Raw genomic sequence first — 230,686 nt, 5'->3', positions numbered from 1 at the left:
CCGCTGCTGACAGTCCTGTCAGTGCTGGTGGTCTCCCTCGTGGGATGCGGGGTTCCGGAGGAGGAGTCCCACGCCTCCGCGGGTTCCACCTCCCAGGCCCTGGCCGGTCCCTATGATGCCTGGGTTGCCCGCCACGCGCTCACCGCCGCCCAATATCAGACGGAGTTCAACACCTGGACGGGGCAGGGCTATCGGCTCTCCTATGTCAGCGGTTACGAGGACGGGGGCAGCGCCCGCTACGCGGCCATCTGGGAACAGACGAGCGGCCCGGCCTGGCGGGCCTTCCACGGGCTGACCTCCGCGCAGTACCAGACCACCGCTGTCACTCAGCATGCGCAGGGCTACCGCCCGGTGGTGGTCAACGGGTACAGCGTCGGAGGCGTCGCCTACTTCGCGGTCATCTTCCACTCGGACGGTGTCGCCGCGTGGGTGGCCCGTCATGATTTGAGCGCGGCCCAGTACCAGACGGAGTTCAACACCTGGACCGGGCAGGGCTACCGGCTGGTGCACGTCAGCGGCTACACGTCCGGTGGCGCGGAGCGCTACGCGGCGGTCTGGGAGCAGACCAGCGGGCCGGCCGCGCGGGCCTACCACGGGCTGACCGCGGCCCAGTACCAGTCCACGTTCAATACCAACGCGTCCCAGGGCTACCAGCTCGCGAAGGTCAGCAGCTACAACGTGGGGGGCACGGACCGGTACGCGGCCATCTTCCATGCGTCCTCGGGGATTCCGGTCGCCGCGCGTCATGGCCTCACCTCCGCCGCGTATCAGCAGGCCGCGATGGACCTCAAGAACCAGGGCTATCGCCCCGTCGTGGTGACGGCGCACAACAATGGGAGCCAGCCCGAGTTCGCGCTCGTCTGGCAGAACCTCACGTTCAGCGCGGCCGACCTGGAGCACATCGACGACACCGTCCAGCAGGCGATGGCCAACTCGAACACCGTCGGCCTGTCGCTGGCCATCACCCGCAAGGGGCGCCTCGTGTTCGCCAAGGGGTATGGCCTGGCCGACCAGGGCAACAACACGCCGGTCAACTCCTCCCACCGCTTCCGCGTCGCCAGTGTGTCCAAGCCGATGACGTCCATCGGCATCATGAAGCTGATTGAAAACGGCCAGATTCAGCTGACGGACCGCGTCTTCGGCAGGGGCGGCTTGCTCGGCGAGACGTTCGGCGCGCAGAGCACCTACCGGGACAGCCGCGTCCTGAACATCACCGTCCAGCACCTGCTGGAGCACACCGCGGGCGCCTGGGACAACGACGGCGCCGATGGGACGGGTGACCCCATGTTCATGAACACGGGCATGAATCACGCGCAGCTCATCCAGTGGGTGTTGCAGAACGTGCCGCTCGAGTTCGCGCCGGGGACGACGTACCAGTACTCGAACTTCGGCTACAGCGTCCTCGGTCGCATCATCGAGCGCGTCACGGGGCTGACCTATGACGCCTATATGCGCAACACCGTGTTCACCCCCAGCGGCGCCACCAGCTTCGCCGTGGGTGGCGATACCCTGGCCGCGCGTCTGCCGAACGAGGTCGTCTACTACCAGCTGGGCGCGGGAGCCTTCAATCCGTACGGCATGCCGGTGCGTCGCATGGATGCGCACGGCGGCTGGGTCGTCACGCCCATCGACCTGCTGCGCGTCGCCGTGCGAGCAGACGGGTACTCGACCGTTCCAGATCTCCTGAACGCAAGCACCCTCACCACGATGACCACGCGCACGACGGCGCCCGACACCTTGGGCAACGCCGTCAACTACGCCAAGGGCTGGTCGGTGAACAGCCTCCCCAACTGGTGGCACGGCGGCTACGTCCCGGGCACGCTGGCTCAATTGGTGCGGACCGATGACCGCTATGGGCCCAGCCGCACCGAGGAGTTCGCCTGGTCCGTCATGACCAACTCCAACAACCGAGCCGGCTCGGGCACGTCCGACATCAACCTCGACGGCCTCATGTGGAACGTCGTGAACGGCGTCAGCGCCTGGCCCGCGCACGACCTGTTCTGACCCAGGTCGCGACCGGACCTTCCGGCAAGGACTCGCAGGACCGGCGGGGCTCGCAAGGGCCTCCGCCGGTCCGTGAGGCGTTGGAGGCCATGTGCGGCATGCGTGCTCATGAAAGGGCCCCGCTGCCTGGTGACCCCCTCAAGCACAACGCAACCTTGAACACCACCAGCAAATCAGGGTGGCCCTGGATGCCGCGCACGGATGAGAGTCATTGTCACCCCAGTCACGAAAGGCTGGCGGCCAATCCAGACAAAGCCAAGCATGGCGACGCCGCGCCCGCTCCCTGACTGGCCCCAGGTCCTGGGGCCCGGAGTCACCATGAACCCTCGTTCGTTGTTCTCCCCCGTCGCTTGTCTGTTTTCGTTGGCTGCCATCGGTTGTGGCGCTCCTTCGCCCCAGGAGCCCGCGGCCCCGTCGGACCAGACCGCCGAGGTGGCCCAGTACCGCTGCGTCCCGCTCTCCGCCGAAGCGCTGCGCGTGAAGGCGCCGCCCACCGCCCTCGTCGTGGGGGACTCACGGCGGGAAGCCCAGGTCACTTCGGTCCGGCTCTGCCCCAGTGGACAGGTGCCCCAGGCGCTGCACAACCCGGCGCCGCCGCGCCCGCTCGCGGCCTGGCTGACCGCGACGCCCGGCGCTTCAGCAGACAACCGCCCCGTCCATGCGAGCGCTGACTCCGTCTACTACGCGGGGGTCTACAAGCCGACGTCGGAGACGGGCTACGCGCTGGGCGTGGGCGCGCGCCTTCAAATCTACAACCCGCAGGTCGCCCACTCCTTGGACCAGGTCAGCACGGTGGTGTCGATGGTCCGGGGCGCCAGCACGTCCATCGTGGCGACTGGCTACCGCAAGTTCCAGACGACCTATCCCACCCTGCTCGTCGGCCACACGGTGGGCGGCGTCTTCCAGCACGTCACGGGCTGGGTGCAGGTCCACCCGAGCTACTACCCGGGCATGGACCTGAGCGGCTACATCGGCGCGAAGCCCCGCTTCTTCGTCCTCTACTCGGGAACGGATTGGTGGGTGTATTTCAACGACGCCTGGGTGGGCTACTTCCCCGGCTCGCGGTGGGGCGGCGCCTTCACCTCGGGCGAGATGGCCCACTGGTACGGTGAGGTGTTCGTCTCGGGCGCGCGTCTGCCGCCCGTGACGGACATGGGCAATGGCTTGTTCCCTCCGAACGCGGCCTCCGGTGCCATCGAAGAGATGTGCACCCACAACGGCACCAGCTGCTTCCTCATGGGCGCCGCGCAGTCGTACGTCAGCAACGCCGCGTACTACGGGCTGTACTACCCAGGCCTGTCGAACCTCCGCTACGGCGGAAATGGCGGCGGGTAGCCTCCGCTCGAGGACGCAGGACACGGGCGCGTCCTTCCTCCCTGGGGCCGCGCCCGACGTGTAGATTCAAGGGGTTGACGCGCCGCTCGAAGGCGGGCGGCGCGGGTTCGCGAAAAATCGTCCGGGTCGCGAATCCGTTCGGTGGGTGCCCGCCTCTTAATGGCTGAGGCAGGGCATTTTCCCCGCCACCGCCTTCCAGGTGCTCGCATGGCCGCCCACCCATTGCCCGCTGCTCCCGACGCGATGCTGCTCGCGGCCCACGCGGGTGATCGCGACGCGATGCTCCGCCTGCTCCAGACGCTCCAGCCCAACCTCAGGCGGTACGCGCAGCAGCGCTGCTTCATCAACGACATCGACGACGCGGTCCAGGAGTCGCTGCTCGTGCTGGCCCGCCACCTGGGCTCGGTCCGGAAGCTGGCGTCCCTGTCGGGCTGGCTGTTCCGAATCGTCCAGCGCGAGTGCCGCCGCCTGGGACGGGTGACGCTCAAGCAGGACCCCTACGAGGAAGCGCTGGCCGACCAGTGGGTGGTCTCCCACACGCCGGAGTCCGCGCGGCTCGACGTGGCCTCCGCGCTGGAGTCCTTGCCCCCGCACTACCTCGAGGTCGTCCTGCTGCGCGACTTCGAGGAGCTGTCCATCCGCGAAATCTCCGAGCGCCTGGGCGAAGACGTGCCCGCCGTGAAGAGCCGCCTCCATCGGGCCCGCGCCATGGTGCGCGAGTACCTGCTGGCCTGACCTTTCATCCCCACCGCATCGACCTCCAGAAGAAGGAAACCCGTCATGGCCAACCCCATGTCCACCCTCGGCATCATCCACACCGTGGTCAGCCTGCCTCCCCTCATCTTCGGCGGCTGGGCCTTCCTCCGCGACGGCCGCATCGACCCCGGCACCCGCGTGGGTTGGCTGTACATGCTGAGCATGGTGGCGTCGATTCTCACCTCGTTCGGCCTCTCCAGCACGGGCGGCTTCAACCCCGGCCACGGCCTGGGCCTGCTCGCGCTCGTGCTCATGGCGGTGGGCGTCGTCGCCTCGCGCGTGGGTGGGTTCGGCCGCGCCACGCCCTACGTGGAGACGCTGACGTTGTCCGCCAGCTTCATGGTGCTGCTGGTGCCTGGAATCAACGAGACGCTGACGCGCCTGCCCGCGGGCCAGCCCATCGCCAGCAGCCCGGAGTCGCCGCCCGTGCAGGCCGCCTTGCTCGCGCTGGTGGTCTTCTTCCTGCTCGGTGCCACGTACCAGGTGCTGAAGCTGCGGGCGCTCGCGCGAAGGAGCTCCGTGGCCGGCTCGGTGGCGTGACGCGCACGCTCCGGCCCTGAGCGCGCGATTTCCAGCGGCGCGGCGCTGGAGTCGTCAGCCCCCTGTCCCGCTGACCTGCTCAGACGGTGGGAACCGTTCCGCCATCAATCAGATACTCGCTGCCATGGATGGCGGCTGCCCGCTCCGACGCGAGGAACGCCACCAGCTCCGCGACCTCTTCCGGCCAGGCGGGACGTCCCAGGGGAATGCCACCGAGCGCGGTCATGATGCCACGGCGGGCCGTCTCCTCGTCCGTACCGCCGTGCTCGGCCATCCGCTTCACCAGCGCCTCTGCCGCTGTCGTGCGAATCCACCCCGGCGCGATGGAGTTCACGCGGACTCCCTTCGGACCCAGCTCCTTGGACAGGGCATTGCTGTAGGTGGACAGCGCGGCCTTCGCCGCCGCATAGGCGATGGTCGCGTCGTGCAGCGGGAGCAGCCGCTGGATGGAGGTGACATGCAGGACGACGCCGCCTCCACGCTCGACCATGCGTGGAACGAGGGCGCGGTCCAGGCGGACGGCGGCCAGGAGGTTGAGCGACAGCTCGTCCTGCCACACCGTGTCGGTGAGCACGGCGAAGCCGCCCCCTGGCGCGGTGGAGCCCCCGAGGGTGTGGATGAGGATGTCGACGCCCTCCAGCTTGTCTTGAACCTCGCGTGCGACGGTGGCCACGCCTTCCTGGGTGCTCAGGTCCGCCTGGACGAAGAGGGCCGGAAGGTCCGTGGGCGGAGGCGCGGACCGCGCGGTGGTCAGCACCCTGGCCCCGGCGGCGCCCAGGCGCCTGACGATGGCCTCGCCCGCCCCCTTGGTGCCTCCTGTCACCAGCACGCGCCTGCCAGCGAACTCCTGGGAATCGACGGAGAACTTCGGAGCCATGGTCATGACGGGGCCTTCAGTCTGATGAGAGGGATTTGGCGGCCGGCCTCGTCGTGAGCGGCACGACCGCGTTCCGATACAAATGGCGTTAGTCTGCCGGGATGACAAGAACGCACGAAAAAGTGGGGGACTTACCTGAGGGTGGGTATGACGTGCCCACGACTCCCGGAGAGGCGGCCGCTCGTGTCGAGCAAGCGCTGAAGTTCCTCGACGGTCGCTGGAAGCTGGAGATCCTCTTCCAGCTCTTCGGCGGGCGGGTCCAACGTTTCTCGGAGCTGGAGCGCGCCATCCCCGACGTCTCGCAGAAGATGCTCATCCAGCAGCTTCGAGGGTTGGAGCGGGACGGAATCGTGCGCCGCGTCGTCTATCCGGAGGTCCCACCGCGAGTCGAATACGCGCTGACGGAGTGGGGGCAGGCGCTCTGTCCGGCTCTCGATGCCTTGTTGCGATGGGCCGCGGTGCGCGGAGCGCTGCCCGTGTCGTGATGGGGCCATCGCCCCGGTCTCCGGAGCGGAACACGCGCTCGCCTACGCCTCCAATCGCTTGCGCAGCACTCCCAGTCGGCTGCGGCCCACCGGAAGTCGGGTGCCGTCCCGCAGCTCCACCGCGGTGCGTGAGCCCTCCGAGGCGACGAACTCGCGGATGTCCGTCACGCGGACGAGATAGGAGCGGTGGATGCGGAAGAAGTCGGCGGGGAGCAGCTGCTCCAGCCGCTCCAGGCTCTTCTCGCTCAGCTCGGTGCCACCTCCGCGAAGCACGAGCTCGGCGTAGTCGCCAGCGCCCTGGATGTACGCGACGGAGTCCAGGGGCACGAGGACCACGCCTCCGCCCTTCCTCACCGCCAGGGTGCGCAAGGGCGTGGCCGCGCGGCTTCCCACTCGGGCGAGCGCGAGGGCGAGCCGCTCCGGTGTGTAAGGCTTTGGCACGAAGTCCAGCACCCCCAGCTCGAAGGCGCGCAGCGCCTGGTCGGTGTTCGCGGAGACCACCACCGTCTGGAATGCGCCCGCGGCCGCCTCCATGAGCAGCGCGAAGCCGTCCTCGCCCGAGAGGTTCAGGTCCAGGAGCAGCACGTCCACGGTGCGCTCGGCCAGCAGTGCTCGCGCCTCATCCAGACTCGCGCAAACGCGCGGAGGCGGTGCCGCCGGCCCCAGTTGTTGCTCGCACAGCCGGGCGAGACGGCGCGCCGCCAGTGGCTCGTCCTCCACGATGAGCAGCCTCACGCCGGCACCTCCACCCGCGTCATCCATCCCGCCTCCGTGGGCCCATCCTCGAGCCGCCACGCACCAGGGAAGGCCTCCTCCAGGCGCGCGCGCAGGTAGCGCGAGCCGGTGCCTTCACCGCCACCCTGGCGTGTGCCTGTGCCCAGGGGAGCGAGGAAGGAGTAGCGCCGTCGTGGCCCCTTGCCCTCGGCGACGAGGTTGCTTTCGAGTCGGAAGGTGTGGGGCGAGACGTAGCGGTTGTGGCTGAAGGCGTTCTCCAGCAGCGTGTGCAGCAGGGCAGGGGGGACGGGAGCCTGCAGGTCCACGCCCTCGGTCTCCAGGTGGAAGGCCGTGCCCTGTCGGCAGCCCATGACCTCCAGGTGGGCGCGGCACAGCTCCAGCTCGCGAGCGAGCGGAATGGTGCGCTCACCGGAGACGGCGAGCAGGTGCCGGTACGCCGCGCCCAGGGCCTCGATGAAGCGCACGGCCTGCGCGGGCTCCGTCTCCACCCACTCACTCAGCGCGCCCAGCGTGTTCATCAGGAAGTGCGGCTGCAGGCTGCGCTTGAGCAGCTCCAGTTGCAGGCGCTCCGCGGCGCGCGTCGCACTCTCGAGCCGCTCCTGCTGACGGCGCTGCTGCCGGGCATGGACCGCCGTGAGGCAGAGCAACAGCCCTCCGAAGGCGAGGAAGAAGCCGCGCTCGGAGAAGCCCCAGGGCTCCAACAGGTAGAGCGTCCCGGCGAAACCAAGCCCCACCAGCGCGCCCAGGGCCCCCCACGGTTCCCCTCTCCGCCACGCACGCACGGCGAGCGCCATGGAGACGACGAGCGAGGCGCCGAGCGCGATGCTGTTCTTGCCATCGAAGCCCGGAACGAAGGCGAGCGAGAGCAGCCCCAGCCCAAGTCCCATCCACCGCAGCCAGCGGCGTGGCTCGCTGAAGGCCGCGTGCAAGGTCGCTGGCAGCAGCGCCGCCACCGCCAGCACGGCCACCGCCTGCAGTCGCAGCCGCACTGCGTGCAGTGGGTAGGGATAGTTGGCGAGCCCGCGCCACGCCTCCAGCAGGACAAGCGCCGCGGCGGCGAGGCACAGCACGCCAAGCAGGAGTGTCGCGAGCCCACCATGAGCGAGCCGCACGCGCGCGAGGTGGTAGAGCCCCATCAGCACCAGTGCACCCAGCATGCAGAGGGCTGGCACCAGGCTGAGAATCCGCGTCCGAGCGAGTGATGCGGCCTCGCCCACCCGCAGGGCGTGGAGGGTGCCCACGGGCTGGAAGCCGAGCCGGTGCGCGGAGATGCGCATCGTCAGCACGTGAGGGCCCGGCGTGCTGAGCTCGGGCGGAAGCGGGAGCAGGGCATCGACGCGTCCTGGTACCTCCTCCGAGGGAGTCCGCCCCACCTGTCCGTTGTGGCCCAGGGGACTGCCATCCCACCAGGCCTCCCAGGACCCGAGCACCGACAGGGCGAGGGCGGGCGTCGGGGCTCCGGCTTCACGCGGGGGCACATCCACCTGGGTGCGCAGCCAGTAGGGGCCCGTCCCCTCGTTCACCTGGTCGGCCTCCACCGTGCGCCAGCCCCGTGCGTCCGTGGAGAGCGCGACCTCCGAGGAGAGCTCCTCCGTGTTCACCTGCACCAGTCCCTGCCGCGCGGAGGGCAGCGCGGCCGAGGCGGTGAGCGAGAGCGCGAGGCATCCCGCGAAGAGGGCGGAGGACATCATGGGCCGGAGCATACGCAGCCCGACGACGTACCACGCGCACTCCGGCGACGCCGCGAGACGTTGGGCGACCGGCACCCCACACGCTGGGCTGGCCACTGCATCCTCCTCCTCGCTGAAGCCCTTCTTGGAGGAACGCCATGCGCCCCGTGCTCCTGCTTGCCCTCATCCTTCCGTTGTCCCTCGCCCAGGCCCAGAGCCTCCAGATGCAGCCCTACACCTTCCAGGCCCGTGACGGCCGCAGCGTCGAGTCCGAGCTGGGCACCCTCACCGTGCCCCAGCGTCACGCTCGTCCCGAGGGCCCGAACCTGCCCCTGCGCTTCGTGCGCTTCAAGAGCACGAACCCGTCACCTGGGGCCCCCATCGTGTACCTGGCAGGGGGCCCGGGCGGCTCCGGCATCGAGGCCGCGCGCCATGGCCGCTTCGAGCTGTTCCTCGCCCTGCGCGAGGTGGCGGATGTCATCGCGTTGGATCAGCGCGGCACCGGGGAGTCGAATTCCCATCCCGAGCTGTCGCTGCGCTGGGCCGTCCCGCTCGAGCAGCACGTGGACGAGGCGCTGCTCACCACCACGATGAAGAAGGCCGCCGCCGAGGCGAGCCGGACCTGGACGGCGGCGGGCGTGGACCTGGGCGCGTACACCACGGAGGAGAGCGCCGACGACCTGGAGGTGCTGCGCAAGGCGCTGGGCGCGTCCAAGCTCAACCTCTGGGGCATCAGCTACGGCACCCATCTGGGCCTCGCCTACCTGCGGCGCCACCCCAAGAGCGTGGACCACATCATCCTCGCCGGCATCGAGGGGCCGGACGACACCTGGAAGCGGCCTGCCCACGCGGAGGCGTTGCTCGACCGCTGGGAGGCCGTGCTGCGCGCCGAGGGTGAGCGCGGGCCGGGACTGAAAGCGCGGCTGGCGAAGCTGTTGAAGGCGCTGCGGCGCGAGCCCCGCACCGTGGAGTTCACGGACCCGGAGAAGGGGGAGCGCCACACCTGGAAGGTCAGCCCCTTCGACCTTCAGCGCGCCACCTTCGAGTCCCTGCGGGACCCCGCCACCTTCCGGCGCTTCCTCGCCCTGCTCCCGGCGCTGGAGTCCGGCGCCTACGAGCCGATGGCCTCCCTCGCGAGCATGTTGCGCGAAGGGACGCTGGCGCCGATGTCGCTCGCCATGGATGCGGCCTCCGGCGTGAGCCCGGCGCGACACGCCCTCATCGAGCGGGAGGCGTCGAAGTCCTTGCTCGGTGGCAGCGCCAACCCCGGCGCCCTGCGGGCGGGGGATGTGCCCGGGGTGCGTGACCTCGGCGCTTCCTTCCGTGGCCCGCTGAAGGCCACGGCGCCCGTGCTCCTCATCAGCGGCACCCTGGATGGGCGCACGAGTCCGGACAACGCGGAGGCCCTGCGCCCCGGGCTCTCCCAGGCCGTGCACCTGGTGCTGGAGGGCGCGGGACATGACGGGCTCTTTCAGTCGGACCCTCGCATCCTCGAGCGGATGAAGGCCTTCCTGAAGGGCGAGAAGCTTCGCGACGAGCGACTGGAGATCAAGGCGAAGCCCTGAGGTCGACTGCTCGCTCCGCATCCGGGCGGGAGATGGGCTGAGACCTCGCGGTTGTCGAGGAAGCAGCCCGTCTTCCGTCCGCCGCTGACTCGGTGCACCTCTCTTGCACCCGCCGCACCTTCAGCGCGCGACAGTATTCACGCGGACGCGGAGGCACGACGATGAAGCAGCGCAAGCTGGGCCGACAGGGATTGGTGGTTTCGGAGCTGGGCCTCGGATGCATGGGGATGAGTGAATTCTATGGCGCGGGGGACGAAGCGGAATCCCTGCGCACCATCCACCGGGCATTCGAGCTGGGCATCACCTTCCTCGACACCGCGGACATGTATGGGCCCTTCACCAACGAGGAACTCGTGGGCCGCGCCATCAAGGGCCACCGCGAGCAGGTGGTGCTGGCCACGAAGTTCGCCAATGTGCGCGGCGCCAAGGGAGAGTTCCTGGGCATCCGAGGGGACCCGGCCTACGTGCGACAGTCGTGCGACGCCTCGCTGAAGCGCCTGGGCGTCGACCACATCGACCTCTACTACCAGCACCGCGTGGACCCGAAGGTCCCCATCGAGGAGACAGTCGGAGCGATGGCGGAGCTCGTGCGTGAAGGCAAGGTGCGCTACCTGGGCCTCTCGGAGGCCGCGCCCGAGACGATTCGCAAGGCGCACGCCACCCATCCCATCTCCGCGCTGCAGACCGAGTACTCCCTGTGGACGCGCGACGTGGAGGAGGACGGCGTGCTCGCCATGGTGCGCGAGCTGGGCATCGGCTTCGTTTCCTACAGCCCGCTGGGGCGCGGCTTCCTCACCGGCCAGTACAAGCGCTTCGAGGACCTGCCCGCGGACGACTTCCGCCGCCAGAACCCGCGCTTCCAGGGAGAGAACTTCCAGAAGAACCTGGACCTGGTGCAACGCGTGGAGCAGCTCGCGAAGCAGAAGGGTGTCCCGCCCGCGCAGCTCGCGCTCGCGTGGGTGATGGCCCAAGGCCCGGACGTGGTGCCCATCCCCGGCACCAAGCGCGTGAAGTACCTGGAGCAGAACGCGGGCGCCACGCGGGTGGAACTCACGGGAGCGGACCTCGCGCAGCTCGACTCGGTGTTCCCGGTGGGCGCGGCGACGGGGCAGCGCTACCCGGACATGAGCGCGGTGAATCGCTGACGGGACGTAATTCGCGTGCCGTCGTGGGCGGCGGGGCCACTTGCGTGGAGTCCACCTCGTCACCCCCGCCGTCTCATGCGTTGACCAGGGCCGGCGCGCTCCGCTGCGGACCTCAGCGGAGCGGGGGGCCTGCCTTCGCCAGCAGCTCCACGAAGGCGGTGAGGTGGGGCGCGGGCCGCACGGCGCGGGGCCACACGGCGTGCCAGTGTCTGCGCAGGCCCTTGCGTGTCACGCGCACGGCGACCAGCGTCCCGCGTGAGAGCTCCGGAGCCACGGCCCACCGCGCCAGCACCGCGACGCCGAGCCCGGCCTTGGTCAGCTCGATGAGAGCCTCGGTCAGCTCCACATGGGACACGCGCGCGGGGGAGACTCCGGCGGGGATGAGCACCTGCTGGAACAGGGTGCTGTCGGTGAGCGCGATGTTGTAGAGCAGCACGTGCTCGCGCGCGAAGTCGGCGGCTTGCAGGACGCCTCGGCTCGCCAGGGGATGCTCTGGCGCCATGACCGCGACGAGCTCGTCCTCGAAGAGCGGCGCGTGCGCGAGGCGACGGTGACGTGTCGGCGCGCTGACGATGCCCAGGTCCAGCGTCCCCGCCAGCAGCGCCTCCACCGGGCGGCGCGTGGCCTCCACGGCGATGCGCACGTCCACCTGGGGATGGCGCGTGGAGAACCGCCGGAGCACCGAGGGCAGCCAGTGATAGGCCGTGTAGCACTCCGTCGCGAGCCGCAGGACACCTCGCGATGCATGGGAAAGCCGCGCCACATCCGCTTCCGCGGCCTCCACTTCGGCCACCACCTTGCGCGCGGCCTCGAGGACGCGCTGGCCCGGGCCGGTGAGCACCATGCGTCGGCCCTGGCGCTGGAACAGCTCGGCGCCCAGCCGCTCCTCCACGTCGCGGAGTTGGTGGCTCAGCGCGGGCTGGGACAGGTGCAGCATCCGCGCCGCCGCCGTCACCGAGCCGGTGTCCACCACGGCCGCCACCAATCGAAGGTGCCTCACGTCCAAGGTCATCCATTCGAGTATCGCATGGATGAATGCAAAGGATGCATTGGACGCATGTCCGAATCCTGGAGACAACCCAGGCCTGTGCGCTGCCACGAGGTGACGGGATGGGCTTGAAGACGCTGCTGTTGGCCCCCGAGGTGTGGGTCGTCACGGGGGAGGCGTATGACTCGAATGCCACGCTGTTCCTCCGGGGGGATGAGGTGCTGATGGTGGACGCGCTCGGGAGCCGTGCGGACGCGGAGGCGCTCCGGGCGTGGGTGGCTGGCACACTGAGGGCCCGGGTGCGTCAGGTGGTCTGTACGCACGGCTTCAGCGACCACCTGGCGGCGCTTCAGGCGTTCCCCGAGGCGTCGGTGTGGGCTCACACGCGGTTCGAGGAGACCTTTCGCCAGGAGCGCTTCCGCTCGGACGAGGAGACGGGTTTCTACCGCGCGCCGGACCGGTGCGTGGACGCGCCGGAGTCCCTGGCGTGGGGACGCTACACCCTGGACGTGTTCCCGAATCCCGGGCACACGGCGAGCACGCTGAACCTGGACGTCGCCGCGTTGGATGTGTTGTTCAGCGCGGACATCGCCGTGGGGAACATGGCCTACGTCGCCTATGGCGAGCCGCGCGATGTCGATGCCGCGCTGGCTCGGGCCGAGGCGAGGGGACGCACGAGGGTCATCCAGGGACACGGCGGGGTGTCGTCCGCTCGCACGCTGAGCGCCGCGCGGCACTACCTGCGGGCCCTGGGGGCGGCCGTGCGTGAGGCCCGGGGCGTGCCGGAGCGTGTCCTCGCGATTCCACTCGGTGCCTGCCTGCCGGAGGGCGTGGAGGGATGCGACTTCGAGGCGTTCTTCCACCGGAGGAACCTGGAGGAGGTGCTCGCGCGGGGGCTGTGGTCGGAGCCGTCCCTGGCGTAGGCGACCTGGCGGAGCGGATGTGCGCGACGGAGGCCGGGCACGGCCAGTAAGGTGGCCGCATGGCTCTCACCTCCCACCTGCGTGTCGTGCTGCACCAGACGCAGGGTCCGGACAATCTCGGCGCCGTGGCGCGCCTGGCGGCGAACTTCGGCGTGGCGGAGCTGGTCCTCTCCGATCCCCAGCTCCAGGAGATGGACGGCGCCAGACGCATGGCGGTGCACGCCGGCCACATCCTCGAGTCCGCGCGAATCGTCCCCACGCTGCCCGAGGCGCTGGAGGACGTGGTGCTCGCGGTGGGGACCACCTCGCGGCAGAACCTTCGCGGCATGCCCACGCTCTCTCCCGAGGAGGCGGTGGCGTTGATGGCGAAGCACTCGCAGCGGGGCAAGGTGGCCCTGGTGCTCGGCGGCGAGAAGCGCGGCATGTCCGACGAGGACTTGAGCCACTGCCAGCAGGCGCTGGTCATCCCCACGCGGCCCGAGCAGCCCTCCATGAACCTGGCGCAGGCGGCGGCGGTCCTCATGTACCTCTGCGCGCGCGAGGAGGTGGAGGCGCCGCCGCCGGGCGCGGTGGACGGGGCCCCGCTGCGGCTGGTGCAGTCGCTTCAAGCCTGGATGCGGCAGGTCCTCCTGGGGGTGGGCTTCCTCAATACGCAGGGACCGGATGCGCTGCTCTCGGAGATGATCCACTCGCTGACCCGCTCGGCCCTGACGAGGCGGGAGGTGGAGCTGTGGCTCTCCGCCTTCAAGCAGCTCTCGCGTCACGTGGTGGGCCCGACGGCGCGTCCGGACTCCGAGAAGAAGGGCTGAGGCCCAAGGGCCGCGGGCGCCGCTCTGCCCTGGCCCTGGTGACACAGGCCCGCTTCTCCGAGCGAACACCTCCGCGCTTCGAGTTCCCCCACGTGACAGACGGAAGGTTGCCGGCGCGGCAATGCCACCGCGGCTCGACGACGTCGCGTGGAGGGGTGCCTAGGTTCGGCGCCCTTCGACTCCGCGTGCTCGTGCCGCGGTGCTCTTTCGCGAACAGGGATGTCCCTTCATGTCAGACGAATTCGTCGAGCGAACCGGCCCACAGCTTGCTCCGCCACAGCCCATCCGCAATGGCTCGGGTGCCACGGTGCTGGGGCCCAGGAATCCTCCCCGCGAGGCGGAGAATCCGAACCTGCTCGTCCCGCCGCGCACGGACCATGGCTCGATGCCCAACCTCCGCTGGTCCTTCGCGGACAGTCGCATGCGACTGGAGGAAGGGGGCTGGGCACGGCAGACGACGGTCCGTGAGCTTCCCATCGCCACCGAGATTGCCGGAGTCAACATGCGCCTCAAGAAGGGCGCCGTCCGGGAGCTCCACTTCCACAAGGAAGGGGAGTGGGCCTACATGCTCAAGGGCCGCGCGCGCATCAGCGCCGTGGACCGGGGCCGCAAGACGTTCCTCGATGACGTCAGCGAAGGCGACCTGTGGTTCTTCCCCTCCGGCGTCCCACACTCCATCCAGGGACTGGGTCCTGACGGCTGTGAGTTCCTGCTCGTCTTCGACAACGGCACCTTCGACGAGAACGAGACCTTCCTGCTCACCGACTGGCTGGCGCACATCCCGAAGGACGTGCTCGCCAAGAACTTCGGGGTGCCTGAGAGCGCCTTCGCGAACATCCCGGCGCATGAGCTCTACATCTTCCTGATGCAGGGGCCAGGTCCGGTGGGGAACCTCACCCTGGACCTGAGTGGGGGCGAGGGGCCGGTGTCTCCATGGTTCAGCTACCGGCTGCATTCGCAGGAGCCCATCCGCACGAAGGGGGGCACCGTGCGCATCGTCGACTCGTCCAACTTCCAGGCGTCGAAGTCCATCGCCGCCGCGCTGGTGGAGGTGGAGCCCGGTGCCATGCGCGAGCTGCACTGGCACGCGAACGCCGCCGAGTGGCAGTACTACATCTCCGGTCAGGCACGGATGACCGTGTTCGCCTCCTCGGGGAACGCCGCGACGTTCGACTACATGGCCGGGGACGTGGGCTATGTGCCCCGGATGATGCCCCACTACGTGGAGAACACGGGCAAGACGACGCTGCGCTTCCTGGAGACGTTTCGAAGCGACCACTTCGAGGACCTCTCCTTGCGGCGGTGGCTGTCGCTCACGCCCCATGACCTCGTCCGTGGGCACCTGAGAATCGACGAGTCGGTGCTCGCGGGGATTCCTCCCCAGAAGTCGCCCGTCATCCCGCTCTGAGCCGGAAGCGACGTCGGTCATGTCGAGACACGGCACATCCACGCGCGGGGACCTGTCGTCCTCGACGCAAGTCTCTCCACAGGCGGAGCCGCTCGAGGAGGCGCTGCCGCCCCGTGGGGCGCGGGCGCGCGGGCTGGGCGCCTTCGCCGGCTCGGGGGCGCTCATCGCGGTCGGCTATCTGGACCCGGGCAACTGGGCCACGGACCTCGCGGAGTTGCTCGGCTCGGCCATCGCGCTGAACCTCCTGTTCGGCATCCCGCTGTGGGCGGGCGTCCTCATCACCACGCTGGATGTGCTGACGCTGCTCGGGCTCTTGAGTGCGAGGCCGCGCAAGCTGGAGTGGATGGTGCTCGGGTTGGTGCTGACGGTGGGGGCGGCGTTCGTGTTCGAGCTGGTGTTGAGTCGTCCCGCCGCGGGCGAGGTGGTCGCCGGCTATCTGCCCACAGGCGCGATTCTGCGCGACAGCGGGATGATGACGCTGGCGGTGGGAATCCTCGGCGCCACGGTGATGCCGCACAACCTCTTCCTGCACTCCCAGCTCGTCAACACGCACGACTTCCCGCGCGACGAGAGCGGCCGCCGCGAGGCCGTGCGGAGTGCGACGTGGAACACGCTCTATTCGCTCGGCGCGGCGATGTTCATCAACTCCGCCATCCTGATTCTGGCTGCCTCCGCGTTCCATCGCTTCGGACACACCGAGGTGGTCGAACTGTCGGACGCGCACGCCTTGCTGAGCTCGCTGCTCGGTCCGCTGGCGGCGACTGTCTTCGCGCTGGCGCTCCTGTTGGCGGGGCAGAGCGCGGCCATCACCGGCACGCTGGCGGGTGACGTGGTGATGATGGGCTTTCTGCGGTTGAGGGTCCGGCGGTGGGTGCGCAGGCTCCTCACCCGGGGCGTCGCGCTCTGCCCGGCGCTCGCGGTCATCCTCCTGGCGGGGGACCAGGGCGCGGGTCAGTTGCTCATCGTGTCCCAGGTGGTGCTGAGCCTCCAGCTCGGCTTCACGGTGGTGCCGCTGGTGCTGCTCACCAGCGACCGTCGTCGGCTCGGAGCCCTCGCGCTGTCACCGGCCTGGAGCGCGCTGGCCTGGCTGGCCACCGCGGCGGTGGTGGGCGTCAACCTGTACCTCCTTGGGTCGCTCGTCGTGTAGCGCCGCCAGCGTCTCGGGACGTCGAAGCCCGCGCGACGGAATCCGGGAGTGCCAGCCAGGCCGGTGCGACAGGCCGCGCAAGGGCGCGCGGCCTCGCGCCTGGGCCCACTACGTGCGCAGCCAGGCGAGGATGACGTCCTTGTCACCCGTCGCCAGGACGTACGGCGTGCCTGGGGCGATGACGCCCTTGCGTGCCGCGACGCCCTCCACCGCATCCTGGGCATGGGTGAGCTGCACGCCAGCCCCACCTCCGCCGAGGACGAGGGGCGCACCCATCTTCAAGTCGAGCACCACGACCTGGCGCCGCGCTGGCCTTGGCTCGGCCATGTCCACGACGACGAAGTCGCCCGCGAAGCGGCGCTGGTCGCAGCGGAAGACCCACAGGTTCCGCTTGCGGTCGAGCAGCTCTCGCACGAAAGGCTTCTCGTCGCTCTTCAGTGCGTAGCGCTCGGAGAGGAGGCTGGCGGTGGAGAGCGGATAGCCCGCCTCCTTCGCCAGGAGCAGCGCCCACGGATTCGCATGCCGGAGCAGCGGCAGCAGGACGGGCAGGACGATGGGGGGCTCGCGAGGCATGCGTGGCCGTGCTCGACGGGCGAGGTTGCTCGTGTCGGACCGGCGGATTCAAGCATGTCGTCGTTTCCCTGGGTTCCAGCGCACCCCCTGGCTCTGGTAGAGGACGCGGTCGTCACAACACACCCTGGAGTCTTCGCATGTCCCGACTTTCCCGCTCCGCGCTCGTGCTCGCCCTGATGCTCACGTCCACCTCGGCCCTTGCCGCCTCGCAGTGGGTCCAGGCGCGGACGGTGCTCAACACGTGCGGCTACTTCAGCACCTCGCAGGCGGAAATCACCCTCACGTACCGCAACGATGACCTGCCCTGGGGGACCAGCGTGTTCCTCATCTACGGCTGGGGCGGAAGCTCGGGCCCGTCCAGCACGTTCGACTGGGCTCCGGCGCCGCAGACCGTCGAGGCGCCGGCCGTGGCGCCGTACCACTGGGGCACCACGGTGACAGGTGTCATCCGGGCGCGGTCGTCCACGCAGTACACGAGCATCAACTACGTCTGGAAGGTGGTCCTCCCGGACGGCCAGGAGTTCTACGAGAAGGGCAATGGCTCCACGTACGGCTACTACGCCGCGGACTTTTCGCAGGTGCCCATGCCGTGCACCAACGTCTCCGGGAGCTTCATCGGCACTCCGACGCCGCTGAGCATCACCACCGTCGTCAAGAACTGACGGACCACCGCCGACGGGCGCCCGGCGCGGAATGGGGTGGCGCCCCACGATACAGAGGGGCGCAATAGCGGCGCTAAAGCTTCACCGCGATGCCGGCCTCGTTCAGCCGCAGCCGTCGCTCATAGGTGATGAACCTGTACTGCTTGCCCTCCCGCTTCTTGACCAGGACCTGCTGTGGCGTCGTGATGTCGATCTCCAACCCCGTCGCTTTGCCTTTACCAGCGAAGTCGGGGGCCCCTCCCTTGTTCATCTGGGCGACGTCTGACAAATGGTCGAGGTAGCTGGAGACGCAGATGTCGCCCTTCAGGTGGCGCGCCGTCAGTCGCTCGAGGGCTTTGCCGTACAGCACGTTGAACAACCCCTCGGTCATCGTCTCCACGTTCTTGCCCGGACCGACGTTGGGATTGGGCCGATACCCGCCTCCGCCGAACATATAGGCGACCTCGTTGTCGGTCAGCACCTGCATGGCGACGCTGGGGTCGGCGGCGAATTCGGAATGGGCGCGCTCTTTCAGGGTGTCCACCCGTTTGACGAGCTCATTCCTCAAAGCCTCACCAGCAAGAGCGTCGAGCTCCGCACAGGCGCCGCCGTCATCCTTCGCGTCCTCTGCCGCCACCTTGCCCGGTCCGGCGCGGACGCCGTCATCCATCGAGTCCGCCGAGGCCTGGCTGGGTTCAACGCAAGCCCCTTTGACGTGGACGAGTGCTCCGTCGCAGCGGCAGGTCGAGGGTCCCGCGGCACTTGCCTGCGGCGGGCAGTCGACATTCGCGGCGACCTGGTCCTTCTCGTCGTCTCCGTCCTTGAAGTAGCACCGGAAGGCTCCCTGTCCTTCATACGCCGGCGCACCGCCCATGCCGCCCCGGCCGAAACCCTTGACGAACGCCGCACAGGCCTGCGCGGCGTCGCGGAAAAGCTGGTCGCCGTGCCGGACGCCGTTGGCCGGGAACGGTGCATCGGCGGCGAGCGCACGGGTACAAGACAGCGCCAAAACGACGGCAAGGACGGATGGGTGCAGGCAAAGGCGGGAGTCGCGGACGCTGGGCATGGAGGCCTCCTGTGCGCTGACCAAAGTACAAGACGCCCCCGGCCCGCCAGCGGCATCTCCGCACCCCATGAATGAGCGTCATCAAGGGCGCGGAGCCGACGGAGAGAAGCGGCCCTGGACAACGCGGAGACACTCAGAGTTCGTTGAGGATGATCAACCCGCGCGACGAGTCCACGACGTAGACGTGGCCGTCCCCGGGGATGCGCACCCCGAAGGCGCCGTCGAAGATGCCGTCGATGCGGTACGGGTCTGTCTCTCGGAAGGTGTTGAAGTGCGCGACCTGGCGGGGCTGCGTGGGATTGCTCACGTCGAGCACGCGCAGGCCCTCGTGGTACCAGGCGACGTACAGCAGGTTGCCGCGCAAGAGCAGGTTGTGCATGGAGGTGATGGCGCGCATGCGGAACTCCCCCAGCTTCGGAATGCGTGCGGGGTCGCTGGTGTCGAGCACACGGACGTAGGAGCCCTCGAACTCGCCGCCCACGAAGGCGATGGTGCGCCCGCCGAACGTCCCCACCGCGCTGTGGTGCGAGAAGGTGAATCCGTAATGGGAGTACTGGCCCAGGTGGCGCGCGTCCTCCAGGTTCGTGACGTCGACGACGGAGTAGCCGCTGTACGCGTTGCTGATGTGGAGACGGCCCTGATACGCGAAGGCGTCATGGGGTCCACCGATGGAGAATTCCTCGGGCAGATTGATGAGGGTGACCAGCCGGGGCTCCAGGGGCGTGGACACGTCATAGACGAAGGTGCCGGCGGAAGGGGACATGGCATACAGCCGCTCCCCATCCACCAGCACCGTGTGGACGCCAAAGTCCGCGGTCAGCACGCGCACGAAGGTGGGCGCGTCGGGTTGCGAGATGTCATAGACAACGACGCCCGAGACATTGCTGGCGATGTAGAGCGCGTTGCCGTGGGCCCAGACTCCGTTCCAGGACGTGTCGCCGGGCAGGCTGAGCGTCGTCTTGAGGACGGGGTTCTTCCGGTCCCGGACGTCGAACACGCTGAGTCCGCCCACCCGCGGTGACCGGTTGTCGGAGACGACGTAGGCGTGCTCCTGGGTGACGAAGACGTCCACCGGCAGGCCCACCGGGGTGGACAGCTCCGAGACGAGCTTCAGCCCTCCGGAGGACTCCGCCTCACGTCCGGACCAGGCCAGGCGGTGGACCTCGAAGGTCCCCATGTTCCGGCTGTAGAAGCCCTTGGTGGAGCAGTTCACGAAGCACCCGGTGATGACTCCGGGCCTGGGGACATGACAGCCCGCGAGCGCGAGGGTGACCGTGCCGGTGACGGGATGGGTTCTCTGACTGACCAGGTAGAACTTGCCGTCCCGTGTCTGTCGCTGGATGACGGTGTTGCTGCCTTGCGTGTCCGGCGTACCGTCGTCGAAGAGCCGGAAGCCAACGGATTGCCGGCCCGAGCCATCTCTCGCGGGCTCGCCGGGGGGGACGACCCGGTCGCTGCGAGCCCATCCCCTGTAGATGCCTCGCTGCTCCAAGCCCGCGAGCGCGTCCATGTCACAGCTCGACAGGTCGAAGCCCTCCAGGGACTCGCAGGCGGTGGGACTGGGGTCGTTCTCCGCCAGGAAGCGGCAGGTGTCGCGGGGGCCGGTGTCCGTCCAGTCCCCCAGGTCCTCCTGTTCCACATACGTGCCATCCCAGACATAGGGCCCGGCATCGGGAGTGCCCGCGTCCTCGGGGCCCGCGTCGGGAGTGCCCGCGTCCTCGGAGCCCGCGTCGGCAGTGCCCGCGTCCTCGGGGCCCGAATCAGGTGTACTCGCGTCAGGAGTTCCCGAGTCTTCGATTCCCGCGTCCGGGTCCCCAGGGGAAGGGGAGTCATCGCAGCCCGGAAACGCGAAGAGCCACAGGGCGCACGTCGACAGAATCGTCCAGAGTGGGCGCGGGGGACGCATCATCATGATGACCTCATGTGTGGGAGGGCGGGATGGCGAGTATAGATTGTCGGCCCGCGAGGTCCCCGGTTGCTCGTCTGCGAATGATTGTCAGATGTCGGGATGTGGACTGAGGAGTGAAGCCGCTGTCCTCACCAGTCGATGCGCTGTCCTCGGAAGTCGAAGAAGCCGCCGCTGTCTCCCAACGTCAGGCGGTCCAGCACCGCGAGCAGCCCCGCGGCGGACTCGGACACCTGCGTCGGTGCGCTCGCGCCTCCCATGTCTGTCTGAACCCAGCCGGGGCTGATGGCCACCGCGATGAGCCCTTCGCCGCGCAGGTCCGCCGCGAGCGAGCGCGTGGCCATGTTCAGCGCCGCTTTCGACATCCGGTAGCCGTAGCCTCCGCCCGACGTGTTGTCGGAGAGGGAGCCGAGCCCCGAGCTGAGGCTCGCGATTTTCGCCCCGCGTGCCTCGCGAAGGCGCGGCAGCAAGGCGCGCGTCACGCGCAGAGCTCCGAGCGCGTTCACCTGCAGCATCTGGAGTGCGTCCTCGAGCGAGAGGTCCTCGAGGTCGTCGGTCCGGGTGCGCCGGCCCGCGTTGTTGATGAGCAGGTCCACCGGCCCCGTCAGCGCGGCGGCGAACGCGTGCACGCTCTCGTCGCGGGCCACATCGAGGGCCCGCACATGCAGCCGGGCACCCGAGGTTCCCACGAGAGCGGTGAGCTCACGGGCCTGCGCGGGCTCGCGGACGCCTGCGTGCACGGTGTCGCCTCGCGTGAGGGATTGCCGGGTGAGCTCGAGGCCGATGCCACGGTTGGCGCCTGTGATGACGAGATTCATGGGGCCGGACCATAGACCTGGACCTCGTCTGATGGGGACTGTGGGGCACGCGGGCCCCACGATGTGGGGTGGTCCCCCCCTGTCTTCAGGCCCGCGGGCCGGTGTCGCCACGCGCCTCCACGGGGACGCTCGGGCGCGTGCCCCATGGCATGTCACTTGCCTTGGGTCGACGCGCAGGCGTTCAGCCTCTTTGTCTTGGGAACAGTGAATGACCACGGGCCGTCTGAGCCGACGTTTGTCTTCTTGGATTCTCATCGTGTCGCTCTCGGTCGGCGTCGTCGCGGGGTGCGACTCGGGCGATCCTTCCCCCGGGGAACAGCCCTCGCCCGACGGTGGGACGAGCTCACCGGATGGAGGACCTTCTCCTGACGGCGGGACGACTTCGCCGGACGGAGGGCCTTCGCCGGACGGAGGGCCTTCGCCGGATGGTGGGACGACCTCACCGGATGGTGGGCCACACACACCTCCCGAGTTCACCTGGGGCCAGGGCACGGAGACGGGCACGCTGGTGGGCAACGTGTGGACGCCGGGGCGCGACGCGACGGGGCTGGTGAACGAGGCGTCATGGGCGCTCGTCCCGAAGGACCGGTGGATTGAAGTCGCGGGGACGCCGCTCACCACCCTCGACGCGGAGGTCAAGGCGGCGCTGCCTGGCTTCCGAGACCTGGGCTCCCAGGGCATCGCCGGGGTCATCAACGCGTACTCTGGCGTCGCGCTGGATGCGCCGCGCGCGCGTTGGTGGGCTTTTGGTGGGGGCCATGCGGACAGCTCCAACAACGGCATCTATCGCTTCGACATGTCGAAGATGCGCTGGAGCATCGAGCAGCTCCCGGACCACTCGGCGAACTGGGCGGGGGTTCCCTGGGGGAATACGTACAGCAGCTATCCTCCCGCCTCGGAGTACGCCAGGACGCATCCGGACAGCGACGTCTCCGGGGACGAGTTCTTCGACCCGGTCCGGCCCGCTGCCTCGACAGGCAACCCCACGGCCCGTCATACCTACAACGGGCTCGTCTACAACCCGGACCTCGATGAGGTTGCCTTTGGCGTCCGGCGCATGTGGCGCTACAGCCTGACGACGCGCAAGTGGACGCGCCACAACCCGTTCAACACCCCGGGTGCCTCCTACAATGGAGAGACGGGTTACGGTGGCGCTGCAGGGTGGACGTTCTGGGACGAGGTGGCTGGCCGTTATGTGTTTGGCCCCACGGAGAACGGCAACTATTCGCGGTGGTGGTCGTTCGGAGACGCGGACACGTCCTGGAAGTGGGAGGTCATCACGCCTCCCGTCTGGTTTTTCGCGCAGATGGCCAGGGTGGGGCGCACGCTGGTGAGCTTCCCGGCTCCGGGGCACGAGGAGCCGCACGTGCACTTTCCCCGACTGATTACCTACGACCTGGACACGACGAAGTGGGGCGAGCTGAAGCTCACGAGCGACCTGGTGCGTGCGCGCTGCTTCAGCGAATACTTCGAGGGGACGGTGTTCGCCTACGTGCCTCCGCTCAATCGCTACATCGCCGCGTTCCGGTATGACCGCGATGGCGATGGGAGCTTCGAGTACCGGACCTACGAGGTGGACCCGGTGGCCCTCACGCTGCGCGAGGCGCCCCAGTACGAGGCCGGCGCCTTCGGCGGGTGGCATGAGCTGGTGAAGAACCGCCTCTTCTACCTCGCGACGCACCACGCCCTCGTCTACGTGCGCAAGGGCGAGGAGAACCTGCGCGTCTTCAAGCTCCCCTGAGCCGTCGAGCAACGCGGCACGTCGACTCGTGCCGCGTTGGAAGTCCGCGAGAGGCGCAGGGGCCTTTCACCAGGGCGCGATGGCCGCGTCCGGGAAGAAGGAGAGGAACTGGCCGTTGGCCATGGACTGGACCTGACGGTAGCTGTCCGCGCGGTAGAGGTAGACGTCGTCGCGCTGGTCGTTGTCGTGGTCCAGGACGACGACCTTGTCCTGGTGCTGGGTGAAGTCATACGCCCAGGTGCCGCCGATGCCCAACCCGCCGTAGGCGATGGAGAAGCCACCCGCGCCATTGCTCTGGAGCATGTAGGCGGCCTGGCTGCCTCGACGATGGAAGAACAGGTCGTCGAAGCCGTCGTTGTTGAAGTCGAGCTTCACCGCCCGGTCCCAACGGTCCAGCAGGTCATACCCCCCGATGCCCGAGTTGCTTCCGGACTGCAGGGAGTAGCCGCCCGTGGCGAGGCTGCGTGCCAGGTAGGCGACGCCATGCCCCGGCCGGTACATCAGCAGGTCGTCACGGTTGTCTCCGTTGAAGTCGAGCACCACCACGTCATCGTTGCCGTCCAGGAAGTCGAAGCCCATGAAGCCGAACGCCTGGTTGCCGGTGAAGCCCGTCGTGGTGTTGCGAATCAATGCGGCCAGGTTGCCGCCCGGGCGGAAGAAGAACAGGTCGTCGCGGCCATCGTTGTTGGAGTCGAGCACCCGCACCTGGTCGCGGGAATCCTGGAGCGCGAAGCCGGCGATGCCCGAGGTGCTGGCGAAGGCCTGTGAGAATGTCCCGTCGCCGTTGCTCCGGGCCACCCAGGCCACGCCGCCACCCGGACGGTAGAAGAAGAGGTCCTTGAAGCCATCGGTGTCGTAGTCGAACGCGGCGGCGCGGTCATGGGGCCCGCTGAAGTTGAAGCCGGCGAAGCTGCTCGTCGCCGTGGTGGTGGTGAAGGTGCGGTCGGCATTGCCCCGAATCGCGTAGGCGGGACCGCCCCCGGGACGGTAGACGAACAGGTCGTCGCGGCCATCGTTGTTGAAGTCGAGCACCACCACCCGGTCATTGCCGTTCCAGAAGTCGAAGCCCGCGCTCATGATGCTGGTGGAGCGGCTCCAGCTCCCGAGCGTGTTGGAGAACCCCACCCACGCCTGACCGTTGCCCGGGTGGTAGCCGAGCACGTCATCCAGGCCGTTGCCGTCGAAGTCGCCGGCCACCACCTGGGGGCCTCGCTTGTACTTGTCCGCGACGCCCCATTTGTCCCAGCCGCTGAGGATGGGCCACAGCCCCGTGAAGCCAGGGCAGATGTTGTAATACATGACGGAGGTGGAGTCGAAAGGGGTCAGCGCCCGCCAGTCGTTGGTCTCCGCGCAGGACGACCCCGGATAGCGGGTGTGCTCATGACGGAAGCCCAGCGTGTGTCCTATCTCGTGCGTGAGGATGCCGGCCAGCTCGTCGACGCTGTCCTGGGTGACGATGTTGGGGTGGATGAGGATGTTGCGGACGGAGCGCGCCTCATTGGGGAAGAAGGCTCGCGCGTCATACGGGGCGTTGGACGGGGCGGCGCGCACGTCGAAGGTGACGGTGTTGTTGAAGGCGTTGCAGCTGCCGTCCTGTCCGAAGTCGTGGCGGAACGCGACGTAGGCCTCGGCCTCCCAGAAGAGGGCGGCGCGCTGCATGGCCTCGACGACCTTGGCGTGGTGGCTCAAGGACGTGCTCACGCAGTAGGTGAGGTTGTTCGCCTGGACTCCGTTCCACGCCGTGTCCCCGCCCCCTGTCTGATGGATGATGAGGCCTCCTGGCTGGACGTTCCGGGCGTAGTACTCGCGCAGCTTCTCCTCCCCTTGGATGGGGATGTCTCCCTCGACGAGGTAGAGGCCCGTGTCGGGCTCTTGATAGAGCGAAGCCTTGAATTGCTCATACGTGAGTCCAGTGGTGAGGGATTCTTCCGGCGAGGGAGCAGCAGGGCCCGCCGAGCCACCGCAGCCGGCGAGCAGCAAGCCGCCCAAGAGGAATGAGTAGGAACGCATGAGGGTCTCCTTCCGGCGAGTGGACAGCCACGTCGCCCGTTCGTGCACTGCGATGGAGATACGAGAAGGGACGTGCGTCCTGGTCATGGTGAGGCGCGATTTTGGAGTCACCTGGCTCCGGCACGAGGGGTTACTCCGGGTCGAGTGCCCAGGTTCCGTCCTTCCAGTGGCGCAGCGTCATGATTGAGTCGAGGGCGCCGATGCATCCTTCCTTGGCTGCTTCCTCCAACACGGCCTTCGCTTCGGCTGTTCTTTAGCGGAGCAAGAGCCCAGCCGCCGTGGCGCGAATGTCCGTGCGGGGATGCTTCAGCAGTATGGAAAGGGCTTCCCGATCAGCATTCCCATGCTCCCGGAGTTGCTGAAGCGCCGCGATGTATTGTTTGGCGTGGCGATTGCCTGTCCTGGAATCTCCGCGGCTGGGGCCTCGTGGGACTGCGTGCTCAGCCACTGCCTCGGTCGAGTCCCGAATCTTGTGTAGTTGGTTCGGAGAGGTTCGGAGGAGGACGGCTCCTTTGCGGAATCAGGCAATAACAGTGTCTGGGGTTGAAGAGCGGATGTGTTGGGAATGGATGGTTACTCCAGGTCGAGTGCCCAGGTTCCGTCCTTCCAACGTTGGAGTGTCATGATCGCTCCGATGGCGGCAACCCCTCCCTCGTTCGCTGCCGCTTCCAGTACCGCCTTGGCTTCCATTGTCCGGTACCGGAGCAGAAACGCAGCCGCCATGACTCGAACATCCATGCGAGGATGCTTGAGCAGCACGGCGAGGGCATCTCGCCCATCATCCCCCTGCGCGCGTAGCGCCTGAAGCGCGGCGGTGTACTGCTTGGCGTGCTTGTTCCCCGTCCTGGGATCTCCTCGATGAATGGCATCAGTCTGGGCCGTGACATTCCGAGCGAACTGCTCGACCAGTTCTTCCAACGTCATCACCAGACCCTCTTTTTCACGTTCTCAATGACTAATAGCCCGAACTTGCGCTGGGCTTCGTAGGACTGCGTGCTCGACCACTGCCGTACGGTCTGCGTGAGCGACCCAGTAATCTCGTAGCGGACTGACGAGAAGAGCGAGCTGATCTCGGTGTGCAGGCGCTTGTCCAGCCGGATGACGTTCTCTGTGTTGTGAAGGGCCTGGGGACCAAAGCGCTTCACGTTGCCCGGGGTCTGCTCGACGATGTGGTGCCACTCCATGTTCTTGCCCGCTGGACCCATGGCCTTCTTGAAGCCACTGAACGAGCCCCAGGCCTTGTATCCCGTGGGAGGTACCTTGGCGGGGCGGCTGCCGCCCGTGCCTCTGGCTACCATGGCTACCGCGCCGGGAGCGAGGGCGATGGTGACGGTCTCGGCACTCACGGCCACCGTTCCCACGTCCGCGACCGCCGCGAGACGGATGCCCATTTGCGTTTCGGCCTGCACCGCGGCCTGTGCGGCTCCAGGGAGCATGGGCACCTTCGACCCTATCCCCGCCGCCGTGTTTCCAATGGCCACCGTGGCCAACATGGCGAACGCTCGCGCCGCGTTGCGGCCCATGACCTCGCCGTAGCGCTCTCCCGCCTCGCGTAGCTCGTCGAACGTCGTGGCCTGCTCCGCCTCCTCCACCAGCCGCTTGAAGCCCACGATGAGGTTCCAGAACGTATCGATCCCCACGTAGGCAATCAGCGAGGCCGTCATCACGGCTGCGGCACCCTTCGAGAACGGCTCTGGTACCGCGAGCAAGATGCAGTAGGTGGTCCACGTCCAAAGAACCGCCGACATCATGGCCTGAGGGTTGGACATGCCCTTGAAGGCATCCATCATTTCGTCCAATACGGCGCCCTGGGCCAGGGCCATGGCCAATGCGTAGCGACCATCCCCGGTGACCGTGGGGCTCTCCACCAGGAGAAGCAGGCAATCTCCGGGCTTGTTTGTGCGCTCGCACCAGTGCAGGTAGGCGCGCGTCAAACCCACTTCTGTCGTGGTGGGTTCTCCCTCCAGATGTTCGCCTGGACCCAGCGGGACGACACGGTGGCTGCGTGTCTCGTACAGGTACGAGCCACTGCGCGAATCCATCTCGAACAGCCGCCGAGCCGTTTCCTGGGGACGCGTGGAGGGCCGCACGCTACGGGCCAGTGCTTCCACGGCTTCAACGAAGTCGCCTTCGTCCAGTTCCACGGGTGCGGCGTCACCGCTGCGTGAGGTGAGCGCGATGGCCTCCCCATGGCCTGTGTGAAGGCGCACGGACTTCGTGGTGGTGCCGCAACCGGCCAGCAGCACGAGCAATAGGGGAAGCGACCATCGTGACCGCATGCGGAGCCCTCCTGGCGCTGGTCTCCATTCGTTGGGAGTCCATCGTCGATGTAAAGCGGCATCTCAGGAGGCCGAGAGTACCAGAGAGCGCGGGTCCAGGAGGTGTTGGCCAGACGCATCCTTCCATCGAGCTCCAGGGCGCTCCATGCGCAGGGCGACCAGAGACTTGCAGGTGGCCTCCACGTTGCCGCTGCCAATGGGAAGTCCTCGGGCTCGCGCCTGGGCGTAATGCATCCACTCGCCTTGAACTGTTCCACCAACTGCTTCCACGCATCCGGATTGGGTCGTCGCATGCCGGAGTGAACCGGCGAATCCCCCAGTTCAGGCCGCTGGACGTCGGTCGCCCAATCCGCCTCGCCACCTGCTTGATGTTGGGACGGTTGAGCGCTGCCGGTCGCTCACGCGTCCTCGACCTTGAGCGATTGGTTGCTGGCTGTTGGGATGAACGTCAGGTCCGCACTCCCTGGAGCCGCAGGCTCCGGGGCCTCCCTGCGGACCAGCCCGATCACCTGCGCCGCGAAGTGGATCCGATCCGTCTTCAAGATGTTGAAGCGGCCCCGATGCCCCCAGAGTGTCTCTGGATTGTCTGCGCGGATTTCGCAATTCCAGGTTCCGTCGGGCTGGGTGGAAATCCGCACGCGCTTCATGGTGTATGTCCCCTGGTCGATGTAGTCATTCGTCGCCAGCACATAGATGCCATCGTTCTCGATGATGCCCGGCAACAAGGAATTGGATGGGACCTCCGAACCGTCGACCGGATCAAGATGGACCCCGTCCAGGAACCTGAGCGCCACGATGTCCTGGTCCTGCAGCGTGTCCGCCATTGAGGAGCCAGTGACGATGGCGAACGCATCAATCTTCGTTCCGTCGATGGTTTGGAGTGGGAGGTGCGGATCTGGGCTCGGAGCGATGTTCAGACCGGCGGCGATACGGAAGATCTGGTTCAACTTGCGTGCGGATTGAATCGCCTCCGGGGGAACCGTGTACTCCTTGAGCCTGTTCCGGAGGTTGCGTCGAGCAGGCCCTTGGATCCGTTGCTGTTGGGCCTGCACACCAGCGGCAACGACAGGCTCCGGCTTCAATTGAGCAAGAGGCTGTCCCACCGCGAAGGCGAAGAAGGTCCGTAGCCGGTCGTTGAGCGATGTGGACTCGCCGATCTTTCGGGTGACGGTCCACGGTTTGTCGGTCGTCCATATCTCATCGAAGATGTCTTTCTCGAAGTTTGGTTCGTGGACGTGGCTGCGACTGTTCTCCGTCAGGAGTTGTGCGATCTGGGCGTTTGCACGGTCCGCGTTTGCTCCCTGGTCCCGGTCGTAGATGACGCGATAGCCGATACCGAAGGCATTGAGGACCTTCTGGAACGCGGGGATGGTCCATTTCCCCCGGCAGTTGATGAATGTGGTTGCACGCCTCGCCAGGAGGTATCGGGTCAGATCCAGTTCACCGAGCGCGTGGAGCTTCCTCGCGGTGGCTTCAACCGCCGCGATTTCGCAGTCCCCCTCGACTAGGCAGACTTGCTCAGAGAAGAACGCTTCGTTCACGGCCGGGTCGAAGTTGAGCAACATCCGGAGTCTCGCGCGCTGCTGATGGTCCTCCTCGGACTGCGCGAACACGTCCTGGGTGCGCTGTGTGGCGACGGGATGCCCCTGCTTCTTACGCAGTATGACGATGCCGTCGTGGCGATCCGCGAGGTCCAGGAAGACTGGCGAATGCGTCGTGCAGATGACCTGACCGATACCGCTCCGTGCGATCTTCAGGAGAGTGTCGCGCATCCTCCGGCACATTCCGGGGTGCAGATAGATCTCCGGCTCTTCAATCAGGAAGAGCATGTGCTGATGCTCGCGCGACGCGCTCTGTCGGTTCTGCTCCACATAGAGTTGGAGCAGGGCCAGCACGATGGACCGCTGCGCGCCATGGCCCTGATGGTCCGGACGCGTGGACAGGCCCGCATCCAACACCCGGAATTGGGTGCTGCTCGCGAGATCCGAGGTCACATCGGGTGCGTTGAACGTGAGCTCTGCACTGATGTTGATGAGTTCCTTGAACTTCTCCGTGAGCTTCTCCTCCATGCTGGAGACGATCCGGTGCTTGCCTTCCGTGGCGAAAAGGTCCTGGAGCTCCTCCGCTGCCTTCCTGAACTGAACGACCCGGTCGTGGTTCGACAGGTGCTGCTCGAACAGGGAATTCACGATCTTGCGGATCGATGATGCTTTTGCCCCCACGTCCGTCTCTTCGGTCGTTTCGCGAAGCGCAGGAACATAGACGACGTTGGGAAGCGCCGCTTCGAGAGCGGTCGTGCTTCCGCTTGGATAGGGGGTCCACTCGTCTTGCTGGGGGGCGACGAGCAAGGGAGACTTGAGTTCGCGAGCGATTTCAATGAGCTCGTCCAGGGTGACCTTTGTGGATGCAGCCTCTTTCGAGAATCGCTCAAGAAACGGCGTCCACAGTTCATCGGTCCCTACCATCCCTCGAAGCGACTTGAGGGTGAGGATCTGCTTGGTAGATGTCCAGCCCGTGAGCTGGCACTTCGGTGGACGCTCCGGGGTGTAAGCCCAGTTCTCCGAAGCCGTTCCTGGGGCCTTCCAGACGCGTTTCAGACGGTAGCGCTGCTGGCCGCCTTCAGAATAGGTGCTTGCGGTGAGGGCGGCGAGTTCCTTATCCGTGTCAGTAAGCTGATCAAACTCCAGCTCGACTTCGACCGGCCCGCTGGTGGCGTCGTTGCCAGGAAACTGCTCTGACATGACTTTCATATTGGCGGTGCATGCGAGCCTGATGGCCTCCACGATTGAGGATTTCCCTGCGTTGTTCTCCCCGACGATAGAGAGGAAGTCCGCAGAGCCCTGGCGTAGTGCTTCTTTCTGGGGAATTCGCAGCTCAATCGATTTGATGGATTTGTAGTTCCGGATGGCGACGCGATCCAGCCTCATGTGTACGCTCCTCCGTGTCTTGGATGGAGGAGGTTAGGTGCCGCGCTTCATCGCGAACATACCTCCCGAGAGGTATTCCCTCCGCAGGGCTGGCAACGTGTTGGGGCGGTACGTGGCTGAAGCGGCTCCATATCCCCATGGTGCTTGGGCAAACCTGACGAGGTACCACGGCGTCTTTGCTCCAGGCGCCAGACTGCGGCCAATTCTGGTCCCTCAATCAGGTGGGAGAAGGCGAGCGCGGGGGTTGAGGCAGCGGCCAGGAAGGAGCGGATGAAGAGGGCGCCGGGAGTGGACTTTCGCAGAGTTGCTCAGGAGGACGTTCGACTTCGAAGTGTTCGCCTGCGTGAGGTGGGGAGGGAGGAGGCGAGTCTTCGCCTACGTGTAGGGGCCCCTGGGGTGGGGTGATTCTGGATCGCCTGGACTTGCCCACCACCTGTGGGAGGTTGGCCCCGCCCTGGAAGGCCACGCCAGTCCGGTGGTGTTGAGGCTCAAGACAGCAAACAGGCCCGGGCCTCTGCCACGCACATGATGAGAACGAAGCCTTGCCAGGCGTGAACCCAACGAGCTAAACCTGCCTGTCCGCCGGTTGAGAGAGTCGCTCGGGCGGACCCGTCAGCGACCCTCTTTGGCCCATCTGCACCCTCCATCCCTTTCTCAGCAGGGCCCTCATCCCTGTTGTGCGTCAGATGGGCGAACCGCGCTCCTCGACCCGAAGCTGCTGGCTGTTGATGGCTGTCAGCAGCTTGCGCACCAGCTCCATGTACTGCGCATCCGTCATCTGCCTCCGCAGCATCCGCAGCTCCTGAATCTGCGCGCGGCCCCAGCTTCCGGAGGCAAGGCTGTCCTCCACCATCCGGTCGACCTTCTCGAAGGCGGCCACGTTCTCCGGCGTGGGCGGCGGTGGTGGCGCCGGCGCCTTCTCTAAAACCGGACTGTCATCGACAGAGGCTATCGCCGTGCGCAGCTCTTCCCGCAGCAGCTCGCGCAGCTCTCCTCGCAGCGCCGAGAGATCCATGCCCACCGTGGCCCTGGGGCTGGGCGCGACAGGAGGACTCGCAGCTTGCGTCTCCAGCCTGCGCGCCAGCGCCTCCATCCGCGCGTCCTGCCGTTCGAGCCGCATCATCAACTCCTCGGCCGCTGGATTCGGAGTCAAGGCCTGGGCGAAGCCGAAGCCCGCCAACGCCGCCAGGAGCGGTATTCCAATGCGAGACAAGACAGTCGAAGGGATGCTCATGAGAACCTCTGGGTCGGTAGACGCGCGCCACTCGCGAGTGCCCGTCGCGCCTCCCCTCGACGGGCGGGAGGCGCGACGGACCGGTGACGACTACGGAGTCCTCATGTCCAGATAGGACGACGCGCGCACCTCGATGGAGGTGCAGTTGTTGTTCGCATCCCAGTACACGCGAAGATACCCGTCATCCGTGATGGACCTCAGCGCCGCCAGGTGGGCGGCGGACGTCGTGAGGCAGACGCCCATCTGTGCCGACGAATTCCGGGCGGCGACCAGCGCGCGCTCGCCGAACACGCCGTTGCTCTCGAACACGATTTCGACGAACGACCAGGAGTCGGTGGCGTTCCGCGCCCCGCCCATGCTGGCGTAGAAGGTGCGATTCGCGCTGTCGAGGACGACAGGAATGCTGTCCCGGTAACCGGCCCAGGCCGTGCCGCCAGCTCCGAGGACCGCCAGCACCACTCCCAGACCCAGTACTCGCTTCTTCATTGATACAACCTCTTGTGTGCGTGGCCCGCACGGGCCGTCAATCCATGGATGGCTTTGTTGCCCTCATGGTGACGCGAACCTTAGAGACCCCGTCTGACGTGTATCGCCGGATGTCACAACCCACCCGCCTGTGACCTGAAAGGTCACAAAGGCCGTCCTGCCGCAAACCCATCCACGGTGTTCAAGATGGCTTGGGGATTGCTGGCCGGCGCGACGGCACGGGATGGGACCCGCCGGAGGGACGAGCGCTCGGGCACCATTCGGTTCGTCGAGGACCGCTGGCCTGGCACCCTCGTCATTCTCGGCTCGGGGCGCACCTGTTGGCCATGCACTCCGCCCCGCGCGTGTAGACCCGCGCGGGGGCTGCCTTCATCGAGCGCGGCATCCTCCTGGAATCAAGAGGGCACCGCGCGGACCGGCTCAGTCCGCGTTCTCGCCGTCCACGCCGATGATGCAGGAGCACTTGTTCGTGACGGTATTGCACCGGCCCGACATGGTGCCACCGCACTGGGAGTTGGACGTGCAGGTCCGACCAGGAACACACGTGCCGCAGTCCGGGTCCAGGGCGCACACCTCCGAGCAGCAGTTGTCCCGACCACAGCCACAGGTGGGGATGGTGAAGAGACAGTCATAGGCGGTGTTGTTGCACCACACCCGACCGAGTCCGGCGCTATCGATGGAGCACTCCCTGTTCGTGCCGCTACAGGAAGCCGTCGAGCCATTCGAGCACTTCAAGCTCACCGTGCAATCGCCAGCCGCGAGCGACGCCTCCTGCTGGCCCGTCGCCTCGGAGGGCGCGGCTTCGACCCCCTGGGGCTGCGCCTCGGAGGGAACGGGCTCACAGCCCGTCAGGACCAGCGCGACCACGACAAGAATTCCGGCCATCGTCTTCATGAGTGCCTCTCGATTGATTGGGATGGAACGCTCGGGGGAGCGCCCGCGGCGCAATATGACAGCCGACACCTCAAGTGAAGACAGAACTTGTCGTCACGGTCTCAATGTCAGTCATAGGTGTGAAACACCCCGGGGAGTCCTGAGAGACCGCACGGCCGAGTACCACCGCATCCGAGGTGGCCGCTCGGCTCGGGCGGCGAGACACGCTTCAAGGGGATGCGCCGTCGTGGATATCCTTTCGGGAGGTCCCGAGCGGCGCGGCCTCGACTTCGTCACCATTTTGAGACGTGAGGCACTCGATGGCGGAGAGGTAGTCGAGCTGGAAGAGGTCCTGGTCCTGGAGGAAGCGGCTGACCAGATCGGCCATCTCCTCGGGCCGCTCCATGAGGACCAGGTGGTCGGCTTCCCGGATGGTGGTGAACAGCGCCCCGGGAATGGTCCTGGCCAGGTTTCGCACGTGCTCCGGCGGCGTGAGCGGGTCGAACTCGCCGGTGAAGACAAGCGCGGGGCGGTTGAGGATGTGGAGGCGGGGGTCTCGGGCCTTGGCGATCAACCGGTTCTGGACGGCGCTGTATCGGTTCGCCTCGCGCGGGGTGACGGCATAGAAGGCCTTCTCCACCAGCACCCGGGTGGCTTCCGCTTCACGGACGTGGTTGCGGGGATCCTGGTTCACGGTGGCTCGGACCAGGCTCTGGACGAAGGCGTCGAGCTGTCCTTCCAGAATCTGCTCGGCGCGGACGTCGACCCGGGCCGCGGACTCTCGCGGCAGCTCCAATGCGGCTCCCACGAGGATGAGGCGGTCCACGCTCTCCGGATGGCGGTGGGCGAACTCGTAGGCAGTCGAACCCCCGTAGGAGATGCCCATGACGTTGAGCCGGGGGACACCGAGATGGTCCCGCAGGTGCTCCAGGCAGTCCGCGAGGAAGTCGAAGCCACACTCCGCCGACAGGTCATCGGCCACGCCGGAGCCGGGGAGGTCGGCCATGATGATGGTGCCGAGCGGGTGCAGCAGGTGCTCCAGCTTCGGCAACGCATACATGTCCTGGAAGGCGCCCCTGATGATGAGCAGCGGTGACTCGATGAGGGGCTGCTCGGGACCCGGCACGACGCGGTAGGCGTAGCGGATGCCCTGGAAGGTCAGGTACTTCGTCCCCGTGGCCTCCTCGCCCGTGAGGAGGCGCGCGATGGCGTTGGCGGTACGGCAGCGCAGCACGTCCGCCCAGCGGACCTCGCGTTGGAGGTCCATCTCCAGGGCGCGGTGCAGTCGAGCGAGCTGGATGGAGTTGCCCCCCGCATCGAAGAAGTCGTCGTCGACGCCGATGTCGGGCTGGCCGAGGACCTCGGCGAAGAGACGACGAATCCGTCGGACCGAGTCCGTGGTGTGGGTCGCCGGCGCGATGATGTCGGTGGTCTCGGCCACTGTCATGGCCACGGGGACCCCCGCCGCATCCACGACGCGAATCCGCGCGAGCGCGCCTCTCGCGGCCTCCAGGGACAGCGCGGGGCCTCGGGCGAAGAGGCGACGCAGGGCGCGGGGAGGCCCGGCGAGTCGTGAGCGGAGGTGATGGCCGCTCGGGAGGACCCCGACCCAGCCGACGGCATCCGACGAAGCGGCGGCGATGGGCAGCGACTCCAGCGCCTGCGCGGGCTCCATGGGCGCGTGGCCGCGCGCCACGGCCTGGCCCGTCACCTCCAGGTCGGCGGTGCGCTCACCGCGCCAGTAGCTCCAGCCGATGCTGTGACAGGCAGGAGGAAGCGCCGCGCGGAGGCTCTCGGCGAGACACTGCTCGGCGAAGGCGTCGAGCGCCGCATTGCAGGCGGCATGGGTGCCCTGGAGCGCGCCGCCGACCGCGCCGACGGCGGAGGAGAACAGGATGAGGCGACAGCCGGGCCGGTGCTTCACGAGCCGCCAAAGACTCCATGCGCCCGCGAGCTTCGGGTCCAGCGCGCGGGCCAGGTCCTCGAGCGTCGTCTCCAGGAGGGGCTTCTCCTCGTAGGCTCCCGCCAGGTGCAGCATTCTGTCCACGGGACGCGACCACTGCGTCTCCGCGTGCTCGACGGCGAGCCGGACGGCATCCGCGTCCCCGACGTCGACGGCGCGATACAGCACCTCGCCCTGCTCGCGCAGCGACGCGAGCGCTGTCCGCGCCACCTCGGGCAGAGAAGCCTCCGGGGTGCGGCCGAGCAGCAGCACGCGGGCGTCATGCCGGGTGACGAGCCATTCCGCGATGAGCCGGCCCAGATGGCCAAGCCCTCCGGTGAGGACGAAGAGGCCCCCTGGCTCGAACCCGGGAACATCGATGAGCGAACCCTCGGTGTGAATCGGCTCCATCCGGAGGACGTGGCGACCATCGCCTCTCCATGCGACCCCGGGCTCGACGCAGAGCGCGTCGACCTCGGAGAGGATGCGGCGCGCGTTGGTGTCGGGGGCTTCGAGGGGAAGGTCCAGGTGGCTGGCGCGCAACCAGGGCAGCTCGAGCTGGGCGGTGGCCAGCAGACCGCGAACGGGTGCGTGGTGCACGGTGACCGGGTCGTCATCGAGGACGCGCTGGCCGTGGGTGGCGATGACCCGCAGCAGGACCTGCTCGGGGCGTAAGGAGTCGAGCGCCCGCAGCAGTGGGACGAGCCAGCCACAGGCTCGGAGACAGGCCTCGCGTTGAGCCTCGAAGGACTCCGAAACTCCCACCGGAGCGGGCGCGGCGAGGTGGAGGATGTGTCGGGGCAACATGCCGGCCTCCCGCAGCTCGGCGAGCAACAGGAGGAGGTGGGCCGGGTTCTCCACGTCCATGCCATAGTTGCTTGGGCCCTCGCGGACGAGCCCGGGCGTCGACGTCGGGACGACGGTGACATAGGGCTGGGCGCGACGGTCCAGCTCCCGGCGGAGGGCCTCCCCGAGACGTGGGTCGCCTTCGATGAGGAGGACCGTCGCATTCCGCTCCTCGCCGTGCACGTCGGCGTCGAGGGGCGCGGAGGGCCAGGTGCGCCGGTAGAACCACGCGGGCAGGCAATGGTTCGCGTCCACCCGTGGTTCCGCTGATGCGAGCTTCGCAGCGTATCGACTGGCGAGGAGCGTCCGCTGAATCTTGCCGAGGTCTGTCTTGGGAATGTCCGTCCTGTCGACTGGGACGAGGTGGTCGGGATGGATGCCATGGCTCCTGGCCACCGCGGCGCGGATGCTTCGAAAGGCCTCCTGCTCGTTCGTCCCCGGCAGCAGGTGGAAGAAGAGGGCGAGCTGGTCTGTCGATGCCCCATGCGGGCGGACCGCGCAGGCGGCGGTGTACGAGCGTTCGATGAACGGCAGCTCCTCCACCGTGGCTTCAATCTCATGGCCGAAGTGGTTGGTGCCGTTGATGATGATGGTGTCGCGGGAGCGGCCCGTCAGCGTGAGGCGACCCTCGTGCAGGAAGGCGCGGTCGCCGGTGCGGAACCAGCCATCAGCGGTGAAGGACTCGCGGTTGGCGGCGTCGTTGTCGACATAGCCTCGCAGCACCGAGGGCCCCTGTATCTCCAGGGAGCCGACCTCGCCCTCCGTGAGCACGCGGTCCGTGTCATCGACGATGCGCAGTCGCACCCCGGGGATGGGCGGCCCGAGCGACACGACCGCGTCGTCGTCGGACGTGGTGGAGAGGTTGAACTCGGAGGAGTAGGTGACGCCCGAGGAGGTCTCGGACATGCCCCAGGCTGGCCACATCGCGGTGTCGCGCAGGCCGTGGGGGGCCAGGGCGCGCAGGAACTCGCGGGCGGTCCTGGAGGAGATGGCTTCGCCACCGTTGAGCAGGATTCGGACGCGAGAGAGGTCCCACCGACGCACGCTCTTCTGGCGGCTCAGCTCTCCGGCAATCAGGCCGAAGGCGAAGTGAGGTGCCCAGCTCAAGGTGGCGCCGTAGCGCTCCATCCAGTCGAGCCAGCGCAGGGGCTCGCCGAGGATGAGCTGGGTGGGGACATGGACCTCCATGCTGGAGGAGAGCAGGTTCCCCGTGTGCATCATCGCGAGGCTGCCGCCGTGCTCCAAAGGCATCCAGCTGAAAGACACGTCTTCGGGGCCCGTGTGCTTCACCCGCGCGGAGCCACGGGCCTCGGTGAGGATGGATTGATGGCGCAAGGGCACCGTCTTGGGCGTACCCGTGCTGCCCGAGGTGAACAGCAGCAGGGTGACGGCATCGGGAGACGCGTCGCGATACGGCGCCACCGGTTCGTGGTGGGCAAGGTCCTCGACGGAGGACCCTGTCAGCGTGTGTCCGTTGGTCGCGGCGAACGCCTGGAGAGAAGCGAGCCTGGATGAATCGGTGAGGATGTGGGGCTCGTGGAGTGCCTTCCATGCGGCGAGGAGCTTGCTCACGCCAGGAATCCCCTCGGCGTACTCGGCGGGAGTCGCCAGGGGAGCGGGAACCAGGCCCGCGAGGATGGAGCCCCACAAGGCGGTGATGAAGTCGCGAGTCCCTGGCAGCTGGAACAGCACCGTCTGGCCGGGTTGCAGCCCCGCGCTCCGCAGTCCGCCCGCGACCCGCAGGGCCCGCGAGAGCAGGTCGCGATAGGTGTCGGTGCGCTCGACGCCGTCCGCCTCGACATGGATGATTCGCTGTTCCGGGCTTCGCTCGACGGCCGCGAGGAGGACGTCGGTCAGCGTCTGCTCCGCTCCTGAAACGGCAGGGCCACCGTCGGCGATGGCCAGCCGTGCGGGGGGGCGGAGCCGGGGGTCCTGGCGTGGCCGGGGCATCGGCCGGGGAGGTCGACTCGGTGAGGGTGTCGGACGTCGCCGCATGGCCAGGGGCGCGTCGGAGCCGCAGGGCTTCGGGCGTGTGGCCCGCGTCCGCGACGGACACCTGGAACTGTCCGGCGCCCAGCAGCCCGTCCACCACCCGCTGGCAGGTGTCGACCAGTGTGTCATCGAGCACCGCGAGGCCGGAGCCCTCCAGGGAGAGGGCCTGGCGCGAGGGAGGAATGGCATGGACCAGGACCACGTGCAGCGGGCCCACCTGCGGGGGACACGTGGCGCGGATGTGCTCGATGACCGCCTGCTCGGTCAGCGGACCCCGGGAGGCCACATGTATCAAGAGGCCTCCCGGGGCTGTCACCTCATTGCGTGGACGCGGGGTGACGACACAATCCGCGACCGTTCTCATCCTCAGGACAGCGGCCCGCACCCTGGCCCGCACTTCTGAGTCCCGTGTCGACAGTCCCTGCATGTGCTCCCCCCTCGGAAAAAGCTGAAGGGGGCATGGATAGGCAACAGGACTGGCGCTGCCCAGCGGGACGAACGTGCGACGCGGAAACCACTAGGAGCCGCTGGGGCAGCCCAGTCCGGGACAAGGACAGAACGTTTCCTCGCAGAGCAGGCGCGAGGCATCACATTCCTGCTCGGCCTCGGGAGTCTGGGCTCGCGACATGCACCGCAGCCACAGCCAACCGCAGTCGTTACATGCCATCGCCTCGACATCGCCTGTCGTGTCGCTCACGGGTGGGGACTGGAGATTTGCGTCCTCTTCGTTGACGCCACAACCCACCAGCAGTCCGACGGCCAGAACCATTCCGACAAGTCTTCGCACGTGCGCTCCTTGGTTGTGATGCATCGCCAATTTCGCACGCGCGCTGACGCGCCTCAACTCGGGGCGACGCGGAACCGGGCGACACGCCCAGCCCGCGAAGCGATATGCACGATACCAGCACGCGTTGTGTTTGCTGTCGCGTGGCAGGAGTCGCGGCACCACCCGTGGTCAATCAGGGGGAAGTTCATGGCAACTTCCGAGCCGTTCGTGCTCCGGGCACTCGTGTGTGCATTCGGGGTGTGGGTCATGTTGTGCGTGGGTTGTGGTTCCGAGCCCGAGCCGCCGGCCACCGCCGCTCCGCTCATCCTCGAAGGTCCCATCGTCGCCGTGCCGCGCGCGCTGGCACCTGACTCGATGCGCAAGCTTCGCGAGGGGCTCGGCGGCGCCGCCAGCGTGCTCCAGGTCAACTCCTCCGAGACGTTCTACCTGGCGCTGCGCAAGAGCGAGCTGGGCCAGCGCTGGTTCATGTCCGTCTACCTCAAGCAGCACCACCCGGAGTCCCTGACCGGTCGCAGTGGGGGCTCCACGCTGGGCGTCCGCGTGGTGTCTTTTCGCGTGCAGAACGACACGCTCTACGCGTTCGACGCGGACGACACCCAGGTACGCAGCACGCTCTTCGACCCGGAGGAAATCATCGAGGCGTGGCCCATCGTCACCGACCACCGCGACTTCAACCGCCTGGGGGGCTCCGACCAGTACATCCTCTTCGACCCTTCGCGGGGGCTGGACCGGGTCATCGGCGTGGACACTCTCCGAAACGCGATGTACGGGCCGGGCTTCGAAGTGGAGCTGGCCTTCGCCCAGCGCTTCCGCGCGCTGAAGGACGGCATCTCCTTCGAGAAGATCTTCACCGGCCACGGGCAGATTTCCTTCGATGTGCCGGGCGCCTTCCCGGAGGCTGACAACCACCGGGTCACCGCCACGGTGAGCATCGCGTTTCGCCGCTACCAGGAGGGCGCGGGCTACACCCCCACGCCGCCTCCCCCTCGCGAGCACTACTTCATCGGCGGGGAGCGCATCGTTCCCGACTCGGGTGGCGTCGTGACGGAGGTGGCCACGAAGTGGAACATCCACCCCGGGATGAAGCCCATTGCCTGGGTGCTCTCCGAGGAGTGGGTCGCCGCGCAGCAGGACCCCCGCTACAAGGACTATGACGTCATCGGCGCGGTGAAGCGGGGCGTGGAGCACTGGAATGCCGCGTTCGGCTTCCCGGTGTTCACCACCCGCATGGCCATGCCGGGCGAGTCCTTCGCCGACGACGACAAGAACTTCGTCATCCTCGACCCGGACCCGAGCTACAACCTCGCCTACGCGAACACGCGGGGGAACCCGAACACCGGCGAGACGCTCGGGGCCTCCGTCTACGTGAACATCTCCTGGCTGGACCGGGCCATCGGGGTCATCACCGGCACGTCGCCGACCGCTCCGGTGCAGGGGGCTAACGGGCCTGTGCCCGGCGCCTTCGAGTTGCGGTGGAATGGCATGGCGCCTTCGCGGCTGTGCGAGCTGAACCACTCGGACGTGGAGGCCCGGTTGTCGGGGCCTCGCGAGCAGGTGTCGATGCGCCTCGGCGGGCAGTCGGCGCTGTCGACGAAGGAGCGGGTGGAGCGCTTCTTCACCGTCGTGGTGATGCACGAGGTTGGTCACACACTGGGCCTGCGCCACAACTTCAAGGGCTCGCTCGGGTTCCCGGCGTACTCGGTGATGGACTACATCTGGCCGCTCGACCAGGAGCACCGAGGCGGAGGGGTGGGGCCTTATGACGTGTCCGCCGTCCGCTACCTGTACGGCCTGTCCTCCGCGCTCCCGTCGGAGCCCTTCTGCACCGACATGGACATCCTGCGGGACCCCGACTGCAGCCGCTACGACGCCACCTCCGTCCCGCTGGAGCTCTTCCACGGCCCCGCCTACCGGGAGGCGCTGATGGCCGCGCTGGAGGAGGGCGGGGAGCCCCCACCCGACGCGGCGCTCAACGGCGTCCTTCAGTACGTGCGCGCCGGCCGTTCCATCACCGAGCGGCTCCGCGCGTGGACCCTCGCCGTGGAGGGCATCCAGGCCCCCCTTCCTCCAGAGGTGCTGGCCCAGAAGCCCGTGCATGGCGCCGTCTCCGATGTGGAGCTGACTCGCGTCCTCCAGCGGCTGTATCTGGATTCGCCCAGCGAGCGGGGGTCCATCAGGATTGACCCTCGCCCGGACACGGTGCTGACGCCCCTCATCCTCGGGCAGGTCCGCGCCGTGCTGCTCAACGTCGACGGGGTGCGCGGCTACGCGTCGCGGCGGGTGATGGTGCGCCTGCTGCAGAAGCTGCAGACCTTCGAGGCGTACGCCATCCTCCGCGAGGCCCGTCTCGAGGTGGAGGCACGGTTGCCGACGCTGTCCGGCCGGGCGCTGTACGAGGCGGAGAACCTCGCCAGCCACCTCCAGCAGGCGACGTCTCCGTACTTCCCGTAGGGGAGGGAGTTCAGGGGCGAACGGCGGGGCGGCGCCGCAGGCTCAGCGGCAGCAACAACACGAGGAGCAGGGGCCACAGGCCCGGGCTGGCGCCGCAGCCTCCGCTGTCCTTGGGGGTGTCCGTGTTCGTGCCCGCGTCCGTCATCCCAGTTCCCGCGTCCGGAGCTCCCGCATCGGGAAGGCCGGCATCGGGCTGTTGCGTGACGGGCTGGCAGTCGCCGAGCGAGTGCTCCAGCGCCCCCAGGGTATAGGGCCCGGTGGTGGGCCGTGGCCGCTGGCAGAAGTCATCGGTGACGGTGCTCCTGGCGGCGGCGGCGCCCACGAGCTGCGTCACCGGGCCCTTCAGCGTCAGGTCGCCCTGAACCGGCGCGACATACCAGGACGTCCAGGTGCCCATGGCCACATTCGTCAGGTTCGTGCCCGCGGTGAAGCTGCCGGAGTCGCGCCCCCGGATGACGGACGACAACACGTTGCCGTGGGCTTCGCCGGTGGAGGACGGGAAGCGGAAGTCCACGCCAGTCGTTCCGATGAAGGTGTTGAAGAGCACCTGCGTGCGCGCGGCCCGGTTCAGGTAGACGGCGACATCCGAGCAGTTGGCGACGATGTTGTTCCGGATGATGCCATCCGAGTGCTCGGGGTCACACGGCACCGTCGGGTCGAAGGCTGGCGCACAGAACGCCGCCCCCGTTCCCCCGCCCCCGAAGGACAGGCCGATTCGTGTGTCCGAGGCCGGCAGGTCCCTCGCGCAGAAGACGCGGTTGCGCTCGAAGAGCCCCCGCTTGCCGCCGCTCTTCATGAAGGCGCCGTAGGCGATGCCTCCCTGCTTGGAGAAGTCGTGCAGCTCGTTGTCGCGGACCACCCAGTCGTCGCCCGTGTCGATGTTGAGCTTGGTGACGGGCGTCCCTGTCGCGCGCGGGCGCGTGTCGTAGATTTCGTTGCGCTCGATGAGCCCGCGGTGTGGCATCTCGAAGACGTCGCTGGCGTTCTTCGTCGCGTTGACCTTGAGCTGGGCGTTGAAGTCGCGCACGCGGCTGTTGCGCAGAACGAAGCCCTCCGCGTGGCCGGTGACGTGGAAGGCGTGCTCGCAGTCCTGGTCCTGGGCACAGATGCCTTCGATGGTGAGCCCGTCGAAGACCCAGGCGCGACCCGAGACCTTGAAGCCCTCGGTGGCGTTGAAGCGGATGAGCGCCGCGTGACGGTTCGCCGCGCGCACGGTGATGGGTTGGGCGTCGGTGCCCTCCGCCGCGCAGTTCAGGTTCGCGTTCACCGTGTAGGTTCCATCCGCGAGCACGATTTCGTCGCCGGCCTTCGCGGACGACAGCGCGGATTGCAGCTCCGCCACGGTGGCAACGCTCTTCGTGGCGGCGACGGCTGACAACGGCAGGAGGAGGACGACGAGAGGGGTGGTTCTCATCCAGGGAACTCCAAGCGAGGGGGCCTTGGAGTGTAGCGCGTCACGGGAAGGGGCGTGGGTCCATGGAGCCGTGGGTGAACGCCCCTCTCCAAGACGCTCAGGGCCGGACCTCAGAGCCGCTGGAGGAACCGCAGCAGGTCCTGCTTCTGTGTGGGATTGAGGGACTCGGGAAGTCCACCCGGAGTCTCAGGTGGATGCACGGGCGGCAGGTTCAGGGGCGGGGTGAAGGGCAGGATGAACTGGCTGTAGATGTCCACGACGTCCTCCAGCTTCTCGATGCTGTTGTCGTGGTAGTAGGGCGCCGTCCGCGCGATTCCACGCAGCGTCGGGATGTCGAACGCCTCGAAGTCCAGCGGGTTGCCGGTGATGAGCGCCCGGCCGGGGTCCGTGGAGAACCCCTGAGGAAAGAGATTGGGCCCGACGATGGGCGCTCCGCTCTCGTCCACCGCGGGGTTCGGGTCATAGGGCTCTCCGCTCGCCGTCACGGGGTTGGGCGGCAGGTCGGTCACCTGCTGCTGACGCGTGCCGTCCGTGTAGAAGCGGAACCGGTAGCGCGGCAGCTCGAGGTCCGCGTTGAACAGCGTGGGGAACTGGCCAATCTGTCCCAGGTAGGAGAAGCCAGAGAACGCGATGTTCAGGATGTCAGGCGTTGAACGTTGCCCCTGCACGGGCACGGGACCCACGCCGGGGACGTGGGTGAACAGGACGTTGCCATCGGCCTTCGTCACCGGGAACCCAGCGGCGAGCTCCCGCATGGCGGGGGTTGAAATCCGGCTCAGCGTCGGGCCGCCATGGCAGGGCTCGCAGCCGACCTTGAAGACCTCGCGTCCTCGCTGCTCCCGGGGCGTGAGCCACATGAAGTCCTCGGGGAGGGGAATCCTCGCGAGCGGCACTCCCGCGTTGCTCAAGTCCGAGACGAACCGCGCGCGGGCGGACGTGAACTCCCCTCGCTGGAAGTCCGCCACCTGCCGGAGCTGGTGGCGAGGCACCGCGGCTCCCTCGCTGTGGCTGGTGATGGCGGCCTGGGCCTGGTCGTCCAGGTTTGACTCGCGCCCGTCGAGCTGGAAGTGCGGCCCGGTGAGGGCGATGTCCTGGATGCTCGGTACGCCTCGCCAGACGGAGATCTTCCGGTCGCCCGGCGTGACGACGTGTCCCTGGGCGTCGATGACGTCCATGTTGGCGGGGAGGGGAATGACGACGCGGACGAGCCCCTTCGCGAGGTGCTTGTACGTGGGCACCGCCGCGCCCGGGTCATCCGCGTCGATGCGATTGAACAGCGGGTCCGCTGGATTCGAGGCGAGCAGGGCCCGCACGTGCGCGGGACGCAAGGCGGTGCTGTCCTCGAGCACATGGCACGTGGCGCAGGAGCGCCCGTTGGTGTTCGGGAAGGCCTGACTGAACAGCTTCTTGCCCGCGCCGCCGGGGTGAAGGGAGGCCTCGACCTCGGCTGTCTCGAGCGCCGCGCGCTCCTCGACGTCGACTGCGTCCTGCTCCGGGGCCGCTGGGGTGCACTGAGTCAGTCCGCCCAGTGCGAACGCACCGGCCAGACACGCGACAAGGCGCGTGGGAACCATGGGATGTCTCCAGGGGTGTGGAACTCCCCACGAAACACCCGAGGCCTCCGCAAGTGTCACCCGGCCGTTTCCCTCAAAAAGAAACCGGGGGCCCTCGTGAGAGAGGCCCCCGGTCCGGTGCGGCGGTGTGTCAGGAATTACAGGCGCGTCTCGCCATCGAACGCCGCGGGGCAGGTGGTGGGCAGGGCGAAGCCGTTGGTCGGCGTGGTGCCGCCCGAGCCGCTGGAGACCGCGTTGGTGCCGAGGCCGAAGGCGGCGAACGCCTTCCACAGCCGGCAGACGTCCTCGCCGTTGTGCAGGGTGGTGGCCGCGCTGATGATGCCGTCACGCACCTGGGTGAAGGTCGGGCTGCAGGCGGTGCGCTTCAGGCCCTCGGTGAAGTACAGCATCATGCGCTGGTTACCGGCGCTGCCATTGGCGTTGTAGATGTTGGCGTCAAAGCCCCACTGCGTCACCAGGGCCCAGTAGGCCTCCCACATCGCCTGGGCGAACACGGAGCCCACGCCGTGCGGAACGGCCATGCCGTTGATGCTCGCGTAGGTCCAGGTGTTGCGCGTCGAGTCCAGCGTGTACGGCTGGGTGCGGATGCCGTTGCCGGTGGTGGCCTGGTTCAGCGCGTAGGTGCCCACGCCGCGAATCTTGTTGGCCGTGTCACCGACGCGCGCAGTGTAGAACAGCGAGAGGAAGTCGCTGATGCCCTCGCCCGGCTGCTGCCGGTTGCTGAGGCACGACACGTTGCTGGGGCCACCGACCAGGCGGTTGGAGATGCCATGGCCGAACTCGTGGACGATGATGCCGCTGTCCAGGTCGCCGTCCTTGTCAGGCGTCGGCGCCGTCCAGACGTACATCTGCATGCGCGGAGGGCTGCCGTCCGCGGGCGTGGAGAAGTTGGCGTTGTTGGTGCCGCCGCCGTCCTGCGCCTCGGCCCGCACGTAGTCGTTGCCCGCGCCGCCGCGGCCGTAGTTGTTCTGCTGGAAGTTGCCGGCCACTTCGTTGAAGCCGTACTGGTACTGGACGTCGTGGATGATGTTGTTCCAGTAGAACAGGTTGGTGACGGCCGCGGAGATGTACGTGGACGGCGCGCCGGAGAGGTTGAGCGTGAAGACGCAGTTGAGCGCGGAGGTGCAGTCCGGCTGCGTCGTGGGCGGGGCGTTGTTGGCGTCCCGGTCCTCGTAGGCGTGGACGTTGTTGCCGCGCGTCGTCGTGTACTCGGCGCCGGCGACACCGTTGGTGTCGTGCCAGCCGTAGGGCGACGCCGTGGTGTTGGCGGGGTTGGTCACCGTCACGCGGCCGTCAGAAGGAGGCAGGGGCGTGGTGTGATTGGGGCTCTCCACGGGGACGGGATAGACCTTGTAGGAATCCGCGGCCACCCAGTCAAAGCGCGTCAACACCTCGCCGGAGCTGGCGTCCACCGTCACGTCGTAGTCGTGCTGCGAGTCCAGGGTGTAGACCTGGAAGTGCCACACCAGCCGCGCCTCGCCCCGGCGCATGGGCAGCACGGCCAGCTCCGCGACGATGGGCTCGCGCGACAGACCGTCCACTTCCACGCCCGTGCGGCGCTTCACGCCGGACTCCGCCTTCAGGGAGCGCGGGGCGCTCGGCAGGCTCACGCCCAGGTGCCGGGCCAGGCCCGCGACGGCCTCGCCAGCGCTCAGGCGCGGCTCCACGCCGGAGATGGAGTTCTCGATGGAGGGCAGGAAGTCGCTGTGGACGCCCAGGACGCTGCCGTCCTTGCCCACGTTGATCTGCAGCTGCGCGTTGTACACGGGCAGGCCCTTGAAGGTCTGCCGCAGGTACAGGTGCGTGGCGCCGCTCACCTCGGAGAAGACGCGGTCGGTGACTTCGAGGTTCGCCAGGTCATTGAGCCCCAGGCCGAGCGCCTCATGATGCTTCTGGACGAAGTCCAGGGCGATGGCCATCGGGTCACCGCTGCTCGGACCGGAGAGCGCGCCCACGGGGTTGGTGAGCGAACGCACGATGCCGCTCGACTCGTCCACTTCCACCAGCAGGTCAGGGATGGCCTGGCGCAGCGCCGCGACGTGCGCCTTCTGCACCGTCGAGAAGCCGAAGCGCGCCTGCGCATTGTAGGCGGAGCGAGCATCGAAGTTCCGCTCGCCGCCGGACTCCGGCGCCACTGCGAGCGCCGTGGACCCAGAGAGGGTCGCCGTGAAAACCACCGCCTGGAACAGTCGCCTTCGGTATGCACCTACGGACATGTCGTGCTCCTGCGCTGCGGGTCAGCCGCCCCGGTGAGGGGCGGTACTGGGCGTGCGAGGAAACACGTAATCCAGGTTTAATGCAAATGATCCGAAATATATGAAAAATACGGTTTAATTGTAGTTGTGGTGGGAGCTCCCAACAATTGACGCGCGGGTGCGGGACGACCTCTCGGAGCGGGGCCTGGATGAGAGCTGTTTCGGCGCGGTGTGCCTGGATGATTCCTACCAACCGCGTGGCGGGCTCGAAGCGATGGCTCGCCGTTGTCAGTTTCAAGGGTGCGGGATGACCCTGTCTGGCATGAACAGCTGGAGCCGAACTTCTCAGTTCGTCGGTACTGCGTTCAGGGCTGTGACTGGGGTTCGGCGGGGGCCGAGCTGTCTGGGTTGCGTGAAGACAGGTGTCTCTGAATTGCGTGGAGGGATTCGCCAGGAGACCCCCTCGCCGTCCAGGCCGCCAGGCGGCGTCGGCGAGGTCATGCGGCGAGTGTGGGGACGCGGCACGGCGCGAGGGCGTTCCATGGGGGCCTCGAGGCGCCCAGTGGCCCTGGCCGGGGCGGTTGTCGCCTGCGGCACGTCAGAGGGCAGGGCGCTGGCAACGTCCTTGACGCTCGCTGGGGCCTGCGGTACATCCGGCCCCGCTGGTTCGCGGTGGTAGCTCAGTTGGTAGAGCACGAGCTTCCCAAGCTCGGGGTCGAGGGTTCGAATCCCTTCCGCCGCTCACTCGTAAAGGCCGGTAGTCCTTGAGGAAACTCGGGACTACCGGCCTTCGTGTTTCCGGGCCTCGGAGGCGTTGTGGCCAGGATGCCGCACCCCGGCCAAGGTGCCGAGGGCTTCGTGGCTCCGCGTCCCCGGGAGGACTCAACCCTTCAGCCCGGCGGCCCCGGTGCCGCACGCCCGTGCGCTGCTGGAGCGCTCTTCCTCGGCGAGTGGTGCCACCGGGCTCGCGGTTGGCTGCGAGGTGCAGACCCAATACTCCCAGTCGCAGTCGTTCTGCTTTGCGTCGCGCGCTCGTTCATCCGTCTCAAGTGAGGCCAGATGATAGCAATAGCTATACGCCTCTTCGCAGGTGCCTGCCCACGCGGACGGGCTCCACGCTGCCGCGGTGACAAGGAACGCAACGAAACCACACATCCGCTTGAAGGGCATGGATGTCTCCTTTGGGGATCCACGCTAGCATCCCGGGCCGTCGAGACGACCGACATTTGGGGGTACCATGAAGACGTTCATCATTCGCGGCTTGCTGCTCACGGGGTTGTTGTCTGGATGTGGTGGCGAGGTAGAGCCTTCCACCGACGTGGTGGCCTCCCAGGCGCTCGAGAGCGAACTTCCCGCATGTGAAGAAGTCCATGGTCTTACGTGTCGCATTCTTGTCTCGGAATGCATCTGGCAGTCGACGGGTGAGATTGGCACCTGCAGGTGCAAGAGGCTGCCCGAGGGCCTCCGGTGGCAGTGCCTTTGAGTGGCTCGTCGCGGCATCAGTGAACCCGTTTCCGCGCGAGGTGCTGCAAGCAGTGGTGTGCCCGGAATATTCTCGGCGCTGGCCTCTTCCGATGCCGGTGACGTGAATCCATGAGCCTTCTCCAGGTCCGCTCCCTCCCATGCGCTCGTTCTCGGTGATTGCGTCGTGGCGGTACGTGTTGCCGTGTGTGCTGCTGGCCCTGCCGTCAGGAGCCCTGGCCCAGCGCAAGGCAGGGGAGGTGGTCATCGAGCGAGGCACGCTGGAGCCCGAGCCGGGCACCCGGGTGTCGTACGAAATCGGCACCCTCTACGTGCCCGAGAGCCGGCGGAAACCGGACAGCCGCCTCATCGAAGTGGGCTTCGCTCGTATCAAGGCGCCTCGGCCCACGGGGGCGCCGCCGGTGTTCTGGCTGCCGGGTGGCCCTGGCCTGAGCGTGCTCGGCGCGTTCACCGACGACGACGCGGCCTCCAAGGGACGGCTGCGGTCCTGGTTGACGTTCGGCGCCGTGGGCGACCTGGTCGTCCTGGAGCAGCGCGGCTTCACCCGGCGCGGAGAGATGCTCGAAGCGAAGAACGAAGCTGTTCCGCTGGACCGCCCCGGTTCCGTCCAGGCGGAGGCCCAGGCGATGCGCTCGCTGGCCAGGAGGGTCGTCGCCGAGCACCCCGGGAAGGACCTGTCCGGGTACGACATCTCCGAGCTCGCCGCCGACGTGGAAGCCCTGCGGAACGCGCTCGGCTACAAGAAGGTGAGCCTGTTCGGAGGCAGCTTCGGTTCTCAGTGGAGCCTCGCGGTGATGCGGCTTCATCCCGGGAGCGTCGCGCGCGCCGTGTTGTCGGGCGTGGAGCCGTTGAACAACGCCTACGACATGCCCTCGCACGTGTTCGCGGCGCTCCAGCGCATCGCCTATGACGCCGACCAGGACGCCGGCCTCGCGCCCTATCGTCCGGCGGGCGGGATGATGGAGGCCGTGCGCGCGCTGCACCGCCGCTTCGCCAAGGAGCCGGTGCGGGTGCAGGTTCGCGATGAAGCGGGGGCTACCCAGACAGTGGTGCTGGGCCTCGAGGACCTTCAGCTCGCGCTGGACTCACACACCCAGGAGGGAGAGCAATGGCCGGCCTTCATCCTCTCGCTCCACCACGGGCACTACGAGGCCTGGGCGCGCGAGGTCATCGAGCAGCGACAGGCGGGCACCACGAAGCTGATTGGCCCGTTGATCGACAGCAGCCTGGGCGTCACCGCCGCGCGTGAGCACCAGATGCGGACCGACCCCGCCGTCGAGCTGCTGGGGACCTGGAACTTCGAAGCCAACATCGCCTCGGCGCCCGAATGGCCCACCCGGGACATGGGGGATGAGCTGAGGACGCCCATCCAGAGCACGATACCCGTCATCTTCGTGCATGGAGATTGGGACACCTCGACGCCCGTCGAGAACACCCTGGGCCTGCTGCCGTACTTCCCGAACGGCCACGCCATCCTCGTCCATCGCGCTGGACACGACGGCACCTTCTATCTGCTCCGGAGCGAGCCCGCCGTGAAGAAGGCCGTGTACGAGTTCCTCAAGACGGGCAAGACGGCGAGCCTTCCTGTCGAGGTGACCTTGCCACTGCCCACGTTCGCCGTGCCGCCATTCCCTCCACCCGCGCCCGGCGCGAAAGCGGGCGAGCTGCCCCGACAGCCGTGATGGCCCTGACCTCGCGACGCGGTGAGCCCATGCCGTGAGGGGCTTCACCTCGACCTCGTCGCGAGCGCCGCTGGGACATGCTCGACGAGGACGTCGCGCAACGCGGCCACGCGCGGCGGGAGCGGGCGCTCTGGAATCGTCACCAGGGAGAGCGGAGCGCCCGGGAAGGTGAGGTCCGACAGCACGCGGACGAGCGTTCCCTGCGCCACGTCCCTCGCGGCGAGAAACACGGGGAGCAGGGCCACGCCACCGCCGCTCCGGGCCAGCTCCAGCAGGGCACCGAAGTCCTCGCACTCGACGGCGGCGGGTGGCGCGTCCCGCTTCGAGGCGAAGCTCTTCCGCCCCGCCTGGGGAGATGGCCACAGCCCGTCATGTCGCGCGAGCTCGGCCAGGGACTTCATGCTCCCCCGTGACGCCAGGTAGCGGGGCGAAGCGAAGAAGCCCGCCTCCAGGGTGCCCAGCTTTCGCGCCTTGAGCGGACCCGGACGCAAGGTGCCCACCCGAAGAGCCAGGTCCGAGCGAGTCGCCGGGAGCGCCACCACCGAGGACTCCAGGAGGAGCCGCACCCGCACCGCCGGGTATCTCGTCCGGAACGCCGCCACCAGCGGTGCCACCACCGTGCGGCCCAGGTCGGGCGTCGTGGTCACCGTCACCAGTCCCGAGGGCGTGACGGGCCGGTCCTCCAGCGAGGCCGTGGCCGACTCGAGCGCCGCGAGGGGCTCGCTGATTTTCGCCAGGAGCTGTTCTCCCGCCGCCGTCAGCGCCACCGCGCGCGTGGTGCGCGTGAGGAGCACCATCCCCAGCTCCGTCTCGAGCGCGCGAACCACCCGGCTCACATGCCCCTTGTCCAGGCCGAGCCGCCGCGCTGCCTGCGTGTAGCCGCGTGTCTGGGCGACCGTGAGGAAGACCGTCAGGTGGTTCAGGTTCATCGTTGCCGAATCTACAACGATGCGTTGCATTCCAGCGCATTGTTGATGCGCGTGGAGGGACGCATGGTGGAACCCGTGGATGTCGTTCCACCGAACCGAGGTCTCTTCACATGAAGCTCTTCATCATCGTCCCGTGGATGCTGCTCACCGCCTGCGCGAGCACCGCTCCCGGCGTCCTGCCGACGCGTGCCGAGCCAGGTCCGGAGCCCGAGGTCACCCTGCTGTGGGTGGGGCAGGCCCAGGCCGAGCGCTTCCATGAGGGGGCCTGGGAGCGCGTGCCGGCCTTCGACTACGAGTTCACCGTCGAGCAGCGGCGCTATGGCAACCACTGGGAGTCGGTGAAACATCTGCGTCGCCGGCACCCGGACTATGACGGCAGCGCGGGGCCGCGCGAGCAGACGATGTACTTCCGCGTCGACCTGATGGCCGCCGAGCCCTCGGGGAGCGTGGGTTTACGTCTGGCGTCCACGCTGGGCCCGGGGGAGGGGACGACGGACCGCGCCTTCCGTGAGGCACGGCTGGTGTTCCATCCGGAACTGAGCCGCTTCGCCCCCTTCGACACCTACCGCATCCGCCAGCATTACGAATACGAGCAGGGGCGCCTGAGGGAGACGGTGTCCCTGGACAAGGGCGAGCAGCCCTGGGTGCGCAACCACGAGCTGGCCGCGCTCTTCGCGCCTCACCGTTTCCAGGCGCCCCCGACGACCCGGTGACGAAAAAAGGGGCGCTCGGGAAGATTTAAAAAGGCCTTCGTTCTGGGTCCGAGGCCGAAAACGGGGAGCGCTTCACGCTCCCTCCCGGCCACGACGTGCCATTCCGGCACATCGACTTTCTAGGGGGACCTGGACCATGAAGTTCCGGACTCACACCAAGCAATGGCTGAGCAGCGCGCTCGCGGGGGCGCTGCTCCTTCCGGCGGCGGCGCTGGCGAACGAGACGCACGTCTATGGCATCGCCAACTTCGGCGGGGCCGGGCAGTGCTCGGGCTCGTCGCACTCCGTCCACACCCAGACGGCGGCGACCTTCGCGAACTACTTCAACCTGCTCAGGAGCCTCGGCCTCTGGTCGGACGTGCGCACGCACAACAACTCCAACGCGGCGCGGGACCTCTGGACGGACCCGGCCAAGGGGGCGGTGGGGGAGTCCAACGACGCCGCCATCAACGCCGGCGTGGACGACGCGGACGTCATCTTCGTCCACACGCACGGCAGCCACAGCGCGTCCACGCCGCGCAGCTCGCTCGTCATGGGCAGCAATGACCCTTCGTGTTCGGCGCGGACGAACGAGCACATGCGGCTGGGGAACGGGAAGCTGGACATCGCCGTCATCAAGGCCTGCCAGTCCGGCAACATCGAGGTCTGGGAGAAGGGCGGCTACCGCCAGCAGCTCGTGACGGCCACCAGCGGCTTCAGCGTCTGGAACGCCTTTCACGGGGACTCGTCGTGCGGCAACTTCGTGAAGGGCTACCTGGAGGACTACACGGCGAACTCCATGGCGGATGGCGTGGGAGAGAACTGGATTGATGAGGCCTACGACTGGGGGCTCATCTATGACGACTGCCCTGTGTCCATCGTCTTCGGTGACACCAAGGCGAAGCGCAAGAGCATGTACGAGGCGGGTGGTTGGAGAGACCGCAAGAACACCGGCAGCAAGACGGGCTCCACCTACTTCTACGTGAGCGGCTGCAACCCGGACAACGGTCGCAAGCTGCCCTGAACGCATCGTCCATCCAAACCTTCACCCGGACACTGAAACCATGAAGACGCACATCATCCGATTCCTGACCGTCCTGCCTCTCACCGCGATGCTTGGCTGCGACAGCGTGACACCCCTGGCGGAGCAGAGCCCCGACACGCAGCCCGCGCAGGTTTCCAGCGCGGCGACCGCCGTCAGCTTTGAGTTCGACACCACCGGCATCGCGACGCCTCCGTCCGGTGGGTTGCCCACCCAGTTGCTGCAGGCCAACGCCTTCAACGACGCGATTCTCCAGCGGGGACTGATTGGCACGACGGAGCCCTTCACCGTGTCGGGCGAGCTGGGCACTCGTCTCGACTTGGAGTCAGCGAACTGGAAGCTGGAGCGGGATGGTTCGTCCGGTCGGGCCCTGGTGCTGAACAAGGTGGAGAGCGGAGCCCCGACGAGGCAGGAGCCCGCGGTCCTTCAGCGCAACTCCCTGGCCCGGCTGCAGCGCTGGGGCATTCCCACCACGGAGGTGGGAGAAATCCGGCAGGTGGCGTCCTTCGTCCAGAGCGAGGATGTGGGCACCTTTGAGCCCGCGGAGCTCCACCGGCATAAGACTTTCGTCCTGCGCGCCATCAATGGCATCCGGGTGCAGGGGCACCGCGCGGTGGTGACGCATGGAGTGGATGGCAGCTTCCAGCGCGCGCTCATCGCCTGGCCCGCGCTGGCGCGTGAGGGGCACCTGCTGCGGACCCGGCTGTCCACGGCCGAAATCGAGCGGAAGGCTACCGAGGCCCTCGTGGCGGAAGGGCTGACGGCGGGCCGCGTGAGGCTTGCCTGGAAGTACGTGCCCCACCGGCTCACGGATGGGAGCTGGGCGCTGACGCTCCAGGTGGGGGCCGCCGTGGCCTCCGTCACCACGGAGACCCATACCGAGGAGCCGCGTGTGATTGACGTGGACGTGAACGCGGTTCCGTAGTCGCGCACTGCCTGACACCGCCGCCTCTGGCCAGGGATGCCAGGGGCGGCGTTTGTGTTGGGAGGAGGGGGCACTGTTCAGAAGCGGAAGGTGTCTGCCCCGGAGTGGCGCGGGTGTAACCGTCTTCGGGCTCAGGTCATAGGAGGAGTCTCTCTGTCCCTGCGGAACACCTCCATGTCCGGTCCCAAGGTCGCCACGAAGGTCCTCGCGAAGCCGTTCTTGTCCCCGCCGAAGGTGGAGGTGGCGAAGCCGAAGCCCGCCCTCCCGCAGACGGCGAAGCCGGCGAACGCCTTTGCGCGGGACTCTTTTGATGCGGCACAGCGGAGGCCTGGGCCGGACCTGACGGGAGCACCTCGTGCGAGGCCCAGCGCGACGACGCCGACCCTCAGCGAGGACAGGTCCGGGCGGACGGTGGTGGACCTGGGCGCGGGGGATGACACGGCGACCGTCACCCAGGGCCCTCGAGGCGGGCTGACCATCACCAGTGGAGGCTCGACCCTCCAGCTCACGGCGGAGCAGGCCGAGAACGTGGTCATCAAGGGCGGCGATGGAAACGACAAGATTACGGTGGATGCCAACGTGACGACGGGCGTGGCCATCCATGGCGGTGAGGGAGATGACTATCTCCAGGGTGGCGCTGGAGATGACTCCATCCGGGGAGGAGCTGGCAGGGATGTGGTGTATGGCCTGGGCGGCGATGACGCGGTGAGCGGCGGCGCGGGACGGGATTACCTGGATGGTGGCCGTGGCGACGACAGCCTCAAGGGCGGCGGTGGCAAGGACCAGGTGATAGGGGGCCGGGGCAACGACACGCTGGCCGGTGGCTCGGGGAGTGATGTGCTCGCGGGCGGGGCCGGCGAGGATGCCATTGACGGCGGCTCCGGGCACGACGAGGTCTATTCACAGAAGAACGACACCGTGGCGCGCTCCAGGCAGGACACCGTCACCACGGTGGACCTGAGCAAGGACGTGGGCACGTCGGTGACGGTGAAGGGGGACGCGAACTTCCAGGCGCGCGTCCAGTCGGACCTGGAGGCGTTGGAGTCCCTCCCGGTGGGCCGGGAGCTGCTCTCGGGGCTGGATGCCAGCGGCAGGTCGACGACCATCCGGGAGACCTCGATGGGTGACTCGGCATCTCCGAGCAACGATGACGATTCTTGGTTGAGGCCCGATGGGACGCCGGGGCCGGGCTCGGACGCGAACATCAACTACAACCCCACGGAGACGGAGTACTACGACGGAGACAAGCCCTGGCAGGTGCGACCGCCCGTCACCACGCTCTTCCACGAGCTGGTGCATGGCTACAACTACGCCACGGGGACCCGCGCGCCGGGACAGACGGACGGCGTGAACAACCGTGAGCTGGCCGCGACGGGACTGCCCTATGACCACGATGGCGATGCCAGGACACCCGACATCCGGCCCTCGCACCCCACCGAGAACAAGCTCAGGGAGCAGCTCGGTTTGACGCCTCGCCCGGAGTATTGACGGGCGGATGGGCTCGGGAGCGCCCTGTCAGGTTCAGCCCATCCCGTCACGAGCGCTTTCGCCGCGAAGGTCCGTGCAGCGACAACATGGGTTCGACCAGGGTCGCCATCGCATCGACGAAGAGCCGGACCCTCGCGGGGAGGTTCAGCCGACTCGGGTAGAGCGCGTAGACGGTTCTCACCATCGCTGGCTTGGGACCGAAGACGACCTTCAGTCGACCGTCACGCACGGCATCTCGGCAGAGGAACGCTGGAACACGCGCGATTCCGACGCCGGCCAGGGCCGCCTCACACGCGACCTCCAGGTCATTCACAATCAGCACCGGGTCGATCCGCGACTTCACCCCCGCGACCTGCCAGGTCTCGAACGCGCTGAAGCCGACGCATCGGGCGGAGGCAAGGTCCTGGGCTCGCGGCACCCCATGCTTCGATAGATACCCAGGGCTTGCGACGCAGTAGACAGGCGCCTCTCCGAGCTTGCGCGAGACGAGCGACGAGTCGTCGAGCGGTCCGATGTGAATCGCGAGATCCAGTCCCTCCTCGATGAGGTTGATGCGGCGATCCGCCAGCACCACTTCAATCCGCGCCTTGGGGTAGCGGCCGAGGAACTTCGAAACCACCGGAGCCAGGTAGCGGCGGCCGTAGAGCATCGGCGAGGACATCCGCAACAGGCCGACTGGCTCCACCTGCTGTTGCTGCACCTCCTTGTTGGCCTCGTCGATCTGCGCGGCGATGGCGGAACAGCGCTCGAAGTACATCGCTCCAGAACCGGTGACCCGCAGTCGTCTCGTGGTTCGCTCCAGGAGCCGCACCCCGAGCTGTTTCTCCAGCTTCCCGATGCGTTCGCTGGTGGTCTGCTTCGTGATGCCGAGCTGTCGCGCGGCTCCGCTGAAGCTGCCTTCGCGAACCACTGCCGCGAAGAGAACCATGTCGGCCGGAGAGATCATCGCCGTCAAGGCTAGCCTGACAAAGAGTCCAGGCGTGAGCGCATTGTCCGACAGCTGTCCAGCCCACATGGTGGCAGCCACTGATTCCCGTCGCAGGAGTGCTCACATGAAGCTCTACTTCGCGCCCCGGACCCGGGCGACACGTCCCCGATGGTTGCTCGAGGAGCTCGAAATTCCCTACGAGCTGGTCAAGCTCGACCTGTCGAAGCAGGAGCACCGGACCTCGGCCTATCTGGCGCTGCACCCGTTCGGGGAGGTTCCCGTCCTGGTGGATGGGGAGGTCACCTTGTTCGAATCACCGGCGATCTGCCTCTACCTGGCGGACCGGTATCCAGAGAAGCGTCTGGCACCGCCCCCGGCGTCGAGCGAGCGCGGCCCCTACCTCCAATGGCTGCTGTTCGCCGAGGTGACGCTCGAACCCCTGGTGCTGGAGCACTACCGGAATGCCCAACTGTCCGACGAGAACAAGGCCGACCTCTCGACGCAGCTCGCCCGGCTCGATGCCGTGCTCACCGTCATCGACACCCGGCTCGGTGGCAGGGAGTTCATCGTGGGTGCCGCCTTCACCGCCGCCGACGTGGTCCTGGCGTCAATCCTTCACCTGGCAAACACGGTGAAGCTCCTTGAGAGGCATCCGAGGCTCGTCGACTACGTCCTGCGCCAGACCCGCCGCCCCGCCATCAGGCGCGCCGTTTCGGGATGACAGCCCAGGGCTACAAATCACCAGCAGGCGAATGGACCGCCCGCTGGCGACTCGAGCCTGCCGCACCTCATCAGGTGCGGGCGGTGCTACGGAATCTGCTCGTACGGGTTGCTGGGATTGTAGGGGCCGGGAACGGGGTAGATGATCGGACCGCCACAGCTACGAGGACCACCGCGCACCTTGGTCTTGATCTGCATGGTCTACTCCTGGGTGTGTAGCGTGAACTCCAGTCTCGCGAGGCCCAGCATGGCCTCTCGTGGCTGGAGCGCAGGAGTGAATGACATGTGTAATCAGACGTCAAGGCGCTGAACCGGTGCGCAGTCTTCGGAATCACAGCTCGATGTCGTTTGTGTAGTGCGTCAAGGGTCAAACCCGCAACTCCCTCACGACGCTGTCCAGTTCGTCCCCAAGCGTCACGACGCCGACGCGCTCCGTCAGACGAATGGCGGCGTCGTGAAGCCATCCAGTCGCGCGGGACCCAGGCCCGGATGGCTCGACGTCCCCCCGATACCTCGCATCAAGGATGCCTTGGAGCGTCCTTGCGTCGTTTCATCCCTATTCACCGCATCATGTCTCCATCGCCCGGTGCTCGCCTGCGGACGGGGGTGAGTCCGCTTGAAAGGAGTGGCCCTCCGGCCCCGTTGGCCGGGGCGGCGTGAAACTGGAGGGTCCCTCCTGGCCGTCCTGGAGAGGTTGCCCCGCAGCGTCCCGTCCGGGGGCCGCGCGGAGGGGTTGGCGGAGACGGGCCGAACAGGGATGCTCACGGGAATGACCGGGATACAAATCGGCATCTTTTCCAGCGTCTTCGGAGTCGGCCTGGGGGTCGCGAGCCTCATCGGCTACGTCCGCTGGCAGCACTGGAAGCAGCAACTTCAGGCCTGGCAGGGTTTCGCGAACACGCGCGACTGGTCCTTCTTCGCGAGGTCCGGGTTCATGTACTCCGCGGGGACGATGGAGATGAAGGGCCGCCTCGCCGGGCGGCCGATCTCCGTGGAGACCGAGCACCGGGGCTTCGGCAGGCATTTCCACATCGTCACCATCATCCGGCACGGTCTGGGTGATGGCTTTCCGCGCGGGGTGACCATCCGGCCCCAGACGCTGGGTGACGCGTTTCTCACGATGTTTGGCGTGAAGGACGAGGAGATTGGAGATGCCAGCCTTGATAATGCATTGGACCTGAGGAACGTCACTCCCAAGGCCCGCGCCGTCCTCCTCAGCGCGGCAATGCGGCAGCCCCTGCTGAACCTGGCCCGCGCCTTCGAGACCTTCTCCATTGAGGACGGTGTCCTGACGGTGGAGGTGATTGCCGTCCCTCGCACCACCATCGAGCTGTATGGATTGCTGAATCCCGTGCGTGAGCTGGCCGACGCCGTCCGGGGCGCGGTCGGCCAGACCGACTGACGGGCGGAGTCCTCCAGGGCCCGGTCCTGCTGGGCCGCCCGGGCGCTGGGGAGCGGCCCGGGCGGGAGCTCATCACCAGTCGTAGCCGTGGTAGCTCTTCAGCACGATGACCTTGCCGCTGTTCGGGTAGTACAGGACGCCGTACTCAGCGTAGCTGTGGCAGTTGTGGCAGGGGAGCTCCTCCCAGCCGAACCACGCCTGGATGGGGCCACCGCCCGCGAACGCGTCGATGGCGGCGAGCAGCGGGTCGTTGCTCGCGCCGAAGAAGTATCTGTCCACCAGGCCTGCGCGGTCGGTGGCCTCGCCCCAATCGAACGGCAGCACTTCTTGCATCGTCTCGTGGAGGTGGTCCACCACCGCCTGGATGGTCACCGGCGTGGCCGGGCACTCCGGGGTGCTGTACGCGTCGATGCCGACCTGCCCGTACCACGTCGTGGCCAAGGAGGCGGAGGCGGGCGCCTGAAGCGCGTGCGCCGGGGGCGGGAAGCCAATTTCGGTGAGCGACAGCGGCTGGCCGGGGAGCACCTCGCAGGCGCTCGCGTACGTGCAGCGCTGCACCTGGCGGTAGGTCCCGCACGAGCTGAAGTCCAGCGTGCCCGCGGGCTTCGAGTGGTAGCAGGTGTAGACGGACGGCTGGCAGGCGGGGGACGGCCACGTGTTGTACGGGTCGTCGTTGGTGCTGATGGCCAGCCCGGTGACGCGCACCACGAGGCGCGCCGTCTCGTCCACCACGGCGCCGGTGTTCAGCGCGGCGGTGAAGGTGAGGGGAATGGTGTGCGGGTCCACGGCCTGGTGCACGGCTGGGTAGCGCCAGTCCAGGTTGAAGGTGTCCGCGTCCACGCGGGAGACCGTCGGCACGCCGTCCGGCGCGGTGACGGTGAGCGACGTGGCCGCCGAGTCCACCCGGCCGCGGTACATCAGGGACTCGGTGCCGGCCGTGTTGCGCACGTAGACCGGATCGACGTTCTCGAAGACGGAGATGGAGTTCGGCCCACGGAAGTCGAAGAAGCGGGGCGCGAGGATGATCTGCGCGTAGTATCGCGTCGGCGAGCCCGTGAAGGTGTCGATGGAGACCAGCAGCGGCAGGCCGGAGAGCATCGTGTTCAGCTCGTGGCCCTCCTCCAGCACCACCTCGAAGCGCCGCTCGCTGATGACGCTCGCCGTGCCGAAGGCGTCATCTGGCACGAAGCTGAAGACATCGCGGATGTAGCGGTTGGTGGTGCCACGAATCACGAGCACGCGGCGGTTGTTGCGCGTCTCGAAGGTGCCCAGCGTCTCGAAGCTGAGCTCGTGCGTGCCGGTGGGCTCGTACGCGTAGATGCGGGTGGCCGTCGCCGCGGCGGTGGAGACGCCCGTCTCCTCGACAGGGACGACTGGCGACTCGTCGGGGGACGTGCTGCCACAGGCCGTGACTCCGAGAGACAGAGCACAGGCGAGCGCGAAATTGCGGAACCTCATGTGTTTCCTCCAAGTGAAGAATTCCGGGGGATAGCATATGCGCCTGACGCAAGCGTGACGCGGCATGTCTCAGTTGTGTGGCGACACTGGTGTGACATGCCGTCGGAGGACGGTGGGGATGGGGAGGAAGCGCAGCCACGCCGTCAGCGCGGGGCTCGTGGAATCACAGCCACCGGCCGAGCCGCCCTTTCCACGCGGGCCCGCCGACCGCGGTCTCACGTATGCCCGTGCCCCAGTGTTGCCCCTCCAGCGGGGCCGAGAACGGGACAAGACGGGATGGGGCGGCACAAGAACCGCTTGAGGTTTCCTATCGTATCGCCCTGCCCACGGGTTCAAGTCCCGTGGTCCTTGAGACGGGCGCCCGTGCGAGGCGCCCGTCGGAGTGGTGGGTTGATGAGGCTAGTGCGGGGAGTCGTGGCCGCGCGCGGCCCGTCGACGTCGCAAGGGGCCTCCCATCAGGAACAGCAAGCCCCAGAGCAGTGAGAGGCCCGTCGGGCTCGTGGAGCATCCGCCGCCCTTCGGCTCGTCGCGCGTGATGTCCGGTTCGTGTCCCGCATCAGCCCCACCTGGGCCCGCGTCGGGGGACACGGCCCCTGCATCCGGGACTCCGTCACCCGCGTCGGAGGACACAGCCCCTGCATCCGGGACTACGTCACCCGCGTCCGGGGACACGGTACCGGCGTCGGAAGGCTCCTCTCCCGCGTCCGTTTCCTCCGGACCGGAGTCGGGCGTATGCGCTCCCGCGTCGGGAAGCGTGGTGCCTCCATCCTCGGACGAGGGAGGGCCCAGCACCGTCACCCGCATCTCACAGGTCGCGGTATTGCCCGCGCCGTCCCGGGCGGTGAACACCACGGGCGTCGTCCCCACGGTGAACCGGGTGACGGAGCGGGGCAACGAGGTCACCTCGACCTCGGAGACGTCATCCCATGCCTCCGCCATGCCGAATTCGACATAGCGCCTGGCTCGGCCTCCCGCGTCCACCACCACGTCCGCCGGGCAGGTGATGGAAGGGGGGACTGTGTCGAAGTGCTCGGGGCCCACGGCCCATAGCTCACGTCCTCGCTCATCCAGGTCGGCGGTGAAGTAGAGGTGGTCGCCGGCGGGCATGAAGGACCGTGGCGTCGAACCTGGGTCCCCGGGCTGCACATCCGCGAGTCTGTGAGTCCCGGCCAGCGTCCCATCCGTCGTCCAGGGCTCGAAGCCCGACACGCCATCCCAGGCGGAGAACACGAGCCGGTTCCCCAGGGCTCGCAGTTGCTCGGGATTGGAGCCCGTGGGGCCGGGCTGGACATCCATCACCAGGGTCGTTCCCGCCACGGTGCCGTCCGTCTTCCACAGCTCCCAGCCGGTGGTGTCATCCTTCGCGGTGAAGTAGGCGAGGGTGCCAGCCACCACGGGGCGTTCTCCCGACAGGGTGAGGCCCGAAGGGCTGATGGCGACCGTGCCCGCCGCCGTGCCATCGCTCGCCCAGATGCGCCCCTCGACGTGGGCCACGAGGCGTCCGCCGATGAGCGACAGGGCAGGGCGGCTGATATCAGACGACGTGTTGAAGGAGGTGACGGGCGCTGTCCCTTCCGCTGTTCCATCGCTTCTCCAGAGGTCTCGGACGTTGGCCGTCGTCGACGAGGCCAGGAAATAGAGCGACCCGTTCGACTCGACGAAGGAGAACGCGGGCATGTCGCCCAGCGCGTGGATGGCCCGGAGTGGCCCCGTCCCCGCGGGCGTCCCGTCGCTCTTCCACAGCGTGGACTGAAGGCCCGAGCCCACGCCGAAGACAAGCGAGCCGCCGAAAGTCCCCAGCGGACCGAAGCGCTTGCCGCTGGCGGTTCCCAACTCGGCGACACGCTCGGCGCCTGTTCCCGCCGCGCCGACCCGCCAGAGCGCCACGGCGCCATCGGCGCTCGCGAGGAAGTACAGCCACTCGCCCAGGGCCACGGGCGAGCCGACGAGCTCGCCCCCTGTCACCCGCGTCTGGCTTCCCGGCGTGAGGCCCGAGGACCAGATGGTCCAGGCCGCGCCGTCCCGGGCCGTGAAGTACACGCGGCTGCGGAACGCCGTCAGCGCGAAACGCTGCTCGGAGGTGACCTTTCCGCCCGGATCCAGGTCGGAGATTCGCACCGTCCCACTGCGTGCGCCCTGGCTCTTCCAGAGTCGGAACGTGTCGGGCGTGCCTTCCTGTGCCCAGAACACGAGGGTGCCATCCACATCGGTCAGGTGCTGCGGATGCGATGGAGTGGAGGCCGTGGTGACATGCTTCACGGGGACCGCGCCACCCGGCGTCCCGTCCGTCACCCAAAGCCAGGTGCCCGAGTGGGTGCGGTCGTTCCCATCCACGTCGGCGTAGAAATAGATGCCCCCGTCATCCCAACCCGCGACCTCGGCCATCGAGTCGAGCGGACCGGGCGCGGCGTCCTTCACCATGAAGGTCCCTTCCTCGGTTCCGTCGCTGGTCCACAGCTCGACACCGTGCTCGGGCGTCCGTCCCTGGAAGTAGAGGTGGGGGCCCACGACCGTGAGGCCGCCGACCACGCCGCGTCTCGGGCCTGGGTTGATATCCTTCACCTGGTACGTTCCCGCCGTCGTGCCGTCGCTGCGCCACAGTTCCGTGTCCCAGAGCGTGGTGGTGGGGTCGTCTTCCGTGGGGCCTGGAATCGTCACATAGCCCGAGGTCGCCACGAAGTAGAGGATGCCATTCATGTTCCGGAACGAGTGGAGATAGGACCCCGTGGTGCCCGGGCAGATATCCTTCACGAGCACCGTCCCCGCTTCCGTCCCGTCACTCTTCCAGAGCTCTACGTTCTCTTCCTGATCGACTCCCGTGAAGTAGAGGGTGCCGTCGATTCGCACCATGGAACTGCTGGCGGGCATGCCGGTGTATTGCCAGTTGGGGATGCCATTGAGAGGGCCCGGGTAGATGTCCTTCACGAGCGTCGTTCCCGTATCCGTTCCATCCATTCGCCAGAGTTCGTGTCCGTGGGTGGGATCCGACGCGAACATGTAGGCATATTGTCCGACAGGCACGAACGTCTGCATGGAATAGGGCGTCTCGCCGAGGAGGGCCAACGAGGTGCCGGCGGGAGTGAAATCGGTCCGCCACAAACGGGGGCGCGGCACGCCGGCCTGAAAGGCGGTGACGTACCTCACGCCCGCGAGCTCGAACGAGCCGCTGCCGAATCTCACCCTGTTCGCGCTCCCCGAGGAGTCTGTCAGCAGGTGACTCCCCCCGGGCGTTCCATCCGTGGCCCAGAGCTCGCCTTGCCCTTGAGAGCGATTCACCACGAGGAGCGCCTGGTCGTCGAAACCGAAGCCCGGGAACACCGCCGAGCTTCCGTACTCCTCTCCTGTCAGCAGCTCTTTCACCCGGACGGTGCCCTCCTCCGTGCCGTCCGTCTTCCACAAGGCCATGTCCGCGGCGATTCCTCCTGGGAAATAAGGTCCGTCCCCCGCGAGGAAGAGCAGGTTCCTTCCCAGGACTGTCGCGTCGCCCAAGTAGGCGCTGTCAGGGCCGACCGCGATGTCCTTCATCACGCGGGTCCCTTCCCGGCTTCCGTCGCTGACCCAAAGCTCTCTTCCGTAGGGAGAGCGGGCCGCCGCGAAGAGCATCACCTCCGTGGCGTACTCGGGATACGTATATGTCCAAGGCATGGCGCGACGCTCCTGGAACTCCAGGGGCACTTCGCCAATATCTCTCACCGGATATGCTGGCCAGGAGTCCGGACGTGATTGCAGCTGTGATTCCAGCTCGGGTGAGTTGCGCTCGACCGGCACCCCGCCCTCCGACATCACCGGACTACAACTCCCCGCCAACACCCACAGCGCACCCCACAGCGCTCCATTCGGTCTCATGCGCGCATCTTCGTGAATTGACGCGCGCGTGACGAGCCCACCGCTCTTCATCGCGTCGAACATGACGCCGAGTCCTCGGCTCTCACCGCTCCGCGTGCGAGAAGGAGTAATCCCAGACGTCTGCCATCACGAAGTCGGCGGAGACGACCCAAGGGGGCCTCGTACTTCAAGCCCAGGGCCCACCAGCGTTTGTCATGGAAGAACCCGCCCCCTCCACGGGGAGGTGTTCTCCCCGTCGGCCCTGGGCCGCGCGCGAGAAGACCACCGTCCCGCGCGTGTCCCTCCGCCTCGACTACTCGCCCTCTTCGACGGTGAGCTGGTACGAGTCCTGGAAGTTGGCCTCGCGGTTCTTCGCGTCACGCACCTCGAAGATGTAGACGCCGGGCTCCGCGCTGAAGCGGATGCTCTCTGGCTGGTCTCCCTTGGCGCGGTCCGCCGTCTGCACCAGCGACAGCTTCCCGTCCGGCTGCACGCGGTGCAGGTACAGGCCCACGTCCACCTTCAGGATGCCCAGCAGCGTCGCCCTGAGCGGCGTGCGCACCGGCCGGTCCGACAGGTCCACCCGGTAGTAGTCCGTGTCCTTCACCGGGAACACCGTGCCGCGCACCGCCTTGCCCAACGTCAGCTCCTGCGCGCGCTCCACCGTGTTGTTCGGCTCGCGCTCCTCGCCGCCGTTGTCCGGCACCGTGGTGACGGTGATTCGGTAGGGCTGCTCCGCGTTCTCGAAGTCCTTCACCCACTTGCCCTCCACCTTGCGCGACGCGCCCTCCACGCGGAAGTAGCAGGCGCCGGTGCACGAGACGTTGTTGAGGCGCTCGGGCTCCTTCACTGCGCCGTCATTGGCTCGCAGGAGCACCGTCTCCTGCTGCCCGTCACCCTGCGGCGGCTCCACCATGGACAGCACCAGGTCCAGGCGCTCCACGCCGGACAGCTCCACCTTCGCCAGCACCGGCTCCGTCGTGCGCAGCACGAAGTGGTCCACGTCACCCTTGGGCGCCAGGAACCCCTCGCGGTACCCGCCGGCCGTCAGCGGCGTGGCCTTGTACAGCTCGTCATTGGGCTCCAGCTCCGCGTTCGCCCCGGCCTCCTCCTGCGTCACGGTGAGCGTGTACGGCGTGCCCGCGTTGAACGTGCGGCGCGCTTCCTTGCCCGCCCCCGTCCAGCCGCCCTTCACCACCACGTAGACCACCCGGTCCGTCGCGCGCACTCCGATGTTGCGCAGCGTCAGGGCCTCGCCCTCCTTGCCACGCAGCGAGAACAGGGGCGCCTCGGCCGCGGACAGCACGGAGACTTCCGGCCGCACGCCCTCCACCGCCGACAGGTCGATCTTCAGCGCCACCGAGGGAGGCTCGGGCGGAGGCGCCGCCACTCCCGCGTCCGTCACCTGCGCCACGCCCGTCTCCGGGACAGGCGCGGCGGGAGGCTCACCCCCACCGAACGTGCCGGTGGGGGAGGGGGGCGTCTCCAACGGAGCCGCGCCCTCCTCGGGCGTCCCGGTGGCCGCGCCGCTCTCCGAGCCAGGCACGGGGCTCGGAGGAGGCGGCGTCGCTCCCTCCGCGGGTGCTTCACCCGGAGCCGAGGCTCCCTGGGGCGCCGTGCCCCCGGCACCCGAGTCCGCGTCGTTGCCCGCGGGCGCGCTCGTGGGCGCGGCGGTCTCCGGCAGCTCCACCCGGTACCAGTCCTCGTCGCCCGCGTGTCCCAGGAACGCCGTCACCGTCTGGCCCAGGGGGAGCGCAATCGCGTCCACCGCCCTGTCGTTGGGCTCATGCTCCTCGCCGTCGTTCGCGGCGCGCATCTTCACGGTGAGGGTGTAGGCCCCGCCCACGCCCTTGCGCGCGGGGGCCACGCGCAGCCAGCGCTCGCCCTCCACGTAGAGGTTCGGGAAGCGCTCCGGCTTGCCATCGCCCTCGCTGTTGATGGCGGCCAGCCGGTTGCGGTCCCGGTCATAGACCTCCAGGGTGATGTCTCCGCCGGGCAACCCGGACACGGTGACGTCCGCCACGCGGGGGGCAGGGGGCGCGAGCCGATACCAGTCCTCGTCCGCCTTGTTCGGCTGGGCCGCCAGGTCCGCCGTCACGACGCTGTCCCGCGTCAGCTCCAGGGCCTGCTCGGGCCGCTCGTTGGGCTCCTGCTCCGTGAGAGCGGAAGGCCCCGTCTCCACGGGCCCCGCGTCGGGCACCTCGCTCGGCTTGTCGTCCTTGCAGGCGACCAGCGTCGCGGCCAGCACACAGACCCACCCCCAGCGTCGCATCACGTTTTCTCTCCGCATCGGGCCGCATCACTTCCTCGCGGCGTCCGGGTGTCAAGCACCCCAACACCCGGGCCCGTGCTTTCATCCGTGTAGCAAGGTGGACCTCTGGCCTCCCTCGGCACGGCCTTCCTGGCCAGGGACTGGAGCCACCCGCGTGGAGCGATCCAAGATGGGGCCATGAGCCGCCTCCCCCTCGCCCTGCTGCTGCTCTCCACCGCCGCTCCCGCCGCGTCCACGGCCCCGCCGGGGTATGCCCAGGCCTCCGACTACCTGGAGCGCGAGCGTCAGCCCGAGCGTTACTCGCCCCTCCACCTGCTCGACGGCCGCGACACCACCGCGTGGTGCGCCACCGGTGCCACCCCGGCCCCCGTCACCATCGGCTTCAAGGACGTCGTCACCATCGACGAGGTGCGCGTCTACACGGGCGATGGGACGGACAAGGCCGCGTACAAGGCCCACGCCCGCGCGAAGAAGCTCACCCTCACCAGCGTGGACTCCGCCAAGAGCCTCAAGGTGGAGGACAAGCGCGGCCTCCAGGCGGTCCCCATCAGCCCCTCCCTCACGGGCAACCGCTTCACGCTGGAGGTGGCCGAGCGCTTCCCCGGCGCCGACGAGGGCGCCCCGGTCTGCGTCACCGACCTGATCTTCTACTCGGGAGGCAAGGCGCTCAACGGCACGTGGCTGGCGCCCCGCCTGCGCTACGACGCGCGGCTGGCGCCCCTGCTGGGGACGTGGTTCAGCGGCATGGCCGGCGCCCCGGAGCGCTTCCTGTCCATCTTCGTCGACGGGACGTACCGCTTCACCCACGAGCCGCTGGAGGATGGTGAGCCGAGCACCGTGACGGGCAGCTATGCCCTGTCCGGTTCCCGACTCACGCTGGAGGTGCCAGGGCGAGGAAAGGTGACGGTGCGCCTCCAGAAGGCCGCCCCGGAAGGGGCCACCTCGGCTGGAGCCACGCTGGAACTCGACGGCGCGGTGGCCGAGGAGTGGGGCCGCGCCTTCCGCGGCCAACCCTGAACCGGAGGCGACTGTCCGGCTGGCCGTCTAGAGGGCGGCCGCCTTCTTCTTGCCACCGAAGTGGCGGAAGAACGCGATGATCTCCTCGACGGCGACCTTCACGCTGGTGGCATCCTTGAACTCGGATTCCAGGAAGATGCCGCCGCAGGACTCGCAGGTGTCGTAGGTCAGTGGATGCTGGCGGTCGCCACCATTCACGCGAACGAGGTCGACCTGGCACTCGGGGCAGTGGCCGGTCAACGCCTCTGCATCTACCTTACCGCCCTGGCTCTCCAGCCCGGTGAGGTTGTTGTGGAGGAGGACCCGGTTCAGGTCCGCGACGTCAATCCACAGTCCGCCGCAATCTCCACACTTTCGCAACGTCTGGTCATCCCCCTCGAGATCAACCATCTCGACGTTGCAGCTGGGGCAATCCATGGCGCGGGTCAATCTCCTTCAATGGGGGACATGCGTCCCCAGTGGTTCGGAGAATGATAGGTCGTGCGAAATTTGGGATGCAACCCAGGTTGCCGCTTCTGTTGGCAACGCGCCGTCTGGGGTCGTCCGGCCCCGTGGCCCTCAATCCCTCAGGCCTTCGCTTTCACGCGCCGGATGTCCGCTCCCAGGGCGCGCAGCTTGCGCTCCAGCCGCTCGTAGCCCCGGTCCAGGTGGTAGACGCGGCTGACGTCCGTGCGCCCCTCGGCGCGCAGGCCCGCCAGGATGAGCGAAGCGCTCGCCCGCAGGTCCGTGGCCATGACAGGCGCTCCACTGAGAGTCTTCACACCCTTCACCACCGCGGTGTGCCCCTGGATGGTGATGTCCGCCCCCAGACGGTGCAGCTCCGGGACGTGCATGAAGCGGTTCTCGAAGATGTTTTCGCTGATGACGGATGTCCCATGGCTCACACACATGAGCGCCATGAGCTGTGCCTGCATGTCGGTGGGAAACCCAGGGTGCTCGGTGGTGGTGATGTTCACCGAGTGGAGGGTGCGAGGGGCCTTGCAGCGCAGGCCGCCGGCCTCGGCGGTGAGGGTGCACCCCGCCTCGCGCAGCTTGTCGATGACGGCGTCCAGGTGCTCGGGGACGGCGTGTTTCACCAGCACGTTGCCGCCGGAGATGGCGGCCGCCACCAGCAGGGTGCCCGCCTCGATGCGGTCCGGGAGGATGGCGTGGTCGACGGGCGTGAGGCCCTCCACGCCTTCGACGGTGATGATGGAGGTGCCGGCGCCTTCAATCCGGGCGCCCATCTTGTTGAGCACCCGGGCCAGCTCCTCGATTTCGGGCTCGCGCGCGCAGTTCTCCATCACCGTGCGGCCCTTGGCCAGCACGGCCGCCATCAGCACGTTCTCCGTGCCGGTGACGGTGATGACGTCGAAGTTGACGGTGCCGCCCTTGAGCTGCTTCGCCCGGGCCTCCACGTAGCCTTCCGTCAGGTGGATGTCCGCGCCCAGGGCCTTGAGGCCCTTGAGGTGCTGGTCGATGGGGCGCGCGCCGATGGCGCACCCGCCGGGCATGGACACCCGCGCGCGGCCGAAGCGCGCGACGAGCGGGCCCAGCACCAGCACGCTGGCGCGCATCGTCTTCACCAAATCGTACGGGGCCTCCGGGGTGATGGCCCCGTTGACGCCCACCTCGCACACGTCCTTCTTGCGCGCGGTGAGCCGCTCCGCGTCGCAGCCCATGGTGCGCAGCACCTTGAGCATGGTGGCCACGTCGGCCAGGTCCGGCACGTTGCGGAAGGTGGAGGTGCCATCCGCCAGCAGCGCGGAGGCGAGGATGGGCAGCGCCGCGTTCTTCGCGCCCGAGACGACGACTTCGCCGTGCAGCTCGGCGCCGCCCTTCATGACAATCTTGTCCATGCTGTTTCCGGCCCTCAGCCCTGTGGCCCGCTGGCCGCGGGCTGTGTCCCAAATGCCATGCGCTCCCGCCGCTCCAGGTCCTTCTCCACGCGCGCGTCCTCGTAACCGGCCGCGCGCAGCAGCTCCAGGACAGCGGGGCCCTGCGTCTCTCCCATCTCCAATGCAAGGAGGCCGCCAGGCTCCAGCCACTTGCGCGCCTCCGTCACCACCCGTCGGAGGGCGACCAGCCCGTCCTTCCCCCCGTCGAGCGCCAGCTTGGGCTCGCGCCGCACCTCCGCGGACAGGCCGGGAATCTCGTCCGAGGCGATGTAGGGCGGATTGGAGACGACGACGTGGAAGCTCGCGTCGGCGGGCAGGGGGGAGAACAGGTCTCCCTGGAGCACCGTCACCCGCTCGGAGACCTTCAGCGTCTCCGCGTTCTCCCTCGCCAGGGCGCACGCGTCCGAGGACAGGTCCGTGGCCGTCACGGCGAGCTGGGGGCGCTCGGCGGCGAGGCTGATGGCGATGCAGCCGGAGCCCGTGCAGACATCGAGCACGCGCGCGGGCGCATCCTTGGGCAGGACACCCAGGGCCGCCGCGACGAGCAGCTCCGTCTCCGGCCGGGGGATGAGCACGCGGGCGTCCACCTTGAAGGCGCGGTTGTAGAACTCGCGCGTTCCGGTGAGGTACTGCGTGGGCTCGCCCGCCAAGCGCCGCTCAATCAGCGCGCGGAAGGTGGTGAGTTCCTCCTTGGACAGGGGGCGGTCCAGGTCCACGTACAGCCGCACGCGCCCCGTCTTCAGCACGTGCGACAGGAGGATCTCCGCCGTGAGTCGCGGCGCATCCACCTGCCGCTTCTCGAAGTGCTGCGTCGTCCAGGTGAGGACCTTGCGGATGGTCCAGGGCTCGCTGCTCATGCTTCGGACTGGGGCCTCGGGCCGCCCATCTGAGCCTTGAGCGCCTCCGCCTGATAGTAGGTGCGGCAGGCGGTGATGATGTCCTCGATGTCGCCCATCATCACGGCGGGCAGGTTGTGCACCGTCAAGCCGATGCGGTGGTCCGTCAGCCGGTCCTGCGGGAAGTTGTAGGTGCGGATCTTCTCGCTGCGGTCGCCGGTGCCCACCTGCGAGCGGCGCGTGGAGTCGCGCTCGGCGCGGATGCGCTCCTGCTCCATCTCGTAGAGCTTCGCGCGCAGCATGCGCAGGGCCATGTTGTAGTTCTTCAGCTGGCTCTTCTCCTGCTGGCACTTCACCACGATGCCCGTGGGGCGGTGGGTGAGGCGCACCGCGGAGTCCGTCGTGTTGACGCTCTGCCCGCCCGCGCCGGTGGAGCGCATCGCCTGTCGGTCGATGTCCGCCTCGTTGAGCTTCACGTCCACTTCCTCGGCCTCGGGCATGACGGCCACGGTGATGGTGGAGGTGTGGATGCGGCCCTGCGTCTCCGTCGCGGGCACGCGCTGGACGCGGTGCACGCCGGACTCGTACTTCAGGTTGCTGAAGACGGCGTCGCCGGACAGCGTCACGGTGGCGTCCTTCACCCCGCCCGCGTTGCCCGCGCTCATGTCGATGATGTCCGCCTTCCAGCCCCGCTGATCCGCGTACCGGAGGTACATCTGCATGACCTCCTCCGCGAACAGCGCCGCCTCGTCGCCGCCCGCGCCCGCGCGGATCTCCAGGATGACGTTCTTCTCGTCATTCGGGTCCTTGGGCAGCAGGAGCAGCTTGAGCGAGCTCTCCAGGGTGTCGCGCTGCTCCTTCAGGCCGGGGAGGGCCTCGCGCGCATAGCTCTTCTCGTCGGCGCTGCCGGCGTCGAGCCAGACCTCCACCTCCTTGAGGTCGGCGAGGACCTGGCGGTACGTGCGGAACGTGTCCACCAGCTTCTCCAGGCCCGCACGCTCCTTGGAGACCTTCTGGAGCCTCGCCGAGTCGGCGAGGACGTCGGGGTTCGAGAGGTCCGCGGTGAGGCGTTCGAACCGGCGCTCGACGTCTTCAAGTTTGTCAATCATCGTCGTTCCAGGGGGTATTGCCCCTTTGTCCGGCTGCTGGCAAGGGAGGACGGAGTCAAGAAATTCCTTGGCCGCTCGGGCGGTAGCATGAAAGAAGGGCCGCCCTCACCGCCGGATCCACTTGGCGGTCGGTCTCACATCACCACACGGAGTCCTTCCACATGCCCGCCCAGAAGGGAAATCGTTCCAAGAAGAAGGTCGCCAACCGTGCCAAGGGCCGTAAGGCCCAGCTGAAGCGCCGCCGCAGCCGCGCCAAGAAGGGCCAGTCCAACAACAAGGTCTGACGCTCCGGTTACTCCCTCCCGCCAGTCGCGGGGGAGGGAGACGGCCTTGCCCACGGTTCCAGCTCGGGGAGCATCCGCTCCACCCCGGAGGAGCTGTTTGCCAGCAGGCGCAGCACCTCCTCGGCCGCCTCCCCGGTGACGGGCACGGGCTGGAAGGGGAGCTCCGGGAAGCGGTCCGTGCGCAGCGGCAACACCTCGCTGGAGAGGTAGCCCCCCGGACCGAAGCGGCCCTTCCACAGGGCGCCCCGCTTGTCGCGCGGGTTCCAGTTGCCTCCAAAGACGAAGTTGCCCAGCGAGTAGACAACGGGCGCCCCCCGGTGCAGCTCCATCGCCTGGAGCACGTGGGGGTGGCTGCCCAGCACACCCGCGGCTCCCGCGTCGATGGCGGCGTGGGCCAGCCTCACCTGGTAGGGCTCCGGTACGTAGGTGCCCTCGCGGCCCCAGTGGAAGAAGGGCAGCACCACGTCCGCCTGGTGCTTCGCGGCGAGGATGTCCTCGCGCAGCATGCGCTCCATGACGTCCACGTCGGAGAAGTGGCCGGCGACCCCCGGTGTCGTCTCCGTGGCGTAGACCTCCGGGGGCTCGATGTTGCGCTCGCCCAGGAAGAAGTACCCCAGCAGGGCGACCTTCACGCCGCCCACGGTGATGACGGCGGGGCGGCGCGCCTCGGCGAGCGTCCTGCCCGCGCCGAAGTAGGGGATTCGGGCGGCCTCCAGCGTCACCAGCGTGTCCACCAGCCCCTGGGGCCCGTAGTCCATGAGGTGGTTGTTGGCCAGGCTGACCACGTCCACGCCGCCTGAGAGGAGCGCGCCCACCAGCTCCGGCCGGGCGCGGAAGTTGAAGTTCTTGGCCAGCTTCTCGCCGCCCTCGGTGAAGGGGCACTCCAGGTTGACGACGAAGAGGTCGGCCGCGTCGCCCAGGGCCCGGACCTCCTTGAAGCCGTAGGCGAGCATCTCCTCGCGGGAGCGGCCCTTGGCCACCTGGTCGTCGAAGTACTTCTGGTGGTTGTGGCCCAGCGTCACGTCCCCGCCGACGACGAGGGTGATGGGGCGGACGGGCGTCCCGGCGTCCAGGGGGCCCGCCAGCGCGCCGGGCGCTTCAGGGCTTTCGGGAGGGCCGCCGTCCTCTGGAGAACGGGCCTCCAAGGAGGGGGCTGGCGAGGGGGTGGGAGCCTCCGGCACGGGGGCGGGGCGGGGATGACAGGCGGAGAACAGGAGGAGCAGGAGGGCGGCGTGGCGCATGGACGGAGGGAAACTCTACCTTGCACCCTTCGTTGCGCGACGCGTAGATTGCCCGGCGCTCTCATGGCCCGGGAAAAGGACAACATCGCGCTCTCCGACGAGCACAACACTCGCGGAATCGAGCTGGCGGACCGGGGTTGGCTGGACGAGGCCATCAAGGAGTTCAAGAAGGCCATCGATCTGGACCCGAGCTCGGCGCACGCGCACGACAACCTGGCGACCGTCTACGCGGAGAAGAAGCTCTTCCGCGAGGCGCTCACCGAGTACCTCACCGCCCTGAAGCTGGAGCCGGAGAGCGCCACGGCGCACTACAACCTGGCCTGCTTCCTCTCCACGCACGCCGGGGAGATGGCGGTGGAGGAGTACAAGGAGGCCATCGAGTTGGATCCGGAGTACCCGGACGCGCACCTCAACCTGGGCCTCACGTACGCGGACCAGGGCCGGGTGGAAGAGGCGATGCGCGAGCTGCAGGCGGCCATCGAGCTGGACCCTCAGGACGCGTTCCCCCGGCACGAGCTGGCGGCGCTGATGATGGACGAGGGCGACTACCGCTCGGCGATTACGTTGTTGAAGGACGTGGTGCGGCTGGAGCCGGACAACTTCGAGGCGCAGCTGGATTTGGGCATCTGCTACGCGCAGAAGGGCTTCTACGCGGAGGCCGAGCGCGCGTACGAGCGGGCTCGCGCGCTGAACGCGGAGGACCTGCTGCTCAACTACAACCTGTCGGCGCTGTACGCCCTCTGGGGCCGGCCGAAGGACGCGGTGCAGTACCTGAAGGCGGCGCTCACGGCGGACCGTCAGAAGGTGATGGGGTGGCTGTCCACGGACCCCATGTTCGACGCGCTCAAGGGCGACGCCGACTTCGACGCCTTGTTCTGAGTCATGGGAATGGAATGGGTGTTCCTGGGGCTGGCGATCCTCCTGGTCTTCGCCAACGGCTTCTTCGTGGCGACCGAGTTCGCCATCGTGAAGATTCGCGCCACGCGCCTGCAGTCGCTCGTGGACGAGGGCACGCCGGGCGCCGCGCAGGCGCTGCGGATGGTGGAGAAGCTGGACGCGTACCTGTCCGCCACGCAGTTCGGAATCACGCTGGCCTCGCTGGGCCTGGGCTGGTTGGGTGAGCCCGCCTTCGCCAAGCTCCTGGAGCCGGTGCTGACGAAGCTGGTGCCCGAGGGCGCGAGCCCCACGCTGGCCCACACCGTGTCGGTGGTCATCGGCTTCAGCATCATCACCTTCCTGCACATCGTCCTGGGGGAGCTGGCGCCCAAGAGCCTGGCGATTCAGCGCGCGGAGGCGACCTCGCTGGCCGTGGCGCTGCCGATGCGGGCGTTCTACTTCCTCTTCTATCCGGCCATCGTCCTGCTCAACGGGCTGGCGGCGTGGGTGCTGCGCGTCTTCGGCCTCCACTCGGTGGGAGAGGCGCACGAGGCGCACAGCGAGGACGAACTGCGCGTCATCCTGCACAGCTCCGCGCAGGCGGGGGCGATCACGACGGCGCGCGCGGAGCTTTTGGAGCGCGCGCTGGAGATGGCGCAGAAGACGGCGCGGCAGGTGATGGTGCCGCGAAACCAGGTGAAGTTCCTGGACGTGGAGGAGCCGCTGGAGAAGTGCATCTCCGACGCGCGCGCCGCGGGGCACACGTGGCTGCCGGTGTGCCGGGGCAACCTGGACGAGGTGGAGGGCCTGGTGAACGCCAAGGACCTCTTCTTCCTCCTGTCGCGCGGCGAGCTGCGCAGCCTGGCGCAGGTGCAGCGGCCCGTGCTCTTCATCCCGGAGAACGCGACGCTGGAGCAGCTGCTCGCGGAGTTCCGCCGCCGGCGCCGTCAGACGGCCCTCGTGGTGGACGAGCACGGCGGCACGTCGGGCCTGGTCACGATTGCGGACGTGGTGGCCGAAGTCGTCGGCGACGTGGCGGAGCTGGGCCGGCGGGTGGACGAGGTCCGCTCGCTACCGGGCGGGCGCTTCGAGCTTCCCGGCACGGCGCAGCTGGATGACCTGGAGGAGCGGCTCGACGTCAGCTTCGACCTGGATGAGGACGAAGAGGGCGAGGTGACGACCATCGCCGGCTTCCTGATGACGAAGCTGGGGCGCGTCCCGGAGAAGGGGGACTCGCTGCGGCTGGATATGTGGCGAATCCTCGTCGAGGAGGTGGACGGGCCTCGCGTCGTCCGCGTGACGGTGGAGCCGCAGTCCCGCGCCGCCCCTCGCTCGCCCTCGGAGACGCCGTCGTCGTCGGGCCCGGGAGAGCCGCAGCAGGGCACCCCGGGCGAGACACCCCCCGCCTCGTCGGGCGGAGAGTCCGCGTAGCGTTCAGTCCCGGGCTCAGGGCGCCGAGGGCGCCTTCGGGTCGGCCGCGGCCTTCTTCGCGGGCCGCTTCTCCTTGCCGGAGGACTTGGCCTGCACGGGCTGGGGACGCTCCACCTTGAGCAGCTCCAGATCCGTGCCCTCGGCGGTGGCCAGCTTGAGGATGCCCACGCCCGGGGCGAACCAGATGTGGCTCTCCATGGAGCGGCCCTCGGAGCCGGGGCGGCTGGCGCGCGCGGTGACGATGTTCTTCACCTTCAGCGCCTTGAACGTGCCAGCCGCCACCGTGACTTCCTCCTCACCCACGACGGTCGACTCCTTGTCGAACGTGGTGGCGATGATGGGCCGGATGCCGTTCGTCTTGCCCACGGGGGGCTGGAGCTTCACCGACAGGCTGTTCTTCCACGTGCCGCCGGGCACCATGCTCGTCAGCGCGGGAACCGCCATGCCTTCCGAACTCACGACCTGCACATCCATGCCGGACGCGGACAGGAGCGTGCCCTCCAGGCCGCCCAGGCCCGTGCTCATGCCCGCGGCGGTGCAGGTGGCCTCCGTCTCGCCCTGGCGGCCCTTGAGCTTCACGGCGACCTTGCCGCGCAGCCCCTCGGGAGTGGGCATCACGTCGTGGGTGCTCAGCACCATCTCCGACGACCTGCCCGCCCGGTAGGTGAGCGTCAGCCCTTCTTCCAGCGGGAAATACGGGTGGGGGCAGGCGGCCGGGGCTTGAACCGCCTGCGTGTCAGACCGGGGTGTTACCTCCGGCGTAGGGGACGCTCCCAGAAGGAGCGTCAGGGCAAGAAAGGGCTGGTACGTACGCAACCTCCAGAAAAGTCAATGGGAAGGTAGGGTGGGGCGGCCAGGGTGCAAGTCCAAGAGAGGACCCTCCTGTCAGACTCCCGCCCATTTGAAGGGCAAGCAGCCGAACGTATGGCCACGCGTGGCATGGTCACGCTTGATCGCCTGGATGGCGGCTGGTACTCCTGCTGATCGTTCCGAGGCCGATTTTTCGGCCTCGCGCTCACTTTTCACCTCGGACCTCGCGCCTCATCCAGGAGCCCGCTGGCATGCGTATCAAGCGGTTGGACATCACCGGCTTCAAGTCGTTCATGGAGCGCAGCGTCTTCACCTTCGACGAAGGCGTCACCGGCATCGTCGGCCCGAACGGCTGTGGAAAGTCCAACGTCGTGGACGCCATCCGCTGGGTGATGGGTGAGCAGAGCGCGAAGAACCTCCGTGGCCGGGGCATGGAGGACGTCATCTTCAACGGCTCGGAGAACAAGCCGCCCCTGTCCATGGCCGAGGTGTCGCTCACCTTCCTGGTGGATGACACGGACCAGCTGTCGCCCCAGTACCAGGGCTACTCGGAGATCACCGTCACGCGGCGCCTGTTCCGCAACGGGGACTCGGAGTACCTCATCAACAAGACGCTGTGCCGGCTCCTGGATATCACCGAGCTGTTCCTGGGCACGGGCGTGGGCACCAAGGCCTACTCCATCATCGAGCAGGGCCGCGTGGGCCTCATCGTCTCCAGCAAGCCGGAGGACCGGCGCCACCTGCTGGAGGAGGCCGCGGGCGTCACCAAGTACAAGGCCCGCCGCAAGGCCGCCGAGCGGAAGATGGAGGCCACCGAGGCCAACCTCCTGCGCGTGACGGACATCACCAGCGAGCTGGAGAAGCGGCTGGACGCGCTGTCCCGCCAGGCGAAGAAGGCGGAGAAGTACAAGAAGCTCAAGCAGCGCATGCGGGACATCGACCTGCACGCGGCCAGCCACCGCCACCTGGAGCTCCTGGCGGAGAAGCAGGTCCTCCAGTCGCGCCTGCAGAACCTGGGCTCCGAGGAGCGCGAGAGCCTGGACCGGGTGAAGGAGCTGGAGGAGGCCATCACCCGGCGCCGCGCGGAGCTGGACGCGGAGGCCGCCGCCCTCCAGACGCTGGCCGCGGAGGTGCACGCGCTCGAAAGCTCCGTGCAGCGCGACACGCAGGAGCTGGCGTACGGCCGCCGTGACTTCGACGAGACGAACGCCCGCGTGACGCAGGCCCGGGCGGAGCTGGACGGGCTGCTCGCGCGGCAGGCGGAGATGTCCGACGCCATGGCCGCCCGCGAGGCGGAGCTGTCCGGCATCGCCGGCTCGTGGAAGGAGGACGAGGTCGCGATGCAGGTGGCGCAGGAGGAGCTGCGCCGCGTCAACCACCTCCAGACGGAGGTCGCCCTGCGGCTGGAGCAGGAGCGCGCCGGGCTGGTGGCGGTGGCCACCCGGCTGGCCAACCATGAGAGCAACCTGGTCAACCTGGCCCGTCAGCGCACGGACCTGGAGGCGCGCCGGGCCAAGCTCCAGGCGGAGCTGGACGGGCTGCGCGCGCAGGAGACGGAGCTGGAGTCGGTGCGCGGCGACGTGGCGAAGCGGGTGGAGGACACCCGGCACCTCGCCGCGGAGCTGGCCGAGCGCAAGGGGCAGGAGGAGGAGGCCCTCACCCGCACCCGGGCGACCTTCACGGAGAACGAAATCCAGGTCATCGCGCTGCGCGAGGAGCTGAGCGACAAGCGCAGCCGCCTGTCGTCCCTGGAGGACATCCAGAAGAACTACGACGGGTTCGACCGGGGCGTGCGCGCCGTCATGATGCGCGCCGGCACCGTGGCCCGGGAGCAGGGCATCTTCGGCCTCGTGGCGGACGTGCTCACCGTCACCCCGCGCTACGAGCGCGCGGTGGAGGCGGCCCTGGGTGAGCGGCTCCAGCACGTCATCGTGGAGAGCCGCGACAAGGGCGTGGAGCTGGTGGAGTACCTCAAGGGCCACGCGGAGGGCCGAGGCAGCTTCCTGCCCGTGCCCGCGCTGGACATGCTGCAGCCCGCGCTGGAGCCGGACTTCGAGCGCCCGGGAGTGATGGCCCACGCGCTGCGCGAGGTGACGTGCGAGGAGGCCCTGGCGCCCGTGGTGCGGATGCTGCTGGGCGACGTGGTCATCGTCCAGGACCTGGCGTCGGCGCGCGCGTACTCGGAGGCCGGTGGCCCGCCGTGCACGCTCGTCACGCAGGAGGGCGAGGTCTTCCGCGCGGACGGGACGATTGTCGGCGGTGAGCGCGAGGGCGCGGCGGTGGGCGCGCTCCAGAAGAAGCGCGAAATCGCGGAGCTGGCCACCGAGGTGGCCCGGGTGGAGGAGCGCTACAACGAAATCCTCACCCGGCACTACACGCTCCAGAAGCAGATGGGGCACACCGAGGGCGTCCTCAAGGGGCTGGCCAAGAACCAGCACGTCGAGGAGGTGAACCTCGCGAGCCAGGAGAAGGACCTGCACAAGGCGGGTGAGGACCTGGCGAAGGTGCGCGAGCGGCTGCGGGCGCAGGAGCTGGAGGCCGGGCAGCTCGGCCAGAGCCACATGGCGCTGGCGAACGAGGAGGAGACGAGCCGGGGCGAGGTGGCCCACGGCCAGACGGACCGCGAGGGACGCGAGGAGCGCGTCCGGCAGCTCGTCTCCGAGCAGGAGTCCCTGCGCCAGCGCTCCGAGACGGCCAACGGTGAGCTGACGGGCCTGCGCATCAAGGTCGCCGCCGGCAGCGAGCGCGGCGAGTCCGCGCGCAAGGAGCTCGACAGCCTGGTGACGCAGCGCCGGGAGATGGAGACGCGGGTGGCGCGCCTCCAGGCGACGCTGGCCGAGGGTGGCTCGCGCACCGAGGAGCTGGCGCGGCGCACGGCGGAGACGGAAGCGGGGCTGGCCCAGCGCGTGGAAGAGCACCGCGTGGCCGCGGAGGGCCTGGAGGGGCGGCGCGCGGCGCACGCCACGGCCTCCACGGAGGTGCGGGAGCAGGACGCCCAGTTCCGCGAGCTGCGCGGCCGGGTGGAGGAGCTGATGCAGGGGCTGTCGCAGATTTCGCTGCGCGAGCGCGAGATTGCCCTGGAGCTGGAGCACCTGTCGGCGGGCATCCGCGAGCGGCACCAGGTGGACCTGGCGCTGGAGCTGCACCGCTACCACCTGTTGCCTTCGCTGGCCCCGGAGACGGAGGCCGAGCTGAAGGACTTGCGCGCCCAGGTGGAGAAGATGGGGGAGATCAACCTCACCGCCATCGACGAGCACGCGGAGCTGTCCAAGCGCTTCGACTTCCTCATCGCGCAGAAGAAGGACCTCCAGTCCTCCATGGAGCAGCTGCGCGAGGCGATTACGCGCATCGACGCCACCAGCCGCGAGCGCTTCAAGCAGACCTTCGACGTGGTGAACGAGAAGTTCCAGGCCATCTTCCCCCGCCTGTTCGGCGGCGGGCGGGCCAGCCTGGTCCTCACCAACGACGGCCCCAACGGGGAGCCGGGCGTGGAGATTGTCGCCCAGCCGCCGGGCAAGAAGCTCCAGAGCGTCAACCTGCTCTCCGGTGGCGAGAAGGCCCTCACCGCCGTGGCGCTCATCTTCGGCATCTTCCTCATCAAGCCCACGCCCTTCTGCCTCCTGGACGAGGTCGACGCGCCGCTGGATGAGGGCAACGTGGGTCGCTACAACGACATGGTGAAGGAGATGAGCAGCCAGTCGCAGTTCATCCTCATCACCCACAACAAGCGGACCATGGAGGTCTCCAACACCCTCTACGGTGTCACCATGGAGGAGCCGGGCATCTCCAAGCTCGTCAGCGTGCGCATCAGCGAGGCCAGCGCCGCCAACGACGACAAGGTCAGCGCGTAGTCGTCCTCACGACGCCAAGAAACACAGAAGGCGCGGGTCCCGGAGTTCGGGTCCCGCGCCTTCGTGTATTTCAGGCCCGTCGCGTAACGACGACTACTTCTTCTTCGGCTTCGCGTCCCCGTAGCTGACCTTGGGGCAGAGGCCAGGGGCCGACTGGGCCTCCGAGGAGGCCTTGGTCAGGTCTTCCTTGGTGGCATCCAGGGCCGCCTTGCTGGCGGTCTCCACGGGAGCCCAACCCTCGGCGTCGGTGGCCTTCAACTCCTGGACGAGCGTCAGGGACGCCTGGTCCACGGACTGCTGGGCCTCCAGGGCCTTCACCACGCCCTGCGCGGCCTCGACGTAGGCCTTGCACTTGCTGGTCATCTCCTGCACCAGCCCGGTGTTCTTCGTCGCGTTGTACTTCTTGACGACGCCGTCGTAGCTGAGCGCGGTGTTCACGCGGTCACCCACGGCGATGGCCGCGTCCGCGGCGCGCTGGTTGCGGATGAGCTCGAGCTGGAAGAAGCGCAGGTTGGGGGGCAGCGTGCTGGAGGCCTCACTGCCGCCGGAGTTGAAGTGCACGAAGCGGTGCGGGTACGTGAGCTTGTCGGACGTGGCCTTCGCCGGCACGGCGGCGAGCTTCGTCTTCAGGCACGCGGCGAGCTGGTCACCCTCGGTGCTGCCGGACGGCTCGAACACCACTTCGGAGAGGGGCTGGCCCTTGACGAGCGTCACGCGCGCCGTCAGGACTGGCGGCGTGGAGTCCTTGGCGTTGGCGTAGCAGTCGCACCAGCCCGGCTGCGCCAGGCGGATGGCGCCGGAGTAGTCCGAGCCCTCGTTGATGCCGAACTTCACGCTGGAGCTGCTGGTGGTGTCGTGCTCGAACGTGGAGGTGGACTCCAGCGGCTGGGCGCCCTTCGCCAGGGGCTGCGGCTTGACGAGCTTGTCCACCACGGCCTGGATGCACTGCTGGCCTTCGGGGGTGAGGTTCTCACCCGTGACGGCGTGCGTGGCGCTCGCGTCCGTCACGGTGGTCTTCACCGTCACGACCGTCTTCTCGGCGGCGCCACGGCTGGTGGGGGCCACCAGACACTCCATGACCTCCGGGCGGGTCGTGAGCATCGCGCCCACCACCACGGCCTGGTTGGACGGCGGCAGCGTCAGCTCGCGCGGGAAGCAGGTGGCCACATCGAAGGCGGGCTGGTTGCCAATGCGCACGCGCTCCTCGGTGGTCTGTGGCTTGGCGGCCGTGTCGGCGTTCTCGGCGGGCTTCTGCTGACCGGCGCAGGCGGCGGTGAAGACGACGGAGGCTACGACGAGACGACGCAACATGCGGTTGTTCTCCCTGGGGTGGAACTGCGAGGGGGTTTTCACTTCTCCAGGCCCTCGGCGTTCTTGAGGTCCTTGAGACGAAGCCCGTTCTTCTTGAGCAGGCGGTAGAGGCTCTGCATGGACAGCCCGGTGCGCTGCTCGGCGGCCTTCATGTCGAAGCCCACCGTGCGCATCACCTCGGCGAAGTACAGGCGCTCGAAGTCGGCCAGCACCCGGTCCTTCGCCTCGTGGTACGGCATGCCGGTGACGAGCGTGGCCACGTGGGTGCCGGGCGGCTGGCCCTCCGGGCGGCGCGACGGCTGGGCGAGGAAGTCCAGCCAGCTGGTGTTGCCCGTCTCCTCCATCAGCGCGCCGCGCTCCAGCACGTTGCGCAGCTCGCGCACGTTGCCCGGCCAGTCATAGCCCTCGAAGAGCGCGAGCGTCTGGGGCGTCAGCGTCACGCTGGCGCGCAAGGTCTGCGACAGGGCCTGCGCCAGCGAGGGCAGGTCCTCGCGGCGGGTGCGCAGGGGCGGCAGGCGCACCCGCGCGACGGCCAGGCGGAAGTACAGGTCCGCGCGGAAGCGGCCCTGGCGCACGTCCTCCTCCAGGTTGCGGTGCGTGGAGGCGATGACGCGCACGTCCACCGGCACCGGCTGGCCGTCCAGCGAGGGCACCTCGCGCGCGTCCAGCACGCGCAACAGCTTGCCCTGCACCATCAGCGGCAGCTCGCCCACTTCATCCAGGAAGAGGGTGCCTCCCCGGGCGGCCTCGAAGACGCCGCGCGCCTCCTTGTCCTCCGGGTCGCTCGCGCGCAGGCCGCCGAACAGCTCCCGCTCCGCCTTCTCCTCGGAGATGAGGTTGCAGTCGACCACCTTGAAGGGGCCGTGACGCCGCGACGAGTGCTGGTGCACCGCGCGCGCCGCCAGCTCCTTGCCGGTGCCCGTCTCGCCTTCGATGAGCAGGCTCATGTCCTCGCGGGCCACGCGCCGCAGCTCCGTGAAGACCCAGCGCATCTTCTCCGAGGAGCCCACCAGCGCGCCGAAGGACTCGGCCCCCGCCAGCTCCACCTCGGTGGGCTTCGCCGCCACCTTCACGGCCAGCTTCGTCTTGCCGAGCTCCACCTTGTCGCCGCGCCCCAGGTACGCCTGGAGCACCTGACGCCCGTCGAGGAAGGTTCCGTTGCGGCTGCCGGTGTCGCGCAAGAGAAGCCCGCGCGGCGTGCGCTCGACCTCCAGGTGGCGGCGGCTCACCGTGGTGTCCGTCAACACCAGGTCACTCGCGGGGTCCGAGCCCACCCGCACCAGGCCATCCTGGGTGGTCACCTTCTTTCCCTTGTCGGGGCCGGACACCACCTCCACGGTCCACTCGTGAATGGGGATGCGGGTGGTGCGGCCTTCCTCTTTGTCCGTCTGGGTGGTCTGGGTGACCTCGGGCCTGGGTTCCATCATGGGTCCTCTTTAGGTGCGAGGGGACCGGGCGGGCAAGCCCGACGCACCATCTGCTCGCACCCCATCCGATGGGGGCAACGAGAGTGGAAGATTCTTCCTGGATGGCTGTTGCACGCGAGCCTCCCTCGGAAGAAGAAAAACCCCGAGCGCGGGGCCCGGAGCCGGGGAGACAGCGGTGAGTGGTTGGCGGGTTCTCGGCGGTGCACATGCACGTGACCCCAGTACGCCATGGACGTCTGGGGCCGTCGTGCTCGGAGTCGTCGGGAACTGTCCACCAGCGCACGTTCGTCGCCGTGCAAGCGCAGCGTCGCGCGACTGGAGCAGGGCCCTCGGGCGCTCTCCAGTCGCACGTGCGCCGGAAGTCGTCGTCCTGGATGTGAAGGGCCGCTCAAGAAGCTCACGGCCGGCATCCAAGACGAACACCCCGCGCGAATCCAGCGTCACGCGCGGACGAAGTCCAATCAGTACGTCGAGGGCGAGTCGCTGGCCGGGAAGGACTCCTTGGAAAGCTCGTCGACCAGGTCGTCCGAGCCGGTTCCTCCCGACTTCACCCCCGCGTTGCTCTGGTCCCTGTGCACGGGCCCCTTCGCGGAGGTCTTGCCCGGGCTCGCCGAGCGCTTGCGTCCGGGGGACGGGCCCGTGTCAGAGGCCTTCTGCGTGGACCCCAGTCGCGCGCCCAGGAGGTTCTTCGCCCGCTCCGCCAGGTGACGCTGCTCCTCCTGCCAGTCGCGGAAGAACTGCGCCAGCTCCGGGTCTCCCGCCTGCTCCGCGTCCTGGATGAACTGCTCCGCCGTCGAGGCGCCCTTGAGCAGGTGGTACAGCGTGCTGATGACGTTGTAGTGCGCGTCCCGGGTCCCCGTCTGTCGCTCTTCACCTGCCATTGCCGCCTCCCGAGAAAGGGTGGTCTGCCATGGCGGTAAGGTAGGCACGGCGCGGCGAGCGGCCCCGCGAAGGGCGCTCGCCCGCCTGCTCGCGACTCAAGCCTGGAGCATGGGCTCCAGCTTGCCTTCCTTGTCCAACTGGGCCAGGTCCGAGTACCCGCCGACGTGCGTCTCGCCGATGAAGATTTGAGGCACGGTGCGCTGGCCTCCGCTCATCTCCACCAGCTTCGTGCGCTCCTCGTCGTTTCCGGTGACGTCCACTTCCTGGTAGTCCACGCCCTTGCGCTTGAGCAGGTCCTTCGCGCGGACGCAAAAGCCACAGTAGTTCGTGGTGTAGATCTTCACGGGCTTCACGGTGTCTCCTCCTTGATTCCCAACGTAAGGGCGTGGCCTTCCGCGCGCCACCGGGCGCATGAAAGCACGACGGCCCCCGGCTCCCTGAGAGGAACCGGAGGCCGCCTGTGAAGCGTCCACCCCGCGCAAGGCAGGGTGGGGGGCGACTACATGCCCATGCCGCCCATACCGCCCATGCCGCCCATGCCGCCACCGCCGGCGGGGGCGTCCTTCTCGTCCTTCGGACGCTCGGCCACCATCGCCTCGGTGGTCAGCATCAGGGACGCCACGGACGCGGAGTTCTGCAGCGCCGTGCGGCTCACCTTGGCCGGGTCGATGACGCCCGCGGCCAGCAGGTCCTCGTACGCTCCCGTCGCGGCGTTGAAGCCGAACGAGCCCGTGCCTTCCTTGACCTTGTTGACGATGACGCTGCCCTCGAGGCCGCCGTTGCCGACAATCTGGCGCAGGGGCTCCTCGACGGCGCGGCGGATGATGTCCACGCCGAACTTCTCACCCTCGGCGAACGTCTGACCCTCCAGCGCCTTGAGGCACCGGATGTAGGCCACGCCGCCGCCGGGAACCACGCCCTCCTCGACGGCCGCGCGGGTCGCGTTGAGCGCGTCCTCCACGCGGGCCTTCTTCTCCTTCATCTCCGTCTCGGTGGCCGCGCCGACGTTGATGACGGCCACGCCGCCCACGAGCTTCGCCAGACGCTCCTGGAGCTTCTCGCGGTCGTAGTCGCTGGTGGTCTCCTCGACCTGGGCGCGGATCTGCTTCACGCGCGCTTCGATCTCCGGCTGGCTGCCCGCGCCGTCGACGACGGTGGTGTTGTCCTTGTCGACGGTGACGCGCTTGGCCTTGCCCAGGTCCTGCAGGGTCAGCGTGTCCAGCTTGATGCCCAGGTCCTCGGCGATCATCCGGCCGCCCGTCAGGGTGGCGATGTCCTCGAGGATGGCCTTGCGGCGGTCGCCAAAGCCCGGCGCCTTCACCGCGCACACGTTCAGCACGCCGCGGATCTTGTTCACCACGAGGGTGGCCAGGGCCTCGCCCTCGACCTCCTCGGCGATGATGAGCAGGGGCTTACCGGCGCGAGCGACCTGCTCCAGGATGGGCAGGAGGTCCTTCATCGAGGAGATCTTCTTCTCGTGGATGAGGATGAGCGCGTCGTTCAGCACCGCCTCCATCCGCTCCGGGTCCGTCACGAAGTACGGAGACAGGTAGCCGCGGTCGAACTGCATGCCCTCGACGACGTCCAGCGTCGTCTCCAGGCCCTTGGCCTCCTCCACCGTGATGACGCCTTCCTTGCCGACCTTCTCCATCGCGTCCGCGATGATCTGGCCGATGGTGGCGTCGCCGTTGGCGGAGATGGTGCCGACCTGGGCGATCTCCTTCTTGTCCTTGGTCGGCTTCGCGAGCTTCTTCAGCTCCGCGACGATGACCGCGACGGCCTTGTCGATGCCGCGCTTGATGTCCATCGGGTTGTGCCCGGCGGCCACCAGCTTCGCGCCCTCGCGGAAGATGGCCTGCGCCAGCACCGTGGCGGTGGTGGTGCCGTCACCGGCGACGTCGGAGGTCTTGGACGCGACCTCCTTCACCATCTGCGCGCCCATGTTCTCGAACTTGTTCTCCAGTTCGATTTCCTTCGCCACCGTCACACCATCCTTGGTGATGGTGGGGGAGCCGAAGCTCTTCTCGATGACGACGTTACGGCCCTTGGGGCCGAGGGTCACCTTGACCGCGTCGGCCAGGATGTTGACGCCACGGAGGATGGCCTCGCGGGCGCGTACGTCGAAAAGCAGGTCCTTCGCCATGATGGGAATTCCTTGAGTGAAGGGGTGGGGGACGGCGGATGCGGATTAGGACTCGATGATTCCGAGCACATCCTCTTCACGGAGGATGAGGTGGTCCTCACCGTCGAGCTTGATCTCGGTCCCGGCGTACTTGCTGAACAGGATGCTGTCGCCAGCCTTGATGTCGAGGGGACGCACCTTGCCGTCCTCCTGGACCTTGCCGTTGCCGACGGAGATCACCTTGCCCTCGAGGGGCTTCTCCTTCGCCGTGTCCGGGATGAAGAGGCCGCCCTTGGTCTTGCTCTCCTCGGCGACCCGCTTGACGACCAGCCGATCCTGCAGGGGACGAAACTTCATGGTCTGCTCCTTGATGGGCGCCCTCCGTCCGGGGACTCCGGGCGGCTCTCGGCACCACTGGGGGTTGAAAGGGCCGTGACGACCCGCGGCATTTAGCACTCGCACCTCGCGAGTGCTAACGCCTAGGCGCGGCGGATAATAACCAGGGAAGTCGACCCGTCAAGCGACGCTGACGGCCCGCGTTCCGACATGCCAAACGCTTGGCATTGCTGCTCTTTTCCCCGCACCGCGAACCCCTGGTGGAGGACGGCTGCTCGCCGCGCCCGCACGCGGAAATTGGCACTCTCAAAGGCCGAGTGCTAACGCAAGTGCTTGGAATCATTGAAACCCGGTTTTGCTACACGGTGGGTCGATTGCTACCGTTCCTGTATTCCCGATGGCGCCGTCGGCCGGGTGGAAGGACGGGAGTGTCGATGAGTCAACTGGTGGCGTCCCTGTCGCTGAAGGAGTTCTTCAAGTCGCTCCTGGACGAGGTCACTTCACGTCAGCGCGTCTCGCTGGAAGAGGTGACGGAGTTCTATCTGGTGAACCTGCTGGCGGACTTCGCCAGCACCGACATGCTGTTCGACCGCCAGGAGGACGGCCGCAAGGGCCGCGAGCCCCTGGCGCTGCTCTACCACCAGGCGCTCCAACAGGAGCGCGAGGCGCGCATCCGGACGCTGCGGCGGCTGGGGGATGTCTCCCTCTACACCGTGGGCTTCTTCTCCGGCGCGCTCCAGGGCGGGGTGGTGGGTCCGGACTATTACATCCAGATGGGAGGCACGGCGTACGGGCAGGTGGCGGACCTGTCCCCTCGCGCGGGCTTCGCGGGGGTGTACCGGGAGCTTCACGACAAGTTCCGCGCGGTGGTGGAGGTGCTGGAGGAGATTTCGGCCAGGGGTATGGTCCAGGCCGGGCCCTCCGGGGCGCTGAAGGTCTACGAGTCGTGGGCGCGCACGGGGAACGACCGGCTGGAGCGGGTGCTGGTGGACGCGGGGATGATGCCGCACGCGAAGGGGCAGCTCCCCAACTAGCGGTGGCACGGAGGTCGCGATGATTGGCCGCGTTCAGGACCACCTGGAGGCCATCTATGGCTTCACGTGCGAGGCTCGGGCGGAGGTCTTCGTGGTGGACACGGAGGCCGCCGTCCAACTGGGGTCCACGGGCCGCAGTGACGAGGAGCTGCTGGTGCACGAGGCGGGGGACGCGCTGGAGCTGGCGCTGTACCTGTCCCCCGCGCTGCTCGACAGGCTGAAGCCCTACGAGGCCGGGCCGCTGGGGTACCTGCTGGATGGGGACCTGGGGGGCTACTGCCAGGTGGCCGAGGGCGTCAGTCACTTCCTCTACATGGTCCACACCGCGGAGCAGGGGCGGACGGTGTCCCTGCTGGAGCTGGAGGCCCAGGCGGAGGTGGACAAGTTCGCCATCTGCCTGTTGCACCGCTGGGGGGAGGGGGTGGGGGCGTGGGCCCAGGAGCTGCTCACCCGGCTCTTCGACAGGGTGTCCTACCGGGAGCGGCTGTCCTCCCAGGAGCGCTGGCGGTACGAGGAGGCCAACCGCGTCTCCCGGCGCTTCTGCTCGCGGATGATGGGGCACGTCTCCGGCCGGCGGCTGGACCGGCTCCTGTCGGACCTGCGGTATGCCTACCGGCTGGGAGCGGAAGCGAAGCTGAGTCACTTCGTCCACGGTGGTTGAGTCCCCGCGGCCCTCCGCCTTCGGTTAGGGTAGGTGGGCATGCCACGCGAGGCGTCCGCAGGCGGGATTGTCATCCGGGAGAGTGACGGCACCTGGGAGGTGGTCGTCATCCGTCCGCATGGCCGTCCCCTGTGGGCGCTGCCCAAGGGGCACGTGGACCCGGGAGAGACGCCGGAGCAGACGGCGAGCCGCGAGGTGCACGAGGAGACGGGCCTCACCGCCGCGCTCGTCGCGCCGCTGGGTGAGATTCGCTACGTCTACCAGTTCCGGGGGCAGCGCATCTTCAAGCGCGTCCACTTCTTCCTCTTCCGGTACCAGGAAGGCGCGCTGGGGCCGCTGCCGGGGCCGCGCGTGGAGGTGGACGAGGTGCGCTGGGTGCCAGTGGTCCAACTGGTGCCGATGCTTGGCTACAAGGGAGAGAAGGCCGTCGCCGCGCGCGCCGTGCGGTGGATGCGCGCCCAGGGGCTCATCCCGGAGGCCCCTTCCCCGTCCGCAAGGCCCGAGGGGAAGGGAACCTAGGACTTCAAGACTACTTGCGGGCCTCTTCGGGGGTGTACTTCCCGGAGAGCGCCTCGCGCACGTCGCGGTCGAACTTCACGCGGCCGGTGGCCACCTCACGCAGCGACAGCACGGGGGGCTTGTTCTTGGAGCTCTCGATGATGGGGCGGGCGCCGGCCATCAGCTGACGCGCGCGCTTCGCACCGAGCAGCACCAGCGCGAACCGGTTGTCGACGAGGGGGAGGCAGTCTTCGACTGTGACGCGAGCCATGGAACGTCCTTCGGATTTCGGTGGGGCTACCTGAACCGGTTAAAACTAAAGACCACCCCGGGGGGAGTCAAGGAAGGACGCACGGGCAGGGCCGCCGGGCGGACAGGCGCCGTCCCGCCCGGACCCGTGGATCAGGTGTACCACCAGGCCCAGGCGATGAGGACGACCTGCAGGGGCAGCCGGGCCCAGAGCAGGGGGCGGGGAATCTTCTTGAATCGCTCCGGCTGGAGGGCCATCTGGAGGTTTGCGGGGAAGATGGCGACGAACAGGGCGATGAGTCCCCAGGCGGACACCGTGCGCGTGGCTGGCACCAGCAGGCCCACGCCCATCAGCACCTCCGCCACGCCGCTCAGGAGCACCAGCGGGCCGTGCCACGGCAGATACGGCGGCATCATCCGCACGTAGGGGCGCGGGTTCACGAAGTGGTTGATGCCACCGGCCACCATGAACAGGCCGAGCACGTACATCAGGACGGTCTTCACCATGTGCGGTGGGTCCTACGCCCCCGCGAAGGCGGTGTCGACGATGGCGCGCGCTTCCTGGAGGATGGCCTGGAGGTGGGCGTCGTCGCGGAAGCTCTCCGCGTAGATTTTGTACACGTCCTCGGTGCCCGACGGCCGCGCGGCGAACCAGCCGTTCTGCGCCACGACCTTGAGCCCGCCGATATCCGCGTCGTTGCCGGGCGCGCGCGTGAGGCGCTGGCGGATGGGCTCTCCGGCCAGGCTCGTGGCCTTCACCGCCTCCGGTGAGAGCTTCTTCAGCACGGACTTCTGCGCGGGCGTGGCCGCCTGGTCGATGCGCGCGTAGTACGGCGTGCCGAAGCGCCCCGCCAGCTCCTGGTAGTGCTGACCCGGGTCCTTGCCGGTGCGCGCGAGAATCTCCACCGCGAGCAAGTCCAGCAGCATGCCGTCCTTGTCGGTGGTCCACACGGTGCCGTCGCGGCGCAGGAAGGACGCGCCCGCGCTCTCCTCGCCGCCGAAGCCAAGCGAGCCGTCCAACAGCCCGTCCACGAACCACTTGAAGCCCACCGGCACCTCGACGACGCGGCGGCCCAGGCTTCCGGCCACGCGGTCGATGAGGCCGCTGCTCACCAGCGTCTTGCCCACGGCGGTGTCCGCCTTCCAGCCGGGCCGGTTCTGGAACAGGTAGTTGATGGCCACCGCGAGGTAGTGGTTGGGGTTCATCAACCCGATGGAGCGGGTGACGATGCCGTGCCGGTCCGAGTCCGCGTCGTTGCCGAAGGCGATATCGTACTGGTCCTTGAGCTTCACCAGATTTGCCATGGCGTACGGCGACGAGCAGTCCATGCGGATCTTCCCGTCATGGTCCACCGGCATGAAGCGGAACGTGGGGTCCACCGTGGGGTTCACCACGCGCAGGTTGAGGCCGTAGCGCGTGGCGATGGGCTCCCAGTACGCGACGTTGGAGCCGCCGAGTGGATCCGCGCCGATGTGCAGCTTCGCGCCGCGCAGGGCCTCCATGTCCACCACGGTGCCCAGGTCCTCCACATAGGGCGTGATGAAGTCGTGGGGCTTCACCGTCGGGGCCGTGCGCGCCTTCTCGTACGGCGTGCGCTTCACCCCTTCATTGCCGGTGCCGAGCAGCGCGTTGGCGCGGCGCTCGATTCCCGCGGTGACGTTCGTGTCCGCGGGGCCGCCGTTGGGCGGGTTGTATTTGATGCCGCCGTCCTCGGGCGGGTTGTGGGACGGGGTGATGACGACGCCGTCCGCGAGCCCCGCTCCGCCCCGGCCCCGGTTGTACGTGAGGATGGCGTGGGAGATGACGGGGGTGGGCGTGGCGCCGTCGGTGAAGCGCACCTGGACGCCGTTGGCGGCGAGCACCTCGAGCGCCGTCTGCTGCGCGGGCGCGGACAGCGCATGGGTGTCCATGCCCAGGTACAGCGGCCCGTCGATGCCCTGCTTCTGGCGGTACTCGCAGATGGCCTGCGTCACCGCGACGATGTGGGCCTCGTTGAAGCTGGTGCGCGCGGAGGAGCCCCGGTGGCCGGACGTGCCGAAGGCGACGCGCTGCTCGGGCACTGACACGTCGGGACGCTCCGCGTAGTAGCGCGCGCGCAGCTTCTCGGGGTCGATGAGGAGGTCTTCCGGCGGGAGCTTTCCAGCGAGGGGATGGGCCATGTCGCCGCCAACATAAACGCGCCGCGCGGCGGATGGACAACCCATGTTGGGGAGCTGTCCTCGGGTGGACCGAGACCCTCCCGGACTCGAAGCGGGTGCCTCGCTACGAGCCGGCGGCGCCGGAGGGGGTGGGGGGCGCCTCCTGCTCGGGCAGGTAGAACGCCCCGGAGCGCGCGGCGAGCACGGCCGCGGTGAGCAGGCCCACCGTCAACCCGAAGACGACGATGCCGGCCAGCGTCACCCAGTCGGTGACACCCGAGGGCTGGAACAGCGCGGTGAAGGGCGTGGCGAAGTCGAAACCCTTCTCGGGGGCCTTGCGCAGGTTCTGCACGGCGGTGAGCAGCGCCGTCGTCATCGCACCCAGCACCATGCCCACCACGGCCGCGAAGGCGGCGCTGGCCAGCATGACGGGGCGGGTGACGGCGCGGGTGGTGGGGCGGCTCTGCACATCGAAGTCCGGGTCCTTCACGCCCAGCGGCACGAAGCGCGCGAGCAGCAGCAGACCGGGGATGCCGCCCACCATGGTGAACCAGAAGAAGGGCTCCCAGCCGATGGAGTACACGAGGAAGCCGGCGATGGGGCCCGCCACGACGCGCGGAATGGAGAAGAGGCTGGAGAGCAGCGCGAACTGGGTGGCGGAGAAGCGCTTCTGCGTCAGCCGCATCAGCAGCACGGAGAAGGCACCGGTGCCCAGGCCCTGCGTCACGTTCTCGAAGCCGATGGCGATGTACATCAGCCATGGCGTGGGAGCACCAGCGCGGGCGACCAGCACGTAGCCGATGTTGGACACAATCTGGATGACGCCGAACACCCAGAGCGCGCGGCCCAGGCCCAGCACCGTCGTCCACGCGCCGCCCACCAGCGTGCCGGCGATGGTGCCGAACAGGCCGATGGTGCCCAGGGCCACGCCCCGGTGCAGGTCGCTGTAGCCCATGTCCACCAGGAAGGGCCGCAGGAGCGTGCCGCCGAGGTTGTCGGCCAGCTTGTAGAGGAAGACGAAGGCGAGGATTTCGAGCGCCCGGTGCCGCGCGAGGAAGCCCACGAAGGGATACCAGACGGCGTCCTTGAGGGACTTCGGCGGCGTGAAGCGCTCCTCGGGCTCCGGCGCGAAGCGCGTGACGATGAGCATGGGCAGGTACAGCACCGCCAGCCCGATGACGACCCACTTCCACGACACGCGGCCCGCGAGCGTAATCGCCGCCGAGCCCGCGATGAACATGGCCGCGCGGTACACCGCCACGCGCGCGCCCACCGCCACGCCCTGCTCCTCCTTGCGCAGCACCTCCACCGCATACGCGTCGATGGCGATGTCCTGCGTCGCCGCGGAGAACGCCACCGCCATGGCCAGCGCGCCCACCACCCACGCCGTCTCCGGATGCTCTCCGATTCCCGCGAGCGCGAGTGTCGTAGCGAAGAGGGCCACCTGCGCCACCGCCATCCAGCCCCGCCGCCGACCCCAGAAGGGCGGCACGTAGCGGTCCATCAGCGGCGACCAGAGGAACTTGAAGGACCACGGCGCCTGCGCCAGCGTGATGATGCCCACCACGCGGATGTCCACGCCGATGCTGCGAAGCCAGTCGGGGATGGCAATCCAGACCAGGCCGAGCGGCAGGCCCGAGGAGAACGAGAGCAGGGTGACGGAGGCCGTCCGCCAGGAGGCCATGGCCCGCGCCAGGCTGGCCCAGGTTCCCGGTCGCGCTGTCTGCTCCGTACTCTTGCCCTGCTGCTCGCTCATGGCGGCGGACTCTATACCAGCCGTGCACGCGGCCCAGGGTTGTCCCGCGCGCTTCCGCTCGGAGGGTTGCCCGGTTACCGGTCCAGCGCCGACATGTCCGGGCAGGAGGCGCGCACGCCCTCCGTCGGGTTGAGGAAGTCCCAGCTCCGGGAGATGAACGTCACGCGGCCCTGCGCGTCCCAGCACTCGGTGTACTTCGCCCCGACGATGTCCCCCGAGAGGATCTCCAGCAGGGCCGTGCCCCGGCCGTCCGGCGCCCAGCGGGTGACGAGCGCCACGTTCTCCGGCAGTCCCCCCGGCACGAAGTCGGTGCCCCGCATCTCGAAGGTCATCTCCGCCAGGTCTCCCTCCGCCTCGCGGTACATGTACCGTCCCGGGAAGATGTCCGGCAGGGGGCCGAAGTACTCCAGCTCCACCTGTGTCGGAAGCCGCTGCGTCTGGTAGCGGATCTCCTGTCCATCCAGGAAGTCGACGGAGAAGAGCCACTCCTCCTCCCGCGCGCGCTTCCAGTCGATGGAGAGGCGGCCCGTGCCCTTGCGGACGCCGCCGTCGGCCTGGAAGGTGCCTTCGAGGAAGCTCCACCAGTCGTTCTCGCCTCCGCCGACGCGGCGGTACTGCGTCTGGTACTCGAACCGCTCGCCTTCGCGGGTCATCACGAAGCGCGTGTCGAACTCCATGTCGTTCTTGCCCAGGATGGGGCCCCACACCCTGCGGTTCGGCTCCCGCTTCGTCGGGGTCAGCCGGGTGATGCTCTCCACCGAGTCGAGGATGCCGCCAATCGACTCGTTGATGTCGCGCCCTGTCTCGTCGGTGTTTCCGACGAGGGCCGACGCGTCGCCCAGCTTCTCCATGAGGGCGCTGGGGCTCCCCACCTTGCCCTGGCGCACCAGGCGCTGGCCGGTGCCGCCGCCCATGCGCTCACCGGGGGTCGTCACCGAGAGGTCCTCGCGCTGGGGCAGGGCGTTGAGGAACTCCAGGTCGTCATTGGAGAAGTCGCCGCCGCACGCGGCCAGGGCCAGCAGGAGACAGGGAGGTGCCAGGTGTCGCATCGAAGGCTCCTTCATGGTTGGTACGTGACGAGCGCGCTCAGCTCCCAGAAGCCCAGGGAGCGCTGCTCGTCCACGGTGTAGAGGAGGTAGTGGAGTCTGCCCCTGCCCGTCAGGTGCAGGCTCCGCAACAGCTGCCAGCGCAGGCCCGCCACCACGCCCGGAGAGAACATGGCGAACTTCTGGTCAGGGTAGGCCTCGTCCGCGAAGTCGCGTCGCATCACCTGATAGGCCATCCGCGCGCCCACGAACGGAGTCACACGCCCCTGGGGCCACTCGGAGGTGAGCGTCGTGCCCAGGCTCGTCACCGAGTACCGGTATGCGGGCCCCGACAGCGTGGGCAACGCCAGCACCGCCTGCTTCCCGCCCACCGCCACGTCCACGCCCCACACCCAGTCGCGGCGGAAGTAGTCGTGGAGCTGCGCCTCCGCGCCCAGCATCCCCACGGACAGGAACAGCGTGTCGCGCGTGGGCGCATCGAGGAACGACTGCACGCCTCCGGAAAGGCCCACCGTCCACCACGCACCGCCCTCCGGCGCCGCGCCCTTCACCGGGTCGTCTGAGAACGGCGCGTCTCGCAGCCGCGCCTCCTCCAGCACCACCTGCCGCCCCCGGGCGACCTCCACCTCGCCGATGCGCAGCCGGTCCGACAGCCGCCGCTTCACGCGGTACGTGCCCGGAGCGAGCGCCACGCGGCGCTCCACGTCGGGCCGCTTGTCCAGCTCCGCCACCACCAGGCCGGCGGGGTCCACGAAATAGTACGTGCCCGCGGGCGCCAGGCCCGGCACCACCAGCCCGTCACCTCCCGCGCGCAGGTCCGTCAGCACCAGGTCCCCGTTGCCCGCCAGGTCGTAGCTGAACGTCGGGTGCTGCGCGCCTCCGCTGCTGGCCGCCGTGTCCGCCACCGTGCGGGCGTAGGCATGCGAGTACGCCTCGAACAGCGTCACCCGTCCGTCGCCGCTCCTGTCCGCGTCGCCCAGCAGACCGCTGGCCAGGTGGTGGGAGAAGTAGCTGCCGCTCAGCGCATCCGACTCCTGCGAGTCCTCGTCCGCCGAGCTGGAGGTGAGGATGACCAGCCCCCGTGCGTCGCGCGCGGCGCCGGACTCGATTTCGAAGCTGGGCGCCCGTCGCGCGCCCTTGGTGCGCGTCAGCGCCCCGGAGCGGCACGAGTCGAGAATCGCGATGCGGATGTCCGCGGGCGCATTCGACAGCCGCTGCTTGAGGTCCTCGAAGCCCAGCCGGCTGTTGCCCAGGCGCAGCGTGCCGTCCTTCGCGTGGCCGGAGTAGTAGACGAGCAGCGCGGTGCGCTCGCCCCGCGCCTGCGCCTCCTTCGCCCGCGCCTCCAGTGACGTCAGCGCGGCGAGGAAGTCCTTGGAGGACTCGTTGAGCAGGAGCTTCGCGTCACCGGGCGCGACACCGCCCAGGCGCGTCAGCAGGCCGTGCATCTTTCGCGCGTCGTCCTGGGCGAAGCGCAGGGGCCGCGTCTCGTCGCCGCCCTCGTCGTTGCCCGCCACCAGCGCGAAGCGGCGCAGGCTGTCCGCGTGCGCGGCCGACGCCGCGAGCACGAGGAGGGCGGCCAGCGCGCGCCAGGAGGGGAGCAGGGGAGGGCTCATGGCTTGAACAGCATCCAGTGCGTCTGCGCGCCCGGCACGTCGAGCGGGGACATCCGCTCCACTTCACCGTTCGCCGCCGCGAAGGCGCGCTGGGTCGCCTCCACCAGCGACTCCACCGTGAAGGGCTCGTCGCCGAGCACCAGCACCACACGCTCGGCCCCGGAGCCGGTGAACTCCCAGCTTCCCTGCAGCCAGTGCAGGTCCGCGCCGGGCTCCACGGGCGTGCTGACGCCGGACTCCGGATGCAGCGCCGTCACCTCGCCGATGGCATCCACGGACACCGCGGCCACGTACCGGTGCGTGCCCGCCTTGTAGCCCAGCATCACCCGCTCGCCCGGCTCAAGCGCCTCGATGGCATCCGGCTTCACCTCGCGCTGCGGCCCGGGACCTCCGCCGATGCGCAGCTCCGCCACGTCCGCGCTGCCCTTGCTCCGGTCCCACCCCGGACCCTGATTCAAGAGCGGCCGGGCCAGCACCACCAGCAGGACCGATGCGGCCAGGGCCACCGTCGTCGCCACCCAGCGTCGGGGGGAGGGCTTCAGGGCCGCCCGCCGCCGCTCCAGCGCGCGCTGGACCTCCTGCTCGAAGCGCTCGAAGGGAATCGCCGCCTCGAAGCCCTGCTGGTTCGACTCGAGGCCGCGCAGCACGGCGCCACAGGTGTCGCAGCTCGCCGCATGGGCGCTGGCGCGAGTGGCCTCGGGTGAGGCCAGCTCCCCGGCGTGCAGGCGCCGCAGTGTCCACTCAGACTCGTGCGCGCTCATCGGACCCTCAGCTCCTCTCCACCCAGCTCGGCGAAGCGCTCCAGCCGCTTGCGAATCGTGGGCACCGAGCGCCCCAGCAACGCGGCCACCTCTTCCAATGTCATCCCGTCCACGTGGTAGTGGACCACCGCCGCCTGCGTCTCCTCGTCCACCCGGGACAAGAGCCGGCGCACCAGGTCGCGCGTCTCCAGCTCTCCGGCGCCACCGTGGGCCTCGGAGCGTGCCTCCGCGTCCCGCTCGAACCACTGTCGCCAGCCCGCGCGCTCCGAGCGGAGCTGGTTGAGACAGTGGTTCGTGGCGATCTTCATCAACCACGTCAGCGGCGAGGCGTCCGCGCGGAAGTCGTCCGCGTGGATGAGGGCTCGGGCGAATACGTCATGCATCGCGTCCTCCGCCTTCGTCGCGTCCTTCAACAGGTAGCGGCAGCGTCCCATCACGCTGCCGCCATACCGCGTGTACAGGTCGCGCAGGACGTCTCGCCGGTCCGGCTGGGGACCACCTGGGATGACCCTGAGGGCCGGCTGACGGGGACCTGTCACGCGCCGCAGACTACCGCGAGCGGGCTCACAGCGTGGAGTAGACCGCCGCGTTGAAGCTCCCGCAGGCGCCCACCGCCCCGTAGCCGACGGCCGGGTTGAAGCTCACCGCGTAGTAGACGCTGAGGAAGTTGCTGTCCCAGCACTCGTTGATGGTGGCCTCGCCGAAGAGGTCTCCGCCCGACAGCTTGATGTCCGAGCGACCGACCCCCGAGCGCTCCCAGCGGCTCTTGATGGACAGCTTCTCCAACTGAGAGCGCGTGGGGTCCACGTCGATGTCCTGGCGCAGCACGTAGTCCAGCTCGCCGCCCATGCCCGGCGCCTGCTTGAAGCGGTAGCTCGCGCTCGTCGGGGTGCCATCGGCTCCTTCGAACTGGAAGTCCGTCTCCACCGACGCCACCGCGTCAGGGGCCGTGCGCGCGTAGCGGATCTCCATGGTGGCCACGCCCGTGTCCTCCTCGTTGCCCGGCAGGGAGTTCTGCTTCTCCCAGTCGATGAGGAACTGGCCGGAGCCGTAGCCGGAGCGGCGCTCACCGTCAGCGTCGACCGCCGCCGTGTGCGAGCCGGACAGCACCGTCCGGAAGGCGGTGTCGGGTTCAATCTTGGCCTTGGCCGCCAGCACCCACGAATACGTGTCGTCGTCGGTGCGCGTGACGGTCAGCTTCCAGGTGGTGGGGCTCAGGGCTTCGGTGTGCGGGCCCCACACCGCGACGTCGCCCTGGATGGAGGACGGCGGGTGCTTGACGATCTCCTCGACCAGGTTGAGCACCGCCAGCGTTCCGCCGTTGATGCTCGCGGCGGCGGCCACGGTGAGGAAGTAGTACTCCGCCGTCTGGCCCTGGGTGTACGCGGCGACCAGTCCCTGGCCGTCCGGGCCCGGCGAGGCGACCTCCACCATCTGCTTGGAAGGAAGTCCCTGGCGGAACGAGTCGGCGTCCTGCTTCGAGTCAGGATCGCATCCAGCGAGCAACAGGGAGGCACACAGCAGGCTCTTGCGCAGCATGGTCCTTCTACCTTTCGGATGGCCCCCGGCGGGCCGTGCGGCAGCGTGTTCGCCCCTATGGACACAGCCCTGGCGAAAAACAGAAAGCGCGCCTGCTCGCTCTTGAAAAGCCTTGGGATTCCAATGGGTTGGAGGTCGCTCGCCCGCTCCTCGGGCGGCTTCACCCGACTTTTGGCCGACGGAAATGAACCGTTCCTACCTTTCGCCCATGGAAAAACGACACCCCAACCATCCCGGGGAGATGGGCACGGACGCGTCCCTCGCCGAGCGCGAGCGCACGCCGGATGAAATCAACGCCCGCGCGCGAGCCGTGGGGTTGTTACGCGACGCGGGGGTGCCCTTCGTGGTGGGAGGCGCGTACGCGTACGCCACCTTCACCGGCATCTACCGGGACACGAAGGACCTGGACCTGTTTCCCCGAAAGGCGGATGCGCTCCGGGCGCTCGAAGTCCTGGAGAAGGACGGCTGGCGCACCGAGCGCACCGACGAGGTGTGGCTCTACAAGGCCTTCAAGGGCGACTACTTTGTCGACTTCATCTTCTCGTCCGGCAACGGCGTGGCGGTGGTCGACGACGAGTGGTTCCAATACGCCAAGACGGCCACCATCTTCGGACACGAGTGCCTGGTGGCGCCCGCGGAGGAGATGATCTGGTCCAAGGCGTTCGTCGTCGAGCGCGAGCGCTACGACGGCGCGGACGTCAACCACCTCATCCTCAAGGCGGGCCGGGAGATGGACTGGGAGCGGCTGATGCGCCGCTTCGACCGGTATTGGGAGGTGTTGCTCAGCCACCTGATGATGTTCCGCTTCGCGTACCCCTCCGAGCGGGACGTGGTGCCGGACTGGGTGATGGCGGAGCTGATGCGGCGCACGCTGGACAGCGTCCGCGAAGGGCGCTGGGAGGAGAAGCTGTGTCGCGGCAACCTCGTCTCCAAGGTGAACTACCACGTGGATATCCACCAGTGGGGGTTCGGGGACGGGCGGGCCTGGGACGAGAACGAACGACAGGAGGGGGGCGAGCGTGCCGAGGGATCCGAGCTCGAAGATTCGATTGGCGGCGGTCGGTGACCTGCACTGCCGGGATGACCAGCACGGACGCTTCCGACACCTCGTCAAGCAGGTGAACGCCACGGCGGACCTGCTGGTGTTGTGCGGGGACCTCACGGACCGGGGCCTGCTCGAGGAGGGCAAGGTGCTCGCCGAGGACCTGTCCTCGCTACGCGTGCCGTGCGCGGCGGTGCTCGGCAATCACGACTACGAGCACGGCCAGGTGAAGGACATCTGCGTCGAGCTCGCGAAGGCGGGCGTCCACATCCTCGACGGGGACCACTTCATCTTCGAGAAGGTGCTCGGCGTGGCGGGCGTGAAGGGCTTCTGCGGCGGCTTCGGCAACGCGACGCTGCAGGCCTTCGGCGAAGCGCAGACGAAGGGCTTCGTGCAGGAGGCGGTGACGGAGTCGCTGAAGCTGGAGGCGGCGCTGAGCCACCTGGATACGCCCAGGAAGGTCGTCATCATGCACTACGCCCCCATCCCGGAGACGCTGGAGGGGGAGAACATCGAACTGCGTCCCTTCCTGGGGACGAGCCGCCTGGCGATGCCCATTGACCACTACGGCGCGGAGGCGGTGTTCCACGGGCACGCACACCACGGCGCGCTCCAGGGCAAGACGAAGAACGGCATTCCCGTCTTCAACGTGGCCATGCCCCTCCTGGTGAAGCACACGCCCGACCAGCGCTATGTGCTGCTGGAGGTCTGAGCGCCGGGCTCAGCGGTGACGACCATTCCGGCTTCCACCTTCACGGGCCAGGACGTCAGCGTCGCGCCCTTGCACGGGCCTCCGACGCACGTCCCGTCCTCGGGCTGGAACAGGGCGCCGTGCCACGCGCAGACGATGAGCTGCTTGTCCGGCGTCAGGTATTTATCCAACACGCGCGCCAGCGGCAGCCCCGCATGCGGGCACCGGTCCACATAGCCGTGGACCTGCGTGCCCTTGCGCACGAGGAAGCCGTGGAAGAACGCCTCGCCAATCTGGAGCACGATGTTGCGCGAGCCCGGGTCCTCCAGCGAGTCCACCGGGCAGAGCTCGACGTCGGGGGGCGTCGTCCAGACGCGCTGCCTCGGAGGCAGGCTCAAGGCAGTCGGGCCTTCTCGAACCCGGCCCAGCAGTCGTCGTAGTCCAGCTGCATCGCCGACGTCTCCATCGCGAAGCCCGTGGGGCGGATGGTCCACCGGGACTCGAACATGAACGCGAGCGTGTCCTGAATCTTGTGCGGCTTCAGGTCCACGCGGATGGCATGCTCGTAGCTCGCCCGGTCCGGACCATGGCCGCTCATGCAGTTGTGCAGGGACGCGCCACCCGGAGCGAAGCCTCCGGCCTTGGCGTCATAGACACCCTGCACCAGCCCCATGAACTCGCTCATCACGTTGCGGTGGAACCAGGGCGGCCGGAACGTGTTCTCCGCCACCATCCACCGGGGCGGGAAGATGACGAAGTCGCAGTTGGCCGTGCCCGGCGACTCGCTGGGCGAGGTCAGCACCGTGAAGATGGACGGGTCCGGATGGTCGTAGCTCACCGTGCCGATGGTGTTGAACCGCGACAAGTCATACTTGTACGGCGCCAGGTTGCCGTGCCACGCCACCACGTCGAGCGGCGAGTGGTCGAACTGCGACGCCCACAGGCGCCCCTGGAACTTCTGGATGACGAGCGTCGGACGGTCCACGTCCTCGAACGCGGCGACGGGCGTCAGGAAGTCGCGAGCGTTCGCCAGCCCGTTGGAGCCGATGGGCCCCAGGTCCGGCAGGCGGAAGAGCGCGCCGTGATTCTCACAGATGTAGCCGGCCACCGGCCCCTCGGGCAGCTCCGCGCGGAAGCGCACGCCCCGGGGCACCACGCCCATCTCGCCGGGCCGCAGGTCCAACACGCCCAGCTCCGTCACGAGCGTCAGCCGCCCGGCCTGCGGAACGATGAGCAGCTCGCCGTCGGCGTCGTAGAACACCTTGTCCGTCATGGACCGGTTGGCGTGGTACAGGTGGATGGCGATTCCCGCCCCCGTGCCCGGGTCCCCGTTGCCCGCGTAGGTGATGAGCCCCTCGACGAAGTCCGTGGGCACCGTCGGCATGGGCTGGGGACTCCAGCGCAGCCGGTTGGGCGTGGGCGGCGTCTCGTCGAAAGGGCCGCTGCGCAAGAGGCCGTGCGGATGGGCCTTGTACGCGGGGTGGTTCGCGCTCGGCCGCAGCCGGTACAACCACGAGCGGCGGTTCTCCCGGCGCGCCACCGTGAAGGCCGTGCCGGAGAGCTGCTCCGCGTAGAGCCCGAACGGGGCACGCTGGGGTGAGTTGCGGCCCACGGGCAGGGCACCCGGGACGGCCTCCGTGGCGAACTCATTGCCAAAGCCGGAGAGGTAGTCGCCGGGCGCCTGTCGCAGCCCGCTCTTCGGAGGTACCGCGGTTCGATTCTCGAGAGTCACCGTGTCGCTCCTCCGAAGTCGGGCCGAGGACTACTTCCGGGTCTTGTCGACCTTGATGACGCCGCGGCGGATCTGATCCAACTCGATGGACTCGAAGAGCGCCTGGAAGTTGCCGTTGCCGAAGCCCTCGTTGCCCTTGCGCTGGATGATTTCGAAGAAGATGGGCCCGAACAGGTTCTCGGTGAAAATCTGGAGCAGCAGGCCTTCCTGCTCGTTGCCGTCGATGAGGATGCGGTTCGCCTTCATCCGCGCCAGGTCCTCGCCGTGGTTGGGCACGCGCGAGTCGACCAGGTCGTAGTAGGTCTCGATGGTGTCCTGGAGGTCCACGCCGCGAGCGCGCAGCTTCTCGACGGTGGTGTAGATGTCCTGGGTGGACAGGGCCAGGTGCTGGATGCCCTCGCCCTTGTACAGGCGGATGAACTCTTCAATCTGCGACTTCTCGTCCTGGCTCTCGTTGAGCGGAATCCGGATGGCGCGGTCCGGGGCAATCATGGCCTGGCTGAAGAGGCCCGTGGCCTGGCCCTTGATGTCGAAGTACTTCTGCTCGGTGAAGCCGAAGATGCGGTTGTAGAAGGACGACCACGTCCGCATCTCGCCTCGGCGCACGTTGTGCGTCAGGTGGTCCAGCGACTCCAGGCCCACGCTGTTGCGGGCCTCGGCCTCGGCGGCGCCGGGAATCTGCACCCAGGAGTCGTAGATGGTGCCGCTCGGCCCGTGGCGGTCGATGAGATACAGCAGGCTGCCACCGATGCCCTGGAGGACATAGAAGCCCTCGCCCAGGGAGCTGGTGGCGGGGTCGGCCGGCTTGGCGCCGCGCTCCAGCGCCATCTCGTACGCGGTGCGGGCATTGGCCACGCGGAAGGCCATGGCGTTGGCGGACGGGCCGTGGGCGGCGCGGAACTCGGCGGCCTGCCCCGTCTCTTCACGGCTGATGAGCAGGTTGATGTCGCCCTGCTTGTAGCGCACCAGCTCCTTGCTCGGGTGCTTGGACCAGGCGGTGAACCCCAGCTTCTCCACCAGCTTCACCATCGCCTCGGGAGCGGGGCTCGTGAACTCCACGAACTCGAAGCCATTCAGCCCAATCGGGTTTTCCGCCGTGCTCACCATGACACTGCCTCCACGAGACGTCTGGGGTGTGCATGGAAGGTAGGGAGCACCGCCCGAGGAGGAAAGCACAAAGCACTGCCAGAGAATGTCAGCCCGCCGCACAATCTCCCGAGGGAAGGCCCGAGCGAATGCGCACGGGTCGCGCGTCAAAGCGGGCGGCGCGCCGCGTCACCTCCACGACGTAGTGGATTGTCACTACAAGGGCGGGTTCAGCCTCACGGACCGCGTGCTTCCGTGGGCGCGGGGGCGGGGGCGCCTTCCATCAGGTCCTCGGCACGCGAGGGGAGCACGAGTCCTTCGACGGAGACCTCCATCACCTCGGGTCCGGAGCCGCGTGCGTAGCTCAGGCCCGACGCGTCTGGGACTTCGCCGCCCAGCCACAGTCGCGCCAGCTCGCGTCCATCCGCGCCCAGCAGCACCGCGCCGCGCGAGGCGTCGCCGATGCCGTACTTCGCCCAGTTCTTGGGCCGGGCTTCACCGAAGCTCGTGGCCTTCAGCGTGCCCAACACGCGCAGCAGGGAGACGACCCGGAAGTGCTGGGCCTTGCCCTGCCTGGGCGACTCCACCTGCCACGACTCCGAGCCGCCATCCATCCCGGACGCGTTGACCAGGGTGATGGGCGCCACGCCGTTGCCGGGATGGAACACCACGCGCCGCACGTCCTCGCGGCGGAAGTTCAGCACGTGCTTGTCCTTCAGCTCGAGAACGTCCACGTCGAGCGCCGAGAGCGCGCCCTCGGGAACCTCACCCAGCACCGCGTCGGGGCCCTGCTCCCGCAGCGCATGGATGCGCGGCGCCCCGTCTTCCATCACCCGGGCCAACCGGATGCGAACGGGCTCGCCCGAGCGCGGCGTGAAGCGGGCATCGATGAGCGGCGACTCCAGTCCCAGCTTCTTCCGAGTCTGCGCGGAGTCCGCGGGGAAGGAGAGCGCCCGGTACTCCTTCAGGTTTTTCAACAATGATGTCACCCGAGCCTCGTCCGCGCGCTCGGCCACGGGCTTCGTCAGGCGCCACTTCGTCGTGCCCGCCTCGTGCTCCAGCACGTAGCCCCGCTCCTGGGCGCGCACTTCGATGAGCGTCAGCTCGTTCGCCTCCAGCTCGCCGAGCAGCTCCTTCGAGCGCAACGCGAAGGTGTCCTTGTCCAGGCTCCAGCGCACCGAGCCTTGGGCCGCATAGACCTTCGAGTCTCCATCCCGGCGCACGTACACGGAGCCGTCGAACATGTTCTCGACGCCACCATGCAGCGTCACGGTGTGCTGGCGGCTCGGGACGTCTTCACCTCCGCCGCTCGCATCTGGCAGGAAGGCGTGCGCCGTCACGCTGAAGACGGGCGATTTGAGGCCGTACTTCTCCAGGTCGGCGTCGGTGGGGGTGTCCTTCACGAGCGGGCTCGACGCCGTGCTCCCCAGCGTCTCCAGCAGGGCCTCCACGGCGGCGGCCTCCGCGCGGGCCTTCACCGGAGCAACGATGCTCCACTTCCCATCAGGCTCGCGCGCCAGCTCCGTGGTGTCTCCCTGGGCCCGCACACTGATGCGAGTGAACACGGGCGCGGCGGCCTTCGTGCCCTGCGTTCCGGTGGATGCCGGAGCGAACAGTTTCTCCGACACCGCCGGGGCCTCGGCGCTTCGCAGCGAGGGACCGTCGGAGCACGCGGACAAGGCCAGTCCACCCGCGCCCAGCGCGAGTGCCACCACCGTCACCAATCCCTTGCCCATGGCGCTCACTTGTTCCGCCGCGTCAGCCAGATGGCCAACCCCAAGCCCATCATGGAGAGGGGGAGCAGGTCGGTGGAGATGAAGCGGATGTGGTCCATGTCGTCCGCGTCCAACCGCAGCGTCGACTCCTCGCGGTCCGGAGGACGCCAGGTGACCTTGGCCACCTGGGTGGACGCCCAGCCCAGCGCGTTCATCACCAGGTTGCGGTTGGGCTCGTGGCCCCAGTTCGGGTCCAACAGCAGCTCGGAGTCACCCATCACCACGACGCGCGCTTCGTCGAAGCGCTTGTCCGGAGCGTCCTTCGTGTCGCGAGTGATGGCGGCCACCAGCGTGAGCTGCCCCGTCTTCTCTCCGTCGGAGGGGACGGCGTTCTCCTCGGGCTTCAGCTCCACCCAGCCGTACTGCGAGGTGTGCACCACGGGCTCGACCCTCACACCGTCCGCGAGTCCCTCGCGCAGCAGGGTGAGGCTGCGCGGCGTGGGCAGCTCCACGTTGAAGCCGCGCTGACGCAGCGGGAGCACCATCGCGTGGTTGCTGTAGAACCGTGAGAGCACGACGTAGGGATTGCCGCTGTTGAACTGCGCGTCCGCGGCGATGCCTTCGTCCAGCTGGACTCCGTACTCGGCCAGCAGCGCGCCCAGGCCGTCCTCCAGCCCCGCGTCGGTGAAGTAGAGCAGCCTGCCGCCGCCCGCGAGGTACTTGCGCAGCACCTCCACTTCCGGCGCGGTGAAGCGCGAGCGAGCCCCCGCGATGATGACCAGCGACGCATCCCGGGGCACGTCCGTCGCGCCCGCCAGGTACATGGCCTCCGCGCCGTAGCCCTCCTGGAGCAACTGCCCGCGCAGCTCGGACATGGTGGCGCCCGGGTCGTTCGGGGCCGCCTCGTCCTTGGCCAGGGGCCACTCACCGTGACCGGTGACGAAGTACACCCGCTGCGTGCCCACCGCGTTCAGCTTGATGAGCGCGTTCGTCAGGTCCTGCTCGGACACGGCCTGGAGCGTCGTGTGCGCCTCGCCACGCACCAGCACCACGCTCGCCTGTCCGTCCTTGAGCTGGTACTTCGCGGCCAGGCCCGGGCTGCGGCGAGCGTCCTTGAAGGTGAACTCGAAGCGCTCCGGAGCGTGCGCGCGGTAGCGCTGGAACAACGTGTCCAGCAGGTTGTAGGACTCGTGCGTCGGAGGAACGAAGCCGATGGCGAGGACCTTCTCCGGCAGGGCGTCCAGCGTGGCGAGCGTCTGCGGCGCGAGCGTGTGGATGCGCGCGTTCGTCAAATCCCAGCGAAGGCTCTTCCGGAATGCGGCGTAGTTGAGCGCCACCAGTCCGATGAGGACGGCGAGCACGGTGAGGCCCGTGCGCAGGAAGAAGAAGCTGGACCTGTGCGTGGCGAGCTTGCCGAAGTGCTTCAGGTTCGTCGCCAGATACACGCCGATGAGCGCCAGGCCCAGGCCCGCCTTCACGCCCGTGGCGATGGGGCTGCCGGAGGTGATGAAGAGGGTGAAGGGGCTCGACAGCAGCAGCAGGAGCCCGAAGGCGCCCAGGTACCGACCGAGGAGGGTCGCATTCATGTGCGGAGATTCCCTTTCGCGTGAGCGCGGGCCCTGTCAGGCCCAGCGCCGCGCTTCCACGGTGCGGTGGGTGAGCAGCAGCGAGAAGACGATGACGGAGGCGAAGAACACGAGCGTCTGCACATCCAGGATGCCCTTGAGCAGGTTCTGGAGCTGTGCGTCGAAGGACAGGTACGTCAGCACCGAGCGCAGCGGCTCCTCCGTGGCCTGCGCCACCCCGGACAGCATCATCCACGGCAAGAGCACCGCGAAGGTGAGGAAGGCCGCCAGCATCTGGCTCTCCGTCAGCGCGGAGATGAACATGCCCACCGCCATGCACGTGGCGCCCCACAGCAGGACGCCGCCGTAGCCCAGCAGCACGGTGGACCACTCCAGCGCGGTGCCGGAGTCCGCGTGACCGAACGCGGAGAGCACCAGCGGGAAGACGAGCGTGAGACCCAGCGTCGCGGAGATGATGCCCAGCCCGCCCAGGTACTTGCCCAGGACGATTTCGATGGGGCGCACGGGCGCGGTCATCAGCAGCTCGAACGTCTTGTTGCGCTTCTCCTCCGCGAACAGCCGCATGGAGAGGAAGGGCGCGACGAAGAGGGTGACGACGATGACCATGCCCCACAGCTGCACCATCACCCCGTCGGTGAGGTTGCGGTAGGCGCTCATGTCTGGCGGCATCATCGGCCAGGTGACTTCGCGGGCCTGCTCCTGCACCTGCTGGAACGTCGCGAGCAGGTTCACGAAGAAGAAGGACGACAGCGCCACCATCGCCGTGAAGACGCCATAGGCCCACGGGGTGGTGAAGAAGAGGGACAGTTCCTTGCGGGCGATGGCCAGGGCGATGCGCATGGACCGGGGGGTTCCTTGAAGAAGGGGACGGGCGCCGCGCTCAGGCGGCGGTCAGCTTGATGAAGACCTCTTCCAGCGACGCGCTCTCCGAGGTGCCCTGGGAGCCCGCCAGCTTGCGGAGGTCATCGTAGGCGACGATGCGCCCCTGATTGAGGATGAGGACCTTCTCGCACGTCATCGTCACTTCCGGGAGGATGTGCGTGGAGAGGATGACGGTGTGCTTGCCCGCGAGGCCCTTGATGAGCGCGCGCACCTCCGCGCGCTGCGCCGGGTCCAGTCCTTCCGTCGGCTCATCGAGGATGAGGACCTGGGGCGAGCCGAGCAGCGCCTGGGCGATGCCGACGCGCTGCTTGTAGCCCTTGGACAGGTTCTGGATGAGGCGGCCGAGCACGTGCGTGACGCCGGTGAGGCTGGCCACCCGCTCGACCTCGGCCTTGAGCTCTCGGGAGGGCAGGCGCTTGAGCGCCGCGACGAACTTCAGGTACCCGTGCACCGTCATGTCCGGGTAGAGGGGCGGCGTCTCCGGCAGGTAGCCGATGCGGCGCTTCACCTCCAGCGGGTGGGTGAAGACGTCGAAGCCTCCCACGCGGGCGACTCCCTCCGACGGCGGGAGGAAGCCGGTGAGAATCTTCATCGTCGTGGACTTGCCCGCGCCGTTGGGCCCGAGGAAGCCGAGGATTTCGCCCTCTTCGACGCTGAAGGTGAGGTCGTCGATGGCCACGCGGTCGCGATACCGCTTGGTGAGGTGCTGTACCTCGATCATCGCCATGGGCAGGCTCCAGGAGAGACGCGCTCGACCCTGGGCCGCCGGCCGTGGAGGTGTTTCTCGGACGGCCCGGGCAGACCGTCGCCGACTATAGGGGCCGACCTCGGGGTGTCAAGGCGACGCCCGGCGCCCGGCTCGGGTGCTTCCCCACGCTGGCCGGGCTCCTGCAAGACTGCGCTTCGGTGTGGTTCCCCGGACACGCCCAACAGGGGTAGTGAGACGCTCATGCCTATCGTGGTGCAGAAGTACGGCGGCTCGTCGGTGGCCGACGTGGAGAAGATTCGCAAGGTGGCGCGGCGGGTGAAGGACAAGCGCGACGCCGGGTACCAGGTGGTGGTGGTGGTGAGTGCCATGGGCGACACCACGGACGAACTGCTCGCCCTGGCCAAGCAGGTGTCCCCGGACCCCGCGCGACGCGAGCTGGACATGCTGCTGACGTGCGGCGAGCGCATCTCCATGGCGCTGCTCTCCATGGCGCTCCAGGAGATGGAGGTGCCGGCCATCAGCTTCACCGGCAGCCAGAGCGGCATCATCACCAACGACGCGCACGCGCAGGCGCGCATCGTCGAGGTGCGGCCCTATCGCATCCATGACGAGCTGGCGCGCGGCAAGGTGGTCATCGTCGCCGGCTACCAGGGCGTCTCGTACAAGAAGGAAGTGACGACGCTGGGGCGCGGAGGCTCGGACACCACGGCGGTGGCGCTGGCCGCGGCGCTGGAGGCGGAGGCGTGTGAAATCTACTCCGACGTGGACGGCATCTTCAGCGCGGACCCGCGCGTGGTGCCGGACGCGCGCAAGCTGGAGTCGCTCAGCTACGACGAGATGCAGGAGCTGGCGAGCGCGGGAGCCAAGGTGCTCAACGCGCAGGCGGTGGAGTGGGCGAAGTCGCGAGGCATCGCCATCCTCGCGCGCACGGCGCATGCGCAGGGCAACGGCACCGTGGTGCGCGAGCTGACGGCGCCGTCGGACACGCGGGTGAAGGGCGTCACCGCGGACTCGGAGCTGGCGGTGCTGGCCGTGAGCGAGCAGGTGCCCTTGCCGGAGCTGTTGGAGTTCCTCGACGCCCGAGGCGTGCGAGGCCGCTCCCTGGGCTTCGACGGGTTGCCGGGCGGCACGGCACACGCGTACCTCCTCGTCCCGCTGGCGGACATCCACGGCCCGGAGGCGCTGCGCAAGGAGCTGGCCACGCGCTTCGACGGCGCGGTGTCGTGGCGCGAGGAGCTGGGCACCGTCACGTGCGTGGGCGTGGGGCTCAACGCGGACTGGGCGCCGCTGCGTCAGGCCCTGGCGGTGGCGGAGGAGCTGGGCGCGAAGGTGCATGCGGCCCACACGTCGCCACTCCAGCTCACGCTGCTCGTGGACAAGCCCCACCTCAAGCCGCTGACGGCGAGGCTGCACCGCGAGCTGCTGGGCGGGTGAAGCGCGGGAGGACCTCCAGGCCTGTCGGCAGGAGGCCCTCCCGGTACAGGCTATTCGGTGAGCGTGGCGGTAGCGGCCTGGGCATCCGACGCGCAGTCGGACTCCACCGCGCCGACGTCGGGCGCCGAGCCGCAGAAGGGCAGACCCAGGTTCATGCCCCGGTCCACCGCGCCGACGCCCGGCAGGAAGGTGCTCGTGTCCACCAGCGCGGTGGCGGACTCGCCCGAGCTCGTGTCCTGGCCCTGCTGCTTCCACGCGGCGAGCAGCGCACCCACCCAGGAGTCCTCGGGGATGAAGAAGTTGCCCGTCGTGAAGTTCGCACCCGGCTGGTAGACGTTGGCGGCCATGTCCAGCCCGGAGGTGTAGGGCCCCAGGTTGACGGCGTTGCGCGTGGCGAAGAGGTTGTTGCGCACCGCCACGTTGGTGGAGTTGCCGCCGGTGCCGTGTCCGAGCACCAGCGCGAAACCCTTCGTCCCGGTGACGGTGTTGTGCAGCACGCGCACGTCGACGCCGTTTTCGATTCGGATGGCGGAGCCTTCGGGCATCTTCAGCGAGTGGATGCGATTGCGCCGTACGGAGACGTTGGTCGGCGGAGCGCCCACCCGGTTTCCGCCCACGGCGATGCCCAGCGAGGCGTCGGAGATGTCGTTGTCCTCCAGGACGATGTTCTTCGCGGAGTAGTGCACCACCACCGCCTCGCCCCGTGACGTGGAGGACTTGGTGAAGCCGTGCATGCGGTTGCCGCGCACCGTGACGTCGTGGCACGTCTTGAGGTCCACGGCATTCTCACGGTTGTCGTACATGTCGTTGTCCTCGATGAGGACCCCGCTCGCGGGCGCGTCATTGCTGAAGCCCTCGGGCCCGAGGCACTGCACGGAGTCGCCCGAGTTGTCGTGGATGTCGTTGCCGCGCACGGTGATGTTCTTCGACGTGGGGGCGATGACGACGCCGTGCGAGTCGTCGGACCCGCGGGCGAAGTGGTGGATGTGGTTGTTCTCGATGGTGACGCCGCGCGCGCTGGCATCCGTGCTGACGCCGCTGCCGAAGGAGCCATGGTGCAGTTCGTTGTTTGCGAGCACCGTGCCCTGCGTGTCTCCGGCGAAGGTGACGGCGATCTGCCTCGCGCCCTTCACGTCGAACTCGAAGCCCTCGATGCGCCAGTTCGGGCGCTGCACCAGGACCATGTACCAGCCGCTGGAGGTGGGCACGAGCTTGGGCATGCCTTCGCCGCGCAAGGTGATGGGCGCGCTGGCGGTACCGGCGCGGACGTTGGAGTCGAGCACCAGCTTCTCCGCGTAGGTGCCCTGCTGTACGCGGATGATTTCACCGGGCCCCACCAGGGCGAGCGCCTTGGTGATGGTGCGAAGCGGCCTGTCCTGCGTGCCCGCGGCGGTGTCGTTGCCCGACGGGCTGACGTACCACTCACGCGCGTACTGGGGCGAGGCCGGCTCCTCGGTGGGCGGGGGCTCTGGCGTGGGCGCGGGGGCGGGCGTCGGGACCTCCGTCACGGGAGGGGTCGTCGGCTCGGGGGAAGGCTGGGTGGGAGTGCCCGTCGAGGGAGGCGTGGGACGGGTCGGGAGGGAAATGGTGCCCGAGGGGGAGGGGGGCTCCTTGTTTCCGTTACAGGCGAGGGCTCCCACGGAGAAAGCTCCGAGGAGGCACAGGCTGCGCAGCGTGGACATGGGGGGTCGACTCCTCTGGGGGTTGAGCGAGCCAAAGAACGTTCGAGGGGGCGAGCGCTATTCTGCTTCCCCGCGCCGTCCGTTCCCTCGTACAGCAGGCGGCCTGTCATCCTTCCCGCGCGTGATGCACTGGTGAAGGAGCGCCGTGGCTCGGTGCCCCATCGCTATCACGAACCTGATGCGAAAAGGAAAGGGCCCCTCGGCCGCACTACTGACGAGGGCCAGGGGCTCGCGGGGACTGTCGTTGAGCTGGAGAGCGAGCGCCCCCGCGACTGTTGAATGGCACGCAGTGATGAGGGCCTGGAGGGCGAGACGGGAGCCGAGGCCCGCGTGCCTAGAGTGCGCTCCCTCGCACGCCGACAGTCACGTGGACATCGTGTGCGACCTGACCCGATTGGAGAAACGCCCATGGCCCTGCAGAACGACTACAAGGACGTGCTCGACGTGGCGAAGACGATTGGCGCGAAGGTCGAGTCCCGCGAGGAGGGTGGAAAGCTCATCCTCAAGGGCACGGTGGACTACGCGTGGGACCGTGACCGCATCTGGGACCAGATCAAGGCGAAGCACGCGCAGTGGCAACAGGAAGTCATGGTGAACCTCACGGTGACGCACGCGGAGCCGTACGGCGTCTACACGGTGAAGTCCGGCGACACGCTGGGCAAGCTGGCCAAGGACATCTACGGCGACGTGAAGCTGTACCCGAAGATTTTCGAGGCCAACAAGGACCAGCTCAAGGACCCGGACCACATCAAGGTGGGCCAGGTGCTCAAGCTGCCGCCCAAGTCGATCGCCAACGCCTGAGCACTCCATTGCACCGAGGGGGCCTTTGGGCCCTCTCGGGATGCTGCTCGTGCGTCCTCACTCAGGCCGCCATCGTCGCGAGTGGTCCGCGGCTCAGCGGCTCGATGCCTGGCGCGGGGGCACGGCTCTAAACGGCCGCTCACGATTGGCGCACTCCGTGAAGCGTACGAGGCCGGTCGACTTTCGACCGCGCGGAACAGACGCTCCGCAGGGGTTGCTGCTTGAGGAGGCGCACTCTGGGGAGTAGGCACTGCCCATGGACCCTCGGAACCCGCGCCCTGGCACCGTCACTCTGCGACTCAGGAACTCGCTTGATGCCCCTCGCACCGTGTTCCTCGAGCCATGGACTGATGAATACGAGCTGAAACCAGGGCAGACCTGCGACATCGTCGCCGAGGGGGACCTGAGCCTTCCGCTGGAAGTCGAAATGGACGCTAACCGCATCGTCGTCCACTGCTTTGACTCCAAGGGCGCGTTCATGCGGGTTCTCTCCATCAATGGAGAGAGCGTGCAGCCCTGATGGGCTCGGAACCGGCAGAGGCAGCCCACCACAGGCTTGGCCGCCTTTTCTCGCCCACCCTGAACGTCCCCCCTACTCCCCGAGCGAGATCGAGAATCGTGCGCGGTGGTTTAGGGCAGCAGGCCCGGGATGGTTCCCCCAGGCCTGGGGGCGATGTGGAACCGGATGCTGCCCGGCGCCAGCAAGCACGAGGACGGCACGGGTGCGGAGAGGATGGCTCCGTGCGGAGGGCGCGCGCACAGGCCTGGCCCCTGGGGCACGGAGTAGGGCGACCAGGGCAGCTCCGTGTAGGACTCCCCCGTGCTTCTTCGAGGTGTCCGCGCCTCTTCCTCATCGGCTTCAGCGGGCTCGTCGAGCAGGGCGAGCGAGTCGCCCGGCGGCGCTGTCGTGTCCGGAACGAAGGTGATGCCCTCGGGAATCGGCTCCTCGCGGTCCGCTCGGCCGATGATGTCCTCGATGCGCTCGGTGCCCTCGTCCTTCACCACGCGAGGCGCGGTGGCGCACGCGCCCAGGAGCGACGCTGACAGGAGGGTGGCGAGCACTCGGCGTGGAGGAGACCAGGAGGGACGGGGCATGGGCATCAGGGCTGCTTGTTTGGGTTCAGGAGACAGCGGCGCGTGGAGCCTCGTTCTCGACGCAGGTAGGCAGGCTTCCGGCATGTTCCCTCGGGAGGGGGGAGCAGGGGAAGCGGCGCTGGCTTGGACTAAGCAGGCGTCGTTCCTGGGACATCGCTCGGGCTCTCGAGCTCTTCCCCCACATGCTTCGTCCGGAACCGTGGCCGCGCAATGCCGGGCGCCGACACGTTCCTCGTTCCTCGGGGTGGAGCGAGGGCGTTGGCGCGCATTTCTTCCCGGGAAGGAGGAAGAGGCCTCGTCAGGATGCTCGCTCCGCGCATGGAGCGGCCTTCCGTGGTCCGCCGCCCACGCCATTCCTAGCTTGCCCGGAGGTGGAGCGCGGAGGTCGTCGACCATGCTGTGTCAGAACTGCCGGACCCGCCCAGCCGCGGTCATGCTCAAGAAGCGGATGAACGGGCAGGAGACGACGCTCAACTTCTGCAACCACTGCGCGAGCGCGATGGGCGTGGGGCTGGGGGACGCGAATGGGTTTGGCAGTCTGGAGAGCCTCGTCGAGCAGATGATGGGGCCGCGTCCACGAGGTCGGGAGAACCTCCTGACGCAGCTCTCGGAGATGGCGCAGCAGGTGCTGGAGCGCGCGGCGCGAATGACGCTCGACTCGGGCTACGAGCGGATGCGCATCGAGCACCTGTTGCTGTCCCTGCTGCACTCCGTGCCAGAGCTGCGCGAGTCGCTGAAGCACGCGGGCGCGCCCGTGGATGAGTTCGAGGCCCGTCTGGACGCGGTGATGCCCCGACGCGAGCCACGCAATGCGCAGGGCGTGGCGCTGTCCTCCGGCGTGAAGAGGGTGCTCCAGATTGCCCGCCTCCAGGCGCTCCAGATGGGGCACAGCTTCATCGGTCCCGAGCACCTGCTGCTCGGCGTCCTGATGGAGGGAGAGAGCTACGCCGCGCAGTTCCTCTCGGGCGTCGACGTCAATGAGCTGCGCAAGCGGCTGCTCGCCTCGGTGGGAGGCCCCTCCGCGCCGGCCGCGGGAGGCGGTGGGCGGCAGGGGAGTGGAGGACTTCCGCCGAACCTCACGCGCTTCACGAGAGATTTGTCGGTGCTGGCACGAGCGGGAGAGCTGGACCCCGTCATCGGACGCGAGAAGGAGATCAGCCGCGTCATCCGCATCCTGAGCCGCAAGACGAAGAACAACCCGGTGCTCATCGGCGAGCCGGGCGTGGGCAAGACGGCCATCGCGGAGGGGCTGGCCCAGCGCATCGTCGCGGGGGAAATCCCGGAGGTGCTCAAGGGCAAGCGCGTGCTGTCGCTGGACCTGGGGAGCGTGCTGGGCGGCACGAAGTTCCGGGGCGAGTTCGAGGAGCGCTTCAAGGGACTCATGGACGAGATTCGCGCCCTCAAGGGGCAGATCATCCTCTTCATCGACGAGGTGCACACGGTGGTGGGCGCCGGTGGCGCCGAGGGCGCGGTGGATGCGTCCAACCTGCTCAAGCCGGCGCTGGCGCGAGGCGAGCTGCAATGCCTGGGCGCCACGACGTTGGAGGAGTATCGGAAGAACATCGAGAAGGACGCCGCGCTGGAGCGTCGCTTCCAGCCCGTCATGGTGGCCGAGCCCACGCCGGAGCAGGCCATCGAGATTCTGCGAGGGCTGCGCGACGCGTACGAGGCGCATCACCGCGTGAAGATTCTCGACACGTCGCTCACCGCGTCCGTCGAGCTGGCGGACAAGTACGTCAACGACAGGTTCCTGCCGGACAAGGCCATCGACCTGCTCGACGAGGCCTCCGCCATGGTGCGGCTGGGCGCGCGCACCGCGCCGGACCGACTGGGCGAACTGGAGGAGATGCTCGCGCAGAAGGAGAAGGACAAGAGCGCGGCGGTGGCGGGGGAGCGCTATGAGGAGGCGAGCCGACTCAAGGCCGAACTGGACACGCTGCGCACGGAGCTGGAGGGCCTGCGCACGCAGTGGCAGCTCAAGCGCGGTGTCACCGAGCCCACCGTGACGCCCGAGGACATCGCCACGGTGGTGAGCGAGTGGACGGGAATCCCCGCGCGCAAGCTGCAACAGGAAGAGAGCCAGCGATTGTTGGAGATGGAGGGCGCGCTGAAGCAGCGCGTGGTGGGACAGGAGGATGCGCTGCGTGCCATCTCCGAGGCGGTGCGCCGGGCGCGTGCGGGCTTGAAGGACCCGAACCGTCCCATCGGCTCGTTCCTGTTCCTGGGCCCCACGGGCGTGGGCAAGACGGAGACGGCGCGCGCGCTGGCCGAGTACCTGTTCAACGATGAGGCCGCGATGATTCGCCTGGACATGTCCGAGTTCCAGGAGCGCCACACCGTGAGCCGGCTCATCGGCGCGCCCCCGGGCTACGTGGGCTACGAGGAGGCGGGGCGGCTCACGGAGGCGGTGCGCCGCAGGCCGTACTCGGTGCTCCTCTTCGACGAGGTGGAGAAGGCGCACCCGGACGTGTTCAACCTGCTGCTGCAGATGCTCGACGATGGGCGCCTCACGGACTCGCGGGGCCGCACGGTGGACTTCAAGAACACCGTCATCATCATGACGTCCAACCTGGGCTCGGAGGCGATGGGAGCCGCGAGGGCGGCGCTCGGCTTCCAAGGCTCGGCGGACGAGGAGCGCACGGGACGGGAGCGGGCCAGCGAGGCGGTGATGAACGCGCTGCGCGGACACTTCCGGCCGGAGTTCATCAACCGCATCGACGAAATCATCGTCTTCCACTCGCTCAACCCGGAGCAGCTCCGACGCATCGTCGACACGATGCTGGAGGCAACGCGTCGCAAGCTGCATGGGCAGGACGTGGGCCTGGAGCTGACGGACGCCGCACGCGACGCGCTGGCCGAGCGGGGCTTCGAACCGCGCTATGGCGCCCGTCCGCTTCGCCGCGTCATCCAGCGAGAGCTGGAGACGGAGCTCAGCAGGATGATGCTGCGAGGGGAGCTGCGCGAGGGCCAGCGAATCCGCGTCGACTTCCAGGACGGGCGCTTCGTCTTCCACGCGGAGCCCGGGGCGCGCGAGGAACCCGCGGAGAAGGCCCCCGAGCCACCGGCGTCGTGAGCGCCAGGCGCTCGCTCAGGGCGTGGCGCGGGTGTTGTCGAGAATCCACGCGAGATAGGGCGCGTGGCCGTCGGCGATGTCGACGCGGAGCACCTCGGGCACCTGGTACGGGTGCAGCGAGACGATGCGGGCCCGCAGGGCGTCGAAGAGCGCGGCCCTCGTCTTGAAGAGGATGAGCGCCTCCGCGTCGTCCTGCACCTTGCCTTCCCAGCGATAGATGGAGCGCAGGCCGGGGAGGATGTTGCCGCAGGCGGCGAGCTGTTCCTCGACGAGCGTCCGCGCCAGCTCCGCGGCCTTGTCGGCGGAGGGCGCGGTGACGAGGACCAGGATGGCGTCAGTCATGCGCCCGGGTCACCGCGCGGCGCCGCGAATTCCGGCGGGCGGCTGGTGCAGCGTGTCCATCTCCTGCCGCGTGCGTCGCCGGTCCGGCGTGTCCTTGGGCAGCTCCACGAAGGTGCACATCTCGCAGAGGCGGCTGTAGATGCGCTCTCCCACGCGCTCGCGCAAGAGCTCCGCCTCCTTCACCACGGCCTTCGCGTCTTCCGTCGTCCGGTAGCCCGTTGGGCTCAACGGGCGCTGCTTCTTCTCGGGCTCCAGCGAGTAGTTCGTCGCGAACAGCGTGGTGCGGCCCGCGTTGTAGCGGCGGGCGATGAGCTCATCCAACGTCTCCATCTCGAACGGGCTGCCGCGTCCCTTGCCCAGTTCGTCGATGGCCAGCACCTCCACCTCGGACAGCGGCCCGATGATTTCTCCGCCGCTCTTTCCGTCCTGGAAGCCTCGGCGGATGGTGGCGTAGAGCAGCGAAATCTCCACGTACCGCGCGCGCACGCCCATCTCGATGACGAGGTGGCCCAGCGTCGCCGCCAGCAGGTGCGTCTTCCCGGTGCCCACCGGGCCGCTCAAGATGAAGCCCTTGGACGTGGCGCCCTTCACGTACTGGTGGCCGAAGTGCATCGCCACGCCACGGCCCCGGTCCTGGGCCTCGTTGAAGGCGCGGTAGTTGTCGAAGGACGCGTGCGCCATCACACCGGGCATCCGCACGTCGTTGAAGATGGCCACCCGCCGCCGTCGACGCGTGCAGGTGCAGGGCTCCATCACCTCGTATTGCTTGGGCCCCACCTTCTTGCTGTAGACGCCCTCGCGCTCCACCAGCACGTGGCCCCGCCCGCCGCAGATGGAGCAGTTCTCCGAGCACACGCAGACGCGCGCCTGGGCCTGGTCTCCCTGCCGTTCGATGACATACGTCCGGCCGGCACAGATGCGGCACCCGTCCCCAGTCGCCTTCGCTCCCACACCCGTCTCGCGCATCGCCATAGCAGAACCCTTCGCCGCCTCCTCGCAAACTGAACGGACGAGCAGTGGTGTCGCGCTTTCAGACTTCCTTCACACCCAGTCGCCGCCGCACCGCCGCCACCACCCGGAATCGCCGGGACAGCCGCCGCGCGCGTGCCGACATCACCTGCTGTTCAGAACCCACCGAAAGCGCGTCGCGCCACACCTCGCGTCGCTGCCCGAAGGGAAGGGCCCTCAGGAGCGCCAGGAAACTCAAGGCCTCCTGCGCATCGAACGCCGCCGGCTCTCCCGGAATGCTCGCCAGCACCGTGCCCCGCAGCCAGGCCACGCGAGGCGCCAGGGCCTGCTCCCGCCCCGCCAGGTCTTCCAGCGCGTCGACGAGCCGGGCGTGTCGGGTCTCCTCCCACGACAGCGCCTTGCGACGTCGCGAGGGGGCTTCAGTGGCCGGTGCCTCACCCGCGCCCGCCGTCAGTGAGCGGTACTTCTTGATCTCCGCGTCCACCTGCCGCCGGCACGCGCGCAGGTTGCGCAGCACGGGCTCACCGGGACGTGCATCCCACAGCGCCTTCTCCGCCGAGCGGGAGATGCCGCGCGCCACCACCTCGAACGGGACGCCTTCCCGCGCCCACGCGGTGAGCAGCTCGGTGTCCAATGCTGAAAGCATGAGCCCCGCGCCACGCACCGCGAGGAAGTAGTCCTGCACCAGCTCCTCGAAGCTGGCGCTCTCCGGCAACAGACTCATGATCCGACACCCACTCCAAGCAGGGCGGCCGGGCAGACGGCCGTCCGCTCCCCCATACCCGGTGGGTCCGACAAGGCAACCGTCTTGTCATCCTTTTCACAGCAGTTCTGGAAGTTTGCCGGCGTGCTTTCCACTTCTGGAGCGGCCAGCCAGTCAGGGTTGACCCTGCGATTGGAAACCGCGCATAGTGGATCTCCCCGAATGGAAATTCCCGAAGATTCCCGGCCACTTGCCTGTCTGGTAGGCAACCGGGGACGCCGGTCCCCCCCGCTTAGGAAGACCATGCGCCGTTCGCTCCTCGTCTGCCTCGTCCTCCTGGCCTCGGCCTCCGCCGCTCAGGAGAAGAAAGCGCCGCGTGACGCCGACCTTGGCCAGAAGTCCACCACTGCGTTGGACAAGTCCCTGGCTGGCGACATCACCCGCGAGAAGAAGAAGGAAGAAGTCGCCCCCGCGCTCCAGTACGACCAGTTCCGACTGGGCGTGGAGCTGCAGGTGGCTTCCAAGCGTCGCGAGCAGATCGTCTCGCTGAAGAAGATCATCTCCCTGTCGCCGGATCCGCGCGAGGTCCCAAGCCTCCTGTTCCGCCTGGGCGAGTTCTACTGGGAGGAGTCGAAGTTCTACTTCTTCGAGGCCAACCGCAAGGACGACGACCTCATCAAGGCGATGAACCGCAATGACACCGCGGCCCAGCAGCAGGCCAAGGCGGAGAAGGCGGAGTTCGTCGCGAAGCAGAAGGAGTACGGCAAGCTCGCCGTCGAGCAGTACACGAAGATCGTCCAGGAGCACCCCAAGTTCGAGCGCACGGACGAGGTGCTCTTCTTCCTCGGTCAGTACCTGATGGAAGAGGGCCAGGACCGCAAGGCGCTGGTCGCCTTCAAGCGCCTGGTGGAGAAGCACCCGACGTCCAAGTTCATCCCGGACGCGTACTTCGCCTTCGGCGAGTACTACTTCAACAACTCCAAGGGAAAGCGCCCGGAGCTGGAGAAGGCGCTGGTGGCCTACAAGAAGGCCGCCGAGTTCCCGGAGAGCCAGGTGTACGCCTTCGCCCTCTACAAGCAGGGCTGGTGTCACTACAACATGGGGGAGTACGGGGCGGCGAAGGACAAGTTCAAGACGGTGGTGCTGTACGGCGAGCTGGCCGGCGCCAACGCGGTGGAGCGCGACGGCGGCAAGAGCGGCAAGGGCTCGCTGGTGCGTGAGGCCCGGACCGACTACGTGCGTGCGTACGCGCACGAGGGTGACGTGGCGCAGGCGCGCGCGGACTTCGGGAAGGTGGCCTCCAACCCGGAGGACCGCTTCACGATGATGAAGCAGCTCGCCAACATGTACTACGGCGACGGCAAGGACCGCGAAGCGGCCATCACCTTCAACTCCCTCATCAAGGAGAAGCCGCTGTCGCCCGAGGCGCCCGGCTTCCAGGGGAAGATCGTCGACTGCATCCTCCGCATGGGCAACAAGGAGCGCACCGTGGCCCAGGTGCGCCGGCTCGTGAAGATCATGAAGGAGGTGGAGGGCTCCGGCGTCATCAAGGACGACAAGGACAAGAAGCTGCTCGCGGAGGCGAAGGAGCTGTCCGAGCGCACGCTGTCCAACCTCGCCGTCACCTGGCACAACGAGGGCAAGAAGACGCGCAACGAGGAGACGTTCCGCTACGCGGACGCCGTCTACAGCGACTACCTCACGCTCTTCCCGGAGAACCCCAAGGCGTATGACCTGCGCTTCTTCTGGGCGGAGCTCCTCAACGACAACCTGTCGAACTACGAGAAGGCCGCCGCCAACTACACGCTCGTCGTGCTCCAGGACGCCAAGGTGCTGGAGGCCAAGGACGACAAGGGCAAGGCGAAGCCGGGCAAGCCGGGCAAGTGGCTGTCGAACGCGTCCTACAACGCGGTGCTGGCCTACGACGAAGTCGTGAAGGCCGCCGAGTCCCGCGGCGAGGCGAAGAGCGAGTCGGTGGGCACGGACCTCTCCAAGAAGGCCACCATCCCCACGCTGAAGAAGGCGCTGCTGGACGCGTGCGAGCGCTACCTCAAGTACGTGCCCAAGGGTGAGAAGCGGGTGGAGATCGCCTTCAAGGCGGCGAACATCTACTACCGCCACAACCACTTCGACGAGGCGGTGCTGCGCTTCAGCGAAATCGCGCTCGGCTACCCCGAGTACAAGTTCGAGGACGGCTCGCGCGCGGCGGAGATCAGCGCCAACCTCATCCTCGACTCGTACAACCTGCTGCAGGACTTCGCGAAGGTGAACGAGTGGGCGCGGCGCTTCTACGCCAACGACAAGCTGGCCACCGGCAAGTTCCGCGACGACCTGGCCAAGCTGATTGAGCAGTCGTCGTTCAAGCTGGTCAGCCAACTGGAGGAGAAGAAGGAGTTCTCCAAGGCGGCCGAGGCGTACCTCAACTTCGTGCACGACTTCCCGCAGACGGAGATCGCCGACCTGGCGCTCTACAACGCGTCCGTCGACTACTACAAAGCGAAGATGCTGGATAAGACGATTGAGGTCCGCGCCCGACTCTTCGCCCAGTATCCGCGCTCCAAGTACGTGCCGGACTCCATCTACGCCAACGCGGAGGCGCTGGAGGCCATCGGCGACTTCGAGCAGGCCGCGACGACCTACGAGCTGTACGTGAAGGGCTACGAGCGCAGCGTGTCGGAGAAGGGCGGCGGCAAGGCGCGCCCGAGCAAGTCCAGCAAGAACAAGAAGGGCGGCGGCGACGAGAAGCCCGCGGTGCCGCAGAAGTGGGACGAGGCCAAGGCGCAGGTGGCGCTGTTCAACGCGTCCACCTACCGCGAGGGCCTGGGCCAGACGAAGGCGGCGCTGCGCAACCGCGAGCGCTACCTGGAGCTGTGGCCGAAGGCGAAGGACGCGGATGACATCCGCCTGTCCATCATCGACCTGACGGGCAAGAGCGGCGCGGCGATGAAGGCCATCAAGATGCTGGAAGAGTACGAGCGCGACAACATGCGCTCGGCCAGCAAGTTCCTCACCGCCGAGGGGCGGATCATCGAGCTGTACAAGAAGATGAACAAGACCCGCGACGTGGCGCGCATGTACAAGCGCGTGGGCGAGCACTTCGACCAGCTCCCCCGCCGCGTGCAGACCACGCTGGAGAAGCCCGCGCTGGCCACCGCCGCGCAGGGGCAGTTCCTGGGCGTGGAGCTGGACTGGGCGGAGTACAAGCGCCTGAAGCTGTACTGGGGCGCGCCGCCATCGCCGGACCGCTTCCGCAACAGCATCCAGGACAAGAGCCGCGCGCTGCAGGTCGTGGAGAAGAAGTACGTGCAGACGGTGACGCTGGGCGCCCCGGAGCCGTCGCTCTGCGCGCTCAACCGCATTGGTCTGGCGTACGACCACTTCGCCAACAGCGTCATCAACGCGCCCATGCCGCGCGGCCTGGACGAAGAGGCCCAGCAGGCGCTGCGCGACGAGTTCGCCAACCAGGCCCAGCCGCTCAAGGACAAGGCCACGGAGGCGTTCGCCGCCACGGTGGCCAAGAGCCGCGAGCTGGACGTGTTCAACGCCTGCGCCGCGGAGAGCCTGAAGATGCTGCGCACCACGTATCAGCCGGACCGCTACCCCGAGATGCCGGAGGAGAAGGTCGCGCTGAAGAGCCGCCAGCAGATCATCGGTGGTGACGTGCTGGCCGGCATCCAGGACGTGCCGCCGCCCGCGCCCAAGGCCGTGGCGGAGGCGCAGAACGGCCAGAAGCAGGCGCTGCAGGAGGACCTCACGGACCTCACCGCGCAGCTGCGCTCGCAGACCGAGACCCAGGTGGACACCAAGGCCACCGCCGCTACCCCGGACGGCACCAAGCCCGCCAAGACGGCGGGGGCCGACGAGGAGCCGGAGGACTTCCTCTAATGAACCGGACGACCCGTACCATGCGCCTGTTCCCCCTCCTGGCCGCCGCGTCGCTCATCGCCGCTGGCTGCACCGCGTCCAAGGCCACCGGCCCCGACCCCGTGGCGAAGGCCCCCACGACGCAGCCGAAGGACGCTCCGCCTCCGCCCATCTCCAACACGGCCAAGGCGCGCTTCGAGGACGCGGTGAAGTCCTTCGACACGCAGAAGAAGGCCAAGGCGTTCGACTACCCGGCGCTGGAGCGCAAGTTCAAGTCCGCGCTGGAGTCGGACACGAACCTCGCCGAGGCCGAGTACAACCTGGGCGTCATCGCGGAGCGCCAGGGCAACCTCCCGGAGGCGAAGGCCCGCTACAAGGCGGCGCTCGCCAAGAAGCCCTCGCTGCGCCAGGCGTCGGAGAACCTGGCCGTCATGGAGCAGAACGGCGGCAACGTGGCCGGCGCGGTGGCCCTCTATCAGGAGGTCCTCCAGCGCTACCCGGACGACGCGCAGTCGCGCGCTCGCCTGGCGGAGATCTACCGGCAGCAGAACGACCACGACAAGGCGATGGAGCTGGCCCGCGCCGCGCTGATGCGGGATCCGGCGTCCACCACCGCGCTGAAGGTGATGATCCGCAGCTACCTGGACCGCAAGCAGCTCTCCATGGCGAAGCTGGTGGCGCTGCGCGGCGTGAAGCTGGACGGCGCGGATCCGGAGCTGCACCACTCGGTGGGCCTCATCCTGCTGCGCGAGGGTGATGCCGACGAGGCGCGGCTGTCCTTCAAGAAGGCGCTGGAGGCGCGCGAGGACTACGTCCCGTCGCACGTCGCGCTGGCGCAGCTCTCGCTGGACGCGGAGGACTACCCCGGCGCCGAGGAGCACCTGCGCCGCATCCTCCAGGCCGACGGGAAGAACGCCACCGCGCACCTGAACCTGGGCCTCGCCTACAAGGGCCAGGGTCAGTACGACAAGGCGATGCAGGAGTACGACGAGGCGGAGAAGCTGGACACGGAGCTGGCGGCCGTGCACCTCAACCGCGCCATCCTGCTCCACAAGGTGAAGGACGCTCCGGAGCGCGCCGTGGAGCTGTACAAGAAGTACATCGCCCTGGCGAGCGACGGCGTGGCCCTGTCCGGGGAGGCTCCCGTCTTCGGGCTGCTGCGTGAGGCCGAGGCCATTGTCGGCGCCAAGCGCGAGGCCGTCGCGGCCGAAGAGCAGGCGAAGAAGATGGAGGAGCTGCAGAAGAAGCAGCAGGCCCAGATGCAGGCCGCGGAGAAGAAGCAGCCGCCCGCGCCCAATGGCGCCGTCGTCGCTCCGGCCACCGGCACGGGCACGGCTCCCCAGGCCACTCCGGCGGGGGGCGCTTCTCCCCAGCCGCCCCCGCAGCAGCCTCCGGCGGGCGCGCAGGAACCGAAGAATCCAGGCACGGCGGATCCTTCCGAGCCGGGTGAGCCGGAAGACGACCTGCTGTGAAAGTTGGGATGCCCCCGGGTGCCTTCGCTGTGGCGAGGCCTGGGGGGATGATGCGAACCTTCGCTGCCCGTGCTGATGCGGGCATGCGGCGTGGAACGGGCCCGGCGGGGCCCTTGTGGGAGACAGCGATGCGGAAGGCTCTGATGTTGTGCGCGGTGCTCGCGGTGGCTCCGGCCTTCGCCCAGGATGATGCGGCCAAGCCGGCGGGTGGGGGCGGGGAGGGCAATGTGCGCTACTCCAAGACGACGAACATCGACTTCGAGGACGACACCATCGAAGGCGACCTCACCAAGCCGGACGGCGAGTACATCGACGCGCGCGAGAAGGTGAAGCACTCGAACCTCATCCGCATCCGCGAGGACTTCGAGGACAAGGTGATGCAGTCCGTGGGCGAGCTGTAACAGGCGTCGGTGCGTCGGCGGGAACCTGCCGGCGCGAGCGTTGTCCATAGAGAGAGCATCAACCCTTCGCAGGAGCCCCCATGGCCGTTCCCCTGACACTCAAGGTCTTCAAGGGCGACACACTGGTCGCCACCAAGGACTACGAGCGCGACATCATCAAGATTGGCCGTCTGTCCTCGGCGCACCTGTGCCTGGAGGACGAGAAGGTCAGCCGCATCCACTCCGTCATCGAGGTCGCCGGCGACGGCTCCATGTCCATCATCGACATGGGCAGCGTCGAGGGGACGTACGTCAACAGCAAGCGGGTCAACAAGGGCCTCTTGACGTTCGGTGACGAGATTCGGGTGGGCGCCACCACCATCCGGCTGGAGAACCCCGCCGCCGTCGCGGCCGCCAACCTGTCCGTCGCCGCCGCGAGCACGGATGCCACCACGGAGAAGAATCCCGTGCTGGCCGGCACCAGCGCCGCCACGGGCCTGGCGCAGGCCGCCGCCGCCGAGGCCGCCGAGCAGCCGTCCATGCCCGCCCCTGTCGCCGCCGCGAGCGCGGGTGCGCTGGACGCCTCTGTCGCCGCCACGCAGAAGAGCCCCATCCTCGCAGCGGAAGAGCCCGCGCCGGCGCCCCAGGCGAAGCACGCTCCGGAGGCTTCGGCCGACGAGGCCGCGCCGCGCGTTCGCACCGTGCGCCGCTCCAAGTCCAGCGGCCCGCAGGGTGTGGCGCTGCGCTTCTCCTGGGGTGACCAGCGGGTGGGCGAGTTCTTCGTCGGCCCTGGCTCCAAGCGCGCCGTCACGGTGGGCACCGCCGCGGGGGTCGACTTCGTCATGGGTGACGCGAAGCTGGGCGCGCCCACCTTCGACGTGCTGCGCACGGACGGGCAGTCCTTCGTCGTGCGCTTCACGGGGAAGATGAAGGGCGAGCTGGTCCGCAAGGGCGAGACGCAGGAGCTCAAGGCGGTCCTCGAGTCCGGCAAGGCCTCGCACGAGGGTGATGCGTACACGCTCACGCTCGACGCGGAGGACTTCTTCTGGGTGGACCTGGGCGGCGTGACCATGGAGGCGACCTTCCAGGCCGTGCCCAAGCGTGTCGTCGCGCCGCTGGGCGAGTCGCTCGACTACACCGCGCTCAACATCTTCCTGGTGATGTTCTTCGCGGCGACCGCGTTCGTCATCACCGCGATGAACCGCACGGGCGAGGGTGACGAGTACGCGGACGAGCTGTCCGCCAACCAGGCGCGCATCGCCAAGCTCATCATCAAGCCGCCCGAGACGCAGAAGAACAAGTTCCTGGAGCGCCTCAACCAGCAGAAGGAGGCGAAGAAGAGCGGCGAGATGGCGGCCAAGAGCCGCGGCGACGAAGGTCAGATGGGCAAGAAGGACGCGCCCAAGACCAACAACCGCACCGCGCCCAAGGGCGACCCGAACAAGAAGGACGAGGCCCGCGCGCTGACCGCCAAGATTTTCGGCGGCGGCAAGGGCGGCATCTCCACCGTGTTCGGCAGCAAGGGCCTGGGCGGTGATTTGAAGAGCGCCATGGGCAACATGTTCGGCGCCAAGGCGGGCAACTCGGGCGGCTTCGGCGGCCTGGGCCTGCGCGGCTCAGGCGGTGGCGGTGGCGGCACGGGTGACACCGTCGGCATCGGCGGCATCGGCACCAAGGGCCGCGGTGGTGGCACCGGAAGCTACGGCACCGGCGTGGGCGTGCTGGGTGGCAAGTCCAGCGTCGACGTGGGCATCACCTCGTCCGAGCCGGAGGTCATGGGCTCGCTGGACAAGGAGCTCATCCGCAAGGTCATCCACATGAACCGCGGGCAGATCCGCTACTGCTACGAGAGCCTGCTCAACCGCTTCCCCAAGCTGGGCGGCAAGGTGGCGGTGAAGTTCGTGATTACCGCCACCGGCTCCGTGGCGTCGTCCTCGGTGGCGCAGTCCACCGCGGGCAACGCGGAGCTGGAGACGTGCGTGGCGGGCCGCGTGCGCACCTGGAAGTTCCCCGAGCCCAAGGGCGGTGGCGTGGTGGTCGTCACCTATCCGTTCATCTTCAAGCAGTCCGGCGAATAGCGCCGGTCTTCCCCCGCTTCACGGGCGGCCCTTCCCCGGGGCCGCCCGCGCAGTCACCCCGGCTCCCGTCCCCCGTGGGAGCCACGTCAACCTCAGGACCGCATGAAAGCCCTCGCCTCCATTGCCCTGTGTGCCGTGTTCGTCCTCCCCGTGGCCGCGAGCGCTCAGCAACCACCTTCCACGGCGACGGGAGACAAGCCCGCCGTCACGTTCGATGAAATCGAGCGCGGCTTCTACTTCGCGCTGCTCGGCGGTCCGCTCTTCCTGACCAATCCCCCCGCGGCGGAGGGGACGCCCCGGCCGTTCTCCTCGGGCCCCATGGCCCAGGTGGAGTTCGGCGTGGACCTGGGCGAGCGGGTGTCCGTGGGCCTGTTCATCATGGGCTCCAGCATCCGCACCAGCGCGGAGTACATCGGCGAGTCCGGTGGCGCGGTGTCCGGTGACTTCTCCACCTTCGTCCCCGGCGCCGTGCTGCGAGCGCGTCTGGTGGGCCTGGCCGACAGCCAGGAAGTGAAGCGCACGTGGTTCTATGTCCGCGCAGGCGCGGGTTATGCGATGTTCTCGCCGAAGCGTCTCCTTCCGGATTCCGACATTCTTGTGTTTGCCGGGCCCGGAGTGGAGTACTACACACGGTTGCGCCACTTTTCCGTGGGGCTCGAGGTCACGGGGAACTACCTCGTTTCCGGAGGCTCGTTCGGGTTCGCGGTGGCGCCGAACATTCGCTACGCGTTCTAGTTCCAGCGGGAGAAAGACGTGCCTCAGGAGAATGGAAGCGGTGGGCCGCGCCCGGGTGGGCGTGGTCGTGACGGGGGTGCGCCGGGTCAGGGCCCGCGCCGTGACGGTCCTGGCGGTGGTTTTGGTGGCCGAGGCGGTCCGGGTGGCCCTGGTGGACGGGGCGAAGGCCGTGGCCGTGATGGTCGCGGGCGTGGACGCGACGAGGGGCCTGTGGGCCCTGGGCAGCGCGTCATCGCCGAGCTGAACGCGCTTGAGAAGGCGTTCTCCAAGACGGACTTCGCGGCCGAGAGGGGCCCGCTGCAGGCGATTGTTCGCTCGCTGCGGCCCATGCGGCTGAAGTCTTTGGAGGACCTGGACCTCAACACGCGCGGCAAGCTCATCACCACGATGCTGCGCGTGCAGCGCCAGCCCAAGCCGGCCGCTCCGGAGGCTTCGGCCCCGGCGGAGGCGAGTGCTGCTCCGGTCGAGGCTCCGGCCGAGGCCGCTGCTCCGGCGGAGGGCGCGGAAGGCGCTCCGGAGGCCGCGGCGGCTCCGACCGAGGCGGCTGCTCCGGCGGCGCCCGCGGTGGACCCGGCGAAGGAGAAGTTCGACGCGTGGACGGACGTGCTGTTCCTGGTGGGACAGGTCTGGCGCGCGGCGGGAGACCGGGAGCGCGCCGAGGTGGCCTTCGCCGCCAGCGGTCGTCAGCCGGGTCCCGAGGTCGAGGAGCCCGCGGCGCCCGCGGCCCGGACGGAGGCTCGTCCGGAGCGCGGTGAGCGGCGTGAACGTCCGGAGCGAGGGGAGCGGCCGCCTCGCGGTGAGCGTCCCGAGCGCGGCGCGGCGGCGGGTGGCGAGCGGCGTGAGCGTCCGGAGCGGGCGCCTCGCGGTGAGCGTCCCGAGCGCGCTGAGCGTCCGGAGCGGGGCGAGCGTCGTCCGGTGCCGGAGCTGACGGGCGACTGGAAGGACCAGGCCAAGCAGCTCGAGGGCATGGGCCGCACGCGTGACGCGGCCCGGCTGCACGAGCGGAACAATGGCTTCGCGGATGCCACCCGGCTGTTCGAGGCGGGCGGCGACCTCAAGAGCGCGCTTCGCACGGCGCTGGCGGGCAGCGACAACGACGCCGCGCGCCGGCTGGTGGGCACGCTGCCTCCGGATCAGCTCGCTCCCACGCTGGAGAAGGCCGGTGCCTACGAGCTCCTGATGGAGCACTACGTCGGCAAGGGCGACTTCGAGAACGTGGCGCGCTTGTACGAGCGCGCTCGCCAGTTCGACCAGGCGGCGCTCGCGTACGAGCGTGCGGGGAAGCTGACCCTGGCGCGCAAGGCGTACGAGCGCTCGCGCGACATGGCCAGCGCCAACCGCATCCGCGGGCTCGAGGTGAAGAGCCTGGTGGAGCGTGGGGACCGGCTGGGCGCGGCCACGCTGCTCGTGGCGGCGGGTCAGCGTCGCGAGGCCGTGGAGGTGCTGGGCACGCTGCCTCCTCCCAAGGCGTTCCACTTCATGCAGCGGCTGAAGCTGGACGAAGAGGCGAAGGAGCTGGCGCAGCGCGAGCTGGCCCGGGCCGAGCAGGAGCAGAAGCCGGCGGGCCGCGCCCGTTGGCTGGAGCTGCTGGGCGACGTCGCGGCTTCCGCCGAGGCGTGGGAGGCCGCGGGGCGCAAGGACAAGGCGCTGCCGCTGCACGAGAAGCTCGGCAACCTGCCCCGCGCCGCCCAGCTCGCCGAAGAGCTGCAGCAGCGTGACAAGGCCGTGGCCCTCTACACCCAGCTCAACGACACCGCTGGCGTGGAGCGTGCGAAGGCCCTGCCGGAGACGCCGCTGGCGGCCCCGGCCTCCGCCGAGTCGTCTGAAGGCGGCGCGGGGGGCGAGGAAGGGGACGTTCCCCCCGACGCTTCCTCGGCCGAGTAGCAAGAAGGCCAATGATTCCCGCCCTTTGGCGGGTTTTGCACGATTGATCGGGGGCGCTCGCGGCCGGTAGAGTCCGGCGGCTGGCGCCCCCGTTGCGTTCCATTTTCACCCCCGAGGCCCGCCCTCCCCATGCAACAGCCCACGTCTCCTCGACCCACGCTGCGCGTGTCCGATGACCGGAGCTTCGTCGAAGCCGAGGCCTCCCTGGAGAAAGCCGGCCGCGTGGAAGAGCTGATTCGTCTGTACGAGGGTCGCTCGCGCGATGTCGCCACCGACGAGGCCGTGCGCCTGTTGTGCCGTGCCGCGGAGCTGGCGCACGAGCGTCAACGCAACGCGCCTCGCGCCGAGGAGCTGCTCAAGCGCGCCTTGCTGGTGGCGAAGGAGCCGCTGCCCGCGTTGCGGGGCCTCAAGCGGCTGCATGAGTCGCGTCAGGACGCCGCGGCGCTCGCGGACGTGCTGGAGCGCCTGGGCAGCTCCACGCAGGGCGAGGAGAGCGCGGGCCACTACCTGAAGGCCGCGGACCTCTACGAGCAGAAGCTCTTCCGTCGCGACAGGGCGGTGCTGTGCCTGCAGCGCGCGGCGCGGGCCAAGTCGGACCGCGCCATCTTCCGGCGCGTGCGGCAGTTGCTCTTGTCCGAGGAGCGCTTCCAGACGGCCTTCGAGGCGCTGGAGCGCGAGCGCGAGGCGCTGGGCGACGCGGGGATGTCCGAGGAGTACGCGGCGCTGGCCGAGCGACTGGTGGATGACCCCACCGAGCACGAGCTGGCGCAGCGCGTGCTGGAGGTCGCGCGGACGTTGGAGCCGCAGAACGCGCGCGTGGAGAAGGCCACCCGGGCGCTGCAGCGCTTCGAGCAGACGTGGCGGGACCGCGTGCGGATGCTGCGCAGCATGTCGCTGGAGGAGCGCGACAGGAAGAGCGCCGCCCGGCTGTCCTTGCTCGTGGCGAAGCTGTTCGCCTGGTACGACCCGGGAGCAGCCGGCAAGGTGAAGGAGGCGTTGGACCGCTGCTTCCTGCTGTGGCCGGGCATGCCCGAGGGCCTGTCGCTCATCGAGAAGATGGCCGCGCGCTCCGGCGGCGACTTCGCGGCGGCGATTGCCCAGATTGAAGCCATGGCGGGCGAGGTGAAGGACCGCTCCGCGCAGGTCGACCTGTGGCTGCGCGTGGGCACGCTGCGGCTGGGCCGGCTGAACGACACGCCGGGCGCGCTGGGGGCCTTCGAGAAGGCGGTGGCGGCGGACCCGTCGCGCGCGGACGCGGCGAGCCTCTCGGCGGAGCTGTTGCTGGAGGGCGGCAGGGCGGCGGACGCGGTGGTGGTGCTGGAGCGCTACCTGGCCACGGTGAAGGACAAGCCGGGGCAGGCCTCGATGCGGCTGCGCCTGGCGGAGCTGTGCCTGACGCAGCTGAAGGACGGCGCGGCGGCGCGCGCGCACCTGGAAGCGGCGCTGAAGCTGGACCCGACGCATGCGCTGGCGGCCTTCCAACTGGCGCGACTGTTGGCCGAGGACGAGGAACTGGAGGCCGTGGTGCCGCTCCTGGACCTGGCGCTCCTGGCGCCGCGTCCCCGGGCGGAGCGGGTGGCCTTCTGCGAGGCGCTCGCGCTGATGTTCGAGGAGAAGGACGACGCGCGTGGTGCCTTCGAGGTGCTGTCGCGCGCGCTCGAGTTGGATCCCGCGCGTCCGCTGCTGCTCGGCTCGGTGGTGGAGCACGCGGAGAAGGCGAATGCCCGGCCAGCGCTGGCCCTGGCGCTCCAGCGCGCGGCGCAGGCGGCCCCGGTGGTGGAAGTCGCGGCGACGCTGTGGCGGCACCTGGCGCAGCTGCTACAGGGACCGCTGGCGGACCCGGTGCGCGCGGAGGCCGCGTGGCGCGAGGTGCTGGCGCGGCTTCCCGGTGACGAGGTCGCCGCGGAGGCGGTGAAGTCGCTGCAGGCAGCCGCGGCGCTCGCGGATGACCCGAAGGCCCGGCTGGAGGCGGAGGTGACGCGGCGCGAGGCCGCTGGCGCCGCGCCCGAGGAGCTGGAGCCGCTGGTGCGCGAGTGGATGCAGCTCGCGCCCGACGAGGTGGGCGCGGTGCAGCGGCTGCAAGCGCTGTGCGTGGCGCTGTCTCGCTTCGACGAAGCGGCGTCGCTGGCGGGAAGGCTGGCGTCGCTGGCGGAGACGCAGCTGGAGCGCAACGAGTGGATGGCGCGGCAGGCCAAGCTGTACGCGGAGCGGCTGGGACGTCAGGAGGACGCGGCGGACCTGTTCCTGGGCCTGTTGTCGGAGAACGTGTCCACCGGCGTGGTGGTGGGCGGCCTGGAGCGACTGGCGGCGGCGGGGGTGCGGACGCAGGAAGTCACCGAGGCGCTGGCGGCGCACTACGGGCGCTCCGGAGACCACCAGCGGCAGGTGGCGGCGCTCCAGCAGCAGCTGGAGGCCACGACGGAGCCGACGGCGCGCAAGCGCCTCTTCTCGCTGCTGGCGAGCATCCACGAGAAGCAGCTCGCGGACAGCCGTGCGGCCTTCGACACCCGGGTGCGCGTGCTGCGCGAGGACCCGAGGGACGACTCCACGCGCGCCGAGGCGCTGCGGCTGGCGAGGGACCTGTCCGCGCACGCGGAGCTGAGCCGGGTGCTGCGCACGCTCGCGACGGAGTCGGAAGACCCGACGCTGGCGCTGTCGCTGCTGACCGAGGCGGCGACGCTGACGGAGGAGGGCGGGCTGGTGGCGGATGCCATCGCCGCGCTCGAGGCCGCGGTGGAGCGGGCTCCGGAGTCGGGCCCGGTGCTCCAGCGGCTCGTGCGGCTGTATGGGCGCGCGGGACGCTCGGCGGACGCCGAGGAGCTGCTGCGCAAGCGCATCCACGGCGCACGCGGGGCGGAGCGGCTGGAGCTGCTCCTCCAACTCGTGGACCTGAACGTGGAGCTGGGCCGTCCGGCGCAGGCCGCCGAGGCGCTCAACTCCGCGCTCTCGCATGGCGCCGAGGAGGGCCGGCACCTGCCGCGCCTGGCGGAGCTGTACGAGAAGGCGGGCCGCACGCGCGAGCTCGGCGAGACGCTGGCGCGGATGATTGGCCTGGCGGAGTCGGCGGGCGAGTCGGACAAGGTGTCGCGGCTGAAGCTGCGTCGCGCGCAGTTGCTGCAGGGCACGCAGGACGGCAGCGCGGAGGCGGTGCAGAGCTACGCGGACATCCTGCTCCAGCGTCCCTCGGACCCGGATGCGCTCGCGGCGCTGGAGGCGATGCTGGCCTCGGGGCCCGCGCGCGAGGCGGCGGCGCGCGTGCTGGTGCCCGCGCTCGAGCGGACCAAGGACCACCGCAAGCTCGTGGCCACGCTGGATGTCCTGGCGGAAGTGGCGAAGGACGACGCGGCGCGGGTGCAGGTGCTGCGGCAGGCCGCGCAGGTGCATCTGGCGCACCTGCGACAGCCGGAGCTGGCGTTCGCCGCCCTGGCGCGGGCCCTGCGGCTGGCGCCGGGCGACGCGGGACTTCGCTCCACGGCGCGTCAGGCGGCGGAGGACGCGGACTCGGTGGACAGCTACGCGGAGATCCTCGCGGAGCTGGCGGAGGAGGGCGATGTGGGCCCCGCGCGCGGCGCGCTGCTGCGCGAGCTGGCCGAGGTGCAGGAGAAGAAGCTCGACGACAAGGCGGGCGCGGTGAAGGCGCTGCGTGCGTTGCTGGCCCTGGAGCCGGGCAACCTGGACAGCCTCCGTGCCTTGCAGCGTCTGCACCGCGCGGGCGAGGAGTGGGCCGCGTTGGCGGAGGTGCTGGAGAAGCTGGCCGCCGCGTCGCCGGAGCCCGCAGAGCAGCTCGCGTTCCTGCGCGAGGCCGCGCTGCTTCACGAGACGCGCCTGTCGGACCTGGAGAGCGCGTCAGAGGCGTGGCGGGCGATTGCTGAGCGCGACTCGGCCAGCCGTGAGGCCGCGGCGACGTTGGACAGGCTCTACACGGAGCTGGAAAAGCACCAGGACCTGGCCTGGGCGCTGGCGCTGCGCCGCAACCAGGAGGGGCAGAGCCCGCAGGGACGAGAAGTCTCCTTCCGGCTGGCGGAGCTGCAGCGCACGGTGCTGGACGACCCGAACGCGGCGCTGGGCCTCTACAAGCGCATCCTCTCCGAGGACTCCGGTCACCCGGGCTCGCGCGCCGCGCTGGAGGCGTGGGTGAAGGCGGCGGTGCCCGCCAGTGGCGCCGCGCTGGAGGTGCTGGACCCGGTGCTCGCGCAGGTGGGGGACCATGCCAGCCGCGTGGCGCTGCGCGAGGCGCGGATGGAGTCGGCCCTCACGGTGGAGAAGATCCTCCTGTCCGGGGAGATTCGCCGAATCTACGAGCGCGACATGCGCCAGCCGTCGCTGGCCTTCATGTCGGCGGTGAAGTCCTTCGCGCAGGGGTTGGACCGGGAAGGCGTGCGTCCCGACCTGGAGCGCCTGGCGCGTGAGACGGGCTCGCACGAGGTGCTCGCGGAGATCTACGAGTCCGCGGCGGTGGAACTCACGCAAGGCGACCCGGCGGCGTTGGAGCTGCTGCGCCGCGCCGCGGAGATTCGCGAGTCGTTGGATCAGCCCGAGGAGGCCGCGCGCCTCTGGAAGAACCTGCTCGCGGACGCTCCGCAGGACCGTCAGGCGCTGGAGGCGCTGTCCCGGCTGTACGAGAAGGGCCAGAACGCCAAGAGCCTCTCCGAGGTCTACACCCGCCAGGCCCAGCTCTCCCAGGACGCGGAAGAGCGCGTCGGGCTGTTGCTCAAGGCGGGCGAGGCCTACGCCAACGCGGGCGAGGACGCGCGGGCCGTCGAGACGTACCGCTCCGCGCTCGCGCTGCGAAGGGTGCCCGAGGGGTTGCTCGCGCTGGAGAAGCTGTACGCGAAGGCGCGGCGGTTCGTGGAGCAGGCGGACGTGCTGGAGCAGCTCGCCGAGGGCGCCGCGGATGACGCCGCGCGACGGGGCTGGCTGCTGAAGCGCGCGCAGTTGCTCGAGAAGGAAGTGGGCCCGACGGAGGCGCTGCCGGTGTATCGCCGGCTGCTGGAGCTGGCGCCCGGTGACGGCCAGGTGGTCGCGGGCCTGGAGCGCCTGATGGCGCACGACGGGCCCCGCGTGGAGGCGGCGCGTCTGCTGGAGCCCGTCTATCGCGGCCTGAACGACACGCGAAAGCTGGTGGAGGTGCTGGAGGTGCTGTTGCACGGCGTCGCGCCGGAGCGGCGGCTGGAGCACATCCAGGAGATCGCCACCCTGCGCGAGGCGCTGGGGCAGACCTCGCTCGCGTTCGTCGCGCGGCTGCGGGCCTTCAACGAGTTCCCGCAGGAGACCTCCGTGCGGGACGAGCTGGAGCGGCTGGCGGCCGACTCCGGTTCGTTCGAGGAGGTCGCTGGCGCCTACGAGGACCAGCTGGAGCGCGACACACAGGAGCCGCTCGCGGGCGACTTGTGGCGACGACTGGCGACGCTCTACGACAACCGACTCAAGCGCTACGACCTGGCGGTCCGGGCGCTGGAGGAGGTGAGCCGGAGGGACCCGAAGAACAAGTCGGTGCTGGAGTCCATCTCCCGAGTCCACCGTCGCACCGGCGCGCACCGTGAGCTGGCGCTCGTCATGCGGCGCCAGGTGGCGGCGGAGCCGAACGCGGCGTCGCAGGTGAACCTCCTGTTCGAGCTGGCGCACCTCGCCGAGGAGACGCTGGCGGACAAGGCGCTGGCGGCGCAGGCGTACCGCGATGTCCTGGCGCTGCGGCCGGAGAACGCGAACGCCATCAAGCTGCTGGGCCGCGTGCTGGCGGACATGGAGCGCTGGCCGGAGCTGGCGCAGCACATCGAGCGGGAGACCCAGCTCGCGGACGCGCGGGGCGCGCAGGAAGAAGCCTCCGACCTGCGCGTGCGCCTGGGCCGGCTGAAGTTCTCGCGCCTGGATGACCCGCGCGGTGCCCTGGAGCTGTACCAGGCGGTGCTGGCGCGCCGGGCGGGACATGCGGGCGCGGTGGGCGCGCTGGAGGAGATGGCCCGCTCGGAGAGTCCGCTGCGAGGCGCCGCCGCCAGCACGCTGGAGCCGGTGTTCGTCGCGGTGGGCAACCACCTGAAGCAGGTGGAGATGCTGGAGTCCCGCGTGTCGGCGGAGGCGGTGCCGCAGGAGCGCGCGGCGCTGTTGCGTCGCATCGCGGAGATGTATGCCGGCCCGCTGGAGAACGCGGAGATGGGCTTCCTGGCGGCGACTCGCGCATTGCGCGAGCTGCCAGACGACCTGCGCTCGTTGGAGCTGTGCGCGTCGCTGGTGGACCGGGCCGAGGCTCCCGAAGAGCTGGGTGCGGTCATCATGGAAGTCGCCCCCAAGGCAGGTGACGCCGCGCGGGCCGAGCTGTACCGGACCCTGGCGCGACTGCAGACGGACCTGGGCGAGCCCTCCGAGGCGCTGACGTCGTGGAAGCGCGTGTTGGAGCTGCGTCCCACGGACACCGAGGCGCTGGATGGCACCGTGCGCCTGGTGGCCTCGCAGGGCAAGCCGACGGAGCTGCTGGAGGTGCTGCGCCGTCAGCTCGCCGTGGCCGAGGAGCCGGCCCGCCGCGCGGCGGTGCTCTTCCAGATTGGACATCTGCAGGAGGAGCAGCTCCAAGACGCGCTCGGTGCGTTGGCGACGTTCCGGCGACTGCTGGAAATCAAGCCGGACGACATGGCCGCGCTGGAGCGGATGGAGGCGCTCTGCCAGAAGCAGGAGCGCTGGCCGGAGCTGGCGGACGTGCTGGCCCGCCGCATCGCGCTGATGCCACCGGAGGCGGGGCTGGAGCTGAAGTTCCGGCTGGCCACGGTGCGCGAGACGCGACTGTTGGACAGGACGGGCGCGCTGGCGCTGTACGGCGAGGTGCTGACGGTGCAGCCCAACCATCCCGGCGCGGTGGGCCGGATGGAAGGCCTGGTGACGCGCGAGCCGCAGAACCTGCTCGCCGTGGAGACCCTGCTGCGGGCCTTCCGCGCGAGCGGCGACGTGCCCCGGCTGGCGCAGGTCATCGAAACGCGCGTGGGCGTGTCCGCGGACTCGTTCGAGCGCAAGGCGCTGCTGGGCGAGCTGGCTACGCTGCGTGAGTCGCAGGGCGAAGTGGAGCTGACGTTCCTGGCCCTCTTCCGCGCCTTCAAGGAGGACCCGAACGACGGCGAGGTGCGCCGGCGTCTGGAGAACGCGACGGACGCGTCCGACAGCTATGACGAACTGGTCGCCGCGTACGAGGAGGCCCTGCCTCGCGTGGCCGAGGCCGCTGACGCCGCTCAGGTGTGCTTGAAGCTGGGCCAGTTGCTGGAGTCGAAGCTGCGCGACTCCGACCGCGCGGTGTCGTACTACGAGCGGGCGCGCACGCTGCACGTCGCGGTTCAGGGACGGGCGCTGGTGGCGTTGGACCGCCTGTACATGGAGCTGCAGGCGTGGCCGGAGCTTGCGGGCATCCTGGAGGCGCTGGTCTCCACGTCCACCGAGCAGGTGGAGCGCGTGGGCTACCTGTTCCGCCTGGGGCAGCTCTACCAGGAGCGGCTGGACAGTCCGGACCGCGCGGCGGGGGCGTACGAGGCCATCCTCAAGCTGGAGCCCGGTCACCTGGCCTCCGCGCGACTGCTGGAGAGCATCTACGAGGGCGCCTCGGCGTCGGAGAAGCTCTACGCCATCCTCAAGCTCCAGGCCGACAAGGTCGTGGGGCCGGAGCGAGACCGCGTCCTGGCGAAGATGGCGCAGGTGTCCGCCGAGGGGCTCTCGGATTTGGGCGGCTCTATCGAGCTGTACCGCGAGCTGCTGGCGAAGAACGCGCGCAACGAGCAGGCCTTCTCCGCGCTGGAGTCGCTGTACGAGCGCGCGGACCGGCCGCAGGACCTGCGCGAGCTGCTCGAGGGACGTCTGGCGATGACGCTGGACCCTCGCGAGGTGGTGCGCCTCAACGAGCGGCTGGGGCGCGTGGTGTACCGGCTGCTCAAGCAGCCCGATGCGGCCGTGCCGTACTTCAAGGCGGCGTTGGACCGGGATGCGCGCAATCGCGCGGTGCTCGACACGCTGCGAGAGCTGTACGACGAGACGGAGCAGCGCGAGGAGCTCGTCGGCGTGCTGCGCCGGCTCATCCCCCTCCAGGAGAACAGCGAGGGCGTGAAGGCGCTGCGCCTGCGCCTGGCGGAAGTGCTGGCCGGCATGGGCCGTCGCGAGGAGTCGCTGGACGCCGCGCGCCGCGCGCTCGAGGTGGAGCCGCACCAGGTGCAGGAACTCGTCCGGGTGCACGCGCTCTTCGTCTCCCTGCGCGCGTGGAACGACGCGGTCCGCGCGCTGGAGCTCAAGGTGCAGGTGCACCTGGGCGCCGAGGAGCGTGAGCAGGCCGTCGCCACGTACGTCGAGGTGGCGGACCTGTGGGCAGGGCCGGGTGGCAAGCCCGAGCAGTCCTCGGGGGCCCTGGAGAAGTTGCTGGAGCTGGACCCGTCGAACCGCACGGCCTACGAGCGGGTGTGCGACCTGTACCGCACGTACAACGACTGGCGCGCCTACGCGACGGCGGTCGACCGCTACATGCCCCACTTCGTCACGGACGAAGAGAAGATGGCCGCGCTGCGCGAGCTGGCCCGGGTGCAGGAAGAGCGGCTGGGACAGAAGGATGTGGCCTTCCTGGCGCTGTGCCGCGCGTTGCAGCTCGATGCCTCGGACGACTCGCTGCGCGAGGAAGTGGAGCGCCTGGCGGACGAGACGGGCAGCCACGAGGAGCTGGCCGCCGTCTTCGAAGAGGTTGCGGACGAGCTGCCTCGCGGCCCGCTCGCGGAGCGGCTCTACGCCACGCTCGCGCGCGTCCATGACACGCGCCTGGACGACCCGCAGGCCGCGGAGGCCGCGTTCCGGAAGATTCTCGAGTTCGACCCGACCAACGCCACCGCGCTGGACGGACTGGCCGCTGTCTTCCACCGTCGCGGCCAGGAGCGCGAGTACGTGGTGGCGCTGGAGCAGAAGCTCGAGGCCGCCGGTTCCATCGAGCAGCGCAAGGGCATCCTGAAGGAGATTGCGCGCGTCTGGGACGAGAAGCTGGAGGACCCGTCGGAGGCCGCCAGTGCGCTCCTGCGCGCCCTGGAGCTGGAGCCGGACGCGGAGACGCTCGGTGTGCTCATCGCGCTGTACCGGCGGCAGCGCGCGTGGCGAGACGTGGCGATGGCGCTCCTGCGTGCCCGCGACCTGGCGGACACGGCCGAGGAGCGCGCGCGCATCCAGGTGGAGGTCGCCGGTGTCTTCGAGAGAGACCTCTCCGATGACGACTCCGCCGTCGCCGCCTACCGGCAGGCGCTGGAGCTGGACCCGGTCAACCGCGAGGCGCTGGAGTCGCTGGAGCGGCTGCACACCAAGCTGGACCAGCCCGCGGACCTGCTCGCCATCTACGAGCGGATGCTGGAGCTGAGCGAGGACTGGCGCGAGAAGGTCCGCGTCCTGTTCCGCAGTGCCAGCATCTGGGAGGACAAGTACCAGAACCCGGCCAACGCGGACGTGTGCGTGGAGGGTGTGCTCTCCATCGACCCGCAGAACGTCCAGGCCATCAAGGTCCTCATCCGGCTGCGCCGGGCGCAGGCGCGCTGGGAAGACCTCATCAACGCCTACGAGCGGCAGCTCTCCCTGGCCGTCAGCCCGCAGGAGCAGGCCGAGCTGTACGTGGACATCGGCAACGTCCAGTACCAGTCGCTCAAGGTGGTGGACCGGGCGGTCAACAGCTACCACGCCGCGCTCGCCGCGGACCCGGAGAGCCGTCCCGCGCTGCACGCCCTGGGCAATCTGTACGAGCGCAGCGGCAACTGGCCCTTCGCGCTGGAGATGCTCCAGAAGGAAGCGGAGCTCGCCGGCCAGTCGAAGGACGCGGTGGAGCTGTTCTACCGCCTGGGGAAGATCAACGAGGACATGCTGATGGACTCGGGCAGCGCCCGGAGCGCCTATCAGCAGGCCATCGCCATCGACGCGGGCCACCTGCCCAGCATCCGCGCCCTCAAGGGCATCCAGGAGCAGGAGAAGGACTGGAGCGGCTACGAGCAGACGTTGCGCCAGGAGGCGGAGCAGACCGAGGACCCGGCCGCCAAGGGCCGCGCCCTGCTGGATGTGGCGCGCTACCACGCGGAGACGCGCGAGGACCGCGACACGGCCACGGGCTACTGGGAAGAGGCGCTCAAGCACATCCCGGACAGCATCGAGGCCGCGCGCCCGCTGGCGGACGTCTACATCGCCCACGAGGAGTGGGCGACGGCCGAGCGGATGCTGGACATCGTCACGCGCAAGCTGTCGGAGAAGGCCATGGTGGAGAAGGACGCGGCCACCGCCGCGGACCTGTGCCGCCAGCTCTACCGACTGGGCTACGTGGCGGAGAAGCTGGGACGCCGCGACAAGGCCCTGAGCTGCTACGAGACGGCATACGAGCGTGACGCGACGTACCTGCCGGCGCTCGAGGGCTACGGAAACCTATTGGTCCAGACGCGCCGCTACGAGGGCGCGCTCAAGGTGTTCCAGACCATCCTCATCCACCACCGCGAGGAGCTCACGGACCTGGAGGTGGTGGAGGTCTACTGGCAGCTCGGTGACATCCACGCGGCGCTTGGCCAGGTGGACCGCGCGCAGAACCACTTCGAGAAGGCGCTCGCCATCGACCCGGGCCACGAGCCCACGCTGCGCGCGCTCGTCGTGTTGATGGACAAGGCGGGCCAGTTCGAGAAGTCCGCCGACCTGCGCCAGCAGCTCGTCGGTGTGCTGGAGGACGACGCCAAGGCGAAGGTGTACCTGGACCTGGGCCGCATCTCCCGCGACGAGCTGCATGACCCGTACATGGCCATCGACGCCTTCACCGGCGCGCTCAAGGTCCAGCCGGACGCGCTGGAGGTGATGGACCAGCTGTACGTGCTCCTGCGCGAGACGCGGCAGGGCCAGAAGGCCGCGGATGTGCTGGCGCGGATGCTGGCGTTGCCCGCGCTCGCTTCGGAGCCGCACAAGGCCAAGCGCGTGTGGTTCGCGCTGGGCGAGCTGCGCCGCGATGACCTGAAGGACGTGGAGGGCGCGACGCAGGCGTTCAACGCGGCCCTGGACCTGGACCCGCGCTTCGTCGAGGCGTTCAGCTCCCTGGAGGCGATGCTCGGCGGTGCCCGCCAGTGGAAGCAGCTGGAGGAGAACTACACGAAGATGCTCGGCCGGCTGCCCAAGACGCCGGAGACGCACGTGGCACGCATGGCGCTGTGGCGCGCGCTGGGTGACCTGTACCACCAGGTGCTCAAGCACCCGGAGGGCGCGGTGGCCGCCTATGGCGTGGCCGCCAAGGGGCTCCCGGACGACGCGGTGGTGCAGGAGGCCTTCGCGGACCTCGCTGGCAACATGCCCGGCAAGGAGGAAGAGGCCATCGCCGCGCTTCGTCGCGCGCTGCCTCACACGACGGACGCGCGCAAGGTGTGCGGACAGCTGGTCCGGCTGGCGGCGCTGCGCAAGGACTACGACCTGGCGTGGCTCGCGGCACAGGCCGCGTCCGGGCTCCTGGGCGAAGCGGGGGAGGACGAGAAGGAGATCCTCTCCAAGCTGGGGCCCTACGCGAAGAAGAAGGAAGTGGCGCAGCGGCCTGTGGACGACCAGCTGTGGCACACCCAGCTGTTCCACCCGAAGTCGCGTGGTCCCCTGGCGGAGCTGCTCGGACTGCTCTTCGCGAAGGCGGGCCACCTGTACGCGGTGCCCTTCACGCAGTACCAGCTCGTGCCCAAGAAGCACCGCATCGACGTGGCCAGCGCGCAGGAGTACCACGTGCACCACTACCGCTACGTGGCGCGCCTGTTGGGCATGGAGGGCGTGGAGCTGTACTCACCCTTCCTCGTGGCGACGCGTGAGCGCATGGCCAAGCGCTCCAACGAGCCCGCCCCGGAGCCGCTGGTCAACGTGGAGCTCCTCCAGACGCACCCGCCCTGCGTCCGCGTGGGTGGCAAGTACTTCGCGGAGCAGGGACAGAAGGAGGTGTACTACCTCCTGGGGCGTGCCCTCGCGCTGGCCCGTCCGGAGCTGGCCTTCGCGCAGTACGTGCCCGCGGAGCGACTGGAGGCCATCCTCCAGGCGGCCCTCAACCTCGTGGTGGGCAATGTGCGTGTCGCCGAATCCCTCCACGGCGTGGAGATGGAGCGGCGCGCCCTGGAGAAGGTCCTCACCGACGTGGACCGCGCGGCGCTCGCGAAGGCGGCGCGTGCCTGGCTGCCCACCGCGACACCTCAGTCCGTGCGTCAGTTCCTGGAGGGCGCGGAGCTCACCGCATCACGTGCGGGCCTCTTCGTCGCCGGGGAGATGGAGCCGGTGCGCCGGCTGGTCCAGGGGGAGACGGGGAGCTCGTTCCGGGTGGCGCCTCGCAACAAGCTCAAGGAGTTGCTCGTCTTCGCGACGTCCGAGGAGCTTCACAACCTGCGTGTGGCTGTTGGCACACACGTGGAGGTGCAGGTTCGTCGATAGCACGATAGAACCCCGAGAAGGGTTCACGCGTTGATGAGCGACCGGGCGGTCAAGGCACTGATCCTTGACCCCTCCAGTGGGCACTTCTACGATTCCGACGGGATTTTTCCCGTCATTTCCGAGGCTTGCGGAAGAGATGCGTTTCGTCTGTGACAGCTGCCGCGCGCAGTACATGATCAGCGACGACAAAGTGGGCCCCAAGGGGGTCAAGGTTCGTTGCAAGAAGTGCGGCCACAACATCACCGTGCGCCCAGCGGGCGCTGCGGCGGGGAAGGATTCCCCGTCGGAGCCCGCGACTTCTTCCGCCCCTGCCTCCGCCTCGAACGGCGCGAGCACTCCGAGCAAGGAGGCCGAGTCGTCATCGTCCTCCTCGCTGCCCGCCACGCTGGGGACTCCGCCGGAGGGCGGGCTCTTCACCGACGTGGAGGAGGACGAGATTGGAGCCGTGTTCGACCAGGTCCTCAGCTCCGGCACGCACAAGATTCCGACGGGCGAGGCCCTCGGAGAGGCCGCGGCGCGCGACGCCACGGCGGAGAACGTGCGCAAGCTGGCCGAGGCCGAGGACGAGCCCGACAAGGAGGAGGCGAAGCCCCAGGCCTCTTCGCACGACTGGTATGTGGCCATCGACGAGAAGCAGGTGGGACCGCTCTCTGTCGAGAAGGTAAAGGACGCCTGGGACCGCGGCGAGGTGGGGCCCGACAGCCTCTGCTGGCGCTCCGGCTTCAGCGACTGGATTCCCCTCTCGGAGACGGCGGAGCTGGCGTCGGTGCTCGCCCCGCGTCCGTCGAAGCCGACCATCGTCGCGCCGGAGCCGGTGTCGGGCACTTCGCCCACGGTTCAGTCCGGGCCGGTGCAGTCCGCGTTCAGCGCGGGCAAGGCGTCCAAGAACGACAGCTCGCCCCCTGCGTCTGCCTCCCACGAGGCGCCGGCGGGATGGAAGCCCTCCGCTGCCAGCGTCTTGGCCTCGCTGGTGAAGGAGGAGAATGACGCGTTCTCCAAGCCTCCGCCGACGCCCGCGCCTCCGCTGGGCCGCGAGCCCGTGTCCCAGTCGCGCCTGCTCGATGTGCCCATGCCTCCCCCGGAGCCGGTGTCTTCTCCGTCGCTGATGGGGGCGAGCGCGGCCATGGCCGCGCAGATGACGCAGCCTCAGGCCCAGCAGCCGTATCCGCATCCCCAGCAGCCCATGGCGGGCTATGGCCAGCCCGCGCAGATGCCGTATGGGCAGCAGCAGCCCGCGCACTATGCGCAGCCTGGTCCCGCGCAGTATCCGCCCCAGGGCTATGCGCCCACGTATGCGCAGCAGGGTGGCGCTTCCGCGCAGGGCGGCAAGAACCGGATGGGCCTGATGGTGGGTATCGCCATCGGGGTGCTGGGGCTTGGCGGTGGTGTCCTGGCGTTCACCATGAAGGGTGACAGCAAGGTCGAGACTCCGACGACGCCGGTGGCCGCGCCGCCTGTCGCGGCGGCGCCTCCGCCTGTCGCGGCTCCCGTGAATCCTCCGCCCGTGGCCGCGCCCGTGCAGATGCCTCCCGCCGTGGTGGCGGGAGCTCCTGCTGGCATTGCCACGCCTCCTCCGGTCGCGGCTGGAACGCCCGATGCGGCGAACCCGGCGGTGGCCGCTGGAGCGCCGACGCAGCCCGTGGCGACACCCCCGCCCGCGGTCGTCGCGCAGGCGCCGGTGGTGGCCACGCCTCCGGTGGAAGCGGCGAAGCCGCTCGACTCCGCCGTGGCGAAGGTGGAGCGTCCGTCAACACCTCGCAAGCCGAGTGGTTCCTCGTCTTCGGGCCGCAGGGAAGAGCCCGAGGAGCGGCCCGTGGCGCGTGCGGAGCGGCCCGCGGCGAGCGATGGCGACGACGACTTCGACGAGCTGTTCGGTACGAAGAAGCCGAAGGCCGAGGCCAAGCCCACCGAGACGCGGCCCACCGCCTACATTCCTCCCGAGCCGGGGGGCGGTGGTGTGCGCGACACGCTCCAGCGTTCCGACATCATGGAGGTGGTGCTGAACAACAAGCCCGCCATCGTGAAGTGCGTGAACGAGCAGAAGAAGAAGGACCCGATGTTGAGCGGCAAGCTGGTGATGCGGTGGACCATCCAGACGAGCGGCAAGACGGCGAACGTCACCTGCAAGACGGATGAGTACCGCACCACGTACATGGCGAGCTGCATCTCGGGGCTCATCAAGAGCTGGGCGTTCCCTCGTCACAAGAAGCAGGGCGAGCCCATCGACTTCCCGTTCACCTTCTGATCGGGCGAGGGTGGTTCCGGGTCCAGTGCGACACGTGGGTCGCACTTGGGCCCGTGTGAGTGTTCGCTTTCGTGAGGGCTGAATTTCCGCGAGGGCAGTGCGTCGGTGGACGTGTCGACACTCGTTGACACGTCAGGACGGGCGGGACTAAAGCCGAGCCGCTCGCATGGACGTCGGGGTCTGAAGTCAGTGGCCGGAGGCCCCCAGAGAGACGTTCCAAGCAGACTCACGGAGGGATTCTCAACATGCAGCTTCGCAAGATGATGCTGGTGCTCACGGCGCTGGGCGCGATGAGCGGTTTGATGGCCGGTTGCGGTGACGACGAGCCGGGGAGCTCGCTCTGCACCTCGAACGACGAGTGCGCTGGCACGGAGATCTGCCATCCGGACGCGGGTGTCTGTGTGACGACGTGTGATGTTGGCGCCGACTGTCCGGACTCCGCGAAGACGTGCGCGCCCCTGGGCGGCACGAGCAGCGAGGCCAACACGCGGATCTGCCAGTGCTCCACGGACGTGCTCTGCAACGGCGGCGCGGACTCCGAGACGACCGACATGGTCTGCTCCGACCTGGATACCGTTTGCGTGCCGAAGTGCGACTCGAACGATGACTGTGGCACCGGTCGCGTGTGCGACACGGCGTCCGGCCAGTGCGAGGAGGACGACACCACGGGCGGGACGTGCACGGGCACCGGCCAGAGCAGCTGCAGCTACGGCCAGTTCTGCAGCAGCGGTACCTGCACCGAGGTTCCGGCGCCCACCTGCGCGAACTTCACGCCTGCCCAGGGCGGCAAGCAGCCGATCTGGACCATCTCCGACACCGGTCCGATCATCTACGACATCACCCAAGTCTCCTTCGGCCAGGACTCGTTCTGTGGCTCGGGACCTGGTACCACTGGCATGACCGCGAAGGCCCGCGTCCGCGCGTACCAGCCCGCGACTGGCACGGCGACCTTCCCGGCCCAGGCCAGCGGTCTCCCTGGCCTGTTCTATGTGCGCGTCGATGGCACTGAGCTTGATGGCACCAAGTCTATTCGTCCGTCCGAATACTCCACGTCGAATGCTGGCAAGAACGCGGAGTTCATCATGAGCTTCTGCCCCAGTTCCACGGCGACGACGCTGTCCATTGGCCTGTACTTCACCAATGGCAACGAGATCTGCGCTCAGCTCAATCGCTAGGTCGCGGAGCGTAACCTTCTCGTCGGTTGTGCGGCGAGAATGAGCACGGAGCCTCATCCTTCCCAAGGGTGGGGCTTCGTGCGTTTGGAATGTCCAACTTCATCATTTCGGGCCAGGGAAGGGGACGTGAATAAGGCCTCTCCAGCCCCGTTTGAATGAGTGACGGCGCTTGGCGCCAGATGACGGAAGAGAAGGAGACCTCGATGAGTTATCGTTTTGCTGCGCTGTGTGTCGCCGCTTTTGCAACGCATGCCTTGGCTGAGGACTCTGCCATCGGTCGCGAAGTTCGCCTCGAGTGCCCTGCGGGAACCGTGCAGAAGGGCAGCCGAGTGAGCAAGGACATGGGGGTCTACTGCGTGAAGGCGGGCTCCACTCCCCAGAAGCCCGCCCTGCATGGACCCTACGTGGCCTTCTGGGCTAGCGGTCAGAAGCAGTCCGAGGGGCAGTACAAGGATGGTTTCCGCTCGGGTCACTGGACCTTCTATGACGCCAACGGCGTGAAGACCGGGGAAACCCAGTTCGAGAACAACGACTACCACGGCCAGCGGGTGGAGTATTTCCCCAACGGCGCCAAGAAGGTGGAGCAGACCTGGGTGAAGGGGAAGCGCGAAGGCGTCGAGGCGACCTACACCGAGAACGGGAAGAAGGTCTCCGAGGTGCAGTACTCGGCGGACAAGCCGCTGGCCTCCAAGTAGCCCTTTCGTTACTTCCCTGCAGGACCCGAGGCCCTCACTCAATCGGAGCGAGGGCCTTTCTTGCCTCTCCAGAGGGCTTTCCCGAACTGCTTCGCTCGGATAGGAAGATTGGCGTGAAGGCCCCGACCCTAACTCCCGTTCTCCCCGACATCCCCGTTCGCACGGTCGCCGAGATGGGCATTCGCGAGCTTGAGCGCATCCGCCTCATCTTGCGAGGGGGCTCGGTGATCGACTGGCGGCGAATGCACTTCCAGGCCCGGGAGGAGGTCGACCGGTTCCTCCGTCTCTGCCAACTCGATGTCTCCCGCCCCTATGACGAGGCCTGGGCCCGCCTCGTCCTGTCGGAGGCCGTGGCGTACCTTCGGAAGACCTTCAACTACCGAGTGGCGGACGCGGTCGCCAAGCCCGAGGAGATTCACGACCTCTTCCTGCTGGCCTCCGGAGCGAAGGGGAATGCCCGGCACCGACGCATCGCCTGTGTCGTGTTGAAGGTGATGCACGTCATCCAGCACATCGAGGGAAGAGACCTCCTCTTTCGCCTGGCCATCTCAGAGGCGGAGCTGGCGGAGTTGGTGATGGAGAAGGTGCTGAGCGTCGCGCGTGAGATGCAGGAGAAAGGGCTGCCCGTGGTGGAGTTCGCGCACTCCATCAAGACGCAGGACTCGCTGGTCACCAAGCTGCTCGCGAAGAAGGAAACCGTAGCGGCCCAGGTCTATGACCGGACCCGGTTTCGTGTGGTGACGCGGTCCCGCCAGGACTTGCTTCCGGTCTTGTATTACCTCACGCAACGCCTGTTTCCCTTCCATCTCGTCGTGCCTGGGCAGACCGAGAACACGCTGCTTCCCTTCAAGAGCGTGTTGGAGGAGTACCCGCATTTCGAGCAGTTCATTCCGAACCTCCACCTGGACAGGAACTACGAAGACCGCGAGGACCGGAGCGGCAACACCTTCTCTGGCAGCAGCTATCGCGCACTCAACTTCGTGGTGGATATCCCAGTGCGAATGGATGCCTATCTGCCGTTGCCTGAAGAGGACACGCGGCCACGGAAGGGCCGCGTCGTCATCTCACTCGTGGAGTTTCAGATTGTCGACGCGGAGACCGCGCGACAGAACGAACTCGGTGAGAACTCGCATGAGGCCTACAAGCGCCGCCAGAAGAAGCGAGTCCTCAAGCGGCTCAGCCAGGGCCTCGTGGTGCCGAAGCGCGGACAGTGACAGCGCAAGTCAGCTCACTGGTTGTGTCTGAAGACAAAAACGTCTGAAGACGCTTCAGTGATTTCATGCCATGCAACCATGGCATGACCGGCGGCGTTGAATGCCAGGGAAGGGTTGAATCCGCCTGTGCTCGTGCCTGACTGGGCACTGAGGGGAGGCCCGAGCCTTGTCCACTGTTCGCCGTCCCACCGGCTGACCACGACGACTCGCTCAGGAGAAAGGAATCCGCTCCATGCGACCACGGGACTCCCCTGCTGGTCGATACCGAGAGAAGGTGCCTCGTTGGAGGTGAGGCTTCCGTTGGGCTTGTTCCCCAGGATGTTCCAGTGGCTTCCGTTGTGATGGGCCACGAAGATGTCGCCGCTCGTACTCGACTTGGGAGCTTCGACCCAAGCGACATACGGATTGCCAGCACCATCTACCTTGATTGAAGGCGTCGATGCGGTGCTGTGATCGGGGTTGAAAATCAGAGGGGCGCCAATGGGAATCCAGTGGTCCTTCAGCACCGTGACGCCACGATACTCCGAGGTCTGGGAGCCGATGATGGCTGTATACGCCGCGAAGATGGAACTCGAACCATAGGTCGTGACGGCGACGTTCCATCGTTGGAGTTCTTCGCTGGGGAACGATGCATGCGAATCTGCCCAGTTCGTGCCTCCTGGTTGGAGGTTGAAGCCGGCGATCTGGTTGGAAGTCCCGTTGTAGAAGTCAGCATACACATGGAGTTTCCCATCCCCATCCACGGCAGATGAAGCCCGGTCACGCGCGGCGCTTGTGCTGGGGCTGAGTGCCGGAAACTCCGGAAGGGACAGCCATTCGGTGCCGGTCCACCGCCGACCATAGAGGTTTATATGTATTCCATTGGGCAATAGCTCTTCCCAGATGATGATAGGGGCGTTTGTGCCATCGATAGACAGTGTTGGACGTCTTGCGTGAGTGCCGCTGTCGGGCATGGCGCTCAATGCTGTCCCGAGAGGCAGCCATTGCACACCGTCCCATCTGGCCACATGGATGTTCTTCGTCACTCCATCGGACTCCGACCACGCGATGACCGGCGCTCCGTCGGTTCCCACCTTCATCACCACGTTCTCCGCGGACGTGTTTCCGGGATACGCGCTGATGGCTCCGCCCATGGGGAGCCAGTAGGGCACAGTGAAGCTCCAGACCCCCGAGGCCACCAACGAATTGCCCGCGAGATCCGTGAGGGGATTTTCGGTCGTCCCCAGTCTCACGCTCACAGTGCTCGACACAGGCAACGGAGACAGAGGTGTAAGCGTGAGCGTGCGACCATCAGACGACAACTCCACCGAAGCGGCGAGGGCGACCCCTTCATTGCCAATGAGGCCTACGTTCGAAGTCATCACACTCGAAGCCCTCAGCGGCTCGCTGAAAGTTGCCTGGACTGTCGTGTGGACGCTCACCTGGGTCGCACCCCGAGTGGGGGTCCACGTCGCAACCTGAGGCGCGGTACGGTCCACCACCACGGTCCGGGTGACGCTCGTGAACGTCCCGCCGCCTCGTGTCGCACGGGCCGATAAGAGCTGCTCTCCCTCGAGCTCTCCCCCCGTGTCCCACGCATAGGTATACGGCGGGGCCGTCCACGAGGTGAGCACGGTGCTCCCCTTCAACAACTCCACGGTCTCCGGCTGGCCGCCCTCCACGGAGACCTCCACCGACAGGCTCCCGTTGACCGAGCTGAGGGACATGGAGGGAGAAACCCAGGACACCGCCAGCTCACCCAGGGGAACGACGGTCAGCGAGACGACCTGCTCCCGGCTGACTGCCCCGGCGATTCCTCTCACCGTGAGCGCAACCGGCCCAGGGGCAACGCTCGCTGCGACGGTGACGTTCAACGTCCCCAGGTTGCCCGTGGTCGGAATGGTCACCGCCGGCGCCGAGATACCCAGCGGCGGGTTGACCAGTGCAATCGATACGATTCCACCGAAGCCCTGCTTGCGGACCAGGTTGACCTGGAAGCTCTTCGTTCCACCCTGGAGGACCGAGTCCTCGGTAGGGCTGACTCCCAGCTCGAAATCAGGTGACTGGGCTCCACCCCCATCCGGCGTCGAGCCTCCGTCAGGGACTGTACCTCCCGCATCGGGTGGCTCCGGCGGGTCCACGATGTCCGGAACATCGATGCACCCAATCCACAGGAAGACAGCGACAAGGGGGACGGAGAGGCGAAGTCGATTCGTCATGAAAGAAGCCACTGTGCAGGGTGCGTTCCACGCGCAGGCCCCCTCTGGAGAGCCCGGCCCGGCACCCAGAGGCCTACCACGACCGCGTCAGGCCCGGTTCCCCTCAGCCAGTGGGGCCCCCGGCAGCCCGTCCGTCGCCATGGACCTCCATCCGTGAACCGCAACACCCCGTGAAACGAGAAGCCCGCGCCCCTCGGACTCCTCCGAGCAGCACGGGCTTCACCGTCGTCATGAGCCTGGAGGACGGACCTGGTCCTACTTCTTCTTCCGGTTCTTCTTCTTGTTGTCCTTCTCGCGCTTGCGGCGCTCCTTGATGGCGTCGCGGTCCTCGGGCTTCCCGCCGGCGGCGGGCGGGGCGTAGCCCATGAGGCGCGCCTTCGCCATGGCGGCCTGGCCCATGGGCGGCGTGTAGCCGGGCGCCACCTGCGGCAGCTGCATGGGCATCCCCATGCCGGGCATGCCACCGCTCATCATCTTCTCCATCATCTTCGGGTCGCCACCGAACATGCTGGAGAGGTCCATGTTCCGCATCTGCGACAGCTGCCCCAGCTGCTTGAAGCCAGGGATTCGGCCCAGAAGGCCCGGGTTCTGGCCGATGCTCCCCATCACCTGCTGCATCATCCCGAACTTCTGCAGCAGCTCGCGCACGTCCTCCGGCTTGCGACCGCTGCCCTTGGCGATGCGGCCAATCCGGCTGGAGTTGATGAGGTCCGGACGCAGGCGCTCCTTCTCCGTCATCGAGTCGTACATCGACTCAATCTTGGTCAGCTCCTTCTCGTCCGGGTTGAGCTGGTCGGTGAGGTCGCCGAAGAGGGGGAACTTCTCCAGCAGGTCCTTGAGCGGACCCATCTTCCGCACCATGCGGATCTGCTCGACGAAGTCCTTCATCGAGAACTGGCCGGAGAGCAGCTTGCGCGCGTCGTCCTCGGCCTTCTTCTCGTCGACGACCTTCTCGAAGTCCTTCATCAGGCCGACGATGTCGCCGAACCCGAGGATGCGACCGGCGAGGCCCTCCGGGCGGAACTCCTCCAGCTTGTCCATCGACTCGCCCATGCCGAGGAACTTGATGGGCTTGCCGGTGACTTCCTTGATGGAGAGCGCCGCGCCGCCGCGAGCGTCGCCGTCCAGCTTCGTCAGGATGAAGCCATCCAGGCTCAGGCGCCGGTCGAACTCGGCGGCCGTGCGCACGGCGTCCTGACCAATCATCGCGTCGCACACCAGGAGGATGTTGTCCGGGTGGACGTTGGTCTTGATGGACTCCAGCTCGTTCATCAGCGCTTCGTCGATGGCGAGCCGACCGGCGGTGTCGATGATCACCACGTCGCACTTCTGCTCGCGCGCGGCGGCATAGCCTCGGCGGGCCAGCTCGGGTGGCTGCACGCCGGGCTCGTGGTAGACGGGCACCTTGAGCCGCTCACCCAGCACCTTGAGCTGATCCACGGCGGCGGGGCGGTAGATGTCCGCGGCGACGAGCAACGGCTTGCGCCCCTGCTGGAGCAGCCGGTTGGCGAGCTTCCCGGCGGTGGTCGTCTTACCGGAGCCCTGGAGACCGACCATCATGATGCCGGAGAGCTGCCCCTTCGGCTTGAGGTTCAGGCTCGTGTCGACCGGCCCCATCAGCGCCTCGAGCTCGTCGTGGCAGATCTTGATGAAGTGGTCCATCGGGCTGACCTTGCGCTTCTGGCCCGAGGCATCGGTGATGGTCGTCTGAACGAGCTCGCCGACCGCCTTCTCGCGGACGCGGGCGACAAACTTCTTCACCACGTCGAAGGCGACGTCGGCCTCGAGGAGCGAGACGCGGATGTCGCGCAGCGACTCGTCGACCAGCTCGGGGGTGAGCTCGCTCTTGCCGGCGAGGCGGTTCTTGGCGGCGCGGAAGCCCTTGGTGACGGTCTCAAGCATGGGGGGCGCTTTATAACAGGGGGAAGGTGGGATGCGACCGTGGAGCGCATCCCGGACGTCGAAGAGTGGAGAGCCGGGCACCCGGCCCCACCCGCCCGGGGTGGCCCTGGGCACGGACCCCAAATTCATCAACGCTCTTGAGGGGTTGGAGCATCCCCAGCCGCCCGGATGCAGGACTGGGGGGCAGGGGAGCCTCCTCCCCGGGCCCTGGATGGCCATGCCGCCCCCCTTGGGCGAAGCCATCCCAGCCCCGCCCCCATGGACCCTCGCCGGGCCGCGTCGCAGGCCCCCGGGCTCAGTCGGCGGAGAGCAGGTCCGCCTTGGGGTACTCGCGGACGTACTTGAGGAAGCCGAGCAGCGTCCTGTCCGCCTCGACCATCACCCCTTGTCGGAACTGGATGGTCTGCAGCACTCCCTCATCGTCATCGAGGAAGGCCTGCATGAACTTCGCGGCGCGCAGCAGGCGAGGCGCGTCCTTGAGGAAGCTCATCATGGTGCCGCTGACGAGCGCGAACTGCTCCGTGCGGGTCGGCGGCCGGCCCTTGTTCTTTCCTTCCTTTCGCGGCACGCCCGCGAGCAGGTAGGCCCGCGTTCCGCCGCCCGGAATGCGCGTGCCGGTGAACATGCCGAAGATGGGACCCGAGGGTGTGCGCGAGATGGCGGAGAACGTGTTGGTGCCCGTCACCCGGTTCCAGTTCTCGACCTTCAAGCCGTCGCGGGTGGTGTAGTGCACGTCGTGCTCGAGGACGTAGTCCGAGCTGTTCATGTTGATGGGCCCCTCGATGATGCCCAACTCGTGCAGCGTGTGCAGGTGCTGGTAGTCGTGGGAGTTGCACACCATGACCCAGGGCGGGACGGGGAAGCCCGCCTCGTGCACCTTGACGCCGTAGAGCAGGTCGCTCTCTTCGTAGCCGCGCACGCCCGGCACGTCGAACAGCGGCTTCTCCCCGTTGAAGGCCCAGACCAGGCCCCACTTCTCCGCCGTAGGAAAAGTCTGCATGCGAGCGCGGTCGGGAATCTTGCAGCCCACGGGAATGCGGGTGCACACGCCGTCCTGGTTGTACTGCCAATGGTGGAAGGGGCAGCGCACCTCGTCGCCGACCACGTCACCGATGCTCAGGTCGGCGCCAAGGTGACTGCAATAGGCGCTCATCACCTGTGCCTTCCCGTTCTGTCCTCGAAAGGCAATCACCTTCCCATCCAAGAACCCACGGCCGACAATCTTGCCGGGCTTGAGCTCTCTCGAAAGACAGACGGCGTACCAGTTCTGGTGATAGCCGATGCCGGGGCCTTCGAGGATGGGACGCGAGTCACGGACCGCGGGTTCAGTGGCGGGGCGCATCAATGCCGTCATGGGGACCTCTGGGGGTGTGGGGAGGGAAAGATTGCTTGCCGTGGGTCCTCGGCGAAGGCGCGCAGCAGGGTGTGGAGCTCTCGGGCCCAGCCCGTGACGGTGGCCGCGTCGATGCGGTCGCTGTCGTGGATGAACTCTCCGCGCAATCCCATCGGGGTCTCTTCCAGATACAGGGTGAGGTCGAGCAGCGCCGTGTCGTGCGCGAGCGCCAACGGGGTCGCCTTGAGCGCGAACAACCCGGGTTGAGGCGCGATGCTCTTGAAGACGAGCATCACGTCGGGAGTCGGGCCTCCAATGGCCTCAGGCGGAACGTCCGGATGGGCATAGGCCCCTAGCGCGACGGCCCGCGCATGGGTGAGCAGCTCACGGAAGCTCGGTGAGCCTTCAGGGCGCAAGCGCAGCGCCAAGGTGTTGAGGAACGTCCCGACGAGCGGTTCCAGGTCCGTGTGGCCACGGTTCGCGGCCGGTGTGCCGATGAGCAAATCTCTCTGTCCACAGGCTCGGGCCAGGAGCACGTACAGCGAGGACAGCAACACCATGAAGAGGGTGCACCCCGCCTGTTGTCCCACCGCGCGCAGTCGCTCGACGAGGTCCTGCTCCACGCGGAAGTCCACGGAGCCCCCGAGGTAGCGCCGCTGTGCCGGTCCACTCGAACCCGAAGGCCACTCCAGTCGGGGCGGAGGGTCCGCGAGCTGCTGCTTCCAGTACCCGAGCTGCCGCGGAAGGACTTCGTCCACGAGCCAGCGCCGTTGCCAGCGCGCATAGTCCGCGTACTGGAGGCGCAGGGGCGCGAGAGGGCAGGGCTCGCCCCCGAGGAAGGCCGCGTAGAGCACCGTCAGCTCATGCACCAGCGCTCCCCGAGAGGCGCCATCCACCACCGTGTGGTGCATCATCATCACCATCACATGGCTCTGCTCGGAGAGGAGCAGGAGCCAGGCGCGGAACAGCGGGCCCTGGGCCAGGTCGATTCGTCGCCGTTGCTCGTCATGGAGGAGCCGTCGCACAGCCTCCTGCTGTGCCTCCGCGTCGAGCGTCCGCAGGTCCACGGGCTTCAATACCGTCAGTCCCGGAGGTGCGATGACCTGGACGGGCGTGTCTTCCTGAAGCGCGAACGCCGTTCGCAGCACCTCGTGACGCTCGACGAGCGTGGCCACGGCCCAGGTCAGCGCATCCCGGTCGAGCGGCCCGTCCAACCGCATGGCGAAGGTGGCGATGTGGGCCGGAGCGAGGCCTGGCTCCTGGACTTCCGCCCGCCACAGCCGCTCCTGGGTGAGCGACAGCGGCGGCGGACCGTTTCGAGGCAGCGGCTCCAGGCGAGTGGACTCCGGGGCCCCTCGCGCCTGGTGGAGCAGCTCCAGCAGGCGAGGCTTGTGCTCCACGAGCGCGGAGCGGAGCGTCGCGTCCACGACGCCGTCTCGCGCGCGGACGCGCAGGTGCGGGCCCTCCGCCCAGAGCTGGACGTGGCGCTCCGTGAGGCTCGAGAGGAGCTGCTCCAGGTTCACAGGGTCAGCTCACTCATTCCCGGCGTGGACTCCGGCGCCAGCGACGGTGTCGCAGCGAGCTGATTGACGGTGAGCTGCTGCTGAGTGAGCTCCGCCAGCTCCTGGAGGCTCGCGCCGCCGATGAATTTCGAGAGGGGCAGGTCCACGCCCAGCGCGTTCATCAAGTGGTTCTTCAGCTCGATGGCCATCAGCGAATCGAGGCCCAGCTCGGTGAGCGGCCGCTCCGGCGCCAGTCGTGATGGGTTCTTGATGCGCAGCACCTTGGCCAGACGCTTCTGGAGGTCGGTCACCAGCCGTCGGCGGGCTTCCACGGGGGAGACCTCCGACAGCTCGCGGAGCAGGGCATCGTCCCGGGCGGAGGCCTTCGCGCCGCCGCCGCCCTCCCGTGCGACGAGCGCTGACAGCAGGAGCGGCACTGCCCCCTTCACCTCGAAGCCGCCTCTGGCGATGGGCATGACCGCCACTTGAATCGTGGCGCTGGCCGAGAGCAGCGACGACAGGACGGCGAGCCCCTGGGCGGGACGGATGGGATTCATCCACCGGTCCGCGAGTCGCTCCTGGACACGCTCGTTCGCCGCGGCGCCCACTTCCGACCAGGCCCCCCAGTTGATGGTCAGCGCGGGAAGGCCCTTGGCGCGTCGGTAGTGGGCCAGCGCGTCCTGGAACGTGTTGGCCGCGGAGTGGTTCGCCTGACCGCTGTTGCCCAGCAGCGAAGCGATGGACGAGTAGAGGACGAAGAAGTCCAGCGGCTGTCCCAGCGTCAGCCGGTGCAGATTCCACGAGCCCAGCACCTTCGCCGCGAACACCTTCTTGAAGCGCGCGTGCGTCTGCTGCTCCAGGATGCCGTCGTCGAGCGCTCCCGCGGAGTGGATGACTCCTCGCAACGGAGGCATGCCTTGCAGCCCCGTGGCCAGGGCCCTGGACAGCGCGTCCTCCTGCGACACATCCGCGCGGGCCACCACGACGCGTACGTGCGCGCTCTCCAGCTCCTGAAGCTGCTCGGAGGCCGCCGCTGTCGGGGCTCCGCGTCCAATCAACAGGAGGTGGCGCGCCCCGCGCTCGACGAGCAGCCGGGCCGTGAGCAGTCCCAGGCCATTCAGACCGCCGGTGATGAGGTACGTCCCATCCTCCCGGCACTGGAAGGGCACTTCCGACTCCATCCGCGAATGCCGCATGACGCGAGGCACGCGTCGGATGCCGTCCCGGAAGGCGACCTGTTCATCGGAGCGCTCCGAGAGCAGCTCCGTCACCAGTCCCTCCAGGTCGTCGCGCCGGGGGTCCAGGTCGATGACCGTTCCTCCCAACTTGGGGTACTCCATCGCGATGCCTCGCCCGAGGCCGTGCAGCGGCGACTGCGCGACACCCGGAGCTCCATCCCCCAGCACGTCGAGCGCGCCCCGGGTGACGAAGCTCAGCGCCGGGGACAGCCTCGTCGCCAGCAGCGCCTGGAGCAGGTCGAGCGCGCTGCCGCAGCCATTCTGGTACGCAGCCTCCAGGTCGAGCTGCGCCAGGTCGTCCGGGCCCGAGGAGTCGAGGCTCGTGAGGTGGACGACGTGTGTGGGGGCCCGCGAGGTCGCGAGCGCGTTCAACAACTGGGTGAAGTCCGCGACGGTGGCACCCGCGCCGGTGACCACCGAGCACAGCTCGCCTCGGGCCTCCAGGCGCTCGGCCAGCTTGTATCCCGTGCCTCGCGAGTCCGCGACGATGAGCCACTGACGATTGCTCGCACGCACGTCCTCACCCGGCAGTCGCGCGAGGAGGACCGCTGCCTGGAGGCTGGCCTCGTGCTCCGCCTTCGCCAGCGCCGCGCTGGTGGCGAAGCCTTCCTGGGCGAACAACGTCTTCCACCCCGCGCTGGAAATCAGCGGATGCGTGGGGCGCAAGTCCGTGTCCGTGTAGCGCCACCAGCCCGACGTCAGGCCGAACGTGAGGTCGACCCAGCGCCGCTTGGAGGTGGCCTCGACGACGAGCAACATCCCCGACGGCGCCAGCAGTCGCTTCGCGTTCCTCAGCGTCGCCCTCAGGCTCTCCGTGGCATGCAGGACGTTGGCCGCGACGATGATGTCAAAGCCGCCCGCCTCGAAGCCCTGCGCGGCCGGGTCCTTCTCGATGTCGAGCGTCCGGTACGTCACGAACGGATGCGCACGGAACTCCTGCGCGGCCCGCTGGAGGAAGAGCGGTGAGATGTCCGTGAAGACGTACTCGGTGCGCTCCACGGGCAGCTCGGGCAGCAGCAGCGCCGTCGTGCCGCCGGTGCCTGCGCCAATCTCCAGCACGCGCACGGTGCGCTCGGGTGGCAGGCGCGAGACGGCCTGTGCCAGCGCTGTCTTCGCCTGTGCGTTCAGCTCCCGAGGACCGGGCGAGTCACGGTACAGACTGGCCGCGACCTCCATGTCGCCCTTGGGGAACAGCAGCTCCAGCGGGTCGCAGCGGCCGCGCAAGGCCTCCGCGAGCCCCTCGCCGCAGCGCTGCACCAACGCCTGTTCCGAGCGATGCGCTGGATAGCGCTCCGCGAGCGACGCCATGCGCTCCGCGACGTCCACGGACTCCGGACGGGTGACGACCTCCAGCGTCTCTCCCGTGGCGCGCAGCAGGCCCTCCTCGGTGAGCATCTCCAGCAGTCGTCGCCACAGTCGTTGATGAAGCGGGACGACCCCGAGCTGCACGGCGCGCTCGTCCGCCTTGAAGCGGGTGCCGGGCGTGAGGTCACAACCGAGGCGCTCCATTGCCTGGAGCACGTAGGGCACGCACAGCGACTCCAGCTCCTGGAGGAAGACGCCGTAGGCCGCGAGGTCCTCCCGGCCCGACAGCGCCTCCAACTGGGGGAGGACCGCGTCGCGCAGCGAGTCCGGTGTGGGCATCCAGGTAGGGGACACACGGCGTCCCTGCGGAAGCGCGGGGTGCCATTCGAGTGCGTAGAGCCACTCCTCGAGCAGCTTGTCTCCCTGCCCGAGCAACGCCTCCAGTCGGACCTGACGGAAGCGCAGTCGCTCCGCCTCCGCGAGCAGCCGCCCGTCGGTGCTGAACACCCGGAGAGACGCAATCGCCTCCAGGCCTTCCTGCCGACGCTGGAGGCTTGCCCAGACCTCACGCTCCATGGGGGCGTGGAGTCGGAGCCCTTCGATGCCCGCGGGCAGATAGGGCGTGTCCTTGCGCTTGGGGAACGTCACGCCCAACGCCTGGAAGCAGGCATCCAGCATCACCGGGTGCACGGTGTAGGGCTTCAGCTCCAGGCCCTCGGGCAGGACGATGCGCACGAGCGCCTCGCCCTCCTGGCCGTACATGGCCTGGAGCGCCTGGAACATGGACCCGTACACCAAGCCACCCGTGGCCAGGTGCGCGTAGTAGTCCGCCGGCGCGATGGCCTCCGTCATCCGTGCCCGCAGGGATGCCAGCGACTCGCCTTCGGCCTTCGACGGTGAAGCGACGCCGAGTCGGCCCGTGGCCACCTGCTCCCAGGTGATGACCTGGTCCTGCTCCCGACGCTGGAACACCTTGAGGGACTGCGTCGCTCCGTCCTCCTTCACCAGCGTGGACTGGAGGACGACTGCCCCTTTCTCCGGAAGGGCGACGGGGCGCTCGAAGGTGAGCTGGAGCAGCTCCAGCGACTTCTCACCCGGCACGCCGGCGAAGCGACCCGCGGCCAGGGCCAGCTCGACGTGGGCCGCCGCCGGCAACAGCGCGATGCCCGCTGCGCGATGGTGGTCGAGGAAGAACGGCTCCCTGGCTCCAACTGCTCCCTCGAAGCGCACCTCGGTGGAACCCGCCAGCTCGACACGTCGGCCGAGCAGCGGATGCAGCACTCCCGCCTGTGAGGGCAGGGGCTGCGCTCCCGAGGTCTCCGGGCCGGTCTCCACCCAGTAGCGCTCACGCTCGAAGGGCGTGGTGGGCAGACGCACCCGTCCTCGCGATGTCTTCCCATGCACCTGGGACCAGTCGACCGTGACGCCGCGCGTGTGGAGCGTGGCCAGGCTCTCCAGCATCCGCCGACGGTTCCCCATGCCCGCGTGCAGCGAAGGCAACCACTCGCGCGACTCGCCGTCCTCCGGGGTGCACCGCTGCGCGAGGCCCAGCAGCACGCTCGCGGGACCTACCTCCACGAAGTTGCGCACGCCCAGCGCGTGGAGGGACTCCATGGCCCGCGCGAAGTTGACGGGCTGAAGCAGGTGCCGGCACCAGAAGCCCGGCTCCGACAGCTCGCCTTCCACGAGCTGCCCCGTCATGTCGGAGACGATGCGCAGCCTCGGCGTGTTGAACCGGACCCGGGAGAGGTGCTCCCGGAAGCGGTCGACCATTGGATGCATCAGCGGCGAATGGAAGGCGTGCGAGACGTTGAGCTTGCGCGCCTGGATGCCCTCCGACGTCAGGGCCGCCATCACCGCCTGGACGGCCTCGCTCGCGCCGGAGATGACCGTGCTCGTGGGGCCGTTGATGGCCGCGATGGACAGCCGGTCGCGATAGGGCTCGATGGCCTCCGCCACCCGCGCGTGGGGCGCGAGGAACGAGGCCATCTCCCCACCGGGCGGCAGCTCATGCATCAGCCGTCCGCGCAGGGCGACCAGCGGCAGCATGTCTTCGAGACTGAAGATGCCCGCCACGCATGCCGCCGCGTACTGCCCCAGGCTGTGCCCCACCACCACGGAGGGCTCCACTCCCCAGGACTTCCACAGCACCGCCAGAGACACCTCCAGCGCCACCATGGCGGGCTGGGTGTACACCGCCTGCTCCAACGGTGAGCCGCTGCCCTCGCTGGCGAACAGCACCTCCAGCAGCGGGCGGGGCAGGTGCGGCGTCAGGATGCTCGCGCAGCGGTCCATCGCCTCGCGGAACACGGGCTCGCGCTTGTACAGCTCGCTGCCCATGCCCAGGTGCTGCGAGCCTTGCCCGCTGAAGAGGAAAGCCACCTGCGCGGCGCGCGACGCGGCCTCCTCGGAGACGATGAGCCCCTCGATGGGATTGCCGCTCGTGAAGGCCTGGAGCCGCGCACGCAGCTCGTCACTCGAGTTGGCGATCGCCGCGAGCCGGTAGGGCATCGTCGACCGGCTGGTGGTGGCGCTGTGGCACACGTCGGTGACGTCCTGTCCGATGTCCCGCGACAGGTGGCTCGTGTAGCTCTCCGCCAGCGTCGACAGCGCCGAGGCCGTCTTGGCGGAGAGGACCAGGACGTGTTCCCTTCCTGGCTCGGAAGCCGTGGCGCGCTTTTCAATGATGGGTGCCGCCTCCAGCACCACGTGCGCGTTCGTCCCGCTGTAGCCGAAGGAGCTCACGCCCACGAAGTTGCGGGGGCCGCCGGGAAAGCTCCGCCGCTCCGTGACGACCGACACAGGCAGCTCGTTCCAGCGAATCTCCGGGTTCGGCGTCTGGAAGTGGAGGTTCTTCGGAATCTGTCGGTGCTGGAGGCTCAGCGCGGCTTTCATCAGCCCCGCCATGCCCGCCGCGATTTCAGTGTGGCCGATGTTCGTCTTCACCGAACCGATGAGGAGCGGCTCCTCGCGGTGACGCTCGTCCTGGAAGACGCGACCCAGGGCCTCGACCTCGATGGGGTCTCCCAGCGCCGTTCCCGTGCCGTGCGCCTCCACGAAGTCAATCTGCGAGGGCTCCACGCCACCGTTGCGGAGCGCGGCGCGGATGACTCGCTCCTGCGCGCTGCCGTTGGGCACCAGCAGGCCGCTGCTGTGGCCGTCGTGGTTGACGGCGGAGCCTCGGAGCACCGCGATGACTTCGTCACCGTCCGCGAGCGCGTCCGACAGTCGCTTGAGCACCACGACGCCGCAGCCCTCGCCTCGGACGAAGCCGTCCGCCCGGGCGTCGAAGGTCTTGCAGTGTCCCTCGGCGGAGAGCATCCGCATCTGGCACTCGACGATGGTGCTCATCGGCGAGAGCATCAGGTTGACGCCCGCGGCCAGCGCCACGTCCGTCTCTCCGTTGCGCAGGCTCTGACACGCCAGGTGCAAGGCCACCAGCGACGACGAGCACGCCGTGTCCACCACGAGCGTGGGACCCTCCAGCGCGAGCAGGTGGGCGATGCGCCCCGCCGCCACGCTCAAGCCCGTGCCCGAGCCCGTGTGCGAGTCAATCTCCCCGGAGGCATGCACCAGGTACGCGTAGTCGCGGTGCATGATGCCCACGAACACGCCCGTGGCCGTGCCGCGCAGTCGCGACGGCGCGAGCCCCGCGTGTTCGAGCGCCTCCCAGCTCGTCTCCAGGAGCAGGCGCTGCTGCGGGTCCATCAGCACCGCCTCGCGCGGGGAGATGCCGAAGAACAGCGGGTCGAACCGGTCCACCTGGTTCACGAAGGCGCCGTGCCGCGTGTACATCTTCCCCGGCGTGCCGGGCACGGGCGAGTACAGCGCGTCCAGGCTCCAGCGGTCCGAGGGCACCTCGGTGACGGCGTCGCGTCCCTCCGAGAGCAGCTCCCAGTACGACTCCGGGCTGTCCACATTGCCCGGGAACCTGCAGCCCATGCCGACGAGGGCGATGGGCTCCGCCGGAACGAGCCCCATCTTGTTGCGAAGCTGCTTGGCGGCGTACGCCAGCTGCGTCGCGCTCATCTGGGACAGCTCACGCGCGTTCACAGGTCACCTCGGGGTCCTGCTTCGTTGGAGCGCCCGGCGGCGAGCGCCGCGGTCACGTCGGCTTCGGACATCTGATTGACCTCCATCAAGAATGATTCGAGCTCGGCGTCACGCGGGGCCGCGGACACCTCCTGAGACTCGGGCGCGGGCAGCAGCTCGCGCGCGAGGTGATTCGCCAGGGCCTGGACGCTCGGGTGGTCGAAGATGAGGCTCACCGGCAGCGAGCGGCCCAGGGTCCGCTGGAGCGCGTTGCGCAACTCCGTCGCCATCAGTGAGTCCATGCCGGCCTCGAAGAGGCCTTGCTCCGGGTCCAGCGGTCGGCTCGCATCCAGCCCGAGCACCCGTGTCGCCACCGAGGCGATGTGCTCTCGCAAGAGTCGAGGTTTGTCTCCAGGCGGCGCGCTCTCCAGGCGACGCAGGAAGTCCGCTCCCGTCACGCCTCCCGCCGGTGCCGTTCCCACGAGCTCCGAGAAGAAGGGCGCCGCCGCGAGCCGTCCCATCGACTGCCACCCGATGGCCACGACTCCGACCTGGGGCCGACGCTGGCCGAGCAGCTGCTCGAAGGCTGAGAGTCCCTGCTCGGGGCTGATGGGCGTGACACCCATGCGGCGCACCCGCTCCATCACCCGCTCCGTCGCCGCCACGCCCACTTCGGACCAGGGTCCCCAGTTGATGGAGAGCGCCGGCAGGCCCTTCGCGTGACGGTGATGCGCCAGCGCGTCCAGGAAGGCGTTGGCGGCCACGTAGCTGGCCTGTCCCGACTGTCCCAGCAGCGAGGCGACGGAGGAGAAGAGGACGAAGAATTCCAGCGGCTGTCCGAGCGTGTGACGGTGGAGATGCCACGCGCCGAACGCCTTGGGGCCCAGCACCCGCTCGAAGCGCTCCAGGTCCTGTTGCAGCAACATGCCGTCGTCGAGGACCGCCGCCGCGTGGACGATGCCGCGCAAGGGGGGCAGGGTGTTCGCGAGGCGCGTGAGCAGCTCGGTGACCTGGGCCTCCTCTGAGATGTCGCACTGGAGGGTGACGATGCGCGCGCCCCGTGCTTCGAGCTCGCGCAGGCTGTCCCTCGCTTCAACCGACGGAGTCCGTCGTCCGAGCAACACCAGCGTCCTCGCACCCCGCTCCACCATGCGGCGCGCGAGCTTCAGTCCCAGGCCACCGAATCCTCCCGTGATGAGGTATGTCGAGTCACCGCGCAGCTTCAGACTCGTGGCGTCCTCCGCCGCTTCAGCGCTCCTCGCGAGACGCGCGACGAGGCGCTGTCCGCCACGGAGGCAGACCTCGTCCTCGGGCGTGCGCTGCTGGAGCTCCGCGACGAGTGCCTCCAACCCGTCCGCTCCTCCTGTCGGGTCCAGGTCCACGCGCAGGCACCGCAGCTCCGGATGCTCCTGTGCGATGGCCTTGCCCAGCCCCGACAGGCAGGCCTGCACGGGAGCGGGAACAGGGCTCCCCTGCGTCGCATGAGCGCCCCTCGTGACGAGCACCAGCCGAGGACTGGTGCCCGTCTCCGCGGCGGCTCGCACGAGGTGCAGCGTGCTTCCCAGGAGGCTTCGCGCGTCACGGGCGAGCGTGTCCGGCTCTCCGTCCCGCGCCGGGCCGATATCCAGGGCCGCGAGGTGGAGCACTCCCGTGAAGGGACCTGCCTCCGTGAGCAGGCGTCGCGCGTTCGACGGGAGCAGCAGGTCCACTCGTCGCGTGCCGCTGTCCTCGGCGCCTGTCGCTTCTCCTGGCAGCGCCACGAGGCAGTCCGTCCCAGAGGCTCGCAGCCTGCGAGCGACCTCCGTGGCTTGCCCACCTGTGTCTCCAACGATGAGCCATCGCTCTCGTGACGGTGTGCTCGTCGCGGGCGGCAGCGGCTGGGGACGCCAGGCCACCTCGTACAACCAGCCGCGCGGCACCCGATTCGAGTTCCCGAGCAGGGCCTCTCGTGGCGCCTGCTGGAACTCCAGCCGCTCCAACTCCGCGAGCACGCGTCCGTCCGGAGCCAGTAGCGTGAAGTGCGCGGTGTGCACGCGCTGACCCAGCTCCGGCCCACCGTCGAGTCGCGCGTGGACGAAGACCTCGCTGCCCAGCTTGTCGTGGACGCGCAGCCGCCCGATGCCCACGGGCAGGTAGATGCTTCCCGGAGGTCCTTCCGGGAAGACGGCGCCGAGGACCTGGAAGCAGGCGTCGAGGAGCACGGGGTGCAACACGTGCTCGCGCGCCTCGGCTTCGAGCGCGTCCGGGAGCGTGAGCTGACCGAAGGCTTCCTGCCCTCCACGGCCGAAGCGTGTGACGGCTCGGCACAGGGGGCCGTAGTCGATGCCGTGCTCACCGATGCGCCGGTAGAAGTCCGCGACGGAGACCTCCTCCGCGCAGCGTCGCGAAAGCCCCGTGAGGTCCTGATGCACCGTGGCCGAAGGCATCTCCACCGAGGACAGCCGACCCGAGGCGTGGAGCGTGAAAGCCCCGTCGGCCAGGCTGTGCACCTCGAAGGAGCCCATGCGCGAGCCTTCGCCTTCATCCGGCGTGACGAGGACCTGCACCGTGCGCGGCTCGCCTTCTTCCAGTCGCACGGGCTTGTGGAAGCGGACCTCTTCCAGGCTCAGCGCCCCCTGGCCGAAGACCTCCCGGCCCGCTGCCACGCCCATCTCCAGATACGTCGCACCCGGGACGATGACCGAGTCGTAGACGCGGTGGTCGGCGAGGAAGGCGGGGGCCTCGGTGCTCAGCTCACCTTCGAACTGGATGACGCGCGCCGCGGAGCTCAGCCTTCGACCGAGCAGCGGGTGTCGCGCCTGCTCTTCTTCGCTCCTCGCGGACTTGAGCTTCATCCAGTGGCGCTTGCGCTGGAAGGGCTGGTTCGGCAGTGGCACCCGCGAGCGCCGGCCCTGGGACGCGAGCCCCGTGAGCCCGCTGGACGCTCCTCGCACCCACAGCTCCGCGAGACTTGCGCGCATCTGCTCCAGGTCGGAGTGACCATTGCGGAGGCTCGGCAGCCACACGAGGCGCTCGTCGGACAGACATGCGCGCCCCATGCCCAACAGCACGGGCGTGGGTCCCAGCTCCAGCAGCACCTCCGCGCCCTTCGCGTGAAGTGCCCGCAGGCCCGTGGCGAAGCGCACCGGCTCCCGGACGTGGCGACGCCAATAGGCTGGCGTTGTCGGCTCATCGCGCACCAGGGCGCCGGTGAGATTGGAGATGAAGGGCAGCTCTGGGGGACGGAGTCGGAGCTTTCCGACCATCCGCTCGAAGGCATCGAGCATCGGCTCCATCAGCGGGGAGTGGAACGCATGGGAGACGTTCAGGGGTTTGACCTCCACGCCCTCCCGTTGGAGGACTTCGCCGACGATTCGGAGCCGCTCGCTCCTGCCGGCGATGACCACCTCCGACGGACCATTCACCGCCGCGATGGAGAGCTCCCGGGGACACGTGGCGATGATGGCCGCCACTCGCTCCTCGGGCGCTCGCACCGCCAACATTCCCCCCACGCGCGGCAGCTCCTGCATCAGCCGCCCCCGGGTCGCCGCCAGCAGGAGCGCATCCTCCAGTGACAGCACCCCGGCCACGTGCGCGGCTGAAATCTCACCGACGCTGTGACCCATCACCACCGAGGGCTCGACGCCCCAGTGCTTCCACTGCTCCGCGAGCGCCACCTCCAGCGCCACCAGCGCGGGCTGCGTGTATGCCGTGTCGTGCAGCGGGCTGTCACCCGGCTCGCCCGCGGACGGGTAGAGCACCGACAGGAGGGAGACGCCCAGGTGAGAGCGCAGCAGCTCGTCGCAGCGGTCCATCACCTCGCGGAAGCGCGGCTCATGGGCATACAGCTCCCGCGCCATTCCGGCGTACTGCGAGCCCTGGCCGGTGAAGAGGAACGCGACCCGAGGCTTCCTGCCCGTGGGCACCAAGCCCGAGCACACGCCCGTGGGACGCTGACCCGCGACGAAGGCCTGGAGTCGCTGGTCAAGCTGCTCAGCGCTCGATGCCGACACCGTCAGCCGGTGTGGAAGCGAGGCGCGTCCCGTCGCGGCGCTGAAGCAGAGCTCCGCCAACGGCACGTCCTTGCCCGGGCCCGCTCGCCACGCCACGTAGCGACGCGTGAGCTCCTGGAGCGCCTCCTCGCTTCGCGCGGACAGCGCCAGCAGCTCGGGGCCGGGTCGTGGCACCGGTGGAGCTGGCGGCTGTGCGGCCGCGAGGGGCGCCTCTTCGATGAGGACGTGCGCATTGACGCCGGAGAGTCCGAAGCTGCTGACTCCCGCGATGCGAGGCCGGACGCCGCGCTTCCACGGTGTGCGCTCCGTCGTCACCTTGAGTCGCGCCGCGTCCCATGACACCTGCGGGTTCGGCGTGCGGAAGTGCAGGTGCGCGGGGAGCTCCTCGTGCTGGAGCGACAGCACCAGCTTCATGATGCCCGCGACTCCGGCCGCCGCCTCCAAGTGGCCAATGTTCGTCTTCACCGAGCCGATGAGGAGCGGTGCGTCCGGGGCTCGTTCGGGACCGAAGACCGCGTCGATGGCTCGGACCTCTATCGGGTCTCCCAGCGGCGTCCCCGTGCCATGGGCCTCCAGGTAGTCCACGTCGCGCGGAGACAGCCGCCCCGAAGCCAGCGCCTTGCGAAGCAGCTTCTCCTGCGCGGGACCGCTGGGGACGGTGATGCCTCCACTCTGCCCGTCGTGATTGACGGCCGAGCCTCGCACCAGCGCGAGCACCGGGTCTCCCGCGCGCACGGCGTCCGAGAGGCGCTTGAGCACCAGCATCCCGCAGCCCTCGCCACGGCCGAAGCCGTCCGCCGAGGCATCGAAGGTCTTCGAGCGACCATCCGGCGCCGTCGCGCGCATCTTCGACAGGACGATGCTGGTGTCCGGGAACACCATCAGGCTGACGCCCCCCGAGAGCGCCAGGTCACACTCACGAGCGCGCAGTGCCTGACAGGCCAGATGCGTGGTCGCCAGCGTGGAGGAGCAGGCCGTGGCGATGACCATGCTCGGGCCTTGCAAGCCGAGCACGTACGAGAGCCGGCCCGCGGCGAAGCTCATGTCATTGCCCGTGCCCATGTACGGCAGGTCGGGAGGGTCGATGCGCTGGAAGGGGACCCGGCCGTAGTCGCCGGTGATGACACCCACGTAGACGCCGGTGGAGCTTCCACCCAGCTTGTCTGGCGCGATGCCCGCGTTCTCCAGCGCCTCCCAGCTCGTCTCCAGGAGCAGGCGCTGCTGCGGGTCCAACATGGCCGCCTCGCGCGGCGACATGTTGAAGAACGGCGCGTCGAACAGGTCGATGCGCTGGTCCACGAAGCAGCCATACCGCGTGTACATCTTCCAGAACCGGTCCGGGTCCGGGTCATAGAGCGCGTCCGCGTCCCAGCGCTCCAGCGGCACCTTGCGCGTCGCGCACTGACCCTCGTGCAGCAGGCGCCAGTAGCTGGCCGGGTCGTTGGCTCCGCCTGGATATCTGCAGGACATGCCGACGATGGCGATGGGCTCTTCCTGGACCGCCTGGAGCGCGTCCAGCCGCGAGCGCATCTCCTTCAAGGCGATGGCGGCCTGCTGCAGCGGCGTGGGGACGTCGCGGGGAGGGGAGGAAACCGTCATGGGTCTGCCTCAACGGGAAGCGAGTTGGAACTCACGGGTGATGAGCGCCTCCAGCTCCTGGTCCGACATGCCCTGCACCTCCTGAGCGTGTGGAATGGGAAGCGGGGGCGAGGAGGGGGGAAGGGATGGCGGTGCCATCGGCTCGGGTGGTGGAAGCACGCCCAGGACGTCGCGCCCCAGGTGCTCCACCAGCGCGTCGATGCGCGGGAAGTCGAAGACGAGCGTGGAGCGCAGCGGACGCTCCAGGCTCGTGGACAGCCGGTTCTTCAGCTCGACGGCCGTGAGCGAGTCCATGCCCAGGTCGAACAGCCGATGGTCTCCATCGACGGCGTCCAGGCTGCTCATGCCCAGCACGCGCGCGAGCTGGCTCCGCACATGCTCGTCCAGCATCACCCGGCGCTCGTGCACGGAGGCGAGCTGGAGGCGGGCCAGCAGCCCCTCTTGCGCGGGCTGCCCGGTCTCCGACTTCGTCTCCGCGAGCAGTCGGGAGAGATAGGGACTGGCTCCGACCTTCCGGGCGAACTCCGTCCAGACGATGGGCATGACGCCCAGTTGCGGGGCCTCGGAGGCGAGGATGCGTTCGAGCAGCTCCAGTCCTCGCTCGGGGCTGATGGTGCTCATGCCCAGCTCGCCCATGCGGGCGCCCGCCTCCGCGCGGTTCGCGGCGCCGACTCCCTCCCACGCGCCCCAGGCGATGCAGGTGCAAGGCAGGCCGAGGGCGCGGCGATGGTGGGCCAGCGCATCGAGGAAGGTGTTGGCGGCCGTGTGGTTCGCCTGCCCCCACGCGCCCAGCAGCGATGTCGCGGAGCCGTAGATGACGAACAGGTCCAACGCCTTCGCCCGGGTGTGCAGATGGAGGTTCCAGGCGCCATCGACCTTCGGCGCGAGCACCGAGGCGAAGCGCTCCCAGCTCAAGCCGGAGAGGACGCCGTCCTCCAGTACTCCCGCGGAGTGGAAGACGCCTCGAAGGGGGGGCAACCGCCGGTCCACTTCCGCGAGGGCTTGTGACAGCGCCTCCTCGCGCGCTACGTCGCACGATAGGGCCAGCACGGTGGCGCCTCGCGCCGTGAGCTCCGCCATGGCCGCTTGGGCTTCCCGTCCTGGAGGGCTTCGCGAGAGGAGCGCGAGGTGGCGCGCGCCTCGCTCCACGAGCCAGCGCGCCGTCAGCAGGCCCAGCCCTCCGAGCCCTCCCGTGATGAGGTACGTGGCGTCAGGCCGGATGGAGACGGTGCGCCTTTGCGTGAGCGGACCTGCGCGGACGAGGCGGGCGACCCTGCGCTCCGCGCCTCTCAGGGCGAACTCCTGCTCGTCGCTCGTGTCGAGGACGGCTTCGAGAAAGGCTTCGGGCTCGGACGCCGTCGGTGTGTCTTCCAGGTCGATGATGCGGCAGCGCAGCTCCGGATGCTCACGGCCAATCACGCGGGCAAGACCCGAGAGCGTCGACCAGGCCACGCCTGGGACCCCGCCACCCACGGGTTGGGCTCCCCGGGTGATGAGCGTCAGCGGCGGAGGCGGTGCGTGTGCTGTCTGGGTGAGTGCCTGGACACACCGAAGGACGCTGCCGCACCCCACCTTCGAGGCCTCGCGCAGTTGCTGCGTGGACAGGTCCGTGGCGGGTGTTCCATCCAACGACCACAGGTGGATGACTCCCCGAACGTTGGGGACCTTGGCCTGGAATCGGGCGAGCGAGGTGGAGGACCGCGGGTCGACCTCGCCCGGACTGTCCTCGTGGATGAGGAAGCACTCACCTCCCTGGGCCTGGAGGCGGCTGGCCAGTGACAGGCCCACGCCCCCTCGGTCCGCGAGGATGAGCCAGGCTCCGGCCGCGCGAGTCTCCTTCGGCGTTCGCGGTGTTTGCGCGACGATGACGGCTTGTTGTCCCAGCAGGGACGGCAGCGAGTCGCTCGGGGATGCGATGGCGGCTTGGGCGAAGCCTTCCGCTTCCAGCACTTCACACCAGCGCGCGGCGGGGAGGAGCGGGCACTCGGCGCGCAGGGCAGTGTCCTCGAAGCGCCACCAGCCATCCGTGAGTCCGAAGGTGAGGTCCACCCAGCGCAGCGCGACGGTTCCCTCCAGCAGGACGAGGGTGCCTCCAGGGGACAACAGCTCGCGAAGGTTGCGCAGCGTCTGTCGCGCATCCCGCGTCGCGTGCACCACGTTGGAGGCGAGCACCAAATCGAAGCGCTCCTTGCTCACGGGCGTGCGCTCGACATCCAGCACTTCGTACCGGACGAAGGGAAACTCCGCGAAGCGCTCCGCCGCCCGCTCCGTGAAGAACGCGGAGACGTCCGTGAAGACATAGTCGGTGCGCTCGGCGGGGAGTCGCGGCAACACCCAGGCCGTCGTCTCTCCCGTGCCCGCGCCCACCTCCAGGATTCGCAGGCGGCGCCCTGATGGTGCCTCCGCGAGCGCGCGCATGACCACCTGCCGCGCCACGGTGTTCATCATGCGAATGACGGGGGTGTCTCGGTAGAGCTCCGCCACCGCGTCCGGATTTCCGTCGGGGAAGAGCAGCTCGAGCGCGTCGCGTTCTCCGCGCAGCACGGCCGCCAGCTCCATCCCGCAGCGCTCCAGCATCGCGAGCTGGGCTCGGGTGGAGGACGCATCCTCTGGCGAGAGGGACAGGCGCTCTGCTTGCGTAGTCGGGAGGGGCCTTAGGACGTGCCAGCCCTCCTCGGCGCGCTCCAGGTAGCCTTCTTCGGAGAGGATGGCGAGCAGTCTCCCGAGCAGACGTTGGTGAGTGGGGGCGACTCGGAGCCGCTCCGCGAGTGCTCGGGTGCCGAACCGCTGCCCGGGGACGAAGCCCGCATCCAGTCGGTGGAACGCCGCGAGGATGTAACCCAGGCTCACGGCTTCGAGTCTCCCGAGGTCCGCCGTGTACCGCGCGACGTCCTCCTTCGAGACGATGGTGTCCAGACCTCCGCGCACGGCATCCCCGATGACCTGGGGTGCCGGGATGAAGTCAGCTTCCGCGTCCACCTGGGCTGCGAGAGGCCAGTCGACGGTGTAGAGCCAGTCCGACGCGGGCTGTCCTCCGAGGAAGGACTCGCGGCGCGCGAGGCGCAGCTCCAGGCCTTCGACAGTGACGAGCACGCGCCCGTCTTCCGCGCGGAGACATGCGTCGACTCGAAGGTGTCCCTTCCCGTGCGACGGACGCTCGTGCGTCTCGCAGAAGGCTGCATCTCGGGGTGACTCGTGGAGCGTCAGGCGCTCCAGGCCCACGGGCAGCCACGCTTCTCCCTCCACCGCGTCACCGAACCCGACGCTCAGCGCCTGGAGACAGGCGTCCAGCAGGGCGGGGTGCAACACGTAGCGTCCCGCACCACCTGGCAGGACCACATGGGCGCCCCCTCCGTGCTGGGTGCGCCAGAGGGACTGGATGGAGCGGAAGAGCGGTCCGAGCGCCAGGCCGTGCTCACGGGTCCGTTGGTAGTGCGACTCGACGGAGAGCAGGGTCTCCCTCGCTGGCGGCGTGATGAGAACGGCCTCGGGACGGCGCGCTTCTTCTCGACGAATCTTGCATGCGACGTGGAGGCGCCAGATGCCGTCGGCTCGGCTGAAGATTCGCACTCCATGCCGCCCCAGGCCGTCGGGCGTGAGCACGGTGTGCACGACGGTGGTGCCTTCTTCGGGGAGCAGGAGGGGCTGGGAGATTTCCAGCGTCTCCAGTCGGAGTGCTCCTTCTCCAAGAGTCCGCTGTCCCGCGGCGAGTGCCAACTCGATGAAGGCCGTGGCGGGGACCACCGCGCGTCCGAAGACGCGGTGCTGTCCAAGCAGGGGCGGCGAGGCGGGGCCCAGGTGGGCTTCGAAGTGTGAGTCTCCTGGCCCCTGCATCGGTGAATGGAGCCGATGTCCCAGCAACGGATGTGGCGTCGTTGCTTCGCTCGCGACGGGGGCGCGGCTCGCCCTGAACTGGAACGTCTTCTCCTGGAGCCAGTAGCGGCGACGCTCGAAGGGGTAGGTCGGCAGCGTGACGCGTGTTCGCGCGCCATGGGTTTCGAGCCCCGCCCACCGCACGGGCGCGCCACGGACATGAAGCTCCGCCAGGGTCTCCAGGAGTCCGCGTGACTCCGGCGTCCCCTTGCGCAGGCTGGGCAGGTACAGGCCCACGCTGTTCGGCAAGCTGCTCTTCGCCAAATCAAGCAGCGTCGAACCCGGACCCACCTCAAGGAAGACGTCGCAGCCCTTGGCTTGGAGTGCGCGCACTCCATCCGCGAACATCACCGGGCCGCGCGCGTGTCCGGCCCAGTAGTCGGGCTGAGTCACCTCCGCGCCCATGGCCCGGGCCGTCACGTTGGAGATGAAGGGGAGTCGAGGCTCCTTCATCCGAAGCCGCGCGACGATGTCTCCGAAGTCCTGGAGCCCCGGCTTCATCCGCGGCACGGAGTTGGCGGCCATCCGCCCTTCGTCCGTGAGGGCCTGCATGAATCGGCCCCGCTCCGCGACGAGTGTGAGCCCGTCCTCCAGCGTGAAGATTCCGGCGGCACACGCGGCGGCCAGCTCTCCAACGCCGTCGCCCATGACCGCCGCGGGCTCGATGCCGAAGGACTTCCACAGCTCCACGAGCGCGTACTGGAGCGCGAACAGCGCGGGCTGCGTGTGGTCGGTTCGGGACAGCAGCGTGGACCCAGCGTCCTCGTCGAAAAGCACTGAGCGAAGCGGACGCTCCAGTCGCGGGACGAGGATGGCTTCACAGCGCTCCAGCACTTCGCGGAAGCGTGGCTCGGACGCGAACAGCTCCTTGCCCATTCCCACGCACCAGGCGTCTTGCCCGCTGAAGAGAAAGGCGATGCGCGGGAGCTCGTCCGGAGTGACTCCCCGGCTGCTGGACTCCCTTCGCTGGAGCTGGCTTGTCAGCTCCTCGGTGTTCCGGGCGATGAACGCGGCGCGGTGACGGAAGTGAGTTCGTCCGCCGTTCGCGGTGGCAGCGACAGCCGCGAGCGGCAGCGCGGGATTGGGGGCGAGATGACGGTGGTACTGGTCGACCTGGGCTTCCAGTGCCTCGGCCGAGGCTCCTGACAGCGTCACGAGCTGCCACGGACGCTCGGGCGCGGCGGGCCTGTCCTCTCGCACAGGGGCCTGCTCCACGATGACGTGGGCGTTCGTCCCCGAGAAGCCGAAGGAGCTGACGCCGCCGACGCGTCGGCCATCGATGAGCGGCCAGGGCGTGGGCTGCGTCACGACGCGCACCCCAAGGGTGTCCCAGTCGATGCGCGGGTTGGGCGTCTTGAGGTGGAGGTGCGGTGGGAGGGTGCCGTCCTCTAGCGAGAGCACCAGCTTCATCAAGCCCGCGATGCCGGCCGCCGCTTCCAGGTGGCCGATGTGGGGCTTCACGGAGCCAATCAACAGGGGGCCATTCGCTGCACGCCCCTGTGACAGCACGGCGCCCAGGGCCTCCACCTCGATGGGGTCTCCGAGCGAGGTGCCCGTGCCATGCGCTTCGACGAAGCCGACCTGTCTCGGTGAGAGGTCCGCCTGCTCCAGGGCTCGGCGGATGACCGCCTCCTGCGCGGAGCCGTTCGGCACGGTGAGGCCCGCGCTGCGGCCATCCTGGTTGACCGCGGAGCCTCGGATGACCGCGAGGATGCGATGCCCCGCCCGCTGTGCGTCGGAGAGCCGCTCCAGCACCACCACGCCACAGCCCTCACCTCGCACCACGCCATCCGCCGACGCGTCGAACGTCTTGCAGCGCCCGTCCGGCGCGAGCATGCGCGTGCGCGACTCAATCATCGCGAGGATGGGCGCGAGCATCAGGCTCACTCCGCCCGCGAGCGCCAGGTTGCATTCCCCCAGCCGCAGCGACTGACACGCGAGGTGGACCGCGACCAGCGACGATGAGCAGGCCGTGTCCACCGAGAGCGCGGGCCCCCTCAGGCCGAGGACATAGGAGAGTCGCCCCGCCGCCACGCTCAGCGCCGTGCCCGAGCCGGTATACGCGTCGATGGCCTCCGGCGTGCTCGTGGACATCTCGAAGTAGTCGTGGCTGGCGACGCCGACCATCACCCCGGTCAGACTCCCCATCAGCGAGTCGGGTGCCACGCCCGCTCGCTCCAGTGCCTCCCAGCTCACCTCGAGCAGCAGCCGTTGCTGCGGGTCCATCCGCGCGGCCTCGCGCGGGCTGATGCCGAAGAAGGCCGCGTCGAATTGGTCCGGCGGGTCGATGAAGCATCCCTTGCGCGCGGTCAGCGCACCCTGGGTGTCCGGGTCTGGGTCATGGAGCGCTTCCGCATCCCATCGCTCCAGGGGCACGTCGCGCACGGCGTCTCGTCCCGAGGCCAGCAGCTCGCGGAAGGCTTCGGGACTGGTGGCCCCGCCAGGGAAGCGGCAGCTCATCCCGATGATGGCGATGGGTTCGTGCTGCCCTCGCTCCAGGGCTCGGAGCTTGGACTCGGTTTCCTCCAGCTTGCGCAGTGCGCGCCGCAGGAGGGCTTCCTGACCGCCGCCGGGAATTGAAGTGCTCATCTAGCCCATGTCCTCGAGCTTTCGCTCCAGCCGGCGGACCACTTCATCGAGCGGCAACTCGTCGCCCGCTTCCTGCTGGGGCGGGGGCGCCGCCGAGGCGAGTCGCAGCACCTCCGTGGCGAGGTACGTGGAGAGCTGGTCGACGCTGGGGTGCTTGAACACCACGATGGATGGCAGCGTGCAGGGCAGCGACGCCTGGAGGCGGTTGCGAATCTCCAGCGAGCCGAGCGAATCCAGACCGAGGTCGAACAGTCCCCGGTCGACACCCACCGAGGAGGGTGCCAATCCCAGGACCGCGGCCACCTGCTCCCGCACGTGGGCTCGGAGGAGCGGCTGTTGCTCCGAAGCAGGCGCGGCCTCGAGTCGCTGACGGAAGCCTTGCTGCGCGACGCCGCTCTTTCGTGACGAGCCGACTCGACTCGCCAGCTCCGCGAGGAACGGGGACGAGCTCGTCACCGCGAGCTGCTTCCAGTCGAGCGGCACCACGGCGATGTTGGGCCGCGCGTGGGTCCACAGCCGGTGCAGCGCGGTGAGGCCGTGCACGGGGGAGAGCAGTCCGAGCCCCTGTCCCCGCAGGCGCTCCGCGAAGGCCTCGCTCGCGGCGGTGCCCTCTCCGGACCACGGGCCCCAGGCGATGCTCAGGCCCGGCAGTCCGAGCGCACGTCGGTGTCTCGCCAGGCCATCCAGGTACGCATTCGCCGCGGCGTAGTTCGCCTGCCCCGCGTTCCCGAGCAGGGAGGACACGGAGGAGAACAGGACGAAGAAGTCGAGCGCGTGTCCCCGTGTCGCGGTGTGGAGGTTCCAGGCCCCCTGGACCTTGGGCGCGAGCACCTGAGCGAAGGACTCCCATGTCAGGGTCCGCAGCGGCCCGTCCCGCACCACGCCCGCCGCGTGCACGACGCCTCGAAGGGGCGGAAGCAGGCGGTTCACCTCTTCAATCGCCGCGTGCATGCACTCCGGGCGGCTCACGTCCGCTTCGAGGCAGAGGACTCGTGCTCCCGTGGAGCGGAGCGCGGCGAGTCCGGTGTCGTCATCCGAGGGAGCCCGTCGCCCCAGGAGGACGAGGCACCGAGCGCCCCGGTCCACCATCGACTGCGCGACGAGACGACCCAGACGCCCGAAGCCTCCCGTGATGAGGTAGGTGGCCTCGGGATGCAGCGCGCTCTCCGAAACAGAGGTTTCCGCGAGGCGCAGCCGGGCCACTTGTCGCGACCCTCCTTCGAGTCGGACCTGGTCCTCCTGGCTCTCGGAGCGAAGCTCCGCCAGCAGCTCGCGGCTCGCCTCGGCACCCGCTGACGGCGCGAGGTCTATCCGGCGGCAGCGCAGCTCCGGGTGCTCCAGGGCGATGACCTGCCCCAACCCCCACAACGCGGAGCCCGCTCCGGGTTTGCCTTCCTGGGCCCCGCGCGTGATGAGCTGGAGGACCGGCGCCGGAGCGTCCCGAGCGACGAGCGCCTGGACGAGATGAAGCACGCCGCCACAGGCCCGGCGAACGTCCTCGGCCAGCGTCTCCGTCCGGAGGATGGGAGCGACCGGCGTGGCGAGTGTCCCCAGATGAATGACCTGACGCAGCGGGCGCTCGTCGCGTGCCAGCGTCTCCAGCAACCGCGTGAAGTGCTCGGGCCGCGCGGGGTCTACCTGGAAGCGATGAGGCCCCTGTTGTTCATAGTCAGGGCCCGTCTGGACGACGACGCAGGTGTCTCGTCCCTCCTCCTCCACACGTGAGCGAAGGGCCTCGGCGAGTCCCTGGTCGTCCGCGATGAGGAGCCAGGTGGAGGGCCGGTGGATGACCTCGCTGAGGGGACGGGGCTGGTCGCGCCAGGCGGGCTCATACAGCGCGTCTTCGAGTCCCGGCCGTGCGCCCTGGAGGAAGGCCTCGCCACGGATGCGCTTGAGCTCGAAGCCCTCGACGCGGAGCACTTCGTCTCCCGCCTCGTCATGGACGAAGACGTCCGCCAGGAGCGGTGAGCGGGGAATGACTCGACTCACCATCCGATGGGGCAGCGAGGCCCGGTGGACGCGCACCCGGCCGAAGCTCGCGGGCAGCAGCCACTCACCCTCGCGGAGCTCCGGTCTCACCGCGCCGACGAGCTGAAGGCACGCATCGAGCACCGCGGGATGGACGTGGTGGGGTCTAGACTCGTCACGCAGCGGCTCCGGGACTTCGATGCGCGCGCAGGCGCCCAGGTCGTCACGCCACAGCTCGACGAGTCCGCGGAACGCCTCCCCGAACTCCGCCCCGAGCTTGCGTGCTCGTGTGTAGTGGAACTCTCCCGGCTGGGCCTCGATGTCGGTGGGATGCAGGAGCGCGGCTTCGAGTCGGGTCGGCGCCGCATCCTCGGCCCGCGCGGCTCTCACCTTGCCGGAGGCAAGACGTATCCACCGGGCCTCTCCGTCTTCGCGCTCCTCGCGGCGGAAGACCTCGACGGTGAGCGCCTGCTCGCTGGTGGTGCGCGCCACGGTCTGGAGCGTGACCTCCCCTTGCTCCGGAAGGACGAGGGCCTGCTCCAGTGCGAGGTCCTCGACGACGAGCGCCTGGTTCGGAAGCGCCACGGCTCCGGCCGCGAGGGCCATCTCCAGATAGGCCGTTCCTGGGAGCAGGGCTGTTCCGAGCGCGCGGTGGTCTCCCAGATAGGAGGGTGACGAGGCTCCGACTCGCGACTCGAACAGCAGCTCTCCCGGACGCAGGGTCGCCGACGACAGGCGTGCTCCCAGCAGCGGGTGAGAAGTCCGGGTGTCTTCGCGGCGCGCGGTGCCCCGAGGGCCGGCTTCTTCAGACCAGAAGCGCTGTCGCTCGAACGGGTACGTGGGCAGCGCCACGCGTCTGCGGGCCTCTTCCTGCTCGTAGCCCCGCCAGCTCACCGGTGCGCCCTGCGCGTAGAGCGTCGCCAGACACTCCAGCAACTGGTGCCAGTCCTCGTGGCCCTTGCGCAGGCTCGTCAACCACTGTGCCTGAGCCACGGGCAGACATTCGCGTCCCATCCAGACCAGGGTCGGCTTGGGACCGAGCTCCAGGAACACTTGCGTCCCCAATGTGGCCAGGGTCCGCATCCCCTCCGCGAGCTGCACGGGCTCACGCAGATGGCGCACCCAGTACTCGGGCGTCGCGACCTCCGCTCCCGCGAGTCGCCCCGTCAGGTTCGAGATGAGGGCCCGCGTGGGTGCATGGTAGGTGACGGTCCGCGCGACCTCCTCGAAGGCGGGAAGCATCGGGTCCATCAGGTGCGAGTGGGCCGCGCGCGTGGCCTCCAGCTTCTTGACCTGGATGCCCTGCGCGGTGAGCTCGTCCGTGAGCTGCCGCACGGCGGGGGCCTCACCGGACACCACCACGTTCTGGGGCGCGTTGATGGAGCCGATGGACAGGCGTCCCCCATGCTTCACCAGCGCCTCCCGGACGCGTGCTTCATCCGCGAGCACGACGAGCGTCTCCCCCTCCAGCGCGAGCTGCTCCATCAGCCGCCCGCGCGCCGCGACCAGTCGCACGGCGTCCTCCAGCGAGAAGACCCCCGCGCTCAGCGCGGCGATGTACTCGCCCAGGCTGTGACCCAGGACGGCGTGCGGTTCGATGCCCCACGAGCGCCACAGCTCCGCCAGCGCGTACTCCACCGCGAAGATGGCGGGCTGGGCATAGGCCAGCTCCTGGAGCCGGTGGGACTCGCTCCCGTACAGCACCGCGAGCAGCGGTGTCTCCAGCTCCACTCGAAGCAGCGCCGCCATGCGCTCCAGTGCCTCACGGAAGACGGGGCTGGTGTCATGGAGCGCGCGCCCCATGCCCTCGTACTGCGCGCCGTGGCCGGTGAAGAGGAACGCGACGCGTGGGGGTTGCTCGGACTGGACCTGACCCCGGGCCACGCCTGGCGTCAGCGTGCCCTCGAGGACCCGGCGCAGGCGCTCCCGCAGCTCTTCGGCCGTGCGCCCGACGACGGCCAGGCGATGTGGGAAGTGCGAACGGACGAGGCCCGCCGTGTAGCAGATGTCCGCGAGCACGGAGTCCGAGGCGCTCGCGAGGAAGCTCTCGAACCGTCGCCCCAGGGCTTCGAGCGCGCGAGGGCTGCGCGCGGAGAGGGGCAGCACGTGGACCGGCCGCCGGGTTGACGAGCTGTCACGCGGGGGTGCGGCTTGAAGCACGACGTGCGCGTTCGTCCCGCCCACGCCGAACGAGCTGACGCCCGCGCGGCGAGGATGCGGGCCCTCCGGCCAGGGCAGGAGGCGTGCGTTGACGTAGAAGGGCGTCTGCTCGAAGCCGATGGCGGGGTTCGGGTGCTCGAAGTGGAGGGTGGGCGGGATGAGCCCGTGCTCCACGGCCAGCGCGGCCTTGATGAGCCCCGCCACGCCCGCGGCGGTGTCCAGGTGGCCGAAGTTGGACTTGGCCGAGCCCACCGCGCAGAAGCCCTTCTCCGAGGTCCCCAACCGGAAGGCCTGCGTGAGCGCGGCGATCTCCATCGGGTCTCCCAGCGGAGTCCCCGTGCCGTGCGCCTCGATGTAGCGGAGGGTCTCCGGAGGAACGCCCGCCATCGCCTGGGCGCGCGCAATCGCCTCCGCCTGTCCATCGCGATTCGGCGCGGAGAAGCCGACCTTGTCCCCGCCGTCGTTGTTCACCGCCGCGCCGAGGATGACGGCGTGGATGGGGTCTCCGTCCGCGAGGGCCTGGTCGAGCCGCTTGAGCACCACGACGCCCGCGCCGCTCGCCGGGAGGATGCCTTGCGCCTGGGCGTCGAAGGGACGGCAGTGGCCGTCGGGAGAGAACATCCCCGAGCCGGGCTCCGCGAGGTAGCCCAGGTGGTGGGGCACCTTGATGGACACGCCACCCGCGAGGGCCATCTCGCAGTCGCGGTTCCACAAGGCCTGGCACGCCAGACTCACCGCGACCAGTGACGTCGAGCACGCCGTCTGGAGCGTGATGCTGGGGCCCGTGAGGTTGAGCTTGTAGGAGACCTGCGTGGCGACGAAGTCCTTGTCGTTGCCGAACAGCCGCTGGAAGTAGGGCAGGGGCTGGGTGAGGTCGAGCTCCGGGTAGATGTAGTTGCTCAGGCTCTTGCCCGCGAAGACGCCGACCTTCTTCCCCGTCGCGTCCGGGCGGTAGCCCGCGCGCTCCAGCGACTCCCATGCGCATTCGAGGAACAGCCGCTGCTGCGGATCCGTGAGCAGCGCCTCGCGAGCGGTGAGTCCGAAGAACTCCGCGTCGAAGCCGGCGATGTCGTCGAGGACGGCGCCTGCCTTCACGTAGTGCGGATTGCCAATCATCTCCCGGGAGAGTCCCTGCGCTCGCAGCTCCTCGTCGGTGAAGAAGCGCACCGACTCGACGCCTTCGACCAGGTTCTTCCAGTACGTCTCCACGTCCGGCGCGCCCGGGAGCCGGGCACTCATGCCGATGATGGCGATGGGGCTTCGCTCCAGCGTGTCGGCGCGGGTCTGGCTCACTCGCGCGGAGGGGCCTCCGGTGTCCCCGTTTCGCACCCGTCCCAGGTGCGCGGCCAGCGCGGCGAGGTTCGCGTTCTGGAACAGCTCCACGGTGGGGATGTCCGCGCCCAGCTCCTGCCGGATGCGGGCGTTGATGCGGACCAGGTGGACGGAGTTGGCACCCAGCTCGAAGAAGTTCTTTCTCCGCTCCACGTTCGGCAGCTGGAGCACGTCCCGGACGATGGCGGCCAGCGCGGCCTCGGCCTCGTGCGTGGGTGCGCTGTCGCTGGCGCGCGACTCCGTGAGGCGCTGCTGTACCTCCGGTCTGGGCAGTGCGGCGCGGTCCACCTTGCCCGTGGGGCCGAGTGGGAGCTGCTCCAGGAACACCACGAGGGAGGGGACCATGTGGTCCGCGAGTCGCTCGCCGAGGAAGCGCCGCAGCGGCTCCTGCGTCAACGTGGCGCCAGGACGACGCACAACGTAGGCGAGGAGGCGCGGCGAGTGACGGTCTCCATCCGCCACCACGACGGCGGCGGACACCTCGGGATGGAGTCGGAGCGCGGCCTCGATTTCACCGGGCTCGACGCGATGGCCGAGGATGGAGAGTTGGAAGTCGACGCGGCCGAGAATCTCGACGGTGCCATCCGGCAGCAGGCGTCCCAGGTCACCCGTGCGATACAGCCGCTCGCTCGTCACGGGGTGCGTGACGAAGCGCTCCCGCGTGCGCGCCTCGTTGCGCCAGTAGCCCTTCGCCACGCCGACGCCCGCGCAGCACAGCTCGCCAGGGACCCACAGGGGGCGCTCCCGCAGCGACTCGTCCATGACGTGGTAGCGGGTGTCCGCGATGGGGCGGCCGTAGGGGATGCTCTTCCAACTCGGGTCCACCTTCCCGATGGGGAACCAGATGTTCCAGAGGCTCGTCTCCGTCGGGCCGCCCACGCTGACAGGTTGAGCCGTCGGCACGAGCGCGCGGAGCCGGTCCGGCAGGTCGAGAGGAATCCAATCGCCGCCCAGGAAGGCGAGCCGCAGCGAAGGGGCGAGCGGCTCCGGGCGCCCGCTGGCGTGGGCCAGGAGCATCTCCATCATCCCAGGCACGGAGTTCCAGAGGGTGATGCGCTCCGTGCGCAGCAGCTCGGCCCAACGCGCGGGCTCCTTTCGCGCGGCGGCCTCGCAGAAGACGATGGCGCCACCGGCCGACAACATCCCGAACACGTCGAACATCGACATGTCGTGGTGCAGGGCCGTCAGCGCCAGGACGCGGTCCTCCGGACCGATGGAGAACTCGCGCAGTGTCTCGTCGAGCGCGTGAACGAGTCCTCGGTGCGCGAGCATCACGCCCCCGGGGCGCCCCGTGGAGCCGGACGTGTAGATGATGACCGCGAGGTCATCCGCGCCCTGCGCCGGGAGCTCCGGCCGCGGTGGAGCCGAGGCGGGCTCCACGGACTCCACCGTGAAGCGGCGTGGAGCGAAAGGCCATTCGAGGCGAGGCTCCAGCCAGGGCTGGGTGACGACGTGCTCACACGCGCTGTCCTCCAGGAGTTGCTTGAGCCGCTCTCCGGGAACGCCCGAGTCGATGGGGAGATAGGGTGCCCCAGCCAGGGAGCAGGCGAGGGTGGCCACCACCTGCTCCCAGCCCTTCTCCATCACCACGGCCACGGGGTGGTTCTTCCGCGCTCCCGCCTGCGTGAGCACTTGAGCGAGCGCGGTGCTCCTGCGCAGCAGCTCGCCGTAGCTCAGCGTGCGTCCCGGCGCGATGACAGCGGTCCGGTCGGGCCGCGCGGTCGCCTGCTCCACGAAGCGTGAGTGCAGCAGGCGCTCGGAGCGCGCGCCTTCAAGCCGAGGCCCCGAGGCAACCTGGGGCTCGGACAGGCGCAGGGGCTTCTCATGGACGACGTCGGGCTCGTCCACCAGCCGGTCGATGAGCTGCTGGTACGACGCGAACATCGCGTCGAGGAGGCCCGGGGCGAACAACTCGTCCGCGGCATCCCAGTTGTAGAATACGCCGCCGTCCTGGAAGACGAGCTGGTGGTCAATCCACACCTGCGGCGTCTGCGTGACGGAGTGGACGACGCGGCCGAACGCGCGGCCCAGGTGGTCCACCCAGCAGGAGTCCCAGCCCTCCACGCCGCTGGCGAAGCTGGTGAGCACCACGGGCATCAGCGCGCCGCTGATCTTCCCGCGCTCGCGGAACATCTGCCGGAGAATCTCGACGCCGCCGATGTAGCGGTGCTCCAGGTCCTTGAAGAGCTGCTCCTGGAGCGCGCGCGCTCGCTGCTGGAACGTGCCGCCCGCGCGGTGGTCCACCTCGACGAGCAGGAACGAGGAGAAGGTCCCCACCATCTTCCCCACGTCCTCATGCAGGGGGAGACGGTTGTAGAGCGGCACGTTGAGCGTGAAGTGCGGGCTCTTGCTGAAGTGGGCGATGACCTCCGCGTAGCAGGCGAGCAGCAGCCCCGTGGGTGTGAGCTGGAGGTCGCGTGCCCGCTCCACCAGGCGAGCCCAACGCGCTCGCTCGATGCGGGCTTCACGGCGCACGAAGTGCGGGCGGCGGGGCACGCCCATGGGGGTGACCCTGGGCAGGTCTGGCGCCGGGGGCAGCGTGGCAATCCGTCCACGCCAGTACTCCAGCGAGCGCCGGTACAGCTCGGTCTCCTGGAGGGCGCGGGTGGCCAGGACGTAGTCGCGGAACGACTGGCCATGCTCCTTCGGGTCCAGCGTCGCGTCCGAGTCGTTGTAGAGCTGGATGAGCTCCCGGAAGAGGACCTGCACGCTCCACGAGTCCACGAAGGTGCAGTCGATGCTGAAGTAGAGCCGGTGGCCTTCCTCCAAGCGCACCGCGCGGAGCTCGAACAGCGGCCACGTGTCGAGCGGCAGGATTTGCTGCGCCAGCCGCTCGCGGTGGGCGTCCAGGCGTCGCTGTCGCTCCTCGGGTGACAGGGCGCGGTAGTCCTCGACGACCACTTCGTACGCGGGGACTTCCCGAAGGATGCGCTGCGTGCCGTCGGGCAGGGCGACTGCGCGGAGCATCTCGTGGCGTTGGATGAGACGTCGCCAGGCCGCGCCGAAGCGCGCGGGGTCCAGCGTCTCGCTGTCAATCTCGACATAGACGTGGATGGCCGCGCCCAGCTCCAGGTCGCCACCCCGGCCGACCCAGTAGGCCTGCTGGATGTCCGTGAGGGGGAAGGGCTCGTCTCGCTCCTCGGGGCGGCAGACGAGCGCGGGCAGCTCCGCGGCGCGGGCGTCCCCCATGCTGTCGTCGAGCAGCGCGATGAGCGCCGCCTTGTGTGCGGAGAGCTCCGTGCGCAGCTCGGCGGTGAGCGCGCCTTCCGGTGCATCCACCGCGAGCTTGCCGCCCTCCACCCAGAGCCGAATCCCCAGGTCGAACAGGCGCGTGAGCAGCTCCGTCACCCCGCTGTCTCCACTCACTTCTTCCCCTCCTCGTTGATGCTGAAGCAGGGGAAGTAGTTGGTGTCACCGGCGTGGTACGCGTCCGCCAGCGCGGGCAGCTCGTCGAAGGTGTGGATGCGCCGACCGACGTCGGGCATCCAGCCGTGGGCCTCTCCGAAGGCCACCGCGTCCACGCCCTCCTGATACCGCGCGTAGTGGGTGTGGATGTGCTGGTGCCGGGTGATGCACTCGCGCGCCCGGAGGAGGGAGACGGACATGCCTTCCTTCCAGCCGGCGGTGGCAATCACGCCCTGGCGGGCCAGGGCCTTGAGGGTGGCCCGGTAGACGGGCGTGCCGATGTAGTCGAGGAACAGGTGGACCAGCTCTCCGTCGGTGCGACGGGAGACCTCCGCGAGGAACCCCGCTTCCGCGGCCTGATAGCGCTCGCGGTACAGCGCATCCGAGTCCCAACGCTCCGGCTCGTAGCTCAAGCCGGCGAAGGAGCGCCGGTCGAGCGCTTCCAGGCCCGCGCCTCGAATCTCCTCCAGGTGCCGGTGCGCACCGGAGAGCATGACCACGCGGCAGCCCTGGAGTCTGGCGAGCGCCAGCTCCGCGAGCGTCGTTCCTCCCCCCCAACCCCAGACATGGGGTGACGGGCACTCCGCCTCCGTCACCTGGAGTCGGAAGACGGCGGAGGCGACGCGCCAGTTCGCCCACGCGGTGACATAGCGGACGCTGAAGGCGGCCCACTGCGCCAGCGAGTACTTCGTGTTCTCCGGAATGGGGATGACCTGCCGGCCCTTGAGCTTCATCAGCGTGGCCATGCAGCCCATCTGTCCAGGCGCCTCGTAACCGAGGGCCTTCACGGTGTAGCCGTAGGGGTCCGTCTCGCCGCTCGGGAACATCATCGCGAGCTGCCCGCCCTGGACCTGGGTGACGCCCTTTCCCGTCTCGAGCACCCGGACGACGCCCGCGTTGCCGAGGACGACCTGCTGCTCCTGGCGCACCTTGCAGATGTCGATGGGCTGTCGTTCGAGCGCGTGCTCGTTGTTGCCCTCCCAGCAGCCGTAGAGCGGCGCCGCGAGGACCTCGTCGTCTTGGATGGCGTCGACGGTGACGCGGGTGCGCGTCAGTCGGGCGCGGCGTGGCTCACCTGTGTTGCCCGCGCGAATGACCCAGGCATCGGCTTGATAGCTCATGTTCGAGAATCCCCTGTGCGCATGGCGCGGCTACAGCGTGAGAAGCTCCCGGCGAACACCCGTCGGAGCGGCCCGGGCTTCCGACACCTGCGTGCGCAGCCACCGCGTGAGCAGCTCGTCCGCGAGCCCTTCCACGCTCGTCGCCTCGAAGAAGTGGGAGACGGGCATGTCGATGGACAGCTCGGTGCGGATGCGTCCAGTCAGCTCGATGAGTCGGAGCGAGTCGAGCGCCAGCTCCTGGAGCGACTGGAAGGGAACGTCCGGCGTCTGTCCCCTGAGCGCGACGCGGATGATGGTGCTCCGAAGGTAGTCCCGCATCAGCGCTCGACGCTGCTCCGGCCTGGCGGTCCCCATCGCCGCGAGCACTTCCGTGGAAGTGACCAGGGGACCCACCGAAGGAGCACGCGCGGGCTCCGGGGTGACGGGCCTGGGTGACGGGGGGGCTCGTGGGACGACGACGTCGGGGAGGAAGGCGGAGAGCGCCTGGCCCGGTGCGGAGACCGCCTGTCCCAGGAGGGCCTCGAAGTCGCGAAGCAGCCTCCCCGCCTCGTCCGCGTCGAAGCGCTGGCGGGAGAACTTGAGCGTGCCCGAGATGACGCCCTGCTCCTCGTGAAGCGCGAGGAACAGGTCGAAGTCACAGGTGCCGCCCTCGAGCTCGACGGGCGTGATGTCGAGCTGCGTGAGCTGGAGTGGGTAGCGCGGTGTGTTCTCGAAGGCGAAGAGCGCCTGGGAGAGGGGCTCGCCGCCCAGGTCGACTCCTTCGAGGAGTTGCACGGGGAGGTCCTGGTGCGCCAGCGCGCCCGCGACGACTCCGCGCACCTGCTCCAGCAGTTGCTGGAAGCTCGGGTCGCCCCGCAGGTCCGCAGGCAACACCAGCAGGTTGACGAAGTAGCCGATGAGGCGCTCGGTCTCCACCTGAGGACGGTTGGCGATGGGGCTGCACACGAAGTGCTGCTCCTGCCCACCGGAGTGGCGGTGCAGCAGGACGTGGAACGCGGCGAGCAACACCATGTAGACGGTGACGCCTGCCTCCCGGGTGAACCGGACGATGGCGTTGGAGAGCTCCGGAGAGAACGTGATGGGCAGTCGCCCCAGCTCACGCGGGCCCTGCGTGGCCACATTCCCCGCCCGGGCTCGCGAGGCGAGACGAGGGCCTTGCAGCCGCTCCTTCAGGTGCTCCCGCCAGTACGCCTGGAGCTCCGCGCGGGCACTGCCCTGGAGCCACTTGTGCTGCCAGAGCGCATGGTCCGTGCAACGCACGTCCAGCTCCGTGAGGCGCGAGCGGCCCCCTTCGTGAAAGAGCGTGTACAGCTCCGAGAGGTCCCGGAAGAGGACGTCCTGGGACCAACCGTCGTAGATGATGTGGTGGAAGTTGAGCAGGAGGACGCTCTCCCGCGCGCCGAGGACGAACAGCGTCGCGCGGAAGAGCGCGCCCCGCTGGAGGTCGAACGGGCGCCAGGCTTCCCGGTGCAGCGCCTCGCGCAGCCGGGCCTCCTGCTGCTCGGGTCGCTGTGCCTCGTCGCGCAGGCTGATGGTGGGGAGCACGAAGGCGCCGGGCGGGCGGACGCGCTGGACGACCTTGCCCCGGCTGGACTCGAACGTGGTCCGCAGGGACTCGTGACGGTGCTCCAGGGCCTCCAGGGAGAGGCGCAGCGCGCGCCAGTCCAGCGGGCCCGAGAGCCGGAAGGCCACGGGCAGGTGGTACGCGGAGCCGCCCGGACTCGCCTGGTCCAGGTACCAGAGGCGCTCCTGCTGAAGGGAGGCGGGCGGGTCCTCCACGTGCTCGCGCGGCACCAGCGGGGGTGCTTCCGAGCGCAGCGTGCGCAGCCGCTGGAAGGCCCTCCAGATGTCCGGGTGCATCAGTCGGACTCCTGGCCGTCACGGCCGCGCAGCCGGTTGACGGTGAACGCCCGGATGGCCTGGAGGCTGCGGAAGTTCTCCATCACGATGTCAGGCGGGCTGACGGCGATTTCGAACCGCTGCTCGAGGAAGTTGACGAGGCGGAAGATGCCCATCGAGTCGATGACTCCGCGCGCGATGAGGCTGTCGTCATCGGCCAGGCCGGAGTCCTTGCTCCGGAAGAGGAACTCCTGGTCGATGTGGTCGCGGATGATTCGCGCGACCTGCTCCTCGGTGTAGCTCGCCACTGTCTGGTTCACGGATGCTCACTCCGGCTTCAGGGAATACGAGGTCCCTCGGGTCGATGACCCGATGGGGCAAACACTGTCTTCGTGAGGTGGCTCACACGCGCTGTCGCGCGTGCTCCTGGAGCCGGACCCTGTCTTTCTTCCCTGTCGTCGTCTTCGGCAGGGCGTCGCAGGCGTCGATGCGCGCGGGAATCATGTAGCGGGGAAGGTAGTTCGCGCAGTGCTGTCGCAAGTCATGGGGGCTGGTGCTCGCGTTGTCGCGGAGCACGACGAAGGCGCGCAGCTCGTTGCCCGTGAGCTCGTCAGGGAGGGTCAGCGCCGCGCTCTCCTCGACATCCGGATGGCGCAGCAGCACCTCCTCCACGGCGCTCAGCTCGATGCGATGGCCTCGGACCTTGACCAGGTCATCCCGTCGGCCCAGGAAGCACAGGTTGCCCCCGCGCTCCCGGATGACGCGGTCCCCGGTGCGGTAGGCGAGGGGATGGCCCGGAATGGGGCCGAGCACCTGCCGCGTGCGCTCCTCCATGCCCCAGTAGCCACTCATCAGGGTGGGGCCCGCCACGCACAGCTCGCCCTCCTCGCCGTCTCCCGCGAGGCCGCCGTCATCGCGCACGACGAAGACCTCGTCACCGCAGCAGACCTGGCCGATGGGCAGCGGCGCGGAGCGCGCGAGGTCCGCGGGTGTGACGACGTGGAACGTGCTGACGTTCGTCTCGGTGGGGCCGTAGAGGTTGAGGTAGCGGGGCCTCGGCAGGGTGAGGACGAGCTGGCGCAGGTACTTGAGGGGGAAGACCTCGCCGGCGAAGAGCACGGTGCGCAGGTTGGGGAACGCGTGCCGCGTCAGCTCGCCTCGGGCCACGAGCTGGGTGAGGGCCGAGGGGACCGAGTACCAGATGGAGATGTGCCGGTCCGCGATGAAGTCCGCCAGCTCGCGAGGGAAGACGGACAGCGAGGCGGGGATGAGCACGAGCGTCGCCGCGCACTTCGCCGTGGCGAAGAGGTCGAAGACGGACAGGTCGAAGTGGAAGGGCGCGTGACTGGAGACGCGGTCCGCGGCCCGCACCCGCGCGATGCTGGCCGCCCAGTCGACGAAGGCGTGAGCGGCGCGGTGGCTGAGCATGACCCCCTTGGGCTGTCCCGTGGAGCCGGAGGTGTAGAGGATGTAGGCCAGGTCCTCGGGCGAGGACTCCGCGAGCGGCTCCAGGGGGGCGCTGGACCCGGCGCGCACGTTGGCCCACGTGAGCGTCACCGGGCCGCCCTGCCCGGGTGGAGGGCGGAGCGTGTTCGCCGGACGCGCTTCCACCAGGATGATGCAGCGCAGGCTCTCCACGTCTCGCAGGGCGGCGTGCCAGGAGGGGGTGGTGAGGATGGCGGAGAGCGCGCAGTCGCAGGCGATGAACTTCACGCGCCACTCGGGGGAGGCCGGGTCCATGGGGACGTACGCGGCGCCGGCCTTCAGGATGCCGAACAGGCCGACCACCGCCTCCAAGGACTTGTCCAGGTGCAGGCCCACGCGGTCGCCCCGGCCGATGCCCTGCTCACGCAGCGCGCGGGCCACCTGATTCGACGCCGCGTCGAGCTCTCCATAGGAGAGGTTCCGCTCCGCGTCGATGACGGCGAGGCGAGCAGGGGCGGCCCTGGCGCTGTCTTCAAGATACTGGAACAACATGGATGTGTTTCTCCGTCAGAGGCCCATGGAGCGGGCCACGAGCTCTCGCTGGAGCTCCGAGGTGCCGGAGAAAATCCGGCTCCCCAATGCGTCACGGACTTCTCGCTCCAGCTCCGTCTCGGTGAGGTAGCCGAGCCCGCCGTGGAGCTGCACCGCGTCCAGGCTCGTCTGGACCCAGGACTCGCTGACGTGGAGCTTGACGAGCGAGGCCTCGAACATCGCCGAGCGGCCCTGCTGCTTGAGCCACGCGAAGCGGTACAGCAGGCCCCGCGCGGTCTCCAGCCGCAGCTTCATCTCCACCAGCTTGTGGGAGATGGCCTGGAAGCCACCGATGGGCTTGCCGAACTGCTGGCGCTCGCGCGCGCGGCGGATGCAGCGCTCCAGCGTGCGCTCCATGGCCCCCAGCGCGGGGGCGAGGATGAGGCCGCGCTCGTACTCCATCATCTGCGAGAAGAGGGGCAGCCCTCCGCCCTCCTCACCCAGGCGATGGGTCGCGGGGACCTCGCAGTCGTCGAGCCGCAGCTCGCCCATGCTCGCCGTGCGCAGGCCCATCTTCGGGACGGTGCGCTCCACGTGGAGCCCGGGCTGCCCCTTCTCCACGAGGAAGGCCGTCAGGCCCTCGCGCCCCCGGGAGGTGTCCACGGTGGCGAAGATGAGCAGCAGGTCCGCCACCGGGCCGTTGGTGACGAAGACCTTGCGGCCCTGGAGGACGTAGGCGGCGCCCTTGCGCGTGGCGGTCGTCTGCAGGGCGGCGACATCCGAGCCCGCCTCCGGCTCCGTCATGGCGTGGCCGCCGAGCAGCTCTCCGCACGCGAGCGCCGGCAGGTAGCGCTCCTTCTGCGCCTCCGTGCCGAAGAGCAGGATGGGGAGCGCGCAGGCCCACAGGTGGGCGCCGAGCGCGAAGAGCAGCCCGTTGTCCGCGCAGCCGTACCCCAGTCCTTCCAGCGCCTGGGCGGTGATGGGGACCGGGTGCTCCGCGCCTCCATAGCGGCGGGGAATGGGGAAGCCCGTCGCGCCGAAGCTGGCCAGCCGGTGCCACCCCTCGCGGTTGAAGGTGGCCTGGGCGTCGAGGGAGACGACGTCGAAGGCGAGCCGCTCACGGCCGAAGGCGATGGCCGCGGCCTTCATCCGGCGCTCGTCGGGAGTCCACGCGAAGTCCATGACGGCTCAGCCTCCGCTTCCGGTGAGCGCGGGCATGGGGGCCTGCTGTCGCGGGGACATGACCTGGGCGAGCAGCTCGGGAGGGACGGTGAAGTCGTCGAACCAGCGTCCGCCGAAGGGACGCTGGATGGGGATGATCTGATCGCTGGAGTAGGAGAGGACGCGGCGGTTGTAGGCGCGGATGACGTCGCGCAGGGAGGAGGGCAGGGCGCCATCCAGGGTGATGGCGCGCTCCATGTCCGCGAGCAGGGCCTGGGTGTCGGAGATGGCGGTGAGGATGCTCTGGCTGATGGCGCGAGGGAGGATGCCCGCCTGGCCCTTGGCGCGGACGAGCGCGGCGACGGCGCTGTACGTGGTGTCCTGGAGTTGCTTGCGCGACAGCCAGCGCGTCTCGTAGTTGAGGCGCCGGTGCCAGAGCGGCTCCACCATGGCCTGACGGTGCTCCTCCAGGGTGCGGTGGAAGATGCGGTAGCCGTGCTGCTCGGGCTCGACGAAGAAGCGGGAGCCCGGGTCGAGGAAGGGCACCATGGGGCAGAGCAGCGGCAGGACGCGCTGGCCCTGGAACTTCTCCATCAGCCGGATGCTGTAGTCCACCGTGTCGGAGATGGACTGTGGCGTCTGCTGGGGCATGCCGATGAAGAACCACACCATGACGCCGGCGATGCCCGCGTCGAGGGCGCGAGGAATCCACGCCTCCATCTCCTCCATGGTGTACGTGCCGCGCCCCGCGAGCTTGCTGATGACCGGGTCGTGCGACTCGGGGGAGAGCATGATGTACGACTGGCTGGACGCCCCCAGCTTCTTCAGCGTCTCGTCCGGGGTGAGGTGGAACTGCTCGACGAAGAGCTGGCGGTAGCCGCTCTCCTTCACGGCGTCGAGGTACTCGTGGAAGCGCGGGCGCGTCTCCGAGTAGCACTGGAGGGCGTAGATGCCCGTGCTCGCGGCGGCGGGGCCCATGGACTTCAGCTCGTCGACGATGCGCGAGTGATTCTTGGAGATGAGCGTCTTCTTGACGCCCATGATGTTGCGATAGGCGGACCGCGAGCCGCCGCACCACGGACAGTCATAGGCGCAGCCGGTGTTCGGCAGCGTCATGATGAGCTTGGTGGTCGCGACGTCGTCGACCGCGTCACGGTAGTAGGACCAATCCACCGTGGCGTCGTTGTAGTTCGTCGCGGGTTTGTGGCTGAAGCCGGTGCGTTCCACCGACTGGGTGCGGCGCTTGTAGAGGAGGTTGGGGATGTCGACGAGGCGCCGCGCTCCCGACTTGATGGTCTCGACGAGGCGACGGACGGGCTCCAGGGTGTCGTAGCCCTGCACGACGATGTCTATCTCCGGGTACTGGATGAGCTCTTCCGCGTAGAACGTGGCGGAGATGCCCCCGCAGATGATGACCGCGTCGGGGTGGACGACCTTGATGCGCTTCGCCAGTTCAATGGTGCCGTGGCACTGCGCCATCCAGTGCAGGTCCAACCCGAAGACGGGCGCCTCGAGTCGCCCGAGCAGCTGGTCGACGTCGAGCTCGGGGTGCTTGAGCATCAGCGCCGCGACGTTGACGATCTCCACCGACAGGTCGTGTTTGCGCAGGTGCTCCTTCAGGGAGAAGAACCCGATGGGGTACATCTCGTAGATGGAGGTGACGTTGACGCTGTCGGAGTCGCTGAGATACGCGAACAGCAGGTCGTCGCGCTCACGAAAGTCATACACGCTGGGCGCGTGCAGGAGAAAGAGGTCTGCTCGTAGCGTACGGGACGACGTGCTCATGAGCAGCATTCTCCGGGGGTGGCGCTGCGATGAAGCCTGTCTTTGAACGGCGCCGAGAATGGACGGAGGACTGGGGAATGTCGTTCGTCCCGGGGTCTGGTGCCCACGCTTCCTTCAGGACAGTGAATTCCAGGATTGTCCCCGAATCTGAGAGGTCGGCGGGCCGCGCGTCGGGTCGATACCGCCTCATCCTCTTGAGGCAATCCTGGGATGACCTCCAGGTCCGCACCATTCAGGTGGTTGCCCTACCCCCACTCAGGACTGCAAGCTGGTCCACACACTGTGCCCCGCTCCCGGAGTCCTCGCATGTCATCCCGGCCGTTCCCACTGCTGCTGACAATCACCGTGCTCCTGCTCACGCTCCCCACCGTCGCTTCAGCAGGCGACGATACGGCCCGGAGGAAGAAACTCGTCGCGTGCGTCAACAAGGAGCTGACGGCTGAGAACAAGGAGTTCAAGCTCAAGGATGCCGAGCTGAAGACGCTCACGATGATTGTGGACCGCGAAGTGATGAAAGAACCTCTCAAGAAGCCCTCGACAGAGGAGCAGAAGGCAACTCTCAAGCGGATCGAGGGTGAAGCCAAGGCAAAGCTGCCGAAGGTGGACCTGAAGACAATCGACAAGATGATGGCGACGCTTGAAGCGAAGGCGGCGCATTGCTCCGCCGATGTGATGAAGTGACGAAGCCGGGCGCCTGCGGAGCAGACACCCGTCGCAGGGCTCCTCGTCCCCTGGCGCCTCCCTGCACCTCCACATGCTGCGATTGGGCAGCAGGAGAAGAACCTTGGAGCGTGCGGCGGGAAACTGGCCGGCCAGGTCGTACCTTCATTTCCAACGTCGTATCGTCATGGAGAGAACTGCTCGACCAGTTCTTCCGACGTCGTCACCAGATCATCACCCGAAGTTACGCTGGGCTTCGGAGTGCTCGGGGACCGTCTTGCCGTCGAAGTGAACAATGTCTCCACGTTCGTTCAACTTGGATTCGAGGCGGGCGAAGGTTGAAGTCAGGAGCCATTGATTGAGTTGGGGCCGGTCACTTCCGTGAACTTCGTGCCGGTGATGCCTGCGCGCCCCAGGACTTCCTTGAGTTCCTCGGACACGATCAATGCAACGGTCCATCCCGAGGTTCGGAACACCTTGGAGCCTTCCACCTTCGCCGGGTTGATGCGCATCCCTGACACGGAGGAGTACGTACCCACTTTTTCGGGCATCCCGTCCTCCGGCGTCCAGTAACGCACTTCCTCGCATGCAGCGTCGTCGATGCACTTCACCAGTCGGATGGCGTTGAGGATGAAGTGCTGGGCCGGCTGCGAGTCGATCTCCACCGGGATGAGCTGCACGTCGTCGGGTGCCACCTCTGTGAAGAGGGATGCCACTCGGGCGTGAACGACGGGGATGCTGAATGCGGCGTGGGAATAGTCGAGCGGTGTGCCGGAGATCTTGATGGGGATCCTGATTCGCTCGTCCGCGTGAACTCGCTGCCCGATCCTGAACTGCCACGGGTCGTCGAGCTTGCGGCCTTCCTGATCGAGAGGATGCCCCAGCTCCCACCGGCCCGAGAGGTACACATCGTCGGTCAACTTGAAGAACCGCTTCGGCATGAGTTCATTCTTCCGTCATTCGGCTCGAGTCACCAGCCGATTGAGCCTGGTTCCCTCTTTCGAGATCTCCCGCTCCAACACACCGAGGATCTTCGTCAGCGCTTCCCGGCAACGCGCGATGCTCTTGCAGGTCGCCGTTGCTTCGTCCAGCCGCTCGTACACCTCCTCATGGTACTCCCTCGGGTGTGGCCCCTTGTGCCCCGGGACGCGGACCACGTTCGCCGCATCGTCGAGCGACATACCCGCTCGGTCGAAGATCTCCTCGTATCTTGGCGTCCAGGGCCCTCCGTTGTTGGTGGACGTGCTGAACTTGTCGGAGGCGATATGGTGCCAGGGGCCTTCCGTGTCCACAGGGGCCATGCTTCCGGTGCTCGTCCCGCGTGCCGCCATGGCTACCGCGCCGGGCGCGAGGGCGATGGTGACGGTCTCGGCACTCACGGCCACCGTTCCCACGTCCGCGACCGCCGCGAGACGGATGCCCATTTGCGCTTCGACCTGCACCGCCGCCTGCGCGGCTCCGGGGAGCATGGGCACCTTCGCCCCTATCCCCGCCGCCGTGTTTCCAATGGCCACAGTGGCCAACAGGGCGAACGCTCGAGCCGCGTTGCGGCCCATGACCTCGCCGTAGCGTTCTCCCGCCTCGCGTAGCTCGTCGAACGTCGTGGCCTGCTCCGCCTCCTCCATCAGCCGCTTGAAGCCCAGGATGAGGCTCCAGAACGTGTCGATGCCCACATAGGCAATGAGCGAGGCCGTCATCACGGCTGCCGCACCCTTCGAGAAAGGTTCGGGCACGGCGAGCAAGATGCAGTAGGTGGTCCACGTCCAGAGAACCGCCGACATCATGGCCTGAGGGTTGGCCATGTCCTTGAACGCATCCATCATTTCGTCCAACACGGCGCCCTGAGCCAGGGCCATGGCCAATGCGTAGCGGCCATCCCCGGTGACAGTGGGATTCTCCACCAGGAGGCGCAGGCAATCCCCGGGCTTGTTCGTGCGCTCACACCAGCGCAGGTAGGCGCGCACCAAGCCCTTCTCCGCCGTGGTGGGCTCTCCCTCCAGATGTTCGCCTGGACCCAGCGGGACGACACGGTGGCTGCGTGTCTCGTACAGGTACGACCCACTGCGCGAATCCATCTCGAACAGCCGCCGAGCCGTTTCCTGGGGACGGGTAGAAGGCCGAACGCCGCGGGCCAGTGCCTCCACGGCTTCAACGAAGTCGTCTTCGTCCAGTTCCACCGGTGCGGCATCGCCGCTGCGTGGAGTCATCACGATGGGCTCGCCACCGCCTGTGTGAAGGCGCACGGACTTCGTGGTGCTGCTGCAACCGGCCAGCAGCATGAGCAATAGGTGAAGCGACCATCGTGACCGCATGCGGAGCCCTCCTGGCGCTGGTCTCCTCTCGTTGGGAGTCCATCGTCGATATGAAATCGAGCAATACTAGATAGAGCCGACAGGTGTGCCAGATTGAATCGGCAGGCTGGGACAAGGGCGTGGCACTGGCGGCGTGCCTACGGGAACGTCATGCAGGAACGCTTGATCGTCTCCTGCTCACTCGTTTCTCGACTCCGGGTCGAGCGCCCAGGTTCCTTCTTCCCAGCGGTTCAATGTCTGCTGGGCTCCAAACGGGATGCAGACGCGGGCTCAAGCAGCCTCTCCTCGGACAGGGCATGGAGGGGTGACGTTCCTGGTCATGTTCTCAACCGGCAAGGGAGCTTGGACGCGCTCCCACCGCGAAGTCGCGCGGAAGGGGATTGAACCCATGGGGGATATTATCGTTGAATCCAAGGGGTAGTATGCGCGGATGGCCGCCCCCGCGGCACTCTCCTCCTTCCCCAGGTCTCCCCATGAACGAGAATCTCGCCCACAAGATTGGAACCCAGGTCCGCTCCGCCCGGCATAGGGCGGGCCTGTCGCAAGCGCAGGTGGCCGAGGCCATCCAGGTGCCGACGCTGGTCCTCAGCCGCCTGGAGCGCGGGAAGTTGCTGCCCACCCTCCCCACGCTGGTGAGCCTGTGCGGTGTCCTCGGTATCCCCGTGGCCTTCCTCCTGGGCAGCAGGCCCCCGGAGGTTCCCGCCCCTCCCAGGACCATCCAATAGGGACGCCGCGTGACGCGGTGTCGCTCGTGCATCGACACGGCCCCCGAGATGCGGCAGGAAGGTGCGTCCGCGAGGCGCGAGCCCTCCTGCCCGCGCCAGACCTGGCTCTCGGTGTTCCTGGTACCCCGACGCATGAACGAAGAACTGGCGATCCGTATTGGAAGTGCCGCCCGAGAGGCCCGAGCGCGGCTCGGGCTCACGCAGGCGGAGGTGGCCGAGAAGCTGGGCCTGGCGCACATGGTCTACAGCCGCCTGGAGCGTGGGAAGATGCTGCCCAGCGTGCAGACGTTGCTGCGGATGTGCTCCGTGCTGCGCAGCTCCTCGGACGAGCTGTTGGGACTCGCGGCCGCGGAGGACGGGGCGAAGTCGGGCAAGGGGGAGCGTGGGCAGGGCGGGGCGCCCAAGCTGCGCCAGCTCACCGGCCTGGCGCGCAAGATGGATGAAGAGCAACTCGAGGCCCTCGTGAAGGTGGCCCAGGTGTTGTTGCGCTGAGGTGGAGCGGGCCCACGCCTGGGCCCACGTCGTCCGCGGCGATGCTCGGCCGCGCGTCCTCGGTCTTCGTTCGGTGCGGGCGTCGCCTCGCCGTCGCATCCCGCCGCCGGGTCCTGCTTCATGGGGTCCGGCGGTCCATGGCCTTCGGCTTCAACTCAACCGTTCACCAGCCGTTCCTGTACGAGGCCTGTCGCACCTCTCCACCAGCGGCGGTGTAGAAGACATCGAGATGTCCAGAGGCCTTGCTCACAGCACCTGGAGCGGAGGCCAGCTCACCGCCGAGCCACGTCCAACCGCTCCAGCTCGCGCCATTCCAGGTGTTGATCCACAGGCTGTTGTCCGCGCTTCGGGCGAACACATCCAGCAGGGTTGCCCCCCGTGAAGCCACCGTGGGAGACGAAACGAAGCTGCCGCCAAGGGATGACCAACCGCTCCACGTGGTGCCATTCCAATACTTCTGGATGATGGAGTTGTCTGTCCCTCGGGCGAACACGTCGATTCGGTTGGCGCCCCAGCTCACCGCCGCGGGTTCCGACGCCAGGGTGCCGTCGAGTGCGCCCCATGGACTCCAAACGGAGCCTGTCCAGTAGGACTGCCACAGCTTGTTGTCAGGCCCCCTGACGAACAGGTCCATCCGGTTCGAGCCCCACGAGGCCACAGTGGGTCCTGACGTGAAGTTGCCGCCCAGCGAAGACCAGCTGGTCCACGCGGTCCCTGTCCAGGACTTCCGCTGGATGGTGTTGTCGCTTGCCAGGGCGAACACGTCGATGGTGACTGCGTCCCGGCTCACCGCCACGGGGGCTGACGACAGGGAGATGCCGCCGAGCGAGCCCCATGTGCTCCAGGCTCCATCCCAGTACCTCTGCCACAATTGGTTGTCCGCCCCTCGGGCGAAGACGTCCAACCGGTTCGTGCCGCGAGCGGCCACCGTGGGCGCGGAGGTGAGATTGCCACCCATCGACACCCAGGGGACTCCATACGTCTGTTGGACGCCCTGCTGGTCCGTGGCGCTGAGGTTGCCATCCCCATTCCACTGCGGATTGCAGTAGTTCATCACCGAGCTCAGGTCCCACGGTCCGATGGTCAAGTCACCATTGGAGCCCTGCGGGGGCTCGGTACAGGAGCCTGGAGTGTCCTGACGGTTCTGCTCGTGGGCGTAGCCCAGTACGTGGCCGAACTCATGGACGGCAAGCGCTTCGATGCAATACTGGCGCCTGTTCTGGCAGCTCTGGCCCCAGTTGTTGAAGGTGAAGTTCAGCACCACACCCGCGGCGACGCCGTTGAGCGTGTTTCCCAACCCCTTCGCATGGGGGCCGACGTCGCTGATGTTGATGCGGATGCCCATGGCCCCTGCCGCGCACGTGCCCCAGCCGTTGAGTCGGATTCCGGAGCGGGCTTCCCACGTACGTGCGACCGCGTCGCGCACCCACTGCCGCTGCGTGGCATCCCCCGCTCCAGGGTTCTCCCAGCAGACGGAGACGCTCATCGGCCGCCACAACCGCGCGGAGGCCACGTAGAGCTCCGCCTCGCTATTGCGCATGTCCCCGGCGGGCGACATGCCGGGCTCCGCGGACTCAGGTGCTTCCGTGGCGCTGCCACAGCCGAGCAACGTGCCCAACCCCAATGTCGCGAGCAACACCGCCCCCCGGCGGGCTGCGATTCCAATCAGCATGGCGCTCATCTCCACTCTTCTTTGTCAGACGGGCCAGGAGTGGTCCCTTTGTCTTGGCAAGGAAGTGGAACGGCTCTTTGATATGTTTGACTGGCATGTTGTTAGTGAATAGTGCGTGCCGAAGCTGTTCTGATTGAGGTGGAGGTTTCCTGTGTTGTCGTTGCGCTCAAGAGCGCAGGGCGTTCGAGGTGAGGGAATGCAGAAAGGCCACGTGGGCGAAAAGGGTTGCCCGCATGCGCCACTTCCTGAGCCTGCACGCATTGACCAGGGGCAATCCGATGCCCTGGTGACGCTGTGACCTCCAAAACGAGTTCAGCGTGGGGCTTCCTGCACAGGTCCGGCAGACCGTCGAGCTGGAGGTTCTCGACATGACCCAGGCCGCGTGGGCGAGTACCGTCGAGAGGGGCAGGGCGGCCGCCCATGCTGTCCATCGACGACAGCGTGGCAGTGCCATGGGGCGTGACGCGAGCGCCGACCCAAGCCGGAAGAGAGGGTCTGGCCTCTCCGGTCGCTATTCTCCCGCCGCTTCTTGCTTGCTGGAGGACTCGGAGCCGTTCAGGATCAGGTGGACGAGGTTGGTGACGAACGGAGAGTGAAGCAGGGGTCGGGTGGCAGTCAGCTGCGGAAGGAGGAGGAACGTTCCCACTCCCTTCCTACAAGTGGGGCCAACAGGGGCCAGTAAGGCCCTGATTTTGCTGGGCACGAGTGGCGGAACAGGCAGACGCAGCGGACTTAAAATCCGCTGACCCGAGAGGGTCGTCCGGGTTCGATTCCCGGCTCGTGCACTTCTAACTGGCGAGAATCGTTGAGGAAGTTCTTCCGATTCTAGCCATGTGCCCCCAGTGTGCCCCTCGGGCGCTGCTCCAGCACACGAACGGCATCCTTCTTCACGTCTGGACTCAGATGCGCATATCGCATCGTCATCTCAATGGACGCGTGCCCCAAGAGTTCTTGCACGGCTTTGAGCGGCACTCCTCCCATGACCAGATGACTGGCGAAGGTGTGTCGCAAGACATGCCATCCGATAGGTCGTAGCCTCGCGAGCTTGCTCGCCCGAAGTATGGCGTTCCGGCATGTATCGTTCTTGAGGTAGGCGCCTTTGTCGTCGCAGAAGACGAAAGGCCCACGCAGGTGACTGGTGTCGCATCAACAGGCATCTGGCCGTTGCCGAGCAGCACCGCAGCCTCGTACAGAAGGTGAGGGGCCACTACGCGTACTACGCAATCAGCGGAAACACGCGGAGCCTCACTCGCTTTCTGTATTGAGTGGCACACACGTGGAGCAAGTGGCTGGGACGCCGCTCGCAGCGCGCCACGTTGGCATGGGAGGGATTCGCACGGCTGCTGCAACGCTATCCTCTGCCGACTGTGTGTATCATCCACCGCTACCGCACTCTCGCAGCAAAACCATGAGCCGAAGAGCCGGATGCGGTAGTCCCGCACGTCCGGATCTGTGGGGGCAGGGAGGGTGACTTCCCTGGTCTACCCGACCGCTCACCGCGAGGGGCTCGGACTCGCGGACCTTCAGCTCGGCGATGGCCGAGTCTCCATTGAAGCCTTCCTTCGTGCGGATGACTTCCACTTCGAGCAGGTAGCGCCCGAAGCGCGGATAGCGGCCACCCGCCGCAGCCTGCGCGGTGGCAATCTGCGTCAGTGCATTGTTCATGTACATGGGCCCTTCGGTTTGGGTTGAGTCAGCGGAAAGTTGCGCTGACCCCACATAAATGAGTGCGGATTCTGCGAGTGGCCTGGGCAACGCTTGCATTGGCGGGCGCCTCGCTTTGCCGCAGGATCGGACTCGGGAGCTTCCTTTTTTGACAGAAACCCTGGAAAGGGCAGGCTTGATTGTGAGTCGAGATGCGGGACTGTCTTTGTTGGGACGCTGCCGCATTTGAGCATGGACTCAAATGACAGACTGCGAAGGCTGGAGAAAACATGAATTCAATGCGCGTCGTGGCACTCGGTGTTCTGCTGTCGAGTGGATTGGCTGCTGCCGGATCGAAGACCGACTATACCGTAGACCTGAGCACTGCTAATCGTTATGCTTCTGCGACCATGGGAGGCGCTCGAAACTCGTCAGACTCCACCCAGCTCCTGTCATGCCAAATCGACGCAACCGTCAGCGGTATTTCTGGCACCTGCTATGCGGTAAACGCGCAGGGGGTGTCTGGCGAATGTCGGACGACAAATCAGTATTTGCTGGAGGCAATCAAGTCGATCAGTGACAGTAGTCTGGTTGCATTTACATGGAATGAGAGCGGGGTGTGCACCCAGGTCATTGTCCGCCAGGGGTCGATGCATGGCCCGAAGCTGTAGTTTCTACTGTCTCGAAGGTCATGCTGTGGCATGCAACCATTGGCGTGCAAGAGCCAAGGCCATGAACGCTGGCCGTTTTCTTCCGACGTGTGGTTCAGGTGCAGATTGCGAAGCATAGCTTCTGCGGTGTGCCTTCCGTCTGTTCGATGAATCGTGCGAAGTCGCGGGCCTTCTCGAAGGCCCCGATTAGCTCGTCGGTGTGCTGGTACAGCTCCACCTCGACTTCGTCGGCAAGCTGCCCCTGTCGGTGACATCGACCGATGGCCGATCGAGCGCGTCCCATTTTCCCGAATGATGGTCGCCGACGCCTCTGGACCGCGGCCGAGGAGCACGGCGACCTTGCACCCAGGCACCGCGCTTCGACGCCGACGCGGTTCTGACCTTCAGGCGCGTTCCTTCGGGTCTATCCTGGGCTCATCGGGTCGTTCTGAACCGCTCGCGCTGGCTCGGGTTCCGAGCATCGGGCCGTGGGAGCTGTCTGCTTGAGAACCAGCTTGAACTCCCCTGATGAGGTCCTCCCCATCATGGTCAAATAGGCGGAGAATGTCTCACTCGGCCATCCAGGGTAGTCGGGGGATTGGAGCTGGAGCAGGCCGTCCGAGACGCGGGGGTGCGTAATCACGTAGCCAGCCCCGCTGGTAACGACAGCCGATCCAAAGACCGGAGTGTTGTTCCTGACGACGCAGATGGCATCGGGATATATCCTGACGGTTCCAAGGGGTGTATGGAATACGAATGCGCCGCCCTCGACCGGGATACCTGTGATGTCGCCCGGGTTCGCAGCCGCGGCACTGACTTCATTCGTGGGTGTGATTTCGCTTTCAGGGACGGCGTAATCTTCGCCCTGACCACAAGCGGCGGACATCAGCACGGCAAGCATCATGAGGGTGGTTCTCATAGTTCCTTCCGATGTTGGCGTTGGGCAGCGGGCCTCATGACAACGCCGCGTTGGAAGGGTTCCCGCGATTTCACATCCATCGTGGCGCGCTCAACCCCCGCGTCTCGCCCTTGAGGGCGGGGTGGCGCAGACCTACTTCAGGGGAGTCGCGCGCACTCTCTCTGACATCAATGACGCCCAGCTCACCGCAACCGCACATCCTTTCCCTGAGAGCGCCTGCTTCGAGGCTCGCGAAGCTCCCGCATGGCACGTCTGCGATGGAGGACCCTGGGCTCCAGCTCCCACGAACCCGATACCCGACGCCACGCCCTGGATGATGCGCAGCGTCTTGGCGGGCGCTGCCCCCACCAGGTTCGCCCCGGAAGTGCGGAAGAGCGCGGCGCCGAGCGTCACCAGATAGTGGGTCCGAACCCCGCCCGGTCGCTTGCGGTAGGGCAGACCCAGAATGATGCCAGCGCCTCCCGCGACGAGCAGCCGGATGCGCAGCTCTCCACTTCCAAGCTCCGCTGCCATATCGGGCTCCTCCGCTGAGAGCGCACACCAGGCAGGTCCTCCCGTGGAGCGCTCGCCAGGAGCATTCCGCTCAGAAACCGATGGCCGGGAGCGCCGGCCATGGCCCGCCCGCGAGCGCTCGCTCCAAGGCCTCCGCGTGCTGGCGAAGGACTGAAGCGGATGCCGTGCCTTGCTGGGCCTGCTCCGACACTGTCCGGATGGTGCGCAGCAGTTCGCGAGCCACGCGCCGGTCCTCCTCGGCTGCCGCGCGCTGCCCCACGGCGGCAGTCATTCGCAGGAGCCGGAGCGCCACGGCGGGCTCGGTGGCGCCATGGCGGAGGATCTGGTCCGTCGCCAGCGTGAGGTAGTCGCCCAGTGAGGCCCCGGGCAGGAACACCCGCGGAACTCCGGAGTCATCCGCCAGGACCCGAGGACCCAGTCGCATCGTGCTCAGCCCGCACAACATGAAGGTCAGTTGGTCCACGGCCTCCACCGCTGTGTAGGGGTCATTGATTCCCGGCGACAGCGCCTTGATGGCCACATCCACCAACTGACGCACGCCCAGGGCAATGTCCCGGTCCTCGTCCCGCCAGCGGTCCAGGCGGATGGCGCCGAGAACAAGCATCTCGGCGGTTTCGCGCTGGGCGGATGAACCGGAGGCTTCCGGCTCGGCCCAGCCCACCTCCTCCCCCTGAATCACCGGCTCTCCAATGGCTCTCTCCAAATGGATGGCGAGTCGCCTCGCCGTTGCCGTGGTCAGAAGCGCCCTCGCGTCGATGGCGGCGATGAAGCCATTACTCCGGATCTGGATTGGCCACGCCTTCGCCGTGCGAGCACGCGCCGGCGGTGGCGCCTCCATGTCTCCCGAGCAGAACCTTTCGAGCGTTCGCGCGACGCCCAGCGTGTCCTGAACCACGCGCCTGACCAGGTTCTCCACGCGCATGAGCTGAAGCGTATTGAGCACCTGGAAGACGAGCGCGCCTTCGCAGGCGATGAGCAGCAGCATGGCCAGCGCGAGCGCCGGGCGAGGTGCGCGCTCGGGTCCCGAGACAAGTCCAAACTCATGTGTCGCCAGGAGACAGAAGACGCTCGTGGTGACGAACACCGGGATGACCACGCGGATGCCCGCGCTGTGCAGGTACAGCCGCAGCAGGCGCGGCGAATACTGGCTCGCGGCGCTCTGCACCACGAGCATGGTCAGCGACAGAACGATGCTCAAGGAAGTCAGCGCGATACCCAGCGTGGCCGAGAGCATGCCTCGTGCCTCGCCAGCCGTGGCCTGCCAGGCCGTGCCACTCAGGACCCTGACCACGGCGCGTGGAGCATCCACGAGGAAGATGCCCAGGCAGGCGCCCACCATCGCGGCCGAAACGGGCGGAATCCACAGTTGATGGCGCATCCACCAGCGGATGGACGGATCCTCTCGCGAGCCCGTCCGTCTGCCCCCGCCAGGTCGTGCCCCCGCTCGGGCCAGCGCTCGAACGCCCGCCATGTGTCCTTCCCCCTTGGGCCGGCGGTCCTGCGTGTGCTCCGTCCTCGGCGCGCCACCAGGACGAAGCCTCCCTTCCCGAAGCTGGGACTCTCCGCGCGAAGGCGCAATGCGTGCGCGACCTGGGCAGCAGGCGTTCGCAGCGGCTGGCCCTGTCGCATCGAGGCTAAGCGCTACCGGGCCTTCTTCTTGCCTCGGGTGGACACCTCGTCATGATACCCCGTGACGAGCATTCCGAGCGTCTTGGCCAGATTGACCACGGACTCCAATGGCACCCGGGTGTCCTTCATCCGGTTGTGCGCCGGGTCCAGGAACGCTCCCTGGGTTCCCGAGAAGTCTGTCCGCGTGAGGGTGCAGCCCCGGAAGGTGCTCCCCGCGAGGTCCGTCCCCGTGAAGTCCGAGTCCGTCAGGTCCAGGTCGAAGAAGTTCACCTCGCGCGCCACGCAGCGCAGGAACTCCATCTTCCTCAAGCTGAGTCCGACGAACGAGCAGTAGGACAGCCCTGAGTCCGCGAAGGAGAACTCCGGGTTCGACCCGATGTTGCTCCAGTCGATGCCCATCAGCTTGCAGCTCTCGAACCGCACGTCCCGCAGCGCGGCCCGGCCGAGCTGCGCGCGGGTGACGTTGCAGCCACGGACGATGCACGCCTCCAGGGTGGTGTCCTTCCAGCGGCTCTCCTGGAGCTGACAGTTCTCGAAGGTGCAGCGATAGAACTCCTTGTCGGCCAGGTCCGCGTTCTGGAGGTCGAGGCTCGTGAAGGTCTCGTTCTCGAAGTACGCCTCTCGCAGCAGGCGCTGCGTTCCCTCGGCCCCGGCTCCCTCGTTCTCGCTCACGGGCGCAGTATCTTCGATGTGGCGCGGCGGACGACACTCTTCTCGCCATCGGGGTTGTCGGCGCCCCCGTTCTTGGGGAAGTCTCCTCTCCATGGAGAAACTCATCCCCGGCCTGCATCACTTCCAGACGGAGGTCTTTCGCTCCAAGCAGGAGCTCTACTCCCGGCTCGCGGAGGCGCAGAGCCCCGAGGTGCTCTTCATCACCTGCTCGGATTCGCGCGTCCTCCCCAACGAGCTGACCAGCGCGGGGCCCGGCGAGCTGTTCATCATCCGCAACGCCGGCAACATCGTCCCTCCACACGGCACCCCCAACAACGGAGAGGGCGCCACCATTGAGTACGCGGTGGCGGCACTGGAGGTGCGCCACATCATCGTCTGCGGCCACACCCGCTGTGGCGCCATGCAGGGGCTCCTCCATCCCGAGCAGCTGTCCCGCCTCCCGGAGATGCGCGACTGGCTGCGCCACGCGGAGAACACCCGCCGCATCGTCCAGGAGAGCTATGGCCACCTGTCTGGCCCCGCGCTCCAGGACGCGGCCGTGATGGAGAACGTCCTCGTGCAGGTCGAGCACCTGCGCACGCTGCCCGTCGTCGCCGATGGGCTCGCGCGCCGCAAGCTCAACCTCTATGCGTGGGTGTACCAGCTCGAGGACGGCTCGGTGCACGCCTATGACCCGGACCTGGGACAGTACGCCCCCGTGGTCGCCGTGGACGGTGACTCCGCTCGCGCTCGCGGACGCTTCGGTCTGCGTCAGGTGTTCTGAGCGCGCATGCCCACCCGTTTCGTGGCGTGGGCGTCCCTTGGACTGATTGTGGAACGACTTGAAAAAGCAGGGGGACTCTTCTTGCGTCAGTTCATGCGCTGGGCCGCCATGTCTGGCCTTTGCCTGGCGATGACAGCGTCGGCGTCCGGACCCACGGCTTCCCGCCCGAAGGGCGTCGCCGCCACGGGGAGCACGGCCCAGCGCGAGGTGCTTGGCCGCGCGCTGTTCTTCGACCTGTCCCTGAGCGCCGATGGTCGGGTCGGCTGCATGACCTGCCACCTGCCGGAGCGCGTCTTCTCCGACAGGGATGCCCGCTCACTCGGCGCGCATCTCCGCGTGGGGACCCGGAATGCGCCCAGCCTGCTCGATGTGGCCAAGGCTCGGGCGTTGTTCTGGGATGGTCGGCGCACCTCCCTGGAGGCGCTCATCCTCGACCCGCTCCTGCACCCCAACGAGCACGCGCTGACTTCCGCCGAGGACCTGGTGGCTCGCGTTCGTCGACGCCATGCGGCGGCCCATGCGCTGGCCTTTCCCGACGAAGAGGTCTCCGCTCGGACCATCACCGGGGCCATCGCCGCCTACGTGCGCACGCTCAAGTCCGGCGAGTCCCCGTTCGACAGGTTCCACTCCGGGAAGGACCCCACCGCGCTCGATGAATCCCAACGCCGGGGACACACGCTCTTCATGGGCCGTGCCGGCTGTGCCCGCTGCCACACCGTGAGCCCCAAGGCCGCCCCCTTCACGGATGGGGCGTTCCACGCGGGCGTGTTGCCCGAGGAACTCCGCTCCAGGTTGCCTGGGGTGGTCCGTGAAGTGGCGAAGCTGTCCGAGGCCGAGCGCTTCTCCGCTGTGGCCTCGCGTGAGGAGGTGGCCGCGCTGGGGCGCTTCGTCGTGAGCCTGCGCTCGGAGGACATCGGACGCTTCCGGACTCCCAGCCTGCGCAATGCCGAGCTCACGGCGCCCTACATGCACGACGGCGGTGTCCCCACGTTGAAAGAAGCCGTGGAGCGCGAGCTGAACATCCGCGTAAGTCGACGGACCCCGTTCACCCCTCAAGACCATGCCGACCTGGTGGCCTTCGTCGAGGCCCTCACCAGCACCTCGTTCTCCGAGCTGGGGCGCACCGAAGCGACTCCACCGCGCGTCACCCCGTGAGCGCCGCGCGTCGCCGGTGATGCAGGGCCACGAGGAGCATGCTGGCGAACGTCACCACCAGCACGGCGAACTCCTCCAGGCTGTCGAGCGGGGTCTCGTTCTCGTTGATGAGCGCCAGACTCAACAGGCACAACACCAGGTGGACGCTGAAGACGGGCAGTGACGCACTCCCCAGGAGCACCAGCATCCTCGGCTTCAGCCAGTGATAGACGCGCGGTGAGCCCCGGTCCGCGAGCACCGCCAGCGCCAGGAAGTTCACCAGCCGTAGCGGCGCCAACGTCCACTTGTCCAGGAGCACCGGCTCGCTCGCGAGCCACACGAAGGGCTCCACTTCATACCGCGCCAGGAGGAACAGCAGGCTCAACACCCACGCGCCCCCCAACACCACCCAGGACGCGCGTTCGTCAGGCAGCTTCACTCGGGCCCGCTGACTCCCGGTCCACACGCCCAGCACCCAGAGGAACTGCCAGGCGAACAAGTCGAACGCGCCAGACTGGCCGATTCGGACCGGTAGCCAGGCGAGGTCTCCCAGCCCCGTGTACAGCGCTTGCTTCAACCCGAGCTGCGCCCAGACCCACACCAGGCCACTCAGGCACAACACCTTCGTCCAGCCCGCCTCCCTCGCCGCGAGCAGGACGAATGGCGTCAGGAACAACAGCACGACATACAGCGGCAGGATGTCGAGCAGCGGCGGGCAGTACAGCAGGAAGAGGCTGCTCAACAGCGCCGTGAGGGGCTCCTGATGGTAGAAGTCGAGCAGGTTGCGGATGGCGGGCCGGTTCGCCAGCCAGCCCACCGTGCCGATGACCGTGAAGGCGAACAGCAACAGCCCGACATGGTGCGCATAGACCTTCAGCGCCCGTCTTCGCAGGCTCACCCACAGGCGCCTGGGCGTGTCCCACGTCTTCGCGTGCGAGCCGCCCACCAGGAACGCCGACAGGAACACGAAGCCCTCGGCCGCCGAGACGAACCCGAACGGCTGGCTGCTGTACACGTTCAGCCGGGTGGGCAGGTGCGTCAGCGTCATCAAGACGAGGAGCAGCCCCCGCAGGGCATCCAGCTCGGGTCGGCGTGGCATGAAGACTTCGGGCGTTCGGGCGCGGAGGGCGGGCGCCCTCGGCCCGTCACGGCGCGCCCAACTCCTGCTCCAGGTGCGCTCGCAGCGCGGCCGGCCTGCGCAACGCGGTGTCTCGCATGGCCTGGAGGGCCTCCCGCCAGCGCTCCATCGAGGACGGGTTGCGCCACCGGCCGATGTGCTCGGGCATCTCGGGCGCGAGCCTCGCCTCCGCCGCGTCGAGCCACGCCACGACACGCTCCGGTGCGAAGGTGTTCTCCAGGTGCCAGTGAAAGCGGGAGATGAACAACCCCTTGAAGTCCGGCGACTTCAACAGGCTTCGCAGCAACACCACGAAGGGCTCGCCGATGTCGTCGTCATGCAGGAGCCTGCCCAGTGAGTTGAAGTCGGGCCCCCGCAGGAACGTCGCGTCCAAATCATACATCAGCCAACGCCAGCGCCCATCCCCCGGGCCCGGAGTGCCGTCACCCGCTCGGTTGCGCCAGAACTTGATGTTGTTGTTCGGCCAGTCCTCGTTGTCGAAGTAGAGCTGCGCGATGTGGTAGTCGATGAAGTCCTCCACATCCATGCGCTCCAGCACGTGCGCGAAGTGCTCGGGCACGGAGAGGTCGTGCTCCCGCACGTACGCGAGCAGCTCCTCGTACGGGAGGATGTCCTCCAGCTCCCCCGTGTCCAGGCTGCCGCCATTCTCCAGGATGACGATGTCCTTGCGCTTCAGCCCATGGTGGGCCGCCAGGTAGTACTCGTCGTACCGCTCGCGCAGCTCGTGCAACCCCCAGTACTCGCCATTGAGGAACACCACCGCGGGCCGACAGGCCTGGAGGGCCAGCGTCGTGTCGCGCAAGAGCCCCTGGAGCACGCAGTCCCTCAGCTTGGAGACCTGCTGGTCCTGTCCCGAGGTGCGGACCAGCAGGCGCTTGAACTCGCGCAGCGGGTGGTCCGGGAAGAGTTCGGCCTGGAACAGCTCCGGGCCATAATCCTCCTTCGCATACAAGCGCAGGCTCTTCTGCGGCAGCGCCGCGCTCCCCGAGCCGTGGATGCGCACCCCCGCGTTCTGCGCGAACACGGGCACCCCGGACTCCTCGAACCACTCGACATGGACCGGGCGCTCCCAATCCTTGCCATCCTGCATGTAATTGCCCGTCCCATAGCCGTCAGTCCAGTCCGGGTCCTCTTCGTAGACGCGGCCCGGCACATAGATGCCCTGGACGGAGTCGAAGAAGTTCGCCGCGTCCGTCACCAGGGACAGCACCGGCAGCGTGTAGGGCCGCTGGCCAATGAGATACGTCCGCGCCTGCCCCGCCTCCACGGGCGTCTCACCCGCGAAGCGCTGGACGCGCACCACCGTGCCGAGCGTCACGGGCGCGGTGGGTGGCTGCCAACGCCAGGACTCGGGCGCGTCCTCGGGATTGGTCCGGATGAGGCTCAGCGGGGCCGGCTGCCCAGCGCGGTTCAACAGCGCCAGCGGCGCAGTGTAAACAGGGGAAGAGGGGCCCGGAGTCGAGCCGTCCAGGGTGTAGCGCGTCGTCGTCTCCGGCGACGTGGGCAGCGTCAGGAGCGCCTCGGAGGCATACAGACCCTCCGGCGCCGTGAAGCTCAACCGCTGGAAGTCGAGCCGGGTGCGATTCTCCGTCCCGGTGTCGTGATAGGCGACGACCTCCAGGGCCTGGCTCTCGTGATTCGGCTGCCAGGGAATGCTCCACCGTCCATCGGGCTCCAGCACCGCCTCTCCGACGAGCACCGTGCCCTCATAGACAACCACCCGGACGACGCCCGCATCGACCCGGAAGCCCCCGCGCAGGACATGCTGCTCATTGTCCATGGCGTCGATGGTGAGGTTCGCGTCGGGCTTCTGCTCCACCTGCTCGGCGGCATCCTCACGGGGAGTGTCCCGACAGGCTCCCAACGACAGCAGGAGCAGGGCGAGCGCCCCGGGAAGCGTCAGCCTCCCTGACGAGCTGTGGCCGCACGGGCGCGCCAGGACCTGGCGCCCCGGAACTTCGGGAGCTGACGACGAATTCATGGGGGAGGCACGGTGCTGGGGACCAGGGGGGTGACAAGAACCACAGGCCCAACAGCAATACTCGTGCCTCAAACTATCTCCCTGAATTCACGGAGTAGTGTCGGGAAGGCGTGGCAGTGTGCCACGCTGGGGATGGCGGATTGCCATGGCTGCTGCTCACTCGAGCGAGGGTGGGACTTGCGATGACGGAGCCAAGACCCAGGCACTGTGCGACGTGTGGGCGTGCCCTGAACCCCCGCGAGGTGTACTACCGCTTCAACCTGGTGCTGGAGGGCGAGCAGGACGTGCTCGACTCCGGTGACGAGGCGGAAGAAGGGGACAGGGACGCACTCGCGGAGTTGGTTCAGCGGTTGGAGGATGGGCCGGAGGACGCCAGCGAGCTGGAAGACCAGGTCCACTGGGAACGCGCGGGCGTGGTGTGTTCGGCCTGTCGAATCGTGGTGGTGCGCATGCTCGACGAGGCCCCTGGGACGCGGCGGCCACACTGACGGCCCGGGCTCTTCAAGGCCACGCCCGCGCCCCCTTGCCTCAGCGGCCCCGACGCGCCACGGAGAAGGCGAGGTCGTCGTGGTCCACCCACCAGTCGGGCATGCAGCTCACCCGCGAGGGATTGCGTCCGAGCACTCCGCGAAGCGCCTGGAGGCCTCCGTCGGGCAGGGTGAAGGAGGTGGACAACTCCTGCTCACCGGGGACCTCCACCTGGAGCCTCGCGATGTGTGTCCAGGCGGGGCTGCGCGCGTCAGGGGCGTGAAAGAGATTCACCTCTTCGAGGAACGGGACGAAGCCAAAGACAGTCGCAGTGAGGGTCACCTGCCTGCCCGCGGTGAGCGGGCCTCCGTCCTGGCTGGTGATGCGCAGGCCCTCCAGCGTCGCGGTGATGAGATAGGTGCCGGCTTCCCCATCCGCGCAGCTCGCCCCCAGGGTGTTGGGGGCATGGAGCTCCGGCCCCACCGGGCCCATTCCTCGCACCAGCCTCCCGGTGTCGCACGAGGGCGTGAGCGCGGTGCACCGGGGGGCTCCGAGCGTCGGGTCGAAGTCGGCGATGCCAGGGTTGCGCACCGTCACCGCCACGGGCGCGGACCGGTGGGACTTGAAGGCCGTGTCGTAGGCGCGGACCTCCAGGGTGGTGGAGCCATTGAACTCCTGCCGCGTGTCCCACGCGAAGGCGAAGGGCCGCGTGTCATCGCTGGCGCGGAGCTGCCCGTTGACCCACAGGTCCACCCGGCGAACGGCGACGTCGTCCCAGGCCCACACGTGGACTCGCGTCGTGTCGCGCACGGTGCCGTGGGGCAGGGGCGTCAACAGCGCTGCCCAGGGGCGATGGTGGTCACCGGGAGCAGGCGTGAAGCGCGCCTGGAGCAGCAGGTCGGGCGAGCCTGGCCCGGCCTCCTTCACGCGCCCTGGGATGGCGGCGCCCGCGAGGGCCTCCGCGACCTGCACCGGCGTGGCGGTGGGGTGGGTCTCCAAGTAGAGCGCGGCGGCACCCGCGACGTGCGGGGTGGCCATCGACGTGCCGGAGAGGACCTCCGTCGCCGTGTCGTCGGCGATTCCCGCGGAAGGGATGTCCTCACCCGGAGCGAACAGGTCGATGCAGTGGCCGTAGTTGGAGAACCCGGCGCGGACGTCCGCGCTGTTCGTGGCGCCCACGGTGATGGCCCGCGCTGCTCGGGCCGGTGACTCACCACACGCGTCGACGCTGTCATTGCCCGCTGCCACCACCGTGGTGATTCCCGCGGCCACGGCATTGTGGACCGCCAGGTCCAGCGCCTCCGAGGGCTCCATGCCCAGGCTGAGGTTGGCGACGGCGGGGGGCTGATGATGGGCGGTGACCCAGTCGAGCCCTTCGATGACTCCCGAAAGGGTGCCCTCTCCGTCGCAGTCGAGGACGCGCACCGGGTGCAGCGTCACCGCCCTGGCCACGCCCCACGTCGAACCGCCGAGCGTGCCCGCCACGTGGGTGCCGTGGCCGTCGCAGTCCTCTCCGCCGCCCTCGGGGTCCACACCGTCGAAGCCCGCGCCCAGGCGTCCCTGGAACTGGGTGTGGGTCGACCGGATGCCCGTGTCGATGACATACGCGTGGACACCCGCGCCGCCGAGCGTGGTGCGGTAGAGCCCGTCGAGGGGAAGGTCCTCCTGGTCCACGCGGTCCAGTCCCCAGGCGTCCGTCTGCGGCTCGGCGTTGAGCCGCACCCAGGCGTCCTGCTCGACGAGCGCCACGCGTGCATCCGCGCGCAGTGCCTCCAGGTGCTCGTCCTCGAGCTCGGCCGCGAAGCCCTGGAGCGCATGGGCATAGGTGCGGTGCACCTTCGCCGAGTGGGCGCTGGCGACGCTCAGCACGTGCTCGCGGGCCTTCTGGGGCGTCAGCGGGCCCTTGGCCGATGCGGGTGGCTTGAGGACGACGATGTAGTGGCGGGGGACGCGGCGTGGCCCCGTGCGCTGGGACGCGGACGGCGCGGTGGGAGGCGTGAGGTCGCCGGGCTCCGTGCAGCCAGTCAATGCGGACAGGAGGAGGAGCAGGGGTGTGGAGGGGCGGAACTTCATGGGGTGTGGACCAGGAGATGGGCCGACCTCTTCCGGGCACGGGAGCGCTCGGCGAGAGGGGGCGTCAGGGTGAGCCCGCTTGGTCGCCAAAGGACTCAGAGGTGATCAATCCCCGCCTCAGGTTTCTGAGCAGGGGAGGGAAAATCCGGGTGCTCCTGTCGGTGTTCCCGACTTCACGTCGAGCGACAGCGTGCTGGCATCATCATTGCTGTCGAGCGGGGCTCACCTGATGGGAGCCTTCATGGACTCGAATCAACTGCGGCAGCTCTTCGCGAAGGCCCTGCGCGCCTCCCTGGCCTCGCCCCTGCTGTTGGCCGGCTGCGGCGGCCTCGACCTCAAGGGCTATTCCCCTCCCGTGTGTGAGGACAATTGGAAGCTCGCGATGAGCGGCCTGTCACCGGCGACGCAGCCGGACCTGGTGCAGCTCCGTCGGAGCCAGGACACCGGGGACCAGACGAACCCACGCTTCCATGAGGTGCTGACGTCTTCGGGCACGGCTTGCGCGACGGCGTCCCAGCCCGCGACGTGCCAGGCGGAGCTCGACGCCCTGGCCCCCGAGGGCGGCTTTCGTTCCTCCTGCGACTTGTTCTGCGAGTCGTATTACCTGGCGACCACGGAGGGCGACACCGTGGCGGCGAGGGCCTCGCTGGAGGCACTCCTTGGCTTCCTGGGTGCCATCGACACGCCCCAGGAGGCCCTGCTGCGAGTCTTCGCGGACGGCTACACCGTGAGCTGCACCCAGTTGGAGCGCGGCGCGGTGAAGGCGAACGGTGACGGCACCTTCAACGTCGTCGCGAGCAAGGGCTTCGCCTGCGGAGAGGGGACGAAGGAGACGCAATACCTCTTCCAGGTGTCGGCTGCGGGCGAGGTGGTCGAGAAGGACAGCGACGTCCTGAAGCGCGGCGACAAGGGCTGCTCCGTGGGGCGTCGGCCGGCGGGACTCCAGTCGGATGGCGTCGTCGAGTGCGCGGATACGGTGGGGCGGCACCTGGCGCTCATCGCCCACCTGGAGGCGGTCTCCATCCAGGCGTTCCTGCGGCTGCGCGCGGAGCTGGCGTTGCATGGCGCGGACCTCGCGCTCCAGGACGCGGCGCTGCGCAGCGCGATGGACGAGGTGCTGCACACGGAGGTCTCCGGGCGTCTGGCCCGGAAGTACGGCGCGACGCCGGAGCGCCCCCAGGTGGCGGCGCTTCCGCCCCGGCCGCTCGCGGAGGTGATGCTCGACAATGCGGTGGAGGGGTGCGTGCGGGAGACGTACGGCGCGCTGGTGGCCCACCACCAGGCCCTGCACGCGGAGGACTCCGAGGTGCGCGAGGCGATGGCGCGCATCGCCGAGGACGAGACGCGGCACGCGGACCTGTCCTGGGCCATTGACCGCTGGGCGAGCGCGCGGCTTCCCGAGAGTGAGCGGACGGCGGTGCGCGAGGCGCGGCTGCGAGCCGTGGAGGCCCTGCGCGCGGAGGTGGCCGAGCCGACCGATGCCGCGCTCATCCGTGAGCTCGGCCTGCCCACGCCGGAGGTGGCCGTGGCGATGGTGGACACGCTCTCGCGCGAGCTCTGGAACTGAGGCCCGTTTCACGTCAGGAGCGTTCAATGAATCCGAACCGGTTGCGCGAACTCTTCACACGGGTGCTGGGAGCCTCGCTGGCCGCTCCCCTGGTGCTGACGGGCTGTGGTGGCCTGGACCTCGATGGTTATTCGCCACCCGCCTGCATGAATGACTCTCTCGCTGTCAGAGACCTTTCACCCGTGGCACCGGCGGACTTCGTCGAGCTGCGCAGTGTCTCCAGACAGAGTGACTCGGAGTCATTCTTCATGGAGGCCGCCCTCTCGTCGTCGGGCACGGCTTGCGCGACTGCCACGGAGCAGACGAACTGCCGCTTCGGCCTGGAGACACTGACGCCCACGACGGGTTTCAACACGAGCTGCGGTGCCTCGGGCTGTGTGACGTACTATCTCGCGACCACGCAGGGCGACGTGGTGACCGCGTACAACTCGGTGGAGTCGCTCCTGGGGTTCCTGGGCACCATCGACACACCGCAGGAAGCGGCGCTGCGCGTCTTCGCGGACGGCGACCGCTCCTATCATGTGAATTGCGTCGAACTGGAGCAGGGGGCCGTGAAGGCCAACGCCGACGGCAGCTTCAACGTGGTCGCCACCACGGGGAGCGGCTGCGCGGGGGAGCCATCGTTGTGGCAGCACGTGCTGAGGGTGTCGCCCCAGGGGGAGGTGCGCGAGACGCGCAGTGAGCTGCTCGCGCGCTCCTCCCCGGGCAACTGCGGCGACTGACGCAGGCCCGCGGAGCTTTGCTTCCATGGCGTGTCAGGACGCGGGCGGGGTGCTCGCGAGCACCTCGCGAAGACGTTCCTCCAGGAAGCGCCGCTCGGGCTCGGTGCGCACCAGCGCGAGGGCCCTGCGGTAGGCCGCCTCGGCTTCGCGCCAGCGCCCCAGGCGGCGGAGCAGCTCCGCGCGGGCCGCCGGCAGCAGGTGATGCGCGGTGAGCCTGCCAGAGGACTCCAGGTCGTCGACCAGCGCGAGCCCCTGCTCCGGGCCGCGCGCCATCGCCACCGCCGCCGCGCGGTTGAGCTCCACCACCGGGCCCGGGGTCAGCTCGGCGAGCCGCCCATAGAGGGCGGCGATCTGCTCCCAGTCGGTCTCCGCCGCGTGCTTCGCCCGGGCATGGAGCGCCGCGATGGCCGCCTGGAGGGTGTAGGGCCCGTGCGCGCCCAGCGCCAGCGCCGCGTCGAGCTGCTCCAGGCCCTCCTTCATCTCCGCGGCCTCCCACAAGCTCCGGTCCTGCCGGTCCAACAGCACCAGCCCTCCGTCCTCGGCCACGCGCGCGCGGCGACGTGAGTGGTGAAGCAGCAGCAACGCCAGCAACGAGGCCACCTCGGGATGGCGCGGAAGCAGCGAGCGCGTCAGCCTCGCCAGCCGCAGCGCCTCCGCGCACAGGTCCATGCGCAAGAGCTCCGTGCCCTCCGTCGCGGCATGGCCCTCCGAGAAGAGCAGGTAGATGGCGTGCAGCACGCCCCGGGTGCGCTCGGCCAGCGCGTCCGGCTCCGGGATGACGTAGGGGATGCGCGCGTCGCGAATCTTGCGCTGCGCCCTCACCAGCCGCTGCGCCATCGTCGCGGCGGGCACCAGGAACGCGCGGGCCACCTCCTCCGTCGTCAGGCCGCACAGCGTGCGCAGCGCCAGGGCCACCTGGATGTCCTCTGCCAGCGCCGGGTGGCAACACGTGAAGAGCAGCCGGAGCGAGTCATCCGGATGCGCCTGCCAGTCCCTCCCGTCGAGGGGCGGCGCGAGCTCCTGCTCCAGCCGCGCGATGACCTCCAGCGCATCCACGCGCGCGCCGAGCCGGGCGCCCCTGCGCACCCGGTCCACCGCCTTGTTCTTCGCCGCGCGGAGCAGCCACGCCCTCGGCTCCGCCGGCACACCCTCACGCGGCCACTGGAGGAGCGCCGCCTCGAAGGCCTCCTGCACCACCTCCTCGGCCGAGCCGAAGTCTCCGCCCATGACGCGGATGACCGTGGCCACGATGCGGCCATAGTCGTCGCGCCAGGTCCGCTCGAGCAGGGAGGGCAGGTCTGTCATGAGGACTCCACCCAGGCCCCGAACTCCACGCTCGGGGCCCGAGTCTCGGGCCTCAGCCCATGGAGTCGGAGAAATCAATCACCGGGCGAATCTCGACGCAGCCCAGCCGCACGCTCGGAATGCGCGAGGCCAGCGCGATGGCTTCGTCCAGGTCCTTGGCCTCCACCAGGAAGAAGCCTCCGAGCTGCTCCCGCGTCTCCGCGAAGGGGCCGTCCGTCGTCAGCCGCTTGCCATCTCTCACCCGCACCGTCGTCGCCGTCTGCGTCGGCTGCAGCGCCTCACCCGCGACGAAGTTCCCGCTCTTCTGGATGGAGTCCGTATAGGCGGAGTACTCACCCATGAGCTGCTCGGTCTCCGCCTTGGGCAGCGCCTCCCAGGCCTTCTCGTTCTCGTAGATCATCAGCAGGTACTTCATGGGTTCGTCCTCACGGTGTGGGGGAGCACAGCCTCCCGCCGAGGAATCGATTGGGGGGGCGGGAAATCGACAGCCTGTTTTCGGGACGATTTCCCAGACGGATTCAGGAGGGGGTCCCCAAGGGGGAGAAGTGGCTGAAGGGGCCATGGCCCCGACCCAGGGCGAGCGGGTGCTCCAGGGCGGAGGTGACGTGGGCCTTGGCGCGCCGGGTGGCCTCCCAGGGGCCCTGTCCCAGGGCGAGCCAGGCGGCGATGGCGGCGGACAGCGTGCAGCCGGTGCCGTGGGTGTTGTGCGTCTTCACCGCGCGCAGGAACAGCGTCTCCAGCCGCTCGCCGTCGAACCAGACGTCCAGCCCGCGAAGCTCGCCGGCCATGCCGCCGCCCTTGACGAGCACCGCGCGCGGGCCGAGCTGATGGATTCGCCGCGCGGCCTCCTTCATGTCCTCCAGCGTGTTCAGCTCCATCCCCGCGAGCAGCTCCGCCTCGTGACGGTTGGGGGTGACGACGTCGGCGAGCGGGAGCAGGTGCTCCTTCAAGGCCCCGACGGCCGAGTCGTCGATGAGGCGCGCTCCGGCGCGGGACACCATGACGGGGTCCACCACGAGCGGGCCCAGCTTCAGGGCCTTCAGCCGCCACGCGACGACGGAGATGATTTCGGCGTTGACGAGCATGCCCGTCTTCACCGCGCCCACGCCCAGGTCCTCGGCGACGGCGTCCAGCTGCGCGGCCACGGCGGCGGCGGGCAGGACGTCCACGCGGGTGACGCCCCGGGTGTTCTGCGCGGTGATGGCCGTGAGCGCGGTGGTGCCGTGCACGCGGTGGAAAGAGAAGGTGTTCAGGTCCGCCTGGATGCCGGCGCCACCACCGCTGTCGGAGCCGGCGATGGTGAGCGCCGTCGGCACGGGCTTGGGAGTCTCCATGGGCCGCATGCTGCGGCACCCGGAGCGTGGGAGCCACCCCAAATTCCGGGTGCGGGCCCGCCTCGTCGCGAGCCCGCACCCGGAGTCACCCCGGCGTCAGATGGCGCTGCCCAGCGTCAGGAAGACGACCTCCGCCGCGCGCACCTGTCCCAGGCCGGTGAAGCTCGCCGTGTCGATGAGCAGCGTCCACTCACCCAACAGGCTCCGGTCATGGAAGGAGTTGGTGGCCGGCGTGGAGCCACCCAGGGCGATGCTGCACGCGTCCACGAACGAGGCCGCCTGGAAGGGCGTGGTGCAGGCCGCATTGGCGATGTCGCACGCCGGCAGGCCGGACCCGCAGGCGGAGAAGGACACGTAGTGCAGCACCTGCCGCGTCCCCCCCGAGGTGTAGTCGTCCCTGCTGAGCAGCTCGAACTCGGCGAAGTGGTTGCCGAGCTTGAAGCCATCCATCGTGTCGCGCACCAGCACGGCCGGCACATTGGCCGCCGCGCCGCTCGTCGTCACCACGTTGACGCGCACGTTGCGCACGCGGTGGCCCTTGCGCAGCGCCAGAAGCGGTGAGGCCGCCAGGTCCGTCGCCGTCACCTGGAAGCGCGCGCCCCGGTACGTCGTCGACCCGTTGACCAGCGCGCCCAGGGGCTTGAGCCGCTCCAGCTCGTTGGCCGACAGCGCGTGGAAGTCGCTCGCGGGCAGGCGTCGGTAGTACTGCGCGGGGCTCTGCACGGTGTGCGAGGCCAGGCTGTCCAGACCCTCCACCAGCCGCGTCTTCATGTCCGGGTAGTTGCCCAGGTGGAAGTCGATGTTGTCGCGGAAGGAGGCGGGGATGGCGCTGCCACCGGTGCTCGGGTCGAAGGGCAGGTACTGGTACTCCGCCACGCGGATGAGCTCCCAGTAGCGCATGGTGAGCTGGTCCAACGTGCGCAGCGCCCGTGCGTAGACCTGCTGGCCGATGAGGAGCTGGTCGAACTTCCGCAGCTCCGTGCCGCTGCCGAAGTGGAGGATGTCGTTGAGCGCGTCGCGCGCCGCCACCGCGTTGCGCTGGCGCAGGAGCGTGGTGTCGCGCTCCATCAGCGCCAGCTTGTAGTCCGCCTGGGCCTTGATGAGCTGGGCCTGCAGGTCCAGCAGGTCCAGGGTGATCTCCACCTGGGACTGGGCCAATATCTCCTTCTTCACCTCGTCCGAGATGACGCTGCGCGCCGGGTTCTTCTGGCTGCCGGAGACGATGTCCCAGAGCTGGGTGCCGCCCGTCTTCAGCGTGTCCTTGAAGGGCTTGCTCTTGGCCGCCTCGGTGGCGCTGGTCTTCAGCGCCTCCCACACCTGGGAGTGGAAGGACGTGCTCGCGCTGCTCGTCGGCCCCGCGCCGGGCACGGGCGTGGCGCTGGTCTCCGACTTGAAGCTCTTCTTCATCTCACTCCACATGCTCTCCGCGCCCTTTCCGACGAGGTCGGCGGCGAACTGTCCCCCGTACGCGGAGGCCACCTTGCCGATGAGGTCCAGGACGAAGTCACCGAAGTCCTTGTTGTTGGAGTTGTAGTGGTTGGTGATGCGGGTGTCCGTCGCCTGGATGCTCTCGGTGAGCTGGGCGATGGCGGCCTTGCGGTTGTTCATGGACGTCTGCAGGGCGGTCAGCGCCGCGTTCGCCGCGGTGACGCGCTGGGTGTCCGCGGCCTCCTGGGCCTCCAGCGCCACGACTTCGGCGTTCATCGAGGCCTGGTTCTGCGTCATCCAGGCGGACAGCTGCATGCCATTGGAGAGCGCGAGCCACTGGTTCACCGAGCTGTCCAGCACGTCGTAGAGCGAGTCGAACTCCGCGCGGAGCTGCTCGTAGCGCAGGTGCGAGTTGAACGGCGTCTCCTTGGCCAGGCCGTAGAAGTTGCGCTGGCCCTGGATGTAGCTCAGGCGGGTGACGTCGTGGGCCATCAGCGGGCACAGCGCGCCGTACAGGTATGCGGAGGAGAAGGGCGCCTGCGCGCTGAGCGGCTCGTCACACACCAGGCCCGCCTGGGCGAGGATGCCACCCATCTCCATGATGTTCTGCAGGTAGATGAAGGCGGCCTTCTGCAGCTCACCCCGCTTGAAGTACGTGTTGCCGTTCGCCTGGGCCACGCGCCACGACTGGGGGGCGAGCAGCGCGCGGAGCATGTCCACGTCCCGGCGCGCCGAGCGGAGGATGCGCTGCGTGCCGGCGATGCCCGTGGCGCCAGCGGTGCCGGCGGTGGACTTGGTGCCGAGGAAGCAGGTGCGCTGCTCCTCCCGGGGGATGCAGAGGTAGGTCTCCCAGTGCTCGCACGTGCCCGGAGGGGACTCCAGCACCGTCACGGACACCGTCTTGGAGGGGCGGTTGCCGCCCAGGCCCTTCTTGCCGCCAGGGACGGCCGCGGTGATGAGCTCCGCGCGCGTGTCCACGTAGCGTCCATTGTAGGACTCGGACAGGGACACGGAATGCCAGGTCTGCACCTGGTTCCTGCACGCCAGGTCACCGAAGAAGGGGCTGTTGCGGCAGGTGGTGTCGGAGCAGTCCTTGAACCCGTCGTTGTCGTTGTCCAGGCCGTCCGTGCACTGCGCATAGGTGTTCTCCTGCGCGCCGCAGACGTTCCCCGTCAGGGGGCTGTTGCTGCACTGGAAGTCCGCGCAGTCCGCGTAGTTGTCCCCGTCGTTGTCCAGGCCGTCGCTGCACGTGGCCGCGGTGGCTTCCTGGAGGAAGGGATAGTCCTCGGGCTCGCACACCTTCGCGTAGGGGTTGCCCGCGCAGTTCGTGTCCTGGCAGTCCGTCTTGCCGTCGCCGTCGTTGTCGATGCCGTCCGAGCAGGCCTGCGGGGTGCGCTCGCTGCCACATGCGGAGAGCACGCGAGGGTTGAAGCGGCACTCGTAGTCGGAGCAGTCCTTGTGGCCGTCCAGGTCATTGTCGACGCCGTCCGCGCAGGTCGCGTCGCTCGCCTCCTCCAGGCCATTGGTGAGGAGCAGCGCCGGGCCCAGGCCGCAGTAGGGGTTGTCGAAGCAGCCCGGGTCCGAGCAGTCGCCCAGGCCGTCACCGTCGTTGTCGATGAGGTCCCGACACTCCTCGTCGCCGCCCTCGCCCGCCGTCCCGCACGTCGTCGAGTAGTTCTTGCAGGAGAAGTCGTCGCAGTCGGTGTACCCGTCGCCGTCGTTGTCCACGTCGTCGTCGCAGGCTGCCTCGGAGAACTCGTTGTTGGACGCGCGCGACTGCTGACAGAAGCCGCGCAGGCGGCACTTGGTGTCGGCACAGTCCACCGCGCCATCCCCGTCATTGTCCTTGGCGTCGCTGCAGGCCTCGGCGGAGGACTCCTTCTGGATGGGGCTCCACGTCGCGTCCGAGCACACCGTGACGTGCGGGTTCTTCGAGCAGGCGTAGTCCTGGCAGTCCGCGTAGCCGTTGTTGTCGTTGTCGATGCCGTCGCTGCACTGGGCGTTGTCCGCCTCCGTCAGCATGTCACACAGGGCGATGGCGGGGTTCCACCGGCAGCGCAGGCTCTGGCACTGCAGCTCCTCGTCCATGAAGCACTGCTCGGACGTCACGGGCGAGGCCTTGTTCGGCTCGTTGACCAGGCCGGAGCCGCGCAGGGACGTGTAGCGGATGACGACGTCGCCGGAGCGTCCACCGTTGCCGCCGTTGCTGCCATTCTGGGGCGGCTTGATGACGGTGCCGGTGCAGCTCAGCTTGGGGTCGGGGCCGTTGTTGCCGGTGACGGTGGGGATGATGGGCGTCGACGTGCCATCCGCGCCCAGCCAGCCGTCCTCGCCCCGCTCGGCCGCGGTGTGGACGCGCACGCCGTTGAGCTCGTTGGTGTAGAGCACGAAGCTGCCGCCGTTCTGGCCGTTGCGCCCGGTCGGCACCACCGCATCCGTCGGGTCCAGGTCCACCTGCGCGGTGCGCGCGCCGGGGACGGTGCGCACGGAGAAGCCCCGGGCCGCGTACGCACCGGAGGCGATGACGAGCGTCGCGCCGCCCGTGTCCACCGGGCCCGCCAGCTCCACGCTGGGCGCGACGATGACGATGGCCGCGTACTTGCGCTGCGTCGGGTCCTGCTCGGAGACCTCAAACAGGTTGGCGCACGCGTGGCTGAAGCTGCACGCGTTGCCGGGCAGGGTCTGCCAGGTGATGACCGGACTCTGCTGCGCGAAGACGCCGTCCGCGTTGGGCAGCAGGGCCTGGTTGCCCTTGAGGAACACCGGATAGTCGCGGGCATACGACGTCAGCACGCGCACCTTGTCGGTCGGCACGTGGCGGCCGGTGAGCACGCCGCGCAAGTCGTCGAAGCGGGGGCTGGGGAGCACCGCCAGCAGCTCGCCCACCGTGGTGTCCATCGTCGCGGGCCCCGCGGGCAGGCCGCGCAGCTCCGAGAACTCCATGGGCGAGGAGAACGCCAGCGGCTGCGCGGAGGTGCCCGTCTCCAGCTCCTCCGCCGGAGGCCCGTCCTCTCCCAAAGGCGGATGGTCCCCACAGGCACTCAACACCAGGGCACAGGCCATTCCCCAGACTCGCCGCCGGCTCCGGCGGATGCTTCCCAAGAAGTTCATCGTGGTTGCTCCTTTGCTGGCGAGGTGAACGGCGACCCCCGGATTCCTTCTCCGGGAATTCACGGGGCGCCGGAAATGGGAGCTGAAACGAGTTACCATCCCCGCCCCATGGCCCCTTGCCTTCGCCCCACTCGCAGCGTCCTGCTGTTGTTGTGTGCGTTCGTGCTGTGCCCGGCCCTGGCCGCCGAGGCCCGGACCGCTCTTTCGAGGGTGGACGGGCAATGGCAGCTCCAGGTGGATGGGCGCCCCTATGTCGCCAAGGGCGTCACCTTCAGCGGCAGTGGCAGCTCGGCGGCGTATGAGCAGGACTGCGCGAGGCTGGCGGCCCAGGGCGTCAACACGCTGCGCACGTGGGGCGTGGGCGCGGAGACGACGCTGCTCCTGGACGCCGCGCACAAGCATGGCCTCAAGGTGCTCGTCGGGCTGTGGATGCGGCATGGCCAGCCCGGCGCGGAGGACGACGACTCGTTCGACTACCTCACCGACGTGGCGGGCATGAAGAAGCAGCGCGCGGACACGCTGGAGAGCGTGAAGCGCCTCAAGGACCACCCGGCGGTGCTGGCCTGGGGCCTGGGCAACGAGGTCATCCTCAACAGCCCGAATGACGCGGCGAAGGAGGCCTACGCGCGCTTCCTGGAGAGCGTGGTCCAGGACATCAAGAAGGTGGATTCAAACCACCCGGTCATCTCGGTGGACGCGTGGGTGCTCGCGGTGAAGTGGTGGGAGAAGTTCGTCCCGTCGCTCGACGCGTATGGCCTCAACGTCTATGGCCGGGGCGTGCACGTGCTGCCGGACGCGCTGAAGAAGGAGGGCGGCACCAAGCCCTGGCTCATCACCGAGTTCGGCGCGCAGGGGGAGTGGGAGGCGCCCAAGGACGCGAACGGCATCGCCCGGGAGCCGGATGACCAGGAGAAGTACGCCGTCATCGTCGACGCGTGGAACAACGCGCTGGCGCCCCACGTGAAGGCGGGTGACTGCCTGGGCCTGTTCGTCTTCAACTACAGCTCGACGTTCGACCACACCAGCCTCTGGCTCGGCATGCTGTCGGGCAAGTCGACGCGGCCCGCGTGGCACGCGGTGCGTGAGGCGTACACGGGCCAGAAGCCGGCGGCGCCCCTGCCCGAGCTGAAGAGCCTCACCGTGGAGGCCGTGAAGCAGGAGCCCACGGGGACCTGGGTGGACGTGCGTCTGGACGTGAAGAAGGCCGACGACGCGCCGCTGGAGGTCTCCTTCGCCTACAACTTCCGGGGCGCGGCCACCCGGTACGAGCGCGGCGAGGTCATCCGCCTGCGCGCCAGTCCCGGCGCCACGCCCGACTCGTGGCGCGTGAAAGTGCCAGCCACCGTGAAGGGCCCCATCAAGCTGTACGCCCTGGCCAAGGACGCCTCCGGCAACCTGCTGATGGCGACCAGCTCCCTGGTGCCGCCACGCGCGCCCTGAGCCGTCCTGGGCCGCTGAAACACACTCCAGGCGTTGTCGACTGGACTCCGAGTTTGTGTGGTTGGTCGGTAATTTCCGTTTTTTAAGATATCAAGAGGAAGTCTCGGAGTCCGCGTAGTAGGGTCGGCGCGGCATGAGTCCCGAATCGTCTTCGCGTCCCACACCCCCGGACGGGCCCTCGCGCTTCAACCGTCGTCGAGCCATCGCCCTGCTGGGCGGTGGGCTCCTGTTGCTGACCGTGGTGGCGCTGGTGGCCCGGCGGGGTGGCGACGGAGGTGCCCACGTCGCGTCGGTGGAGCCTCGTTCCCCCTCCGGAGGTTCCGCTTCAGCCCGTGCTCAAGGAAGGGCCGGTGCTGCTCCGGCCGCTGAGGCAGGGGAGGCCGTCGCGGGGGCGCCCCGGTACGACGCCACCACCTGTTGGAAGGACCTGGAGCGCTTCAACGAGGGCGTGAGCATCGACACGTTCCGTGAGTGGGCCGCGCCGCTGCTGGTTTCCAGGGACCCGCTGGTCCGCATGTACCTGAAGGAGCGGCTGACGGAGCTCATCGGCAACGACGCGGGCCGGGCGGGCCAGGTGCTGGAGTGGACGCGCGACGCGGGGCCGAAGGAGTTCAAGGTCTTCGCGATGGCGCTGAAGGACTCGGAGGCCGTCCACCTGCCGGAGGTCTCCCGGAAGATGCTGGAGCTGGGGATGGACGCGGCGCTGGAGCCGGAGCGGCGCGCCGGGGTGCTGTCCTCGCTGGACACGCAGAAGCAGTTGTCGCCCGACGCGCTCGCGAAGCTGGCGGACTTCGCCAAGGACCCGGCCTCGGGGGAAGCGGGCTGGGCCGCGGCGCGAACCATCGCCCGGGTGATGAAGAACGACCATGAGCGGTCGGCGAACGCGGCGCCGTACCTGGACAAGCTGCTGAACATCGGCACGCAGTCGCTCGACGAGCACGTGCGGTACATGGCGCTGTCGACGCCCATGGAGACCGCGCCCGTGCTGGACGCGAGCGCCACCGAAGGCTTCGCGAAGGTCCTCACCACCGAGGGCAGCCCCGATGGACGCGGCGCCGCCGCGCACAACCTGGCGCTGTCCGCGGACAGGGCGAAGGTGCTGGAGACCTTCGCGCGCGCCTTCGAGCCGGAGCAGGACGTGTGCGTGCGCTGGTCGCTGTTCCGCTTCTCCGCGCGCGCCGCGGGCAAGGACGCGCTGCCTGTCATGGCGAACATGGCGCTCGTCGACCCGCGCTTCCAGCCGACGTACCAGGACTTCGAGCGCATCTACGCCAGTGGTGTCGTGGACTTCGAGCGCGTGTGGCTCGCGCTCGCGGACCAGGACCCCTACGGCTGTCTCCACCGCGACTGAGCTCTCCATGACGCGCACCTTCCTGCTGGCCCCGGCCCTGTGCCTGCTGACGTTGTCATCTCTCGCGCACGCGACGGAGACGCCGCCTCCGCCCCCCGCGCTTCAACCCGAGACGTGCTCCGTCGAGGGGTTGATGGACTCCATCCGGCGCGGGCTCCAGTCGAAGTCTCCGGCCTACCGGCGCTACCTGAGCGAGCTGTTGAAGGAGTCCGCCGTCACGCTGCCGGAGGCGCAGCTCCGCGCGGCCTTCGAGCGCGAGACGGAGCCCGTCATGGTGGAGCACCTGGGAGCGGCGCTGGTCGCGAAGACGGAGCGCGGAGAGAGTCCCGCCACGCTCCAACTGGTGGGGAAGCGGGCCTCGACCGACGCGGACCCGGCCGTGCGCGCGGCTTCGACGCGGGCCCTGCGCCGCACGAGCGCGGAGGAGCACACGGGCGATTTGTACTCGCGGCTGGTGCGCGACGCCTCGCCCGAGGTGCGGATGGAGGCGGCGACGAACCTCATCGAGGACAACCAGTTCGTCTACGCGGGCCTCCACGGGCCCGCGTCGGACATGGCGGTGGCCGCGGCCGTGGCGTCGAGTGATTCGAAGGTGACGGCGCGAATCCTGGACAACATCTCCACGGCGGCCATCAGCAAGGAGTCGGCGGACCAGCTCCACACGCTCCTGGGCGGAGATGACGCCCAGGTGCGCGCGGCGGCGGCGAAGGCGCTGGGCGGCGTGCCCGCGCCGGAGATGTCCCGTGCGCGGCAGACGCTGGTGGCGCTGTATCGCGAAGAGTCGGACGTGGGCGTGCGCACGGCCATCCTCCAGAGCCTCGCGCGGCTGGGCTTCGCCAGCGCGGTGCCGGAGCTGACGGCCTTGAGGAATGTCGACCCGCGCCTCTCGACGGAGGTCGACGCGTGGGTCCGGGCCTTGAGTACAGGTCTTCAGGAGTGGAGCCTGATCCTGAGGGAGAAGCAGCGGTTGCAGCAGGCTCGATGAGCAGCAGTCCTTCTGGGGGCCGCACAGTCGGCCCGAAAGGAACAACGATGCGTAGCTCCAAGTCGCGCCTCGCGGCGCTGACGGCCCTGGTAGCACTCCCCACCGCGGCGCTTGCGTACACCGCCGTCGCGCCGTACCCCAGCACGGTGACGGCCACCACCTACTACTCCAGCGGCACGTACCACGGTGCCGTGGACGTCGCGAACTCGCGCTGCAACTACTGGGGCGCCGAGACGGGCGTCTCCGCCAGCGTCCGCTGGAACGTGACGGTCCGGACCTCCGGGGTCGTCTGCAACGGCAATGGCAGCGGCAACCAGAACGAGGCGAAGCTCGACCTCGGCAGCGGCTGGTCCTTCCGCCAGTGGCATTGGATCAAGACCAGCGATTCGTATGACCGCACGTGCAATCGCTGCCAGGTCGGCAACCTGGGTGGCACGGGCAACGCCACCGGTCCCCACTCCCACTTCCAGAAGGACCAGTACGGGACGAAGAACACGTCCTGGTACTCGTCCTACACCTCGAAGGGCGAGGCCTTGGACCGTGCGGAGCTGATGGGCTACATCTGACAGCCCACGGGCCGGCGTCACGCCGCTGAATCAGGCGTCGTCGGCCCGCACCGGCCAGGGAAGCAGGGGCCTTGTGTCCCGCCTCCCTGGCCCGGTGATTCGAAGGCCCTGCGTCAACTTGACGCGCTCGCGACGAGGGGACTCCCGGAGTAAGAAGAGGCGTGTTCCGCCCGCCCACTGACTCGCAGGCGGCCCCGCGCGGCCCCCGCTCCGCCTTCCATCGCTCCACGCAGGACGTGGTGGACCTGTTGTCGTCCAGCGCGATTGCCCTCGGCTGGCTGGTGCGCCTGCGCTGGCACGCCGTCGGGGGCTCGGCGCTCACGGTGCTCGTGGCCGTGCGAGGGCTGGGGTTCGAGCTCCCTGTGTTGCCGTTGCTCGCGGTGGTGGCGACGACGGGGGTGTCCAACCTGCTCCTCACCCTGTGGCTCCGGGGTGCGCCGGTGGTGAAGGCCCATCACCTGGGCGGGGTGCTCGCGTTCGACACGATGCTGCTGACGGCCCTGCTCGCGCTGTCCGGAGGGCCCGACAACCCGTTCGCCATGCTGTACCTGGTGCACGTGACGCTGGCGGCGCTGGTGCTGGGGCCGCGCTGGACGGTGGGCCTGTCGCTCCTGTCCATCCTGGGGCCCGCGCTCCTCATCCGCTTCCATGTGCCGCTGCGAGAGCTGGCGCACGTGTCGGGCTCGGCGCCGAGTGGCTCGCGACATGTGCTGGGCATGTGGGTGGCCTTCATGCTGACGGTGATGCTCATCGCGCTGATGGTGGCGCGGGTGTCGGCGGCGCTGAGGGACAGACAGGAGGCCCTGGTGCGTGCCCAGCTGCTCGCGGTGCGCGCGGAGAAGCTGGCGTCGCTGAGCACGCTGGCGGCGGGCGCGGCGCATGAGCTGGGGACACCGCTGGGGACCATCGCGATTGCGGCGAACGAGCTGGAGGCCCTCATCCTGGAGGAGCCGCACGAGGCGCTCGAGGATGCGCGCCTCATCCGGGACCAGGTGGAGCGGTGCCGCGACATCCTGGAGCGGATGAGCGCGCGGGCGGGGCAGACCTACGGCGAGGTGCCGGAGCAGACGACGACGGGCGTGGTGCTGGAGCGGCTTCGCGAGCAGCTGTCGACGGGGGAGCGGGCGCGCCTGCGCTTCGAGGACGGCCCGGACCTGTCGCTCTGCTTCCCCATGCGGGGGTTGGTGCAGGTGCTGGCGAACCTGGTGCGCAACGGCCTGCACGCGAGCGACGCGTCCCAGGCGCCCGTCACGGTGCGCGTGAGCGGAGACGCGGGGCGGACGACCTTCGTGGTGGAGGACCAGGGCACAGGCATCCCTCGCGAGGTGCTGGAGCGCCTGGGGGAGCCGTTCTTCACCACCAAGCCCCCGGGGCAGGGGATGGGGCTGGGATTGTTCCTGGGGCAGACCTTCGCCGAGCTGTGCGGCGGGCGACTGGAGCTGGAGTCGGAAGAAGGCAGGGGTACGCGCGCCACGCTGGAGCTGCCGTGTCGGAGGGAGCCCATCCATGTCGCCGCCTGAGGTGTCCCCGGTGGTGCTCGTCATCGACGACGACGAGCCCTATCGCGAGCGACTGGTGAAGGCCTTCGGCCGCAAGGGCTTCGCGGCGCATGGCGCGGGCAGCGCGAAGGAGGCGCTGGAGCGCGCGTCGGTGCTGCACCCGGGGTATGCGGTCATCGACCTGCGCCTGCCGGATGGCTCCGGACTGGACCTGGTCCGCGAGCTGAAGGCGTTGGATGCGCGCACGACGATGGTGGTCCTCACCGGCTACGGGAGCATCGCCACCGCGGTGGAGGCCGTGCGCCGGGGTGCCACGCACTACCTCTCCAAGCCCGTGGACGTGGACGACATCCTGCTGGCCTTCGCGGGTGCCACGCTGCCGGCGGGCGAGGCGGTGGCGCTGGAGCACCAGGTGCCGTCCCTGGCGCGCGCGGAGTGGGAGCACATCCAGCGCGTCCTCGCGGACTGCGGAGGCAACATCTCCCAGGCCGCCCGCCTGCTGCGCATCCAGCGCAGGAGCCTCCAGCGCAAGCTGTCCAAGCACCCCGTGCGGCAGTGAGGGCACCCGGGGTGCGTCACCAAGACGCACGGGGCGGCGCTCCCGGTCCATTAGGGTGACAGGCGTCCGAGGTGCTGGAGAGGTGAGTGCGATGGCGTATCCGGTGGTGCTCTTCCTCCATTCGTGGCTGCGCTGGGCGGTGGTGCTGCTCGTCCTGCTCGCGCTGGGAAGGGCGCTTCGCGGCTGGCTCGGCGCTGGAGGTTGGACTCCCGCGGACCGTCGGCTTCAGGTGCTCGCGGTCTCCGCCTTCGACTCGCAGATGTTGCTGGGGATGATTCTCTACTTCGGCCTGAGCCCTTTCACGCCTCCCGCGCTGGAGGGTGGCCTGCGTGCGAGCCTGGCCGTCCCCGCGCTCCGCTTCTTCAGCGTCGAGCATCCCGCGTTGATGCTGCTGGCGCTCACCACCGTCCACGTGGCGTCCGCGCTGAGTCAGCGCGCGGAGGCGCCCGTGGCACGTCACCGCCTGTGGGCCCTGGGCCTGCTGCTCGCGACGTTGCTCGTCTCCTTCGCGATTCCCTGGGCCGGACTGTCCCACGGCCGTCCCCTGTTCCGAGGCTTCTGAGGTCCGCGTCCATGTACGACTTCCTCTGGCTGCTGATGATGGTTCCCACCGCGTCCAGCAAGCCGCGCGCGGCGAGGACTCCCGTGCCCTCTCTGTCGGAAGTGCCCCGGCAGGGCCCGCGTCGCGAGCCGCCCGCGCCTCCTGTGCCTCGCTCGCGGCGCATGCGAGTGGCCGCTCGGCGCCCGCGCGACTCCGCCCCTCGGTGAAGCGCGAAACAGGGGCGTGACTCCCACCTACCGTCCGGTGGTGTGCGGCCTTCAAACATTCGGCTTGTGGTGATGACCGACATGCCGGAACCTCGCCGCGATGATTCGTGCTCTTCCGGTCCTGGCGTCCGTCGTCCTGCTCGCGGGTGCCGGAGGGTGTCGGCGCCAGCCCGACTCCGATGCGGCGCGATGGGAGTCGTTACCTCCGGTGGACGCGCGGGACCTGCGTCCGCTCGACGTGTTCCAGCGCATCGAGGACCCGGCGCAGCGCTCACGCGCGCTGTTCCTGGAGACCAGTCGCGTCTATCTCCATCCGCGCTGCTCGAACTGTCACCCGGACGGCGACAGCCCCTATCAGGACTCGGGTGAGACGCTCCACAACCCTCCGGTGACGCGAGGCCCCGAGGACAAGGGCGTCGTGGGCATGGAGTGCACGGGGTGTCACCAGGAGAAGAACCTGGAGCTGGCGCGAGTGCCGGGGGCGCCGAACTGGCACGTGGCCCCGCGCTCCATGGCGTGGGTGGGCAAGAGCCCCCGCGAGCTGTGCGAGCAGCTCAAGGACCCCGAGCGGAACGGAGGCAAGACGTTGGCGCAACTGGTCGAGCACAACGCGCATGACGCGCTGGTGGGGTGGGGCTGGGCGCCGGGTTCTGGCAGGCAGCCGGCGCCTGGGACGCAGGCGCAGTTCGGAGCGCTCGTCGCGGCCTGGGTCGCCACGGGCGCGCAGTGTCCCAGCGAGGAGGCGCGACCATGAGCATCCGAGTGCGAGTCAACGGCGTCGAGCAGGAGCTGGACGTCGACCCCGAGATGCCGTTGCTGTGGGCGCTGCGCGACGTGCTCGGCCTCACGGGGACGAAGTACGGCTGCGGTCAGGCGCTGTGCGGCGCGTGCAGCGTGCACCTGGATGGACAGGTGGTGCGCGCGTGCGTGACGCCCATCCGCCGCGCGGACGGACGCGAGGTCACCACCATCGAGGGACTGTCGCCCGATGGAGGCCATCCGCTCCAGCGCGCCTGGGTGGAGCTGGGCGTGCCGCAGTGTGGGTTCTGCCAGTCCGGGCAGCTCATGTGCGCGGCGGCGCTGCTGGCGAAGAAGCCCCAGCCGACGGACGCGGACATCGACCAGTCGCTCGCGGGCAACCTCTGCCGCTGTGGGACGTACACGCGCATCCGCGCGGCCGTGAAGAAGGCCGCGGGCGTGCCTGACTCGAAGTAGCGAGGATGCGATGAGCCAGCAGCCCGTGGTGTTCACCCGGCGTTCCTTTCTCGAAGGGCTCAACCTCTCCGTGGGCGGCCTGGCCCTGGGGCTGGTGCCCACGGTGTCGGCCGAAGCCGCGGTGCCGGGCGTGAAGTCGGCGCCGGAGCTGCGGCCCAACGTCTTCGTGCACGTGGCGGCGGATGGGCTCGTCACCATCGTCTGCCACCGCTCGGAGATGGGGCAGGGCATCCGCAGCTCCATGCCGGTGGTCATCGCAGACGAGCTGGGCGCGGACATGGCGCGCGTGAAGGTGGTCCAGGCGGTGGGCGACGCCGTCTACGGGGACCAGAACACCGACGGCTCCAGCAGCATCCGAGGCGTCTTCCAGGAGCTGCGCCGCACGGGCGCCACGGCGCGCACCATGCTGGTGGCCGCGGCGGCGAAGCGCTGGAAGGTGAAGCCGGCGCAGTGCGAGGCGCGTGAGCACGCCGTGTACCTCCGGGACGGGCAGCGCTCGCTCGGCTTTGGTGAGCTGGTGGCGGACGCGGTGAAGCTGCCGGTGCCCAAGGCGGAGGCCGTCCAGCTCCGGCCGCTCACGGAGCTGCGGCGCGTGGGCACGGAGCTGCCGCTCCTGGATGGGCCCGCGTACGTCACGGGCAAGGCGGTGTTCGGCGCGGACGTGAAGCTGCCGGGGATGCTCATCGCCGTGGTGGCCCGTCCGCCCGTGGTCGGCGGGAGGGTGGTGCGCTTCGATGCGACGCGAGCGCTCGCGGTTCCGGGCGTGAAGCAGGTGCTGGAGCTGCCCGCGCCTCATCGCCCGTACCTGTTCCAGGGCTGGGGTGGCGTGGCGGTGCTGGCGGAGAACACCTGGGCGGCGATGCGCGGTCGCCAGGCGCTGGACATCATCTGGGAGAACGGTCCGAACGAGTCCTACGACTCGGAGAAGTACCGCCTGGCGCTGCTGGAGTCGGTGCGAGCGCCGGGCAAGCCGGCCCGGTCCGTGGGCGACGTGGACAAGGCGCTGGCGAGCGCGGCGCGCGTGGTGGAGGCGGAGTACTACGCGCCGCACCTGTCCCATGCGCCCATGGAGCCGCCCGTGGCCCTGGCGCGCGTGGCGGGGGGCGTGTGCGAAGTGTGGGCGCCCACGCAGCACCCGCAGGCGGCGCGCACGGAGGCGGCGAAGATGGCGGGGCTTGCCGAGGACAAGGTGACAGTGAATGTCACGCTCCTGGGCGGTGGCTTCGGGCGCAAGTCGAAGGCGGACTTCGTCGCGGAGGCGGTGTTCCTCGCGAAGACGGCGGGGGTGCCGGTGCGCGTGCAGTGGACGCGCGAGGACGACATCCGTCACGACTACTACCATTCGGCCAGTGCGCAGAAGCTCAGCGCGGGGCTGGATGCGCAAGGCAAGCCGACGGCGTGGCTGCACCGCACGGCCTTTCCCGCCATCCGGTCGACGTTCTCCGAGGACGTGACGGGGCCGGTGGCGAGGGACTTGAATCAAGGCGTGCTGGACCTGGCGCTCGACATCCCCAATGTCCGGGCGGAGATGGGCGAGGCGCTCGCGAAGGTGCGCATCGGCTGGCTGCGGTCCGTGAACAACATCTTCCATGGGTACGCGGTGGGCTCGTTCATGGACGAGCTGGCGCATGCGCGGGGAGTGGACCCGCGTGACAACCTGTTGGAAGTGATTGGGCCCGCGCGCAAGGTGTCGGTGGCGGAGCTGGGGGTCACGACGCTGCCGAACTATGGCGCGCCGGTGGAGGCGCACCCGGTGGACGCGGGGCGGCTGCGCCGGGTCATCGAGCGTGTCACGGAGATGTCGGGCTGGAGCGAGCGCGCGAAGAACGGGCGCACGCTGGGCCTGGCGGCGCACCGCAGCTTCCTCAGCTATGTGGGAGTGGTGGTGTCGATGACGAAGGACGCGGTGGGCAAGGCGCGGGTGGACGAGGCCTGGGTGGTGGTGGACGCGGGGCTCGTCGTCAATCCGGACCGGGTCCGCGCGCAGATGGAGGGCTCCATCATCTTCGGGATGAGCCTGGCGATGTATGGCTCCATCACGATGAAGGAAGGCGCGACGGAGCAGTCGAACTTCCGGGACTACCGGCTGGTGCGCATCGCCGAGGCGCCCAAGGCCATCCATGTCGACATCGTGCGCAGCGAAGAGGCGCCTGGCGGAGTGGGGGAGCCCGGTGTGCCGCCGGTGGCACCCGCCATCGTCAATGCGCTGTTCGCGCTCACGGGGGTTCGGGTCCGGGAGTTGCCCATCATCCGGACGGTGCCTGTGTAGAATTGGGGTGGCGCTGGCCGCGCTGTGGGTTTGGGCGCGCGGCTGGCCGCGTCAATGCGTGGATTTGTGGTGGGGATGGCGTCCCGTCAGTGACAGTCCCATCCGAGTTGAGTGTCTTCACGGTGCGTATGATTTGATAGGCCTCGAAGTGGCGTTCACGCTTTGAAGTCTGTCTCTCCACGCAGGACGAGGAACTGAGAGTCCATGAAGAAGACAAGCCGACTGACGCTGTCCATGTTGGGGACGGGCGTGGCGATGCTCGCCCTGGGTGGTATGGGCTTGCGTCCTGCGGAGGCCGCCGAGTCCACCTTCGTCGACTCCACGCTGGCACCCGCGCCGTTCTCGTGTCCCGCCGTGCGCGCCACCAGTGACCGTGCGGATGGCACGTCGGACTACAAGGTGAAGATTCTCTATGTGGTGCCCTCGGATGGGGTGGACCGCGCGCTCGACACGAGCGGGGCACTCTGCCGGTCCGTGCAGGCGCAGTATTCGTGGTTCACCTCTCAGACGACGAATGGCGCGGCGCTCCGGTACGACGTCTCGGGCTCCGTGCTGGACATCCAGTTCGTCCGTCTGTCGAAGACGGACGCGGTGATGAAGGGCACGGGGAACACCGGCAATGTGAACACGGGCTATGCCTACGTTCGGGACCGCATCGAGCTGGAGCTGGCCGCGATGGGTTACCTCAGTGACACGCGGAAGCTGTACGCGGTCTATTACGACGGTACCAGCGAGTGGTCCTGTGGCGGCGCCCCGTGGCCTCCGGCGCTGATGGGCAGGGTCACCGCCCTCTACCTCAAGGGATTGCCGAGCGGCCCGGTGCCTTGCGCCTCGAATCCCATCGGTGGTTCGAGCACGCTGCCGGGGTACATCGAGTTCGCGATGTTGCACGAGACGCTGCATGGGCTGGGCATCGTCCCGGCCGCCGCTCCCAATCAACACGCCTCCGGCCATGTCTACGACTCGGCGAGAGATTTGATGTACGCGGCGAGGCCCGGGACGTCGGACCCGGGCTGGGACATCTACTCGGGAGCGGTGGTGCTCGATTCAGGTCGAAACCAGTACTACGGCCACTCGGGAAGTCAGCTCGACCTGGACCAGAGCGCCTTCCTGTCGCCGCTCCCTCCGGGCGCGCTTGCTCCGCCGGGGTGGTGAGTTTCCCTGAGGAGAGATTGAGCGGGATTGAAGTCAGCGCACATTCAGTTCTTGGAATGTGATGCCATCCAGTTGCAGGTGTTTCACGGATTCCATGAACCGTTCGGTGCCCACAATCACCGTGGAGTAGTCGCCCACCTGGAACAGGTCGAGTTCCGGGGGCAGAGATGCCGCGTCCAGGATGGGGTCATCCGGCAGTCGGAAATACACCCAGCCACATGTTTCGCAAGGTGGGGGGCACGTCCGGCGGAATGCAGTCCCGGTGCAGTCGACCATGCGGTTCAATCTGGAGTTCGAACAGCTCTGGTGGGTCGTTCTGGCGGAACCTCAGTTCGGTGCGGCATCCCAAAAGGCCTCGCACGCCTTCCGCCTGGAGTCGCTCCAGCGCGTCTCGGCGAAGCACCCAGAGCAGGTCGCCGAGCGACGTGAAGGGGCCGAACTTCCCAGAGGCAGAGCCCACGAGGGGACCCAACTGAGTGCCGGGCGGCAATGCGGCACCGGGCGGCGCCAAGGGACGCACCAACTCTCGCAGGCGCGCGAACTCGGGGAATGGCTCGGGTCGGGCCTTCTTGAACTCGTGGCGCTCAGATAGCTGCGACAGGTCCACGGCAGGGTACTGGTGCCCCGCGCTCGCCCAGGTGGCGCCGCACGTGTGGCACCGCACGCCGGGGAGGCTCCATTGGTGGGCGGCGTCAAAACTGGCGGTTGGCTCCTTGGTCTCGTGCAACCAGTAGAACCGGCTCATCTGTCGGACGACCTCACGCTACCGTCGTATCCGAGTAGATGCCACCTCGACGGGTCTGCACAGATGGCAGATTTACTCCCGGGATTAGAGCGACCGAACACAGACGTGGCCATTGTGGGATTCAAGTCGCCGATGGTTGCCTGTGCGGGACGCGCGGTGAGGCACCGACTCGCCGAGTGGAGTTGGCTCGCTTTCTGGTTGCCGCAACTCCCGCCAGGAAATTACTCCGGCGCCCTTCCGATTGCTCAATGGAGATACCTTTCATTCGAGACAGCACTGCGAATGCCTCTGCTTTATGACTACGTACTCCTAGTGAAAATCCTCGCGAGTAGAGGAGGGTTACATTGGTCGTTGATTATATTGCCCGCAGGGAGTTGCGAATCGGAAACAGTTCGAGTCTATTGGTGCAGGAAAGTCCATCGGACAAGTGGTCAATAAATCGCCGCATTAGTGATTGGTATTGAGGGGCGAGATGGTCGATTATCGTCATCACTGTATCCGAAAAATAACCAACACTCGTTTCAGGAGGCTTGGCTAGGAGCGCAAGATCTCTTGCCGCCTCAAGCAGAGACTGAATGTCGGAAGCGAAATCCAGTCCATCCGACTGCTTGTTAAAATCCTTGCTGGTTTCTGATTGGGAAGAAACAGCGCGGAGGACTTCGATCCATTGTTGCTGCAGGTGCGTTCGGGCAGTCTCTAGTTGTGAGTAAGCGGCCTGTTCACATGCGACGCGTAGAGCAAAGATGCCCAACTTGCGATCCAGGAGTACGATCGAAGTGAACTTTGCTGAGGTTAGAGCGTTCTCAAGCTTCATCTGGAATTCTGGATGGACTGAGACAGTGTTTGCAATGCACTTCAGGATGAGCCACGCACTGCTTGATGTGCAGTCCGCAGATATCGATTCTAGTGCGTGAGTGAGCAGCGTTCCTAGGTTCTCTCTTGAGAGAAGTTCCGAACAATCAGGACCCAGAAGCGGCGCAAGCTTCTGCGAGCGATCCCCAGCGAGAAATGAGCCCATGCAGTCAGGAGCAAGCGATGCATCGAATAGCAGAGAAATATCGGGGAAATATCCCACATCCGAGGCTTCGCGAAGTCGGGTCTTTTCGATTGCCAGTTTGCTGACAATATCGAGTTCGGCCGGAGTCGCGCCGTCAAAGGCATACGCGAGTCCCGAGGTTGTTAGATTTAGCCAGTTTAGCCTCTGGGGATGCGCTACGTCTGGCGGAGAATCTACACGCGAACTGAAGAAACGCCGGAGGCCATGTCGGCACTCCTCAAAGGTCTTGCTAAGCCATGAGAGGGGGATTTTCTCTTCGACGAATAGCGTGAGCAGTTGATGTGCGTGCCCCCATGACGTTGCTAGCCTTAGTTGTGAAGACCAAGCTTGAGTGTCGTGCCACTGCTCCAGGTTTTCGTTAGTCCATTTAAGTATAGCGGAAAACGCGTTGAAGAGTTCGGTCTGCCCCGTGCAGAGCATTCGAGAACCGAGACGTAAAGCCAGGCGAGAGTATGCTCTGTTGTCTTTTGTGAATGTCCAGAGGATGTGAACGAGATGGATTTCGGAGATGGGCGTTTTTCTATTCTTTATTATGTCCCTTATTATGTTCCGTCTTTCGTGGAGGCTTTCTCTGTGTATCGCCGCTATGAGCGAGTTGGGTAGAGGGATTGGTAGGCTCATTAGTCTTGCGAGGGCAGGGCGAATGCCGACTTCGCGAAGTAGTGATTCAGAGGCGGTCTCAAATATATTTACTGGGGGCTCCTTTTGAGGTGAATGCGCGTGTAGTCGGAAGTGGCGCAGTAGCGAGTCTCCGCTGGGTGGCCGCAAGTCGTGAAGGCCGAATCCACTTTGCTCGTGCAGGCGCGCCCTTAGCTTTGCATAGTAGGCAGAAGTGCTTGAGCCAAGTACGTCTAGGACTTTCTGTGCGAGAGTGGAGGGATTGACTGTTGATGCTAATTCCGTGGCAAGGCTTTTGAACTGTTCATCGGGGATGTCGAGCAAGGTGCGGTGTTCGTGTAAGAGTGCTTCGCGCTTTGCGAGGTCGCCGATGAGGATGCTAAATTCCAAGCCAACCAGGTCCAGATTTTCCCCTGTGCCCAATGTCAGCGTGGTGTGTGAATTCGGGGGAGTGCCAGTTGTTGCAATGAATGCTTCCTGGCCCGTCAGAGATGTTAGTCGCGCGTCGTGCCCGTTGATTGATGTCGCAATGGCGCTCCAGAATGACCCAAGGTCGAAGTGCTGATTTCGAGTGGAAATGGTTTCTCGAAGGACGCGACCAATCGTCGCCAAGAACTGGGTGTCGCGGTCGATCTCTTGGCGAAGTGCGTTGGGTAAATCCTCAATGAATTCTCGACATACGTAGCACAACGCCTGATGGGTGTCCTTGGGGTGGTTTTCGTTTAGCGGCTGTTTAAGTCTATTTATTAGTTGCGCGGAAACATCGGAGAGAAGCCTGGAGTCCAGTTCAAGATGGCTCGTGATGAGCCGCTCGAACAACCAGGAGATATATTGTCTCCGAATAGATAAAGACCCAGCTGCCCTGACATGGTCGAAGGTGAGTCCCTGTAGGATCAATAGCGAGATATCGGCAGCTTCATGATGGACAAGATCTTGGCGGGAGAGTGTGAGATTGAAGATTTTGGCCATTTCCGTAGTGCTGATGTACATGTTTTGAAGAACCCAGTTTGCGCGTGCTCGGTTGTCAGGGGTTCTGTCATCGTGCTGCCAGAAATAAGAAATTGCATCGACTGCTGCAGTCCTTGAGTCGATCGCAAAGCGAAGTTCTCCTTCGTACTCGGAGGCCTTGGGCGGTATCAGTGTGGATTTTCGTGTCAAATTGGCGGCGATTGTTCTTCGAACCAGCCGCAGTTCGTGTGTTTCCGTAACCAGTCCCTTCGAGACCTTTGTCTGCTCGAGAAGATGGATAAGTTCCTTTGTGGTGACTGGAATGAACCATGCGTTTGATCTTCTTAAGTGCGCCAGTCCGTCGAGATAGTCTTCATGTGTTAGTGCTCCGCTGGTCATCAAGGCATTCATCATCTCGATGATGCCGATAATCTCGAACTGCCCTGTACTTGAGTGACCGGTTGCCCAACGGTCATCGATCCAGATGACCACCCCGGGCATTGGAGGCGTGTCAATGAGCTCGCGAAGGCACTGTAGCGAGGCATAGTCGTTAGTGACATTGGCGACCTCTTCGTCGTGAACAGTGGGAAGGCGTATGTAGGTACCGTTCGCAATCCCTTGGCGGAGTCGCTCGGTGAGCCCGTGAAGCCAATGGCCCAATTCACGTTGCTGGAGAGCCTTGTGGACTTCGGCGCGACATTGTTCGATTTCTTCGTGCTCGACGAAGACCTTGAAGTGGGTGCTGAGGGTGCGCATTACGCTAGCTTGCATGAGAACTTCGGGAATGTTGCCTCGGATAATGCGTGTACCGGGGCAAGGTGAGCACCGATTCCAGGCCAAGCCGAGCAGCGATTCCGGAGCAAGGTGAGCAGCAGTTCCGGGGATGCCGAGCAGGCATTCCGGGCATGTCGAGCACCGATTCCGGGG

157 protein-coding genes, 2 tRNA genes and 4 pseudogenes (1 of these 163 cut by a window edge) are annotated in these 230,686 nt (G+C 68.2%); 71 read left to right on the top strand and 92 right to left on the bottom strand.

Annotated elements, in window-relative coordinates:
- The 4 genes from LZ199_RS22300 to LZ199_RS22285 all read left to right on the top strand — a co-directional run.
- On the top strand, positions 1-2,004 hold the 3' portion of the coding sequence (locus LZ199_RS22300) for a serine hydrolase (protein ID WP_253995754.1). 21 nt of this gene lie to the left of the window's left edge; only the last 2,004 of its 2,025 coding nucleotides appear in the window; its start codon lies off the left edge, out of view; its stop codon occupies positions 2,002-2,004.
- Positions 2,005-2,322: 318 nt separating this feature from the next.
- Positions 2,323-3,339 (top strand): neprosin family prolyl endopeptidase, encoded by a 1,017-nt coding sequence (locus tag LZ199_RS22295; RefSeq protein ID WP_253995753.1) that lies wholly within the window; start codon positions 2,323-2,325, stop codon positions 3,337-3,339.
- A gap of 207 nt (positions 3,340-3,546) precedes the next feature.
- On the top strand, positions 3,547-4,074 hold the full coding sequence (locus LZ199_RS22290) for an RNA polymerase sigma factor (RefSeq protein WP_253995752.1): 528 nt from the start codon (positions 3,547-3,549) through the stop codon (positions 4,072-4,074).
- A 45-nt stretch (positions 4,075-4,119) separates the two neighbouring features.
- Positions 4,120-4,635 carry a DUF2306 domain-containing protein gene (locus tag LZ199_RS22285; RefSeq protein ID WP_253995751.1) on the top strand — a complete coding sequence of 172 codons (516 nt, stop codon included), beginning with the start codon at positions 4,120-4,122 and terminating at the stop codon, positions 4,633-4,635.
- Positions 4,636-4,714: 79 nt separating this feature from the next.
- Here the strand turns inward: LZ199_RS22285 and LZ199_RS22280 are convergent, their stop codons facing one another.
- Positions 4,715-5,518: an SDR family oxidoreductase gene (locus LZ199_RS22280; protein WP_253995750.1), complete on the bottom strand. Its 804-nt coding sequence runs from the start codon at positions 5,516-5,518 to the stop codon at positions 4,715-4,717.
- Between the two features lie 146 nt (positions 5,519-5,664).
- Between LZ199_RS22280 and LZ199_RS22275 the strand changes: the two genes are divergently transcribed.
- Positions 5,665-5,997 (top strand): winged helix-turn-helix transcriptional regulator, encoded by a 333-nt coding sequence (locus LZ199_RS22275; protein ID WP_323389799.1) that lies wholly within the window; start codon positions 5,665-5,667, stop codon positions 5,995-5,997.
- A gap of 42 nt (positions 5,998-6,039) precedes the next feature.
- Here the strand turns inward: LZ199_RS22275 and LZ199_RS22270 are convergent, their stop codons facing one another.
- Together LZ199_RS22270 and LZ199_RS22265 are read right to left on the bottom strand one after the other, a co-directional pair.
- A complete protein-coding gene (locus LZ199_RS22270; protein WP_253995748.1) occupies positions 6,040-6,732 on the bottom strand; it encodes a LytR/AlgR family response regulator transcription factor in 693 nt (230 codons plus the stop codon).
- The gene (locus tag LZ199_RS22265; RefSeq protein ID WP_253995747.1) at positions 6,729-8,423 is read right to left on the bottom strand and encodes a histidine kinase; all 1,695 of its coding nucleotides are present in this window, start codon (positions 8,421-8,423) and stop codon (positions 6,729-6,731) included. The genes LZ199_RS22270 and LZ199_RS22265 overlap by 4 nt, the downstream gene beginning before the upstream one ends.
- A gap of 137 nt (positions 8,424-8,560) precedes the next feature.
- On the opposite strand from LZ199_RS22265, the gene LZ199_RS22260 reads away from it, so the two are divergent.
- Positions 8,561-9,967, top strand: a complete 1,407-nt coding sequence (locus LZ199_RS22260; RefSeq protein WP_253995746.1) for an alpha/beta fold hydrolase — start codon at positions 8,561-8,563, stop codon at positions 9,965-9,967.
- 161 nt (positions 9,968-10,128) lie between these two features.
- Entirely contained in the window at positions 10,129-11,112 is a 984-nt protein-coding gene (locus LZ199_RS22255) for an aldo/keto reductase (protein ID WP_253995745.1), read from the top strand.
- Between the two features lie 112 nt (positions 11,113-11,224).
- Here the strand turns inward: LZ199_RS22255 and LZ199_RS22250 are convergent, their stop codons facing one another.
- Complete coding sequence (locus tag LZ199_RS22250; protein ID WP_253995744.1) at positions 11,225-12,112, bottom strand: LysR family transcriptional regulator; 888 nt, start codon at positions 12,110-12,112, stop codon at positions 11,225-11,227.
- A 110-nt stretch (positions 12,113-12,222) separates the two neighbouring features.
- Here LZ199_RS22250 and LZ199_RS22245 point away from each other — a divergent pair, with 110 nt between their 5' ends.
- The 4 genes from LZ199_RS22245 to LZ199_RS22230 all read left to right on the top strand — a co-directional run bounded on the left by LZ199_RS22245 (position 12,223) and on the right by LZ199_RS22230 (position 16,387).
- Complete coding sequence (locus tag LZ199_RS22245) at positions 12,223-13,023, top strand: MBL fold metallo-hydrolase (protein ID WP_253995743.1); 801 nt, start codon at positions 12,223-12,225, stop codon at positions 13,021-13,023.
- A gap of 59 nt (positions 13,024-13,082) precedes the next feature.
- Positions 13,083-13,832, top strand: a complete 750-nt coding sequence (locus LZ199_RS22240; protein WP_253995742.1) for an RNA methyltransferase — start codon at positions 13,083-13,085, stop codon at positions 13,830-13,832.
- A 229-nt stretch (positions 13,833-14,061) separates the two neighbouring features.
- Positions 14,062-15,240, top strand: a complete 1,179-nt coding sequence (locus LZ199_RS22235) for an oxalate decarboxylase family bicupin (protein ID WP_253995741.1) — start codon at positions 14,062-14,064, stop codon at positions 15,238-15,240.
- A 19-nt stretch (positions 15,241-15,259) separates the two neighbouring features.
- Positions 15,260-16,387 (top strand): Nramp family divalent metal transporter, encoded by a 1,128-nt coding sequence (locus tag LZ199_RS22230; protein WP_253995740.1) that lies wholly within the window; start codon positions 15,260-15,262, stop codon positions 16,385-16,387.
- Between the two features lie 108 nt (positions 16,388-16,495).
- Here LZ199_RS22230 and LZ199_RS22225 read toward each other — a convergent pair whose 3' ends face one another.
- The gene (locus LZ199_RS22225; RefSeq protein ID WP_253995739.1) at positions 16,496-16,960 is read right to left on the bottom strand and encodes a hypothetical protein; all 465 of its coding nucleotides are present in this window, start codon (positions 16,958-16,960) and stop codon (positions 16,496-16,498) included.
- Between the two features lie 137 nt (positions 16,961-17,097).
- Here LZ199_RS22225 and LZ199_RS22220 point away from each other — a divergent pair, with 137 nt between their 5' ends.
- Positions 17,098-17,622: a hypothetical protein gene (locus LZ199_RS22220; RefSeq protein ID WP_253995738.1), complete on the top strand. Its 525-nt coding sequence runs from the start codon at positions 17,098-17,100 to the stop codon at positions 17,620-17,622.
- Between the two features lie 73 nt (positions 17,623-17,695).
- Here the strand turns inward: LZ199_RS22220 and LZ199_RS22215 are convergent, their stop codons facing one another.
- The 3 genes from LZ199_RS22215 to LZ199_RS22205 form a co-directional block, all read right to left on the bottom strand.
- The gene (locus tag LZ199_RS22215) at positions 17,696-18,667 is read right to left on the bottom strand and encodes a hypothetical protein (RefSeq protein ID WP_253995737.1); all 972 of its coding nucleotides are present in this window, start codon (positions 18,665-18,667) and stop codon (positions 17,696-17,698) included.
- 133 nt (positions 18,668-18,800) lie between these two features.
- Positions 18,801-20,579 (bottom strand): LVIVD repeat-containing protein, encoded by a 1,779-nt coding sequence (locus tag LZ199_RS46470; RefSeq protein ID WP_267145152.1) that lies wholly within the window; start codon positions 20,577-20,579, stop codon positions 18,801-18,803.
- A 125-nt stretch (positions 20,580-20,704) separates the two neighbouring features.
- A complete protein-coding gene (locus tag LZ199_RS22205; RefSeq protein ID WP_253995736.1) occupies positions 20,705-21,391 on the bottom strand; it encodes an SDR family oxidoreductase in 687 nt (228 codons plus the stop codon).
- A gap of 256 nt (positions 21,392-21,647) precedes the next feature.
- Here LZ199_RS22205 and LZ199_RS22200 point away from each other — a divergent pair, with 256 nt between their 5' ends.
- Complete coding sequence (locus tag LZ199_RS22200) at positions 21,648-23,132, top strand: proline-rich domain-containing protein (protein ID WP_253995735.1); 1,485 nt, start codon at positions 21,648-21,650, stop codon at positions 23,130-23,132.
- Between the two features lie 66 nt (positions 23,133-23,198).
- Here LZ199_RS22200 and LZ199_RS22195 read toward each other — a convergent pair whose 3' ends face one another.
- From LZ199_RS22195 to LZ199_RS22155, 9 genes and pseudogenes are all read right to left on the bottom strand, one after another.
- Positions 23,199-25,142 (bottom strand): M57 family metalloprotease, encoded by a 1,944-nt coding sequence (locus tag LZ199_RS22195; protein ID WP_253995734.1) that lies wholly within the window; start codon positions 25,140-25,142, stop codon positions 23,199-23,201.
- A gap of 573 nt (positions 25,143-25,715) precedes the next feature.
- Complete coding sequence (locus tag LZ199_RS22190; RefSeq protein ID WP_253995733.1) at positions 25,716-26,066, bottom strand: DUF2019 domain-containing protein; 351 nt, start codon at positions 26,064-26,066, stop codon at positions 25,716-25,718.
- Positions 26,066-27,421, bottom strand: a complete 1,356-nt coding sequence (sitA5, locus tag LZ199_RS22185; protein ID WP_253995732.1) for a SitA5 family polymorphic toxin — start codon at positions 27,419-27,421, stop codon at positions 26,066-26,068. The genes LZ199_RS22190 and sitA5 (LZ199_RS22185) overlap by 1 nt, the downstream gene beginning before the upstream one ends.
- Before the next feature lie 72 nt (positions 27,422-27,493).
- Positions 27,494-27,664: pseudogene (locus LZ199_RS22180) on the bottom strand (ISKra4-like element ISMfu2 family transposase); the annotation flags it as partial.
- A 155-nt stretch (positions 27,665-27,819) separates the two neighbouring features.
- A complete protein-coding gene (locus LZ199_RS22175; RefSeq protein ID WP_253995731.1) occupies positions 27,820-30,348 on the bottom strand; it encodes an AAA family ATPase in 2,529 nt (842 codons plus the stop codon).
- A gap of 682 nt (positions 30,349-31,030) precedes the next feature.
- Positions 31,031-31,582 (bottom strand): hypothetical protein, encoded by a 552-nt coding sequence (locus LZ199_RS22170; RefSeq protein ID WP_253995730.1) that lies wholly within the window; start codon positions 31,580-31,582, stop codon positions 31,031-31,033.
- Between the two features lie 90 nt (positions 31,583-31,672).
- Positions 31,673-32,068, bottom strand: a complete 396-nt coding sequence (locus tag LZ199_RS22165; protein ID WP_253995729.1) for a hypothetical protein — start codon at positions 32,066-32,068, stop codon at positions 31,673-31,675.
- Positions 32,069-32,488: 420 nt separating this feature from the next.
- Entirely contained in the window at positions 32,489-32,962 is a 474-nt protein-coding gene (locus tag LZ199_RS22160; protein WP_253995728.1) for a hypothetical protein, read from the bottom strand.
- A gap of 208 nt (positions 32,963-33,170) precedes the next feature.
- Complete coding sequence (locus LZ199_RS22155) at positions 33,171-37,679, bottom strand: alpha/beta fold hydrolase (RefSeq protein ID WP_253995727.1); 4,509 nt, start codon at positions 37,677-37,679, stop codon at positions 33,171-33,173.
- A 43-nt stretch (positions 37,680-37,722) separates the two neighbouring features.
- Between LZ199_RS22155 and LZ199_RS22150 the strand changes: the two genes are divergently transcribed.
- Positions 37,723-38,124, top strand: a complete 402-nt coding sequence (locus LZ199_RS22150; protein ID WP_253995726.1) for a hypothetical protein — start codon at positions 37,723-37,725, stop codon at positions 38,122-38,124.
- 570 nt (positions 38,125-38,694) lie between these two features.
- Positions 38,695-40,959: a zinc-dependent metalloprotease gene (locus tag LZ199_RS22145; RefSeq protein ID WP_253995725.1), complete on the top strand. Its 2,265-nt coding sequence runs from the start codon at positions 38,695-38,697 to the stop codon at positions 40,957-40,959.
- Positions 40,960-40,969: 10 nt separating this feature from the next.
- On the opposite strand, the gene LZ199_RS22140 is transcribed toward LZ199_RS22145, so the two are convergent.
- The 3 genes from LZ199_RS22140 to LZ199_RS22130 form a co-directional block, all read right to left on the bottom strand.
- A complete protein-coding gene (locus tag LZ199_RS22140; RefSeq protein WP_253995724.1) occupies positions 40,970-42,373 on the bottom strand; it encodes a chondroitinase-B domain-containing protein in 1,404 nt (467 codons plus the stop codon).
- A gap of 110 nt (positions 42,374-42,483) precedes the next feature.
- Positions 42,484-43,947 (bottom strand): cytochrome-c peroxidase, encoded by a 1,464-nt coding sequence (locus LZ199_RS22135; RefSeq protein ID WP_253995723.1) that lies wholly within the window; start codon positions 43,945-43,947, stop codon positions 42,484-42,486.
- A gap of 137 nt (positions 43,948-44,084) precedes the next feature.
- Positions 44,085-46,163, bottom strand: coding sequence for a M36 family metallopeptidase (locus LZ199_RS22130; protein ID WP_253995722.1), 2,079 nt, complete (start codon positions 46,161-46,163; stop codon positions 44,085-44,087).
- A 648-nt stretch (positions 46,164-46,811) separates the two neighbouring features.
- On the opposite strand from LZ199_RS22130, the gene LZ199_RS22125 reads away from it, so the two are divergent.
- Positions 46,812-46,884, top strand: a tRNA-Gly gene (locus tag LZ199_RS22125).
- A gap of 140 nt (positions 46,885-47,024) precedes the next feature.
- Here the strand turns inward: LZ199_RS22125 and LZ199_RS22120 are convergent.
- The gene (locus tag LZ199_RS22120) at positions 47,025-47,312 is read right to left on the bottom strand and encodes a hypothetical protein (protein ID WP_253995721.1); all 288 of its coding nucleotides are present in this window, start codon (positions 47,310-47,312) and stop codon (positions 47,025-47,027) included.
- A gap of 452 nt (positions 47,313-47,764) precedes the next feature.
- Here LZ199_RS22120 and LZ199_RS22115 point away from each other — a divergent pair, with 452 nt between their 5' ends.
- Complete coding sequence (locus LZ199_RS22115) at positions 47,765-49,306, top strand: alpha/beta hydrolase (RefSeq protein WP_253995720.1); 1,542 nt, start codon at positions 47,765-47,767, stop codon at positions 49,304-49,306.
- Positions 49,307-49,350: 44 nt separating this feature from the next.
- Here the strand turns inward: LZ199_RS22115 and LZ199_RS22110 are convergent, their stop codons facing one another.
- The gene (locus LZ199_RS22110; protein WP_253995719.1) at positions 49,351-50,235 is read right to left on the bottom strand and encodes a LysR family transcriptional regulator; all 885 of its coding nucleotides are present in this window, start codon (positions 50,233-50,235) and stop codon (positions 49,351-49,353) included.
- A gap of 110 nt (positions 50,236-50,345) precedes the next feature.
- Here LZ199_RS22110 and LZ199_RS22105 point away from each other — a divergent pair, with 110 nt between their 5' ends.
- The 4 genes from LZ199_RS22105 to LZ199_RS46190 all read left to right on the top strand — a co-directional run bounded on the left by LZ199_RS22105 (position 50,346) and on the right by LZ199_RS46190 (position 54,382).
- The gene (locus LZ199_RS22105) at positions 50,346-50,948 is read left to right on the top strand and encodes a hypothetical protein (RefSeq protein ID WP_253995718.1); all 603 of its coding nucleotides are present in this window, start codon (positions 50,346-50,348) and stop codon (positions 50,946-50,948) included.
- Between the two features lie 136 nt (positions 50,949-51,084).
- The gene (locus LZ199_RS22100) at positions 51,085-51,951 is read left to right on the top strand and encodes a DUF6345 domain-containing protein (protein ID WP_253995717.1); all 867 of its coding nucleotides are present in this window, start codon (positions 51,085-51,087) and stop codon (positions 51,949-51,951) included.
- 40 nt (positions 51,952-51,991) lie between these two features.
- Positions 51,992-52,894 carry a hypothetical protein gene (locus tag LZ199_RS22095; protein WP_253995716.1) on the top strand — a complete coding sequence of 301 codons (903 nt, stop codon included), beginning with the start codon at positions 51,992-51,994 and terminating at the stop codon, positions 52,892-52,894.
- A gap of 174 nt (positions 52,895-53,068) precedes the next feature.
- Positions 53,069-54,382 carry a M91 family zinc metallopeptidase gene (locus tag LZ199_RS46190; RefSeq protein ID WP_256569320.1) on the top strand — a complete coding sequence of 438 codons (1,314 nt, stop codon included), beginning with the start codon at positions 53,069-53,071 and terminating at the stop codon, positions 54,380-54,382.
- A gap of 46 nt (positions 54,383-54,428) precedes the next feature.
- Here the strand turns inward: LZ199_RS46190 and LZ199_RS22080 are convergent, their stop codons facing one another.
- Positions 54,429-55,397, bottom strand: coding sequence for a LysR family transcriptional regulator (locus tag LZ199_RS22080; protein WP_253995715.1), 969 nt, complete (start codon positions 55,395-55,397; stop codon positions 54,429-54,431).
- A gap of 37 nt (positions 55,398-55,434) precedes the next feature.
- Here LZ199_RS22080 and LZ199_RS22075 point away from each other — a divergent pair, with 37 nt between their 5' ends.
- Together LZ199_RS22075 and LZ199_RS22070 are read left to right on the top strand one after the other, a co-directional pair.
- Positions 55,435-56,031, top strand: coding sequence for a glutathione S-transferase family protein (locus LZ199_RS22075; protein WP_253995714.1), 597 nt, complete (start codon positions 55,435-55,437; stop codon positions 56,029-56,031).
- Between the two features lie 756 nt (positions 56,032-56,787).
- Positions 56,788-57,432 (top strand): hypothetical protein, encoded by a 645-nt coding sequence (locus LZ199_RS22070; protein WP_253995713.1) that lies wholly within the window; start codon positions 56,788-56,790, stop codon positions 57,430-57,432.
- A 72-nt stretch (positions 57,433-57,504) separates the two neighbouring features.
- Here LZ199_RS22070 and LZ199_RS22065 read toward each other — a convergent pair whose 3' ends face one another.
- The 3 genes from LZ199_RS22065 to LZ199_RS22055 all read right to left on the bottom strand — a co-directional run bounded on the left by LZ199_RS22065 (position 57,505) and on the right by LZ199_RS22055 (position 64,987).
- Positions 57,505-58,890: a hypothetical protein gene (locus LZ199_RS22065; RefSeq protein WP_253995712.1), complete on the bottom strand. Its 1,386-nt coding sequence runs from the start codon at positions 58,888-58,890 to the stop codon at positions 57,505-57,507.
- Between the two features lie 399 nt (positions 58,891-59,289).
- Positions 59,290-62,535, bottom strand: a complete 3,246-nt coding sequence (locus LZ199_RS22060; RefSeq protein WP_253995711.1) for an ELWxxDGT repeat protein — start codon at positions 62,533-62,535, stop codon at positions 59,290-59,292.
- Between the two features lie 493 nt (positions 62,536-63,028).
- Positions 63,029-64,987: an ABC transporter substrate-binding protein gene (locus tag LZ199_RS22055; protein WP_253995830.1), complete on the bottom strand. Its 1,959-nt coding sequence runs from the start codon at positions 64,985-64,987 to the stop codon at positions 63,029-63,031.
- A 177-nt stretch (positions 64,988-65,164) separates the two neighbouring features.
- Here LZ199_RS22055 and LZ199_RS22050 point away from each other — a divergent pair, with 177 nt between their 5' ends.
- Complete coding sequence (locus LZ199_RS22050; protein WP_253995710.1) at positions 65,165-66,004, top strand: discoidin domain-containing protein; 840 nt, start codon at positions 65,165-65,167, stop codon at positions 66,002-66,004.
- 27 nt (positions 66,005-66,031) lie between these two features.
- Here LZ199_RS22050 and LZ199_RS22045 read toward each other — a convergent pair whose 3' ends face one another.
- From LZ199_RS22045 to prfA, 4 genes are all read right to left on the bottom strand, one after another.
- On the bottom strand, positions 66,032-66,421 hold the full coding sequence (locus LZ199_RS22045; RefSeq protein WP_253995709.1) for a zf-TFIIB domain-containing protein: 390 nt from the start codon (positions 66,419-66,421) through the stop codon (positions 66,032-66,034).
- Positions 66,422-66,570: 149 nt separating this feature from the next.
- A complete protein-coding gene (murA, locus tag LZ199_RS22040) occupies positions 66,571-67,842 on the bottom strand; it encodes a UDP-N-acetylglucosamine 1-carboxyvinyltransferase (RefSeq protein ID WP_253995708.1) in 1,272 nt (423 codons plus the stop codon).
- Positions 67,843-67,856: 14 nt separating this feature from the next.
- Positions 67,857-68,738, bottom strand: coding sequence for a peptide chain release factor N(5)-glutamine methyltransferase (prmC, locus tag LZ199_RS22035; RefSeq protein WP_253995707.1), 882 nt, complete (start codon positions 68,736-68,738; stop codon positions 67,857-67,859).
- Positions 68,735-69,826 (bottom strand): peptide chain release factor 1, encoded by a 1,092-nt coding sequence (prfA, locus tag LZ199_RS22030; protein WP_253995706.1) that lies wholly within the window; start codon positions 69,824-69,826, stop codon positions 68,735-68,737. The genes prmC and prfA overlap by 4 nt, the downstream gene beginning before the upstream one ends.
- A gap of 161 nt (positions 69,827-69,987) precedes the next feature.
- Between prfA and LZ199_RS46185 the strand changes: the two genes are divergently transcribed.
- Positions 69,988-70,110, top strand: a complete 123-nt coding sequence (locus tag LZ199_RS46185) for a hypothetical protein (RefSeq protein WP_013941470.1) — start codon at positions 69,988-69,990, stop codon at positions 70,108-70,110.
- 8 nt (positions 70,111-70,118) lie between these two features.
- Here LZ199_RS46185 and LZ199_RS22025 read toward each other — a convergent pair whose 3' ends face one another.
- Positions 70,119-71,351 (bottom strand): CapA family protein, encoded by a 1,233-nt coding sequence (locus LZ199_RS22025; protein WP_253995705.1) that lies wholly within the window; start codon positions 71,349-71,351, stop codon positions 70,119-70,121.
- 63 nt (positions 71,352-71,414) lie between these two features.
- On the opposite strand from LZ199_RS22025, the gene LZ199_RS22020 reads away from it, so the two are divergent.
- Complete coding sequence (locus LZ199_RS22020; protein ID WP_141644800.1) at positions 71,415-72,230, top strand: tetratricopeptide repeat protein; 816 nt, start codon at positions 71,415-71,417, stop codon at positions 72,228-72,230.
- Between the two features lie 3 nt (positions 72,231-72,233).
- Positions 72,234-73,658: a hemolysin family protein gene (locus LZ199_RS22015; protein ID WP_253995704.1), complete on the top strand. Its 1,425-nt coding sequence runs from the start codon at positions 72,234-72,236 to the stop codon at positions 73,656-73,658.
- A gap of 15 nt (positions 73,659-73,673) precedes the next feature.
- On the opposite strand, the gene LZ199_RS22010 is transcribed toward LZ199_RS22015, so the two are convergent.
- Positions 73,674-74,297, bottom strand: a complete 624-nt coding sequence (locus LZ199_RS22010) for a TapB family protein (protein ID WP_253995703.1) — start codon at positions 74,295-74,297, stop codon at positions 73,674-73,676.
- A 422-nt stretch (positions 74,298-74,719) separates the two neighbouring features.
- Between LZ199_RS22010 and smc the strand changes: the two genes are divergently transcribed.
- Positions 74,720-78,319 (top strand): chromosome segregation protein SMC, encoded by a 3,600-nt coding sequence (smc, locus tag LZ199_RS22005; RefSeq protein WP_253995702.1) that lies wholly within the window; start codon positions 74,720-74,722, stop codon positions 78,317-78,319.
- 93 nt (positions 78,320-78,412) lie between these two features.
- Here smc and LZ199_RS22000 read toward each other — a convergent pair whose 3' ends face one another.
- The 6 genes from LZ199_RS22000 to groES all read right to left on the bottom strand — a co-directional run bounded on the left by LZ199_RS22000 (position 78,413) and on the right by groES (position 84,418).
- Positions 78,413-79,630, bottom strand: a complete 1,218-nt coding sequence (locus LZ199_RS22000; protein ID WP_253995701.1) for a hypothetical protein — start codon at positions 79,628-79,630, stop codon at positions 78,413-78,415.
- 38 nt (positions 79,631-79,668) lie between these two features.
- Positions 79,669-81,054 (bottom strand): sigma 54-dependent Fis family transcriptional regulator, encoded by a 1,386-nt coding sequence (locus LZ199_RS21995; protein ID WP_141644829.1) that lies wholly within the window; start codon positions 81,052-81,054, stop codon positions 79,669-79,671.
- 464 nt (positions 81,055-81,518) lie between these two features.
- Positions 81,519-81,938, bottom strand: coding sequence for a ferritin family protein (locus LZ199_RS21990; RefSeq protein WP_253995700.1), 420 nt, complete (start codon positions 81,936-81,938; stop codon positions 81,519-81,521).
- 96 nt (positions 81,939-82,034) lie between these two features.
- Complete coding sequence (grxC, locus tag LZ199_RS21985) at positions 82,035-82,292, bottom strand: glutaredoxin 3 (RefSeq protein ID WP_253995699.1); 258 nt, start codon at positions 82,290-82,292, stop codon at positions 82,035-82,037.
- 146 nt (positions 82,293-82,438) lie between these two features.
- Positions 82,439-84,082 (bottom strand): chaperonin GroEL, encoded by a 1,644-nt coding sequence (gene groL / locus LZ199_RS21980; RefSeq protein WP_163862588.1) that lies wholly within the window; start codon positions 84,080-84,082, stop codon positions 82,439-82,441.
- Between the two features lie 45 nt (positions 84,083-84,127).
- Positions 84,128-84,418, bottom strand: a complete 291-nt coding sequence (groES, locus tag LZ199_RS21975) for a co-chaperone GroES (RefSeq protein ID WP_253995698.1) — start codon at positions 84,416-84,418, stop codon at positions 84,128-84,130.
- Between the two features lie 413 nt (positions 84,419-84,831).
- Between groES and LZ199_RS21970 the strand changes: the two genes are divergently transcribed.
- From LZ199_RS21970 to LZ199_RS21960, 3 genes are read left to right on the top strand one after another with little or no spacing between them, the layout of a single operon-like run.
- A complete protein-coding gene (locus tag LZ199_RS21970) occupies positions 84,832-85,431 on the top strand; it encodes a hypothetical protein (RefSeq protein WP_253995697.1) in 600 nt (199 codons plus the stop codon).
- A gap of 19 nt (positions 85,432-85,450) precedes the next feature.
- Entirely contained in the window at positions 85,451-86,092 is a 642-nt protein-coding gene (locus LZ199_RS21965) for a hypothetical protein (RefSeq protein ID WP_253995696.1), read from the top strand.
- A gap of 39 nt (positions 86,093-86,131) precedes the next feature.
- Positions 86,132-86,611, top strand: a complete 480-nt coding sequence (locus LZ199_RS21960; protein WP_253995695.1) for an NUDIX hydrolase — start codon at positions 86,132-86,134, stop codon at positions 86,609-86,611.
- 10 nt (positions 86,612-86,621) lie between these two features.
- On the opposite strand, the gene rpoZ is transcribed toward LZ199_RS21960, so the two are convergent.
- From rpoZ to LZ199_RS21915, 9 genes are all read right to left on the bottom strand, one after another.
- The gene (gene rpoZ / locus LZ199_RS21955; RefSeq protein WP_163862605.1) at positions 86,622-86,861 is read right to left on the bottom strand and encodes a DNA-directed RNA polymerase subunit omega; all 240 of its coding nucleotides are present in this window, start codon (positions 86,859-86,861) and stop codon (positions 86,622-86,624) included.
- 131 nt (positions 86,862-86,992) lie between these two features.
- Positions 86,993-87,346, bottom strand: coding sequence for a DoxX family protein (locus tag LZ199_RS21950; RefSeq protein WP_253995694.1), 354 nt, complete (start codon positions 87,344-87,346; stop codon positions 86,993-86,995).
- A gap of 12 nt (positions 87,347-87,358) precedes the next feature.
- A complete protein-coding gene (gene pgm / locus LZ199_RS21945) occupies positions 87,359-88,999 on the bottom strand; it encodes a phosphoglucomutase (alpha-D-glucose-1,6-bisphosphate-dependent) (protein ID WP_253995693.1) in 1,641 nt (546 codons plus the stop codon).
- 103 nt (positions 89,000-89,102) lie between these two features.
- A complete protein-coding gene (locus LZ199_RS21940; RefSeq protein WP_253995692.1) occupies positions 89,103-90,734 on the bottom strand; it encodes an AmpG family muropeptide MFS transporter in 1,632 nt (543 codons plus the stop codon).
- Positions 90,735-90,808: 74 nt separating this feature from the next.
- Positions 90,809-91,783 (bottom strand): hypothetical protein, encoded by a 975-nt coding sequence (locus LZ199_RS21935; RefSeq protein ID WP_253995691.1) that lies wholly within the window; start codon positions 91,781-91,783, stop codon positions 90,809-90,811.
- Between the two features lie 11 nt (positions 91,784-91,794).
- Positions 91,795-93,393, bottom strand: a complete 1,599-nt coding sequence (locus tag LZ199_RS21930) for a caspase family protein (RefSeq protein WP_253995690.1) — start codon at positions 93,391-93,393, stop codon at positions 91,795-91,797.
- Entirely contained in the window at positions 93,390-94,154 is a 765-nt protein-coding gene (locus tag LZ199_RS21925) for a DUF4384 domain-containing protein (protein ID WP_253995689.1), read from the bottom strand. Before LZ199_RS21925 ends, LZ199_RS21930 begins: the two co-directional genes overlap by 4 nt.
- Positions 94,151-94,693, bottom strand: a complete 543-nt coding sequence (locus tag LZ199_RS21920; RefSeq protein WP_253995688.1) for an RNA polymerase sigma factor — start codon at positions 94,691-94,693, stop codon at positions 94,151-94,153. The genes LZ199_RS21925 and LZ199_RS21920 overlap by 4 nt, the downstream gene beginning before the upstream one ends.
- 25 nt (positions 94,694-94,718) lie before the next feature.
- Positions 94,719-95,693, bottom strand: a complete 975-nt coding sequence (locus LZ199_RS21915) for a hypothetical protein (protein ID WP_253995687.1) — start codon at positions 95,691-95,693, stop codon at positions 94,719-94,721.
- Between the two features lie 208 nt (positions 95,694-95,901).
- Between LZ199_RS21915 and LZ199_RS21910 the strand changes: the two genes are divergently transcribed.
- On the top strand, positions 95,902-96,759 hold the full coding sequence (locus LZ199_RS21910; RefSeq protein WP_407667228.1) for a nucleotidyltransferase: 858 nt from the start codon (positions 95,902-95,904) through the stop codon (positions 96,757-96,759).
- On the top strand, positions 96,743-97,447 hold the full coding sequence (locus LZ199_RS21905) for a metallophosphoesterase family protein (protein WP_253995828.1): 705 nt from the start codon (positions 96,743-96,745) through the stop codon (positions 97,445-97,447). Before LZ199_RS21910 ends, LZ199_RS21905 begins: the two co-directional genes overlap by 17 nt.
- On the opposite strand, the gene LZ199_RS21900 is transcribed toward LZ199_RS21905, so the two are convergent.
- The 7 genes from LZ199_RS21900 to LZ199_RS21870 all read right to left on the bottom strand — a co-directional run bounded on the left by LZ199_RS21900 (position 97,426) and on the right by LZ199_RS21870 (position 105,148).
- Entirely contained in the window at positions 97,426-97,824 is a 399-nt protein-coding gene (locus LZ199_RS21900) for a Rieske (2Fe-2S) protein (RefSeq protein ID WP_253995686.1), read from the bottom strand. The two genes, LZ199_RS21905 and LZ199_RS21900, sit on opposite strands and share 22 nt — an antisense overlap.
- Positions 97,821-99,158, bottom strand: a complete 1,338-nt coding sequence (hmgA, locus tag LZ199_RS21895) for a homogentisate 1,2-dioxygenase (protein WP_253995685.1) — start codon at positions 99,156-99,158, stop codon at positions 97,821-97,823. The genes LZ199_RS21900 and hmgA overlap by 4 nt, the downstream gene beginning before the upstream one ends.
- Positions 99,159-99,188: 30 nt before the next feature.
- Complete coding sequence (gene hppD, locus LZ199_RS21890) at positions 99,189-100,265, bottom strand: 4-hydroxyphenylpyruvate dioxygenase (protein WP_253995684.1); 1,077 nt, start codon at positions 100,263-100,265, stop codon at positions 99,189-99,191.
- 215 nt (positions 100,266-100,480) lie between these two features.
- Positions 100,481-101,980, bottom strand: a complete 1,500-nt coding sequence (locus LZ199_RS21885) for a DUF4340 domain-containing protein (RefSeq protein WP_253995683.1) — start codon at positions 101,978-101,980, stop codon at positions 100,481-100,483.
- A gap of 5 nt (positions 101,981-101,985) precedes the next feature.
- Positions 101,986-103,545 (bottom strand): GldG family protein, encoded by a 1,560-nt coding sequence (locus LZ199_RS21880; RefSeq protein WP_253995682.1) that lies wholly within the window; start codon positions 103,543-103,545, stop codon positions 101,986-101,988.
- 36 nt (positions 103,546-103,581) lie between these two features.
- On the bottom strand, positions 103,582-104,385 hold the full coding sequence (locus LZ199_RS21875; protein ID WP_253995681.1) for an ABC transporter permease: 804 nt from the start codon (positions 104,383-104,385) through the stop codon (positions 103,582-103,584).
- A 40-nt stretch (positions 104,386-104,425) separates the two neighbouring features.
- Positions 104,426-105,148, bottom strand: a complete 723-nt coding sequence (locus LZ199_RS21870; protein WP_253995827.1) for an ABC transporter ATP-binding protein — start codon at positions 105,146-105,148, stop codon at positions 104,426-104,428.
- Between the two features lie 228 nt (positions 105,149-105,376).
- Here LZ199_RS21870 and LZ199_RS21865 point away from each other — a divergent pair, with 228 nt between their 5' ends.
- Positions 105,377-106,570 carry an aspartate kinase gene (locus LZ199_RS21865; protein WP_253995680.1) on the top strand — a complete coding sequence of 398 codons (1,194 nt, stop codon included), beginning with the start codon at positions 105,377-105,379 and terminating at the stop codon, positions 106,568-106,570.
- Positions 106,571-106,620: 50 nt separating this feature from the next.
- On the opposite strand, the gene LZ199_RS21860 is transcribed toward LZ199_RS21865, so the two are convergent.
- Complete coding sequence (locus LZ199_RS21860; protein ID WP_253995679.1) at positions 106,621-108,078, bottom strand: right-handed parallel beta-helix repeat-containing protein; 1,458 nt, start codon at positions 108,076-108,078, stop codon at positions 106,621-106,623.
- A gap of 582 nt (positions 108,079-108,660) precedes the next feature.
- Here LZ199_RS21860 and LZ199_RS21855 point away from each other — a divergent pair.
- Positions 108,661-109,053: a LysM peptidoglycan-binding domain-containing protein gene (locus tag LZ199_RS21855; RefSeq protein ID WP_253995678.1), complete on the top strand. Its 393-nt coding sequence runs from the start codon at positions 108,661-108,663 to the stop codon at positions 109,051-109,053.
- Between the two features lie 328 nt (positions 109,054-109,381).
- Positions 109,382-109,573, top strand: a complete 192-nt coding sequence (locus LZ199_RS21850; protein ID WP_253995677.1) for a hypothetical protein — start codon at positions 109,382-109,384, stop codon at positions 109,571-109,573.
- Between the two features lie 110 nt (positions 109,574-109,683).
- On the opposite strand, the gene LZ199_RS21845 is transcribed toward LZ199_RS21850, so the two are convergent.
- A complete protein-coding gene (locus tag LZ199_RS21845; protein WP_253995676.1) occupies positions 109,684-110,148 on the bottom strand; it encodes a hypothetical protein in 465 nt (154 codons plus the stop codon).
- Between the two features lie 394 nt (positions 110,149-110,542).
- Here LZ199_RS21845 and LZ199_RS21840 point away from each other — a divergent pair, with 394 nt between their 5' ends.
- A complete protein-coding gene (locus LZ199_RS21840; RefSeq protein WP_253995675.1) occupies positions 110,543-113,221 on the top strand; it encodes an ATP-dependent Clp protease ATP-binding subunit in 2,679 nt (892 codons plus the stop codon).
- Positions 113,222-113,236: 15 nt separating this feature from the next.
- Here LZ199_RS21840 and cutA read toward each other — a convergent pair whose 3' ends face one another.
- From cutA to LZ199_RS21825, 3 genes are read right to left on the bottom strand one after another with little or no spacing between them, the layout of a single operon-like run.
- Complete coding sequence (gene cutA, locus LZ199_RS21835) at positions 113,237-113,563, bottom strand: divalent-cation tolerance protein CutA (protein ID WP_253995674.1); 327 nt, start codon at positions 113,561-113,563, stop codon at positions 113,237-113,239.
- A 9-nt stretch (positions 113,564-113,572) separates the two neighbouring features.
- Positions 113,573-114,535, bottom strand: a complete 963-nt coding sequence (locus tag LZ199_RS21830; RefSeq protein WP_253995673.1) for an ATP-binding protein — start codon at positions 114,533-114,535, stop codon at positions 113,573-113,575.
- Positions 114,536-114,593: 58 nt separating this feature from the next.
- Positions 114,594-115,256, bottom strand: a complete 663-nt coding sequence (locus LZ199_RS21825; protein ID WP_253995672.1) for a hypothetical protein — start codon at positions 115,254-115,256, stop codon at positions 114,594-114,596.
- A gap of 282 nt (positions 115,257-115,538) precedes the next feature.
- On the opposite strand from LZ199_RS21825, the gene LZ199_RS21820 reads away from it, so the two are divergent.
- The 12 genes from LZ199_RS21820 to LZ199_RS21770 all read left to right on the top strand — a co-directional run bounded on the left by LZ199_RS21820 (position 115,539) and on the right by LZ199_RS21770 (position 143,382).
- Positions 115,539-119,120: a tetratricopeptide repeat protein gene (locus LZ199_RS21820; protein ID WP_253995671.1), complete on the top strand. Its 3,582-nt coding sequence runs from the start codon at positions 115,539-115,541 to the stop codon at positions 119,118-119,120.
- On the top strand, positions 119,120-120,571 hold the full coding sequence (gene gltE / locus LZ199_RS21815) for an adventurous gliding motility TPR repeat lipoprotein GltE (protein ID WP_253995670.1): 1,452 nt from the start codon (positions 119,120-119,122) through the stop codon (positions 120,569-120,571). Before LZ199_RS21820 ends, gltE begins: the two co-directional genes overlap by 1 nt.
- A gap of 128 nt (positions 120,572-120,699) precedes the next feature.
- Complete coding sequence (gene cglF, locus LZ199_RS21810) at positions 120,700-120,972, top strand: adventurous gliding motility protein CglF (protein ID WP_163862674.1); 273 nt, start codon at positions 120,700-120,702, stop codon at positions 120,970-120,972.
- A gap of 80 nt (positions 120,973-121,052) precedes the next feature.
- Positions 121,053-123,029 (top strand): adventurous gliding motility protein GltG, encoded by a 1,977-nt coding sequence (gltG, locus tag LZ199_RS21805; RefSeq protein WP_253995669.1) that lies wholly within the window; start codon positions 121,053-121,055, stop codon positions 123,027-123,029.
- A 102-nt stretch (positions 123,030-123,131) separates the two neighbouring features.
- Complete coding sequence (cglE, locus tag LZ199_RS21800) at positions 123,132-123,764, top strand: adventurous gliding motility protein CglE (RefSeq protein ID WP_253995668.1); 633 nt, start codon at positions 123,132-123,134, stop codon at positions 123,762-123,764.
- A gap of 31 nt (positions 123,765-123,795) precedes the next feature.
- Positions 123,796-124,008 carry a hypothetical protein gene (locus LZ199_RS46180; RefSeq protein ID WP_256569316.1) on the top strand — a complete coding sequence of 71 codons (213 nt, stop codon included), beginning with the start codon at positions 123,796-123,798 and terminating at the stop codon, positions 124,006-124,008.
- Positions 123,975-125,648, top strand: a complete 1,674-nt coding sequence (locus tag LZ199_RS21795) for a DEAD/DEAH box helicase (RefSeq protein WP_323389798.1) — start codon at positions 123,975-123,977, stop codon at positions 125,646-125,648. Before LZ199_RS46180 ends, LZ199_RS21795 begins: the two co-directional genes overlap by 34 nt.
- A 129-nt stretch (positions 125,649-125,777) precedes the next feature.
- Positions 125,778-138,053 carry a tetratricopeptide repeat protein gene (locus LZ199_RS21790; protein WP_253995666.1) on the top strand — a complete coding sequence of 4,092 codons (12,276 nt, stop codon included), beginning with the start codon at positions 125,778-125,780 and terminating at the stop codon, positions 138,051-138,053.
- Positions 138,054-138,189: 136 nt separating this feature from the next.
- Positions 138,190-140,298, top strand: a complete 2,109-nt coding sequence (gene gltJ / locus LZ199_RS21785) for an adventurous gliding motility protein GltJ (RefSeq protein WP_253995665.1) — start codon at positions 138,190-138,192, stop codon at positions 140,296-140,298.
- A gap of 245 nt (positions 140,299-140,543) precedes the next feature.
- Positions 140,544-141,473, top strand: coding sequence for a hypothetical protein (locus tag LZ199_RS21780; protein WP_253995664.1), 930 nt, complete (start codon positions 140,544-140,546; stop codon positions 141,471-141,473).
- Positions 141,474-141,802: 329 nt separating this feature from the next.
- A complete protein-coding gene (locus tag LZ199_RS21775) occupies positions 141,803-142,168 on the top strand; it encodes a toxin-antitoxin system YwqK family antitoxin (RefSeq protein WP_253995663.1) in 366 nt (121 codons plus the stop codon).
- Between the two features lie 173 nt (positions 142,169-142,341).
- The gene (locus tag LZ199_RS21770) at positions 142,342-143,382 is read left to right on the top strand and encodes a TIGR04552 family protein (protein ID WP_256569315.1); all 1,041 of its coding nucleotides are present in this window, start codon (positions 142,342-142,344) and stop codon (positions 143,380-143,382) included.
- A 14-nt stretch (positions 143,383-143,396) separates the two neighbouring features.
- Here LZ199_RS21770 and LZ199_RS21765 read toward each other — a convergent pair whose 3' ends face one another.
- The 14 genes from LZ199_RS21765 to LZ199_RS21700 all read right to left on the bottom strand — a co-directional run bounded on the left by LZ199_RS21765 (position 143,397) and on the right by LZ199_RS21700 (position 185,672).
- Positions 143,397-145,580: an Ig-like domain-containing protein gene (locus tag LZ199_RS21765; RefSeq protein ID WP_253995661.1), complete on the bottom strand. Its 2,184-nt coding sequence runs from the start codon at positions 145,578-145,580 to the stop codon at positions 143,397-143,399.
- A 255-nt stretch (positions 145,581-145,835) separates the two neighbouring features.
- Positions 145,836-147,482: a signal recognition particle protein gene (gene ffh, locus LZ199_RS21760; protein WP_253995660.1), complete on the bottom strand. Its 1,647-nt coding sequence runs from the start codon at positions 147,480-147,482 to the stop codon at positions 145,836-145,838.
- Between the two features lie 295 nt (positions 147,483-147,777).
- Positions 147,778-148,836 carry a Rieske (2Fe-2S) protein gene (locus LZ199_RS21755; protein WP_253995659.1) on the bottom strand — a complete coding sequence of 353 codons (1,059 nt, stop codon included), beginning with the start codon at positions 148,834-148,836 and terminating at the stop codon, positions 147,778-147,780.
- Complete coding sequence (locus LZ199_RS21750; protein ID WP_253995658.1) at positions 148,833-150,338, bottom strand: condensation domain-containing protein; 1,506 nt, start codon at positions 150,336-150,338, stop codon at positions 148,833-148,835. Before LZ199_RS21750 ends, LZ199_RS21755 begins: the two co-directional genes overlap by 4 nt.
- Entirely contained in the window at positions 150,335-156,889 is a 6,555-nt protein-coding gene (locus LZ199_RS21745) for a type I polyketide synthase (protein ID WP_253995657.1), read from the bottom strand. The genes LZ199_RS21750 and LZ199_RS21745 overlap by 4 nt, the downstream gene beginning before the upstream one ends.
- A gap of 20 nt (positions 156,890-156,909) precedes the next feature.
- A complete protein-coding gene (locus LZ199_RS21740) occupies positions 156,910-162,483 on the bottom strand; it encodes a type I polyketide synthase (protein WP_253995656.1) in 5,574 nt (1,857 codons plus the stop codon).
- Between the two features lie 9 nt (positions 162,484-162,492).
- The gene (locus tag LZ199_RS21735) at positions 162,493-168,945 is read right to left on the bottom strand and encodes a type I polyketide synthase (protein ID WP_253995655.1); all 6,453 of its coding nucleotides are present in this window, start codon (positions 168,943-168,945) and stop codon (positions 162,493-162,495) included.
- Entirely contained in the window at positions 168,946-177,771 is an 8,826-nt protein-coding gene (locus LZ199_RS21730; protein ID WP_253995654.1) for a non-ribosomal peptide synthetase/type I polyketide synthase, read from the bottom strand.
- Positions 177,768-178,931, bottom strand: coding sequence for an MDR/zinc-dependent alcohol dehydrogenase-like family protein (locus LZ199_RS21725; RefSeq protein ID WP_253995653.1), 1,164 nt, complete (start codon positions 178,929-178,931; stop codon positions 177,768-177,770). Before LZ199_RS21725 ends, LZ199_RS21730 begins: the two co-directional genes overlap by 4 nt.
- Before the next feature lie 30 nt (positions 178,932-178,961).
- Positions 178,962-180,791 carry a condensation domain-containing protein gene (locus tag LZ199_RS21720; RefSeq protein ID WP_253995652.1) on the bottom strand — a complete coding sequence of 610 codons (1,830 nt, stop codon included), beginning with the start codon at positions 180,789-180,791 and terminating at the stop codon, positions 178,962-178,964.
- Positions 180,791-181,090, bottom strand: coding sequence for an acyl carrier protein (locus LZ199_RS21715; RefSeq protein ID WP_253995651.1), 300 nt, complete (start codon positions 181,088-181,090; stop codon positions 180,791-180,793). The genes LZ199_RS21720 and LZ199_RS21715 overlap by 1 nt, the downstream gene beginning before the upstream one ends.
- Positions 181,091-181,172: 82 nt before the next feature.
- On the bottom strand, positions 181,173-182,747 hold the full coding sequence (locus LZ199_RS21710) for an amino acid adenylation domain-containing protein (RefSeq protein WP_253995650.1): 1,575 nt from the start codon (positions 182,745-182,747) through the stop codon (positions 181,173-181,175).
- Positions 182,748-182,762: 15 nt separating this feature from the next.
- Complete coding sequence (locus tag LZ199_RS21705; protein WP_253995649.1) at positions 182,763-183,908, bottom strand: acyl-CoA dehydrogenase family protein; 1,146 nt, start codon at positions 183,906-183,908, stop codon at positions 182,763-182,765.
- A 6-nt stretch (positions 183,909-183,914) separates the two neighbouring features.
- Complete coding sequence (locus LZ199_RS21700) at positions 183,915-185,672, bottom strand: B12-binding domain-containing radical SAM protein (RefSeq protein WP_253995648.1); 1,758 nt, start codon at positions 185,670-185,672, stop codon at positions 183,915-183,917.
- 306 nt (positions 185,673-185,978) lie between these two features.
- On the opposite strand from LZ199_RS21700, the gene LZ199_RS21695 reads away from it, so the two are divergent.
- Positions 185,979-186,353: a hypothetical protein gene (locus LZ199_RS21695; RefSeq protein WP_253995647.1), complete on the top strand. Its 375-nt coding sequence runs from the start codon at positions 185,979-185,981 to the stop codon at positions 186,351-186,353.
- 323 nt (positions 186,354-186,676) lie between these two features.
- Here LZ199_RS21695 and LZ199_RS21690 read toward each other — a convergent pair whose 3' ends face one another.
- The 3 genes and pseudogenes from LZ199_RS21690 to sitA5 (LZ199_RS21685) all read right to left on the bottom strand — a co-directional run.
- A complete protein-coding gene (locus LZ199_RS21690) occupies positions 186,677-187,273 on the bottom strand; it encodes an imm11 family protein (RefSeq protein WP_253995646.1) in 597 nt (198 codons plus the stop codon).
- Between the two features lie 15 nt (positions 187,274-187,288).
- A pseudogene (locus LZ199_RS47130) lies at positions 187,289-187,621 on the bottom strand (AHH domain-containing protein); the annotation flags it as partial.
- A pseudogene (gene sitA5 / locus LZ199_RS21685) lies at positions 187,595-188,644 on the bottom strand (SitA5 family polymorphic toxin); the annotation flags it as partial. The pseudogenes sitA5 (LZ199_RS21685) and LZ199_RS47130, both read right to left, overlap by 27 nt.
- Positions 188,645-189,117: 473 nt before the next feature.
- Here sitA5 (LZ199_RS21685) and LZ199_RS21680 point away from each other — a divergent pair.
- Both LZ199_RS21680 and LZ199_RS21675 read left to right on the top strand, forming a co-directional pair.
- Complete coding sequence (locus tag LZ199_RS21680) at positions 189,118-189,369, top strand: helix-turn-helix domain-containing protein (protein ID WP_253995644.1); 252 nt, start codon at positions 189,118-189,120, stop codon at positions 189,367-189,369.
- Between the two features lie 132 nt (positions 189,370-189,501).
- Complete coding sequence (locus LZ199_RS21675) at positions 189,502-189,861, top strand: helix-turn-helix transcriptional regulator (RefSeq protein WP_253995643.1); 360 nt, start codon at positions 189,502-189,504, stop codon at positions 189,859-189,861.
- A 163-nt stretch (positions 189,862-190,024) separates the two neighbouring features.
- Here LZ199_RS21675 and LZ199_RS21670 read toward each other — a convergent pair whose 3' ends face one another.
- Entirely contained in the window at positions 190,025-191,542 is a 1,518-nt protein-coding gene (locus LZ199_RS21670; RefSeq protein ID WP_253995642.1) for a hypothetical protein, read from the bottom strand.
- Between the two features lie 690 nt (positions 191,543-192,232).
- Between LZ199_RS21670 and LZ199_RS21665 the strand changes: the two genes are divergently transcribed.
- Positions 192,233-192,318, top strand: a tRNA-Leu gene (locus tag LZ199_RS21665).
- Between the two features lie 40 nt (positions 192,319-192,358).
- Here the strand turns inward: LZ199_RS21665 and LZ199_RS21660 are convergent.
- Together LZ199_RS21660 and LZ199_RS21655 are read right to left on the bottom strand one after the other, a co-directional pair.
- Positions 192,359-192,664, bottom strand: a complete 306-nt coding sequence (locus LZ199_RS21660; protein ID WP_256569327.1) for a tyrosine-type recombinase/integrase — start codon at positions 192,662-192,664, stop codon at positions 192,359-192,361.
- A 243-nt stretch (positions 192,665-192,907) separates the two neighbouring features.
- Positions 192,908-193,198: a hypothetical protein gene (locus LZ199_RS21655; RefSeq protein WP_253995641.1), complete on the bottom strand. Its 291-nt coding sequence runs from the start codon at positions 193,196-193,198 to the stop codon at positions 192,908-192,910.
- A gap of 269 nt (positions 193,199-193,467) precedes the next feature.
- Here LZ199_RS21655 and LZ199_RS21650 point away from each other — a divergent pair, with 269 nt between their 5' ends.
- Entirely contained in the window at positions 193,468-193,848 is a 381-nt protein-coding gene (locus LZ199_RS21650) for a hypothetical protein (protein ID WP_253995640.1), read from the top strand.
- Positions 193,849-194,251: 403 nt separating this feature from the next.
- Here the strand turns inward: LZ199_RS21650 and LZ199_RS21645 are convergent, their stop codons facing one another.
- From LZ199_RS21645 to LZ199_RS21630, 4 genes are all read right to left on the bottom strand, one after another.
- On the bottom strand, positions 194,252-194,731 hold the full coding sequence (locus LZ199_RS21645) for a hypothetical protein (protein ID WP_253995639.1): 480 nt from the start codon (positions 194,729-194,731) through the stop codon (positions 194,252-194,254).
- A gap of 147 nt (positions 194,732-194,878) precedes the next feature.
- On the bottom strand, positions 194,879-195,259 hold the full coding sequence (locus LZ199_RS21640) for an MgtC/SapB family protein (RefSeq protein ID WP_253995638.1): 381 nt from the start codon (positions 195,257-195,259) through the stop codon (positions 194,879-194,881).
- A gap of 70 nt (positions 195,260-195,329) precedes the next feature.
- Positions 195,330-196,730, bottom strand: a complete 1,401-nt coding sequence (locus tag LZ199_RS21635) for a DUF2254 domain-containing protein (RefSeq protein WP_253995637.1) — start codon at positions 196,728-196,730, stop codon at positions 195,330-195,332.
- A gap of 170 nt (positions 196,731-196,900) precedes the next feature.
- Positions 196,901-197,560: a pentapeptide repeat-containing protein gene (locus tag LZ199_RS21630; protein ID WP_253995636.1), complete on the bottom strand. Its 660-nt coding sequence runs from the start codon at positions 197,558-197,560 to the stop codon at positions 196,901-196,903.
- A 91-nt stretch (positions 197,561-197,651) separates the two neighbouring features.
- On the opposite strand from LZ199_RS21630, the gene LZ199_RS21625 reads away from it, so the two are divergent.
- Both LZ199_RS21625 and LZ199_RS21620 read left to right on the top strand, forming a co-directional pair.
- Positions 197,652-198,323, top strand: a complete 672-nt coding sequence (locus LZ199_RS21625; protein ID WP_253995635.1) for a carbonic anhydrase — start codon at positions 197,652-197,654, stop codon at positions 198,321-198,323.
- 108 nt (positions 198,324-198,431) lie between these two features.
- Complete coding sequence (locus tag LZ199_RS21620; protein WP_253995634.1) at positions 198,432-199,478, top strand: cytochrome-c peroxidase; 1,047 nt, start codon at positions 198,432-198,434, stop codon at positions 199,476-199,478.
- On the opposite strand, the gene opgC is transcribed toward LZ199_RS21620, so the two are convergent.
- Positions 199,468-200,556, bottom strand: coding sequence for an OpgC domain-containing protein (gene opgC / locus LZ199_RS21615; RefSeq protein ID WP_253995633.1), 1,089 nt, complete (start codon positions 200,554-200,556; stop codon positions 199,468-199,470). The genes LZ199_RS21620 and opgC overlap by 11 nt on opposite strands.
- 46 nt (positions 200,557-200,602) lie before the next feature.
- On the bottom strand, positions 200,603-202,576 hold the full coding sequence (locus LZ199_RS21610) for a CotH kinase family protein (RefSeq protein ID WP_253995632.1): 1,974 nt from the start codon (positions 202,574-202,576) through the stop codon (positions 200,603-200,605).
- A gap of 182 nt (positions 202,577-202,758) precedes the next feature.
- On the opposite strand from LZ199_RS21610, the gene LZ199_RS21605 reads away from it, so the two are divergent.
- On the top strand, positions 202,759-203,064 hold the full coding sequence (locus LZ199_RS21605; RefSeq protein WP_253995631.1) for an acylphosphatase: 306 nt from the start codon (positions 202,759-202,761) through the stop codon (positions 203,062-203,064).
- A gap of 40 nt (positions 203,065-203,104) precedes the next feature.
- On the opposite strand, the gene LZ199_RS21600 is transcribed toward LZ199_RS21605, so the two are convergent.
- Positions 203,105-205,117 (bottom strand): S8 family serine peptidase, encoded by a 2,013-nt coding sequence (locus tag LZ199_RS21600; protein WP_253995630.1) that lies wholly within the window; start codon positions 205,115-205,117, stop codon positions 203,105-203,107.
- A 241-nt stretch (positions 205,118-205,358) separates the two neighbouring features.
- Between LZ199_RS21600 and LZ199_RS21595 the strand changes: the two genes are divergently transcribed.
- Positions 205,359-206,684: a ferritin-like domain-containing protein gene (locus LZ199_RS21595; protein ID WP_253995629.1), complete on the top strand. Its 1,326-nt coding sequence runs from the start codon at positions 205,359-205,361 to the stop codon at positions 206,682-206,684.
- A gap of 26 nt (positions 206,685-206,710) precedes the next feature.
- Positions 206,711-207,406 (top strand): hypothetical protein, encoded by a 696-nt coding sequence (locus LZ199_RS21590; RefSeq protein WP_253995628.1) that lies wholly within the window; start codon positions 206,711-206,713, stop codon positions 207,404-207,406.
- A 33-nt stretch (positions 207,407-207,439) separates the two neighbouring features.
- Here the strand turns inward: LZ199_RS21590 and LZ199_RS21585 are convergent, their stop codons facing one another.
- The 4 genes from LZ199_RS21585 to LZ199_RS21570 all read right to left on the bottom strand — a co-directional run bounded on the left by LZ199_RS21585 (position 207,440) and on the right by LZ199_RS21570 (position 214,584).
- On the bottom strand, positions 207,440-208,711 hold the full coding sequence (locus tag LZ199_RS21585; RefSeq protein ID WP_253995627.1) for an RNA polymerase sigma factor: 1,272 nt from the start codon (positions 208,709-208,711) through the stop codon (positions 207,440-207,442).
- Between the two features lie 52 nt (positions 208,712-208,763).
- Positions 208,764-209,126 carry a YciI family protein gene (locus tag LZ199_RS21580; RefSeq protein ID WP_253995626.1) on the bottom strand — a complete coding sequence of 121 codons (363 nt, stop codon included), beginning with the start codon at positions 209,124-209,126 and terminating at the stop codon, positions 208,764-208,766.
- 103 nt (positions 209,127-209,229) lie between these two features.
- Positions 209,230-210,054 (bottom strand): bifunctional hydroxymethylpyrimidine kinase/phosphomethylpyrimidine kinase, encoded by an 825-nt coding sequence (gene thiD / locus LZ199_RS21575; RefSeq protein ID WP_253995625.1) that lies wholly within the window; start codon positions 210,052-210,054, stop codon positions 209,230-209,232.
- Between the two features lie 87 nt (positions 210,055-210,141).
- Positions 210,142-214,584, bottom strand: a complete 4,443-nt coding sequence (locus LZ199_RS21570) for a hypothetical protein (RefSeq protein ID WP_253995624.1) — start codon at positions 214,582-214,584, stop codon at positions 210,142-210,144.
- Positions 214,585-214,692: 108 nt separating this feature from the next.
- Here LZ199_RS21570 and LZ199_RS21565 point away from each other — a divergent pair, with 108 nt between their 5' ends.
- The 12 genes from LZ199_RS21565 (at position 214,693) to LZ199_RS21510 (ending at position 226,391) form a co-directional block, all read left to right on the top strand.
- Positions 214,693-216,024, top strand: a complete 1,332-nt coding sequence (locus LZ199_RS21565) for a glycoside hydrolase family 2 TIM barrel-domain containing protein (protein ID WP_253995623.1) — start codon at positions 214,693-214,695, stop codon at positions 216,022-216,024.
- Positions 216,025-216,157: 133 nt separating this feature from the next.
- On the top strand, positions 216,158-217,375 hold the full coding sequence (locus LZ199_RS21560; RefSeq protein WP_253995622.1) for a hypothetical protein: 1,218 nt from the start codon (positions 216,158-216,160) through the stop codon (positions 217,373-217,375).
- Between the two features lie 7 nt (positions 217,376-217,382).
- A complete protein-coding gene (locus LZ199_RS21555) occupies positions 217,383-218,360 on the top strand; it encodes a HEAT repeat domain-containing protein (RefSeq protein ID WP_253995621.1) in 978 nt (325 codons plus the stop codon).
- A gap of 47 nt (positions 218,361-218,407) precedes the next feature.
- The gene (locus LZ199_RS21550; protein ID WP_163870697.1) at positions 218,408-218,926 is read left to right on the top strand and encodes a hypothetical protein; all 519 of its coding nucleotides are present in this window, start codon (positions 218,408-218,410) and stop codon (positions 218,924-218,926) included.
- Positions 218,927-219,087: 161 nt separating this feature from the next.
- The gene (locus LZ199_RS21545) at positions 219,088-220,446 is read left to right on the top strand and encodes an ATP-binding protein (protein WP_253995620.1); all 1,359 of its coding nucleotides are present in this window, start codon (positions 219,088-219,090) and stop codon (positions 220,444-220,446) included.
- Positions 220,433-220,984, top strand: a complete 552-nt coding sequence (locus LZ199_RS21540; RefSeq protein WP_253995619.1) for a response regulator transcription factor — start codon at positions 220,433-220,435, stop codon at positions 220,982-220,984. Before LZ199_RS21545 ends, LZ199_RS21540 begins: the two co-directional genes overlap by 14 nt.
- A gap of 91 nt (positions 220,985-221,075) precedes the next feature.
- Positions 221,076-221,546, top strand: a complete 471-nt coding sequence (locus LZ199_RS21535) for a hypothetical protein (RefSeq protein ID WP_253995618.1) — start codon at positions 221,076-221,078, stop codon at positions 221,544-221,546.
- Positions 221,547-221,557: 11 nt separating this feature from the next.
- Positions 221,558-221,752, top strand: coding sequence for a hypothetical protein (locus LZ199_RS21530; RefSeq protein ID WP_253995617.1), 195 nt, complete (start codon positions 221,558-221,560; stop codon positions 221,750-221,752).
- A 100-nt stretch (positions 221,753-221,852) separates the two neighbouring features.
- Entirely contained in the window at positions 221,853-222,506 is a 654-nt protein-coding gene (locus tag LZ199_RS21525; protein WP_253995616.1) for an Isoquinoline 1-oxidoreductase subunit, read from the top strand.
- Positions 222,503-222,967, top strand: coding sequence for a (2Fe-2S)-binding protein (locus LZ199_RS21520; protein ID WP_141642356.1), 465 nt, complete (start codon positions 222,503-222,505; stop codon positions 222,965-222,967). The genes LZ199_RS21525 and LZ199_RS21520 overlap by 4 nt, the downstream gene beginning before the upstream one ends.
- A 10-nt stretch (positions 222,968-222,977) precedes the next feature.
- Positions 222,978-225,236: a xanthine dehydrogenase family protein molybdopterin-binding subunit gene (locus LZ199_RS21515; RefSeq protein ID WP_253995615.1), complete on the top strand. Its 2,259-nt coding sequence runs from the start codon at positions 222,978-222,980 to the stop codon at positions 225,234-225,236.
- 204 nt (positions 225,237-225,440) lie between these two features.
- On the top strand, positions 225,441-226,391 hold the full coding sequence (locus LZ199_RS21510; RefSeq protein ID WP_253995614.1) for a hypothetical protein: 951 nt from the start codon (positions 225,441-225,443) through the stop codon (positions 226,389-226,391).
- A 33-nt stretch (positions 226,392-226,424) separates the two neighbouring features.
- Here the strand turns inward: LZ199_RS21510 and sitI6 are convergent.
- Together sitI6 and LZ199_RS21500 are read right to left on the bottom strand one after the other, a co-directional pair.
- Positions 226,425-227,136 (bottom strand): annotated as a pseudogene (sitI6, locus tag LZ199_RS21505) (SitI6 family double-CXXCG motif immunity protein).
- A 355-nt stretch (positions 227,137-227,491) separates the two neighbouring features.
- Complete coding sequence (locus LZ199_RS21500; protein ID WP_253995613.1) at positions 227,492-230,515, bottom strand: hypothetical protein; 3,024 nt, start codon at positions 230,513-230,515, stop codon at positions 227,492-227,494.
- Positions 230,516-230,686: the final 171 nt, after the last annotated feature.

The sequence above is a fragment of the Myxococcus qinghaiensis genome (assembly GCF_024198215.1).
Classification (GTDB): domain Bacteria; phylum Myxococcota; class Myxococcia; order Myxococcales; family Myxococcaceae; genus Myxococcus; species Myxococcus qinghaiensis.
This window is presented reverse-complemented; position numbering and strand designations above follow the sequence as displayed.

Excerpts from the sequence above, each read along its gene's own strand:
- LZ199_RS22295 (WP_253995753.1), top strand. The coding sequence starts at position 2,323 with ATGAACCCTCGTTCGTTGTTCTCCCCCGTCGCTTGTCTGTTTTCGTTG.
- LZ199_RS22290 (WP_253995752.1), top strand. The coding sequence starts at position 3,547 with ATGGCCGCCCACCCATTGCCCGCTGCTCCCGACGCGATGCTGCTCGCG.
- LZ199_RS22285 (WP_253995751.1), top strand. The coding sequence starts at position 4,120 with ATGGCCAACCCCATGTCCACCCTCGGCATCATCCACACCGTGGTCAGC.
- LZ199_RS22280 (WP_253995750.1), bottom strand. The coding sequence starts at position 5,518 with ATGACCATGGCTCCGAAGTTCTCCGTCGATTCCCAGGAGTTCGCTGGC.
- LZ199_RS22265 (WP_253995747.1), bottom strand. The coding sequence starts at position 8,423 with ATGATGTCCTCCGCCCTCTTCGCGGGATGCCTCGCGCTCTCGCTCACC.
- LZ199_RS22260 (WP_253995746.1), top strand. The coding sequence starts at position 8,561 with ATGCGCCCCGTGCTCCTGCTTGCCCTCATCCTTCCGTTGTCCCTCGCC.
- LZ199_RS22255 (WP_253995745.1), top strand. The coding sequence starts at position 10,129 with ATGAAGCAGCGCAAGCTGGGCCGACAGGGATTGGTGGTTTCGGAGCTG.
- LZ199_RS22245 (WP_253995743.1), top strand. The coding sequence starts at position 12,223 with ATGGGCTTGAAGACGCTGCTGTTGGCCCCCGAGGTGTGGGTCGTCACG.
- LZ199_RS22240 (WP_253995742.1), top strand. The coding sequence starts at position 13,083 with ATGGCTCTCACCTCCCACCTGCGTGTCGTGCTGCACCAGACGCAGGGT.
- LZ199_RS22235 (WP_253995741.1), top strand. The coding sequence starts at position 14,062 with ATGTCAGACGAATTCGTCGAGCGAACCGGCCCACAGCTTGCTCCGCCA.
- LZ199_RS22230 (WP_253995740.1), top strand. The coding sequence starts at position 15,260 with ATGTCGAGACACGGCACATCCACGCGCGGGGACCTGTCGTCCTCGACG.
- LZ199_RS22225 (WP_253995739.1), bottom strand. The coding sequence starts at position 16,960 with ATGCCTCGCGAGCCCCCCATCGTCCTGCCCGTCCTGCTGCCGCTGCTC.
- LZ199_RS22220 (WP_253995738.1), top strand. The coding sequence starts at position 17,098 with ATGTCCCGACTTTCCCGCTCCGCGCTCGTGCTCGCCCTGATGCTCACG.
- LZ199_RS22215 (WP_253995737.1), bottom strand. The coding sequence starts at position 18,667 with ATGCCCAGCGTCCGCGACTCCCGCCTTTGCCTGCACCCATCCGTCCTT.
- LZ199_RS46470 (WP_267145152.1), bottom strand. The coding sequence starts at position 20,579 with ATGATGATGCGTCCCCCGCGCCCACTCTGGACGATTCTGTCGACGTGC.
- LZ199_RS22205 (WP_253995736.1), bottom strand. The coding sequence starts at position 21,391 with ATGAATCTCGTCATCACAGGCGCCAACCGTGGCATCGGCCTCGAGCTC.
- LZ199_RS22195 (WP_253995734.1), bottom strand. The coding sequence starts at position 25,142 with ATGCGTTCCTACTCATTCCTCTTGGGCGGCTTGCTGCTCGCCGGCTGC.
- LZ199_RS22190 (WP_253995733.1), bottom strand. The coding sequence starts at position 26,066 with ATGACGTTGGAAGAACTGGTCGAGCAGTTCGCTCGGAATGTCACGGCC.
- sitA5 (WP_253995732.1), bottom strand. The coding sequence starts at position 27,421 with ATGCGGTCACGATGGTCGCTTCCCCTATTGCTCGTGCTGCTGGCCGGT.
- LZ199_RS22175 (WP_253995731.1), bottom strand. The coding sequence starts at position 30,348 with ATGAGGCTGGATCGCGTCGCCATCCGGAACTACAAATCCATCAAATCG.
- LZ199_RS22170 (WP_253995730.1), bottom strand. The coding sequence starts at position 31,582 with ATGAGCATCCCTTCGACTGTCTTGTCTCGCATTGGAATACCGCTCCTG.
- LZ199_RS22165 (WP_253995729.1), bottom strand. The coding sequence starts at position 32,068 with ATGAAGAAGCGAGTACTGGGTCTGGGAGTGGTGCTGGCGGTCCTCGGA.
- LZ199_RS22160 (WP_253995728.1), bottom strand. The coding sequence starts at position 32,962 with ATGAAGACGATGGCCGGAATTCTTGTCGTGGTCGCGCTGGTCCTGACG.
- LZ199_RS22155 (WP_253995727.1), bottom strand. The coding sequence starts at position 37,679 with ATGCCCCGGCCACGCCAGGACCCCCGGCTCCGCCCCCCCGCACGGCTG.
- LZ199_RS22150 (WP_253995726.1), top strand. The coding sequence starts at position 37,723 with ATGGCCAGGGGCGCGTCGGAGCCGCAGGGCTTCGGGCGTGTGGCCCGC.
- LZ199_RS22145 (WP_253995725.1), top strand. The coding sequence starts at position 38,695 with ATGGCAACTTCCGAGCCGTTCGTGCTCCGGGCACTCGTGTGTGCATTC.
- LZ199_RS22140 (WP_253995724.1), bottom strand. The coding sequence starts at position 42,373 with ATGAGAACCACCCCTCTCGTCGTCCTCCTCCTGCCGTTGTCAGCCGTC.
- LZ199_RS22135 (WP_253995723.1), bottom strand. The coding sequence starts at position 43,947 with ATGGTTCCCACGCGCCTTGTCGCGTGTCTGGCCGGTGCGTTCGCACTG.
- LZ199_RS22130 (WP_253995722.1), bottom strand. The coding sequence starts at position 46,163 with ATGTCCGTAGGTGCATACCGAAGGCGACTGTTCCAGGCGGTGGTTTTC.
- LZ199_RS22120 (WP_253995721.1), bottom strand. The coding sequence starts at position 47,312 with ATGCCCTTCAAGCGGATGTGTGGTTTCGTTGCGTTCCTTGTCACCGCG.
- LZ199_RS22115 (WP_253995720.1), top strand. The coding sequence starts at position 47,765 with ATGCGCTCGTTCTCGGTGATTGCGTCGTGGCGGTACGTGTTGCCGTGT.
- LZ199_RS22110 (WP_253995719.1), bottom strand. The coding sequence starts at position 50,235 with ATGAACCTGAACCACCTGACGGTCTTCCTCACGGTCGCCCAGACACGC.
- LZ199_RS22105 (WP_253995718.1), top strand. The coding sequence starts at position 50,346 with ATGAAGCTCTTCATCATCGTCCCGTGGATGCTGCTCACCGCCTGCGCG.
- LZ199_RS22100 (WP_253995717.1), top strand. The coding sequence starts at position 51,085 with ATGAAGTTCCGGACTCACACCAAGCAATGGCTGAGCAGCGCGCTCGCG.
- LZ199_RS22095 (WP_253995716.1), top strand. The coding sequence starts at position 51,992 with ATGAAGACGCACATCATCCGATTCCTGACCGTCCTGCCTCTCACCGCG.
- LZ199_RS46190 (WP_256569320.1), top strand. The coding sequence starts at position 53,069 with ATGTCCGGTCCCAAGGTCGCCACGAAGGTCCTCGCGAAGCCGTTCTTG.
- LZ199_RS22080 (WP_253995715.1), bottom strand. The coding sequence starts at position 55,397 with ATGTGGGCTGGACAGCTGTCGGACAATGCGCTCACGCCTGGACTCTTT.
- LZ199_RS22075 (WP_253995714.1), top strand. The coding sequence starts at position 55,435 with ATGAAGCTCTACTTCGCGCCCCGGACCCGGGCGACACGTCCCCGATGG.
- LZ199_RS22070 (WP_253995713.1), top strand. The coding sequence starts at position 56,788 with ATGCTCACGGGAATGACCGGGATACAAATCGGCATCTTTTCCAGCGTC.
- LZ199_RS22065 (WP_253995712.1), bottom strand. The coding sequence starts at position 58,890 with ATGAGGTTCCGCAATTTCGCGCTCGCCTGTGCTCTGTCTCTCGGAGTC.
- LZ199_RS22060 (WP_253995711.1), bottom strand. The coding sequence starts at position 62,535 with ATGCCTTGGACATATACGTATCCCGAGTACGCCACGGAGGTGATGCTC.
- LZ199_RS22055 (WP_253995830.1), bottom strand. The coding sequence starts at position 64,987 with ATGCGACGCTGGGGGTGGGTCTGTGTGCTGGCCGCGACGCTGGTCGCC.
- LZ199_RS22050 (WP_253995710.1), top strand. The coding sequence starts at position 65,165 with ATGAGCCGCCTCCCCCTCGCCCTGCTGCTGCTCTCCACCGCCGCTCCC.
- LZ199_RS22045 (WP_253995709.1), bottom strand. The coding sequence starts at position 66,421 with ATGGATTGCCCCAGCTGCAACGTCGAGATGGTTGATCTCGAGGGGGAT.
- murA (WP_253995708.1), bottom strand. The coding sequence starts at position 67,842 with ATGGACAAGATTGTCATGAAGGGCGGCGCCGAGCTGCACGGCGAAGTC.
- prmC (WP_253995707.1), bottom strand. The coding sequence starts at position 68,738 with ATGAGCAGCGAGCCCTGGACCATCCGCAAGGTCCTCACCTGGACGACG.
- prfA (WP_253995706.1), bottom strand. The coding sequence starts at position 69,826 with ATGATTGACAAACTTGAAGACGTCGAGCGCCGGTTCGAACGCCTCACC.
- LZ199_RS46185 (WP_013941470.1), top strand. The coding sequence starts at position 69,988 with ATGCCCGCCCAGAAGGGAAATCGTTCCAAGAAGAAGGTCGCCAACCGT.
- LZ199_RS22025 (WP_253995705.1), bottom strand. The coding sequence starts at position 71,351 with ATGCGCCACGCCGCCCTCCTGCTCCTCCTGTTCTCCGCCTGTCATCCC.
- LZ199_RS22020 (WP_141644800.1), top strand. The coding sequence starts at position 71,415 with ATGGCCCGGGAAAAGGACAACATCGCGCTCTCCGACGAGCACAACACT.
- LZ199_RS22015 (WP_253995704.1), top strand. The coding sequence starts at position 72,234 with ATGGGAATGGAATGGGTGTTCCTGGGGCTGGCGATCCTCCTGGTCTTC.
- LZ199_RS22010 (WP_253995703.1), bottom strand. The coding sequence starts at position 74,297 with ATGGTGCTGAGCACCCACGACGTGATGCCCACTCCCGAGGGGCTGCGC.
- smc (WP_253995702.1), top strand. The coding sequence starts at position 74,720 with ATGCGTATCAAGCGGTTGGACATCACCGGCTTCAAGTCGTTCATGGAG.
- LZ199_RS22000 (WP_253995701.1), bottom strand. The coding sequence starts at position 79,630 with ATGTTGCGTCGTCTCGTCGTAGCCTCCGTCGTCTTCACCGCCGCCTGC.
- LZ199_RS21995 (WP_141644829.1), bottom strand. The coding sequence starts at position 81,054 with ATGGAACCCAGGCCCGAGGTCACCCAGACCACCCAGACGGACAAAGAG.
- LZ199_RS21990 (WP_253995700.1), bottom strand. The coding sequence starts at position 81,938 with ATGGCAGGTGAAGAGCGACAGACGGGGACCCGGGACGCGCACTACAAC.
- groL (WP_163862588.1), bottom strand. The coding sequence starts at position 84,082 with ATGGCGAAGGACCTGCTTTTCGACGTACGCGCCCGCGAGGCCATCCTC.
- groES (WP_253995698.1), bottom strand. The coding sequence starts at position 84,418 with ATGAAGTTTCGTCCCCTGCAGGATCGGCTGGTCGTCAAGCGGGTCGCC.
- LZ199_RS21970 (WP_253995697.1), top strand. The coding sequence starts at position 84,832 with ATGAGTCAACTGGTGGCGTCCCTGTCGCTGAAGGAGTTCTTCAAGTCG.
- LZ199_RS21965 (WP_253995696.1), top strand. The coding sequence starts at position 85,451 with ATGATTGGCCGCGTTCAGGACCACCTGGAGGCCATCTATGGCTTCACG.
- LZ199_RS21960 (WP_253995695.1), top strand. The coding sequence starts at position 86,132 with ATGCCACGCGAGGCGTCCGCAGGCGGGATTGTCATCCGGGAGAGTGAC.
- rpoZ (WP_163862605.1), bottom strand. The coding sequence starts at position 86,861 with ATGGCTCGCGTCACAGTCGAAGACTGCCTCCCCCTCGTCGACAACCGG.
- LZ199_RS21950 (WP_253995694.1), bottom strand. The coding sequence starts at position 87,346 with ATGGTGAAGACCGTCCTGATGTACGTGCTCGGCCTGTTCATGGTGGCC.
- pgm (WP_253995693.1), bottom strand. The coding sequence starts at position 88,999 with ATGGCCCATCCCCTCGCTGGAAAGCTCCCGCCGGAAGACCTCCTCATC.
- LZ199_RS21940 (WP_253995692.1), bottom strand. The coding sequence starts at position 90,734 with ATGAGCGAGCAGCAGGGCAAGAGTACGGAGCAGACAGCGCGACCGGGA.
- LZ199_RS21935 (WP_253995691.1), bottom strand. The coding sequence starts at position 91,783 with ATGCGACACCTGGCACCTCCCTGTCTCCTGCTGGCCCTGGCCGCGTGC.
- LZ199_RS21930 (WP_253995690.1), bottom strand. The coding sequence starts at position 93,393 with ATGAGCCCTCCCCTGCTCCCCTCCTGGCGCGCGCTGGCCGCCCTCCTC.
- LZ199_RS21925 (WP_253995689.1), bottom strand. The coding sequence starts at position 94,154 with ATGAGCGCGCACGAGTCTGAGTGGACACTGCGGCGCCTGCACGCCGGG.
- LZ199_RS21915 (WP_253995687.1), bottom strand. The coding sequence starts at position 95,693 with ATGCTGCGCAAGAGCCTGCTGTGTGCCTCCCTGTTGCTCGCTGGATGC.
- LZ199_RS21910 (WP_407667228.1), top strand. The coding sequence starts at position 95,902 with ATGGAAAAACGACACCCCAACCATCCCGGGGAGATGGGCACGGACGCG.
- hppD (WP_253995684.1), bottom strand. The coding sequence starts at position 100,265 with ATGGTGAGCACGGCGGAAAACCCGATTGGGCTGAATGGCTTCGAGTTC.
- LZ199_RS21885 (WP_253995683.1), bottom strand. The coding sequence starts at position 101,980 with ATGGGCAAGGGATTGGTGACGGTGGTGGCACTCGCGCTGGGCGCGGGT.
- LZ199_RS21880 (WP_253995682.1), bottom strand. The coding sequence starts at position 103,545 with ATGAATGCGACCCTCCTCGGTCGGTACCTGGGCGCCTTCGGGCTCCTG.
- LZ199_RS21875 (WP_253995681.1), bottom strand. The coding sequence starts at position 104,385 with ATGCGCATCGCCCTGGCCATCGCCCGCAAGGAACTGTCCCTCTTCTTC.
- LZ199_RS21870 (WP_253995827.1), bottom strand. The coding sequence starts at position 105,148 with ATGATCGAGGTACAGCACCTCACCAAGCGGTATCGCGACCGCGTGGCC.
- LZ199_RS21865 (WP_253995680.1), top strand. The coding sequence starts at position 105,377 with ATGCCTATCGTGGTGCAGAAGTACGGCGGCTCGTCGGTGGCCGACGTG.
- LZ199_RS21855 (WP_253995678.1), top strand. The coding sequence starts at position 108,661 with ATGGCCCTGCAGAACGACTACAAGGACGTGCTCGACGTGGCGAAGACG.
- LZ199_RS21845 (WP_253995676.1), bottom strand. The coding sequence starts at position 110,148 with ATGCCCCGTCCCTCCTGGTCTCCTCCACGCCGAGTGCTCGCCACCCTC.
- LZ199_RS21840 (WP_253995675.1), top strand. The coding sequence starts at position 110,543 with ATGCTGTGTCAGAACTGCCGGACCCGCCCAGCCGCGGTCATGCTCAAG.
- cutA (WP_253995674.1), bottom strand. The coding sequence starts at position 113,563 with ATGACTGACGCCATCCTGGTCCTCGTCACCGCGCCCTCCGCCGACAAG.
- LZ199_RS21830 (WP_253995673.1), bottom strand. The coding sequence starts at position 114,535 with ATGGCGATGCGCGAGACGGGTGTGGGAGCGAAGGCGACTGGGGACGGG.
- LZ199_RS21825 (WP_253995672.1), bottom strand. The coding sequence starts at position 115,256 with ATGAGTCTGTTGCCGGAGAGCGCCAGCTTCGAGGAGCTGGTGCAGGAC.
- LZ199_RS21820 (WP_253995671.1), top strand. The coding sequence starts at position 115,539 with ATGCGCCGTTCGCTCCTCGTCTGCCTCGTCCTCCTGGCCTCGGCCTCC.
- gltE (WP_253995670.1), top strand. The coding sequence starts at position 119,120 with ATGAACCGGACGACCCGTACCATGCGCCTGTTCCCCCTCCTGGCCGCC.
- cglF (WP_163862674.1), top strand. The coding sequence starts at position 120,700 with ATGCGGAAGGCTCTGATGTTGTGCGCGGTGCTCGCGGTGGCTCCGGCC.
- gltG (WP_253995669.1), top strand. The coding sequence starts at position 121,053 with ATGGCCGTTCCCCTGACACTCAAGGTCTTCAAGGGCGACACACTGGTC.
- cglE (WP_253995668.1), top strand. The coding sequence starts at position 123,132 with ATGAAAGCCCTCGCCTCCATTGCCCTGTGTGCCGTGTTCGTCCTCCCC.
- LZ199_RS46180 (WP_256569316.1), top strand. The coding sequence starts at position 123,796 with ATGGAAGCGGTGGGCCGCGCCCGGGTGGGCGTGGTCGTGACGGGGGTG.
- LZ199_RS21790 (WP_253995666.1), top strand. The coding sequence starts at position 125,778 with ATGCAACAGCCCACGTCTCCTCGACCCACGCTGCGCGTGTCCGATGAC.
- gltJ (WP_253995665.1), top strand. The coding sequence starts at position 138,190 with ATGCGTTTCGTCTGTGACAGCTGCCGCGCGCAGTACATGATCAGCGAC.
- LZ199_RS21780 (WP_253995664.1), top strand. The coding sequence starts at position 140,544 with ATGCAGCTTCGCAAGATGATGCTGGTGCTCACGGCGCTGGGCGCGATG.
- LZ199_RS21770 (WP_256569315.1), top strand. The coding sequence starts at position 142,342 with ATGGGCATTCGCGAGCTTGAGCGCATCCGCCTCATCTTGCGAGGGGGC.
- LZ199_RS21765 (WP_253995661.1), bottom strand. The coding sequence starts at position 145,580 with ATGACGAATCGACTTCGCCTCTCCGTCCCCCTTGTCGCTGTCTTCCTG.
- ffh (WP_253995660.1), bottom strand. The coding sequence starts at position 147,482 with ATGCTTGAGACCGTCACCAAGGGCTTCCGCGCCGCCAAGAACCGCCTC.
- LZ199_RS21755 (WP_253995659.1), bottom strand. The coding sequence starts at position 148,836 with ATGACGGCATTGATGCGCCCCGCCACTGAACCCGCGGTCCGTGACTCG.
- LZ199_RS21745 (WP_253995657.1), bottom strand. The coding sequence starts at position 156,889 with ATGAGCGCGACGCAGCTGGCGTACGCCGCCAAGCAGCTTCGCAACAAG.
- LZ199_RS21740 (WP_253995656.1), bottom strand. The coding sequence starts at position 162,483 with ATGACGGTTTCCTCCCCTCCCCGCGACGTCCCCACGCCGCTGCAGCAG.
- LZ199_RS21735 (WP_253995655.1), bottom strand. The coding sequence starts at position 168,945 with ATGAGCACTTCAATTCCCGGCGGCGGTCAGGAAGCCCTCCTGCGGCGC.
- LZ199_RS21725 (WP_253995653.1), bottom strand. The coding sequence starts at position 178,931 with ATGAGCTATCAAGCCGATGCCTGGGTCATTCGCGCGGGCAACACAGGT.
- LZ199_RS21720 (WP_253995652.1), bottom strand. The coding sequence starts at position 180,791 with ATGCACCCGGACATCTGGAGGGCCTTCCAGCGGCTGCGCACGCTGCGC.
- LZ199_RS21710 (WP_253995650.1), bottom strand. The coding sequence starts at position 182,747 with ATGTTGTTCCAGTATCTTGAAGACAGCGCCAGGGCCGCCCCTGCTCGC.
- LZ199_RS21705 (WP_253995649.1), bottom strand. The coding sequence starts at position 183,908 with ATGGACTTCGCGTGGACTCCCGACGAGCGCCGGATGAAGGCCGCGGCC.
- LZ199_RS21700 (WP_253995648.1), bottom strand. The coding sequence starts at position 185,672 with ATGAGCACGTCGTCCCGTACGCTACGAGCAGACCTCTTTCTCCTGCAC.
- LZ199_RS21695 (WP_253995647.1), top strand. The coding sequence starts at position 185,979 with ATGTCATCCCGGCCGTTCCCACTGCTGCTGACAATCACCGTGCTCCTG.
- LZ199_RS21690 (WP_253995646.1), bottom strand. The coding sequence starts at position 187,273 with ATGCCGAAGCGGTTCTTCAAGTTGACCGACGATGTGTACCTCTCGGGC.
- LZ199_RS21680 (WP_253995644.1), top strand. The coding sequence starts at position 189,118 with ATGAACGAGAATCTCGCCCACAAGATTGGAACCCAGGTCCGCTCCGCC.
- LZ199_RS21675 (WP_253995643.1), top strand. The coding sequence starts at position 189,502 with ATGAACGAAGAACTGGCGATCCGTATTGGAAGTGCCGCCCGAGAGGCC.
- LZ199_RS21670 (WP_253995642.1), bottom strand. The coding sequence starts at position 191,542 with ATGAGCGCCATGCTGATTGGAATCGCAGCCCGCCGGGGGGCGGTGTTG.
- LZ199_RS21655 (WP_253995641.1), bottom strand. The coding sequence starts at position 193,198 with ATGAACAATGCACTGACGCAGATTGCCACCGCGCAGGCTGCGGCGGGT.
- LZ199_RS21650 (WP_253995640.1), top strand. The coding sequence starts at position 193,468 with ATGAATTCAATGCGCGTCGTGGCACTCGGTGTTCTGCTGTCGAGTGGA.
- LZ199_RS21645 (WP_253995639.1), bottom strand. The coding sequence starts at position 194,731 with ATGATGCTTGCCGTGCTGATGTCCGCCGCTTGTGGTCAGGGCGAAGAT.
- LZ199_RS21640 (WP_253995638.1), bottom strand. The coding sequence starts at position 195,259 with ATGGCAGCGGAGCTTGGAAGTGGAGAGCTGCGCATCCGGCTGCTCGTC.
- LZ199_RS21635 (WP_253995637.1), bottom strand. The coding sequence starts at position 196,730 with ATGGCGGGCGTTCGAGCGCTGGCCCGAGCGGGGGCACGACCTGGCGGG.
- LZ199_RS21625 (WP_253995635.1), top strand. The coding sequence starts at position 197,652 with ATGGAGAAACTCATCCCCGGCCTGCATCACTTCCAGACGGAGGTCTTT.
- LZ199_RS21620 (WP_253995634.1), top strand. The coding sequence starts at position 198,432 with ATGTCTGGCCTTTGCCTGGCGATGACAGCGTCGGCGTCCGGACCCACG.
- opgC (WP_253995633.1), bottom strand. The coding sequence starts at position 200,556 with ATGCCACGCCGACCCGAGCTGGATGCCCTGCGGGGGCTGCTCCTCGTC.
- LZ199_RS21610 (WP_253995632.1), bottom strand. The coding sequence starts at position 202,576 with ATGAATTCGTCGTCAGCTCCCGAAGTTCCGGGGCGCCAGGTCCTGGCG.
- LZ199_RS21605 (WP_253995631.1), top strand. The coding sequence starts at position 202,759 with ATGACGGAGCCAAGACCCAGGCACTGTGCGACGTGTGGGCGTGCCCTG.
- LZ199_RS21600 (WP_253995630.1), bottom strand. The coding sequence starts at position 205,117 with ATGAAGTTCCGCCCCTCCACACCCCTGCTCCTCCTCCTGTCCGCATTG.
- LZ199_RS21595 (WP_253995629.1), top strand. The coding sequence starts at position 205,359 with ATGGACTCGAATCAACTGCGGCAGCTCTTCGCGAAGGCCCTGCGCGCC.
- LZ199_RS21590 (WP_253995628.1), top strand. The coding sequence starts at position 206,711 with ATGAATCCGAACCGGTTGCGCGAACTCTTCACACGGGTGCTGGGAGCC.
- LZ199_RS21585 (WP_253995627.1), bottom strand. The coding sequence starts at position 208,711 with ATGACAGACCTGCCCTCCCTGCTCGAGCGGACCTGGCGCGACGACTAT.
- LZ199_RS21580 (WP_253995626.1), bottom strand. The coding sequence starts at position 209,126 with ATGAAGTACCTGCTGATGATCTACGAGAACGAGAAGGCCTGGGAGGCG.
- thiD (WP_253995625.1), bottom strand. The coding sequence starts at position 210,054 with ATGCGGCCCATGGAGACTCCCAAGCCCGTGCCGACGGCGCTCACCATC.
- LZ199_RS21570 (WP_253995624.1), bottom strand. The coding sequence starts at position 214,584 with ATGAACTTCTTGGGAAGCATCCGCCGGAGCCGGCGGCGAGTCTGGGGA.
- LZ199_RS21565 (WP_253995623.1), top strand. The coding sequence starts at position 214,693 with ATGGCCCCTTGCCTTCGCCCCACTCGCAGCGTCCTGCTGTTGTTGTGT.
- LZ199_RS21560 (WP_253995622.1), top strand. The coding sequence starts at position 216,158 with ATGAGTCCCGAATCGTCTTCGCGTCCCACACCCCCGGACGGGCCCTCG.
- LZ199_RS21555 (WP_253995621.1), top strand. The coding sequence starts at position 217,383 with ATGACGCGCACCTTCCTGCTGGCCCCGGCCCTGTGCCTGCTGACGTTG.
- LZ199_RS21550 (WP_163870697.1), top strand. The coding sequence starts at position 218,408 with ATGCGTAGCTCCAAGTCGCGCCTCGCGGCGCTGACGGCCCTGGTAGCA.
- LZ199_RS21540 (WP_253995619.1), top strand. The coding sequence starts at position 220,433 with ATGTCGCCGCCTGAGGTGTCCCCGGTGGTGCTCGTCATCGACGACGAC.
- LZ199_RS21535 (WP_253995618.1), top strand. The coding sequence starts at position 221,076 with ATGGCGTATCCGGTGGTGCTCTTCCTCCATTCGTGGCTGCGCTGGGCG.
- LZ199_RS21530 (WP_253995617.1), top strand. The coding sequence starts at position 221,558 with ATGTACGACTTCCTCTGGCTGCTGATGATGGTTCCCACCGCGTCCAGC.
- LZ199_RS21525 (WP_253995616.1), top strand. The coding sequence starts at position 221,853 with ATGATTCGTGCTCTTCCGGTCCTGGCGTCCGTCGTCCTGCTCGCGGGT.
- LZ199_RS21520 (WP_141642356.1), top strand. The coding sequence starts at position 222,503 with ATGAGCATCCGAGTGCGAGTCAACGGCGTCGAGCAGGAGCTGGACGTC.
- LZ199_RS21515 (WP_253995615.1), top strand. The coding sequence starts at position 222,978 with ATGAGCCAGCAGCCCGTGGTGTTCACCCGGCGTTCCTTTCTCGAAGGG.
- LZ199_RS21510 (WP_253995614.1), top strand. The coding sequence starts at position 225,441 with ATGAAGAAGACAAGCCGACTGACGCTGTCCATGTTGGGGACGGGCGTG.
- LZ199_RS21500 (WP_253995613.1), bottom strand. The coding sequence starts at position 230,515 with ATGCGCACCCTCAGCACCCACTTCAAGGTCTTCGTCGAGCACGAAGAA.